Annotated in this window: 219 protein-coding genes, 2 tRNA genes, 1 pseudogene and 1 riboswitch (1 of these 223 cut by a window edge); of the genes and pseudogenes, 115 read left to right on the forward strand and 107 right to left on the reverse strand. The window is 69.8% G+C overall.

What is annotated here, in order from left to right:
- The first annotated feature begins 153 nt into the window (after window positions 1-153).
- Window positions 154-229 (forward strand) — tRNA-Thr (locus C8E96_RS10375).
- A gap of 319 nt (window positions 230-548) precedes the next feature.
- Window positions 549-1,553 carry an NAD(P)/FAD-dependent oxidoreductase gene (locus C8E96_RS10380; RefSeq protein WP_228770074.1) on the forward strand — a complete coding sequence of 335 codons (1,005 nt, stop codon included), beginning with the start codon at window positions 549-551 and terminating at the stop codon, window positions 1,551-1,553.
- A gap of 177 nt (window positions 1,554-1,730) precedes the next feature.
- On the opposite strand, the gene C8E96_RS10385 is transcribed toward C8E96_RS10380, so the two are convergent.
- Window positions 1,731-2,336, reverse strand: coding sequence for a class F sortase (locus C8E96_RS10385; RefSeq protein WP_091379707.1), 606 nt, complete (start codon window positions 2,334-2,336; stop codon window positions 1,731-1,733).
- Window positions 2,337-2,344: 8 nt separating this feature from the next.
- Window positions 2,345-3,193: a hypothetical protein gene (locus tag C8E96_RS10390; RefSeq protein WP_133794333.1), complete on the reverse strand. Its 849-nt coding sequence runs from the start codon at window positions 3,191-3,193 to the stop codon at window positions 2,345-2,347.
- 225 nt (window positions 3,194-3,418) lie between these two features.
- On the opposite strand from C8E96_RS10390, the gene C8E96_RS10395 reads away from it, so the two are divergent.
- From C8E96_RS10395 to C8E96_RS10450, 12 genes are all read left to right on the forward strand, one after another.
- On the forward strand, window positions 3,419-5,350 hold the full coding sequence (locus tag C8E96_RS10395) for a galactose-binding domain-containing protein (protein ID WP_091379700.1): 1,932 nt from the start codon (window positions 3,419-3,421) through the stop codon (window positions 5,348-5,350).
- A gap of 272 nt (window positions 5,351-5,622) precedes the next feature.
- A complete protein-coding gene (locus C8E96_RS10400; protein ID WP_133794335.1) occupies window positions 5,623-6,300 on the forward strand; it encodes a hypothetical protein in 678 nt (225 codons plus the stop codon).
- 64 nt (window positions 6,301-6,364) lie between these two features.
- Window positions 6,365-7,153, forward strand: a complete 789-nt coding sequence (locus C8E96_RS10405) for a PIG-L family deacetylase (RefSeq protein WP_091380519.1) — start codon at window positions 6,365-6,367, stop codon at window positions 7,151-7,153.
- Between the two features lie 80 nt (window positions 7,154-7,233).
- Window positions 7,234-8,001 (forward strand): Abi-alpha family protein, encoded by a 768-nt coding sequence (locus C8E96_RS10410; protein WP_228770073.1) that lies wholly within the window; start codon window positions 7,234-7,236, stop codon window positions 7,999-8,001.
- Window positions 7,998-9,233: a DUF445 domain-containing protein gene (locus C8E96_RS10415; protein ID WP_091379694.1), complete on the forward strand. Its 1,236-nt coding sequence runs from the start codon at window positions 7,998-8,000 to the stop codon at window positions 9,231-9,233. The genes C8E96_RS10410 and C8E96_RS10415 overlap by 4 nt, the downstream gene beginning before the upstream one ends.
- 46 nt (window positions 9,234-9,279) lie before the next feature.
- Complete coding sequence (gene mgrA, locus C8E96_RS10420) at window positions 9,280-10,308, forward strand: L-glyceraldehyde 3-phosphate reductase (protein ID WP_091379691.1); 1,029 nt, start codon at window positions 9,280-9,282, stop codon at window positions 10,306-10,308.
- A 140-nt stretch (window positions 10,309-10,448) separates the two neighbouring features.
- Complete coding sequence (ectA, locus tag C8E96_RS10425) at window positions 10,449-10,958, forward strand: diaminobutyrate acetyltransferase (RefSeq protein ID WP_091379688.1); 510 nt, start codon at window positions 10,449-10,451, stop codon at window positions 10,956-10,958.
- 11 nt (window positions 10,959-10,969) lie between these two features.
- Window positions 10,970-12,214 (forward strand): diaminobutyrate--2-oxoglutarate transaminase, encoded by a 1,245-nt coding sequence (gene ectB / locus C8E96_RS10430; protein WP_407642672.1) that lies wholly within the window; start codon window positions 10,970-10,972, stop codon window positions 12,212-12,214.
- Window positions 12,211-12,612, forward strand: a complete 402-nt coding sequence (locus tag C8E96_RS10435) for an ectoine synthase (protein ID WP_091379684.1) — start codon at window positions 12,211-12,213, stop codon at window positions 12,610-12,612. Before ectB ends, C8E96_RS10435 begins: the two co-directional genes overlap by 4 nt.
- On the forward strand, window positions 12,609-13,481 hold the full coding sequence (thpD, locus tag C8E96_RS10440) for an ectoine hydroxylase (RefSeq protein ID WP_091379681.1): 873 nt from the start codon (window positions 12,609-12,611) through the stop codon (window positions 13,479-13,481). The genes C8E96_RS10435 and thpD overlap by 4 nt, the downstream gene beginning before the upstream one ends.
- Before the next feature lie 294 nt (window positions 13,482-13,775).
- A complete protein-coding gene (locus C8E96_RS10445) occupies window positions 13,776-16,547 on the forward strand; it encodes an AfsR/SARP family transcriptional regulator (RefSeq protein WP_091379678.1) in 2,772 nt (923 codons plus the stop codon).
- Between the two features lie 110 nt (window positions 16,548-16,657).
- Complete coding sequence (locus C8E96_RS10450; RefSeq protein WP_091379675.1) at window positions 16,658-17,167, forward strand: pyridoxamine 5'-phosphate oxidase family protein; 510 nt, start codon at window positions 16,658-16,660, stop codon at window positions 17,165-17,167.
- A gap of 260 nt (window positions 17,168-17,427) precedes the next feature.
- Here the strand turns inward: C8E96_RS10450 and C8E96_RS10455 are convergent, their stop codons facing one another.
- A complete protein-coding gene (locus C8E96_RS10455; protein WP_091379672.1) occupies window positions 17,428-18,231 on the reverse strand; it encodes an SGNH/GDSL hydrolase family protein in 804 nt (267 codons plus the stop codon).
- Between the two features lie 194 nt (window positions 18,232-18,425).
- Here C8E96_RS10455 and C8E96_RS10460 point away from each other — a divergent pair, with 194 nt between their 5' ends.
- On the forward strand, window positions 18,426-19,064 hold the full coding sequence (locus tag C8E96_RS10460; protein ID WP_091379670.1) for a DUF3159 domain-containing protein: 639 nt from the start codon (window positions 18,426-18,428) through the stop codon (window positions 19,062-19,064).
- On the opposite strand, the gene C8E96_RS10465 is transcribed toward C8E96_RS10460, so the two are convergent.
- The 3 genes from C8E96_RS10465 to C8E96_RS10475 all read right to left on the reverse strand — a co-directional run bounded on the left by C8E96_RS10465 (window position 19,061) and on the right by C8E96_RS10475 (window position 21,591).
- On the reverse strand, window positions 19,061-19,999 hold the full coding sequence (locus C8E96_RS10465; protein ID WP_091379667.1) for an N-acetylglucosamine kinase: 939 nt from the start codon (window positions 19,997-19,999) through the stop codon (window positions 19,061-19,063). The two genes, C8E96_RS10460 and C8E96_RS10465, sit on opposite strands and share 4 nt — an antisense overlap.
- Before the next feature lie 66 nt (window positions 20,000-20,065).
- Entirely contained in the window at window positions 20,066-20,515 is a 450-nt protein-coding gene (locus C8E96_RS10470; protein WP_091379664.1) for a winged helix-turn-helix transcriptional regulator, read from the reverse strand.
- A gap of 53 nt (window positions 20,516-20,568) precedes the next feature.
- Window positions 20,569-21,591: an SIS domain-containing protein gene (locus tag C8E96_RS10475; RefSeq protein WP_091379660.1), complete on the reverse strand. Its 1,023-nt coding sequence runs from the start codon at window positions 21,589-21,591 to the stop codon at window positions 20,569-20,571.
- A 137-nt stretch (window positions 21,592-21,728) separates the two neighbouring features.
- On the opposite strand from C8E96_RS10475, the gene C8E96_RS10480 reads away from it, so the two are divergent.
- Window positions 21,729-22,481 (forward strand): GntR family transcriptional regulator, encoded by a 753-nt coding sequence (locus C8E96_RS10480; protein ID WP_091379655.1) that lies wholly within the window; start codon window positions 21,729-21,731, stop codon window positions 22,479-22,481.
- Window positions 22,478-23,953, forward strand: coding sequence for an MFS transporter (locus C8E96_RS10485; RefSeq protein ID WP_091379651.1), 1,476 nt, complete (start codon window positions 22,478-22,480; stop codon window positions 23,951-23,953). Before C8E96_RS10480 ends, C8E96_RS10485 begins: the two co-directional genes overlap by 4 nt.
- A gap of 4 nt (window positions 23,954-23,957) precedes the next feature.
- On the opposite strand, the gene C8E96_RS10490 is transcribed toward C8E96_RS10485, so the two are convergent.
- The 3 genes from C8E96_RS10490 to C8E96_RS10500 form a co-directional block, all read right to left on the reverse strand.
- Complete coding sequence (locus C8E96_RS10490) at window positions 23,958-24,275, reverse strand: hypothetical protein (RefSeq protein WP_133794337.1); 318 nt, start codon at window positions 24,273-24,275, stop codon at window positions 23,958-23,960.
- 144 nt (window positions 24,276-24,419) lie between these two features.
- Window positions 24,420-25,097 (reverse strand): hypothetical protein, encoded by a 678-nt coding sequence (locus tag C8E96_RS10495; protein WP_091379645.1) that lies wholly within the window; start codon window positions 25,095-25,097, stop codon window positions 24,420-24,422.
- Window positions 25,098-25,133: 36 nt separating this feature from the next.
- Complete coding sequence (locus C8E96_RS10500) at window positions 25,134-25,754, reverse strand: metallopeptidase domain-containing protein (protein WP_091379642.1); 621 nt, start codon at window positions 25,752-25,754, stop codon at window positions 25,134-25,136.
- 105 nt (window positions 25,755-25,859) lie between these two features.
- Between C8E96_RS10500 and C8E96_RS10505 the strand changes: the two genes are divergently transcribed.
- Entirely contained in the window at window positions 25,860-26,681 is an 822-nt protein-coding gene (locus C8E96_RS10505; RefSeq protein WP_166657942.1) for an AfsR/SARP family transcriptional regulator, read from the forward strand.
- Here C8E96_RS10505 and C8E96_RS10510 read toward each other — a convergent pair.
- From C8E96_RS10510 to thiE, 6 genes are all read right to left on the reverse strand, one after another.
- Window positions 26,671-27,624: a threonine ammonia-lyase gene (locus tag C8E96_RS10510; protein ID WP_091379634.1), complete on the reverse strand. Its 954-nt coding sequence runs from the start codon at window positions 27,622-27,624 to the stop codon at window positions 26,671-26,673. The two genes, C8E96_RS10505 and C8E96_RS10510, sit on opposite strands and share 11 nt — an antisense overlap.
- Before the next feature lie 165 nt (window positions 27,625-27,789).
- Window positions 27,790-28,197, reverse strand: a complete 408-nt coding sequence (locus C8E96_RS10515) for an Imm1 family immunity protein (RefSeq protein ID WP_166657943.1) — start codon at window positions 28,195-28,197, stop codon at window positions 27,790-27,792.
- Window positions 28,188-28,913 carry a DddA-like double-stranded DNA deaminase toxin gene (locus C8E96_RS10520; protein WP_091379626.1) on the reverse strand — a complete coding sequence of 242 codons (726 nt, stop codon included), beginning with the start codon at window positions 28,911-28,913 and terminating at the stop codon, window positions 28,188-28,190. The genes C8E96_RS10515 and C8E96_RS10520 overlap by 10 nt, the downstream gene beginning before the upstream one ends.
- A 19-nt stretch (window positions 28,914-28,932) precedes the next feature.
- Entirely contained in the window at window positions 28,933-29,181 is a 249-nt protein-coding gene (locus tag C8E96_RS10525; protein WP_324187100.1) for a DUF397 domain-containing protein, read from the reverse strand.
- Window positions 29,078-29,977 (reverse strand): helix-turn-helix domain-containing protein, encoded by a 900-nt coding sequence (locus C8E96_RS10530; protein WP_091379619.1) that lies wholly within the window; start codon window positions 29,975-29,977, stop codon window positions 29,078-29,080. The genes C8E96_RS10525 and C8E96_RS10530 overlap by 104 nt, the downstream gene beginning before the upstream one ends.
- Window positions 29,978-30,148: 171 nt before the next feature.
- Window positions 30,149-30,808, reverse strand: coding sequence for a thiamine phosphate synthase (gene thiE / locus C8E96_RS10535; RefSeq protein WP_091379616.1), 660 nt, complete (start codon window positions 30,806-30,808; stop codon window positions 30,149-30,151).
- 28 nt (window positions 30,809-30,836) lie between these two features.
- Window positions 30,837-30,943: riboswitch (TPP riboswitch) on the forward strand.
- A gap of 3 nt (window positions 30,944-30,946) precedes the next feature.
- Here thiE and thiO point away from each other — a divergent pair.
- From thiO to C8E96_RS10555, 4 genes are read left to right on the forward strand one after another with little or no spacing between them, the layout of a single operon-like run.
- Window positions 30,947-32,062 (forward strand): glycine oxidase ThiO, encoded by a 1,116-nt coding sequence (gene thiO, locus C8E96_RS10540; protein WP_091380512.1) that lies wholly within the window; start codon window positions 30,947-30,949, stop codon window positions 32,060-32,062.
- The gene (gene thiS / locus C8E96_RS10545; protein WP_091379613.1) at window positions 32,059-32,259 is read left to right on the forward strand and encodes a sulfur carrier protein ThiS; all 201 of its coding nucleotides are present in this window, start codon (window positions 32,059-32,061) and stop codon (window positions 32,257-32,259) included. Before thiO ends, thiS begins: the two co-directional genes overlap by 4 nt.
- 1 nt (window position 32,260) lies before the next feature.
- Window positions 32,261-33,016 carry a thiazole synthase gene (thiG, locus tag C8E96_RS10550; protein ID WP_091379609.1) on the forward strand — a complete coding sequence of 252 codons (756 nt, stop codon included), beginning with the start codon at window positions 32,261-32,263 and terminating at the stop codon, window positions 33,014-33,016.
- Between the two features lie 29 nt (window positions 33,017-33,045).
- Entirely contained in the window at window positions 33,046-33,492 is a 447-nt protein-coding gene (locus C8E96_RS10555) for a MarR family winged helix-turn-helix transcriptional regulator (RefSeq protein ID WP_091379606.1), read from the forward strand.
- Here C8E96_RS10555 and C8E96_RS10560 read toward each other — a convergent pair.
- The 3 genes from C8E96_RS10560 to thiC are packed head-to-tail and all read right to left on the reverse strand — an operon-like array spanning window position 33,489 to window position 36,793.
- On the reverse strand, window positions 33,489-34,298 hold the full coding sequence (locus C8E96_RS10560; RefSeq protein ID WP_091379602.1) for an ion transporter: 810 nt from the start codon (window positions 34,296-34,298) through the stop codon (window positions 33,489-33,491). The genes C8E96_RS10555 and C8E96_RS10560 overlap by 4 nt on opposite strands.
- Window positions 34,299-34,307: 9 nt before the next feature.
- On the reverse strand, window positions 34,308-35,141 hold the full coding sequence (thiD, locus tag C8E96_RS10565; protein WP_091379598.1) for a bifunctional hydroxymethylpyrimidine kinase/phosphomethylpyrimidine kinase: 834 nt from the start codon (window positions 35,139-35,141) through the stop codon (window positions 34,308-34,310).
- Window positions 35,138-36,793 (reverse strand): phosphomethylpyrimidine synthase ThiC, encoded by a 1,656-nt coding sequence (gene thiC, locus C8E96_RS10570; RefSeq protein ID WP_091380509.1) that lies wholly within the window; start codon window positions 36,791-36,793, stop codon window positions 35,138-35,140. Before thiC ends, thiD begins: the two co-directional genes overlap by 4 nt.
- 187 nt (window positions 36,794-36,980) lie before the next feature.
- On the opposite strand from thiC, the gene C8E96_RS10575 reads away from it, so the two are divergent.
- Entirely contained in the window at window positions 36,981-37,622 is a 642-nt protein-coding gene (locus tag C8E96_RS10575; protein ID WP_091379595.1) for a hypothetical protein, read from the forward strand.
- Here the strand turns inward: C8E96_RS10575 and C8E96_RS10580 are convergent.
- The 3 genes from C8E96_RS10580 to C8E96_RS10590 all read right to left on the reverse strand — a co-directional run bounded on the left by C8E96_RS10580 (window position 37,619) and on the right by C8E96_RS10590 (window position 39,976).
- Window positions 37,619-38,665: a DUF2332 domain-containing protein gene (locus C8E96_RS10580; RefSeq protein ID WP_091379592.1), complete on the reverse strand. Its 1,047-nt coding sequence runs from the start codon at window positions 38,663-38,665 to the stop codon at window positions 37,619-37,621. The genes C8E96_RS10575 and C8E96_RS10580 overlap by 4 nt on opposite strands.
- A complete protein-coding gene (locus C8E96_RS10585; protein ID WP_228770072.1) occupies window positions 38,665-39,264 on the reverse strand; it encodes a LysE family translocator in 600 nt (199 codons plus the stop codon). Before C8E96_RS10585 ends, C8E96_RS10580 begins: the two co-directional genes overlap by 1 nt.
- A gap of 136 nt (window positions 39,265-39,400) precedes the next feature.
- Entirely contained in the window at window positions 39,401-39,976 is a 576-nt protein-coding gene (locus C8E96_RS10590) for a peptide deformylase (protein ID WP_091379588.1), read from the reverse strand.
- 151 nt (window positions 39,977-40,127) lie between these two features.
- On the opposite strand from C8E96_RS10590, the gene C8E96_RS10595 reads away from it, so the two are divergent.
- The 3 genes from C8E96_RS10595 to C8E96_RS10605 all read left to right on the forward strand — a co-directional run bounded on the left by C8E96_RS10595 (window position 40,128) and on the right by C8E96_RS10605 (window position 41,716).
- Complete coding sequence (locus tag C8E96_RS10595) at window positions 40,128-40,442, forward strand: DUF3263 domain-containing protein (RefSeq protein WP_091379585.1); 315 nt, start codon at window positions 40,128-40,130, stop codon at window positions 40,440-40,442.
- Window positions 40,439-41,065, forward strand: a complete 627-nt coding sequence (locus C8E96_RS10600) for a LytR C-terminal domain-containing protein (protein ID WP_091379582.1) — start codon at window positions 40,439-40,441, stop codon at window positions 41,063-41,065. Before C8E96_RS10595 ends, C8E96_RS10600 begins: the two co-directional genes overlap by 4 nt.
- A gap of 273 nt (window positions 41,066-41,338) precedes the next feature.
- Window positions 41,339-41,716: an SSI family serine proteinase inhibitor gene (locus tag C8E96_RS10605; protein ID WP_166657944.1), complete on the forward strand. Its 378-nt coding sequence runs from the start codon at window positions 41,339-41,341 to the stop codon at window positions 41,714-41,716.
- A 38-nt stretch (window positions 41,717-41,754) separates the two neighbouring features.
- Here C8E96_RS10605 and C8E96_RS10610 read toward each other — a convergent pair whose 3' ends face one another.
- The 4 genes from C8E96_RS10610 to moeA form a co-directional block, all read right to left on the reverse strand.
- Complete coding sequence (locus tag C8E96_RS10610; RefSeq protein WP_091379575.1) at window positions 41,755-43,974, reverse strand: AAA family ATPase; 2,220 nt, start codon at window positions 43,972-43,974, stop codon at window positions 41,755-41,757.
- Window positions 43,975-44,014: 40 nt separating this feature from the next.
- On the reverse strand, window positions 44,015-44,995 hold the full coding sequence (gene pssA, locus C8E96_RS10615; RefSeq protein ID WP_091379571.1) for a CDP-diacylglycerol--serine O-phosphatidyltransferase: 981 nt from the start codon (window positions 44,993-44,995) through the stop codon (window positions 44,015-44,017).
- 3 nt (window positions 44,996-44,998) lie between these two features.
- Window positions 44,999-45,715: a phosphatidylserine decarboxylase gene (locus C8E96_RS10620; RefSeq protein ID WP_091379568.1), complete on the reverse strand. Its 717-nt coding sequence runs from the start codon at window positions 45,713-45,715 to the stop codon at window positions 44,999-45,001.
- 1,258 nt (window positions 45,716-46,973) lie between these two features.
- Entirely contained in the window at window positions 46,974-48,170 is a 1,197-nt protein-coding gene (moeA, locus tag C8E96_RS10625) for a molybdopterin molybdotransferase MoeA (protein WP_091379379.1), read from the reverse strand.
- An 89-nt stretch (window positions 48,171-48,259) separates the two neighbouring features.
- Here moeA and C8E96_RS10630 point away from each other — a divergent pair, with 89 nt between their 5' ends.
- The 3 genes from C8E96_RS10630 to groL all read left to right on the forward strand — a co-directional run bounded on the left by C8E96_RS10630 (window position 48,260) and on the right by groL (window position 51,966).
- Window positions 48,260-48,889, forward strand: a complete 630-nt coding sequence (locus C8E96_RS10630; protein ID WP_091379375.1) for an AIM24 family protein — start codon at window positions 48,260-48,262, stop codon at window positions 48,887-48,889.
- A 55-nt stretch (window positions 48,890-48,944) separates the two neighbouring features.
- Window positions 48,945-50,174: a serine/threonine-protein kinase gene (locus C8E96_RS10635; protein ID WP_091379371.1), complete on the forward strand. Its 1,230-nt coding sequence runs from the start codon at window positions 48,945-48,947 to the stop codon at window positions 50,172-50,174.
- Window positions 50,175-50,343: 169 nt separating this feature from the next.
- Window positions 50,344-51,966 (forward strand): chaperonin GroEL, encoded by a 1,623-nt coding sequence (groL, locus tag C8E96_RS10640; protein ID WP_091379368.1) that lies wholly within the window; start codon window positions 50,344-50,346, stop codon window positions 51,964-51,966.
- Window positions 51,967-52,340: 374 nt separating this feature from the next.
- On the opposite strand, the gene C8E96_RS10645 is transcribed toward groL, so the two are convergent.
- Window positions 52,341-53,285 carry an o-succinylbenzoate synthase gene (locus C8E96_RS10645; protein ID WP_267463824.1) on the reverse strand — a complete coding sequence of 315 codons (945 nt, stop codon included), beginning with the start codon at window positions 53,283-53,285 and terminating at the stop codon, window positions 52,341-52,343.
- 32 nt (window positions 53,286-53,317) lie between these two features.
- On the opposite strand from C8E96_RS10645, the gene ligD reads away from it, so the two are divergent.
- From ligD to C8E96_RS10660, 3 genes are all read left to right on the forward strand, one after another.
- The gene (gene ligD, locus C8E96_RS10650; protein WP_091379366.1) at window positions 53,318-54,268 is read left to right on the forward strand and encodes a non-homologous end-joining DNA ligase; all 951 of its coding nucleotides are present in this window, start codon (window positions 53,318-53,320) and stop codon (window positions 54,266-54,268) included.
- A complete protein-coding gene (locus tag C8E96_RS10655) occupies window positions 54,261-54,791 on the forward strand; it encodes an NADAR family protein (protein ID WP_091379363.1) in 531 nt (176 codons plus the stop codon). Before ligD ends, C8E96_RS10655 begins: the two co-directional genes overlap by 8 nt.
- 316 nt (window positions 54,792-55,107) lie before the next feature.
- Window positions 55,108-55,932: a serine hydrolase domain-containing protein gene (locus C8E96_RS10660; RefSeq protein ID WP_091379360.1), complete on the forward strand. Its 825-nt coding sequence runs from the start codon at window positions 55,108-55,110 to the stop codon at window positions 55,930-55,932.
- On the opposite strand, the gene C8E96_RS10665 is transcribed toward C8E96_RS10660, so the two are convergent.
- Window positions 55,903-57,564, reverse strand: a complete 1,662-nt coding sequence (locus C8E96_RS10665; protein ID WP_091379358.1) for a DNA repair helicase XPB — start codon at window positions 57,562-57,564, stop codon at window positions 55,903-55,905. The genes C8E96_RS10660 and C8E96_RS10665 overlap by 30 nt on opposite strands.
- A gap of 119 nt (window positions 57,565-57,683) precedes the next feature.
- On the opposite strand from C8E96_RS10665, the gene C8E96_RS10670 reads away from it, so the two are divergent.
- Together C8E96_RS10670 and C8E96_RS10675 are read left to right on the forward strand one after the other, a co-directional pair.
- Window positions 57,684-58,217 (forward strand): LppU/SCO3897 family protein, encoded by a 534-nt coding sequence (locus C8E96_RS10670; protein ID WP_091379355.1) that lies wholly within the window; start codon window positions 57,684-57,686, stop codon window positions 58,215-58,217.
- A 325-nt stretch (window positions 58,218-58,542) separates the two neighbouring features.
- A complete protein-coding gene (locus tag C8E96_RS10675; RefSeq protein ID WP_133794340.1) occupies window positions 58,543-59,436 on the forward strand; it encodes an LppU/SCO3897 family protein in 894 nt (297 codons plus the stop codon).
- 51 nt (window positions 59,437-59,487) lie between these two features.
- On the opposite strand, the gene C8E96_RS10680 is transcribed toward C8E96_RS10675, so the two are convergent.
- Genes C8E96_RS10680 through C8E96_RS10695 form a run of 4 tightly spaced genes read right to left on the reverse strand, consistent with a single transcriptional unit; the run spans window position 59,488 to window position 62,884 of the window.
- A complete protein-coding gene (locus tag C8E96_RS10680) occupies window positions 59,488-60,279 on the reverse strand; it encodes an ABC transporter ATP-binding protein (RefSeq protein ID WP_166657945.1) in 792 nt (263 codons plus the stop codon).
- Window positions 60,276-61,058 (reverse strand): ABC transporter permease, encoded by a 783-nt coding sequence (locus C8E96_RS10685; protein ID WP_091379350.1) that lies wholly within the window; start codon window positions 61,056-61,058, stop codon window positions 60,276-60,278. The genes C8E96_RS10680 and C8E96_RS10685 overlap by 4 nt, the downstream gene beginning before the upstream one ends.
- Window positions 61,055-61,831: an ABC transporter permease gene (locus tag C8E96_RS10690; RefSeq protein WP_228770062.1), complete on the reverse strand. Its 777-nt coding sequence runs from the start codon at window positions 61,829-61,831 to the stop codon at window positions 61,055-61,057. Before C8E96_RS10690 ends, C8E96_RS10685 begins: the two co-directional genes overlap by 4 nt.
- Before the next feature lie 39 nt (window positions 61,832-61,870).
- Window positions 61,871-62,884 (reverse strand): ABC transporter substrate-binding protein, encoded by a 1,014-nt coding sequence (locus tag C8E96_RS10695; RefSeq protein ID WP_166657946.1) that lies wholly within the window; start codon window positions 62,882-62,884, stop codon window positions 61,871-61,873.
- A gap of 652 nt (window positions 62,885-63,536) precedes the next feature.
- On the opposite strand from C8E96_RS10695, the gene C8E96_RS10700 reads away from it, so the two are divergent.
- Genes C8E96_RS10700 through C8E96_RS10715 form a run of 4 tightly spaced genes read left to right on the forward strand, consistent with a single transcriptional unit; the run spans window position 63,537 to window position 68,216 of the window.
- The gene (locus tag C8E96_RS10700) at window positions 63,537-66,491 is read left to right on the forward strand and encodes a sensor histidine kinase (RefSeq protein ID WP_091379342.1); all 2,955 of its coding nucleotides are present in this window, start codon (window positions 63,537-63,539) and stop codon (window positions 66,489-66,491) included.
- Complete coding sequence (locus C8E96_RS10705) at window positions 66,488-66,913, forward strand: roadblock/LC7 domain-containing protein (protein WP_026422971.1); 426 nt, start codon at window positions 66,488-66,490, stop codon at window positions 66,911-66,913. Before C8E96_RS10700 ends, C8E96_RS10705 begins: the two co-directional genes overlap by 4 nt.
- Window positions 66,914-66,937: 24 nt before the next feature.
- Window positions 66,938-67,630 carry a DUF742 domain-containing protein gene (locus C8E96_RS10710; RefSeq protein WP_091379339.1) on the forward strand — a complete coding sequence of 231 codons (693 nt, stop codon included), beginning with the start codon at window positions 66,938-66,940 and terminating at the stop codon, window positions 67,628-67,630.
- The gene (locus C8E96_RS10715) at window positions 67,611-68,216 is read left to right on the forward strand and encodes a GTP-binding protein (RefSeq protein WP_091379336.1); all 606 of its coding nucleotides are present in this window, start codon (window positions 67,611-67,613) and stop codon (window positions 68,214-68,216) included. Before C8E96_RS10710 ends, C8E96_RS10715 begins: the two co-directional genes overlap by 20 nt.
- Window positions 68,217-68,344: 128 nt before the next feature.
- Here the strand turns inward: C8E96_RS10715 and C8E96_RS10720 are convergent, their stop codons facing one another.
- The gene (locus C8E96_RS10720; RefSeq protein WP_091379552.1) at window positions 68,345-70,585 is read right to left on the reverse strand and encodes a helicase-associated domain-containing protein; all 2,241 of its coding nucleotides are present in this window, start codon (window positions 70,583-70,585) and stop codon (window positions 68,345-68,347) included.
- A gap of 78 nt (window positions 70,586-70,663) precedes the next feature.
- Here C8E96_RS10720 and C8E96_RS10725 point away from each other — a divergent pair, with 78 nt between their 5' ends.
- The 4 genes from C8E96_RS10725 to C8E96_RS10740 all read left to right on the forward strand — a co-directional run bounded on the left by C8E96_RS10725 (window position 70,664) and on the right by C8E96_RS10740 (window position 73,761).
- Window positions 70,664-70,852 (forward strand): hypothetical protein, encoded by a 189-nt coding sequence (locus C8E96_RS10725; protein ID WP_091379332.1) that lies wholly within the window; start codon window positions 70,664-70,666, stop codon window positions 70,850-70,852.
- A 107-nt stretch (window positions 70,853-70,959) separates the two neighbouring features.
- On the forward strand, window positions 70,960-72,354 hold the full coding sequence (locus C8E96_RS10730) for an NAD-dependent malic enzyme (protein WP_091379329.1): 1,395 nt from the start codon (window positions 70,960-70,962) through the stop codon (window positions 72,352-72,354).
- Window positions 72,355-72,370: 16 nt separating this feature from the next.
- Entirely contained in the window at window positions 72,371-72,850 is a 480-nt protein-coding gene (gene moaC / locus C8E96_RS10735) for a cyclic pyranopterin monophosphate synthase MoaC (protein WP_091379325.1), read from the forward strand.
- Window positions 72,847-73,761 (forward strand): molybdenum cofactor biosynthesis protein MoaE, encoded by a 915-nt coding sequence (locus C8E96_RS10740; protein ID WP_228770061.1) that lies wholly within the window; start codon window positions 72,847-72,849, stop codon window positions 73,759-73,761. The genes moaC and C8E96_RS10740 overlap by 4 nt, the downstream gene beginning before the upstream one ends.
- 388 nt (window positions 73,762-74,149) lie before the next feature.
- Here the strand turns inward: C8E96_RS10740 and C8E96_RS34460 are convergent, their stop codons facing one another.
- The 3 genes from C8E96_RS34460 to moaA form a co-directional block, all read right to left on the reverse strand.
- Entirely contained in the window at window positions 74,150-74,800 is a 651-nt protein-coding gene (locus C8E96_RS34460) for a LysM peptidoglycan-binding domain-containing protein (RefSeq protein WP_091379320.1), read from the reverse strand.
- Window positions 74,801-75,243: 443 nt separating this feature from the next.
- On the reverse strand, window positions 75,244-75,504 hold the full coding sequence (locus tag C8E96_RS10750; protein ID WP_091379316.1) for a MoaD/ThiS family protein: 261 nt from the start codon (window positions 75,502-75,504) through the stop codon (window positions 75,244-75,246).
- Window positions 75,501-76,526: a GTP 3',8-cyclase MoaA gene (gene moaA / locus C8E96_RS10755; RefSeq protein ID WP_091379314.1), complete on the reverse strand. Its 1,026-nt coding sequence runs from the start codon at window positions 76,524-76,526 to the stop codon at window positions 75,501-75,503. The genes C8E96_RS10750 and moaA overlap by 4 nt, the downstream gene beginning before the upstream one ends.
- 168 nt (window positions 76,527-76,694) lie before the next feature.
- On the opposite strand from moaA, the gene C8E96_RS33970 reads away from it, so the two are divergent.
- The 6 genes from C8E96_RS33970 (at window position 76,695) to C8E96_RS10785 (ending at window position 81,868) form a co-directional block, all read left to right on the forward strand.
- The gene (locus C8E96_RS33970; protein ID WP_091379311.1) at window positions 76,695-77,087 is read left to right on the forward strand and encodes a TOBE domain-containing protein; all 393 of its coding nucleotides are present in this window, start codon (window positions 76,695-76,697) and stop codon (window positions 77,085-77,087) included.
- Window positions 77,087-77,797 (forward strand): molybdate ABC transporter substrate-binding protein, encoded by a 711-nt coding sequence (modA, locus tag C8E96_RS10765; protein WP_091379543.1) that lies wholly within the window; start codon window positions 77,087-77,089, stop codon window positions 77,795-77,797. The genes C8E96_RS33970 and modA overlap by 1 nt, the downstream gene beginning before the upstream one ends.
- Window positions 77,798-78,329: 532 nt before the next feature.
- Complete coding sequence (locus C8E96_RS10770) at window positions 78,330-79,103, forward strand: ABC transporter permease (RefSeq protein WP_091379308.1); 774 nt, start codon at window positions 78,330-78,332, stop codon at window positions 79,101-79,103.
- A complete protein-coding gene (locus C8E96_RS10775) occupies window positions 79,100-80,176 on the forward strand; it encodes a sulfate/molybdate ABC transporter ATP-binding protein (protein WP_091379305.1) in 1,077 nt (358 codons plus the stop codon). Before C8E96_RS10770 ends, C8E96_RS10775 begins: the two co-directional genes overlap by 4 nt.
- 9 nt (window positions 80,177-80,185) lie before the next feature.
- Window positions 80,186-80,986 (forward strand): HAD-IIA family hydrolase, encoded by an 801-nt coding sequence (locus tag C8E96_RS10780; RefSeq protein WP_176926793.1) that lies wholly within the window; start codon window positions 80,186-80,188, stop codon window positions 80,984-80,986.
- Between the two features lie 48 nt (window positions 80,987-81,034).
- On the forward strand, window positions 81,035-81,868 hold the full coding sequence (locus C8E96_RS10785; protein WP_091379301.1) for a metallophosphoesterase family protein: 834 nt from the start codon (window positions 81,035-81,037) through the stop codon (window positions 81,866-81,868).
- A 181-nt stretch (window positions 81,869-82,049) separates the two neighbouring features.
- On the opposite strand, the gene C8E96_RS10790 is transcribed toward C8E96_RS10785, so the two are convergent.
- Window positions 82,050-82,424 carry a YccF domain-containing protein gene (locus tag C8E96_RS10790; RefSeq protein ID WP_091379297.1) on the reverse strand — a complete coding sequence of 125 codons (375 nt, stop codon included), beginning with the start codon at window positions 82,422-82,424 and terminating at the stop codon, window positions 82,050-82,052.
- Window positions 82,425-82,516: 92 nt separating this feature from the next.
- On the opposite strand from C8E96_RS10790, the gene C8E96_RS10795 reads away from it, so the two are divergent.
- Together C8E96_RS10795 and C8E96_RS10800 are read left to right on the forward strand one after the other, a co-directional pair.
- Window positions 82,517-84,136, forward strand: a complete 1,620-nt coding sequence (locus C8E96_RS10795) for an AMP-binding protein (protein WP_091379294.1) — start codon at window positions 82,517-82,519, stop codon at window positions 84,134-84,136.
- Between the two features lie 103 nt (window positions 84,137-84,239).
- On the forward strand, window positions 84,240-84,629 hold the full coding sequence (locus C8E96_RS10800; protein ID WP_091379291.1) for a VOC family protein: 390 nt from the start codon (window positions 84,240-84,242) through the stop codon (window positions 84,627-84,629).
- Here the strand turns inward: C8E96_RS10800 and C8E96_RS10805 are convergent.
- Entirely contained in the window at window positions 84,622-85,839 is a 1,218-nt protein-coding gene (locus C8E96_RS10805; protein ID WP_091379288.1) for an Nramp family divalent metal transporter, read from the reverse strand. The genes C8E96_RS10800 and C8E96_RS10805 overlap by 8 nt on opposite strands.
- Window positions 85,840-85,989: 150 nt before the next feature.
- Here C8E96_RS10805 and C8E96_RS10810 point away from each other — a divergent pair, with 150 nt between their 5' ends.
- Both C8E96_RS10810 and C8E96_RS10815 read left to right on the forward strand, forming a co-directional pair.
- Window positions 85,990-86,595 carry a TetR/AcrR family transcriptional regulator gene (locus C8E96_RS10810; RefSeq protein ID WP_091379285.1) on the forward strand — a complete coding sequence of 202 codons (606 nt, stop codon included), beginning with the start codon at window positions 85,990-85,992 and terminating at the stop codon, window positions 86,593-86,595.
- Window positions 86,592-87,209, forward strand: coding sequence for an HAD family hydrolase (locus C8E96_RS10815; RefSeq protein WP_091379282.1), 618 nt, complete (start codon window positions 86,592-86,594; stop codon window positions 87,207-87,209). The genes C8E96_RS10810 and C8E96_RS10815 overlap by 4 nt, the downstream gene beginning before the upstream one ends.
- On the opposite strand, the gene C8E96_RS10820 is transcribed toward C8E96_RS10815, so the two are convergent.
- Window positions 87,188-87,379 carry a hypothetical protein gene (locus C8E96_RS10820; protein WP_091379279.1) on the reverse strand — a complete coding sequence of 64 codons (192 nt, stop codon included), beginning with the start codon at window positions 87,377-87,379 and terminating at the stop codon, window positions 87,188-87,190. The two genes, C8E96_RS10815 and C8E96_RS10820, sit on opposite strands and share 22 nt — an antisense overlap.
- Window positions 87,380-87,566: 187 nt before the next feature.
- Here C8E96_RS10820 and C8E96_RS10825 point away from each other — a divergent pair, with 187 nt between their 5' ends.
- Window positions 87,567-87,953, forward strand: coding sequence for a cold-shock protein (locus C8E96_RS10825; RefSeq protein WP_091379276.1), 387 nt, complete (start codon window positions 87,567-87,569; stop codon window positions 87,951-87,953).
- Between the two features lie 4 nt (window positions 87,954-87,957).
- Here the strand turns inward: C8E96_RS10825 and C8E96_RS10830 are convergent, their stop codons facing one another.
- From C8E96_RS10830 to C8E96_RS10840, 3 genes are all read right to left on the reverse strand, one after another.
- Entirely contained in the window at window positions 87,958-88,407 is a 450-nt protein-coding gene (locus tag C8E96_RS10830) for a DUF2771 family protein (protein ID WP_091379273.1), read from the reverse strand.
- Window positions 88,408-88,416: 9 nt separating this feature from the next.
- Window positions 88,417-90,105, reverse strand: a complete 1,689-nt coding sequence (locus C8E96_RS10835; protein WP_228770060.1) for an MFS transporter — start codon at window positions 90,103-90,105, stop codon at window positions 88,417-88,419.
- Between the two features lie 79 nt (window positions 90,106-90,184).
- Window positions 90,185-90,976 (reverse strand): glutaminyl-peptide cyclotransferase, encoded by a 792-nt coding sequence (locus C8E96_RS10840; protein WP_407642614.1) that lies wholly within the window; start codon window positions 90,974-90,976, stop codon window positions 90,185-90,187.
- Between the two features lie 67 nt (window positions 90,977-91,043).
- On the opposite strand from C8E96_RS10840, the gene C8E96_RS34465 reads away from it, so the two are divergent.
- Both C8E96_RS34465 and C8E96_RS33975 read left to right on the forward strand, forming a co-directional pair.
- Window positions 91,044-92,423, forward strand: coding sequence for a DUF3027 domain-containing protein (locus C8E96_RS34465; protein WP_324187075.1), 1,380 nt, complete (start codon window positions 91,044-91,046; stop codon window positions 92,421-92,423).
- On the forward strand, window positions 92,420-95,449 hold the full coding sequence (locus C8E96_RS33975) for a sacsin N-terminal ATP-binding-like domain-containing protein (RefSeq protein ID WP_228770059.1): 3,030 nt from the start codon (window positions 92,420-92,422) through the stop codon (window positions 95,447-95,449). Before C8E96_RS34465 ends, C8E96_RS33975 begins: the two co-directional genes overlap by 4 nt.
- 160 nt (window positions 95,450-95,609) lie before the next feature.
- Here the strand turns inward: C8E96_RS33975 and C8E96_RS10860 are convergent, their stop codons facing one another.
- Window positions 95,610-95,870, reverse strand: a complete 261-nt coding sequence (locus C8E96_RS10860; RefSeq protein WP_228770058.1) for a DUF2530 domain-containing protein — start codon at window positions 95,868-95,870, stop codon at window positions 95,610-95,612.
- 17 nt (window positions 95,871-95,887) lie between these two features.
- Here C8E96_RS10860 and C8E96_RS10865 point away from each other — a divergent pair, with 17 nt between their 5' ends.
- Entirely contained in the window at window positions 95,888-97,378 is a 1,491-nt protein-coding gene (locus C8E96_RS10865) for an NCS2 family permease (protein WP_091379270.1), read from the forward strand.
- Here C8E96_RS10865 and C8E96_RS10870 read toward each other — a convergent pair.
- Window positions 97,375-97,791 (reverse strand): DUF6069 family protein, encoded by a 417-nt coding sequence (locus C8E96_RS10870; RefSeq protein ID WP_091379266.1) that lies wholly within the window; start codon window positions 97,789-97,791, stop codon window positions 97,375-97,377. The two genes, C8E96_RS10865 and C8E96_RS10870, sit on opposite strands and share 4 nt — an antisense overlap.
- Window positions 97,792-98,113: 322 nt before the next feature.
- Between C8E96_RS10870 and C8E96_RS10875 the strand changes: the two genes are divergently transcribed.
- Window positions 98,114-99,400, forward strand: coding sequence for an MFS transporter (locus C8E96_RS10875; protein WP_228770069.1), 1,287 nt, complete (start codon window positions 98,114-98,116; stop codon window positions 99,398-99,400).
- Between the two features lie 140 nt (window positions 99,401-99,540).
- On the opposite strand, the gene C8E96_RS10880 is transcribed toward C8E96_RS10875, so the two are convergent.
- Entirely contained in the window at window positions 99,541-100,176 is a 636-nt protein-coding gene (locus C8E96_RS10880) for a superoxide dismutase (RefSeq protein WP_091379259.1), read from the reverse strand.
- Window positions 100,177-100,256: 80 nt separating this feature from the next.
- On the reverse strand, window positions 100,257-101,753 hold the full coding sequence (locus C8E96_RS10885) for a glutamate--cysteine ligase family protein (RefSeq protein ID WP_091379529.1): 1,497 nt from the start codon (window positions 101,751-101,753) through the stop codon (window positions 100,257-100,259).
- Between the two features lie 177 nt (window positions 101,754-101,930).
- Between C8E96_RS10885 and C8E96_RS10890 the strand changes: the two genes are divergently transcribed.
- The 5 genes from C8E96_RS10890 (at window position 101,931) to C8E96_RS10910 (ending at window position 104,613) form a co-directional block, all read left to right on the forward strand.
- The gene (locus C8E96_RS10890) at window positions 101,931-102,761 is read left to right on the forward strand and encodes a TrmH family RNA methyltransferase (RefSeq protein ID WP_091379526.1); all 831 of its coding nucleotides are present in this window, start codon (window positions 101,931-101,933) and stop codon (window positions 102,759-102,761) included.
- The gene (locus C8E96_RS10895) at window positions 102,739-103,326 is read left to right on the forward strand and encodes a DUF2537 domain-containing protein (RefSeq protein WP_091379255.1); all 588 of its coding nucleotides are present in this window, start codon (window positions 102,739-102,741) and stop codon (window positions 103,324-103,326) included. Before C8E96_RS10890 ends, C8E96_RS10895 begins: the two co-directional genes overlap by 23 nt.
- A 62-nt stretch (window positions 103,327-103,388) precedes the next feature.
- A complete protein-coding gene (locus tag C8E96_RS10900) occupies window positions 103,389-103,718 on the forward strand; it encodes an ArsR/SmtB family transcription factor (protein WP_091379252.1) in 330 nt (109 codons plus the stop codon).
- Entirely contained in the window at window positions 103,718-104,197 is a 480-nt protein-coding gene (locus tag C8E96_RS10905; protein ID WP_091379249.1) for an SRPBCC family protein, read from the forward strand. The genes C8E96_RS10900 and C8E96_RS10905 overlap by 1 nt, the downstream gene beginning before the upstream one ends.
- A gap of 2 nt (window positions 104,198-104,199) precedes the next feature.
- Window positions 104,200-104,613, forward strand: coding sequence for a VOC family protein (locus C8E96_RS10910; protein WP_091379245.1), 414 nt, complete (start codon window positions 104,200-104,202; stop codon window positions 104,611-104,613).
- Between the two features lie 48 nt (window positions 104,614-104,661).
- On the opposite strand, the gene C8E96_RS10915 is transcribed toward C8E96_RS10910, so the two are convergent.
- The 3 genes from C8E96_RS10915 to C8E96_RS10925 form a co-directional block, all read right to left on the reverse strand.
- Entirely contained in the window at window positions 104,662-105,237 is a 576-nt protein-coding gene (locus C8E96_RS10915; protein ID WP_091379242.1) for a dihydrofolate reductase family protein, read from the reverse strand.
- A gap of 106 nt (window positions 105,238-105,343) precedes the next feature.
- Complete coding sequence (locus C8E96_RS10920) at window positions 105,344-107,221, reverse strand: ABC transporter ATP-binding protein (protein ID WP_176926792.1); 1,878 nt, start codon at window positions 107,219-107,221, stop codon at window positions 105,344-105,346.
- The gene (locus tag C8E96_RS10925; RefSeq protein ID WP_091379239.1) at window positions 107,218-108,984 is read right to left on the reverse strand and encodes an ABC transporter ATP-binding protein; all 1,767 of its coding nucleotides are present in this window, start codon (window positions 108,982-108,984) and stop codon (window positions 107,218-107,220) included. The genes C8E96_RS10920 and C8E96_RS10925 overlap by 4 nt, the downstream gene beginning before the upstream one ends.
- Before the next feature lie 338 nt (window positions 108,985-109,322).
- Between C8E96_RS10925 and C8E96_RS10935 the strand changes: the two genes are divergently transcribed.
- Entirely contained in the window at window positions 109,323-109,568 is a 246-nt protein-coding gene (locus C8E96_RS10935; RefSeq protein ID WP_228770057.1) for a hypothetical protein, read from the forward strand.
- Window positions 109,569-109,613: 45 nt separating this feature from the next.
- Window positions 109,614-109,946, forward strand: a complete 333-nt coding sequence (locus C8E96_RS10940; RefSeq protein WP_091379236.1) for a hypothetical protein — start codon at window positions 109,614-109,616, stop codon at window positions 109,944-109,946.
- Window positions 109,947-110,031: 85 nt separating this feature from the next.
- On the opposite strand, the gene sepH is transcribed toward C8E96_RS10940, so the two are convergent.
- The 12 genes from sepH to C8E96_RS11000 all read right to left on the reverse strand — a co-directional run bounded on the left by sepH (window position 110,032) and on the right by C8E96_RS11000 (window position 121,691).
- On the reverse strand, window positions 110,032-111,018 hold the full coding sequence (gene sepH, locus C8E96_RS10945) for a septation protein SepH (protein ID WP_091379233.1): 987 nt from the start codon (window positions 111,016-111,018) through the stop codon (window positions 110,032-110,034).
- A 176-nt stretch (window positions 111,019-111,194) separates the two neighbouring features.
- Window positions 111,195-112,331 (reverse strand): phosphoserine transaminase, encoded by a 1,137-nt coding sequence (gene serC / locus C8E96_RS10950; protein WP_091379231.1) that lies wholly within the window; start codon window positions 112,329-112,331, stop codon window positions 111,195-111,197.
- Between the two features lie 178 nt (window positions 112,332-112,509).
- A complete protein-coding gene (locus C8E96_RS10955; RefSeq protein WP_133794342.1) occupies window positions 112,510-113,055 on the reverse strand; it encodes a hypothetical protein in 546 nt (181 codons plus the stop codon).
- A gap of 113 nt (window positions 113,056-113,168) precedes the next feature.
- Window positions 113,169-114,530, reverse strand: coding sequence for a serine hydrolase domain-containing protein (locus C8E96_RS10960; protein WP_166657948.1), 1,362 nt, complete (start codon window positions 114,528-114,530; stop codon window positions 113,169-113,171).
- 22 nt (window positions 114,531-114,552) lie between these two features.
- Window positions 114,553-115,170: a response regulator gene (locus C8E96_RS10965; protein WP_091379225.1), complete on the reverse strand. Its 618-nt coding sequence runs from the start codon at window positions 115,168-115,170 to the stop codon at window positions 114,553-114,555.
- A complete protein-coding gene (locus tag C8E96_RS10970; protein WP_091379222.1) occupies window positions 115,167-116,312 on the reverse strand; it encodes a sensor histidine kinase in 1,146 nt (381 codons plus the stop codon). Before C8E96_RS10970 ends, C8E96_RS10965 begins: the two co-directional genes overlap by 4 nt.
- Window positions 116,309-117,121, reverse strand: coding sequence for an ABC transporter permease (locus tag C8E96_RS10975; RefSeq protein WP_091379219.1), 813 nt, complete (start codon window positions 117,119-117,121; stop codon window positions 116,309-116,311). The genes C8E96_RS10970 and C8E96_RS10975 overlap by 4 nt, the downstream gene beginning before the upstream one ends.
- Window positions 117,118-117,948 carry an ABC transporter ATP-binding protein gene (locus C8E96_RS10980; RefSeq protein ID WP_091379216.1) on the reverse strand — a complete coding sequence of 277 codons (831 nt, stop codon included), beginning with the start codon at window positions 117,946-117,948 and terminating at the stop codon, window positions 117,118-117,120. The genes C8E96_RS10975 and C8E96_RS10980 overlap by 4 nt, the downstream gene beginning before the upstream one ends.
- Window positions 117,949-118,041: 93 nt before the next feature.
- Window positions 118,042-119,277 carry a DUF6801 domain-containing protein gene (locus C8E96_RS10985; protein WP_091379213.1) on the reverse strand — a complete coding sequence of 412 codons (1,236 nt, stop codon included), beginning with the start codon at window positions 119,275-119,277 and terminating at the stop codon, window positions 118,042-118,044.
- A gap of 155 nt (window positions 119,278-119,432) precedes the next feature.
- Window positions 119,433-119,618, reverse strand: a complete 186-nt coding sequence (locus tag C8E96_RS10990; RefSeq protein ID WP_091379208.1) for a DUF397 domain-containing protein — start codon at window positions 119,616-119,618, stop codon at window positions 119,433-119,435.
- A gap of 5 nt (window positions 119,619-119,623) precedes the next feature.
- Window positions 119,624-120,457: a helix-turn-helix domain-containing protein gene (locus C8E96_RS10995; protein ID WP_091379204.1), complete on the reverse strand. Its 834-nt coding sequence runs from the start codon at window positions 120,455-120,457 to the stop codon at window positions 119,624-119,626.
- 76 nt (window positions 120,458-120,533) lie between these two features.
- Window positions 120,534-121,691 carry a citrate synthase 2 gene (locus C8E96_RS11000; protein WP_091379201.1) on the reverse strand — a complete coding sequence of 386 codons (1,158 nt, stop codon included), beginning with the start codon at window positions 121,689-121,691 and terminating at the stop codon, window positions 120,534-120,536.
- 322 nt (window positions 121,692-122,013) lie between these two features.
- On the opposite strand from C8E96_RS11000, the gene pdxH reads away from it, so the two are divergent.
- The 3 genes from pdxH (at window position 122,014) to C8E96_RS11015 (ending at window position 125,445) form a co-directional block, all read left to right on the forward strand.
- Window positions 122,014-122,673 carry a pyridoxamine 5'-phosphate oxidase gene (gene pdxH, locus C8E96_RS11005; RefSeq protein WP_091379198.1) on the forward strand — a complete coding sequence of 220 codons (660 nt, stop codon included), beginning with the start codon at window positions 122,014-122,016 and terminating at the stop codon, window positions 122,671-122,673.
- A 109-nt stretch (window positions 122,674-122,782) separates the two neighbouring features.
- Window positions 122,783-124,033 carry an MFS transporter gene (locus tag C8E96_RS11010; protein WP_091379193.1) on the forward strand — a complete coding sequence of 417 codons (1,251 nt, stop codon included), beginning with the start codon at window positions 122,783-122,785 and terminating at the stop codon, window positions 124,031-124,033.
- A 38-nt stretch (window positions 124,034-124,071) separates the two neighbouring features.
- A complete protein-coding gene (locus C8E96_RS11015; protein ID WP_091379190.1) occupies window positions 124,072-125,445 on the forward strand; it encodes an APC family permease in 1,374 nt (457 codons plus the stop codon).
- On the opposite strand, the gene C8E96_RS11020 is transcribed toward C8E96_RS11015, so the two are convergent.
- Both C8E96_RS11020 and C8E96_RS11025 read right to left on the reverse strand, forming a co-directional pair.
- The gene (locus C8E96_RS11020; RefSeq protein ID WP_091379187.1) at window positions 125,434-126,270 is read right to left on the reverse strand and encodes an MBL fold metallo-hydrolase; all 837 of its coding nucleotides are present in this window, start codon (window positions 126,268-126,270) and stop codon (window positions 125,434-125,436) included. The genes C8E96_RS11015 and C8E96_RS11020 overlap by 12 nt on opposite strands.
- Before the next feature lie 2 nt (window positions 126,271-126,272).
- Window positions 126,273-126,830 (reverse strand): TetR/AcrR family transcriptional regulator, encoded by a 558-nt coding sequence (locus C8E96_RS11025; RefSeq protein WP_091379183.1) that lies wholly within the window; start codon window positions 126,828-126,830, stop codon window positions 126,273-126,275.
- A gap of 56 nt (window positions 126,831-126,886) precedes the next feature.
- Between C8E96_RS11025 and C8E96_RS11030 the strand changes: the two genes are divergently transcribed.
- Together C8E96_RS11030 and C8E96_RS11035 are read left to right on the forward strand one after the other, a co-directional pair.
- Entirely contained in the window at window positions 126,887-127,786 is a 900-nt protein-coding gene (locus C8E96_RS11030; RefSeq protein WP_091379178.1) for an aldose 1-epimerase family protein, read from the forward strand.
- Window positions 127,783-129,003, forward strand: a complete 1,221-nt coding sequence (locus C8E96_RS11035) for an amidohydrolase (RefSeq protein ID WP_091379174.1) — start codon at window positions 127,783-127,785, stop codon at window positions 129,001-129,003. Before C8E96_RS11030 ends, C8E96_RS11035 begins: the two co-directional genes overlap by 4 nt.
- Here C8E96_RS11035 and C8E96_RS11040 read toward each other — a convergent pair.
- A complete protein-coding gene (locus C8E96_RS11040; RefSeq protein WP_091574868.1) occupies window positions 128,987-129,607 on the reverse strand; it encodes a hypothetical protein in 621 nt (206 codons plus the stop codon). The genes C8E96_RS11035 and C8E96_RS11040 overlap by 17 nt on opposite strands.
- 98 nt (window positions 129,608-129,705) lie before the next feature.
- Complete coding sequence (locus C8E96_RS11045) at window positions 129,706-130,851, reverse strand: acyl-CoA dehydrogenase family protein (RefSeq protein ID WP_091379162.1); 1,146 nt, start codon at window positions 130,849-130,851, stop codon at window positions 129,706-129,708.
- Between the two features lie 83 nt (window positions 130,852-130,934).
- Here C8E96_RS11045 and C8E96_RS11050 point away from each other — a divergent pair, with 83 nt between their 5' ends.
- Both C8E96_RS11050 and C8E96_RS11055 read left to right on the forward strand, forming a co-directional pair.
- Window positions 130,935-131,522, forward strand: a complete 588-nt coding sequence (locus C8E96_RS11050; RefSeq protein ID WP_091379155.1) for a TetR/AcrR family transcriptional regulator — start codon at window positions 130,935-130,937, stop codon at window positions 131,520-131,522.
- 191 nt (window positions 131,523-131,713) lie between these two features.
- Window positions 131,714-133,030 (forward strand): citrate synthase, encoded by a 1,317-nt coding sequence (locus C8E96_RS11055; RefSeq protein ID WP_091379149.1) that lies wholly within the window; start codon window positions 131,714-131,716, stop codon window positions 133,028-133,030.
- Here C8E96_RS11055 and C8E96_RS11060 read toward each other — a convergent pair.
- Complete coding sequence (locus C8E96_RS11060) at window positions 133,006-133,620, reverse strand: hypothetical protein (protein ID WP_091379146.1); 615 nt, start codon at window positions 133,618-133,620, stop codon at window positions 133,006-133,008. The genes C8E96_RS11055 and C8E96_RS11060 overlap by 25 nt on opposite strands.
- A gap of 71 nt (window positions 133,621-133,691) precedes the next feature.
- Between C8E96_RS11060 and C8E96_RS11065 the strand changes: the two genes are divergently transcribed.
- Complete coding sequence (locus C8E96_RS11065) at window positions 133,692-134,978, forward strand: cryptochrome/photolyase family protein (RefSeq protein ID WP_091379142.1); 1,287 nt, start codon at window positions 133,692-133,694, stop codon at window positions 134,976-134,978.
- Here the strand turns inward: C8E96_RS11065 and C8E96_RS11070 are convergent.
- Both C8E96_RS11070 and C8E96_RS11075 read right to left on the reverse strand, forming a co-directional pair.
- The gene (locus C8E96_RS11070) at window positions 134,975-136,174 is read right to left on the reverse strand and encodes an ABC transporter permease (RefSeq protein WP_228770056.1); all 1,200 of its coding nucleotides are present in this window, start codon (window positions 136,172-136,174) and stop codon (window positions 134,975-134,977) included. The two genes, C8E96_RS11065 and C8E96_RS11070, sit on opposite strands and share 4 nt — an antisense overlap.
- Entirely contained in the window at window positions 136,171-137,079 is a 909-nt protein-coding gene (locus C8E96_RS11075) for an ABC transporter ATP-binding protein (protein ID WP_228770055.1), read from the reverse strand. The genes C8E96_RS11070 and C8E96_RS11075 overlap by 4 nt, the downstream gene beginning before the upstream one ends.
- 178 nt (window positions 137,080-137,257) lie before the next feature.
- Between C8E96_RS11075 and C8E96_RS11080 the strand changes: the two genes are divergently transcribed.
- The 4 genes from C8E96_RS11080 to C8E96_RS11095 all read left to right on the forward strand — a co-directional run bounded on the left by C8E96_RS11080 (window position 137,258) and on the right by C8E96_RS11095 (window position 140,226).
- On the forward strand, window positions 137,258-137,695 hold the full coding sequence (locus C8E96_RS11080) for a YbaB/EbfC family nucleoid-associated protein (protein ID WP_091379139.1): 438 nt from the start codon (window positions 137,258-137,260) through the stop codon (window positions 137,693-137,695).
- A gap of 15 nt (window positions 137,696-137,710) precedes the next feature.
- The gene (locus tag C8E96_RS11085) at window positions 137,711-138,016 is read left to right on the forward strand and encodes a type VII secretion target (protein ID WP_091379136.1); all 306 of its coding nucleotides are present in this window, start codon (window positions 137,711-137,713) and stop codon (window positions 138,014-138,016) included.
- On the forward strand, window positions 138,013-139,467 hold the full coding sequence (locus C8E96_RS11090; protein WP_091379133.1) for a hypothetical protein: 1,455 nt from the start codon (window positions 138,013-138,015) through the stop codon (window positions 139,465-139,467). The genes C8E96_RS11085 and C8E96_RS11090 overlap by 4 nt, the downstream gene beginning before the upstream one ends.
- A gap of 141 nt (window positions 139,468-139,608) precedes the next feature.
- Entirely contained in the window at window positions 139,609-140,226 is a 618-nt protein-coding gene (locus tag C8E96_RS11095) for a hypothetical protein (RefSeq protein ID WP_091574865.1), read from the forward strand.
- A 1-nt stretch (window position 140,227) separates the two neighbouring features.
- Here C8E96_RS11095 and C8E96_RS11100 read toward each other — a convergent pair whose 3' ends face one another.
- Both C8E96_RS11100 and C8E96_RS11105 read right to left on the reverse strand, forming a co-directional pair.
- Window positions 140,228-141,778, reverse strand: a complete 1,551-nt coding sequence (locus C8E96_RS11100) for a glycerol-3-phosphate dehydrogenase/oxidase (protein ID WP_091379126.1) — start codon at window positions 141,776-141,778, stop codon at window positions 140,228-140,230.
- Window positions 141,775-142,383, reverse strand: a complete 609-nt coding sequence (locus tag C8E96_RS11105) for a TetR/AcrR family transcriptional regulator (protein ID WP_091379123.1) — start codon at window positions 142,381-142,383, stop codon at window positions 141,775-141,777. The genes C8E96_RS11100 and C8E96_RS11105 overlap by 4 nt, the downstream gene beginning before the upstream one ends.
- Before the next feature lie 17 nt (window positions 142,384-142,400).
- On the opposite strand from C8E96_RS11105, the gene C8E96_RS11110 reads away from it, so the two are divergent.
- Window positions 142,401-144,047, forward strand: a complete 1,647-nt coding sequence (locus tag C8E96_RS11110) for an FAD-binding oxidoreductase (RefSeq protein ID WP_228770054.1) — start codon at window positions 142,401-142,403, stop codon at window positions 144,045-144,047.
- 309 nt (window positions 144,048-144,356) lie between these two features.
- On the opposite strand, the gene C8E96_RS11115 is transcribed toward C8E96_RS11110, so the two are convergent.
- From C8E96_RS11115 to C8E96_RS11125, 3 genes are all read right to left on the reverse strand, one after another.
- Complete coding sequence (locus C8E96_RS11115) at window positions 144,357-144,707, reverse strand: hypothetical protein (protein WP_091379116.1); 351 nt, start codon at window positions 144,705-144,707, stop codon at window positions 144,357-144,359.
- A gap of 161 nt (window positions 144,708-144,868) precedes the next feature.
- The gene (locus tag C8E96_RS11120) at window positions 144,869-145,408 is read right to left on the reverse strand and encodes a carboxymuconolactone decarboxylase family protein (protein ID WP_091379111.1); all 540 of its coding nucleotides are present in this window, start codon (window positions 145,406-145,408) and stop codon (window positions 144,869-144,871) included.
- Between the two features lies 1 nt (window position 145,409).
- The gene (locus tag C8E96_RS11125; protein ID WP_324187076.1) at window positions 145,410-145,955 is read right to left on the reverse strand and encodes a peroxiredoxin; all 546 of its coding nucleotides are present in this window, start codon (window positions 145,953-145,955) and stop codon (window positions 145,410-145,412) included.
- A 101-nt stretch (window positions 145,956-146,056) separates the two neighbouring features.
- On the opposite strand from C8E96_RS11125, the gene C8E96_RS11130 reads away from it, so the two are divergent.
- Window positions 146,057-147,004 (forward strand): hydrogen peroxide-inducible genes activator, encoded by a 948-nt coding sequence (locus C8E96_RS11130; RefSeq protein WP_091379100.1) that lies wholly within the window; start codon window positions 146,057-146,059, stop codon window positions 147,002-147,004.
- Window positions 147,005-147,733: 729 nt separating this feature from the next.
- Here C8E96_RS11130 and C8E96_RS11135 read toward each other — a convergent pair.
- The 4 genes from C8E96_RS11135 to C8E96_RS11150 all read right to left on the reverse strand — a co-directional run bounded on the left by C8E96_RS11135 (window position 147,734) and on the right by C8E96_RS11150 (window position 151,603).
- Window positions 147,734-148,102, reverse strand: coding sequence for a PRC-barrel domain-containing protein (locus C8E96_RS11135; RefSeq protein ID WP_091379096.1), 369 nt, complete (start codon window positions 148,100-148,102; stop codon window positions 147,734-147,736).
- A 197-nt stretch (window positions 148,103-148,299) separates the two neighbouring features.
- Window positions 148,300-149,319, reverse strand: a complete 1,020-nt coding sequence (locus tag C8E96_RS11140) for a gamma-glutamylcyclotransferase family protein (protein WP_091379092.1) — start codon at window positions 149,317-149,319, stop codon at window positions 148,300-148,302.
- A gap of 4 nt (window positions 149,320-149,323) precedes the next feature.
- Window positions 149,324-149,821: a PadR family transcriptional regulator gene (locus tag C8E96_RS11145; protein WP_133794344.1), complete on the reverse strand. Its 498-nt coding sequence runs from the start codon at window positions 149,819-149,821 to the stop codon at window positions 149,324-149,326.
- 144 nt (window positions 149,822-149,965) lie between these two features.
- The gene (locus C8E96_RS11150; RefSeq protein WP_091379085.1) at window positions 149,966-151,603 is read right to left on the reverse strand and encodes a long-chain fatty acid--CoA ligase; all 1,638 of its coding nucleotides are present in this window, start codon (window positions 151,601-151,603) and stop codon (window positions 149,966-149,968) included.
- 376 nt (window positions 151,604-151,979) lie between these two features.
- Here C8E96_RS11150 and mihF point away from each other — a divergent pair, with 376 nt between their 5' ends.
- From mihF to C8E96_RS11180, 6 genes are all read left to right on the forward strand, one after another.
- On the forward strand, window positions 151,980-152,291 hold the full coding sequence (gene mihF / locus C8E96_RS11155) for an integration host factor, actinobacterial type (RefSeq protein ID WP_091379082.1): 312 nt from the start codon (window positions 151,980-151,982) through the stop codon (window positions 152,289-152,291).
- Between the two features lie 102 nt (window positions 152,292-152,393).
- Window positions 152,394-153,527, forward strand: a complete 1,134-nt coding sequence (locus C8E96_RS11160) for an isochorismate synthase (RefSeq protein ID WP_091379079.1) — start codon at window positions 152,394-152,396, stop codon at window positions 153,525-153,527.
- Window positions 153,528-153,665: 138 nt separating this feature from the next.
- The gene (locus tag C8E96_RS11165; protein ID WP_091379076.1) at window positions 153,666-154,874 is read left to right on the forward strand and encodes a PucR family transcriptional regulator; all 1,209 of its coding nucleotides are present in this window, start codon (window positions 153,666-153,668) and stop codon (window positions 154,872-154,874) included.
- A 378-nt stretch (window positions 154,875-155,252) separates the two neighbouring features.
- Window positions 155,253-156,020, forward strand: a complete 768-nt coding sequence (locus C8E96_RS11170) for a dolichyl-phosphate beta-glucosyltransferase (protein WP_091379071.1) — start codon at window positions 155,253-155,255, stop codon at window positions 156,018-156,020.
- Window positions 156,021-157,418, forward strand: a complete 1,398-nt coding sequence (locus tag C8E96_RS11175; protein ID WP_091379067.1) for a glycosyltransferase family 4 protein — start codon at window positions 156,021-156,023, stop codon at window positions 157,416-157,418. It abuts the gene before it with no gap.
- 141 nt (window positions 157,419-157,559) lie between these two features.
- Window positions 157,560-158,600 carry a DUF3068 domain-containing protein gene (locus C8E96_RS11180; protein WP_166657949.1) on the forward strand — a complete coding sequence of 347 codons (1,041 nt, stop codon included), beginning with the start codon at window positions 157,560-157,562 and terminating at the stop codon, window positions 158,598-158,600.
- Window positions 158,601-158,622: 22 nt separating this feature from the next.
- On the opposite strand, the gene C8E96_RS11185 is transcribed toward C8E96_RS11180, so the two are convergent.
- From C8E96_RS11185 to C8E96_RS11200, 4 genes are all read right to left on the reverse strand, one after another.
- Entirely contained in the window at window positions 158,623-159,327 is a 705-nt protein-coding gene (locus C8E96_RS11185) for a class I SAM-dependent methyltransferase (protein WP_091379507.1), read from the reverse strand.
- A 131-nt stretch (window positions 159,328-159,458) separates the two neighbouring features.
- On the reverse strand, window positions 159,459-160,475 hold the full coding sequence (locus tag C8E96_RS11190) for a hypothetical protein (RefSeq protein WP_091379059.1): 1,017 nt from the start codon (window positions 160,473-160,475) through the stop codon (window positions 159,459-159,461).
- Between the two features lie 3 nt (window positions 160,476-160,478).
- Complete coding sequence (locus C8E96_RS11195; RefSeq protein ID WP_133794346.1) at window positions 160,479-160,652, reverse strand: DUF2613 family protein; 174 nt, start codon at window positions 160,650-160,652, stop codon at window positions 160,479-160,481.
- A gap of 4 nt (window positions 160,653-160,656) precedes the next feature.
- Entirely contained in the window at window positions 160,657-162,294 is a 1,638-nt protein-coding gene (locus C8E96_RS11200) for a hypothetical protein (protein ID WP_228770053.1), read from the reverse strand.
- 127 nt (window positions 162,295-162,421) lie between these two features.
- Between C8E96_RS11200 and C8E96_RS11205 the strand changes: the two genes are divergently transcribed.
- Window positions 162,422-163,651: a lipopolysaccharide biosynthesis protein gene (locus tag C8E96_RS11205; RefSeq protein ID WP_091379055.1), complete on the forward strand. Its 1,230-nt coding sequence runs from the start codon at window positions 162,422-162,424 to the stop codon at window positions 163,649-163,651.
- A 168-nt stretch (window positions 163,652-163,819) separates the two neighbouring features.
- On the opposite strand, the gene C8E96_RS11210 is transcribed toward C8E96_RS11205, so the two are convergent.
- From C8E96_RS11210 to C8E96_RS11240, 7 genes are all read right to left on the reverse strand, one after another.
- Window positions 163,820-167,944 (reverse strand): alpha-(1->3)-arabinofuranosyltransferase, encoded by a 4,125-nt coding sequence (locus C8E96_RS11210; RefSeq protein ID WP_091379050.1) that lies wholly within the window; start codon window positions 167,942-167,944, stop codon window positions 163,820-163,822.
- A 35-nt stretch (window positions 167,945-167,979) separates the two neighbouring features.
- A complete protein-coding gene (locus tag C8E96_RS11215; protein WP_091379047.1) occupies window positions 167,980-168,726 on the reverse strand; it encodes a class I SAM-dependent methyltransferase in 747 nt (248 codons plus the stop codon).
- A 10-nt stretch (window positions 168,727-168,736) separates the two neighbouring features.
- Window positions 168,737-170,428 carry a substrate-binding and VWA domain-containing protein gene (locus C8E96_RS11220; protein ID WP_091379043.1) on the reverse strand — a complete coding sequence of 564 codons (1,692 nt, stop codon included), beginning with the start codon at window positions 170,426-170,428 and terminating at the stop codon, window positions 168,737-168,739.
- A 148-nt stretch (window positions 170,429-170,576) separates the two neighbouring features.
- Complete coding sequence (locus C8E96_RS11225) at window positions 170,577-172,388, reverse strand: glycosyltransferase family protein (protein WP_091379039.1); 1,812 nt, start codon at window positions 172,386-172,388, stop codon at window positions 170,577-170,579.
- Between the two features lie 80 nt (window positions 172,389-172,468).
- Window positions 172,469-174,157, reverse strand: coding sequence for a substrate-binding and VWA domain-containing protein (locus C8E96_RS11230; protein ID WP_091379037.1), 1,689 nt, complete (start codon window positions 174,155-174,157; stop codon window positions 172,469-172,471).
- A 51-nt stretch (window positions 174,158-174,208) separates the two neighbouring features.
- Entirely contained in the window at window positions 174,209-176,011 is a 1,803-nt protein-coding gene (locus C8E96_RS11235; RefSeq protein ID WP_091379033.1) for an AMP-dependent synthetase/ligase, read from the reverse strand.
- Between the two features lie 162 nt (window positions 176,012-176,173).
- A complete protein-coding gene (locus C8E96_RS11240) occupies window positions 176,174-177,130 on the reverse strand; it encodes a helix-turn-helix domain-containing protein (RefSeq protein WP_091379030.1) in 957 nt (318 codons plus the stop codon).
- 28 nt (window positions 177,131-177,158) lie between these two features.
- Between C8E96_RS11240 and C8E96_RS11245 the strand changes: the two genes are divergently transcribed.
- The gene (locus C8E96_RS11245; protein WP_228770068.1) at window positions 177,159-178,211 is read left to right on the forward strand and encodes a saccharopine dehydrogenase family protein; all 1,053 of its coding nucleotides are present in this window, start codon (window positions 177,159-177,161) and stop codon (window positions 178,209-178,211) included.
- Between the two features lie 53 nt (window positions 178,212-178,264).
- Here C8E96_RS11245 and C8E96_RS34615 read toward each other — a convergent pair whose 3' ends face one another.
- The 6 genes and pseudogenes from C8E96_RS34615 to C8E96_RS11270 all read right to left on the reverse strand — a co-directional run bounded on the left by C8E96_RS34615 (window position 178,265) and on the right by C8E96_RS11270 (window position 185,299).
- Complete coding sequence (locus C8E96_RS34615; protein WP_407642673.1) at window positions 178,265-178,558, reverse strand: proprotein convertase P-domain-containing protein; 294 nt, start codon at window positions 178,556-178,558, stop codon at window positions 178,265-178,267.
- 87 nt (window positions 178,559-178,645) lie between these two features.
- Window positions 178,646-179,437 (reverse strand): annotated as a pseudogene (locus tag C8E96_RS11250) (S1 family peptidase); the annotation flags it as partial.
- 144 nt (window positions 179,438-179,581) lie between these two features.
- Complete coding sequence (locus C8E96_RS34470) at window positions 179,582-180,781, reverse strand: trypsin-like serine protease (RefSeq protein WP_324187073.1); 1,200 nt, start codon at window positions 180,779-180,781, stop codon at window positions 179,582-179,584.
- 169 nt (window positions 180,782-180,950) lie between these two features.
- A complete protein-coding gene (locus C8E96_RS11260; RefSeq protein WP_228770052.1) occupies window positions 180,951-182,627 on the reverse strand; it encodes a M14 family metallopeptidase in 1,677 nt (558 codons plus the stop codon).
- A gap of 210 nt (window positions 182,628-182,837) precedes the next feature.
- A complete protein-coding gene (locus C8E96_RS11265) occupies window positions 182,838-184,391 on the reverse strand; it encodes a succinic semialdehyde dehydrogenase (protein ID WP_091379018.1) in 1,554 nt (517 codons plus the stop codon).
- Entirely contained in the window at window positions 184,388-185,299 is a 912-nt protein-coding gene (locus C8E96_RS11270) for an SDR family oxidoreductase (protein ID WP_091379015.1), read from the reverse strand. The genes C8E96_RS11265 and C8E96_RS11270 overlap by 4 nt, the downstream gene beginning before the upstream one ends.
- Window positions 185,300-186,015: 716 nt before the next feature.
- Here C8E96_RS11270 and C8E96_RS11275 point away from each other — a divergent pair.
- On the forward strand, window positions 186,016-187,758 hold the full coding sequence (locus C8E96_RS11275) for a S8 family peptidase (protein ID WP_228770051.1): 1,743 nt from the start codon (window positions 186,016-186,018) through the stop codon (window positions 187,756-187,758).
- A 72-nt stretch (window positions 187,759-187,830) separates the two neighbouring features.
- On the opposite strand, the gene C8E96_RS11280 is transcribed toward C8E96_RS11275, so the two are convergent.
- On the reverse strand, window positions 187,831-190,722 hold the full coding sequence (locus tag C8E96_RS11280) for an ATP-binding protein (protein WP_228770050.1): 2,892 nt from the start codon (window positions 190,720-190,722) through the stop codon (window positions 187,831-187,833).
- A gap of 376 nt (window positions 190,723-191,098) precedes the next feature.
- On the opposite strand from C8E96_RS11280, the gene C8E96_RS11285 reads away from it, so the two are divergent.
- Window positions 191,099-192,688 (forward strand): S8 family peptidase, encoded by a 1,590-nt coding sequence (locus tag C8E96_RS11285; RefSeq protein WP_091379010.1) that lies wholly within the window; start codon window positions 191,099-191,101, stop codon window positions 192,686-192,688.
- Window positions 192,689-192,768: 80 nt separating this feature from the next.
- Here C8E96_RS11285 and C8E96_RS11290 read toward each other — a convergent pair whose 3' ends face one another.
- Window positions 192,769-193,701 (reverse strand): hypothetical protein, encoded by a 933-nt coding sequence (locus C8E96_RS11290; RefSeq protein WP_091379007.1) that lies wholly within the window; start codon window positions 193,699-193,701, stop codon window positions 192,769-192,771.
- A gap of 86 nt (window positions 193,702-193,787) precedes the next feature.
- Complete coding sequence (locus C8E96_RS11295; protein ID WP_228770049.1) at window positions 193,788-196,286, reverse strand: trypsin-like serine protease; 2,499 nt, start codon at window positions 196,284-196,286, stop codon at window positions 193,788-193,790.
- 169 nt (window positions 196,287-196,455) lie between these two features.
- Here C8E96_RS11295 and C8E96_RS11300 point away from each other — a divergent pair, with 169 nt between their 5' ends.
- Genes C8E96_RS11300 through C8E96_RS11310 form a run of 3 tightly spaced genes read left to right on the forward strand, consistent with a single transcriptional unit; the run spans window position 196,456 to window position 198,727 of the window.
- Window positions 196,456-197,274 (forward strand): helix-turn-helix domain-containing GNAT family N-acetyltransferase, encoded by an 819-nt coding sequence (locus tag C8E96_RS11300; protein WP_091378998.1) that lies wholly within the window; start codon window positions 196,456-196,458, stop codon window positions 197,272-197,274.
- Entirely contained in the window at window positions 197,274-197,690 is a 417-nt protein-coding gene (locus C8E96_RS11305) for a very short patch repair endonuclease (RefSeq protein ID WP_176926791.1), read from the forward strand. The genes C8E96_RS11300 and C8E96_RS11305 overlap by 1 nt, the downstream gene beginning before the upstream one ends.
- A 5-nt stretch (window positions 197,691-197,695) precedes the next feature.
- Window positions 197,696-198,727 carry a DNA cytosine methyltransferase gene (locus C8E96_RS11310; RefSeq protein WP_228770048.1) on the forward strand — a complete coding sequence of 344 codons (1,032 nt, stop codon included), beginning with the start codon at window positions 197,696-197,698 and terminating at the stop codon, window positions 198,725-198,727.
- 444 nt (window positions 198,728-199,171) lie between these two features.
- Here the strand turns inward: C8E96_RS11310 and C8E96_RS33990 are convergent, their stop codons facing one another.
- The gene (locus tag C8E96_RS33990; protein WP_228770047.1) at window positions 199,172-199,489 is read right to left on the reverse strand and encodes a maleylpyruvate isomerase mycothiol-dependent enzyme family protein; all 318 of its coding nucleotides are present in this window, start codon (window positions 199,487-199,489) and stop codon (window positions 199,172-199,174) included.
- Entirely contained in the window at window positions 199,483-199,830 is a 348-nt protein-coding gene (locus C8E96_RS33995) for a maleylpyruvate isomerase N-terminal domain-containing protein (RefSeq protein WP_228770046.1), read from the reverse strand. Before C8E96_RS33995 ends, C8E96_RS33990 begins: the two co-directional genes overlap by 7 nt.
- A 64-nt stretch (window positions 199,831-199,894) precedes the next feature.
- On the opposite strand from C8E96_RS33995, the gene C8E96_RS11320 reads away from it, so the two are divergent.
- The 5 genes from C8E96_RS11320 to C8E96_RS11340 all read left to right on the forward strand — a co-directional run bounded on the left by C8E96_RS11320 (window position 199,895) and on the right by C8E96_RS11340 (window position 204,233).
- Complete coding sequence (locus tag C8E96_RS11320; RefSeq protein WP_091378990.1) at window positions 199,895-200,350, forward strand: MarR family winged helix-turn-helix transcriptional regulator; 456 nt, start codon at window positions 199,895-199,897, stop codon at window positions 200,348-200,350.
- Between the two features lie 50 nt (window positions 200,351-200,400).
- Window positions 200,401-200,955: a PadR family transcriptional regulator gene (locus C8E96_RS11325; RefSeq protein WP_091378986.1), complete on the forward strand. Its 555-nt coding sequence runs from the start codon at window positions 200,401-200,403 to the stop codon at window positions 200,953-200,955.
- Entirely contained in the window at window positions 200,952-202,967 is a 2,016-nt protein-coding gene (locus C8E96_RS11330; protein WP_091378982.1) for an NADPH-dependent 2,4-dienoyl-CoA reductase, read from the forward strand. Before C8E96_RS11325 ends, C8E96_RS11330 begins: the two co-directional genes overlap by 4 nt.
- A 218-nt stretch (window positions 202,968-203,185) precedes the next feature.
- Window positions 203,186-203,521, forward strand: coding sequence for a hypothetical protein (locus C8E96_RS11335; protein ID WP_133794348.1), 336 nt, complete (start codon window positions 203,186-203,188; stop codon window positions 203,519-203,521).
- A gap of 214 nt (window positions 203,522-203,735) precedes the next feature.
- Complete coding sequence (locus C8E96_RS11340) at window positions 203,736-204,233, forward strand: helix-turn-helix domain-containing protein (RefSeq protein WP_091378975.1); 498 nt, start codon at window positions 203,736-203,738, stop codon at window positions 204,231-204,233.
- A 1,186-nt stretch (window positions 204,234-205,419) separates the two neighbouring features.
- On the opposite strand, the gene C8E96_RS11345 is transcribed toward C8E96_RS11340, so the two are convergent.
- Entirely contained in the window at window positions 205,420-206,604 is a 1,185-nt protein-coding gene (locus tag C8E96_RS11345; protein WP_091378971.1) for a M12 family metallo-peptidase, read from the reverse strand.
- A gap of 268 nt (window positions 206,605-206,872) precedes the next feature.
- Here C8E96_RS11345 and C8E96_RS11350 point away from each other — a divergent pair, with 268 nt between their 5' ends.
- Window positions 206,873-207,421: a DUF4291 domain-containing protein gene (locus C8E96_RS11350; protein ID WP_091378967.1), complete on the forward strand. Its 549-nt coding sequence runs from the start codon at window positions 206,873-206,875 to the stop codon at window positions 207,419-207,421.
- Window positions 207,422-207,498: 77 nt separating this feature from the next.
- On the opposite strand, the gene C8E96_RS11355 is transcribed toward C8E96_RS11350, so the two are convergent.
- Window positions 207,499-207,574: transfer RNA gene (locus C8E96_RS11355), tRNA-Arg, on the reverse strand.
- Window positions 207,575-207,687: 113 nt separating this feature from the next.
- Between C8E96_RS11355 and C8E96_RS11360 the strand changes: the two genes are divergently transcribed.
- The 3 genes from C8E96_RS11360 (at window position 207,688) to C8E96_RS11370 (ending at window position 210,497) form a co-directional block, all read left to right on the forward strand.
- The gene (locus tag C8E96_RS11360; RefSeq protein ID WP_091378964.1) at window positions 207,688-208,599 is read left to right on the forward strand and encodes an ABC transporter ATP-binding protein; all 912 of its coding nucleotides are present in this window, start codon (window positions 207,688-207,690) and stop codon (window positions 208,597-208,599) included.
- The gene (locus C8E96_RS11365) at window positions 208,596-209,777 is read left to right on the forward strand and encodes an ABC transporter permease (RefSeq protein ID WP_091378959.1); all 1,182 of its coding nucleotides are present in this window, start codon (window positions 208,596-208,598) and stop codon (window positions 209,775-209,777) included. The genes C8E96_RS11360 and C8E96_RS11365 overlap by 4 nt, the downstream gene beginning before the upstream one ends.
- 72 nt (window positions 209,778-209,849) lie before the next feature.
- The gene (locus tag C8E96_RS11370) at window positions 209,850-210,497 is read left to right on the forward strand and encodes a response regulator (RefSeq protein WP_091378955.1); all 648 of its coding nucleotides are present in this window, start codon (window positions 209,850-209,852) and stop codon (window positions 210,495-210,497) included.
- On the opposite strand, the gene C8E96_RS11375 is transcribed toward C8E96_RS11370, so the two are convergent.
- From C8E96_RS11375 to rpmB, 5 genes are all read right to left on the reverse strand, one after another.
- On the reverse strand, window positions 210,494-212,005 hold the full coding sequence (locus C8E96_RS11375; RefSeq protein WP_228770045.1) for a GGDEF domain-containing protein: 1,512 nt from the start codon (window positions 212,003-212,005) through the stop codon (window positions 210,494-210,496). The genes C8E96_RS11370 and C8E96_RS11375 overlap by 4 nt on opposite strands.
- A gap of 88 nt (window positions 212,006-212,093) precedes the next feature.
- Window positions 212,094-212,336, reverse strand: coding sequence for a 30S ribosomal protein S18 (gene rpsR / locus C8E96_RS11380; protein ID WP_091378947.1), 243 nt, complete (start codon window positions 212,334-212,336; stop codon window positions 212,094-212,096).
- Between the two features lie 5 nt (window positions 212,337-212,341).
- A complete protein-coding gene (gene rpsN / locus C8E96_RS11385) occupies window positions 212,342-212,647 on the reverse strand; it encodes a 30S ribosomal protein S14 (RefSeq protein ID WP_091378944.1) in 306 nt (101 codons plus the stop codon).
- Window positions 212,647-212,811, reverse strand: coding sequence for a 50S ribosomal protein L33 (gene rpmG / locus C8E96_RS11390; protein WP_091378940.1), 165 nt, complete (start codon window positions 212,809-212,811; stop codon window positions 212,647-212,649). The genes rpsN and rpmG overlap by 1 nt, the downstream gene beginning before the upstream one ends.
- Window positions 212,811-213,047 (reverse strand): 50S ribosomal protein L28, encoded by a 237-nt coding sequence (gene rpmB, locus C8E96_RS11395; protein ID WP_091378936.1) that lies wholly within the window; start codon window positions 213,045-213,047, stop codon window positions 212,811-212,813. The genes rpmG and rpmB overlap by 1 nt, the downstream gene beginning before the upstream one ends.
- A gap of 95 nt (window positions 213,048-213,142) precedes the next feature.
- Here rpmB and mrf point away from each other — a divergent pair, with 95 nt between their 5' ends.
- The 5 genes from mrf (at window position 213,143) to C8E96_RS11420 (ending at window position 217,403) form a co-directional block, all read left to right on the forward strand.
- Entirely contained in the window at window positions 213,143-214,378 is a 1,236-nt protein-coding gene (gene mrf, locus C8E96_RS11400; protein ID WP_091378932.1) for a ribosome hibernation factor-recruiting GTPase MRF, read from the forward strand.
- Window positions 214,375-214,626 carry a type B 50S ribosomal protein L31 gene (locus C8E96_RS11405; RefSeq protein ID WP_091378928.1) on the forward strand — a complete coding sequence of 84 codons (252 nt, stop codon included), beginning with the start codon at window positions 214,375-214,377 and terminating at the stop codon, window positions 214,624-214,626. Before mrf ends, C8E96_RS11405 begins: the two co-directional genes overlap by 4 nt.
- Window positions 214,626-214,787, forward strand: a complete 162-nt coding sequence (rpmF, locus tag C8E96_RS11410; protein ID WP_091378924.1) for a 50S ribosomal protein L32 — start codon at window positions 214,626-214,628, stop codon at window positions 214,785-214,787. Before C8E96_RS11405 ends, rpmF begins: the two co-directional genes overlap by 1 nt.
- 38 nt (window positions 214,788-214,825) lie before the next feature.
- Entirely contained in the window at window positions 214,826-216,472 is a 1,647-nt protein-coding gene (locus C8E96_RS11415) for a helix-turn-helix transcriptional regulator (protein ID WP_091378920.1), read from the forward strand.
- Window positions 216,473-216,542: 70 nt separating this feature from the next.
- Window positions 216,543-217,403 (forward strand): alpha/beta fold hydrolase, encoded by an 861-nt coding sequence (locus C8E96_RS11420; RefSeq protein WP_091378917.1) that lies wholly within the window; start codon window positions 216,543-216,545, stop codon window positions 217,401-217,403.
- Here the strand turns inward: C8E96_RS11420 and C8E96_RS11425 are convergent, their stop codons facing one another.
- On the reverse strand, window positions 217,404-218,051 hold the full coding sequence (locus C8E96_RS11425; protein WP_091378913.1) for a histidine phosphatase family protein: 648 nt from the start codon (window positions 218,049-218,051) through the stop codon (window positions 217,404-217,406). It abuts the gene before it with no gap.
- A gap of 64 nt (window positions 218,052-218,115) precedes the next feature.
- On the opposite strand from C8E96_RS11425, the gene C8E96_RS11430 reads away from it, so the two are divergent.
- From C8E96_RS11430 to C8E96_RS11445, 4 genes are read left to right on the forward strand one after another with little or no spacing between them, the layout of a single operon-like run.
- Window positions 218,116-218,439, forward strand: a complete 324-nt coding sequence (locus C8E96_RS11430) for an EthD family reductase (protein WP_091378909.1) — start codon at window positions 218,116-218,118, stop codon at window positions 218,437-218,439.
- The gene (locus C8E96_RS11435) at window positions 218,436-219,278 is read left to right on the forward strand and encodes a 3-hydroxyacyl-CoA dehydrogenase family protein (protein WP_267463823.1); all 843 of its coding nucleotides are present in this window, start codon (window positions 218,436-218,438) and stop codon (window positions 219,276-219,278) included. The genes C8E96_RS11430 and C8E96_RS11435 overlap by 4 nt, the downstream gene beginning before the upstream one ends.
- Window positions 219,275-220,414: a GNAT family N-acetyltransferase gene (locus C8E96_RS11440; protein WP_133794350.1), complete on the forward strand. Its 1,140-nt coding sequence runs from the start codon at window positions 219,275-219,277 to the stop codon at window positions 220,412-220,414. Before C8E96_RS11435 ends, C8E96_RS11440 begins: the two co-directional genes overlap by 4 nt.
- A gap of 39 nt (window positions 220,415-220,453) precedes the next feature.
- The gene (locus C8E96_RS11445; RefSeq protein WP_133794352.1) at window positions 220,454-221,266 is read left to right on the forward strand and encodes a MerR family transcriptional regulator; all 813 of its coding nucleotides are present in this window, start codon (window positions 220,454-220,456) and stop codon (window positions 221,264-221,266) included.
- 2 nt (window positions 221,267-221,268) lie between these two features.
- On the opposite strand, the gene C8E96_RS11450 is transcribed toward C8E96_RS11445, so the two are convergent.
- Window positions 221,269-222,636, reverse strand: coding sequence for a fibronectin type III domain-containing protein (locus C8E96_RS11450; RefSeq protein WP_091574861.1), 1,368 nt, complete (start codon window positions 222,634-222,636; stop codon window positions 221,269-221,271).
- Window positions 222,637-222,825: 189 nt separating this feature from the next.
- Here C8E96_RS11450 and C8E96_RS11455 point away from each other — a divergent pair, with 189 nt between their 5' ends.
- The 6 genes in view from C8E96_RS11455 to C8E96_RS34000 are tightly spaced (at most 56 nt apart) and all read left to right on the forward strand, a layout consistent with a single transcriptional unit that may run on beyond the window.
- Window positions 222,826-223,434 carry a trimeric intracellular cation channel family protein gene (locus C8E96_RS11455; RefSeq protein ID WP_091378890.1) on the forward strand — a complete coding sequence of 203 codons (609 nt, stop codon included), beginning with the start codon at window positions 222,826-222,828 and terminating at the stop codon, window positions 223,432-223,434.
- Window positions 223,435-223,490: 56 nt separating this feature from the next.
- Window positions 223,491-224,198 carry a response regulator transcription factor gene (locus tag C8E96_RS11460; protein WP_091378887.1) on the forward strand — a complete coding sequence of 236 codons (708 nt, stop codon included), beginning with the start codon at window positions 223,491-223,493 and terminating at the stop codon, window positions 224,196-224,198.
- The gene (locus C8E96_RS11465) at window positions 224,198-225,610 is read left to right on the forward strand and encodes a sensor histidine kinase (RefSeq protein WP_091378884.1); all 1,413 of its coding nucleotides are present in this window, start codon (window positions 224,198-224,200) and stop codon (window positions 225,608-225,610) included. Before C8E96_RS11460 ends, C8E96_RS11465 begins: the two co-directional genes overlap by 1 nt.
- A 41-nt stretch (window positions 225,611-225,651) precedes the next feature.
- The gene (locus tag C8E96_RS11470; protein ID WP_091378882.1) at window positions 225,652-226,449 is read left to right on the forward strand and encodes a DeoR/GlpR family DNA-binding transcription regulator; all 798 of its coding nucleotides are present in this window, start codon (window positions 225,652-225,654) and stop codon (window positions 226,447-226,449) included.
- Window positions 226,446-227,549 (forward strand): galactose-1-phosphate uridylyltransferase, encoded by a 1,104-nt coding sequence (galT, locus tag C8E96_RS11475; protein WP_091378877.1) that lies wholly within the window; start codon window positions 226,446-226,448, stop codon window positions 227,547-227,549. Before C8E96_RS11470 ends, galT begins: the two co-directional genes overlap by 4 nt.
- Before the next feature lie 20 nt (window positions 227,550-227,569).
- Window positions 227,570-228,866 carry the 5' portion of a trypsin-like peptidase domain-containing protein gene (locus tag C8E96_RS34000; RefSeq protein WP_228770043.1) on the forward strand. 554 nt of this gene lie beyond the right edge of the window, so only the first 1,297 of its 1,851 coding nucleotides appear in the window; the start codon lies at window positions 227,570-227,572; the stop codon falls past the right edge of the window.

The raw sequence follows: 228,866 nt of genomic DNA on the forward strand, positions 1-228,866 counted from the left end.
CGACCACCTGCCGCCGAGCCCGCGTGAATCTCACGCTCCGACCACCTCCACGTGTCTCCACTCGACGGTTACCGATCAAGGCCCACTCCGCAACCGGGTGGCGTGTCGGCTTAGGATTAGGCGGACACCTCGGGGTTCCGTGCGGGGTGTCGTGCCGGTGTAGCTCAATTGGCAGAGCACTCGCCTTGTAAGCGAAAGGTTAGGGGTTCAAGTCCCCTCACCGGCTCCACGCGCTATCAGCGGAAACAGGGGCCTCAAGATCCTTTCGTCAGTCCGATGACTGCGCGAATGACTGCGGGATCGGCCGCTCTGGCCTTCATCGAGCCAATGCAGACATGCCGTAGAGCCGAAACTCGCCATCCCCCAGCCCTCGGGCACATGAACTGGAAGTTCTAACGCGACAACCCGGACGGTGGTCCAAATCGTCAGTCTCGGCATTCGCTGTATCGCCGACTATCCCCGATGAGTTGCGTCCGCCGGCCAATACTCGGTGCCGCGACGACGCCTTGACCTGCTAGAACACCGGCATGGCGGATAGGAGCATTGTCGTGGTCGGCGCCGGCATCGTTGGGGCGTCGCTGGCGTACCACCTGACCGGGCATGGCCTGCCGGTCACGTTGATTGATGCGGGTCTGCCCGGTTCAGGCGCCACACGGGCTTCCTTTGCCTGGATTGGGCGACCGGTCAGCAGCGACTTGCCCTCGGCGCCCCTGCGCTACCTCGCGCTGGACGAATACCGACGACTGGAAGCGGAGCTTCCCGGGCTGGCGATCCGCTGGTCGGGTTCCCTGAGCTGGGACGGCTTCGACGACACCCCGGGGCCGAGGACGGACGACGTCGAGGCACTGGAGCCGCACCTGCTCGAACCCCCGGCCGTGGCTACCCACCGCCCTGAGGATGCGGCGTTCGACCCGGTCGCGACGACCGATCTCCTGGCTGCCGCCGCGCGCGATCGGGGCGCGCGGCTGATGACGGGGACGCTGGCGACCGCCCTCGAGCACCGGGCAGGCATGGTAACCGGCGTGCGGACGACCGCTGGAGTCGTTCCCGCTGCGACCGTCGTCTTGGCTGCCGGTACCGGCAATGTTGCCCTCTGCGCCGGGATCGGCGTCACCCTGCCCGTCGAGCCGTCACCCGCCGTTCTCGTCCGGTTGCGCGCGGCGCCCGGCCTGGTGAGGACGATCGTCGCGACGCCGTCGCTGGAGGTCCGGCAACTCGACGACGGCACGGTTCTGGCTCCTACGGTGTACAGAGGTGAAACAGACCAGGCTGCGCTGCTCGCAACCGCCAGGCGCGTCCGCGACCGGTTCGCCGCCTCCTTCACCGGAGCAGGCGGCACGGAGGTCATCTCAGCCGAGATCGGCTGGCGACCGATGCCCACCGACGGCGAACCGGTCATCGGTCCACCGGTCGGCACCCAGGGTCTGTACGTCGCCGTGATGCACTCGGCGATTACCCTGGCCGCCGCCGTCGGCCGACTTGCCGCTGCTGAGATCCTCACCGCTCGACCGGCGCGCGAACTCGCCGGTTGCAGACCAGCCCGGTTCCGCTGATCCCTCCGCTCAACGGACCTCATGGACGAAGGAGTCCCGCAGCGGGGAAGAGGCCACTCGCCGCAATGGGCTCCCGGTTGCGTTTCCTTCCGTAATTGTCGTTGCCTCTGGTGGCAGATCATCTACCGGCGGGCCAGTTATCTCGGGCGCGGGCCTTGGTATTACAGCCTCGCGACGCTACGCGGCGAGGTTCGCGTAGATGATGATGTTGTCCTGGTAGCTGTGGGCGGCCTTGTCGAAGGCGCCGCCGCAGGTGATCAGGCGTAGTTCCGGTTCCGTGCTGTCGCCATAGACCGCGTCCTGTGGGAATTGGTCTTTAGGGACCTGTTCCTTGCGCGTGGTGAGGAAACGGAGGGTTTTGCCGTCTTTGCGGTCGATCAGGATTTCGTCGCCGACCGTCAGTTCGTTCAGGCGGTTGAAGATGCCGGGCTGCTTGTTGCCGTCGACATGCCCGAGCACGATGGCCGGGCCGGGGTCGCCGGGGACCTGGCTGAACTTGTACCAAGCGGCCTGCATCGGCTGGTCCACCGGCGGCACCTCGATGTTGCGTGCCTTGTTCAGCCCGGCTTCGACCAGGGTCGACTCCGCCTTGATCTTCGGGATCCGGACGTGCGTCGGCTTCGGCCTGCCGTCCGGCGCGGCCGAGGCAGGCGGCACCGAAGCCGAAACAGAAGTCGAAGTGGAAGTCGGTGGCGCGGCGGCGGGTTCGGATCCGCAGCCGGTGAGCAGCAGGGCGGCCGCGAGTGCGGCCGCCCCGATGCCACCTTGGAAGGTGTGTCGCACGCTCAGCCTCAGACGAACTGCCCGGCGGTGGCCCCGCCGCCGGTTTCGATGCGGCCCTTCGGGCGGATGACCGTCTTGCGGCGGACATCGTCGGCCTTCGGCGGCGTCGCCTGCACGGCGGGGTCGGCCAGGACCTTGAACGACGTCGTCAGCTTCTCGTCGCCGCAGGTGGCGGTGACGGAGTGGGTGCCGGGGGTGGCGTCGGACTTCACGTTGCCGCCGATGCCCCAGGCCTGGTCCTCGCGGAACAGGGTGGACGTGTCGAACGTGATGGCGTCGGAGTGGAAGTTGCCCGCCTCTCCTTCACCGCAGAACACGCCGACGGCGATGAACTCGCCGCGGCGGGCTTCATCGGCCGAGACGAAGATCAGGCTCGGCTCCGGCTCCGGCTCGGGGTCCGGCTGCGGGTTGATCTTGGGCTCGGCGATGGCGATCGCCTCGTCGGCGACTCCAGCCGCCGTCCGAGCCCGCTCCAGGGCCTGGAGCGCCTTGATCCGCACTTCGTGAGTCTCCGCCCCGGCGTTGTCCAGGAACGCGTTGATGGCGGTGTTGAGCTTGGCCGCGTCGGCCTTCACCTTCAGCGCCGCGTCCTTGGCCGCGGTGGCCTCGGCGGGCGTCTTCGCCGCCACGGCCGCGTCCTTGGCAGCCTTCGCCGCGGCGGCGATCGCGATGCTGGCGTCCTCGAACTCCTTCGCGGCCTTCTCGCCCGGCGTCGGCTCCACCTGAGTGGTGCCCTCTTGCGCGGTTCCCGCGGGCGCGACCGGCGCGGCGACAGCGATCGCGGCGGGCGTGGCCAGCAGGGCGACGGTGAGCCCGATCAGGGCAGCACTGCGCACGACACTCAAAGATCTCTTCACAGTCAATCCCCAGTTCATTCCCCAGAGACGCCATTGGCGCCGCTTTACCCGACCAAATTAACACCGTTGCCGGATTACGCTTTCGCCGAGCGGATGTGAGCAGCGCGACTGTAACGGCGGGGGCCGAAGTGGAGATGTCAGCGACTTGATCCCGCGAATGGCCGATGTTTCGGGGCCGATCATGGGTTACAACGGGCATCCCTGCGAATTTCATGGAGTACGCCCATGCGACGAGTACGCCGCACGATCACCCCTGCCCTGCTGGCCGCCGTGCTCGGCGCGGCCGTCAGCACCGCGACCGCCCATGCCGCCGACAGCAACGTCGCCCTGAACAAGTCGGCCATCGGGTCGGCCGCCTGCGCGAGCACCGAGGGGCCTGCCAAGGCGGTCAACGGAAGCGTGTCCGGTGGCAACGCCGACAAGTTCTGCACCAACGCGAGCGGCAAGTGGTTGCAGGTCGACCTCGGGGCGTCCCAATCCGTGTCGGGCTTCGCCGTGAAACACGCGGGCAGCGGTGGCGAATCGGCCACCTACAACACAAAGGCGTTCTCCATCCAGCTTTCCGCGGACGGCAGCACCTGGTCTACGCCGGTGACCGTCACGAACAACACCGCCGCCGCCACGACCCACCCCATCACCGCCGCGAGCGCCCGCTACGCGAAGCTCGTGATCACCACGCCGACGCAGAACACCGACACCGCCGCGCGGATCTACGAATTCGAGGTGCTCGGGTCCACGCCAACGAGCGGCAACCTCGCGCTGAACAAGGCGGCGACCGGCTCTACCGCCTGCGCGACAACCGAAGGACCAGCGAAAGCCGTCAACGGCACGGTTTCCGGTGGTAACGCGGACAAGTTCTGCACCAACGCGAGCAGCAAGTGGTTGCAGGTCGATCTAGGCGCCACGCACGCGGTGTCGAACTTCGTGGTGAAGCACGCGGGCGCCGGTGGGGAATCCGCCGGCTTCAACACAAAGGCGTTCTCGATCCAGCTCTCCGGGGACGGCAGCACCTGGTCCACGCCGGTCTCCGTCACCAACAACACCGCCGACACCACCACCCACCCGATCACCGCCGCGAGCGCCCGCTACGCGAAGCTCGTGATCACCACGCCCACCCAGAACACCGACACGGCTGCGCGGATCTACGAATTCGAGGTCTACACCGGAGCCGCACCGCCTGCTCCTACCGTGGTCCCGGTCTTTGACCGCATCCCGCAGTTCGGCATCTACGTGAGCACCGAGCCGAACTACACCCCGCCCGCCGGCGTCCTCATGTGGAACCGCGGCACCGAGTACGCGAAGAAGCTCACCGCGGAGGAGCAGGGCAAGCTCGGCACCGACGTCGCCCTCCGCCTGACCTACCACGCCCAGTGCGACAACTACGACCGCTTCGGCTCGATCTTCTACATCAGCATGCCCAAGGGCCAGGTGCCGACCGCGACCACGCCGCGGGTGACGCTGCAGGACTTCATCACCCCGTTCAGCGACTACTGGCAGGGCACCAAGGCCACCCGCGTCTACCCGGACGCGCCCATGGCCGCCTACGCGGGCGCCCTGTCCGACCCGAACCGCGACGTCTACCTCGGCATCAGCGGCGGCTCGAACCCGTACGCGCAGGACGCCTGCTCGAACCGCCCGGTCGACGCCGCGTTCAAGGCCGTCGGGTTCACCTACTCGCTCGCGCTGGTGTCGACCCCGTCGACGGTGGCGGGCGACCGGGACGTAACCAGCGCCCTGTCGCGCTTCGAGATCAAGACCAACACCCACACCACCCAGTCCATGTCGAACACGGCCGCGACCGGCAAGGGCACGCTCGCGGTGAGCATCGCGGGCTACGGCGCCGCGTCGGGCGGCGAGGAGTACTCCAAAACCACCGTCACCCTCACCGCGCTGGGCAGGCAGGTCGGCCAGTTCTCCACCGGCGTGGACTGCGCCCAGTACGAGCAGTACAGCCCCGACGGCAACCCCGGCATCTTCCGCAACAACCTCACCACCAACCCCCGCAGCTGGTGCCCGGGCGCGCTGGTCGAGACCCGGTTCTTCGACCTGGGCGACATCTCCGACCAACAGGTGGCGGTGACCATCGGCATCAACCGCCCGGTCCCGTTCGTCGGCGACTCGAACTACCGGACCAGCGTGAGCCTGATCGAGCGGTGACATAGGGAACGGCCCCGGAGCTGGGGGTCCGCCGGGGCCGTTCTCCCACTGCATCGCCGGGCGCCGGAGATCGTTTCAGGTGGACCGGAGAAACTTTTTGACGTCCACATCGGACAGTATGTGACCTGCGGCGAATCGAGGATGACCTGCTGAAGCCCGACGCCACCGGATTGACCTCGCCCGCGGAGGCGCACGCTTCCTTCGTGGCATCTGAGGTTCGGTATTGTGCCTGAGCGAGGTTCGCCATCCGATCGAGACGTGGGGTGTCGTTTGTGGCTGCCGTTTTCATTCTTCTAGGCGCTGTGATCGGGGCGGCGGTCGGTGTCGTAGGAAATTGGGTGGCAAAGCCGGCTTGGAAAGAACGAACGAAAGTTCTTGTTCTTGTCGTACTTGTCGCGGCGGGAGCATTGGTCGCAGTTGTCGCTGATGCCGTGGGCGGCGCGTCCGACCACCTCGCAACACCAAGCCAGGCCGACGCTCAGACGCCCAGCCAGGCGCCGACGACGCCTTCGGCGCCCGTCACCACCACGACCGCCGCGACTTCACCTCCCGCACCCAGTTGGGTCGTCCTACATCCATTCGACGATTTCGAGATGGATTCCAAGAGTTGCAGTGATGGTGACGCCGGCTCCTTCAACATCGACGAGTTCGCACCCAATTATCAGCTGGGAACGTTGGAATTCGACGACTGCGGGGACGCCGTCCTCGGCCTTACTCTCGGCCGCAAAGGTAAGTATCTGAACAAGGCGCCGACGACGCAGCCGAGTCCTGAGGACTGTGAGAGTGAGGCCAAGCGCAGTTCGCGGAGCAAGTTCCCGGTGGAGGACATCGTGGCCGGACAGTCAGCCTTCTGCGTGGTGTCGGCCAAGGGCAACGTCGCCTGGATTCTCGTCGCGTCGAAAGCCTCGAAGGTTCTCGGGCTCAAGGTGATCGTGTGGTCCCGCAACTGATCACGGTCGGGGTGACCCTGTGCGTGCCGACGAACTGTCGGACAGATCGATTACCTTCGATGTCATGGCTACATTGGTGTCGTTCCACGCCCACCCGGACGATGAGTGCATCTCCTGCGGTGGGGTCATGCGCAAGGCCGCCGACGAAGGCCACCGGGTCGTTCTCGTAGTGGCGACCCGGGGCGAGTTAGGCGAGGTCCCCGACGGTTTTCTCAGTGAAGGCGAATCCCTCTGGCAGCGGCGGGTCGAGGAGACTCACGCCGCCGCCGAGATCCTAGGCGTGTCCCGCGTCGAGTTCCTCGGCTACCACGACTCCGGGATGATGGGCGAGCCCAGCAACGACGCGGAGGGCTCGTTCTGGACCGCCTCGGTCGAGGAGGCCGCCGACCGGCTGGCCAAGATCCTCGTCGAGGAGAACGCCGACATCCTCACCATCTACGACGACTTCGGCGGCTACGGCCACCCCGACCACATCCAGGTCCACCGGGTCGGCAAGCGCGCCGCCGAGCTGGCGGGCACCCCCAAGGTCTACGAGGCGACGATCAACGCCGACCTGATCCGCCGCGGCCGCGAGGAGGCGGAGGCCCGGGGGGAGACGGGCTTCGGGCCGCCCGCGGACATGAAGATCGGCAAGCCCGAATCGGAGATCACCGCCGCCGTCGACGTCTCGGCGTACCTGGTGACCAAGCGGGCCGCGATGCGCGCGCACGCCAGCCAGATCAGCGAGGAGTCGTTCTTCCTCGCCATGCCGGATGACGCCTTCCTGGGCGCGTTCGGCGTCGAGTGGTTCATCCGCGAGGGCCAGGGCCCGGGCATCACGGAGAAGGACCTGTTCGCTGACCTGACCGGGTGACTTCGGCGACAACCTGAGTGACCTGCGCTTTCTTCGCTCGTTGTGGTACACCAGAGATCCCAATGAGCCTGGAGGCCGCCATGGACGACGATCGGCGCGCGCTTGCCTCCGCCAACGGGTCCGACCCGACCGCCGAGATGGTCGACCGGGCGGGTCGGGCCCTCGGGTGGCTCTATCGCAGCGGGTGGCAGGTCGCACGGCGGCTGCCGGGCGGCGAGGTGGCCGAGCGGCAGGTGCAGAAGGTCGAGGAAGCGATCGTGGCCGAGGTGCGCAAGCACCTGGAGCCGCTGCCCGACCCGGAGCCCCGGCAGATCGAGGCGGCCAGGGTCCGGGAGCCGATGCGGCTGGCGATGGCGCAGCTGCTGGAGCGGTCGGTCACCGACAGCAAGGACGCCGCCCGCGACCACTACTTCGAGTCCGTCCTGCGCCAGCTGCTGCCCGACGAGGCGCGGATCGTCTCCGCGCTGTCCGACGGCACGGTCTTCCCGCTGATGCACCTCGCCGCGCGGACCGCGCGCGGCGGGGCGCCGCGGTTCGTGCTGGAGAACGCGTCGACGGTCGGCCGGGTCGCCGGGGTGGTCCAGCCGGGTCTCGTCCCGCTCTACGTCGGCAGGCTGCTGCGGTTCGGGCTCGTCGAGGTCGGTGAGGAGGACCCGACGCTCGGGGTGGCCTACGAGATGCTGCTGACCGACGACCGGGTCCGCGCCGCCGAGGACCGGGCGAAGGCGCAGAGCCGGTTCGGCGCGAAGGCGATCCGGCTGACCCTGCGGATCTCGGAGCTGGGCGCCCAGTTCTGGGCGGTCTGCGACCCGAGTGCCCGCGGCCTGACGCTCGGCGAGCGCCGATGAACGCGATGCTGCAGGACTTCCAGACCAACTGGATGGTCTACGCGTCGATGCCGCTGATCGCCGCCCTGATCGGCTACGTCACCAAGCTCGTCGCCATCCGGATGATGTTCCAGCCGCTGGAGTTCGTCGGCAAGAAGCCATACCTCGGCTGGCAGGGCATCGTGCCGCGGCGGGCCGCCCGGATGGCCAGCATCGCCGTCGACACGATGACCGACCGGCTGATCTCGGCGAGCGAGGTGATGGGCAGGCTTGACCCGGAGCGGGTGGTCAAGGAGATCGAGCAGCCGCTGCTCGCCGGGGTCGAGGAGATCGCCGCCGAGATCGCGCAGGAGTTCCAGCCGGGGCTGTGGGAGAACCTGCCCGAGCAGGTGCGGAGCCGGATCGTGCGGCACATCCAGGCCGAGGCGCCGGGTGTGGTGGCCTCGCTGCTGGAGACGGTCAAGAACGACGTCGACGCCGTGTTCGACCTCAAGGACATGGTCGTCACCAACCTGGTGCGCGACAAGGCGCTGCTCAACCGGATCTTCCAGCACGCGGGCCGCAAGGAGTTCCAGTTCATCGCCCGGTCCGGCATCGTGTTCGGCTTCGTCATCGGCTTCGTGCAGATGTTCGCCTGGGCGGCGCTGAAGAACCCGTGGGTGATGCCGATCTTCGGCGGCCTGACCGGGTGGTTCACCGACTGGCTGGCCCTGAAGATGATCTTCAATCCGAAGAAGCCGACCCGCTACCTCGGGATCTTCGAGTGGCAGGGCCTGTTCCTCAAGCGCCGCAAGGAGGTCGCCGCGGACTACGGCGACCTGATCGCCCGCGAGATCATCACCCCGAAGAACGTCATGGAGGCGGTCCTGCGCGGGCCGCTGTCGGACCGGCTGTTCGCGCTGGTCGCCGCCCAGGTCCGGACCGTGATCGACAAGCAGTCCGGTCCGGCCCGGCCGCTGGTGATGCTGGCCGTGGGCAGCGGGCGCTACCAGGCGATCAAGAACAGCATCGCGGAGAAGGTCATCGCCCGACTGCCGGAGACGATGACCCACATCGAGTCCTACGCCGAGGACGCGATGGACATCCGCAACACGCTGGTCACCAAGATGCAGGAGATGTCGGAGGACGAGTTCGAGGAGCTCATCCGGCCCGCGTTCGAGCAGGACGAGTGGATCCTGATCACCGTCGGCGCCGTCCTCGGCTTCTGCGTGGGAGAACTGCAGGTCATCCTCGTCGAGAACCTCGCCCACTGACCCCGCGGGGGTGCGGGGTGTGGCGCACGCAACTACGGTCGGGCGTATGGCCTATGTCGCGTCGGACGACCGGTATGACCGCATCCCCTACCGGCGGTGCGGTCGCAGCGGGCTGAAACTGCCCACCGTCTCCCTCGGGCTCTGGCACAACTTCGGCGACGACCAGCCGCACGAGATCGGGCGGACGATCCTGCGCCGCGCGTTCGACCTCGGCGTCACCCACTTCGACCTGGCCAACAACTACGGCCCGCCCTACGGCTCGGCGGAGCGCAACTTCGGCCGCGCGCTGGAGCGCGAGTTCGGCGCCTACCGCGACGAGCTGGTGATCTCCACGAAGGCCGGCTACGACATGTGGCCCGGCCCCTACGGCGAGTGGGGGTCGCGCAAGTACCTGCTGTCCTCATTGGACCAGTCGCTCAAGCGCATGGGCCTGGACTACGTCGACATCTTCTACTCCCACCGGTTCGACCCGGACACGCCGCTGGAGGAGACCGTCGGCGCGCTCGCGAGCGCCGTGCAGCAGGGCAAGGCCCTCTACGTCGGCGTCTCGTCCTACTCGCCGACCGCGACCCGGCAGGCGGCCGAGCTGCTGCGCGCCGCCGGGGTGCCGCTGCTCATCCACCAGCCGTCGTACTCGATGCTCAACCGCTGGATCGAGGACGAGCTGCTCGACGCCCTCGGCGACCTGGGTGTGGGCTGCATCGCGTTTTCCCCGCTGGCGCAAGGACTGCTGACCGACAAGTACCTCGACGGCGTCCCGTCGGGCTCGCGCGGCAGCCGGGACTCGTCGCTGCTGCCCGAGATGCTGTCGGAGGACAACCTGCGGCGGGTGCGTGGCCTCAACGAGATCGCCAAGTCCCGTGGGCAGACGCTCGCCCAACTGGCGGTGTCCTGGGTGGTGCGCGACGATCGGGTCACGTCGGCGCTGGTGGGCGCCAGCTCGGTCGAGCAGTTGGAGAGCACCCTGCGGGCGGTCGACGGGCCGCCCTTCACCGACGACGAATTGGCCGAGATCGACCGGTACGCGGTGGATTCCGGCATCGACCTGTGGGAAAGCTCCCGATCATCGGGCTAGTCCGTTAACACGGTGTCAGCGGGCCGCACAACCGTGATGTTGTCCTCCTCACGGGGGTATTCACGAAACCGCTGGTTAACCGGTCGCGCGCCGATCGGCCATCCGGTCTGCCTGAAACGACCCTGTTACGTTGCCTTGGCATGTCGGGAAAACGGGTACGCGAGGAGATCGGCGCACCATCCATAGCGGATGGCGCGGCGATCTGGAGAATCGCGCGTGATTCACGCGCGCTCGACCTCAATTCGTCCTATGCCTATCTGCTGTGGTGCCGGGATTTCGCCCAGACCTCCGCTGTCGCTCGCATCGACGGCCAAGTGGTGGGTTTCGTCATCGGATTCTTGCGGCCGGAGTGCCCGGACACGGTCGTGGTGTGGCAGATCGCCGTCGACGAGTCGCAGCGCGGGTCGGGTCTCGGTGGTCGGCTACTTGATCACCTGATGGCTCGCGTCGCAGCTCAGGGGGTGTGTCGTCTGGAGACGACGATCACCGCGGACAACGCCGCCTCGATCGGCCTGTTCGCCTCGCTGGCGCGGCGCCACCACGCGCGACTGGGGCGCAGCGAGTTGTTCAGCGCGGATCACTTCCCGGATGACCACGAGGCTGAAGACCTTTACCGAATCGACTTTCCGAACGGGGATGGAGAGCAGTGAGCGTTTTCGACATGATCGAGTCCGAGGTTCGGAGCTATTGCCGCAGCTGGCCGGTGACATTCGACCGGGCGACCGGAAGTCGCATCTTCGATGAGAATGGCCAGGGCTACCTCGACTTCTTCGCCGGAGCCGGAGCGCTCAATTACGGGCACAACAACCCGATTCTGAAACAGGCCGTGATCGACTACATCCAGCGCGACGGCGTGACGCACTCGCTGGACATGCAGACCGTCGCCAAGCGGGACTTCCTGGAGACCTTCAGCGAGACGGTGCTCGCTCCCCGCGAGCTCGACTACAAGATCATGTTCCCGGGACCGGCGGGCGCGAACGCCGTCGAGGCGGCGCTGAAGCTGGCCCGCAAGGTCACCGGCCGCGAGTCGATCATCAACTTCACCAACGCCTTCCACGGCATGACGCTGGGCGCGCTGTCGGTCACCGGCAACTCGCTCAAGCGCGGCGGCGCGGGCGTCCCGCTGGTGCACGCCACCCCGATGCCGTTCGACAACTACCTCGACGGCCTCACCCCGGACTTCATGCTGTTCGAACGGCTGCTCAAGGACAGCGGCAGCGGCCTCAACGAGCCCGCCGCGGTCATCGTGGAGACCGTGCAGGGCGAGGGCGGGATCAACGTCGCCAGCGTCGAGTGGCTGCGCAGCCTCTCGGAGCTGTGCCAACGCCAGGGCATCCTGCTGATCGTCGACGACGTGCAGATGGGCTGTGGCCGGACCGGTCCGTTCTTCAGCTTCGAGGCCGCGGGCATCAAACCCGACATCGTCTGCCTGTCGAAGTCCATCGGCGGCTACGGGCTGCCGCTGGGCCTGACCCTGCTGCGTCCCGAACTCGACGTGTGGGAGCCGGGCGAGCACAACGGCACCTTCCGCGGGATCAACCCGGCGTTCGTCGCCTCCACCGAGGCCCTGAAGACCTACTGGACCGACGACACGCTGGAGAAGTCCACGCTGGCCAAGGGCGAGCAGGTCGGCCGCGCGCTGACCGACCTCGCGCTGGCCTACCCCGAGGCCGCCCTCAAGGCCAAGGGCCGCGGCCTGGCCCGCGGCCTGCAGTTCGCCGACGGCGACATCGCGGGCAAGGTCTGCCGCGCCGCGTTCGACCGGGGGCTGCTGATGGAGACCTCCGGCCCCGACGGCGAGGTCGCCAAGATCATGCCGCCGCTCACCGTCACCGACGCCGAGTTGGAGGAAGGCCTGGCGATCGTCGACGACGCCGTCGCCGCGACCCTGGGGGTCCTGCGGTGATCGTCCGCTCGGTGCACGACCTGACCGACACCGAACGCGACGTCAAGACCCCGACCTGGCGCAGCAAGCGGATCATCCTCGCGCAGGAGGGTGTCGGCTTCTCCGTGCACGAGACGACGCTGGAACCGGGGACGGTCAACGACTTCTGGTACGCCAACCACGTCGAGGCCGTGTTCGTCGTCGAGGGCGACGGCGAGCTGCTCGACAAGGAGACCGGCGAGACCCACGTGCTCGCGCCCGGATCGCTCTACCTGCTCGACGGCAACGAGCGTCACCAGCTCCGGCCGAAGACCCGCATGCGCACGGTCTGCGTGTTCAACCCGCCCGTGACCGGCCGCGAGGTGCACGACGAGAACGGCGTGTACCCGCTGCTGACGACCGAAGGAGAAGCGCGGTGACGCTCTCGACCCAGGACCGCTACCGGACCCGCACCCGCGACCGGCTCGAGCCGATCTCCCGGATCGAGCCGACCGTCTGGTCCGGAGTGGACGGACCGATCGACGCGGAGACGCTGGTCGCCCACGACGCGCGCGGCTTCTCGGTGTTCCAGGACCTGCTCGGCCCCTCCGAGGTGCGCGCGTTCCAGGACGAGCTGCGGCGGCTGTCCACTGACGACAAGCTCAAGGCCGACGAGCGCACGATCGTCGAGTCGAAGTCGCAGGAGGTCCGCTCGATCTTCGAGGTGCACAAGATCAGCGACCTGATCGCCGAACTGGTGCGCGACCCCCGGGTGATCGAGCGGGCGCGGCAGATCCTCGGCTCCGAGGTCTACATCCACCAGAGCCGGGTCAACTACATGCCGGGCTTCCGCGGCAAGGGTTTCTACTGGCACTCGGACTTCGAGACCTGGCACGCCGAGGACGGCATGCCGAGCCCGCGCGCGGTGAGCATGTCGATCGCGCTGACCGACAACTTCCCGTTCAACGGCGGCCTGATGGTCATGCCCGGCTCGCAGCGCACGTTCATCCCGTGCGTCGGCGAGACGCCCGACCAGCACTACAAGGCGTCGCTGTCGATGCAGGAGATCGGCGTGCCCAGCGAAGCCGACATCACCACCCTCGCCAACGCGTGCGGCATCGAGCAGTTCACCGGGCCCGCCGGGTCGGCGCTGATGTTCGACTCCAACGTCATGCACGGATCGGGCAGCAACATCACGCCGTTCCCGCGGTCCAACATCTTTGTCGTGTTCAACAGTGTGGAGAACGAAGTGGTGGAGCCGTTCGCCGCGGCTCAGCCGCGGCCGTCCTTCATCGCGGCCAGAAGGTGACCGATCGCTCGCGGTTTGTTAAGTTGTCGCGAACCGCGATGCGGAGATGCTTCGTCGGATGTTGACCAAGAGCCCGCTGTGACCGCACTCGGGGTGCAGTCCGGTGCGCTGTCGGTCAACTTCGATGGAGAGTGCGCCCGGGGTCGTCCGAATCGGGAACGGACGGACCCCGGGCGTACGCCAATCGGCTGACTCTTCGAGTACCCCCTACGTCACCACCCGTTTGCCCATAGGTTGTCCAGCGGTGTGTGAACGCGCCCGTGGGGACGGGCGCGTCAACCGGGGGGTGGCGGGGTGGATTCAAGTGATGACGACGGGCCGCGGTTCTGCGTGCTCGGCCCGGTCGGTGTGGCGGTGGGGGACCAGCTGCACTCCATCGGCGGGCCGGGACTGCGGGGGCTGCTCGCGATCCTGCTCTTGGAACCCAATCAGGTGGTTCCGATCGAGCGGATCGTCGATGTGCTGTGGGACCACGAACCGCCCGTGACGGCCCGCACGATCGTGCAGGGCTATGTGTCCCGCACGCGCAAGTGGCTGTCCACAGTGGACTCGACGACGTCGATCGAGACGACCGGGGCGGGCTACCAGCTGGTGATCGACGAGAGCCGGATCGACGTCTCGATGGCCCGCCGGCTGCTCGCGGGGGCCCGTGGGCGTGAGCCCGAGGTCCGCTCGGAGATGCTCGCCCGGGCACAGGCGCTGTGGCGCGGGCCGGAGCTGTCCGACATCGGCGACCGGGTCCGGGCCCCGGAACTCGCCGAGCTGCGGCTCGCGGTGATCGAGGCCCGCATCGACGCCGACCTCGAACTCGGCAGGCACGACGACGTGATCGGCGAACTAGCCGCGCTGGTCGACACCCATCCGTTCCGGGAGCACCTCGTCGGGCAGCTGGTCCTGGCGCTCTACCGGTCGGGTAGGCGCGCGGGTGCGCTGGAGATCTACCAGCGCTTCGCTCAGCGGGCGGCGGGCGAGCTTGGCCTCGACCCGGGCCCTGGCCTGCGTGAGCTGCACAGCCGGGTGCTGCGCGACGACGCGCGGCTGCTCAAGCCACGGGCGGAGCCAGTGGTCAGCCCGCGGCTCGGGGTGCTGAACCCGGCGCAGCTTCCCGCGCCGCCGTCAGGCTTCGCCGGGCGCGAGTCGGAGCTGGCGTGGCTCGACGGGGTGCGCGGCGCGGGGGTCGCGGTGCTCGCCGGTCCGGCGGGGATCGGGAAGAGTGCCCTGGCGCTGCTGTGGGGCAGCCAGGTCGCGCGGGAGTTCGTCCACGGGCAGTTGTACGTGTCGCTGCGTGGGTTCGACCCCAGGCACCCGCCGCTCGACGCGGCTGACGTGCTCACCCGGTTCCTCCTGTCGCTCGGTGTGGCCGCGGTGGACATCCCGTCCGACGTGGCCGAGCGGGCCGCGCTCTACCGGTCGCTGCTGGCCGACCGCAAGGTCCTCGTGCTGCTCGACGACGCCCGCGACTCCGAGCAGGTCCGGCCGCTGCTGCCGGGGGCCGGACGGTCGTTGGTGCTGGTCACGAGCAGGCGAAGACTCGACGGACTGGTCGCCGACGGCGCGCGGCTGCGGGTCGTGGACACCCTCGCCGCCGACGCCGCCGTGCAGCTGATCGAGCACGCGGCGGGCCCGCCGCTCAACGCGGCCGAACGCGCGCAGCGGGCACGGCTGGCCCGGCTGTGCGGGTTCCTGCCGCTGGCGCTGCGGATCGCGGGCGCACGGCTCGCTGTCAGTCCACAGTGGACTGTCGGTGACCTGGTGGCGGAGCTGTCCGACGAGCGCACCCGGCTGGGCGCCCTCGATGTGGAGGACGCGAACACCAGCGTCCGGGCCGCCCTGGACGTCACGGTCCGCCGTCTCGACGAGCCGCACGCGGCCACCCTGCGGGCGCTGGGCGCGTTTCCGGGGCTGTGGGTGAGCCCGTACGCGGTGGCCGCGCTGTGCGGGACGGATGTGGGGCGGGCGCGGGCCAGGCTGCGGGTGCTCGCCGGGTCGTTCCTGGTCTCGGAACTGGACCGCGACGTCTACGGCATGCACGACCTGGTCCGCCTCTTCGCGCGCGAACTCGCCGGGTCCGGCGTGGAGTCGCTGCGGGCGGTGGCCGGGCACTACCTCTACGCCGCCGACGCGTGCCGCCGACACCTGCGCGCGGTCGACGACGACATCACGCCCGCCGCGGCACCGTGTCCGGACATCCCCGACCGCGAAGCCGCGCTGGACTGGTTCGACCGCGAGTGGCCCAACCTGATCGCGGTCGCCGCGGCCTGCGCCGACGCGGGCCTGCACCGGGAGGTCTGGCAGCTGGCCCGGGTCGCGGGCGACTACCGCCGGGTCCGCTCCCGCCGCGACGACTGGGAATGGCTGCTGGACATGGGTCTCACGTCGGCCCGAGCGTGCGGGGAGGTGCGCGGCCAGGTGCTGCTGCACCTGAGCCGCTGCGTCCTGCTGAGCCGCTTCGGCGCCGAACACGAGACAACGGCCGACGCGGACGCCGCTGTGATGCTCGCTGCGGACCTCGGCGAGCCCAAACTCAGCGCGATGGCGCACAACACGCGGGCCAGCGCCTGGTACGGCCAGAAGCGCTTCGCGGAAGCCCTCGGCGGCTACCAGGAGGCCCTGTCGCTGGCGCGGGTCGCGGGGTACCGGCTGGGGGAGGCGAACCTGCACAACAACATCGCCCAGGTCCACCGGAACCTGGGCGAGCCGCGGGAGGCGCTGCGGCCCCAGCGGACGGCGGTGGAGCTGTACCGGGAGGTCGGGGACCTCGGCTTCATGGGCTTGGCACTGGCGAACCTGGCCGAGCTGGAACACGAACTGGGCCTGCTGACGGAGTCCGCCGCCAACGCACGGGAGGCGGTGGCGTTGGCGGAGGTCAACGGCCTGGAACTCACGGAGGCCTTCGCCCGCGAAGTCCTGGCCCGCACCCTGCGCGACAGCGGCGACATAGCGGGCGCCCGCACCGAACTGGTGATCGCGATCGAACGCTACCGCCAGGCCCAATCCCCAGCCGCCGACGCCGCCCGCGCGGCCTTGGCGTCCCTTCCGCCCAGCGAGGACCCAAGCCGAGCTTGAACCCCGCTGTACCAGCGCAAACCCCCCACTCAGGGGTTGCTCTGTCCGCGTGACATGACATCACTCGGCGGCATCTCGGTAGGATCCCCGGCCATGATCGAGGTCGCCGCGTGCCGCTGACGAACCCCTGGCTGGCCGAGCCCACACCGACCGGCAAACTCGACCGCGAACAGCTCGACGAGCGCATCCTCAACCTGCTGTCGTCACAGAACATGTGCGTGCTCGCAACCGCTGGGCCGGACGGGCCGCTGGCCACCCCGGTGCGTTATTACCCGCTCGGCTTCGCGGTGCTGTTCACTGCCGCGCGGCGCTCGCCGAAGCTGCGGAACATCGCCGCCGACCCACGCGTGTCGGTCGGTGTCTTCGCGCCATTGGTCGGGGCGGCGAGCAGCCGTGGCGCTCAACTGTTCGGCACCGCGCGGGTGCTCGACCCGGACCACCCCGACCGCGCCCACTACTGGGAGGCGTTCAGGTGGGAGAACGAGCACGCGGAACGCGGCAGGCCGTTGTCCGAGCCGCCACGCGACACGCTCGTGGTCATCGAGGCGGATCGGATCGTCTATACCGAGCACTGGCTGAGTCGTGAGGGCTTCGCGCCACGCCAGTTCTGGCGCCGTTGAGAACGCGTTCGCCCGTCTTGGCGGACAACCAGCCCCGCGTTTAGCGAGGATTTAGCGGGCCTGATCGAGTCGCCGGCAGGGTTGCCCGCGGCGCCCAGTCAGGTGCCATTGGGCTGCGCGGCTTGGGGGTGCGCGGCCCGGACGTACCGGCCGGCGCTCCTGGGGGGAGAGAGCCGGCCGGTCGTTTGTCCGGGTAAGGGTCTAGGTCCAGTCCTGTAAGTCCGGCACACGGTATTCGCACCGGACTTACAGGACAGGACCTAGACGTTGGCCGCGTGGTCGTCGCCCCGGTACGGGCGGGACTCGCGGTAGGGGCGCAGTTCCCGGTGCTTCGGCGCGAGGCCGTCGCCCATCGACTCGCCCATGATCTGCCTGCGGATCCACGGGATCAGGTGCGTCGTGGTCCACGCGAGGTCGGCCTGCCGCGAGTGCAGCCACGGCTTGGGCTCCTCCGGCGGCAGCGGCTCACGCCAGTCGTCGTCCGTTCGCACCGACAGGGCCTCCGCGACCCGCAGGGCGATGCGCCGGTGGCCGTCGCTCGAGAAGTGCAGCCGGTCGTCGCACCAGGAGCGGCGGTCGTGGAGGACCTTCATGGACCACAGGTCGACCAGGATCGCGCCGTGGCGCTCGGCGATCGCGTGCAGGTGTCCGTTGTAGATCGCGACCTTGCCGCGCACCCGGCGCAGCAGCGGCTGCACCTGCGGGTCGGGTCCGGTGAACATCACGACCGTGCACCCCGCCGCCCGCAGTTCGATGACGGCTTCCTCGAACAGCGCCGCCACGTTGTCGGCGTCGCGGCCGGGGGTGATCAGGTCGTTCCCGCCGCCGCACAGGGTCACCAGATCCGGGCGCGTGCGCACCGCGATCGGCACCTGTTCGTCGATGATCTCCTGGAGCATCTTCCCGCGCAGCGCCAGATTGGCGTACTGGAAGCCCGGACTCTGCTCCGCCATCATCGCCGCCAGGCGGTCCGCCCAGCCCACGAAGTGGCCGTCCGGACCCTCGTCACTCATCCCCTCGGTGAAGCTGTCACCGATCGCGACCCAACTCGTCCACCCGTGCACAGCCGTCCCCCTCCCGCCGAGAGCCGATCTATCTCCCACCCCGATCAAACGCCCAGAATGCCGTGGCATTCCCGACCTACGCCACCGTCGGTTACCGAAGCGTAGAATCAGTCACCGCTGGTGACCACTCATTTCCTGTCCGATATCCCGAGTTAGGGCTACCTAACAGATTCGGCGTACGGCAGGCTGTACGCGTGGCCGCCTCTTCCGACACCCTCGCCGACCTGCTCGGCGGGCGTCGGGGCGCGGTCGACGCCACCGTACCGCCTTTGGCCTTCCTGTTCGGCTGGTTGCTGACGGATCACCACATCGGTTGGGGCGCGGGCGCGGCCGTCGCCGCTGCCAGTGCTTTGTGCGCCTATCGGCTGATCACTGGGGCGAAAATCACAGCCGCGCTGGGCGGTCTCGCCGCGATCATCGCCGCCGCACTCGTCGTCCTCTACACCGGCCGCGCCGAGGACTTCTTCCTGCTGCGGCTGCTCGTCAACATCGCCAGCGGGCTCGCCTGGGCGGTGTCCATCCTGATCCGCTGGCCGCTGCTCGGGGTGGTCGTCGGCGCGATCCTCGGGCAGCGGGCGCGCTGGCGGCGCGACCCGGACCTGCTGCGCGCGTACGGCCGGGCGAGTTGGGTGTGGGTCTTCGGCCAGTACGGCGTCCGCACCCTGGTCTTCGGCGCGCTCTGGCTCTCGGGCAACGCCCTCGCGCTCGGCATCGCGCAGGTGGCGCTGTCCTGGCCGCTCGTCGGAGTCGTCGTCGCGGCCAGCGCGGTCATCCTGCGCCGCTCGCTGCCCGACGATCACCCCGGCCTACGCCACCCGCGTATCCCCGCCTAAACCACCGTCACGCCGCCACACGGGTGCGGCACGCCCGCCCCGAACGCCGCGCGCGCCGCCAACCAGCCCGCCCCCGCGACCCCGTCCTTCGCGGTCCGCACGTCGTAGCCGTCCAGGATCGCGCGAAGCCGCGCCCCGATAGGCGTGTCCGGCCCCGCCACCGTTCCGACCAGCACGATCGGACCGCCGGACCACGCCTGCTCCGCCTGCGACGCCAAGGCCCGAGCCGCCCGTTCGATGATGTCGGCGGCCTCCGGATCGCCCGCGTGCAGGCTGACCAGCGGCGCGAACCGGGCCAGCCGCACCGGGGCGTCCGCGTTCACCGCCCTGATCAACCGGGCGAAAGCGTTGTCCGGCCCGCCGATCGCGAGATCGAGAACAGCCGACGCCAGGGGCCCGAGCCGGTCGCCCCGCTGCACCGCCTGAATCGTCGTCCGAACCGCTTCCCGCCCGATCCAGAACGCTGAACCCTCGTCGCCGAGCAGCCACCCCCAGCCGCCGACCGTCGAGGCGTGCCTGCGGTCGGTGATCCGCATCGCGATGGAGCCCGTGCCCGCGATCAGGACAGTCCCATTCGGGTCGGCCGTCCCCGCCGCGAACGCGACCTCCGCGTCGGACAGCACCGTCGCCTGCGTGTGCACGCCCGCCGCGGCCAGTGCCGACCGGAACTCCTCGGCGACCACCGGATCACTCAGTCCCGACGCGCCCGCCATCCCCAGCACGCACGAGACGGCCGTGTGCGAGCCGACCGCCGCCGCGACCGCCGCGCCGATGTTGGCCGCCGCCACCGCCGGTGGGTGCGAATTCGGGTTTCCACCACCGGATTCGCCTCGGCCGACCACTTCGCCGGACGCGGTCACGGCCACCGCCCGAGTCGCCGTGCCACCGGCGTCGACACCTACCGCGACCTCGCCCACCGCATCCTCCTCCGTCATGATTACGCCGTTCGGCGTAACATGGTGATCGCCCGCTCCGTTCAACCCCCTCGACGGAGCGGGCTTTCACTTGTCCTGGGCCGGTTCCAAACTCACTCGCCGATCACTCAGCTCGCCACCGCAGTGCGCGCAGCCGGCAACGGCGTGCGTCGGCCTGCCGCAGTCGCGATGGCGCACCACCATCGGCGGCTCGCCCGGCTCACCCAGCCACCGGTCGCCCCACCCGATGATCGACGCGAGCACCGGAAAGAAGTCGTGGCCCATCTCGGTCAGCACGTACTCGTAGCGCACCGGCCGGTCCTGGTAGCGAACCCGCTCGAGCACGCCCGCGCCGGTCAGCCGGTCGAGCCGCTCGGTCAGGGTGTTGCGGGCGATGCCCAGCTCAGCCTGGAAGCGGTCGAACCGGCGGGTGCCCAGGAAGGCCTCCCGCAGCACCAGCAGCGTCCACTGGTCACCCAGCAGATCCATGGTCCGCGCGACCGAGCAGGGCCACCGAGCGAACGACGTCCTACGCATTTTCGAAGTGTAAAGAGTTGCGCAATAAGACCCCGCTGGTCGCGTGCCCCGCCTTATCGAGTTTTGGTGATCTTGGATAGGCCGCGTGGGTGGTCCGGGTCGCGCCCGCGCGCGAGCGAGAGTTCGAGGGCCAGCCGTTGCAGCGGCAGGATCTCGATGATCGGCGCGACCTCCTCAGCCGTGCGCGGCAGCGCGATCGCCGACCCGAACGCCGACCCGACCGTGGTGATATCCGCCCCGCTGCGCCGGACGACGTCGATCACCTCGGCCATCGCGTCGCCGCCCGCGCCGACGCTGGTGATCGCCAGGACCGACGTCTCGCTGTCCAGCGCCGCGATCGGGCCGTGCAGCAGGTCTGCGCCGCTGTAGGCGCGGGCTGACACATAGCTGGTCTCGGCGAGCTTGAGCGCGGCCTCCGCCGCCGTCGCCGAGGAGAACCCGCGGCCGGTGCACACCACCCAGTCGGCGAACCGCATCCGGGCGACCGCCGCTTCGACGCCCTCAGCGGCGAGGGCGCGCGCGGCGATCTCATCGATGCCGTGGGCCGCCACACCGTCCTGGCCGCGGATCGCGTCGACGAGCAGGTAGAGCGTCAGCAGGGTCGCCGAGTAGGTCTTGGTCGCCGCGACCGCGAGTTCCGGGCCCGCGCCGACGTCGACGGAGAACTCCGCGGCCTCGTTCAGCGGCGAGTCCGCCGTGTTGGTCACCGCGACGGTGAGCGCTCCCCGCGCGCGAGCGGCGAGCGTGGCCTCCACGAGATCCGGGGAGCCGCCGCTCTGGCTGACCGTCACGTAGAGCACGTCCGTGAGATCCGGCTCCGCGCGATACAACGTCGTGGTCGAGGGCGACACCAAGCCCGCGGGCAGCTTGAGCAGCACTTCTGTCAGGTATTTCGCGTAGAGCGCGGCGTGGTCGCTGGACCCGCGCGCGGCGAACAACGCGAACCTGGGCCGCCGCGCGGCGATCAGCGAGCCCACCTTCGCGACGTCGCCGCGGCGGGACATGACGCCCGCGAAGACCGCGGGCTGCTGATCTATCTCCGCCCGCATCGACTCGCCCGGTCGGTGTTCCGTCATCCGCCATCCCTTCGCTAAGGTCTAGACCAATCGTAGAGAAATGGACTCCCGAGGGCAATCCCGCGGGTGCGAGAGCGGGAACGACGTGCGACAGGGCATCCTGTAGGCGGGCTGTACAGCGGGTAGTGGGAGGACACATGTTGGAGATGTCCGAGGCCGAGGGGCGGGACACTGTCGCGCGGGTGCAGCGGGAGCCGAAGTACTGGGGGCTCAAGCGGCACCTGCTTGACCTGCTGAACTCGATGCCGCCCGGATCGCCCATCCCCACCGAGCGGTCGCTGGCCACCGAGTTCGACGTCTCCCGCACCACGGTCCGCCAGGCGCTCGCTGAGCTGACCGTCGAAGGCCGCCTGCTGCGCGTCCAGGGCAAGGGCACGTTCGCCGCCGAGCCCAAGGTCGCGCAGCGGCTGCAGCTGTCCTCCTACACCGAGGACATGCGCGCCCAGGGCCGCGAGCCGTCGTCGAAGCTGCTGGAGGTCTCCGAGATCGCCGCGGAGGCCGACCTGGCCCGGCTGCTCAACATCCGCGCGGGCGCCAAGGTGCTGCGGCTCTACCGGCTGCGTCTGGCCGACGGCGAGCCGATGGCCATCGAGTCCACCCACCTGCCGCTGGGCCGGTTCCGGGGTCTGCGCCGGTACGTAGCCGATGGCGGCTCGCTCTACCAGGTGCTGCGCGAGCGGTTCGGCGTCGAGATGGGCCACGCGGAGGAGACCATCGAGACGGCGCTGGCGGGCCCGCACGAGGCGGACCTGCTCGGCGCCGACGTGGGGATGCCCATGCTGCTGCTCTCACGGCACTCGTTCGACACCGACGAACAGCCGGTGGAGTGGGTGCGGTCGATCTATCGGGGCGACCGCTACAAGTTCGTGGCGACGCTCAATCGCCCGTGATCACCGACGTCCGCTGGGGCACCCCGGCCGCCCGCGGGGTGATCGCCACGACGATCCTCGGCTCCGGCATGGCGATGCTGGACGGCACGATCGTCAACGTCGCGCTGCCGCGCATCGGAGATGAACTCGACGCCTCGGTCGCCGGCCTGCAGTGGATTCTCGACGGCTACCTGCTGGCGCTGGCCTCGCTGATCCTGGTCGCGGGCGCGCTGGGGGACCGCTTCGGCAGGCGGCGGGTGTTCCTCATCGGCGTCGTCTGGTTCGGCGCCGCCTCTGTCCTGTGTGGACTCGCGCAGACCACGGAGATGCTGGTCGCCGCCCGGGTGCTCCAAGGTGTCGGTGGCGCGTTGCTGACACCGGGGTCGCTGGCGATCCTGCAGTCGGTGTTCCACCGCGAGGACCGCGCCCGCGCGATCGGCGCGTGGTCCGGTCTCGGCGGGATCGCGGCGGCGGCGGGTCCGCTGGTCGGCGGGCTGCTGGTGCAGGCCTGGTCGTGGCGGCTGGCGTTCCTGATCAACGTCCCGGTCGCGGTGTACTGCGTGTGGATGGCGCTGCGGTTCGTCCCCGAGACCCGCGACGAGGAGTCCGCGGGCCCGATCGACCTGTTCGGGTCCGCCCTGGGTGCGCTTGGCCTGGCGGGCGTCACCGCCGCGCTGGTCGAGGCGCCGGTCCGGGGTCTGGACTGGTTGGTGCTCAGCGCGGGAATCATCGGGTTCGCCGCCCTCGCGGCGTTCGTCCAGCGACAGCGGCGCGGCCACGACCCGCTGGTGCCGCCCGCACTCTTCGCCGACCGGACCTTCGTGATCGCCAACGGCCTCACGCTCGCGGTCTATGCCGCGCTCGGCGGTGTCTTCATGCTCATGGGGCTGCAGCTGCAGATCTCGCTGGGCTACTCACCGGTGGCCGCGGGCGTCGCGGGCGTGCCGATCACCATCGTGATGCTCCTGCTGTCCTCCCGGTTCGGCGCGCTGGCCTCGAAGCACGGCCCGCGGTGGTTCCTGGTCAGCGGCCCGATGCTGGTCGCCGCCGCGACCCTGCTGCTGATGCGGGTCGAGCCGGGGGCGAGCTACCTCGGCGCCGTGCTGCCCGCGGTGACCCTCTTCGGGCTCGGTCTCGCGGTTGTCGTGGCCCCGGTTACCGCGACCGTGCTCGCCGCCGCGCCGGACCGATACGCCGGTGTCGCGTCGGGCGTGAACAACGCCGTCGCGCGAACCGCCGGCTTGCTCGCTGTCGCCGTGTTGCCTGCTGCTGCCGGACTCACGGGCGCCGCCTACGCCGACCCGGTCGCGCTCACCGCGGCCTGGCGGACGGCCCTGCTGATCTGCGCGGGCCTGACCGTCGTCGGCGGCCTGCTCGCCCTAGGGGTCCGGGGGAATGTGCTGGCCGTGGAGGAACACGCCCCCGATTGCCCGCACCCGGGCGACTGCATGTCCTGCTCGGTCGACGCGCCGCCCACCCACATCAAGCCCTGAGGCGTCAGAGCCGCTGTTCGGTCAGCACCAGGTTCAGGTTGGCGGCCTCAAGGGGGACCAAGCTGAGCCATTCCTCGTCGCCGCGGCTGTCCATGGCCAGGTCGGGCTCGGTGTTCCAGCGGATCTCCTCACGCGGGACGAGCCCACGGCAGGAGAGTCCCTCCTGGGCGCAGGAGAACGTGACGAACCCGGCGGGGGACTCCAGGACCAGGGTCCCCGGCAGCGGGATCGTGCCGTCCGCGGACACGGTGGCCAACTGCCACAGCCCGGTCACGGTGACGCCGAGCAAGGCCCGCGCAGAGGAGAGCTGGGGTTGTCCCACCGTGCACCTCCTGCTGCTCCGCCACTTCATGCTCGGGCTTCCGCAATGATCCATGCCGGCGCCACTCCGGCAGGGGTCAATGCAGGTTCTTGAAGCCGTGCGGCCGCCGCCGGGGGATGCCCGGCGACGGCCGTCTCAGCGTGCTCAGCCCACCGCGTTGCGGACCCGCTCACGCAGCTGGCTCATCGACTTGATCTCGGTCCACTGGCCTTCGAGTTCCTCGATGCCGCCGAGCAGCTTCCCGCCGTCCTCGAAGACGATGCCCAGGACGTCCGGGATCATCAGCTTCGCGCCCTGCGGCAGGCCCTTGCCCGCGTTGCGGGACTTGGCCTTCCCGTCGTCCTCACGCAGGAACAGCATCACCGGCGTGCCTGCGGGGATCGACTGGCGCCACTTGTCCAGCGAGTTGACCGGCGTGCCCGTGGCGTCGTTGTAGCGGCCGCCCTGCCACAGCTCGACGTAGACGAAGCCGTCCTTGACCCGGTCGGCGCCCTTGAGCTTGTCGGTGACCTTCACCCGCAGCACGACGTTCATCAGCGCGTACGGGTCGGCCTCGCTGTCGAAGGTCTCGCGGCCCTGCTCGATCCCGTCGACCGTGCCCGCGACGATCGCGTGGTGGCGGTTGGACTTCACCAGCGCCTCCGGGGTGGCGGCCGGTTCGACGTCGTTGTCCGCGCCGCGCAGGACGCTCACGTCGAGGCCCGCCTGCTGCACGGCGGCCGCTGGTCTCGCGTCGGGTGAGCTGGTGGTGGACGCGCCGCATGCCGCGGTTCCGAGCGCGGCGGCCAGCAGGATCACCGGCCCGATCAGCCTTTTCTTCACTTCGGCTCCCTTGGTGGTCGTTGTAGGCATCGGCGATCAGAACCAGGCGTTGATGTGGTCGCGGTGGTGCGCGGTCCACGTGCGGGTCCACGCGGCCGACGACGTCCCGGTCCAGCCCGAGCGCTGGCAGCTGTCGTCATACGGCGACGGGTAGTGGTCCAGGCCGAGGGTGTGGCCGAGCTCGTGGCAGGCGGTCTTGCGCCACTGGTTGGCCTCGTAGGTCGAGCTCGCGTAGTGGTCGCGAACGAGTGCGCCGTTGATCTTCACGAAGTACCGGTCGCAGCGGGCCGGGGAGCTGCCCGCCCAGAACACCACGCACTGCGCCGACCCGATCCACGAGTCACTCGTGGTGCCCTCCTCGCGCCAGACGACGTCGGTCTGTCCGGCGCCGTCGAGATCGCAGGTCGCGTGGTACTGCCGGTCCGCGTCGGTCGCGTCGGTCATGTAGACCATCGCGTTGTACATCTGGGTCTTCACCGCGTCCGACGGGTCGATCACCGAATAGCAGTAGTTGTGGTAGCCCGTGTCCGGCCGGAAATTGCTGTTGAACGGCCAGGTGTCGGCTGAGGCCGTGCCTGCCGTGGCGACCGCGATGAGCGGCGCGACGATCACCGCCGCCCCTAAAAGCCGGGCGAGCCGCTTGAGTACCCGTCCCATTTGACCTCCAGTTTCCGAATACCGATGCGGGAGCCGCGTCGGGTTTTGACCCGTCGAACGGTTCCGGGGGGCGGTTGCGGAACGGTTGGAACAGGGGGAGGCCGAATGGAGTACCGAGTCCTTGGCGCTTTGGAGGCGTACGACGGGGGTCGTGTCGTGGAGCTGTCGCCGCGGTTGCGGGACCTGCTGGCGGTGCTGCTGAGCAGGGCGGGGGAGCCGGTGTCGGTGGGCCGGATCGCGGAGGCGATGTGGGGTTCGGCGCCGCCCAGATCGGCGGCTAAGACCACGCAGGTTTATATCCACCACCTCCGGCGCGCGCTGGGCGGGCGATTAGAGGTCGAACACCGAGGCGGTGGATACGTTCTCGCCGAACACAAGGACCTCGACGCCGAGCGGTTCGAGGACTTCTCAGCCCAGGGCTACACGGCCCTCGCCGAACACGACAACGACCGGGCCGCCCACCTGTTCCGCCGGGCGCTGTACCTGTGGCGCGGCCCGGCGTTCGACGGCCAGGAAGGCCTCCCGATCGTCCGCGAGGAGGCAGCGCGCCTGGACGCGTTGCGCCAGCGGGTGACCGAGGACCGGGTCGAGGCGGAGTTGGCCCTGGGCCACCACCGCGACCTGGTCGCCGAACTCATGGTCGCGGTGGCGGCCAACCCGCTGCGGGAGCGGCTGCGCGCGCAGCTGATGATCGCGCTGCACCGGTCGGGGCGGCGGGCGGAGGCGCTGGCGGTGTACCGCGAGGGCAGGCTGCTGCTAGCCCGGGAACTCGGCCTCGACCCGGGCGCCGACCTCCGCCGCGCCGAACACCTGATCCTGACCGACGCGGCCGAGGGGCTGACCATGCGGTGCCCGAACTGCCGCGCGTCGATCTCGTTGCGCCACAACGCTTCTCGGACAGCGCGCCGGTCGAGGATCAGCGGCTGAGCAGGTCGGCCAACAGGTCGGTGTCGATGTTGCCGCCGGAGACCACGGCCACCGTGCGCCCCTCGGGCAGTTCCTTCGCGCGATACAGGTACCCGGCGGTCGCGACGGCGCCGCTGGGCTCGGCGACCAGGTTCGACTTGTGCGCGAGGAGCGCGACGGTCTCGCGGATCTCGTCTTCGGAGACGGTGACGATGCCGTCGACGAAGGCCTGCTGGTGCGCGAAAGTCAGCGGCGACGGCTGCGAGCGCAGGCCGTCGGCGATGGTGCGGTTGCGGTCGTCCACCGACCACGAGACCAGCTCACCGGCCTGGAGACTGGCTGCCGTGTCGGCCGCCAGTTCGGGCTCCACGGCCCAGACCTGCGCCGTGGGCCGGAGCGCCTTGATCGCAGCCGCGACACCGGAGATCAGCCCACCGCCGCTCACCGGGACGAGAACGAGGTCGACGTCGGGTAGGTCCGCGATGATCTCCAGTCCGATCGTGCCCTGGCCCGCGATGACATCCGGGTGGTCGAACGGCGGGATCAACGCGGCACCCCGCTCGGCGACGATCTCGTCGGCGACCGCCTCCCGCTGCCCGATCTCGGAGAGGACCACCTCGGCCCCGTGCGCCCGGGTCGCGTCGACCTTGACCTGCGGAGTGTCCTTGGGCACGACAATCCACGCGTTGATCCCGAACATCTTCGCCGCGTAGGCCACGGCCTGGGCGTGGTTGCCGCTGGAGTAGGCGACGACGCCCTTGGCCCGCTGCTCGTCGGTGAGCTTCGCGATGGCGTTGTAGGCGCCCCGGATCTTGAAGGCGCCGATGGGCTGGAGGTTCTCCGGCTTGAGCCACAGGGGGCGGTCCGGGTCGGACCAGAGGCAGGTCAGCAGGGGTGTGCGGGTGGCGGCGCCGGCGATCCGGTCGGCGGCGGCGCGGATGTCGTCGATGGTCACGAGGTTCACGGGTCCAGTGTGCCTTGCCCGTGAATGTGAATTTCTGGGTAAAGGGTGCCGCCAAACGGACCTATTACCAGCAGTGAGCGCGCAATACCGTCACGTTATCGCCACTGGCGACGGACGTGAGGGCGCCCGTGGGCGAGCCGCCAACCCTGCTCGGCTCGCCCACACTCACGGCCGGATGATGGTGGGACGGCCGCCCGTCGCCATGAACTCCCGAAGCCCGCGCCGGACGTCGGCGAGAGGGACCTCGGTGTTGCCCGCGATCTCGCTGGCGCTGCCGACGTACACATAGGTGACAACGTCCTCGCGACTCTGGTCGCCTTGGGTCCAGCCACCGTCGGCGGCCATGTAGTAGATGAACCCACGTTCTTGGCCAAGACCGACATGCATCGCGGGCGAAGAGGGATTGCCGGCGACGCTCACCTCGATCATGGGGGGCGCGGAGTGGGCCTTGGTCTCCTCCAACACCCGATCCACGAACGCGTCAAGCTCGTCCGGAGTCGCGACGATGATCGCGGGATCACCTTCGCCAAGGTCGTTGGCGGTGTCCTGGTCGTACCAGATCTCTAGCGCCACCACGGTTTCTTGCCTCCGGTGAAGGTCTGCCTGTAGCCCGGACCGTGCACAGTCATGGAGTAGCCCTCGGGGAGGATAGCCGGCAACAGCACGTCACACCCGAAACGACCCGGACACGGTCGGTTGTTGATGACGACCTCCATATGTCGCCGCGACTCTCGAACCATTCGCGCGGCGAGTTTGATCTCGACGTGGGTCACGGCGACAGGCTCGGCGGGAACTGGAATCTCGGCTTCCTGCAATATCCGCCACGCCTCGGCCGAGTCACCGTCGCGCCCACTGACTGCTTCATGAATGCGACCCGCTTCGTCCACCCACCGCCCGTGCGTTTTCCTGCCGGTCGGATTCGGCTTGGGCACGGCAGGTGGCAGGGCACTGCCGAGTTCGGCGACCTTCTCGGGCGATAGCGCTGGGCTTGATGTCCCCACTGAAGAGCTGGTCACTGAGTGGGAGGTGATGCCTGCCCCGATGTCGGTCAGGTATTTCTCGACACGACCCCTCACGGACACGGCGACTGTGAGGACCTGTCGGAGTTGCTCTTCAGCGTCCTGCAGTTGGCTGACCGCGCCGGGGAGTTCAGGTGCGTGGCTGCCGTGGGCTGCTTGATCGAGCGCAGCCCGTGACTCCCCCAGCAGGCGAATGGCGTCATTGACGAGCGCGATGGGCAGGTCCGCGAGGGCCTTCCGAAGTGCGGCACCAAGCTCGGCGACAGACATTTCTGCCGCCTCCCGGGAGCTAGTCGCGAGCCAGATGCGTGATGAAGGTGGACCAGGTTTCGGTGGTCACGGTGACGGTCGGACCCGTGACGTTCTTGGAATCCCGGATTCCAGCGAGATCGAGATCGAGCGAGACCTCGACGCAGGAGCCTTCGGGAACATCGCTAAAGCTGCTCTTGCGCCACCTGGCTCGCGTCATCCCAGCTGCCTTCCGCCCGGTCGTACTCATCCGCCAGCTTGGCGAGGAGCACCCGGGATTCTCCCGCATCGAGTGCGAGGCCGGCTAGCTGCCGGTTGAGGGAGCGGTAGGCGCCGACATAGTCGAGGTCTTCCAGGAACAGGCCCCCAACAGGCCCGTCGAGGTAGGCGAGAGTTCGGTATTTGTGGAAGCCGAACAACTGGAACGGCCCGCCGAGCGAGGCTCGGTCGCGAGCCGATGCGGGCACGATCCGGATCGAGATGTTCCATTGGTCGGCGAGGAAGAGCATCGCGAGCAATTGCTCGGTCATGATCCGGTAGGTGCCGACCTCCAACCGCAACGCCCGCTCTTGGATGAAGAAGATGAACTTGGCTGGGTTGTTGCGAAACAGGATGCGCTGCCGCTCCATCCGCGCTTGCACCCGCGCCGCGCGGTGTTCCTCCGAGATGTCTGCGCGGGCGAACAAGGCGCGGGCGTAGGCCTCGGTCTGCAACAGACCAGGGATCAACTCCGGCTCATAGCTGACGGACTTGCTCGCGCTGCTCTCGTGAAAGATCAGTGATCGCAGCGAATCGCCCATCCATTGCCCGTGCGGGCACAGCCAGTACCCGCGATCATCGTTGGTCGCCCGGCAGGCGTCGATCAGTTTCCGCACGTCCTTGTAGTGGGCCCCGCAGGCCGCCATGTAGTGCACGACTTCGGTTTCCGTCGTCGTCCCGCGGTACCCGGTCTCCAGCCGGTGCAAGCAGGCCGTGGAGTACCCGAGCTTCGGGCTGAGTTGGCGCAGGGTCAGGCCCGCGGCCTCCCGGTATCCCCGCAGAAGATCGCCCAGCTCACGCGCGCCCGCTCGGTTCCTCGCTCCCATTGGACACACGCTAGGGAAACCACACGTCTCCGCGCGCTACTTCGCAGGGCAATCCACCCCATCGCGCTAGCTGTTTCACCCCGAGAGAATTTGAGAAAGACCGCCGTCGCCGCAGCGAAAATTGCAGCTGTCGACAGCAAAAGTTACGCCTAGGCGTAACTTTTGCTGTGTCTACCGTGCGGGGTTGTCGGTCAAACGGGTGACAAGCGCTTGCGCGGCGGCTTTCGGGTCTTCGGCCTCAGTGATCGCCCGGACGACCACCACCCGTGTCGCTCCAGCCGCAAGGACCTCCGGCAGTCGCTCGCCGTCGATGCCGCCGATGGCGAACCACGGGCGCTCCGGAGCCATCGCCGCGGTCGCGCGGACCAGGTCTAGGCCGGGGGCGGTTCGGCCGGGCTTGGTGGGGGTGGGCCAGCAGGGGCCGGTGCAGAAGTAGTCGACGCCCGGTTCGGACGACGCCGCTGTGGCCTGTGCCACATCGTGGGTCGAGCGGCCGATCACGACCTCGTCCCCGACGATGCGCCGAGCCAACGCGACCGGGATGTCGTCCTGACCCAGGTGCAGCACGTCCGCTTGGGCGGCCAACGCGACGTCCGCGCGGTCGTTCACCGACAACAGGGCGCCGCGGGCGGCGCAGACCTCCGCCAGCTCGGCCAACACACGCAGCTCGGGGCCTGCTTCTAGTGACTTGTCTCGCAGCTGGACGATGTCCACGCCACCCGCGATGGCCGCGTCGACGAACTTAGCGAGGTCCGGGCGGTTGGGAGTGCACAGGTAGAGGCGGGCTTCACTGAGCTTCCGCCTGATCTGGTCACCATCAAGTCCTGGCATGAAGCTGACCGTAGTGCGCTACGGTGAAGGCTGGTCGCACGGGAGTCCGGGTACGGGCTGAGAGGGAGCTGGATCGCTCCGACCGTCGAACCTGATCCGGGTCATGCCGGCGCAGGGAGCGTGATGGTGGTGGAAGACATGCGTGACGAGCGCGTCGCCGTTGTGGGCGGTGGCGTTATCGGGCTGTCCGTGGCCTGGCGGCTCGCCGAGTCCGGGTACCCGGTCGTCCTGATCGATCCCTCGCCGACTCGGGGGGCTTCCTGGGTTGCCGGTGGGATGTTGGCGCCGGTCACCGAGTCCTGGCCGGGCGAGGAAGACGTGCTCGCTCTCGGTGCCGAATCGCTTACGCAGTGGCCTGGGTTCGCCCAACAGCTACAGCCCTTCGGCGAGATCGGCCTGCGGACCGAGGGAACCCTCGCGCTGGCGCTGGACTCCGCGGACGTCGGCACGCTCGACGTCCTCGCCGACCACCTGCACAACCTGGGCCGTGAAGTCGACCGGCTCACCGGCAGGCAGGTCCGGGCGCTGGAGCCGACCGTCGGACCGAAAGTCCGAAGTGGAATCTCCGTGCCCGGCGATCTTGCCGTGGACAACAGAAACCTTCTCCTCGCCTTGCGGCAAGCCGCCATCGGGGCCGGGGTCCAGTTCGTGGCCGAGCGGGCGACGGCGGTCCGGCCAGGGATGGTGGAGCTCGGCGAGTCCTTTATGGACTGCTCGGTGGCGGTCATCGCCGCAGGCGCCTGGAGCACTGGACTGCACCCGGCCCTCGAATCCGTGACGCGCCCGGTGAAGGGCGAGATCCTGCGGCTGCGCACCCGGCACGGCACGCTTCCCTTGCCCACGCGGACAATTCGCGCGCACGTCGAGTCGCGGCCGGTCTACCTGGTTCCACGGGCCGACGGTGAACTCGTGCTCGGCGCGACCCAGCACGAGGTGGGCTACGACGAGGACGTGACCGTCGGCGGCGTCCGTGACCTGCTCTCCGACGCCGAACAAGTGTTGCCGGGCATCGCCGAGTACGCGCTCACCGAGTGCGCCGCAGGCTTGCGGGCGGGCAGCAAGGACAACCTGCCGCTCATCGGCTGGCTCGAACCCGGCGTGCTCGCCGCCACCGGACACCACCGCAACGGCCTGCTGCTGGCCCCGGCGACCGCCGCCGCGGTCCTCGCCATCCTGCGCGACGGCGCGGCCCCCGACTACGCACGGGCGGCCGACCCGTCCCGTTTCCGGACCACGCAAGGAAGGACGCGATGAGGATCGAGCTCAACGGCAGCCCCCGCGAGGTCGCCGACGGAACCACGATCGCCGACCTGCTCACCGCGCTCCAGTTGCCCGCCAACGGAATCGCGGTCGCGCTCGACGGCGAGGTGGTGCCCCGCGCCGACCATGCCCGGGCGCCGGTGTCCGAGGGCTCTGTCGTGGAGATCCTGACCGCTGTGCAGGGAGGCTGACATGGACGACCCATTGGTCATCGCCGACCGGGAGTACTCCTCCCGGCTGATCACCGGCACCGGCGGCGCCGCGAACCTCGCCGTGCTGGAGCGCGCGCTCGTCGCCTCGGGCACCGAGCTGACCACGGTTTCGCTGCGCCGGGTCGACACCGCTGGCGGGTCCGGTGTGCTGGAAGTGTTGCGGCGACTGGGAATCGACCCGCTGCCGAACACCGCGGGCTGCCGCACCGCCGCCGAAGCCGTGCTGACCGCCCGCCTGGCAAGGGAAGCGCTCGGCACGAACTGGATCAAACTCGAGGTCATCGCCGACGACAAGACCCTGCTGCCCGACCCGATCGACCTCCTCGACGCCGCGACCACCCTGGTCGACGACGGCTTCGTCGTGCTGCCCTACACCAACGACGACCCGGTTCTCGCCCTGCGGCTGGAGGAGGTCGGCTGCGCCGCGGTCATGCCGCTCGGGTCGCCGATCGGCACCGGCCTGGGCATCCGCAACCCGCACAACATCGAGCTGATCGTGGCCCGCGCCGGCGTGCCGGTGATCCTCGACGCGGGCATCGGCACCGCGTCGGACGCCGCGCTCGCCATGGAGCTGGGCTGCTCGGCGGTGCTGTTGGCGACCGCGGTCACCCGGGCCGCGGACCCCGAGAAGATGGCGACGGCGATGCGTTCCGCGGTCGTCGCGGGCCGCCTCGCCCGGCAGGCGGGCCGCATACCGCAGCGGTTCTGGGCGCAGGCATCGAGCCCTCCCCGATGAATCGCCGGTCGCGCGCGGCACAATGAGGTATGACATCGGACGCCGAGCAGACCGCGGGTGACGTTCCCGCGCGTCTCTACCTGGCCATCGGGCGACTGTCCCGGTCGCTGCGCCGGTCGGGCAGCCCCGGCCTCGGGCACGGCTCGATCTCCGCGCTGTCGACCCTGGTCGCCTGCGGTGAGCTCCGATTGGGCGACCTCGCGGGCAAGGAAGGCGTGGCCGCCCCCACCATGTCGCGGATCGTCGCGAGCCTGGTCGAGTCCGGCCTCGCCCGCCGCGAACCGGACGTCGCCGACCGGCGCGCGTTCCTGGTCCAGGCGACCGAGGAAGGCGAACGCGTCGTCTCCGGTGTCCGCTCGACGCGGGTCCACGAACTCGGCCGCAGGCTGGAACGGCTGCCCGCCGACCAGCTGGAACGCCTGGTCGCGGCCATCCCGGTCCTCGAAGCCCTGTTGGCCGAGGAACAGAAGCCCTAACGCTTCTCGGCGAGTGCCCGCATCGCGGTGACCTCTTCGCGCAGTGCCCGGATCTCGGTGAGCAGCAGCTGGTCGGACGCGGCCTGGGCGGCGGCGTTCTTTTCCTCCGCCTCCAGTACGTCCTCGGTCATCTCGTTCTCCATCCCGCCCACCACGACGGCGATGAACAGGTTGAGCACCGCGAAGCTCGACACGAGGATGTAGACGACGAAGAAGATCCACGCCATCGGCTGCTCTTTCATCAGCTCCCGGGCGATGTCCGGCCACGCCTCCCCGGTCATGACCTGGAACAGGGTGAACAGCGAGGTGCCGAGGTCGCCGAAGTTCTCCGGCTGGATCGAACCGAACATCTTGGTCGCCATCACCCCGGCGACGTAGAGCACCAGCGCCAGCAACGCCATGATCGACAGCAGTCCCGGGACCGACCGCAGCAGGCCGCTCACGACCCGCCGCATCGCGGGCACCATCGAGATCAGGCGCAGCATCCGCAGCACGCGCATGGCGCGCAGCACCGAGAACGGACCGCTCGTGGGCACCACCGCGATCCCGATGATGATCAGGTCGAAGACGTTCCACGGGTCGCGGAAGAACCGCCAGCCGAAGCCGTAGAGCCGCAACGTGAGTTCGATGACGAAGATGGCGAGCGCCGCGCGGTCCAGGAAAGTCAGGACGGTGCCGAACTGGCCGACCATCGCTCTCGAGGTCTCCAGGCCGAGTGTGACGGCGTTGAGGAGGATGACCGCGATGATGAACTGCTGGAACCGTCGGTGCGTGACGAGTACCCGGATGGCTTCGCGCGTGATCACTCGGACACCCTAAGGCGTCAGGAAATCACCGGCGTCGGGAAGCCGCCAGAGCGGCGAGACGGGCCCGACACCGCTGCCGAGCGGGTACGCCGCCCGCACCGACCGGGTGATGAAGTCCTTGCCCGCCTTGACCGCGCTCACCATGTCGTTGCCCTTGGCGAGCGCCGCGGTGATCGACGACGCCAGCGTGTCGCCGCTGCCGTGCGTGTGCTTGACGTCGTAGCGCGGGCCGATCAGCTCGATGAAGTCCGTGCCGTCGTAGAGCAGGTCCAGGCACTCGGCGTCGTCGTACATGTGCCCGCCCTTGACCAGCACCCACCGCGGGCCGAAGTCCGCCAACGCCTTCGCCGCGTCGCGTTGCTGCTCGCGGGTGCGGACGTCGAGGCCGGTCAGCAGTCGCACCTCGTCGAGGTTGGGCGTGATCAGGCTGGCCCGGGGGAACAGCTCGGTGCGGATCGCGTCGAGCGCTTCCCCGGCCAGCAGAGGGTTTCCGTGCATGGACGCGGCGACCGGGTCGATCACCAGCGGGATGCCGGACCGTCCGATGTGGACTCGGTCGCAGGCGGCGGCCACCGCGGAGATGATCTCCGCGGTGGCCAGCATGCCCGTCTTCGCCGCCTGCACGCCGATGTCGGCGGCGACCGCCTCGATCTGCGCGGCCACCACCTCCGGCGGGATGGTGTGGACTCCCGTGACGCCAAGGGAGTTCTGCACCGTCACCGCCGTGATCGCGGTCATCCCGTGGACCCCGCAGGCGAAGAACGTCCGCAGGTCGGCCTGGATGCCCGCGCCACCGCCGGAATCCGATCCGGCGATGGTCAGCGTGCGAGGCGGGGTGATCACTTGGTGTCCACCACCGGCAGGTACACCTGCTTGCCGTGGTCGACGAACTCGTTCGACATCTCCGCCATGCCCGCCTCGATGGCCTCCACAGAGGACAGACCGTGCTCCTCGGCGTACTTGCGCACGTCCTGGGTGATCTTCATCGAGCAGAACTTCGGGCCGCACATCGAGCAGAAGTGCGCCGTCTTGGCCGGTTCCGCGGGCAGCGTCTCGTCGTGGAACGAGCGCGCGGTGTCCGGGTCGAGCGAGAGGTTGAACTGGTCCTGCCAGCGGAACTCGAAGCGCGCCTTGGACAGCGCGTCGTCGCGTTCCTGGGCGCGTGGGTGGCCCTTGGCGAGGTCGGCGGCGTGCGCGGCGATCTTGTAGGTGATCACGCCGACCTTCACGTCGTCGCGGTTGGGCAGGCCCAGGTGCTCCTTCGGCGTGACGTAGCAGAGCATCGCGGTGCCCAGCCAGCCGATCTGCGCCGCGCCGATGGCGGAGGTGATGTGGTCGTACCCAGGTGCGATGTCCGTCGCGAGTGGACCGAGGGTGTAGAACGGCGCCTCGCCGCAGAGTTCCTCCTCGAGGCGGACGTTCTCGGCGATCTTGTGCATCGGCACGTGGCCGGGGCCCTCGATCATCACCTGGACGTCCTTGGCGCGCGCGATGTGCGTCAGCTCGCCCAGCGTGCGCAGCTCGGCGAACTGCGCCTCGTCGTTGGCGTCGGCGATCGAGCCGGGGCGCAGGCCGTCACCGAGGGAGAAGGTGACGTCGTACTCGCGCAGGATGTCGCAGAGTTCCTCGAAGTGCGTGTAAAGGAAGCTCTCCTTGTGGTGCGCCAGGCACCACGCGGCCATGATCGACCCGCCGCGCGAGACGATGCCGGTGACCCGCTTGGCCGTCAGCGGCACGTAGCGCAGCAGCACGCCCGCGTGCACGGTCATGTAGTCGACGCCCTGCTCGCACTGCTCGATCACCGTGTCGCGGTAGATTTCCCACGTGAGCTTGGACGGGTCGCTGTCGACCTTCTCCAGTGCCTGGTAGATCGGCACGGTGCCGATCGGCACCGGCGAGTTGCGCATGATCCACTCGCGGGTCTCGTGGATCCGCTTTCCGGTGGACAGGTCCATGATCGTGTCGGCGCCCCAGCGGGCGGCCCACACCATCTTGTCGACCTCGTCCTCGATCGACGACGACACCGCGGAGTTGCCGATGTTCGCGTTGATCTTGACCAGGAACTTTTTGCCGATGATCGCGGGCTCGGACTCGGGGTGCTTGCGGTTGACCGGGATGACCGCGCGGCCGATCGCCACCTCGTCGCGCACGAACTCGGGGGTCACGCCCTCACGTTCGGCGCAGAACCGCATCTCCTTGGTGATGATCCCGGCCTTGGCGTAGGCCAACTGGGTCACCGCGCCGTTCACCGGCTCGCGCTCGGCGATCCAGCTCTCCCGCAGCTTCTCCAGTCCATTGTGGACATCAATGGTGGCGTTGTCGTCGGTGTACGGGCCGGAGGTGTCGTACAGATCCACTTGCTCACCGTTGGTGAGGTCCACGCGTCGGATCGGAATGCGCAGGCCATCGCCCACGTCCCGGTAGGCCTTGTGCGACCCGATGATCGGGCCGGTGGTCACGGCGGGCCGCACGGAACGGTCGTCAAGAGCGGTCAACGGAAATCCTCCCTACGCCGGCATTACCCGGTCAGGTTCATCGGTCGGCGGCACCGGGTCCAAGACGTGGACACCAGCCGCCCTCTCAGCCCGCCATGGCGCGAGCTCCCGCGTTCTTTTGTGCAGTTGTCTACTCGAACCTAGTCGGCGGACGCGGCGTTGCCAACCGAGCACTAATCTTCCTCACATGCCGCAGCCGTACCCGCCGGGAGCCCGGCGCCTCGGACGACCTGACTCGGCCGTTCCCTGCGCCTCGTGCGGCGAACTGCTGGGCCGCGGTTACCTGGCGTGCGCGACCTGCACGGAGCGTGTGGACGCCTACTGGAAAGCGGACTGGGCCGCGCTGCTCGACACCGAGGGCGTCGTCGCGGGCGACCCCGAGGAGCGGGACCTGGTGGCCCGCGTCTTCGGCGCCGAACCGGGCGCCTTCCCGTGGACCTGCACCGACTGGGCGCTGCGGCTCACCGTCTGCCCGACCTGCCGGGCCGAACTGGGCACCGGCGACAGCGGCTGCCTGGCCTGCGCGGGCGCCGACCAGGCCCGGTGGGCGTGGGACTACGCCGCGATGCCCACGGCGATGACGTACAACGAGCACTCCCTGCGCGTCACCGTCGCCGGTCTGCGCGCCGCCCACCGCAGGCGGGACAGCCAGGTGTCCTACTGGCGGTTGTCGCTGCCGTTCCTGCTCACCGGCGAGCCGATCAGCAAGGTCCAGGCCCAGCGGGTGCGCACCTTCTTGTTGGCAGGCCGCGAGGACGAACTGACCTCGGCCGCCTCGTACGCCGAGATGGCCGCCCTGCCCGACCTGCCATGGCGAGCCTTGGCCTAGGGGTCGGCCAGCCACGCCAGCAGGTTGCCCCTCGACCAGCAGCGGCCGATGGCCTCGGCGCGCAGGGTCGAATGGTCGAACACCGCCAGGCCGATGATGCTGTGGCCGGAGGCGCGGCGATCGCCGAAGGTCGGTATCGCGGGCGCGACGCCGACTCCTTCCGCGGACACCCAGGCCACCGGCCGGTTTGTCGCCGCTTCGTCGAGGCGGTGCAGGAAGCGCAGGCGGCTCTCCAGTGGGAACTTCGACAACGCCCACGTCGTGATCACCACAGGCAGGGCGTCCGCGGGCACCTGGGCGATGGCGTCGGGCAGCACCTCGACGGCGTCGCCTCGCAGCAGCAGCGGAGGGGCCGACGCCGCCAACGCGATCTCCGCTTCGAGCCTCGCGGCCCGCTCCCGCTGATCCGGCCACACACAGGCGCGCAGCCACCGGGCTTCATCGGTGTCGGTCACGTCGACCGGATCGACGTCGACACCGACGCGCGCTACGACCTCGGGCATCGCCCGCGTCGGGAGGGGCCGGTCTCCCACGATGGAAGCCGACAGCCGGACGGGCGAGGACGGGTCGCCCAGGGACTGGCCGTTGCCGTAGGTGAGGCCGACGCGGTCGACGTTGAGGTTGAGGCCCGCCGAGCAGCCCACGTCGATCAGGCCCACCGCATTCGCGCCCGCTCGGCGCGCCGCCTCGGCGATGGCCGGGTACAGCACGGCGCAGCGTCCGGTCTCGTCGGTGCGCGGCTGTCTGCGGGCGGCGATGGCGACGACCGAGTCGGTCATGCCGAGCAGCGTGTCGATCGCAGCGGCGGCTTCCCCTGCGGCGTAGGCCGCGGCGAGCGCGGGTGCGCGTCCGGCGAGGGCGAGATCGTGCAGCGCGGCGAGGATCACCGTGGGGTGCCGCTTGCGCGCGGGCGCCGCCTCGATGGCGCGCAGCGCCGCGTCGGACTCACTGATGGCGACGGCGACACGTTCATACAGCGTGTCGGCGGCGTCGACCTCGCCGAAGTGCCGGTACACCTCGGCGAGCGTGCGGGCCTTGCCCACTAGGCCTCCAGCGCCAGTCGGATACCGAGCGCGATCAGCACGGCGCCGGAGAACCGCTCCAGCCGCGTCCGCACCTCGGCGCGCCGCAGCCACCCCATCACGCGGGTGAGCATGGCGATCACCAGCAGGTACCAGACGGTGTCGATCACCACCCACAGCCCGGCGAGCGCGAGCAGCACCCAGCTCGGCGCGTCGGGCGTGACGAACTGGGGCAGGAACGAGATGGCGAACACGGCGAGCTTCGGGTTCGCCAGGTTGACCAGCAGGCCCGCGCGGAAGCCGGAGCCGCCAGTCACCTCGGTCTCGGTGTGCTCGTGCCTGCCGAACAACGCCTTGATGCCGAACCAGACCAGCACGCCGACGCCGACGATCCGCAGCCCTTGGTAGGCGATCTCGGAAGCCACCAGCAGCACCGACAACCCGAGCCCGGCCGCGACGGCCCACACGGCGACGCCGACCTCCATACCCGCCATGGTCGCCAGCGCGCCGCGGCGGCCGCCGCGGATCGCCTGTCGCAGCAGCATCGCGGTGCCGACCCCGGGCACCATGGCGAGCAGGAACGAGGCGATCAGAAAGGCGAGAAAGCCGGACCAGGTCACCCCCGCATCGTGCGACACCGACGGCCCTGATCGCCACCGGTTATCCACAGCCCGCCACACCGTTCGCCTGCCACCCGACTGTCGAACTCGGTTGCCGGGCGGGGCGACTCATTCGCCGGGAGGGGCGACTCGCGGGTCAGTCGTCGGCGAAGGGGTCTTCGGTGGTGGACGGGTCCCAGGACAGGCCGGGGACGCCCCACTTGTTCGCCTTCACCATCCGCTTGGCCTCGCGCTGGTTTCGGCCGACGAGGCGGTTCAGGTAGAGGAAGCCGTCGAGGTGGTCGGTCTCGTGCTGCAGGCAGCGCGCGAAGAAGCCGGTGCCCTCGACCTCGATGGGCGAGCCGTCGACGTCCTGGCCGGTGACCTTCGCCCACGTGGCGCGGCCGGTGGGGAAGGACTCGCCGGGGACCGACAGGCAGCCCTCGTAGTCGTCGTCCGGGTCGGGCATGCCGTCGGGGATCTCCGACGTCGTCAGCACGGGGTTGACCACCGTGCCGCGGTGCCGCACGCCCTCGTCGTCCGGGCAGTCGTAGACGAACACGCGCTGGGCGACGCCGATCTGATTGGCGGCCAGGCCTACGCCGTTCGCCGCCTCCATCGTCTCGAACATGTCGGCGACCAGAGTCTTGAGTTCGTCGTCGAACCGGTCGATCGGCGTGGTCGGAGCGTGCAGGACGGGGTCGCCGACGATCCGGATCGGGTGAACTGTCATACGGGCAGGGTAGTTATTGCGCGTTGACGGACGCGCCGAGGACATGACGATCACATCGGGTGGTGACGTGGTGTAATGGCGCCTGAGGATCACACCTGTGTGATTCCGGTGCGGGAGCACGGATTCGCCAGACCGTGAGGCGAGGAGCCAGATGAACGCCGCTGAGGCATCGGCCTTTTCGGACCCGCGACCCACGCGGGCGAAAGCGTCCAGCGGGCTCAGTGAGCGAGATCACACGATCTTGGCTTTCGAGCGACAGTGGTGGAAGTGCGCGGGCTCCAAGGAGCAGGCGATCCGCGAGCTGTTCGAGATGTCGAGCACCAGGTACTACCAGGTTCTCAACGAACTGATCGAAAAGACCGAAGCCTTGGCCGTCGACCCGATGCTGGTGAAGCGACTGCGCCGGATGCGGTCGACCAGGCACAGCGCGCGGTCCGTGCGGAGGCTGGGATTGGAATCGCGATGACCACAGACCCGTCCGCAGCGCGTCCGGGCAAGATCGCCGGTCTCGTCCTGATCGGTGTCGCCGCCGTGTCCACCGTTCTCGGTGTCGTCACACTCCTCGGCGGCAACGGCGACAGCGAGGCAGGCCAACAGCCGCAGAGTTCGGCGCCCGCCGCGTCGCAACCCTCCGTCGCGCCGCCGTCGACCTCCGGCTCGTCCCCGGGCTCGTCCTCCGCCGCGCCGACGACCACGACGACCACTCCACCCGTCTCGACGACGGCCGCGCCCACGAGCACCGCGCCGGGGCCGGGCCAAGGGCCGGGTCAGCCGGGTACGCCGTCCACAAAGGACCAACCGGTTCGGATCTACAACAACAGCACGATCGCCGACCTGGCCTCCCGCGCGCAAAACGATCTCAAGGGCCACGGCTGGAACGTCGTCGAGACCGGGAACTACTCGCAGGGGATCATCCCGACGACGACGGTGTACTTCGTTCCCGGCACGGCAGAGGAAGCCGCCGCGCGGGCGCTGGCCGCGGAGTTCGGCATTCGCGCCGAGCCACGTTTCGAGGGCATCAAGGATTCGCGTCCTGGTCTTATCCTGATCGTCACCAAAGATTATCGTGGCGCGGCGGGCAAGGAATAACTTCCTTTGACCGAAAACCGCTTCCGGCAAAGGAAGCGGTGGGCGTGACGGTCTGTCGCGCCCCGGCCTGCGGGACGTTCACCAGCGCCAAGGTTCTTTAACCCGGCCGCTTGCGCCATTCGGTGGGCAGCCATCGGGCGACAATTGTGCGGCCCGTCACGGGCGAAAGGAAGAATCGCGCCCGGGTTGCGACGATTTTTCATCGGCCTACTCTCGAATTCGTTCGGTCATCGATCATGACCGCGATACCACGAGAGGGTTGACTGACCTATGTTGCGCAAGGTCCTTATCGTCGCTTTCGCCGCCGCGACCGCGGTGGCGACGGCCCAGCCTGCTTCGGCGACGCCCACGAGCGCGTCGCTCGTCCTCACCTACCAGCACGAGGGCGACCCCATGCGGGTCGGGACGCTGCGTTGCGGCCCGGCAGGCGGACACCACCGCAGCCCGGAGACCGCCTGCGCGCAGCTCGCCGCGGTGACGGGCGACTTCAGCGCGCTGCTTGTGCACCAAGACCGCGCGTGCCCGCTGTACGTCGACCCGGTGCGCGTGACCGCGACCGGGACCTGGGACGGCCGCCGCGTCTCCTACGACGAGACGTTCGGCAACGCGTGCCAGCTCTACGTCGAGACCGGCGCTGTCTTCGACATCTGACCGAACCCGGACCGGCGGGGCGAACCCCCGCCGGTCCGTCAGGCCTTGCGGGACTCGGCGTAGGCCTCGAGAGTCGCGAGTTGCGCCGGGTCCAGCGAGGGGCGCACCTTCTCCCGCGCCTGCTCCAGATGTGCCGCGGTCACCTCAGCCGCGTCCAGGCTCTCGCGCATCGCCGTGAGGGCCGCCTCCCGCAGGACGGCGGCGCAGTCGGCCGCCGAGTAGCCCTCCAGCTGCTTGGCGAACTCGACCAGGTCGACATCCGGCGCCAGCGGGATGTTGCGGGCGGTCGCCTTCAGGATGGCCGCGCGGGCCTCGGCGTCCGGCGGCGGCACGTAGATCAGCCGCTCCAGCCTGCCGGGGCGCAGCAGCGCGGGATCGACCAGCTCAGGGCGGTTCGTCGCGCCGACGACCACCACGTCGCGCAGCGGCTCCACGCCGTCGAGCTCAGTCAGCAGGGCCGCGACGACCCGGTCGGACACGCCCGAGTCCGACGACTGCCCGCGACGCGGCGCCAAGGCATCGATCTCGTCGAGGAAGATCAGCGCGGGCGCGGCCTCGGCGGCGCGGCGGAACAGCTCGCGGACGGCGCGTTCGGACTCGCCGACCCACTTGTCCATCAGCTCCGCGCCCTTGACCGACAGCACGTTGAGCTGCCCGCTTCCCGCCAGCGCGCGGACGAGGAACGTCTTGCCGCCACCGGGCGGCCCATAGAGCAGCACGCCGCGTGGCGGGGCGACACCCAGGCGGGCGAAGGAATCCGGGTAGCGCAGCGGCCACAGCACCGCCTCGGTGAGGGCCTGCTTGGTCTCCACCATGTCGCCGACATCTTCGAGCGCCACGTTGCCGGTGCGCAGGGTGTCCGAAGTGGACATCGAGGTCGGGCGGACGGTGTCCAGTGCGCCGAGGATGTCAGCGGACTCGATGCGCGGTTCCTCGGCGTCCTTGTGTCGCAGCGCTGCGCGGATGGCGGCCTCGCGGCGCAGGGCGATCAGGTCGGCGGCGACGAAGCCGGGGGTGCGCTCGGCGATCGCCGCGTAGTCCACATCGGACACGACCGGGACGTCGCGGAACAGCATGCGCAGCAGCTCGGTGCGGGTCTTGCCGTCGGGCAGCGTCAGCCGCAGCTCGCGGTCGATCAGCTCGACACCGCGGACCCGGGGGTCGATGGCCTCGGGGTGGGCGGTTGTCGCGACCAGGGCGACCCGGGGGATGGCGATGGCGGCGCGCAGCGAGTCCAGCACCACGGTCGCGACCGGCGGTGGGGTGGTGGCGGGCAGGAGGACGTCGATATCGGTGATCAGCAGGACGCTGGGCTTGCCCGCGTCGGAGTGTGCGCGGATCTCCGCGATCGCGCTGTCCACCAGGGCCGCGGTCGACTTCGCCTCCAGGACGGCGGCGGTGGGCCCCGACAGCTCGACGACGGCGGCGTCGACCGAGTGCGCGACCGAGCGGACGACGGTCGACTTCCCGACCCCTTCTGGGCCGGTGACCAGCGCGCCGAGCCGCGGGGCTGCGCCGAGTTTCGCCAGCAGCTCCGGGCGGGTGAACGCCAACTCGAACCACTCCGCGAGCGCGCGGGCGGCGTCCTGGGCACCTACCAAGTCCGCGATAGGCGTTGGGGGTTCCGCCGGGACAGGCGGGGCCGGTCGGACGGGGGCGGTGGCGACCGGGGCGGGGGCGCGCTCGCCCGTGCGCGGGCCGTCGCGCCAGCCGACCACAGTGGACGGATGCACGGTGACCGCGCCGGGCGGCTCGGTCGCGGTGATCGTGAGCAGCTCGTTGGTCCACGTCATGCCGATGGCCCGCGACAGCTTGCCGCGCACCGCCGAGACGTCCGTGCCGGGCGGCGGGGACAGGTCCTGCGGCAGCAGCGACACCGCGTCGCCCGCCGTGAGGACCTTGCCGACCAGCGCCAACCGGACGGTCTCCGGGGTCAGCGAGGTTGTGGCCAGGCGCGAACCCGCCACGGTCACCGAGCGCGCGGGGGCGACGTCGACCTTCGCGACGACGACCTCGGCGCCCTCGGTGACACCGAGGTTGGACATGGTCACGTCGTCGAGGAGGATCACCCCGGTCGGCCCCGCCGGGTCACCTTCGGCGGCCAGCGCGGAACTGACGCGCGCGCCGGTGAGCTGGACGGCGTCCCAGTGCCGCACGCCGAGGGCGTCGAGCACTTCCCGGTGCAGCCGCACCACCCCGCGCCGGGTGTCCAGGGCGGACGGGGACAGTCGGGCGGTCAGCGTGATCTGTGATCCCACGCCGCGAGCCTATTGCCTCCTGCTCTCGCGGCGCAGGACGTCAGCGGGACTGCTCGCGCCGCAGACCCGTGCGCCGCCAGCTGCGCCTGCGGACCGGGCCCGCCACGCTCGGCTCGGGCGCCGGTGGCGCAGCCGCCTGCTGCCCGCCGTTGCGGCTGGGGAGTCGGACCGCGCGCTTGGCCGCGCCGGCGACCCGGTGCAGCGGCGGCGGCCGCAGCCCGATCCGGCGCTGCGTGCCGTGCTCGCGCTTGATCGCCCGACGTTCCTTCGACGGCACATCCCACGCCTCGGGGTGGTTGGCCAGCCAGTGCTTGCGCCGCACCGCGAACGGGATGTGGGCCAGGTAGAGGATCAGGGCGATGGCCAGCGCGATCATCGGGTACGTGATCACCGCGGCGGCGAGCAGACCCACACCCACCAGCATCGGCGCCACCGCGCGCGGGGAGACCTTGACCGACTTCACCGACAGCGTCGGGATGCGGCTGATCAGCAGCACGGCGACGGCCACGGTCCACAGCGCGATGAACGGCTTGGACTGCCACCACACGTCCCGGACGCCGTACTCGATGGTCAGCATCATCGGCAGCAGCGCGAGCAGACCGCCCGCGGGCGCCGGGACGCCGACGAAGAACTCCTTGGCGTACGGCGGCTGCTCGGTGTCGTCGAGGAGTGTGTTGAACCGGGCCAGGCGCAGGATCATGCAGACCGCGAAGATCAGGGCGATGCCCCAGCCCAGGCGGTTGTCCGGGAATTTCCAGACGTAGATCACCAGGGCGGGCGCGACCCCGAACGAGATGGCGTCGGCCAGCGAGTCCAGCTCGGCGCCCATCTTGCTGGTCGCGTCGAGCAGTCGGGCGATGCGACCGTCGAGGCTGTCCAGAATGGCCGCGACACCGATGGCCGCGATCACCGCGGCCCACTGGCCGCGCATGGCGAAGTGCACGGCCGAAAGGCCGGCACACATCGCCAGGACGGTTATCGCGTTGGGCAGCAGGCGCACTCCGGGAGACGCAGGCGCCATCGGTCAGCGCTCCGCGGCGGGCAGCTCGGCCAACACGGTCTCGCCGCCGATGGTGCGCTGCCCGGCCTCGACGAGCACCCGGCTGCCCGTGGGCACGTAGAGGTCCACGCGGGAGCCGAAGCGGATGAGGCCGTACGTCGTGCCGGCGTTGACCTTGTCACCGTCGGCCACCTGGCAGATGATCCGCCGCGCGACCAGACCGGCGATCTGCACGACGGCCAGGTCGTGACCGTCGACGGTGTGGATGTGCAGGCTGTTGCGCTCGTTGACCTCGCTGGCGGCGTCCAGGTCGGCGGAGAGGAACTCGCCGTCCTTGTGGATCGCCCGGACGACCTGGCCGGTCGCGGGGGAGCGCTGGACGTGCACGTCGAACACCGAGAGGAACACGCTGATCCGCAGCATCGGGTCGTCGCCCAGCTCGAGCTCGGCGGGCGGGACGGCCTCGATGACGTGGGAGACGGTGCCGTCGGCGGGCGCCACCGCGATCCCCGGCCGCTGCGGCGTGACCCGCTTCGGCTCACGGAAGAACCACGCCAGCCAAGCGGTGAACACACCACTGAGCACACCGACCCGACGCGAACGACGCCGAATCAGCAGCGTCGCCACAAGAGCGCCGAAGACAAACGGCCGACCGCCCGGGTGGACCGGCGGGATGATGCTTTTGGTCAGCTCGACCGCGTGCTTGAGGGCATCGGACGGGGGCTGCGACGGGGCGGACATCAGGTGGCTGGTTCCTCGCGACTCGGCCGGATTTGCCCACACGCTACGCCAAGAGTCGTATCGACCGAGATCTGACCGGCCCTGAAACACAGGGCACCCGACCGGCGCCGTGCACCCCCCGACGGCGCACGGCACCGATCGGATGCCCCGTTGCGGAGCGATTCCATTCTACGCGCCCACTCCTGGCCAATCAATCCGACCGGTGAGCACGCGGTTACTTGCTGTTGCGATCTTACCGAAGCCTCTGGCGGCAGACCCATGCGGTCCCCGCGATCACGGACCGGCCTCGGGGTCATTCGCGGCACGTCCGACGGTGCCGATCACCCCACGGCCCATCCCACCGGGCGACTCAACCTTGCCGACCCGGCTCGCACCCCACGGCGCCCCCCGTCACCCGCGACCGAAACGCGCGAACCAATGGAGCACAAACCAGCCCGCCCACCGGACCTCAGGGCCAAAGAACACCGCGAACACCACAACTCGCCTGCATCCCACCAACCCAGGCCGAGCCGCCCAGCCCAACTGCACCGCGCACACAACCGCTCGGCCTGCATCCACCAACCCAGCCCGAGCCGCACAGCCAAACCAAACCGCCCACAGTCCCACTCCAACGGGGTTGCCTTTGCGGTCTTTGGCTTTTAATCCCTGCTCTACCCCCTGCCCCCTCGTCCTGGCCATCTTTAACTCTCGATCATCGGTGTCAAGGGTCGCGCAGCGATCGCGCAGCGACGGCCGTTTACGGCCGCCCTTGACGCCGATGATCGAGAGTTAAACAATTGTGGCCGAGGGAGACTGATTTCCCTTGGGAGCCAACAAGAACTCGGGGATCAACGTGGTGGGCCCCTCTGGCTCGATTGTTTAATTCTCGATCATCGCTGTCAAGGGCGGCCGTAAACGGCCGTCGCTGCGCGATCGCTGCGCGACCCTTGACACCGATGATCGAGAATTAAAAGCGGCCAGGACGAGGGGCAAGGGGGAAGTGCAGGGGCGAAGAGCCGTCCCCGAAGGCAACCACGTCCGGAGCTATGGGGGAGGCGTGTCCCTGAGGGTGACCACGTTCGGAGGTGCAAGGGCAAGGGCATTCCCGAAGGAGGCCACGTTCGGAGGTGCAAGGACAAGAGCATCCCTGGAAGTGACCCATGTTCGAGGTGAGGGATAAGGGCGTCCCTTAAGGCTTGCGAGTCCTGGGTGGGGCTGTGGGTGGCGCAGTTGGGCTCTGCGGTCCGGTTGGGTGGCGTGGTGGTGTCTGTGGGTCGGATTAATCGAGCAAGATCAGGTCTACCTTGTCGCCCGCTTTGACCTGTTCGATACCCACCGGGATTTCGATCAAACAGTTCGATGCGGCGAAAGCGGACAGTAGGTGTGACCCCGGGCCGCCGACCGGCATTACCTCCACCATTCCGTCATCGTGCCGCGCCCGCCGGTATTGGGTCTTTGTGCCGGGTGACGACATGTCCACCGTCGCCCTTGCCTGTGCGCGGGGGCGGTCTACGACGCGGTGTCCTAGAGCTCCGAGCAATGCCGGGCGGACGAACAGTTCGAACGACAGGGCTGCGCTCACCGGGTTGCCCGGCAGGGTCAGTACCGGGAGTCCCAGGAAGGTGCCGAAGCCCTGGGGACCGCCCGGCTGCATCGCGACGCGCACGAATTCGACGCCGTGGCCGGTCAGGGCGTCCTTGACCACCTCGTATGCGCCGGCGCTCACGCCGCCTGAGGTGATCAGCAGGTCCGCCCCCGGCGCGTGTTCGGCGACTACCGCGCGGAATTTGTCGACGTCATCCGGGACGAAACGTAGGACCGTCGCGTTGCCGCCGATCTCGCGGACCGCGGCAGCGATCAGGACGCTGTTGGACTCGTAGATGTGGCCGGGTGGCAGGGGCTCGCCTGCCGCGACCAGTTCCGAGCCGGTCGAGAGCACGATGACGCGTGGGGGCCTTCTGACCGGGAGGGTGCCGAGACCGACCGCGGCAGCCAAGCCCAACTGCGGGGGGCCGATGACGGTGCCCGCGTGGAGGACCGTGACGCCTTCCACCACGTCCTCGCCGGTTCGCCGCAGGTGCTTGCCCGCGGGAACAGCGGAAGTGATGTGCACGGTCTCGGTCCCGGCGTCGGTCAGTTCGACCTGGACGACCGCGTCCGCGCCCGGGGGCAACGGTGCGCCGGTCATGATCCGGTGGGCCGTGCCCGGCTCCAGTGGCTGGACGTCGGTGCGGCCCGCCGGGATGTCGTCGGCCACCGGCAGCGTGACCGGTGCGGACGCTATGTCCTCAGCGCGGACCGCGTAGCCGTCCATGGCGGAGTTGTCGAAGGGGGGCAGCGACACCCCGGCCACGACGTCCTCGGCCAGGACCAAGCCCAGGCAGTCGGCGAGCGGGAGTTCCACGACGGGCAGCGGCGGCAGGAGTGCGGCGACTTCGTCGCGGTACTCCCCGGCCGTGTAGGTGCGTTTCGCCACGCGGCCATCCTTCCCTAAACCGCCGTGCCAGACTGCCGGGACTGGAGCGGCCGCGTCGGGGTGTGTCGCACTGGGTGGAAGAGGGAACGGTGCAGGTTCGTACACGGCATACCCCCGCTTTCGGGGTGGCACGCCTCATGTTGGCGCCAGGCGAAGCGGTTCAGGCCGACTACTCGGCGCTGCTGGCCACCAGTTTCGGTGTGCTCGTCGATCAGCGTCGTGGGGGCGGCCGGTCCAAGGGCAGACCCACGGTCTTCACCGCGCCCGCCGAGGGTGGCTGGGTCGACGTCGCCCCCGCCCTGCCCGGTGAGGTCTACGCGCTCGACCTGGACGGGACCGCGGGCTGGTGCGTCGCCCGCGGCGTCGGGCTCGCCGTCGCGAGCACCCTGCGGGTCGATCCGAGCTGGCCCAACTTCCACACCCTCTTCGGCGCCGAGCACGGCTTCCTCGAACACGTCAGCGGCGTCGGCACCATGGTCCTCGCCGTCTGCGGCGCCCTCGACGTGGCGACCCTGGAACCCGGCGAGGCGATCACGGTCGACCCGGCGAGCGTGCTGGCCTACAGCGACGGCACCCAGTGCAGGCTGCGCGCGGTCAGCCAGTCCGGCCCGCAGTCGGTGCGCACCGGCGAGGGATTGATGCTCGATATCGCCGGTCCGGGCAGGCTCCTCACCCAGACCAGGACCCCCCGGGCGATGGCGGGCTGGCTCGCCCGCTGAATCGATCTCACGGAACCGGACGCGGCCGTCACAACGCCCACGTTAGGCTCCACGCGTGTCGGAGGACCTTACTGGGCGTCGCCTGGGGCATTACCGCATCGACGGAGTGCTCGGCAAGGGCGGAATGAGCGTGATGTACCGCGCCACCGACGTCAGACTCGGGCGCAAGGTCGCGCTGAAGGTCATCGCCGAACACCTCACCGAGGACCCGGAGTTCCGTGAGCGGTTCGTCGACGAGGCGCGCAACACCTCGGCCATCGACCACTCCAACGTCGTGCCGCTCTACGACTTCGGTGAGGTCGACGGGCTGCTCTACATCGCGATGCGGCTCGTCGAGGGCGCCGACATGGCGAGCCTGGTCAAGGACGGCCCGATGGCGCCGCAGCGGGCGATCAGCCTGCTCAGCCAGGTCGCCGAAGCCCTCGACAACCTGCACGAACGCGGCCTGGTGCACCTCGACGTCAAGCCGGCCAACGTGCTGGTCACCTCGCGTGAGTCGGCCACCGAGCACGTCTACGTCGCCGACTTCGGCCTGACCCGGCGCGGCGCCACCGGCCACCGCACCCGCGGCGGCGACTTCCTCGGCTCGCCGACCTACGCCGCCCCCGAGCACCTGCGCGGTGAGCCGGTCGACGGCCGCACCGACGCGTACTCGCTGGCCTGTGTCCTGTTCGCCTGCCTCAGCGGCCGCCCGCCCTTCCAGGGGCAGGTGTCCGAGGTCATCCAGGGCCACCTCAACCGCGAGGCCCCGCGGCTGACCGAGTTCGCCCCCGGCCTGCCGCCGGCGATCGACGACGTCGTGCGACGCGGCATGTCCAAGCAGCCCGGCCAGCGCTACGCCAGCTGCCGTGAGCTGATCGCCGCCGCCCGCCAGGCGCTGTCCGCACCGGCCAGGCCCGCTCCCCAGCAGCAGCAGCGGCCCGTGCAGCAGCAGACGTTCCAGCAGTTCCCGACGCCGCCACGACAACCGCAGCAGAGCTCCCACGCCGAGCCGGTGCGGCTGCGCCCGCCCGTCCCGGCCGGCGCCGCGGCCTTCGGCAAGGAGCGCGGCGGCAACCGCTGGATCGCTCCGGTGCTGGTCGGGCTGGTCGCGATCGGTCTGATCATCGGCGCGATCGTGGTCCTCTCGCCGAAGGAGTCCGGCCCCGGTGGTGGCGGGACGTCCACGACCGGTCCCTCGATCCCGGTCGGACCGGGTGAGTCCGGTTCGCCGTCGGGCAGCTCCAAGCCCACGACGCGCAAGACGCTGCCGTCCATCTCGCTTGTGGCGCCGCCCTCCAACTGAGGGTCGTTTCTTGCACTCGAGGCCTGAGAGTGCTAAAACCGAGTTAGCACTCGGCCTCTCCGAGTGCCAAAGGTCGGGACGGTGAGGCCGGCGTTATCGCCGGGCGTCCGTCGCGGGCACCGAGCCTGGCCACGCTTCGTGTTTCCACCCAACGGAGGACCACACCGCAATGGCCAAGTTGATCGCGTTTGACGAGGACGCGCGTCGCGGTCTCGAGCGCGGACTGAACATCCTCGCCGACGCCGTCAAGGTGACGCTCGGCCCCAGGGGTCGCAACGTCGTGCTCGAGAAGAAGTGGGGCGCGCCGACCATCACCAACGATGGCGTCTCCATCGCCAAGGAAATCGAGCTCGAGGACCCCTGGGAGAAGATCGGGGCCGAGCTCGTCAAGGAAGTTGCCAAGAAGACCGACGACGTCGCGGGTGACGGCACCACCACCGCCACCGTGCTGGCCCAGGCCCTGGTTCGCGAAGGCCTGCGCAACGTCGCGGCCGGTGCGGACCCGCTGTCCCTGAAGAGGGGCATCGAGCAGGCCGTCGAGGCTGTCATCGAGCAGCTGCACAAGAACGCCAAGGAGGTCGAGACCAAGGAGCAGATCGCCGCGACGGCGAGCATCTCCGCGGGCGACACCACCATCGGCGAGCTGATCGCCGAGGCGCTCGACAAGGTCGGCAAGGAAGGCGTCATCACCGTCGAGGAGAGCAACGCGCTCGGTATGGAGCTTGAGCTCACCGAGGGTATGCGCTTCGACAAGGGCTACATCTCCGGTTACTTCGTGACCGACCCCGAGCGTCAGGAAGCGGTCCTCGAGGACCCGTACATCCTGCTGTTCGGCGGCAAGATCTCCTCGGTCAAGGACCTGCTCCCGCTGCTGGAGAAGGTCATGCAGGGCGGCAAGCCGCTGCTGATCATCTCCGAGGACGTCGAGGGCGAGGCCCTGGCCACGCTGGTCGTCAACAAGATCCGCGGCACCTTCAAGTCCGTCGCCGTCAAGGCGCCGGGCTTCGGCGACCGCCGCAAGGCGATCCTGCAGGACATCGCGATCCTGACCGGCGGCCAGGTCATCTCCGAGGACGTGGGCCTCAAGCTGGAGAACGCCGACATCTCGCTGCTGGGCAAGGCCCGCAAGGTCGTCGTCACCAAGGACGAGACCACCGTCGTCGAGGGTGCGGGTGACGCCGAGCAGATCCAGGGCCGCGTCAACCAGATCCGCGCCGAGATCGAGAAGTCGGACTCGGACTACGACCGCGAGAAGCTCCAGGAGCGTCTGGCCAAGCTCGCGGGTGGTGTCGCGGTCATCAAGGCCGGTGCCGCCACCGAGGTCGAGCTCAAGGAGCGCAAGCACCGCATCGAAGACGCGGTCCGCAACGCCAAGGCCGCCGTGGAAGAGGGCATCGTCCCCGGTGGTGGCGTCGCGCTGCTGCAGGCGGCCGAGGCTGCTTTCGCGGGCCTGAAGCTCGAGGGCGACGAGGCCACTGGCGCCAACATCGTCCGCGTGGCCGTCGAGGCGCCGCTCAAGCAGATCGCGATCAACGCCGGTCTCGAGGGTGGCGTCGTGGTGGAGAAGGTCAAGGGCCTCCCGCAGGGCCACGGCCTCAACGCCGCGACCGGTGTCTACGAGGACCTGCTCGCCGCCGGCGTGCCGGACCCGACCAAGGTCACCCGCTCGGCGCTGCAGAACGCCGCGTCGATCGCCGCGCTGTTCCTCACGACCGAGTGTGTCGTGGCGGACAAGCCGGAGAAGGCCGGAGCCGCCCCCCAGGGCGACCCGACCGGTGGCATGGACTTCTGAGTCCAGTCCAACCTGTTCCACGAGCGAAGGCCCGGTCCACTGGACCGGGCCTTCGCCCGTCTTTCGCGAGTCACCCCTCCCAGCAAGCGAGTCGCCCCTCCCAGCAAGTGAGTTCAACCCCCAGGCAAGCGAGTTCAACACCCAGGCGAGTGAGTGCGCGATTCAGGCAAGTGAGGTCAACGCTCCAGCGAGCGAGTGCGACATTCGGGTGGCGCCGACACCCCAGGATTCATCGCCGAGGGCCGGCATCGCCTGGCCGACCGTCGAACTCGCTTGCCGGAGCGTTGACCCCACTTGCCTGAATCGCGCACTCACTCGCCTGAGTGTTGAACTCGCTTGCCTGGGTGTTGAACTCGCTTGCTGGGAGGGGCGACTCACTTGCTGGAGTGGGCGACTCGCGCGAGGCGGGCGTGCCAGCGGGTCTCGATCTCGTCGGTGACGTGCGGCGTGGCGTCGGGGGTCGGTGGGCTGGTGGGGACGGTCAGGTAGCCGTCGACCGGGCGCAGCGGGTGGGTCGTGACGTCCGCGGTGAGCAGGGACAGGGTGGCCAGGCCGCAGGCGTGGTCCAGCTCCGGCAGCGCGGCCGCCAAGGCGATGCCCGCAGCGAGGCCGACGCTGGTCTCCAGGGCCGATGACACCACGCAGGGCAGGCCGCACGCCTCCGCCACCGCGAGCGCGCGCCGGACGCCGCCGAGCGGGGCGACCTTGAGGACCGCGATGTCCGCGGCCCCCGCCACCGCGACCCGCAGCGGGTCTTCCGCGCGGCGGATGGATTCGTCGGCGGCGATTCGGACGTCGACCCGTTTGCGGACCGCGGCCAGTTCCTCGATCGTCCTCGACGGCTGCTCGACGTACTCCAGCCCGCCCGCCGCCTTGTCCAGGTCGCGGATCGCCCTGACCGCCGTGTCGACGTCCCACGCGCCGTTCGCGTCGACCCGTATCAGGCCGCCCGGGCCCAGCGCGTCGCGGACGGCGGCGAGGCGGTCGCAGTCGTCCGACAGCGACGAGCCGGGGTCGGCGACCTTGACCTTGGCGGTCCGGCAGCCCGACCCGGCGACGATCTCCGCGGCGCGCTCGGGGGAGACGACCGGGACCGTGCAGTTCACCGGGATCCGGTCACGGACCGGGGCGGGCCAGCCCAGGTCGGCGGCTTCCCGGGCGCTGGCGAGCCAGGGTGCGGACTCGGCGTCGTCGTAGTCCCAGAACGGGCAGAACTCGCCCCACCCCGCGGGTCCTCGCAGGAGCATCCCCTCGCGAACCGTGATGCCGCGGAACTTCGTCCGCATCGCGATCGCGTACACCCGCACGTCGTCAGCCACCGGATCATCCTGACACGCGCTAGCTTGCCTTCATGGCAACCAAGTCGCCCGCGGTGGAGCTTGAGGTTGGTCACCGGACCGTGCGGGTCAGCAACCCCGACCGCGTGTACTTCCCGGCCAGGGGCGAGACGAAGCTCGACCTCGTCAACTACTACCTCTCCGTGGGCGACGGCATCGTCCGCGCTCTGCGGGAGCGGCCCTGCATGCTGCACCGCTTTCCGGAGGGCGTCGCGGGGGAGAAGGTCCACCAGAAGCGGGTGCCGCATGGTGCGCCGCCGTGGTTGGAGACCGTGCGCGTGGAGTTCCCGCGCTACCAGCGGCACGCCTACGAGCTGTGCGTCACCGAGGTGGCGCAGGTGATCTGGGCCGTGCAGATGTCCACCGTCGAATTCCACCCGTGGAACTCCCGTCGCGCCGACACCGAGAAGCCCGACGAGTGGCGGATCGACCTCGACCCCGGCCCGGAGTGCGACTACGCCACGGTCCGCCGCGTCGCCCATGTCGCCCACGAGGTCCTCGACGACCTGGGCGCGGTCGGCTGGCCCAAGACCTCAGGCGGCAAGGGCCTGCACATCTACGTGCGGATCGAGCCGAACTGGGGTTTCCAGGACGTCCGCCGGGCGGCCCTGGCGTTCGCCCACGAGGTCGAGCGGCGCGCACCGGACGATGTGACGACGACTTGGTGGCGCAAGGACCGCGACCCCACCCAGCTGTTCGTCGACTACAACCAGAACGCCCGCGACCACACCATCGCCTCGGCCTACTCGGTGCGCGGCGTGCCGGAGGCCAGGGTGTCGGCCCCGATCGCCTGGAATGAGATTGACGACGCACTCCCCGGTGACTTCACTATCGCCACCATGCCCGCCCGGTTCGCCGAACTGGGCGACCTGCACGAGGGCATCGACGACGCCGTCTTCGCCATCGACGAACTGCTGGAGTGGGCCGACCGCGACGGTGTCGACCCGGGGGAGCCTGATGACTGAGTACCTGTTCTTCTGGGGTCACCGACCGCTGCCCGATGGCCGCATCGGCAAGCCCTGCCTGAGCCAGTGGTGGCCCGCGGAGTTCACGGTCGACGGCGAGCGCTACCCGACCGCGGAGCACTTCATGATGGTCGGCAAGGCCCGCCTCTTCGGCGATGAGGAAATCGCCACCAAGATCTTCGCCGCACCCACCCCGGACGCGGCCAAGAGCCTGGGCCGCAAGGTACGCGGCTTCGACGACGAACTCTGGACCAAACACCGCTACGACATCGTCGTGCGCGGCACGGAAGCCAAGTTCAGCCAGAACCCCCCACTGCACGGCTACCTGGTCGGCACCGGGAACGCCGTGCTCGTCGAGGCCAGCCCGGTCGACCCGATCTGGGGCATCGGCCTGGCCGCGGACAGCCCCGACGCCCGCCACCCGGACCGCTGGCGAGGACTCAACCTCCTCGGCAAGGCCCTCATGGAGGTGCGCGACCGCCTGCGTCAAGGTACGCCCAGGACCATGCCCAAGAGCCCCTGAAGGTTCGCCCGACCCCACACCGCGAGTCGCCCCTCCCGGCAAGTGAGTCGCCCCTCCCGGCAAGTGAGTCGCCCCTCCCGGCAAGTGAGTTCAACCTTCACGACCAGCCCTGGCCTCGGAGTCCTCGTCGCCTGCGCCCGGCGCAGCCACTCAATCCGGCGCCGACAGCGCACTCGCTCGCCTGAATGTCGAACTCATTCGCCTGAATGTCGAACTCGCTTGCCGGGAGGGGCGACTCGCTTGCCGGGAGGGGCGACTCGCGGGGTGGGTGACCTGGGCGGGTGGGGGGTGGTTTGGGGCTCGTAGGGTGGTGCCCATGCGGAGTCTGGGTTTGGTCGAGCAGTGGCCGGTCGACAACGTGGCCGTGGCCGTCATCGGGGCTGACGGGCGTGTGCTGGGGACCCACGGGGATCAGGACAGGGTCTTCCGGCTGGCGTCCGTGACCAAACTGCTCACTGCCTACGGAGTGCTTGTCGCCATTGAGGAAGGGGCGGTCGAGTGGGATCAGCCCGCCGGGCCTGAAGGGGCGACAGTTCGCCACCTGATCGCCCACACCTCTGGTCTCGCCTTCGACTCCCCGACCATCCAAGCACCGCCCGGGCAGCGGCGGATCTACTCCAATGCCGGGTTTGGGGTGCTGGCCGAGTTCATCCACGAATCGACCGGCATCCCGTTCGCCGACTATCTCGCCGAAGGGGTGTTCGCGCCGCTGGGGATGGCGGCGTCGGTGCTCGTCGGGTCGGCGGGGGCTGGGGCCGAGTCGACCTGTGGTGACCTTGCCCGGTTCGCCGTCGAGTTGCAGTCCCCGACGTTGGTGTCCAAAGAGTTGATGGCGGAGGCGTCCACAGTCGCGTTTCCCGGCCTCAACGGGGTGCTTCCCGGGTATGGCAACCAGAAGCCCAATGACTGGGGGCTTGGGTTCGAGATCCGCGACGGCAAGAGTCCACATTGGACCGGCACCCAGAGCTCGCCGCGGACGTTCGGCCACTTTGGACAGTCCGGGACGTTCCTGTGGGTCGATCCCGAAGCCCAGGCGGCCTGTGTCGCGTTGGCCGACCGGGACTTCGGGCCGTGGGCGATCGAGGCGTGGACGCCCTTCACCGACGCCGTGCTAGCTGATCTCCGGGATGGGCGGGCCTAGCAAGTCGTCAGCGTCGCAGATTCGGTAGGCGTAACCCTGTTCCGCCAGGAAGCGCTGCCGGTGCGCCGCGTACTCGGTGTCGAGGGTGTCTCGGGCGACCACCGAGTAGAAGTGCGCCTGTCGGCCGTCTCCCTTGGGGCGCAACAGCCTTCCGAGACGCTGGGCTTCCTCCTGGCGTGAGCCGAAGGTGCCGGACACCTGAACCGCCACCGACGCCTCCGGCAGGTCGATGGAGAAGTTGGCGACCTTCGACACCACCAGGGTCGGCAGCTCACCCTTGCGGAAAGCGTCGAACAGCGCCTCCCGCTCCTTGTTCTTCGTCGAGCCCTGGATGATCGGGGCGTTGAGGGCCTCGCCGAGTTCCTCCAGCTGGTCGAGATAGGCGCCGATCACGAGGGTGGGCTCGCCCGGGTGTCGGTCCAAAATGGACTGGACGACGGGCAGCTTGGTCTTCGCCGTGGAGCACAGCTTGTAACGGGTCTCGGGTTCGGCCGTGGCGTACTCCAGCCGCTCGTTCTCCGTCAGCGTCACCCTGACCTCGGTGCACTCGGCGGGCGCGATCCAGCCCTGCTCCTCGATGTCACGCCACGGCACGTCGTAGCGCTTCGGGCCGATGAGGGAGAACACGTCGCCCTCGCGGCCGTCCTCCCGCACGAGGGTCGCCGTCAGGCCCAGCCGACGCCGGGACTGCAGGTCGGCGGTCATCCGGAACACCGGCGCGGGCAGCAGGTGGACCTCGTCGTAGACCACCAGACCCCAGTCGCGGGAGTCGAACAGCTCCAGGTGCCGGTACTCGCCGCGGGTCTTGCGGGTGACGACCTGGTAGGTCGCGATGGTGACCGGGCGGATCTCCTTGCGCTCGCCGGAGTACTCGCCGATCTCCTCCTCCGTCAGCGACGTCCGCGCGATCAGCTCCCGCTTCCACTGCCTGCCCGACACCGTGTTCGTCACCAGGATCAGCGTCGTGGCCTGCGCCTGTGCCATCGCGGCCGCCCCGACCAGCGTTTTTCCCGCCCCACACGGCAGCACGACGACACCGGACCCGCCCGCCCAGAATGAGTCGACCGCCATCCGCTGGTAGTCGCGCAGCTCCCAGCCGTCCTGCACCAGCGAAATCGCGTGCGCCTCACCGTCGACGTAGCCCGCGTGGTCCTCGGCGGGCCAGCCGACCTTGAGCAGCAGCTGCTTGAGCCTGCCGCGCTCGCTCGGGTGCACAATCACGGTGTCCTGATCGATGCGCGCCCCCAGCATCGGGGAGATCTTCTTGTTGCGCAGCACCTCTTCGAGGACCGCGCGGTCGATGGACGTCATGACCAGCCCGTGCACGGGGCTGTTCTGCAAGGTCAGCCGCCCGAACCGGCCCATCGTGTCGACGATGTCGATCAGCAGCGGCTGCGGCACCGGGTACCGCGAGTAGGTCTCCAGCGCGTCGACGACCTGTTCGGCGTCGTGGCCCGCGGCGCGGGCGTTCCACAGGGCCAGCGGGGTGACCCGGTAGGTGTGGATGTGCTCCGGCGCGCGCTCCAGTTCGGCGAACGGCGCGATGGCCATTCGGGCGTCCTTCGAGCTGGGGTGGTCGATCTCCAGCAGCAGGGTTTTGTCGGACTGCACGATCAGGGGGCCGTCGGTCACCCCACCAGTGTCGCAAACTCCGACATCAAGGCCACAGTTCGGTAACCGGGCCTGCCCTCGGCGGGTACCTGGCGGCTACCGTCCACGCTGCCCATCCACCGGTCCCAGCAGAGGCGAACATGAGCAACCCCGTTGACCAGGAGCAGTCCCAGGCCGAGCCCAAAAGGCGCAAGAGCCTGCCGATCTGGGTCATCGCCCTGGTCGCCGCCCTCGTCCTGGCCGGTGTGGGCTTCGGCGCCTACCAGGTGTTCTTCGCCGACGATACGGCCGCGCCGGGCGAGTGTGCCTCGGTGAGCGGCACCGACGACGCCGCGAAGCTGACGATCGTCGACTGCGCCGAGAAGTCCGCCACCTTCAAGGTCGCGCTCAAGAAGGACAAGGCCGAGACGAGCTGCCCCGAGGGCGCCTACCGCGAGCTGCGTGACGAGAAGAACCTGATCTGCCTGATGCCGAACTTCGTCGCGGGCACCTGTTATGAGTCCGACGAGGCCAACCAGGCGTTCAAGGTCGGCTCCTGCGAGAGCCCCGAGGCCATCAAGATCACCAAGGTGATCAACGGCACCACCGACCCGTCCGGCTGCCCCAACAGCAACGGCCTGGGCTACCCGGAGCCGAAGACGGTGTTCTGCATCGAGACGCCCGGCGTTTCCTGACTGTCCTGATCAGACGGCCATCCCGGGCGATCCGGGGTGGCCGTCTGCCGTAGTGGCACTCGAGATCGTCGATGGTGGAACCTGGCCCGAGGGTCGCGCGTCCTCTGAAGTGGACAACGGGTTCAACGCCGAACCCAAGATGGTGGTCCTCGGCGAGTCACGGAAGTGGCCTTCCGGGCGACTTGAGGGTGAAGGCCGGAGAACGCGCCTGTCTTTCCCGCGTTTCACCGCCAGGTGTCCGACCCCCGCGTTAGATTGGCCAGCCGCTGGTTCGCCGCCGGCAGGCCCGCCAACCCCCGCTGTTCGAACTCCACGAGGTGCACGAATGTCCAACCCGCAGCAGCCGGGCCCGTTCGGATCGCCCCAGGGCGGCCCGCAGCCGCCGTACAACCAGGGGCCGCCGACGCCTCCCGGGGGCCACCAGCCGCCGCCGTACGGCCAGCAGCCTGGCCAGCAGCCGCCCCCGCCGTATGGCCAACAGCCCGGTCAGCAGCCGCCGCCCTTCGGTCAGCAGCCTGGCCAGCAGCCGCCACCCTTCGGTGAGCAGGCCGGTCAGCAGCAGCCGCCCTTCGGCCAGCAGCCAGGGCAGCAGCCGCCCCCGTTCGGCCAGCAGCCTCAGCAGCCGTACGGCCAGCAGCCGCCGCCGTTCGGGCAGGAGCCGGTGCAGCCGGGATTCGTGCCGCCGCCGTCGGGTCCGAACAAGGGCAAGACCATCAAGCTGGTGGTCATCCTGGTCGCGATCGTGGCGGTCGGCATCGGCGGGTTCTTCGCGTTCAACAAGTCGGCCGCGTCCGCCGACGTCGGCGACTGCATCAAGGTCAAGGACGACAGCGCCACCAACGCCGACGTCGAGAAGATCGACTGCACCAAGCCCGAGGCGGTGTTCAAGGTCGCCAAGAAGCTCGACAGCGCCGCCGCGACCTGCCCGACCGCGGACAACAGCATGTACCTGGAGTACGAGCAGTCGAGCAGGCGTGGCGGCAGCGGCGGGTTCTCGCTGTGCCTGATGCTCAACACGAAGGTCGGCGAGTGCTTCACCGATCTCCGCAAGTCCGCCGAGGCCAGGAAGGTCCCCTGCGGCGACCCGAGCGTCAAGTTCGAGGTGCTCGAGGTCGTCGAGGGCAAGAACGACCCGGACGCCTGCACCGCCAAGGGCGTCGACGACGGCTTCATGTACGCCGAGCCCAAGATGACCATCTGCGGCAAGAGCTCCAGCTGATCTTCCGGCACGGAAACGAATGCCCCCGGCCGCGGCCGGGGGCATTCGTCGTCAGTGGACGGTCTCGGCCGTGGGCGCCGACTGCAGCAGCCCCGCCACCTTCGCCCGCAGCTCGACGAACTCGTCCGACGAGCGGGTGGTGATCTGGTCGCGCTCCTCGCCCAGACCGACGTCGAGCGCGGCGACCACCCGGGCGGGCGACTTCGACAGCACCAGCACCCGGTCGCCCAGGTAGACGCTCTCGTCGATGTCGTGGGTGACCAGCAGCACCGTCGTGTCCTGCTCGCGGCGCACGCGCAGCAGCAGGTCCTCCAGCTCGAAGCGGGTCTGCGCGTCCACCGAGGCGAACGGCTCGTCCATCAGCAGCAGGGCGGGCCGGTAGGCCAGGGCGCGGGCGATGGCGACGCGCTGCTGCATGCCGCCGGAGAGCTGCCACGGGTACTTGCGGCCCGCGTTCTCCAGGCCGACCGCGGCCAGCGCCTCGCCCGCCCGGGCGGTGCGCTCGGCCCTGGACAGCTCACGCAGCGGGAACTCCACGTTCCGCTGGACGGTCAGCCACGGGAACAGTGACCGGCTGTAGTCCTGGAACACCACGGCCAGGTCCGCGGGCACGCCGTCGACGGGGGTGCCGTGCAGCGAGACCGCGCCCCGGGTCGGCCGGATCAGCCCGGAGATCGACCGCAGCAGGGTCGACTTGCCGCAGCCGGACGGGCCGACGACGCAGACGAGCTCACCCGCCTCCACGGTGAACGACAGGCCGTCGATGGCGTCGTGGGCGCCGTCCTTGGCCTGGTAGGTGTGGCCGAGGTCGGCCACATCGAGCATTGTCTGGGCCACGGTCATCCTCCGGTCGCCTGCGCCTGGGTCTCGAACGTGTGCTTCGGCTGCCAGGCCAAGGCACGGCGTTCGAACATCAGCAGCAGCGTGTTGAACAGGTAGCCGAGCACGCCGAGCAGCACGATCCACGACCACATCTCAGGTAGGTCGTAGTCCCGCTGGGTGCGCACCAGCTGGTTGCCGATGCCGTTGGCGGACCCGACCAACTCGCCGATGACCATCAGGATCAGCGAGATCGACAGGCTCAGCCGCAGCCCGGCGAAGATCTTCGGCGCAGCCGACGGCAGCACCACACCCAGGATCCACTGGGCCTTCGAGAGCCGGAACGCCCGCGCGGTCTCGACCTTCGTCGCGTCCACGCCCCGGGCGCCGTCGACGGTGTTGAGCAGCACCGGCCAGATCGCCCCGAAGATGATCGTCGGCAGCTGCATGCTCGTCACGCCGACGGTGGCGATGAAGAACGGGACCAGCAGCGGCGGCGGGATCGATCGCATGAAGTTGAACAGCGGACCCAGGTACGCCATCGCCGTGCGGGACCGGCCGAGCAGCAGGCCCAGCGCCACGCCGATGATCCCGGCCAGCGCCCAGCCGCCGAGCATCCGGCCGACACCGGGCACGACGTGCTCGCCGAAAGCGCTGGAGAACCACACTTCGGCCGCGGCACCCGAGATCGTCGACGGCGGCGGGAAGAACGGGTCGGCGGCGGACCGCGTGACCAGCTCCCACACCGCGACCACGATGGCGAACACGACCCAGCGCTGGGCGAACCTCCCGAAGCGCCTCACGAGGCATCACCCCGCGGGGCGTTCCAGGCGAACAGCTTGGTGTGCAGCCGTTCCAGCCCGGCGTTCGCCGCGTAGCCGACCAGGCCCGCAATGACCGTGCCCGCGAGCACCTGGTCCATGTGGGCGCCGCCGCTGTTGGCCTCCATGATGAACTGCCCGAGGCCCTTGGTGCCGCCCGCGAACAGCTCGGTCGAGACCACCACGGCCAGCGCGATCGCGAACGACAGCCGCACGCCGGTCAGCACGAACGGGGCCGCGCTGGGCAGCGCGATCCGGGTCAGCACGGCCACCCGGCCGGTGCCGAACGCGCGCGCCGTCTCCACATGCAGCGGGTCGAGTTCGTCGAGCGCGTACATCGTGTTGAACAGGATCGGCCACAGCGCGCCGTAGACGGCGAGCGCGATCTTGGTGTCCGGGCCGGTGCCGGTGACCAGCAGCGCCAGCGGGATCAGCGCGACCGACGGGATCGGCCGGAGGAATTCGACCACCGTCATGCACGCCCGGCGCACCAGCGGGATGCTGCCGAGCAGCAGTCCACTGGGGACGGCGATCAGGACGGCGATCACGAGTGCGATGACGGTGGCCAGGACGGTGGCCAGCAGCGCCCGGAGAAAGGTCTCGTCGCCGAGCAGGTCCACCATCGTCGGCAGGACCTCGCTCGGCGGACGCAGGTAGAGTCCCGGAACCAGACCGGTCTGGCTGGCCACTTCCCAGGTGAGGAAGAGGCCCGCCAGACCGATCAAGCTCGCGGGAACCCGTCGAGTTCCACTCACTGTGCTCGGCTTCCGGAAACGGAAGCCCACCCCCTACCGCTACTTGCCCGCAGAACCGTTCGGGATCATGGTCTTGACGTCAAGGTGACCCTTGATCACACCGAACTCTTCCATCAGGTTCGCCACGCGCTGGATGCGGTTGGCCTCAAGGGAGGTCGAATACGTGGAGATGGTGACCAGCTGGGCGGTCTGCTGGTCGATCTTGGCGTACTTGACGAACATGGGCTCCATCTTGGAGCGGTCGGTCGCCTCGGCGTGCGCCTTGGCCAGCGCGCGCTGGAAGGCGGCGATGGTGTTGGGGCTGGTGCTGGCGAACTTGCCCTGGCCGCCGATCGCGACGTAGCCGGACATCGGGATCTCGGCCGTCGGACCCGAGGCGCCGTCGAACACCGGGACCGCGCCGATCTTCTTCATCGCGTTGGTGACCCACGGCTCGACCATGACCGCGGCGTCGACGTCACCCTTCTGCAGGGCGCCCATCATCTCCGGCAGCGGCATCTCGATCCACTTGACCTGGTTGTAGTCCACGCCCTGGTTCTTCAGGACGGACATCGGCGCCAGGTCGGTGAAGCTGTTGCGGCCGGTGATCGCGATCCGCTTGCCGGGCGCGTCGGACGGCTTCTTGAAGGCGGAGTCCTTCAGGGTCACCACGACGAGGTGGCCGGGCTTCGCCGAGAGCGCGTCGGCGACGATCTTGAACTCGGCCAGCTTCTTGCTCTGCGCGAGCAGCGGCGCCGGGTAGGACGCGAACGCGATGTCGACGTCGCCGTTGATGACGCCGGTGATGCTGGCGGGCCCGGAGGCCATGACCTGGGCTTCGACCTCGAGGCCCTGCTCCTTGAAGTACCCCTGCTCGATGGCGCGGTAGAACGGCGCGACGTCGACGACGGGCAGTACCCCGACCTTGATCTTGGCCTTCTCCACCCCGCCCGGCCCCTGCTGGGCGCCGTCGGATCCGCTTTCGCCGCCGAGCAGCGAGCAGCCGCTGGCCAGCAGCGCCACCGCGACAGCGGCGATCGGCAGACGGGCACGGGAGAACCGTCTGGTGGTCACGCTTCGGAGCATTGGAGCCTCTCCTCATAGGAGGTCGGTTTGTCGAGGTGTTACCCCCCTCGCACATCAAGGGGCCACTCTAAGGTCCGTTGGGACCGGGTCACAATGAGTGTGCGCCAGATGTCTTCGGGTGAACTCTCTCACTGAATTGGGTGGAGCCGTTGACCCAAGTGGGCGAATTGCTCCAGAGCCCTGACCAGGGCCTAACGGTGTGTAATGGCCCACTCGGGGTATGCCCCCTAGCCCTGCCATCTGGGTGATCAATTGGCTGGAATAGTCCATAGTTCCATCACCCATGAGGACTGTTGCTACTGCTAAGTACCTGATAAGGGCTGTGATGATGCCCTGGAAGGGTTACATCGCCGCTGAGACTTCGCTACCTTCTGTGTCCAACAGGTGAGGCGCACGCTCGTCCGAGCGGCGCGGAGAGCAGGCGCGCATGGTCGTCGGTAACGCCGGGCCGAGTCGGTCCGACATCTTGCGGCAAGCGTCACTGCTTCGGGCTACCGCGATGCGCCGCGTCCTTAACTGGGGTAGTTGTCCGTTCGAGCTAGCCGAGTAACGGGCTACTGGCTCAGATGCAAGGAGTGTGCAGGCAGTGCCCGATCACACCGCTGGGGTCGACCTAGGCCCTGGGAAATTCGGTGGCGTCGTGTCCGACCGGGATGCGGCGCGATCCGCCGCGCCCAAGACGCCCGGCCGTAAAACGGTCGAGGGCGGGTCCCGCTGGCGGCTGCGCAACTGGCGCCTGCGGACCAAGCTGATCGCGGTCCTCATGGTCCCGGTCATCACCGCCATCGCCCTTGGGGTGCTCCGCGCCGACAACGAGCTGCAGCGCGCCGCCGACTTCGACGAAGCCGCCGCGGACATCAGCTCGACCCTCGACGTCGTCGCGCTCGTCCACGAGCTGCAGAACGAACGTAACCTGGTCGTCGCCCACGTCGCGGGCAGGCGACAGGGTGATGTCGGCAACATCCAGGCCCAGTTCCAGAAGACCAACGCCACGCTCGCCCGGCTCGCGCAGGCCGCCAAGACCGTCGAGGCCGAGCGGGAGGACGCCCGGCTGCTGATGCCGCTGGCGAACCGCCTCTCCGCCGTCGAGTCGGTCCGCAGCGCCGCGATGAGCAGCGAATACCCCGACGTCGGCGTCTACGGCGCCTACACCTCCCTGCTGGAGGCCGTGCTGGCCGCCGGCTCGGAGTTCACCGCCTCGCTCGGCGACCCGGAGATCAACCGCCTCGCCAGCGCCGCGCTCAGCGTCGTGGAGAGCAAGGAGTTCCTGGGCAGGCAGAACTCGATCCTGATGATCGCCGCCATCCGGGACAACTTCCCCTCCGGCATGCTCGAACTGGCCCGCGGCGCCGAGGCCAGCTACGCCGCCTCCGTCGCCAACTTCCGCGCCAACGCCGAGCCGGTCGAGTCGCAGTTCTACTCCGACACCTTCTCCGGCGCCGAGGTCGACCACCGCGAGTCCACCAAGCAGCTCGCCTTCTACCACGCCTCGCGGGACCAGCCGCTGGGCATCTCGATCGACTCGCTGCGCGAGGACGCCCGAGCCACCGCCGAGGCGCTGCGCAAGGTCGAGATCTCGCTGCTGGAGAAGCTGCGGTCGAAGGCCATCACCGCCGCCGACACGGCCAAGGTCGACGCCTGGCGCGACGCCGCGATCGTCCTCGCCGCCGTGCTGCTCGCCCTGATCGTCACCCTGATCGTCGCCCGCTCGCTCCTGGTCCCGCTGCGCGTGCTGCGCCGCGACGCCCTGGACGTGGCGAACCGGCGACTGCCCGAGACGGTGCAGCGAATCCTCGCCGACCCGGACCCGGTCGAGGCCGCCAAGAACGCGGTCGAGCCGGTCCCGGTGTTCACCCGCGAGGAGACCGGTCAGCTCGCCCGCTCGTTCGACGCCGTGCACGACCAGGCGGTCCGGATGGCGACCGAGCAGGCGCTGCTGCGCGACAACATCAACTCGATCTTCGTCAACCTCTCCCGGCGCAGCCAGACGCTCGTCGAGCGCCAGCTCTCGCTGATCGACCGGCTCGAGCAGGACGAGCAGGACCCCGACCAGCTCGCCAGCCTCTTCGAGCTCGACCACCTCGCCACCCGCATGCGGCGAAACTCCGAAAGCCTGCTGGTGCTCTCCGGCTCCGGCCTGAGCCGCCAGCTCAGCCGCCCGGTGCCCGCCGCCGAGGTCGTCGGCGCCGCGGTCTCCGAGGTCGAGCAGTACGCCCGCATCGAGGTGCTGTCCGCTCCGGACATCGCCGTGCAGGGCCGCGCCGTCTCCGACCTCGTCCACCTGATCGCCGAGCTGCTGGACAACGCGACCTCCTTCTCCGAGCCGGAGAAGAAGGTCTACGTCCGGATGGCGGTGACCAGGAAGAAGGAACTCGCCATCCAGATCACCGACTCCGGTGTCGGTATGAACGAGGACGAGATCGAGAACGCCAACACCCGCCTCGCCGACCCGCCCGACCTCGACGTCGCGGTGACCAGGCGAATGGGCCTCTACGTGGTCGCCCGGCTCGCCAAGCGGCACGACATCGTCGTGCGGCTGCGCGACAACGAGGACATCGAGGGCGGCCTGATCGCCCGGATCACCGTCCCCGCGGGCCTGGTCCACGGCTCCGGCGCCCCGGCGCAGACCAACAACATCATCTCGCCGATCAGCCTCCCGCCCGCCATCGGCGACACGGCGGCCAAGGCCAGCGGCATCGCGGGGGCCTTCACCGGCAGCATGCCGCGGCTGCGCTCCGACGGCGGCGTGGTGGCCGAGTCCCCGGTGGAGCGCTCCGCCGAGCAGGTCACCGGCTACCCGCCGTTCCAGCCGAGCTTCGGCGCCGACAAGATCGACGACACCGGCGGCTGGGGTCCCCCCGCCTCCCCGGAGGAGATCAACTCCGCGCTCAACGGCCACATCTACGACGACTCGGGCGTCGGACTGTTCGGCACCCCGATGCCGGAACAGCCCTACGACGACGACGTAAACGGCGCCTACGCCTACGAGCCGCCGCCCCGGCCCGCCGAGCAGACCCACGGCGGCGACGCCCCCACGGAGCGGCTGCCGATCTACGAGGCCGTCCTGTCGCAGTGGTTCGAAGCGGGTGACACCGGCTCCACCCCCGCCGCCAACGGCAACCCGCCCGCGAACGGCACCATCAACGGCGCACTGACCCCGGCCGAGCCCGAAGCAGACCACCACGCGGAGCCCACGGCCGACGCCGTCGAGGCGCCCGCCGCGGCGGCCGAACCCGAGCCCGCACCGGAGCCCGAACCGGCCCCCGTCGTCGATCCCTGGGTTTCCCCAGGTGACGACGGTTGGCAGCGGGCCCGTGCACTGCTCGACCACAGTGCTGACACCATGACTACCGCAGGACTGCCCAAGCGGGTCCCCAAAGCCCACTTGGTCCCCGGTTCGGCAGCGCCAAGGGAGGAGACCACCGGTGAACAGCCGGCGGTGCCTCCACTGCCTCCCCGCACGGCGGACGCGATCCGCGGCCGCATGTCGAGCTTCCAACAAGGGGTTCGGCGGGGCCGACACGCCCTTGTCGACGCTTACCCTGGTGACCAGACCGGTTCAGACGAGAGCCGCCAAGACGAGGAGCAGGAGTGACGACCGCGTCAGTACAGCAGCCCGGCAGCTTCGGGTGGCTCATCACCGATTTCGTTCGCCAGGTCCCCGGCGTCGCGCACGCCGTGGTGGTCTCCGCCGACGGACTGCTGTTGGCCGGATCGCAGGGCTTGCCCCGCGACCGCGCCGAACAGCTCTCCGCGGTGGCGTCCGGCCTGGTGAGTCTCACCGCCGGTGCCGCGAGGTGCTTCGAAGCGGGCGGGGTCAACCAGACCGTGGTCGAGATGGACCGCGGTTACCTGTTCCTGATGTCGATCTCGGACGGCTCGTGCCTCGCGGTGCTCGCCGCTCCGAACTGCGACATCGGACTGGTCGCCTACGAGATGACCCTCCTGGTCGAGCGAGTCGGCCAGCAGATGACGCCCGAGCTGCGCGCGCAGCTTCAGGGCTCGCAGCGCAGGTAATCGAGACGGCGGGGTGAGAGCGCGATGAGTACGGGGCGCCGGGCGACCGGCAGGCGTACCGAGGACGACTTCTCCTACCGGGACTTGTTCGGCTCGGACTCCCGCTTCGGCGAATCCGACCTCGATGAACCCCTGGATGAGCCCGAGCGGAGGCTGACGGAGATGTCGGAACGCGGCTGGGAGGACCTGCCCGAACATGGCATCGGCGACCCGCCGAACCGGTTCGACATCGATGGGTTCCGGGCGAGGCTCTTCGGCGGGCCGAGCGCGGCGCTCTACGGCGACTCGGGTATCCCCGCGCAGTCCGACTGGGACAGCAAGGAGATCCCCGCGGTCCCGACGTTCGACCCGGAGCCGGAGCACGACCCGCTGCAGGAAACCGGTTCACTGGTGCGTCCGTACACCAAGACCGGTGGTCGGACCCGCTCCGACTACGACCTGGCGATCGAGGCTCTGGTCTCCACCAGTGACCGAGGCCGAGTCCCCGACGCGGCGGTGCGCCCGGAGCACAGATCCATCTGCGGCCTGTGCCTGGATACTCGTTCGGTCGCCGAGGTCGCCGCGCACCTGCGGCTTCCGCTCGGCGTCGCCCGGGTCCTGATCGGGGACATGGCGGGAATGGGCCTGGTCTCGATCCACCAGAGCGGCATGGTCGTGGGCGACCGGCCGTCGATCGAATTCATGGAAAGGGTGCTCAGTGGGCTCCGCAGGCTCTAGTCCTCTCAGCGCGCGTGGCGCGGCACCGCAGCCGACCACCTCGGCCAAGATCGTGGTCGCCGGTGGGTTCGGCGTGGGCAAGACGACCCTGGTCGGCTCGGTCTCCGAGATCGTGCCGCTGACCACCGAGGCCGTCATGACCGAGGCCAGCGTGGACGTCGACGACCTGTCGTCGACGCCGAACAAGACGACCACCACGGTGGCGATGGACTTCGGTCGCGTCTCGCTCGACTCCGACCTGATCCTGTACCTGTTCGGTACACCGGGTCAGCACCGATTCTGGTTCATGTGGGACGACCTGGTCCGCGGCGCCATCGGCGCCATCGTCCTGGTCGACACCCGGCGCCTGGCCGACGCGTTCGCGTCCATCGACTTCTTCGAGGACCGCGGACTGCCGTACATCATCGCGCTGAACTGCTTCGACCGCGTTCTGCACCACCGCATCGACGACGTGCGCGACGCGCTCACCGTCGAGCCGTCGGTGCCGATCGTCACGACCGACGCGCGTGACCGCGACTCCACCAAGGAAGCGCTCATCACCCTCGTCCAACACGCCATGCAACAACGCATGTCCCGCGCCGTCTAGGCGCGAGTCGCCCCCTCAGGCAAACGAGTCGCCCCTCCCTGCAACTGAGTTCGACATTCACGTCCGCGCGAATGTCGAACTCACTCGCCGGGAGGGGCGACTCGTTTGCCTGGCGGGGCGACTCGCGGTTATTCCTCGACCAGGGCTGCGCTGGTTATGCGGTGGACGGGGAGGCGGTGGAGGTCGTCGCCGGTGGGGTCGTGGCCCTCTACTACGCCGCCGCCTAGGCGGACTGGGATGAGGACGCGTTGGACGGCGCTGCCGTGGCCGTCGACCATGCCGATCCACACCTTGCTGCCATCCTGGATGGCCGTCTTGAGCAGGGCCATCACCTCCGCCAGGTTCGCCCCGCCGGAGCTCGGCGACACCGGGCGGCTGCGCCTGCTCTCCGCCGCACGATCGCCCGCCCGCATGCTGCGCACGATCTCCGCCAGCTGCTCCGGGTCGGCCACCCGCGTGCCCGCCGGCCTGCGCAGCGCCCGCGCGGCCGTCTGCACCCGCCTGCCCGTGGGCCGCAGGTCGACGACCTGGCCGTCGACGTCCTCCGCCGCCGGGGCGAACCCGGCCGCGCGCAGCTCGTCGAGGATCTCCAGCAGCGGCAGCGGACTGATCAGCACGGTCGGCGCGATCCGGCGCAGCCGCAGCGATGCCGCCACCGGGTGCGCGGCGACCTCCGCGACCAGCGCCGGGTCGTCGCAGCGCAGGAACGACGTGGCCGCGCCGCCGCGCAGCCTGCCGTGCCTGCGGGCGACGTCGTCGATCAGGTAGGTCAGCGACTGCGGGATCGGCGTGCGGGACCGCAGGCGGAACAGTTCATGCAGGTCAGAGGCGGTGCGGCCGACGTCGAGCGCGCGCCGGATCGACGTCTCCGACACCCGGTAGACCGTGGCGCTGCCCGCGGACTCGACGTCGGCGACCTCGCCGACCTGGGCGGCCAGGTGCGGTTCGAGCACGCCGGGGGCGACGACGGTCAGGTCGGCCTGCACCAGGAAGTGGTCGATCGGCTCCGGCATCGCCTCGGCCATCCGCTTCGCGGCCGCCGCGGCACCTTCGTCGAGCAGCGCCCGGCCGGGGCCGCTCACCGCGCCGAGCGCGACGATGCCGAGGGCGGAGGCCTCGGTCAGGGTCCAGCGGACGATCTCGTCGCGAAGCCTGCCGCCGCGCCGGGGCGCGCGCCAGGCGAGGAGGGCGGCGAGTTCGTCAGGGGAGGCGATGCCGGTGCCGGGTTTGAGGTCGGCGAGGGCGGTCAGCACCCGCAGCCGCTCCAGCGGCGCGACCGGGCGACGCAGGTCCTCCGACAGCGGCGCGAGCAGCTTGTCCTTGCCGTCGCGCAGGCCGCCGAGCCCGGGCAGCCGCGGCAGGTCGAGCCACGCGGCCGCGAGCGTCGCCCAGCGGTTGGCGGGGGAGGCGGCGAGCCAGAGATCGGCGTGGTTGGTCGGGATCCACTCGGGGATCACCGTGTCGGTCTCGGCGATCAGGCTCGCGCCGAAGGCCAGTTCGGCGAGCAGGGTCGCCTGCCGCTCGCTGATGTCGAGGGCCTTGGTCAGCCGCCGCACGTCGCGCACGCCCAGGCCGCCGGATTTGAGCGTCGTGGCGGGGTCGTCGGACCACATGTGGATGAGCGCTTCCATGTGCCGCAACACTTCGAGCGTCTCACTCGCCGCCGTCGCGTCCACAGTGGACTGCTTGTGCGCGGTGGTGTGCAGCGTCGGCTCGGTGAGGGCGCCGACGCGCTCGCGGCGCACGGCCAACCCGACCTCGCGCGGCAGCTCGACGGTCTGCGCGTCCACCCGCACCAGCAGGCCGCGGGCGAGCAGCCGCTGGATCGGGGTCCGCGCGTCGGCCAGCGGGAGGATCTCCGCGGCGTCCTTCGTGCGGCCGACCGGCTGACCGTGAGCGAGGGCCGTGACGACCTTGCGCTCGTCGTCCTCGATCTCGGCCAGCAGCACGGACACGTCGACGTCGGTCAGCGACGGCGAGGACCGGCCGAGCCCGCCGGGGTAGAGGCCGCCTGCTTCCCGGGCGGCGGGGACGAGGCTGATCCCGTCGTCGTCGCCCCAGGCGAGGATCATGCCGCGCAGCGTGTCCGCGGCTTCCCTGAGCCGCTCGGGCGGCACGTCGAGCAGGCCGTCGAGCGGGACGGGCTGCCGGTCGGCACCCGCCGTGAGCAGGGCGTCGAGGACGGCGAGGGTGAAGGTGTCGAGCCCTTCGGCCGCTCTGGCGACGGACGCGCGGGTTCCGGCCCTGGTGGCGAGCACCGTGGTGTCGGCGGGCCGCGGTGTGGCCAGATCCGGCCGCAGGCGCAGTACCTCGGCCAGCGCCTCGTCGTCCCGGGCGCGCAGCCAATCGGTGAGCGTGGTGCTGGACACCCTGACCACGGTATACGGCCCGGCCTTCCGGTAATCTCCGTACTCGCGAAACCTGTTCGCGAACACCTAGGAGGAGCCGTGGCGAAGGCCGCCAAGAGCCACCGTGTCGACCCGCACTGGGCGGGGGACGACGACCACGGCGTGCACCCGGTCAGCGAGCTGGCGTCAGACCGCCAGGGCGCGCTCTCGCCGTACGGCGACGTCACGTTCCCGTTGGAGAAGGTGCCCTACCAGCACCCGGTCACGGAGATCAACAAGACCCCCTGACCCTGGGCGTGACATGCGCCTACTACCGGTCGGTACACAGAAGGTGATCACGCCGCCGCGCTAGGCTCGCTCCATTCAAGACGCTGCCGTCTTCTTTGGAGCCCCGCATGCCAGTTCCCGGTCCCGGCTACTCCATCACCGTCCGCGTGGAGGCGCCCCCTTCGGCGAGTGCGGCGGGGGATCTGGCGGGAGCCATCGGCCGGGTCGGCGGCGTCATCACGGCGTTCGACGTCGTCGAGTCGCACAGCGACCGGATCGTCGTCGACATCACGTGCAACGCGGTGTCGGCCAACCACGCCCGCGACATCACCGAGGCGCTGGAAGTGCTGCCGGGTGTGGTCGTGCGCAAGGTGTCCGACCGCACGTTCCTGATGCACCTCGGCGGCAAGATCGAGGTCAACGCCAAGGTCGCGCTCCGCAACCGTGACGACCTCTCCCGCGCGTATACCCCCGGTGTGGCCCGGATCTGCCAGGCCATCGCCGACAACCCGGACGACGCGCGCCGCCTGACCATCAAGCGCAACACCGTCGCCGTCGTCACCGACGGGTCGGCCGTGCTGGGCCTGGGCAACCTCGGGCCCGCCGCCGCGCTGCCGGTGATGGAGGGCAAGGCGGCCCTGTTCAAGAAGTTCGCCGGCGTCGACGCCTGGCCGGTGTGCCTGGACACCCAGGACACCGAGGAGATCATCCGGACCGTGCAGCTCATCGCGCCGGTCTACGGCGGCATCAACCTCGAGGACATCGCCGCGCCGCGCTGCTTCGAGATCGAGGCCCGGCTGCGCGACCTGCTCGACATCCCCGTCTTCCACGACGACCAGCACGGCACCGCCATCTGCGTCGTCGCCGCGCTGCGCAACGCGCTTCGCGTCGTGGGCAAGGACATGGCCGACACCAAGATCGTCGTGTGCGGCGTGGGCGCCGCGGGCTCGGCCATCATCCGGCTGCTGCTGCGCCGCGGGCCCGCCGACATCGTCGCCGTCGACGTCGACGGCATCGTCCACTCCGGACGCGGCGACGGCGACGACAACCTGAAGTGGGTCGCGGCCAACACGAACCGCGAGAACAAGACCGGCAACCTGCACGACGCGCTGGTCGGCGCCGACGTGTTCATCGGCGTGTCCGCCCCCAACCTGTTCGGCGCCGAACAGGTCGCGACGATGGCGGCGGACCCGGTGGTGTTCGCCCTGGCCAACCCGGACCCGGAGATCGACCCGCTGGAGGCGCAGAAGCACGCCGCCGTGGTCGCGACCGGCCGCTCGGACTACCCGAACCAGATCAACAACGTGCTGGCCTTCCCCGGTGTCTTCCGCGGCCTGCTCGACGCCCAGGCCCGCGGCATCACCGACTCGATGCTGCTGGCCGCCGCCGACGCCATCGCCGACGTGGTGGACGGCGACAAGCTCAACGCGTCATTCATCGTCCCCAGCGTCTTCGACCCGGCGGTCGCCTCGGCCGTCGCCGAAGCTGTGCGCAAGGCCGCGGGCACCTCTCACTCGGGTTGAGTACTAGGCTCGATTTGTGGGTGAACTGAGTCATGTCGATGCCAGCGGCGCGGCCCGAATGGTCGACGTCTCCGCCAAGGACGTCACCGCGCGCACCGCGGTGGCCAGCGGGGTCGTCCGAACCACCGAGGAAGTAGTCGCGCTGCTGCGGCGGGACGGCCTGCCCAAGGGTGACGCGCTCGCCACGGCCCGGATCGCCGGGATCATGGCGGCGAAGAAGACCTCGGAGCTGGTGCCGCTGTGCCACCCGATCGCCATCTCCGGTGTCCGGGTGGACTTCGACCTCGACGGGCCGGAGGTGCGGATCTCGGCGACCGTGCGGACCAACGACCGCACCGGCGTCGAGATGGAGGCGCTCACCGCCGTGGCGGTCTGCGGGCTCACCCTGCACGACATGATCAAGGCCGTCGACCCGGCCGCCGTGCTCGACGCGGTCCGCGTGGAGCGCAAGGACGGCGGGAAGAGCGGCACCTGGGTCCGGGAGGAGCAGTCGTGAGCACCGCACACGTCATCACCGCGTCCAACAGGGCGGCCACCGGGGTATATGAGGACAAGACCGGCCCGGTCATCGTCGCGTGGCTGCGTGGGCGCGGCTTCGACGTCCCGGACCCGGTGGTGGTGCGCGACGGCGCCCCGGTCGAGACGGCCCTGAGGGCGGCTGTCGCCGCCGGGGTGGACGTCGTGGTGACCACGGGCGGCACGGGCCTCACCCCCACCGACGGCACCCCGGAGGCGACGCGGGCGGTCCTGGACTACGAGATCCCGGGCCTCGCCGACGCCATCCGGGCCGCCGGACTGCCCAAGGTGCCGACGGCGGTGCTGTCCCGGGGCCTGGCCGGGGTCGCCGGGCGCACGCTCGTGGTGAACCTGCCGGGGTCCTCCGGCGGCGTCCGGGACGGTCTGGCTGTGTTGGAGCCGGTCTTGGCCCACGCCGTGGACCAGCTGCGCGGCGGGGACCACCCGCGGCCTGCCGAGGCTGCTGTTACGGCTGAGGTGCTGCGGGCCGATATCAGCGAGTCCACGATCAGCGTCGAGGAGCACGCGGCCCTGGTGGAACACGCCGCCGCGGGTGCTGTGGTGACGTTCGCGGGGGTTGTCCGCGACCACGACCACGGGCGGGGCGTGCGGGGGCTGAGCTATGAGGGGCACCCCAACGCCAAGGACATCGTCGCCGAAGTGGCGGCTGACGTCGCGCGGCGTCCTGGGGTGCGGGCCATCGCGGTGAGCCATCGGATCGGGGACTTGGCGATTGGGGACGTGGCCCTGGCTTGCGCCGTGGCCGCTGAGCATCGGCGGGAGGCGTTTGTGGCCTGCGCGGATCTGGTTGATGAGGTGAAGGCGCGGTTGCCGATCTGGAAGCATCAGCTCTTCACTGATGGCACTGATGAGTGGGTCAACTGCCCCTGACCACGCGGCACCCAAACCAGCGAACTACCTGGACACTGCCACTGGCACTTTCCTTGCACCTTGGATGAGTGGTGCCTGTTTGGGTGGTTCGCCTTGATTTGGGGCCCCTCGAAATGGGCCGTGCGGGTCAAAAGGCGAGCTCAAGGAACCTCACCCGCACCGCGATTTTGGCCCATTTCACCCCAAATCAAGGCGAACCACCCAAACAGGCCGTTCGGTTCGGCCCGTTGCGCAGGGTGGGGGCAGGTGCCCAGCGGTGCCACTGCGGCAGGGGCGGTAGGCGCCCCCGATCGAACCTGCCGACACGTCCAAATAGAACCGGACCCTCACCGCCGGGGGGTAGCGGTAAGGGTCCGGAGCTGGGGCCCCATAAAGCGGGGCGTCAAACTTACTTGGTGGCGATCTTCTGACCCACGAGGATCAGGTTCGGGTCGCCGATGTAGCTCTTGTTCTTCTCGTGCAGGGCCTGCCAGCCGCCGGTCACGTTGAGCTGCTTGGCGATCTGCGACAGGGTGTCACCCGCGACGACGGTGTAGTCGCCCGCCGGGTTCGACTTCGACAGCGCCACCGGGGCGGCGGGGGCCGCGACCTTGGGGGCGGTCACCTTGGGCGCCGCGGCCTTGGGGGCGGCGGGCTTCGTCACGGCCTTCTTCGGGGCCGCGGGCTTCTTCGCGATGGCGGCGGTCGAACCGGCCCGCTTGCCGCAGGTCGGCCACGCGCCGATGCCCTGGCCCTTGAGGACGTTCTCCGCGACGCGGATCTGCTCCTCGCGGGAGGCCTGGTGGGCCATGCCCGACCCGCCGTACGCCCGCCAGGTGCTGGCACTGAACTGCAGGCCGCCGTAGTAGCCGTTGCCGGTGTTGATGCTCCAGTTGCCGCCGCTCTCGCACTGGGCGATGGCATCCCAGTTGACGCTGCTGGCGGAAGCGGGGGCGGCGACGGCGACCATCGGGGCGCCGATCGCGACACCCGCGACGATGACGCGGGCGATGGTGCGCTTGGCGGAGGACGGCTTGCGGTGCTTGCCTAGGTAGGACATTTGGGTCTCTCCTCCCGCGCCTGCGAGCGTGTCGCTGTGGGCGGGCCCGACTTCGGCCCGGCCGGGGCTCTCACCCGGCTGCCACGCCTCGCGTGCCGAAGCACGCTCGTCGTGGTCCCTCGCCCCTGTCCGGAAGTTCGCTTTCGCTCGGGGTTGGTTCCCGAGAGGCCGCCGGACAGGACTTGGCGCTACGGACTCCCGGGTAGTGCGTGGCTGGTTCGGGGCCAGCCAAGAAGCGACGGTACGTAACCGGGAGGGGATTCGGAAATTATCCAAGTTGTGACCGTCGTCACAGTAACGCTGGGCGAACCGGCTTCGATGGCAATGAATCCGCAGGTCAGCGAGTTATGTTTCGCTGTTATTGTTCCGTGTCCTGCCCGAGATAATTCACGCTGGGTGAGGTTTGGCTCACGTCGATTCGGCGTGTTGGGCCGTTCGTGGACTCAGCCACCCGCGAAAGGCGGAAGCACGTCGAGCACTGTTCCGTCACTCAACGGAACAGATCGGTCACGCACGGCCACGCCGTCAAGGAGGAAGCTCGACGCCAGCAGGACCCGGGAGAGAGCCTCGCCGTGGCGGCCGGAGAGCTCGCTCAGCGCGTCGGCGACCGTCGATCCGGCGGGGAATCCCACGGTCTCCTCGGACACGCCCGCGGCGGCTCGCGCTCCGGCGAAGTACCGGACCGTCGCTGTCGTCACGCTCATCCTCCGATTGCGCTCATCGGCCGCAGTGGCTGGGCGAAGCCCGCGTCGTTGATCTGGTGCCCCGCGAGTTTGGCCCACATCGTGGCCCGCCACAGCTCGGCGATCTCGGCGTCGTCGGCCCCGGCCCGCAGTGGCGCGCGCAGATCGGTTTCCGACTGGCTGAACAGGCACGAGCGCAGCGCGCCGTCGGCGGTCAGCCGGGTGCGGTCGCAGTCGCCGCAGAACGGGCGGGTCACCGAGGCGATGACGCCGACCTCGGCCGGTCCGCCGTCGACCAGCCACCGCTCGGCGGGGGCCGCGCCACGCGGGCTCGGGCTCTCGGTCAGCTCGAACTCTTCGCGAAGCAGCTCGAGGATGCGCTCCGCGGTGATCATCTGCGTGCGCTTCCACCCGTGCTGCGGGTCGAGGGGCATCTGCTCGATGAACCGAAGGTGGTAGCCGTGGTCTACGCAGTACCGAAGCAGCGAGGCGGCTTCGTCGTCGTTGATCCCGGGCAGCAACACGGCGTTGACCTTGACCGGCGTCAGCCCGGCGTCGCGCGCGGCGGCGAGGCCGTCGAGCACGTCGGAGAGCCGGTCGCGGCGGGTGATCTCCTGGAACCGCTCGGGGCGCAGGGTGTCGAGGGAGACGTTGATCCGGTCGAGCCCGGCGTCGACCAGCGACTTGGCGCGGCGGACCAGGCCGATGCCGTTGGTGGTCATCGAGATCCGCGGCCGGGGGGAGAGGGCGGCGGTGGCGGCGATGATCTTCTCGATGCCCTTGCGCAGGGTCGGTTCGCCGCCGGTGAACCGGACGTTGGTGATGCCGAGGGTCTCCACGGCGATGCGGATCAGCCTGCCGAGTTCATCCTCGTCGAGCATCTCGCCGCCGGGCATCCAGTCGAGGCCCTCGGCGGGCATGCAGTAGGTGCAGCGCAGGTTGCAGCGGTCCGTGAGCGACACCCGGAGGTCCGCGGCGACCCGGCCGAACCGGTCGATCAACGCGGGGTTGTCCGGGCGTGGCGCACTAGACGTGCCGGGCATTGCCGGAAGTCCCAGATCAACCGCTGTCACCCGATCCAGGGTAGTCGCGATTTCACCGAATGGGCTGATACGTCCGCTATCTGAGCACGACCGCGAGGTTGGCGTCCAACCGCGATTGCGGGTCGATTTATCCTATCAGGACGCGGCTGCGGAGGTTAGGCTCCGTCCATGCCGTACTTTCGGTTATCCGAAGCCGCCCGCCTGCTCGGCGTCAGTGACGACACTGTCCGCCGATGGGTGGACGCCGGCCACCTTCGGGCGGACTCCGACGCCGCCGGACGCAAGGTCGTGGAGGGCTCGGTCCTCGCCGACTTCGCCCGGACCCAGGCCCGCGAGATCCCGGACCCCACCGCGGGTGGGCGGTCGGCGCGCAACCGCTTCGTCGGGCTGGTGACCGAAGTCGTGGCCGACAGGGTGATGGCGCAGGTGGAGATGCAGTGCGGCCCCCACCGGGTGGTGTCGCTGATGAGCGCGGAGGCCGTCCGCGAACTCGGCCTGGAGCCGGGTGTGCTCGCCGTCGCCTACGTGAAGGCCACCCAAGTAGTAGTGGAGACGCCGTGATCAAGCCCCTGCTCCTGGCGGCCGCCCTGCTCGCAGGGTGCGGGACCAGCGCGGGTTCTGACCAGACGACCGTGACCGTGTTCGCCGCGGCCTCGCTGACCGAGTCGTTCACCGCCCTGGAGAAGCGATTCGAGACCGACAACCCCGGCGTCGACTTGCGACTCAACTTCGCGGGCTCATCCGCGCTCGCCCAACAGCTCGCCAACGGCGCGGCGGCGGACGTGTTCGCCGCCGCCGATGAGAAGACAGTGGCCGGGGTGGCTGAGCACCTGGAAAGCCCCGCGGTGTTCGCCACCAACCGGCTCACCATCGCCGTCCCCCGCGGCAACCCGGCCAAGATCACCGGTCTCGCCGACCTGACCCGCACGGACGTGACGGTTGTCGTCTGCGCTCCCCAGGTCCCGTGCGGTGCGGCGACTAGGAAAGTCGCCCCGAACCTGCGGCCCGCGAGCGAGGAACAGGACGTGAAGGCGGTGCTGACCAAGGTCGCGGCGGGGGAGGCGGACGCGGGCCTGGTCTACGTCACCGACACCCGCTCGGGAAAGGTCGACGCGATCGACTTCCCGGAGTCGGCGGCGGTGGTCAACAAGTACCCGATCGCGCTCACCAAACAGGCCCCCAACGCGCTGCTCGCCCGCCGTTTCGTCGACCTGGTGCTAAGCCAGACCGGGCAGAACGAGCTGGTCAGAGCCGGTTTCGGCAAGCCATGACCCCGCCATCCACAGGGCGGGCCGGTTATCCACAGCAACCCCGCACCCCCTCCTCCTCACCCCCCACCCCCGATAAACTGGCCAAGGGCCGTCCCCCCGGGGAAGGGCGGGGGCCGCGCTGTTTACGGGCGGCGATCAGCGACGTGCGGGGTTCGGCGGCGTTCTCCGATGAGTGCGGGTGGCGGGGCACAGCGGAGATCCGCGGTCGGCGGGGGGTGCCTTGTGTTCGTGGGGTGCCCAGGGGTGGGTCTGGGCTGCGGGCTTCTTCGGCGTTCACTGATGAGTGCAGGTGGCAGCGCTCTGCGGCGATCTGCGAGCAGGTGGGTCTGCCCAGTTTGCGGGCGGGGAAGCCGGGGGCTTTCGAGCAGGTCGATTCGGCAAGTGCGCGAATCCCGGCGCCTGTTGGACGGTGCGGACCTGCCCATGACCTGCTCGCCGGGCGTCGGTTCAGTGGCGAAACTGGTCGTGCCGTCCTCCTGTCTGTCGGGTGGGCTGAGCGGTGATCGGGACTGCTGGGCGCGGGTCGTCGTGGGTGCCGGGGGTGTTGTGGGTTCCCGCGGTGCTTGGGTTGGCGGTCGTGGTGTTGCCGCTGGTCGGGCTGCTGGTCCGCGCGGATCTGGGGAACTGGGTCGAGCACGTCACCAGCCCCGGTGCGATGGCGGCGCTGGCGCTCTCGTTGCGGACCGCGGCCATGTCGACGTTCCTCTGTCTTCTCCTCGGTGGTCCCCTCGCCGTCGTGCTCGCACGCGCGCGTGTTCCGGGGGTGCGGGTGCTCCGCGCGGTGGTGTTGCTTCCCTTGGTGCTGCCGCCGGTTGTCGGTGGGCTCGCACTCCTCTATCTCCTCGGCCGTTCCGGGTTCGCCGGTCACGCGCTCGACTTGGCGTTCGGTATCCGCGTTCCCTACACGACCGCCGCCGTCGTGATCGCGCAGACCTTTGTGGCCATGCCGTTCCTGGTCGTCGGGCTCGAAGGGGCGCTGCGGACCGCGGGGGAGCGGTACGAAGCCGTCGCCGCAACCCTCGGGGCTCGGCCGTGGACGGTGTTCCGTCGGGTCACCGTGCCGCTCCTGCTGCCCGCCATCGGCTCCGGCGTCGTCCTTTCCTTTGCCCGCGCGCTTGGTGAGTTCGGGGCCACGATCACCTTCGCGGGCAGCCTCGAAGGCGTGACCCGCACCCTGCCGCTGCAGGTCTACCTTCTCGGTGAGACCGATGTGGACGGTGCGATCGCCGTGTCCCTGCTCCTGGTCCTGGTCGCGATCGCGGTGATCGTCGTGGCCCGCCCGCGCGCGGTGGAGCGGGCGCCGTGACCGGGCTGCGCGCGGAATTCGTGCTGACCCAAGGGGACTTCCGGCTCCAAGTGGACCTGCGCACCGGACCCGGGGAGGTGATCGCCGTCCTCGGGCCCAACGGCTCCGGCAAGTCCACCCTCCTCGACGTCCTCGCCGGCCTGCGCCAACCCGAGTCCGGCGTGGTCGCCGTCGACGACAAGACGCTGACCGACACCGCGGCAGGCGTGCGGGTGCCGCCGCACCGCCGAGGCGTCGGCCTGCTCGCCCAGGAGGCCCTGCTCTTCCCGCACCTCACCGCCCTGGCCAACGTCGAGTTCGGACCGCGCGTGCAGGGCAAGGACCACACTGCCGCCCGCCGATGGCTCGACGACGTCGGCGCCGCGGACCTCGCCGACCGCAGGCCGCGCGCCCTCTCCGGCGGCCAGGCGCAGCGGGTCGCGCTCGCGCGGGCGCTCGCCGCCGACCCCGTGCTCCTCCTGCTCGACGAGCCCTTCGCCGCCCTCGACGTCGACGCCGCCCCCGCCCTGCGCGGCGTTGTCCGCCGCGTCCTGCGTGACCGCGCCGCCGTGCTGGTCACCCACGACCCGCTCGACGCGCTCGCCATCGCCGACCGGATCGTCGTCCTGGCCGACGGGAAGGTCGTCGAGCAGGGCCCGACCCGCGAAGTCCTGTCCCGCCCGCGCACCCCGTTCACCGCCCGCGTCGCCGGGCTCGACCTGGTCGCGGGCACCGCCTGCCCGGACGGGCTGCGAACGGCGGACGGCGCGCTCATCGCGGGTTCCGGTGGCGCCGCGATCAGCGGTGAGCCCGCGGTCGCCGTGTTCCGCCCCGCCGACGTCGCGGTCTACACCGAACGGATCCACGGCAGCCCGCGCAACGTGTTCGAGGCGACGGTGACCGCGATGGAGCCGCACGGCGACGTCGTGCGGATCCGGGTCGCGGGCGGCCCGCCGTGGGTGTCCGGCCTGGCCGCGGACCTCACCGTGGGCGCAGTCGCCGAACTCACAATCGAGCCCGGATCTCGCGTCTACCTCGCGGTGAAGGCGACCGAGGTCCGCGTCCACCCCGCCGTGCCGGATTCGGCTGGGTAGATTCACGACATGAGTGGGCCCTGGACGTACCTCATGGACATGGACGGGGTGCTGGTGCACGAGGAGCACCTCATCCCCGGCGCGGACGCGGTGATCGCCGAACTCACCGCGGCCGAGACGCCGTTCCTGGTGTTGACCAACAACTCGATCTACACCCCGCGCGACCTGCGGGCCCGTCTGCTGCGCACCGGGCTCGACGTGCCCGAGTCGTCGATCTGGACCTCCGCGCTGGCCACGGCGAAGTTCCTCGACAGCCAGCGCCCCGGCGGCTCGGCGTTCGTCATCGGCGAGGCCGGGCTGACCACCGCGCTGCACGAGATCGGCTACACCCTCACCGAGCGCGACCCCGACTACGTGGTCCTCGGCGAGACCCGGACGTACAGCGTCGCCGCGATCACCCACGCGATCCGGCTCATCGTCGACGGCGCGCGCTTCATCGCGACCAACCCCGACGCCGCCGGACCAAGCCGCGAGGGGCTGACCCCGGCCACCGGCGCTGTCGCCGCGCTGATCGAGAAGGCCACCGGCCGCTCACCGTATTTCGTGGGCAAGCCGAACCCGCTGATGATGCGCTCCGGCCTGCGTTCCCTCGGCGCGCACTCCGAGGACACGCTGATGATCGGCGACCGGATGGACACCGACATGCTCAGCGGCCTGGAAGCGGGCCTGCGCACGATCCTGGTGCTGACCGGCATCTCCACCCGGGAAACCGCCGAGCGGTACCCCTTCCGCCCTACGCGGGTGATCGACTCGATCGCTGACCTGGTGGGTCACACCAAGGACCCCTTTCCGGCGGGCGTAGAAGGATGATCAGCGGATACCTTCGCATCGCGAGCGAGGCTCGCCTATCGTCGGACCGTGCAGGAAGAAAGATCTGTGCCGCGCACCTACGTCGTCGGTGACGTCCACGGGCACCGCGACGAACTCCTCGACGCGCTCCGGTCCGCGGGACTCATCGACGACGACGACGCCTGGGCGGGCGGCGACGCGCACGTGTGGTTCCTCGGGGACTTCGTCGACCGCGGCCCGGACGGCATCGGCGTCATCGACCTGGTGATCCGCCTCGCCGTCGAAGCGGAGAAAACGGGCGGCAAGGTCGAGACGCTGCTCGGCAACCACGAGATCTTGCTACTCGGTATGCACAAGTTCGGCGACACGGAGGTCCCGTCCGACTTCGGCCCCCGCAGCTTCGCGCGCAGCTGGGAGATGAACGGCGGCATGGTGAGCGACCAGGAGGCGCTCACCGACGACCACGTGTCCTGGCTGCTCGACCGGCCGGTCCTCGCGCTGGTGGGCGACCACCTGCTGATGCACTCCGACACCCTCGAGTACCTCAACTGGGGCCCGGACATCGACGCCATCAACACCGCCGTGACGGACGTCCTGCGGTCCGACGACCTCGTCGACTGGTGGGAGGTCTGGCGCCGGATGACGACCCGGTACGCCTTCCGCGGCCCACATGGGGAACAGGTGGCCGACGACTTGCTGGCCGCGCTCGGCGGGAGCCAGGTCGTCCACGGGCACAGCGTGATCGCCGACCAGGTCGGCAGGCTGCCGGTGGAGATCGACGGCCCACACGAGTACGCGGGCGGCAAGGCACTGGGCGTGGACGCCGGGGTGTTTGTCGGCGGACCGTGCCTGGTCGTCGAGCTTCCGTGGAAACCGGACGAGAAGGACGAGAAGGACGACTGACCCCTTCCGTTCCCGCACCTCCGCCGGACCGCGGCCTGCTCCGCTGGGAACACCGGCAGCGTCTACGACCCGCAGTCAATGGTCTTGACCTGCCCCAGGGTCACGCCCCGCCGCACCACGCCCCTGCATTCCCACCCCGCCAACGCGAGGGGCCGATCCAAACAGGCACCCCCGCGGCCGGCTAGTCGACCGGCACGATGCGCGCGCCCAGAGGCACCAACGACACCGGAATCATCTTGAAGTTCGCGATCCCCAACGGAATCCCGATGATCGTCAAACACAACGCGATCCCCGTGACGATGTGCCCGATCGCCAGCCACCACCCCGCGAAGACGATCCAGATGATGTTGCCGATCACCGACGGAGCGCCCGCGTCCACGCGCGGTTCGATGGTGCGACCGAAGGGCCAGAGGGCGTAGTTGGCAATCCGGAACGACGCGAGGCCGAAGGGGATCGTGATGATCAGGACGCAGCAGATGATGCCGGCGATGACGTAGCCGATGGCCATCCAGAAGCCACACAGCACGAGCCAGATCAGGTTCAGGATGAGTCGCACAAGGTCATTGTCCCCGCCCTCTCCCTTTGGAGATGTGCAGGCCGCGCGTTTGTGAGGAGGATGGCGGAAAGAGCCGAGAGGAGCGCGCCGACATGGCCCAGCCGAGTTACGCCTCAGGGACTTCCACCGTGCCGCTGCTCGGCGACACGATCGGGGGAAACTTCGACCGGACCGTGGCCGCCCACCCCGACCGCGAAGCCCTGGTGGACCGCGCCTCGAACCGCCGGTGGACCTACCGGGAGCTGGCAGAAGAGGTCGACGCCGTGGCAAAAGGCCTGGTCGCGATGGGCGTCGGCAAGGGTGACCGGGTCGGGATCTGGGCGCCGAACTGCGCGGAGTGGGTGTTCATCCAGTACGCGACGGCGAAGATCGGCGCGATCCTGGTCAACATCAACCCGGCCTACCGGGTCCACGAGCTGAAGTACGTCCTCAACCAGGCGGGCATCCGGACGCTCGTCGCCGCGCCGGAGTTCAAGACCTCCGACTATGCCGCGATGATCGAGGAGGTCCGCCCCGAGTGCGCCGCGCTGACCGACGTGGTTCTCATCGGCCGCGAGTCGTGGGACGCGCTGGTCAGCCACGACGGTGAGCTGCCCGAGATCGCCCTCTCCGCCGACGACCCGATCAACATCCAGTACACCTCCGGCACCACCGGTTTCCCCAAGGGCGCGACCCTCTCGCACCACAACATCCTCAACAACGGCTACTTCGTCGGCGAGCTGTGCGGGTACACCGAGCAGGACCGGATCTGCATCCCAGTGCCGTTCTACCACTGCTTCGGGATGGTCATGGGGAACCTCGCGGCCACCTCCCACGGCGCCTGCATGGTCATCCCCGCACCCGCCTTCGACCCCAAGGCGACGCTGGCCGCGGTGGCGGAGGAGAAGTGCACCTCCCTCTACGGCGTCCCGACCATGTTCATCGCCGTCCTGGCCGAACCCGGCGTCGACGAGGCCGACCTGGGCGCGCTGCGCACCGGGATCATGGCCGGGTCGCCGTGCCCGGTCGAGGTGATGAAGCAGGTCGTCGAGCGGCTCGGGATGGCCGAGGTGACCATCTGCTACGGCATGACCGAGACCTCCCCGGTGTCCACCCAGACCCGCGCCGACGACAGCGTCGACCGCCGGGTGTCCACGGTCGGCCGGGTCCACCCGCACCTCGAAGTCAAGATCGTCGATCCCGAGACCGGCCTGACCGTCCCGCGCGGCGAGCCGGGGGAGTTCTGCACCCGCGGCTACTCGGTGATGCTGGGCTACTGGGAGCAGCCGGAGAAAACCGCCGAGTCCATCGACAGCGCCCGCTGGATGCACACCGGCGACCTCGCGGTGATGGACGACGAGGGCTACCTCAACATCACCGGCCGGATCAAGGACATGGTCATCCGCGGCGGCGAGAACATCTACCCGCGCGAGATCGAGGAGTTCCTCTACACCCACCCCGACGTGCTCGACGCCCAGGTCATCGGCGTCCCGGACGAGCGCTACGGCGAGGAGCTGATGGCGTGGATCCGGATGCGGGCGGGCGCCGAGCCGCTGACGGCGGAGTCGGTGCGCGAGTTCTGCGCGGGCAAGCTCGCCCACTACAAGATCCCGCGCTACGTCCACGTCGTCGAGGAGTTCCCGATGACGGTCACCGGCAAGATCCGCAAGGTCGAGATGCGCCAGGCCGCGGTCGAGCTGCTCGGCCTGGACACCGACGTCCGGCACGCCTAGCGAACGGGTCGACACAGGGCGTTGGACCCGTTGCGCGGCAAGTGATTCGGGCGCAGCATGGGTGGGCCGCGCCGCTCGGCGCGGAGTGGACCAGGGAGGTCCCATGCTCACCAAGTCAGCCATCACGACGATGCTCCCGGTGTCCGATGTCGACCGTGCCAGCCGGTTCTACGGTGAGACCCTCGGCCTGACCAAACGCGGCACGGGCCCCGACGGCGCCCCGTACTTCGCCGCGGGCATGGGCGACGCGATCGGCCTGATGCCCGCCAAGGACACCGTGCCCAGCAAGCACACCGTCCTGAGCTTCGAGGTCGACGACGTCGCCGCGGAGATCAAGGAACTCGAGGCCCGCGGCGTGCGGTTCGAGGACTACGACCTGCCCGACCTGCACACCGAGAACCACATCGCGGAGATGGGCGGCGAGAAGGCGGCGTGGTTCACCGACTCCGAAGGCAACATCCTCTGCCTGCACCAGGAGAACAAAATCAGCTAGTCACCGTCAGCCACACCAGCCCGGCGTCGAGCACGATCACCGCGGCGGTGACCACCCAGACCGCCGCCGTGACCGCCGGGTGGTTCGTCCGCGCGCCCATCAGCGTCCGGCGCGAGGTGAGGATGACCAGCGGGATCAGCGCGAACGGCAGGCCGAACGACAACACGACCTGAGTGCCGACCAGCGTCCGCGTCGGGTCGTCGGCGATTGTCAGCAGGGCGATGGCGGGCACCAGGGTGAACAGCCTGCGCGCGGCCATGGGCACCCGTTTGTGCAGCAGGCCGGACATCACGACCGCGCCCGCGTGCGTGCTGACGGCCGTCGACGCGAGGCCCGACGCGAGCAGGCCGACCGCGAACAGCAGGCCGAACACCGGCCCGAGGTGTTCGCCCAGTGCGGCGTGCGCCCCGGCCAGGCAGTCCACATCGGACTCCGCGGGCAGGGCGCCCGCCGCGAGCATCAGGATCGCGAGGTTGACCAGGCCCGCCAGCGACATCGCCGTGGCCACGTCGGCGCGGGTCGTGCGCAGCGCCCGGGTCAGCCCTTCGGCGCTGGCCCGCGCGCCGCGGTCCTTGGCCAGCGCGGAGTGCAGGTACACCGCGTGCGGCATCACGGTCGCGCCGAGCATGCCGACCATCAGCCACAGGCTGTCCGGCCCGATGTAGCGCGGGGTGACCCCGGAGATGATGTCCGCGTCCGACGGCGGCGCGGCGAACAGGCCCGCCAGGAAGCCGATGCCGACGATCGCCAACAGGGCCACGACCACGTGCTCGAACTTGCGCTGGCCCGCTTGGTCGCGCATCACGAGCAGCCCGGTGGACACCGTCGCGGTGATCAGGCCACCGAGCAGCAGCGGCACGTCGAACAGCAGATGCAGTGCGATCGCCCCGCCGAGCACCTCGGCCAGCCCGGTCGCGACCAGGACCAGTTCCGCCTGCGCCCAGTAGGCCAGCCGGGCGGGCGTGCCGAGCCGGTCGCGCACCGCCTCGGGCAGGGACTGGCCGGTGACCAGGCCCAGCTTCGCGGCGAGGTACTGGATCATGCCCGCGAGGACCGTGGTGCCGATGACGACCCACAGCAGCGCGTAGCCGTGGCGGGCGCCCGCGGCGGTGCTGGTGGCGACGTTTCCGGGGTCGACGTAGGCGATGGCGGCGACGAATCCGGGTCCGATCAGCGGGGCGCCTGCCCGAACGCGGCTGCCTGCGGTCATCGCCAAGTCGGCTCCCCCTCTCGCACAGGCGAGCTTGGACACCTGATGTTGTCCTGTCAACCATCTCGCTCGTATACGCGTGGAGAAGTCGCATTCCCGTGGACTTGTCCAGACACTTGACATTCTTCGCAGAGCTGTAATCTCGGGCCCATGACTGTTCGTGTGCCTTACGCGGAGGCGGCGAAAGCGCTCCTGCGCGAGACCCTGCTGACCGCCGCGGGTGACGTGCTCCGCGAGCGCAGCTGGCCGGACACGACGATGGCCGACGTCGCCAAGGCCGCCGGGGTGAGCAGGCAGACCCTCTACAAGGAGTTCGGTTCCCGGCAGGGCTTCGCCCAGGCCTACATCCTGCGCGAGGCCGACCGGTTCCTGACCGCGGTCGAGGCGGCCGTCGCGGCCAACCTCGACTCGCCGACCGACGCCGTGACCGCCGCGCTTGAGGTGTTCCTCACCGCCGCGGCGGACGAGCCGCTGATCAAGGCCATCGTCGCGGGCGACGGCTCCGACGGCCTGCTCGAACTCGTCACCAACCACGCGGGTCCGATCCTGTCCGCCGCCACCCACCGGCTCACGGCGTGCCTGGTCGACAGCTGGCCCGCCGCCGCGCCCTCGGACCTCGCGCTTGTCGCCGAGAACATGGTCCGCCTGGCCGTGAGCTACGCCGCCTCTCCGTCCGGCACGCCCGCAGAGACCGCCCGGTCGGTCTCCGCGGTGGTCGGCCCGGCCGTCGACCACTTCATCGGGGTCGCGCGGTGAGCCTCGCCATCGGCTTCGACCTGGACATGACGCTGATCGACCCCCGGCCCGGCATGGTGCTGCTGATGAACACCCTCGCCGCCGAGACCGGCCTGGACCTGCCCGGCGAACACTTCGCGGAGAACCTCGGGCCGCCCCTCGACATGATCTTCCGCGGCTACGGCGCCCCGGAGGAGCGGGTGACCGAGCTGGTCGCGAGGTTCCGCTTCCTCTACCCGGACATCGTCGTGCCCGCGACCGTCGCCATGGCCGGGGCGGCCGCCGCGCTCGCCGCGGTGCGGGCCCACGGAGGCCGCACGCTCGTGCTGACCGGCAAGTACACGTCCAACGCCGCCCTGCACCTCGCGGCGCTGAGCTGGGAGGTCGACGTGCTCGTCGGCGGCCTGTGGGCCGAGGGCAAGGGGGTCGAGCTGGTCAAGCACCAGGCGTCGGTCTACGTGGGCGACCACGGCGGCGACATGGTGGGCGCGGTGGCCGCGGGCGCGGTCGGCGTCGGCGTGACCACCGGGCCCTGCGACGCGGAGACGCTACTGGCGGCGGGCGCGGAAGTGGTGCTGAGCGGCCTGGACGAGTTCCCGGCGTGGTTGGACGGTCACCTGCGCCGCACGGCGTGACCGATGCCCAGGATCAGCCCCAGCGGCAGGCCCATCGTCACCATCCACAGCCACGGCGCCTGCTTGTCCATGGCGGCCAGCACGAAGATCGCGACCACGGCCACCAGCCCGATCGCGAACAGGACGAACGCGATCGTGAGCATCCGGCTGCCGCGTGCGGTTTCGGTCATGCGGCCAGGATAGTTCGCGGTCCGACCGGTAACGCCGCGGTGGTGTGGATACGAAGTAACCCGAGCGCCCATCTTTGGCCTACTCTGGAGAGACGCGCCCCGGCACGCCCAGGGCGCGTTCGTCTTGCGTGGGACGCGGTCCGTGCACACGCGGGCGGGACAAGTCGACGAGGGAACGGTGAGATCAGTGCCGACCGGCAAGGTCAAGTGGTACGACTCGGAGAAGGGTTTCGGGTTCGTCACGCAGGATGGCGGTGAGGACGTCTACGTCCGCTCCTCCGCCCTGCCCGCGGGAGTCGAAGGGCTCAAGGCGGGCCAGCGCATCGAGTTCGGGGTGGCCGACGGCCGCCGCGGGCCGCAGGCGCTGTCCGTGCGGCTCATCGACGCCCCGCCGTCGGTCGTCGAAGCCCAGCGCAGGCCCGCTGAGGAGCTGCACGGCTTGGTCGAAGACATGATCAAGATGCTGGAGTCGGTCATCCAGCCCGACCTGCAGCGTGGGCGCTACCCGGATCGCAAGGTCACCAAGCGCATCTCCGAGGTCGTCCGCGCCGTGGCCCGGGAGCTCGACCCCTAACGAGCTAGTTGGCCTGCATCACCCATTGGCCTACGCGCAGGAGCTGGTCGCCGTTCACGACGGCCAGCTTCTGCACGGCCGCGAACAGCAACTGGTCCGCCGAGTTCGGCAGTTCCAGCGTGTACGCGTGCTGCTTGTTCGCCGGGAGGAAGATCCGGCTGCTCGCGTCGACCCGCTTGCCCTCGCGGTCGAGGTAGGAGAACAGCACGCCCCAGGGCTCCTCGGCGATCTCGGACGACACCGACACCTGCACGACCTTGCCCGGGCGGATCTTCAGCCCGACCAGGGCGTCGGGGTTTTCGTCGCACTTGCGTTCGGCGATGTCGCACAGGATCTGCGGCGTCGCGCGGACGGCGTTGCCGTCGGCGTAGAACGTGACGTCGGGCGGCGGCGGGGTCGCCGAGCACCCGGCCAGCAGGGCGAGGGCGACGGCGGTGGTGAGGACTCGGCGCACGTGGCGACCCTACGGCCCGGCTCGCCGGGGCGGCGGCGGTGGGCCTTCGTGCAGTGTCGCGGGTCGCAGACCGGGCATCCGGGCGCGGCCGGGACGCACCGGGCGGTCGCCGCCGAGCCCGGGGATCAGTGTCTGCCCGCGGCGGGACAGCAGCGTCTGCGTCAGGCCGATCGCGAGCATCACGGACACCACCAGGAAACCGACCCACCAGATCGGCGGCAGCAGCACGCCCACCGCGCCGCCGAACACCCAGCCGAGCTGCAACACCGTCTCCGACCGGCCGAACGCCGACGCCCGGGACTCCTCGGGCAGGTCGTCCTGGATGACCGCGTCGAGGCTGTTCTTCGCCAGCGCGCTCGCGACCGCTCCGACCAGGCCGACTATCGCGGCGGCGGCGATTCCGGCGGTGAAGGCGGCGATGATCGTCGAGGCCAGCGCCCCCGCCACACAGCCGAGCACGACCTGCTCGGGCCGTCCGACATGGATGCGCGCGCCGATCGCGTTGCCCGCGAAGCTGCCCAGGCCCGCCGCGCCGGCGATGATGCCGAGCAGGAACAGCTGTTGGACGGCGTCGGTCTCGTTCTCCGCGCGGACCGCGAACGCGGCGAACATCATCAGGAACCCGGTGAGCACGCGGATCGTCCCGTTGCCCCAGAGCGACACCACGACATGGCGGCCCATGGGCTGGCGTTTGGGTTTGTCCGGGTGGGCGCTGATCGACGCGGGCACCTCGCCCTCGGTGACCTCGACCCACGCCGGGATGCGCAACGCCTGGAAGGCGCCCGCCAGGCAGATCGCCGTGGCGAACCACAGCGCGCCGGGGGAGCCGAAGATGTTGGCGAACAGGGCCGCGATCCCGCCGAACACCGCGCCCGCCGCGAGGCCGAACACGGTCAGCCGGGCGTTGGTCTTGGCGAGGGTGATCTCCGGTGGCAGCACTCTCGGGGTGACCGCCGCCTTGAGCACGGTGAACGATTTCGACAGGACCATCTTGCCCAGCGCCGCCGGGTAGAGCAGCCAGCTGTCGAAGTTGAACGCCATGATCACGCACATCAGCGCCTGACCCGCCGCGGCGGCGCACATGGCGAGCCTGCGGCCGCGCTGCAGCCGGTCGAGCATCGGGCCGATGACCGGCGCCAGCAGCGCGAACGGGGCCACGGTGATCAGCAGATAGAGGGCGACCTTGCCTTTGCTCTCACCGCTCGCGGCGGAGAAGAACAACGTGTTCGCCAAGGCCACGGCCAGCGCCGCGTCGCCCGCGTAGTTGAACATCGTCGCGTAGGTCAGCGCGGACAGGCCGGACTTGTCGGCGCCGTCGGCGTGGGCCGCGCGCTTGAACGCCGCGATGGCCTGGCCGGTGAGCTGCTTGCTGCGCAGCGCGGCGACCCGGGTGACGGTCAGCTTCTTCGGGTACTGCGGCGGTGGCGGCCGGTCGTCCGGGGGCGGGGTATCGCGTGGCGGTGGGTAGCCGCCGACGTCGCCGTAGGTCTCGTACTCGGGGTGTTCGAACCTGCGGGTCGGCGGGCGGCGGGCCGGGATGGCGTCGGTCGGCGGTTCCTCGCGGCGCCACGGCGGCACCGGCGGGGGCGTGCCGTGAGGGTCGTAGCCCCACCGCTTGTGGCCTTTCCGAGCCGCGTCTCGCGCGTCGCCCGGGCGGCCGCGGCCGGGTGGCGGGTGATCGGCGGAACCGGAGCGCATCACGTATCCATCCTGCCGTACTGGAGTGCTTCCGGGTGGTTAGACGTGCGAGGTCGTCAATGGATGCGCGACGAAAGTCTCAGCCGTCGAAGCGGATGCGGAACATCTTGGGCCAGAGCTTCCCGGTCACCAGGAACTCGTCGGTCCCGGGGACGTTCGCGATGCCGTTGAGGACGTCGGCGCCCGCCCGCTGCTCGCGCGGGAACAGGGCCGAGAGGTCGGCGACACCGGTGAGCCTGCCCGACGCCGGGTCGATGCGGACGATCTGGTCGGTCTGCCACACGTTCGCGTAGACCGCGCCGTCGACACACTCCAGTTCGTTGAGTCGCGTCACCGGCCCGTCCTCGCCCGCGACCCTGACCTCGCCACGCGGCTCGAAGGTGTCCGGGTCGCGGAAGGTGAGCTTGTCGGTGCCGTCGCTCATGACCAGCCTGCGGCCGCCGTCGTCGAAACAGAGCCCCCAACCCTCACCCTGGTACTCGACCCGGCGGCGTTCGGCGAAGTTCCCCCGGTCGCGCTCGATGGCCACGCCGTCCTGCCACGTGATCTGCCAGATGCGGTCGCCGACGACGGTGATGCCCTCGCCGAAGAACTCCGCGGGGAGCGCGCTGCGCTGCTTCACGGCCCCGGTGGTCGGGTCGGTCGCGCGGATCTCGGACTGGCCGACCAGGCCGGTGCCCTCGTAGAGGACACCGTCGACGAGTTCGAGGCCCTGGGTGAACGCGGCGGCGTCGTGGGGGCGGTCTTCCAGCACCTTGGGGGTCAGTTTCACGGCGCTCGCGGCCGGTGCCGGGGCGGGTTCGGTGGGCGCCGAACAGCCCGCGGCGAGGCAGGCCAGGGCCAGGGAGGCGGCGAGGCGACGGGCGATCACGGTTCTAGCGTGGCATGGCTGTCGAAGCCCTGATGGCCGTGGGGCACAATCGTGCGTGATGAGCCCGATGCCAGCACAAGAAGCCGTGACCGACCCCGCGCTGCTAGCGGCGGTCGACTTCGCGCGCGCCGCCGCCCAGGAACAGGCAGGCGCGGAGGTCGGAATTCACGTCGCGGCCGAGCCTGAGGACTCCAACGCCGTCACCCACCTCTTCGAAGCCGACAAACCCGGCTACCGGGGCTGGCGCTGGGCGGTCACCGTCTCGAGCGCGGGTCCGGACACGAAGGTGACGGTCAGCGAGGTCGTGCTGCTGCCCGGCCCCGACGCCCTCACGGCACCGCCCTGGGTGCCGTGGCAGGAGCGCGTGCAGGCGGGCGACCTCGGCGTCGGAGACCTGCTCCCGACCGCCCCCGACGACCCGCGGCTGGCGCCGTCGTACCTCGGCTCGGACGACCCGTACGTCGAGGAGACAGCCCTCGAGATCGGCCTCGGCCGCCCCCGGGTCATGTCCCGCCTGGGCCGCATCGAGGCCGCGGAACGCTGGCAGGCAAGCGACTTCGGCCCCGAAGCGGACATGGCCCGAAGCGCCCCCGCCCACTGCGGCACCTGCGCCTTCTACCTGCAGATCACCGGCGCCCTCGGCGCGGCCTTCGGCGTCTGCGGAAACGAGATCGCCCCCGCCGACGGCCGAGTCGTGCACGCCGAGTACGGCTGCGGCGCCCACTCGGAGGCGGAGGTCGAGCAGATCTCCCCAGTCCTCGTCGCCGACCTCATCTACGACGACGCCACCCTGGACTACGAGCCCGCGGAGCGCGCGACCAAACCGGCCGCGGAAATCACGCCCGCCGACGCTGCAGAAGGGGATGAGTCCGAGCCCACGGCAGCCAGCACCACCGGCTCCGACCAGCAGTTTCGCAACACCGACGACCAGGAATTCGCCGCCGCCGAGCCCGTCGTGGCCGAGGCTGCGGATGACGCTGAAGACCTGCCGGAAAGTGGTCTCACGCCTGCCGGAGACGGCTCGGGTGCTGATGAAGCTGATACGGACTCGATGGGCGGCCCGCCGGAATCGGTAACCGCCGTCCCAGTCGATGACGACCTGGCCGCGGATGTGGCGGCGGCTGACCAGTCGGACTCGGTGTCGGAGGAGACGGTGGTCGGCGATGTGGTCGAGCCCGTCACCGGTGAGGACGACGACGAGCCCGTGACCGGCATGGCCGTGGACGAGCCTGTGGTCGAAGAGCCGACCAGTGAGGCTCAGGCCCCGGCCGAGCTGGCTGAGATTGTGGTGCCCGACGTGGACGAGCCTGCGGCGGACGAGCTTTTGAACGCTGAGCAGGCCGCCGTCGACGAGCCCGCCGCCGCGGAGCCCGCGGGCGACGCTCCGGCTGAGGCCGTGGTGCCTGATGTGGATGGGTCTGGCGACGAGTCCGACCCGGTCGGGTGAGCGGGCTCGATCCGTTCGACACGGCCGCTCTCCGCGCGGCGGTGTTGTCGGCTTGGACCGCTTCCCCCACCCGGTTCCGCGAGGACGCCAACGCTGAGGAAGACCTCTACCTCGGCGGCTACCGCGACCGGCTCCTCGTCGAACTCGCGCAGAACGCCGCGGATGCCGCTGAGGGCAGCGGGGTCCTGCGGGTGTCCCTTGTGGACAACGAACTTCGGGCCGCGAACACCGGGCGGCCCTTGGACGCCGCCGGTGTGGCGGCCCTGGCCTCACTGCGGGCTTCGGCCAAGGCAGGCGGGGTCGGTCAGTTCGGTGTCGGCTTCGCCGCCGTCCTCGCGGTCACCGACGCGCCGCGGGTGGTTTCGGTTGGCGGGGGTGTCGCGTTCTCCGCGGACGACACCCGCGGTGCGGTGGCCGAGATTCCGGCCCTGGCCGCGCGGGTCGCCGAGCGGGCCGGGCGGGTACCCGTGCTCCGGCTCGTCTGGGCCGTGGACGAGACGCCGCCGTCCGGGTTCGCCACCGAGGTGCGGCTCCCGCTGCGCGCCGACGTCGACGGGGCCGCGCTGCTCGCCGGGTTCGCCGAGCAAGCCGTGGACCTGCTGCTGGCCCTCCCCGGCCTGCACCGCATCGAGATCGACGACGCCGTCTGGGAACGCGCCGAAGAACCGATCCAGCCCGCCGCCACAGCTGAGCAGTCGACCCCGGCACCCGCGCTCGACGAGTTCGGCTCCGCCGCGCAACGCCTTCCCGCGCCCACCACCGACGGCATCAGGCAGCCTGGCGAAGGCGCGCGGGTCGAGATCCGTGGCCCCGAAGGCGTTTCCGCCTGGCTGGTGTACCGGGTCGAAGGCACCCTCGGTCAAGACATTGCCGACACCCTCGGCGTCGAAGCCCGTCCACATTGGACCGCTTGCTGGGCCGTTCCCGTTGACAGCGACGGCATTCCGCGCCCGCAGGCCGCTGACGTCCTGCACGCGCCCACGCCGACCGATGACCGGCTCTCCCTCCCGGCCCGCCTCGTGGCGACGCTGCCGATCGAGCCCACGCGCAGGCGGGTGCGACCCGGGCCCGCCGCCGACGCGGTGCTGGCCGAGGCCGCGAAGGCGTACCCCGATCTCGTGCGGCTCGTCGACGACGAGTGGCGCACAACACTGGTGCCACAAGCCGGTTTCCCACTGTCCGAAGTGGACGACCGGCTCCGTGAGCTGCTCCTGGCCGAGCTGCGGCAAGCGGAATGGTTACCCGCCAAGGGCAAGTACCGCGCGCCCGCCCGGTCGAACGTGCTCGACGTCGAAGCCGAAGGGCTCGCCGAACTCCTGTCCGACGTCCTCCCTGATCTTCTCGACGGCGCGCTGTCCGCCCAGAAACACGCCGCTTCCCTTGCCGCGCTTGACGTTCCGCGTATCCGGCTGGCCGAGCTGGTCGAGCTGATCACCGGCATCACCCGCCCGCCGACCTGGTGGCGCGACCTGTACACCGCCCTCGCTCCCATCGTCGACACCGACCCCGGGGCGCGCGCCGAACTCGGTGGCCTCCCCGTTCCGCTGGCCGACGGCCGCACGCTCCCCGGCCCCCGCGGCACGGTTCTGCTCGACGGCGCCGCCGACCTGCTGGACCTGTTGGCGCACACCGAAGTCGGCGCGCTCCGAGTCGTCCACGCCGACGCCGCGCACCCGGTCCTGGAAAAGCTCGGCGCCCACGTCGGCGTGCCGATCGACGTCCTCGACGGGCTCCAGGAGACCGTCGAAAGCAGCCTCGACGACGCCGAGTCCGGTGTGGACACTTCCGGTCTGGTCTCGGTCGTGCTCCGCTTGGTCCGTGACTCCGGTGTCCGCGCGGGCGACAAGCCCTGGCTCGGTGCGTTGGCGCTGCCCGATTCCGTGGGTGACTGGCGCCGGGCCGACGAACTCGCGCTGCCCGGCTCGCCCCTGCTCGACGTGCTCGACGAGGACTCGCCGGTCGGTGTCCTCAGCGCCGATCTCGCCGCGCAGTGGCCCGAATCCGTCCTGATCGCGCTCGGCGTGCTCGACGCCTTCGCGCTGGTCGTCGACGAGAACCCCACCGGACCCGACCACGACCTGGCCGACGAAGCCGACTGGTGGGACGCCAGCCCAGACCCGCCCAGCCGGGTCATCGCCGTGCGCGACCTCGACCTCGTCACCGAGGACGCCTGGCCGCGCGCGCTGGCCCTGCTGGCGAGCGAACCCGACACCTGGCGGGCGCTGCACGAAGCCGGTGGCTACACCGGCTGGTGGATCTCCCGGCACGCCGTCATCGGCGGCGCCTCCCCCGGCGAGTGGCGGATGCCGGAAGCCCGGGAGCTGGCGGGACTCTACGACGAGGTGCCCGACATCGGTGTCGACCCGCGGGTCCTCGCCGCGATCGGCGTCCGCACCGAGCTGACGATCGACAGCCCCGAAGACGCCGAGGAACTGCTGGGAAGGCTCGGCGACCTTGACCGCGCGGTCAACCCCGGCACCGTCCTGCGCGCCCACGCCGCGCTCGCCGAGGCGGTCGTCGACGAGGTCCTCGAACCGGCCGACGTCCGCCCGCCCGCGGGTGTCCGCACGCTCGCCGGGACCGTGAAAGACGAGTGTTCCGTCCTCGACGCCCCCTGGCTGCTCGCGGTCGTCGGCGAGGACTCGGTCATCTCAGCCGGCCCCGACTTCGCCCTCGCCGAGGCCCTGGCGGACCTGCTCGACCTGCCGCTCGCGTCCGAAGAGGTCGGCGGAGAACCCGCGCCCGCGGGGGAGTTCGTGCCCTGGGCCGACCTGGGCGCCGTCGCGGCGGCGTGCGACCTGCTCGGGGTCGACGTGCCTGAAGGCGGCGCGATGGTCCACGACAAACTGGTCATCCAGTGCGCCGACGGCGACCACCCGGCGCCATGGTGGGTCCACGACGGCATCGCGCACTGCGAGGACACCCCGCAGGCACTGGCCCGCGCGCTGGCCTGGACGACGGACCGCTGGCTCGACCGGCACACCCTCGCCGAACTCATCGAGGACCCGGCCAACCACCTGATTTAGGTCCTGTCCTGCAAGTCCGGCACGCGGTATTCGCGCCCGGGCGGCCCCTGGCCGCACCGGCGCGAAGCCCAAGTACAACCCGGTACGAGCGGCTTCACGCCGGCGCGCCCAGGAACCACCCGGATCACGAATCCCGCGCACCGGACTTACAGGACAGGACCTAATCGACCTTCTGCGCGCCCTTGGAACCGCGAAGAGAAGCTCGACGCTGCCAAAACATGATCAGGGCACCTACGATGCCCAAAGCGGTGCCCGACACGGCCGTCCACAGCCACACCCGTGGAACCGTGTCGGCGATCAGCAGGGCGACCGCGGCGAGGAACCAGAGACCGGTGCCGACGTACACGATGGGACCCAGCGCCAGCAGCCGCCCCGGAAGCGGCGGCGGCGGACGCAGAGTCTGAGTGTGTTCCTCGGCCACATCCCGGAGGTTACGGCATGGCCGAACGTGAGCAGCACCGCGAAGCACCGGAGCAGGAACAGTCCAGCAAGTCCGCCCTGGACCGCTTCTTCAAAATCAGCGAACGCGGCTCGACCCCGGCCCGTGAGGTCCGCGGCGGGCTCGTCACGTTCGTCACGATGGCCTACATCATCGTCCTCAACCCGCTGATCATCGGCAGCTTCGCCGCGGACGACGCCGCCGCGCACCGGGACCTCTTCGGCGCGATCCTGCCGGTGAACCAGGTCGCCGCCGCCACGGCGCTGGTCGCGGGCGTGCTGACCATCCTCTTCGGACTCGTCGCGAACTACCCGTTCGCGCTGGCCACCGGCCTGGGCATCAACACCCTGGTCGCGGTCACCATCGCCCCGCAGATGACCTGGCCGGAAGCCATGGGCCTGGTCGTCATCAACGGCCTGGTCGTGCTGCTCCTGGTCGTCACCGGCGTGCGGACCGTCGTGTTCAACGCCGTGCCTCCCTCCCTCAAGTCGGCGATCGCGGTCGGCATCGGCCTGTTCATCGCCCTGATCGGACTGGTCGACGCCGGGTTCGTGCGCAGGCTGCCCGACTCGGCGAACACACCGGTCCCGGTCGGGCTCGGCATCAACGGCTCCATCGCGTCCTGGCCGACGCTGGTGTTCGTGGTCGGGCTGATCGTGATGGGCATCCTGGTCGCCAGGCGGGTCAAGGGCGCCATCCTGCTCGGCGTCCTCGCCGGGACGGTCCTCTCGATCGCCATCGAGGCGATCGTCAAGGCGGGCCCGTCGATGGGCACGAACCCGAAGGGCTGGAACCTCGGCTACCCGGCCCTGCCCGACACCGTCGTCGGCCTGCCCGACCTGTCGCTGCTCGGCGACATCTCGTTCGGCGCGTGGTGGCGGGTGCCCGCGATCACCGCCGCGCTGCTCGTGTTCACGTTGGTGCTGACCGACTTCTTCGACACCATCGGCACGATGACCGGTCTGGCCAAGGAAGCCGGTCTGATCAAAAAGGACGGTGAGCTGCCTGACGTCAGCAAGGCGCTGTTCGTCGACGGCCTCGGCGCCGTCGCGGGCGGTGCCGCGTCGACAAGTTCGAACACCGTCTACATCGAATCCGCCGCGGGCATCGCGGAAGGCGCGCGTACGGGCCTGGCCAACGTGGTCACCGGTCTGTTGTTCCTGCTGGCGATGTTCTTCACCCCGCTCTACCAAGTGGTGCCGATCGAGGCGGCGGCGCCCGCGCTGGTGGTGGTCGGGGCGATGATGATGGGCCAGATCCGGGAGATCGACTTCAGCGACTTCAGCATCGCGCTGCCCGCGTTCCTGACGATCGTGGTCATGCCGTTCACGTACTCGATCGCCAACGGCATCGGCGCGGGCTTCGTCAGCTACGTGCTGCTGCGCCTGGTCACCGGCCGCGCCCGCGGGGTGCATCCGCTGCTGTGGGTGGTGGCGGCGGCCTTCATCGTGTACTTCGCCATCGGCCCGATCCAGGCGGCGCTCGCCTAGCGCAGGCGGCGGGCGATGGCCGGGATCACGATCGCGGCGGCGACGAGGTGGGTCGACATCATCAGCAGCGTCGTGTCGGTGGCCGCGTCCGCGAGCACGTCGGGCACGAGTGACAGCGCGGTGAGCGCGATGGTGGTGCGGACGAACGCGGTGCGCGGGCGGTGAGCCTTGCGGGCCAGCACGAGCGCGAGGACCACGCCCATGGCCGAGAAGATGGCGGTCAGCACACCGAACCCCGTCACCGGGATCGGTGCTCCGCCGACGCTGAGGCTGATTCCGGCGCCCTCGCCCGCGGCGGCGAGGGCCGTGGTCGCGACCGCGGCGACGGCCGTGGCGGTCAGGCCGCTGATCACCAGTGGCTTCGCGGGAGCGGTGGTGATGGTGGTGACGGGTGCGGTGGTGGTGATGGACATCGTGGCCTCCGGTGAGTGTGGCGACCGGCCCGTTGCCGGTCTCTCACCTGGACGACGACCGGGCTCGACCTGAATCGACACCTCCGCAGGAGACTCACACGGTCGAGTGGCCCGTCACACGATCGAGTGCGCCCGGCGTTATTAGTGAGGTATGCTAACCATCATCGAGTCAGCCCCGGTCGGACGTGTGCTGACCACCTGAATCATGCGCGCGCGGCCGGGATCATCTACGGGATGGCGGTAACGCGAACCAGTGCAGACACACGCGGGTGACACCCGAGAGCAGCAGTCCGAACGCACCTCACAACTCCCCGCGCCACGGCTGCGCCCTGATCCCGCGCCCCCGGCTCTGTCTGGAACGTTCTCCTCCCTGCGGATTCGCAACTACCGGCTCTTCGCCGCCGGAAACCTCGCCTCGAACCTCGGCACCTGGATGCAGCGCATCGCCCAGGACTGGCTGGTGCTGGTGCTCAGCGGGCACAACCCGGTCGCGCTCGGGATCGCCGCCGCGCTGCAGTTCGCGCCGACGATCCTGCTCTCGCTGTGGGCGGGCGTGCTGGCCGACCGGCTGGACAAGCGCAAGCTGCTGATCGGCGTGCAGATCGGCGTCGCGGCGTGCGCGCTGGTGCTCGGCGTTCTCGACGTCACCGGCCTGGTCGAGGTCTGGCACGTCTACATCCTGTGCTTCGTCGTGGGGGTGTTCTTCGCGATCGAGGTGCCGGTCCGGCAGTCGTTCGTCGCCGAGATCGTCGGCCGGTCGCAGGTCACCAACGCCATCGCGCTCAACTCGACCGGGTTCAACCTCGCCCGGGTGGTCGGTCCGGCGATCGCCGGCTTGATGATCGTGCTGATCGGCACCGGCTGGCTGTTCCTCGCGAACGCCGTGCTGACGCTGGCCGTCGTCGGCAGCCTGTTCCGCATGCGGACCGCCGAGCTGCACCGCACGCCGAAGATCCCGCGTCAGCCGGGGCAGCTCATGGCAGGCCTGCGCTACGTGCGCAAACGCCCCGACATCATGACCGTGATGGTGCTCGTCTTCTTCGTGAGCACCTTCGGGATGACCTTCTTCGTGACTCTCGCGGTGGTCGCCGCAAACGTTTTCGGCAAGGACGCGGCCGGGTATGGCGTGCTGTCGACCGCCTTGGCTGTCGGCACCCTGGCGGGCGCGCTCCTCGCGGCCCGGCGCAGCTCGAACGGCCGCCCGCGGACCCGGCTGCTGCTCGGCGCGGCGTTCGCGTTCGGGGTGCTGGAGGTGGTGGTCGGCCTGATGCCGACGTACACGGCCTTCGCGATCGCCCTGTTCCCCGTCGGTTTGGCGCTGATGACCTTCATGACCACGGCGAACGCCACCGTGCAACTCGCCGTCGCGCCGGAGATGCGTGGCCGGGTGATGGGCCTCTACATGCTGGTCTTCCTGGGCGGCAATCCCGTGGGGGCGCCGATGGTGGGCTGGATGGCCCACCAGTGGGGCGCGCGGTCGCCGCTCTACATCGGCGGCTCGATCGCGGCACTGACCGCGGTGGCGTGCGGGGTGTTCCTCGTCCGCCGCGGCGGGGTCAAGCTGCCCGCGCCGAGATGGCGTCGACAACGGGTGTTGCGGAGGAAGTGAAGTTAGGCTAACCTAAGTCTCGTCGCCTCGTGGTGGGGGTGGCAGTCAGTTCGGGAACAGTGAGACCCCGCTCCGTGCGTCCGGAGCGGGGTCTCGCCGTTTCGGCGGGCGGCTTGTCGGAGCGGGCCCGCCTGGTCTGGTTACGCCGCCGGGACGGGCGGACGCAGGCCGTTGACGCCCGCGCGGGCCGCGTCGAACCGGGCGGCCACGTCGGCCCAGTTCACGATGTCCCACAGGCGATCGAGGTAGTCGACCTTCAGGTTCCTGTACTGCAGGTAGTACGCGTGCTCCCACGCGTCGAAGACCAGCAGCGGGGTGGTGGCGATCGACAGGTTCGAGTGGTGGTCCTTGAGCTGCTGGGTGATCAGCCGCTCGCCGACCGGGTCCCATGCGAGCACGCCCCATCCGGAGCCCTGGATGGTCGCGGACACCGCGCTGAGCTGGGCGCGCAGCCCGTCGAACGAGCCGAAGTGCTCGTCGGCGGCCGCGGCCAGCTCGCCGGTCGGCTTGTCGCCGCCGTCCGGGCTCAGGTTCTTCCACCACTGGTTGTGCAGCGTGTGGCCCGCCAGGTTGAAGGCCAGCGCGGCCTCCAGCCCGGCAATGGAGCCGAAGTCGCCCTGGTCGCGCGCCTCGGCGATCTTGTCCAGCGTGTCGTTCGCACCCTTCACGTAGGCGGCGTGGTGCTTGCCGTGGTGCAGTTCGTTGATCTCGGCGGTGATCACCGGTTCGAGCTGGTCGTAGTCGTAGTCCAGGTCGGGCAGGACGTAGGGAGCCACAACTCTCCTCGGGTGTTGTTGCCAGTCAGTTCTAACTGCAACTTACTGGCAACTAGCCGTTCGGTGTGGCCCGGGGTTGATCAGTCCTCCGGCCAGGTGTGGACCGGCTCGCCCTCGGCGCTGAGTTCGATGTAGCGGCGCAGCATCCCGGTGAGGGCGGCGTCGCGGTCCAGTCCGCGGGCTTCGAGGCGGGCGACCGCGGCGCGCTGCCAGGTCGACCCGGTGCGTCTGGACAGGCAGCGCTGCTCGATCACGCCGAGGTACCGCTCGCGCCAGAAGTCCGGCACGCCGCAGTCGATCAGCCCGTCGTGTGCCAGCGGCAGCAGCTTGCGCAGCACCAGCTCGTCCGGCGGGATCCAGCCCATGCCCGGCCAGTAGAGCTGGGCGTCGAAGGCATGCCGGGCACCGGAGTAGAGGTTCTCCTCGGCCGCCTGGAACGACATCTGTGTCCACACAGGACGCTCTTCGTTCGTCAGCGCGCGCTGGGCGCCGTAGAAGAAGGCGGCGTTGGCCATCAGGTCGATGACCGTGGGACCGGACGGCAGCACCCGGTTCTCCACGCGCAGGTGGGGGACGCCGTCCATGACGTCGTACACCGGGCGGTTCCAGCGCCAGATGGTGCCGTTGTGCAGGCGCAGCTCGGCGAGCCTGGGCGCCCGCCCGGAATCCAGCGCCTCGAACGGGTCCTCGTCGTCGACTTCCGGGAGCAGGCCGGGGAAGTAGCGCACGTTCTCCTCGAACAGGTCGAAGATCGACGTGATCCACCGCTCGCCGAACCACACCCGCGGCCGCACACCCTGGTTCTTGAGTTCCTGCGGCCGGGTGTCGGTGGCCTGCTGGAACAGCGGAATCCGGGTCTCGTGCCACAACGCCTTGCGCAGCAGGAAAGGCGAGTTGGCGGCGAGCGCGACCTGAACTCCGGCAAGGCACTGCGCGGCGTTCCAGTTCGGCGCGAACTTGTCCGGCGGCACCTGCAGGTGCAGCTGCGCCGACGTGCACGCCGACTCGGCCAGGATCGAGTCCTGCAGGCTGCGCAGGCGTTCCACGCGCTGACCGGGAAGCGCGGTGCCCTCCATGTTGAGCAGCATCTCCTCGCCGCGGGCGGCAAAGATCTGGTCGTTGAGCTTGCGGTAGCGCGGACTCTGCGAGAGCCACTTCGACTGGAAGTGCTCGCCGCGCAGCGTGGGCAGGGTGCCGATCATGACGAGCGTCGCGCCCGCGTCCTGCGCCTTCTCGCCCGCGTCGGCGAGCGTCGCGCGCAGCTCGGTCTCCAGATCCGGCGTTTGGTCCCCGCGCAACGGCCTGGGCCGAACGTTGAGTTCGAGATTGTGCTGGCCGAGTTCGGTCGTGTAGCTGGGGTCGTCGATCTTCTCCAGCACTGTGGTGTTGAGCATGGCGGGTCGCAGTGCGCTGTCGACCAGGCTCAGTTCGATCTCCAACCCCATCCACGGCGGGGACTCCGCGAAGCCGCCCTCATTGAGCATCCGCTCCAACGCGTCGAGACACCGCTGCACTTTCTGGCGGTATCGCTGCCGGTCTTCCTGGCTGAACGCATCGGTCGTGATGTCGTGCCCCATGCCGCCCTCCCCGTCGAGCCGGTATTCGTCCGGCATCTGTGCGGGAAGCCAACGTTTGCACAGGGTTGTGGTCGTTGCTAGCGGCCAAATTGGTGCCGTGAGTTATGTCGATGTCACGCTGAGCAAGCAGTGTCGGTTGCCGCCCGGTCCGGGCGCGACCATGCGAAACTGCGCGGTGTGGCGCAGGTGATCGAGGTGACCGATCCGTCGGATCCGAGGCTGGACGACTTCCGGGACTTGTCGTCCGCGGACCGGCGTCCGGACCGGCCCGGCGGGCGTGGTCTCGTCATCGCCGAAGGGGTCGTGGTGGTGCAGCGGCTACTCGCCTCCCGGTACCCCGTCCGGGGACTTCTCGGGGTGCGGCGCCGGATCGAGGCGCTGGGCCCCGAACTCGACCGGCTCGACGTGCCCGCGTATGTGGCAACGGCTGAGGTCATGGCCGAGACCGTCGGCTTCCACCTCAACCGCGGGGTGCTCGCCGCGGCCGACCGCGCGACCCCGCCCGACGTCGCCGAACTGGCTGCCAAGGCGAGGGTTCTGGCCGTCCTCGAAGGGGTCGGCGACCACGAGAACCTGGGTTCGATCTTCCGCAACGCGGCGGCCCTCGGCGTGGACGGCGTGCTGCTCGGCCCTGGCTGCAGCGACCCCCTCTACCGGCGCAGTGTCCGGGTCTCGATGGGGCATGTGCTCGCGGTGCCGTTCGCCCCGCTCGAACCGTGGCCCGATGGGCTCAAATGGTTGCGCGACAGCGGATTTCGGGTGTTGGCACTCACCCCCGCTGCCGGATCGGTACCGCTGTCCGAGGCCGTCCGACCCGGCGAACGGGTGGCGGTCCTGTTGGGGTCCGAGGGGCCTGGTCTGACCGAGGAGGCCATCGCCGCGGCGGACGCGGCTGTGCGCATCCCGATGGCGGGTGGGGTCGACTCGCTGAATGTGGCGACCGCGGGGGCGGTCGCCTTCTACGCGCTTGGTGGAGGGGACGACGGTGGAGCTGCACGCCAGGGATGAGCGGGCGGTGCTGGTCGGTCACGACGGCACGGCCGAACGTGAGGTCGACCCGGATAGCCTCGCCCTGGGCGCCGACCTGGCGGCGTCGCTGCATGAGTGGGCGCGGGTGGTCGGAGCCGTGCACCGAAGTGAGGCAGGGGAGCCGGGTCAGGCCGGGTTCGTCGTGTCGCGGCGCGGCAGGCAGCTCGCGAGCCGCGTCGCGACCGCCATGGGTCGCCCGATCAGCTACGTCGACCCGCTCACCGGCGAGGTGTCCGTGGTCGAGCCGGTGGAGCGTCCGAGCGCGCAGCGGCAACGCCGCCCCGAGCCGACGCCGTGGCTCACCGGGCTGACCGTCGCCTTCTTCGCCTTCGTCTTCGTCGCCGTCGCGATCAACGGGCTCGCCGTGACCCTCGCGGAGACCAGCCCGCTGCTGGGCGTCGGGTCGAACCTCGTGGTCACCGCGGGCCTGCTGCCCTCGATCTGGCTGGCCCGCCGCACCCCGGTCCTGCGGTGGCTGGCGGTCGGGACGGCCGCGGGCATCGCCGTCGGCTGGATCGGGCTGCCGTTCATCCTCTTCGGCTGACTTGACGTGTGGGGTCGCCAGGCGTATAAATCCAATCGGTTATACAACCGAGAGGTTATGGAATGGCTGTCGACCAGCTGGACGCGACCTTCGCCGCGCTCGCCGACCCGACCCGGCGGGCGATCCTCAAGCGGCTCAAGTCGGGCGAGGCCACGGTCATGGAGCTGGCCGCGCCGTTCGAGATGAGCCAGCCCGCGATCTCCAAGCACCTCAAGGTGTTGGAGCGGGCGGGTTTGATCTCCCGCGGCCGCGACGCGCAACGGCGGCCGTGCAGGCTGGAACCGGGTCCGCTCAAGGCGGCGACGGACTGGCTGGAGAACTACCGCCGCTATTGGGAAGAGCAGTACCAACGCCTCGACGCACTGCTCGACGTGCTCAAAGAGGAGACCTGATGACCGTCACGATCACGACCCCGTCGCCCACCGAACTGGCGGTGACCCGCTCGTTCGACGCGCCACGAGCACTGGTCTTCGACGCGCTGACCAAGCCCGAACTGTTGAAGCGCTGGCTCGGCGCCCAAGGCTGGAACCTGGTCGAGTGCACGGTCGACCTCCGAGTCGGCGGCGCCTGGCGGTTTGTCTCGCAGGGGCCGGGCGGCGCGAAGATGGGCCACGGCGGCGTGTACCAGGAGATCGAAGCGCCCTCGCGCCTGGTCTACACCGAGTCCTATGACGACCAGTGGTTCGAGGGCGAAGCCCTGATCACCGCGTCCCTGACCGAAACGGCCGGCCGAACCACCGTCCACACGGTGCTGCGGTTCGAGTCGCAGGAGATCCGGGACGTGGTCGCGGCGTCCCCGATGGAATCCGGAATCAATTACGGCTATGCGCGTCTCGACGACGTGCTGGCCTCAGTGTCGAAAGCGGGCTGACCATGAACTGGACCCTCGAAGTCGTCGTCGTACCGGTCACCGATGTGGCCCGCGCCAAGGAGTTCTACGCCGAAACCCTCGGCTTCAACGTCGACCACGACACCTTCGTCAGCGAGGAGATGCACGTCATTCAGCTGACACCACCGGGATCGGGCTGCTCCATCGTCATCGGCAAGGGCGTCGGCGTGATGGAACCTGGTTCCCTGCAAGGCTTGCAGCTGGTGGTGAACGACCTGCGGGCCGCGCACAAGCAGCTGACCGAGCGTGGGGTGGAAGTCAGCGAGATCCGGGTGGCGGGCCCGAACGGCTTCGAACCGGCGGTCGAAGGGGACGAGCTGAACAACGCGGGCTTCTGCTTCTTCACCGACCCGGACGGAAACGGCTGGGCGGTACAGCAGATCACCGCCCGCCCCTGACGCCTGCCCGGGGTCGGCCTGCCACTGGCCGACCCCGGAATGGGCTGGTCAGCGGGTGACGTCGAAGACCATCTTCTGGATTCCGTTGGAGTAGGACTCGCTCTCGACGAGCTTGAGGTTCTGCTTGTCCTTGTCGGTGGCGCTGAACAGCCGCTTGCCCGCGCCGAGCAGGACCGGGAAGACCAGCAGGTTGTACCGGTCGATCAGGCCCGCGTCGGACAGGGACCGGTTCAGGGCGGCGCTGCCGTGGACGATGATCGCTCCACCCTCGGTCTCCTTGAGCGCGGCGACGTCGTCGAGCGAACGGAGGATGGTGGTCTCGCCCCAGTTGGACACCAGGTCCTCCTCCTTGAGCGTGGTCGACACGACGTACTTCGGCATCGCGTTGTAGCCCGCGAACTCCTCGGTCATCGTCGGCCACACCGGCGAGAACGCCTGGTAGCTGACCCGGCCCATCATCATGGCCGACGCCTCGCCCTGCTCACGGCCCTTGAGCTCGTACGCGGCCTCGTCGAACTCGATGTCGTTGAAGGTCCAGCCCGTGTTGCGGTAGTCCGCTTCGCCGCCGGGTGCCTCGATGACACCGTCGAGCGAGACGAAAGCGGTGGTGATCAGGGTGCGCATTGGTAGCTCCTTGGTTGTTCTGCTGGGCTCTCATCAGTACGACGAGCGGGGGTGCGCCGAATCGACACCTCGCGCGGAAATTTCTGACGCGTTGATTTTGCCCCGGTCAGGCCAGGGAGTCCTGCCAGGCGGTGTGGAGGTCCGCGAACTGACCGGTACTGGCGATCAGGTCCGCCGGAGAGCCGTCCTCCACGATGCGTCCATCGGCCACCACGAGCACCCGGTCGGCGATCAGGACCGTCGACAGGCGGTGGGCGATGATCAGGGCCGTGCGGTCCTTGAGCACCGACTCCAACGCCGTCTGCACCGCCCGTTCCGTGGGCACGTCCAAGCTCGAAGTCGCCTCATCCAGCACCAACACCGCCGGGTCCGCGAGGAAGGCGCGCGAGAAGGCGACCATCTGGCGTTGGCCCGCCGACAGCCTGCCGCCCCGCTTGCGCACGTCGGTGTCGTAGCCCTCGGGCAACGCCTCGATGAACGTGTGGGCGCCCACCGCTTGGGCGGCCGCTTCGATCTCCGGGCGGGAGGCGTCCGGTCGGCCCAGGGCGATGTTGTCCGCGACGGAGCCCGCGAACAGGAAGTTCTCCTGGGTCACCATCACCACCGACCGGCGAAGATCCACATCGGAGACCGCCCGCAAGTCGGTCCCATCCAGCAGCACCGCGCCGGATGACGGGTCGTAGAAGCGGGCGACGAGCTTGGCCACCGTGGACTTGCCCGCGCCGGTCGCGCCCACCAGGGCCACCGTCTGGCCCGCCGGGATGGTCAGGTCGAACTTCGGCAGGACCACCGGACCCGTCGCGGAGTAGCGGAACTCCACCTGGGCGAACTCCACCGACCGTCCGCCCGCGTGGGGCGGCAGGCTGACCGGGTCCTTCGGATCCAGGACGTCGGGCTCCTCCTCCAGCAGGCCGGATATCTTCTCCAGCGCGGCTGTCGCCGAGGTGTAGGAGTTGGCGACCATGGCCAGGTCGTCCAGCGGGTCGTAGAACCGGCGCAGGTACAGGGTGAACGCCGTGAGGACACCCAGTTCCAGCCCGCCGTTGGCGACCCGGTAGGCGCCGATCGCCAGAATCACGGCCAGCGACAGGTTGCCCACCAGCCGAACCGTCATGGTGAACCGCGCGACCACGTTGAGCGCCTTGCTGTTCGCGCCGCGGAAGCTCTCGTTCAGGTCGTCCATGATGGACTCGTTGCGCGACTCGCGGCGGAACGCCTGGACGGCGCGCATGCCGTTCATGGTCTCGACGAACTGGACGATGATCTTCGCGATCGCCCCGCGGGTGTCGCGGTAGGCCTGGCCCGAGTTGCGGTAGAACCACCGGGTCACCAGCAGCAGCGGGATGAAACCGGCGAGCACCAGCAGGGCCATCGGGGTGTCCAGCACCAGCAGCAGCACCGCGATACCCACGACGGACAGGATGGCGGACAACAGGTCGTCGAGACCGTCCTCCAACAGGTCGTCGAGGGAATCCAGGTCGCTGGTGAGCCTGGAGATCACCTTCCCGGACGTGTAGGACTCGTGGAACGACAGCGAAAGCCGTTGCGAGTGCCGGAAAACGCGCATCCGCAGGTCCAGCAGCACGTCCTCGCCGATCCGTCCGGACAGCCGGAGGAACAGGTACCGCAGCCCGGCCGAACCGACGCTGGTCATGACGTACGCCGCCACGCACCACGCCATCACCGAGGGGTCGCCGTCGATCGCGGCGGGGATGCCCGAGTCGATGGCGATCGCGATGATCAGCGGGCCGGCCAGAGTCGCGGCGTTGTCGGCCACGACGAACAGCAGGGCGAGCAGCGCCTGACCCAGGTGCGGGCGGATCAGCGAGCCCAGCAGCCTGCGGGAGCGCGCCTTCAGCTTGAGGCTCGTCGCGTATGCGACTTCCTCGGTGTCCTCGGCGGCGACCCCGCGCCAGGCCTCGGCCTCGCGCGGGCTCTCCACGCTGCCTTTGGCGTGGTCGGCGGCGTCCTGCGGCGCGCTCACGTGCTCACCTCCTCACGGTCCATAGTGGACAGAAGTGCTCGGTAGTCTTCGTTGTTCGCCAACAGGTCCGAGTGCTCGCCCACGGCGACAATGCGTCCGCCGTCGAGCATCGCGACCCGGTCGGCCAGCTGCACCGTGCTCGGGCGGTGGGCCACGACCAGCGCGGTCACGTCCTTGAGGACACTGCGGAGCGCGTGTTCGACCTCGGCCTCGGTGTGCACGTCGAGCGCGGACAGCGGGTCGTCGAGCACGAGGACCTGCGGCCCGCCGACGACCGCGCGGGCGAGCGCGAGCCGTTGGCGCTGGCCGCCGGACAGCGACAGGCCCTGCTCGCCGATCCGCGTGTCCAGCCCCCAGGGCAGGTTGTCGACGAACTCCTCCGCCTGCGCGATCCGCAGGGCCTCGCGGACCTGCGCGTCGGTCACGTCCTCCGCGCCGAGCGCCACGTTCTCCCGGACGCTCGCGGAGAACAGCACCGGCTCCTCGAACGCCGTCGCGACCGCGGTGCGCAGGTCGTCGAGCGTCAGGTCCCGCACGTCCACGCCGTCGATCGTGACCCGCCCGGCCGTCACGTCGGCCAGTCGCGGCACCAGCGCGGTGAGCGTCGTCTTGCCCGAGCCGGTCGACCCGACCAGCGCGATCGTCTCGCCCGGGCGCACGTCGAGGTCGATCCCGCGCAGGGTGTCCCGCTCGGCGCCCGGGTACCGGAAGTGGACGCCCTCGAACCGGAGGCTGCCCACACCGGCCGCGGGCAGCCGCTTCGGCTCGGCCGGATCGGTCACGGTGATCTCGGCGTCGCGGACCTCCCAGTACCGCTCACACGCCGTCGCCGCGTCGTTGGTCTCCGCCAGCAGCCACCCGATCGAGTCGGTCGGCCAGCGCAGGTACGTCGCCACCGTGATGCCCGCCACCAGGGTGCCAACCGTCATCGACCCCTCGACGACGCCGGTCGCACCGAACAGCAGCATGGCGCCGATCCCCAGCTCGGGCAGCATGATGATCGCCGCCCAGAGGATCGCCAGGACCCGGATCTTGTGCAGCTCCGTCTTGCGCAGCTCCTTCGCCTCCGCGGCGAACCGCTCCGCCAGGTGCCTGCCGCGCCCGAAGGCCTTCAGCACCCGGATGCCCAGGACGGACTCCTCGACGGTTGTCGCCAAATCGCCGGCTTGGTCCTGCGAACGCCGCGACAGGACGGAGTACTTCGACTCGTACTGCGTCGAGATCAGCACCAGCGGTGCGGTGCAGATCAGCGTGATGAGTCCGAGCGTGGGGGACAGGACGAACAGCACCGTCAGCCCTGCCAGCAGCGTCAGGGTGTTGACCACCAGGAACACCACCCCGAACGCGATGTACCGACGCAGCGTCGACAGGTCCGACACCGCCCGGGACAGCAGCTGCCCGGACTGCCACCGGTCGTGGAACGCGATCGGCAGCCGCTGCAGGTGCTGGTAGAGGTCCATCCGCAACTGGGCCTCGACCTGCGTGCTCGGCCGCACGATCAGCTTGCGGCGCACGTAGAACAGGATCGCCTCGGTGGTCCCGAGCGCCGCCACCGCGAGCACCAGCCAAGGCAGCGCAGCGGTGTCCCGGGCGGCGACCGGGCCGTCCAGGATGCGCAGGATGACCAGCGGAATGGTGAGCCCGCAGACCATCGAGCCGAGCACGGCCACCCCGGAGCCGATCATCCGACCGCGGACCGGTCGCAGGTACGGCACGAGTCTGAGCAGCACCCAGACCCGCGTGCCGTGCCGTTCGGTGTCCATGAGGCCCCCTGTCGCCTCGATCGACGGTAGCCACGGAGCGTGTCCGGGTCATCTGAATTACGAGGGTGGTCCCTCCAGTGCGGTAGAGGTCAAGGCGCGGTTTTGGCTCAGCGGCGGACGCGGTAGCGGAGGTGGGTGGCCTCCGGGGTGTCGATCGGCTGCACCTCGTCGAGCACCCCGGCCGCCGGCGCCCGCTGCCCGGTGTACGCGCCACGCACTCCCGCGGTCTCGGTCTTGCTTGCCCTGACATCTGTGCGACGAACGGCGCGTACCGGAAATCGACAGCCTCACACCGCGGATATCAAGCCGTCCTTTGTGGAGCGCGGCATGATGGAGGCATGACTCGATCGGAAGCCGTGCGCTTCCTGCGCACTGAGCCGAGCATGGCCTTCACCGAGGGCAGGCTGCTGGCGCTGCGTGACGGGGTGGTCTACGTCCTCGCCCCGGACGGGTGGGCCCGCCTGGGCCGGGAGCGGCCGTCGACGGCGGTGTGGATCGACCGGGAAGCCGCTGAGGACTGGTGCGAGTTGGAGGGCTGGGACCTACACCTACTCGACACCGTCCCTACTCCTGGCGCCTTCTAGCCCGGCAATCAATGCACCGCCGCCGGCGCAGGTAACTTGCGGGTCGTGGCGGTCATGGACGTTCGCAACAGTTCCAAGGGATGGCTCGTACTGTGGCTTGAACCATTGGGGGAGGATCGTTGGCTCAAGCCAGGCGAGGTCGTCCGGGTTCGTAGCGACTATGGCGGCGACGAGCCGGCCTTCTCGGTCGACTTCTGGGAGGACGATCGGGACCGGGACGCAGGGATTCAGAACATCAATGTCTGGATCGAGCAGGGTGACTGCTATGCGGAAGTCACCGATCACGCCGGCAACGTCGTCGAGTGCGGCCACCAGCGGCCCGAGGAAGTCGACAGGAAGTGGCGGGCCTCTCTCGGCGAGCTGCCGGAACAGACCTGACTGAGCTCCTACCGGCGTTCCCGAGCGATTCGCCAAAATGCGGAGAAGGCGGCCCCATAAGGGACCGCCTTCTCCGTCTGGTTCATCAGCCCCGGTTGGACCTGGTGCCGAGGAGGACGTCCTCCCACGACGGGACGATCGGCCGGGCCTTCTTGTTCGCCTTCGGCCGCCTGGGCGGTTCCGGCTTGCGGTCGGGCTCGTCGATCAGGGCGTTCTCCGGCTCCTCGCGGGGGGCGGGCTCTTGCTCGACGGACTCGGCCGGGGCCTGCTCCTCGACGATCTCGGCGGGAGCTTCCTCGACTGTGTCCACCAATTCCTCCACCTGCGGAGCGGGCTCCGGCGTCAGTTCGAAATCCTCCACCACGAAGTCCGCCGCGGGCGCCTCCGAGCCGTTGACCGCCGCGGGCAGTTCCGCGGGACGCTCAGCGGTGTCCAGGTTCATCGCCGCCTGGGCGAGCTGGGTGACCGGGCGGACCGTGCGCAGTGGGCGGTTCGGCTGGGGGTCGAGCAGGTCGCGGGCGTGGTCGTCGAGTGGGGTGACCGTGCCGCCGTGGGCACCTGGGTGAAACGACCAGTGGGCGCGGTTGAGCGACCTACCGGCCGTCCAGCTCAGCTGCACGACCCACTTGTTGTCCTCGCCGCGCCACGAGTCCCAGTTGGCGACCGCGTAGTCCTGGCCGCGCAAACCGAAGGAATGCGCGACGACCTCGCCGAGCGTCTGCACGTCCGGGCCGTCTTCACGGATCGGGTGCGCGCGCTGGGCGAGGTCGGCGGTGCGGGACCGCTCCAGTAAGACCGGGTAGGCGTAACGCTCGACCTTGTGAGTCGGGATGCCAGCCGCCTCGGCGACCTGCTCCACGGACTCTCCGGCACGGATACGGGTCTGGATCTCTCGTGGACGCATCTGGCTCTCCAGCTCGATTTCGATCTGGCCGAGTCGGGTGACGTCTCCTCGGGCGGCCGCACGCAGCCGCTCGTCCGCGGGAAGAGTGAAACGCTCGCCACGCGCCGAGTCTTCGCAGATGACGGTCTTGCCGTCATCTCCGAGCCCGACGACCCGCAGCGCGCGCATCGTGCACCTCCATACGATCTGAGCAGACTTCACTCGCCAGCGTCCCACGGTAGATCGGCGAGTCGCCTTGACGAACTAGGCGCGCCGTTACCCAAGGGATATCCCGAATGATCTTGCCGTATTCGAACGTGCGATGCACCAAGGTTGTGATCGTTCACCCGTTCGCGTATCTGGAGTTACCCGAGGCGCTCTACGACCCAGTCGATCGCGCCGGTGAGCAGGCTGACGTCGTCCGGTTCGATCGCCGGGAACATCGCCACGCGCAGCTGGTTGCGGCCGAGCTTGCGGTACGGCTCGACGTCGACGATGCCGTTGGCGCGCAGGACCTTCGCCACCTGGGCGGCGTCGACCGCGTCGGTGAAGTCGATCGTGCCGACGACCTGCGAGCGGTGCGCCGGGTCGGCGACGAACGGCGTGGTGAACTCGCCCTTCTCGGCCCAGCTGTACAGCCTGCTCGACGAGTCCTTGGTGCGCGCGACGGTCCACTCGAGGCCGCCGTTGCCCAGCATCCAGTCGATCTGCTCGGCCAGCAGGAACAGCGTCGAGATGGCCGGGGTGTTGTAGGTCTGGTCTTTGACCGAGTTGTCGACAGCGGTGGTGAGCGACAGGAACTCGGGGATCCAGCGGTCCGACGCGCCGATCTCCGCGACCCGGGCCAGCGCGGCCGGGCTCATCAGCGCCAGCCACAGGCCGCCGTCGGAGGCGAACGACTTCTGCGGGGCGAAGTAGTAGACGTCGAAGTCCTCGGCCTTGACCGGCAGGCCACCCGCGCCGGAGGTGGCGTCGATGGCGACCAGTGCGTCACCGGAACCCGCGGGACGCACGACCGGCATCTGCACGCCGGTGGAGGTCTCGTTGTGCGCCCAGCCGACCAGGTCGGTGCCCTCGGCGTAGGCGATCTCGGGCGCGGTGCCCGGCTCGGCCTTGACCACGACCGGCTCGCCCAGGAACGGCGCGCCCTTGGTCACGGCGGCGAACTTCGACGAGAACTCGCCATTGGTGAAGTGCTGCGAACGCTCACGGACCAGGCCGAACGCGGCCGCGTCCCAGAACGCGGTGGCGCCGCCGTTGCCCAGCACGACCTCGTAGCCCTCGGGCAGCGAGAACAGCTCACGCAGGCCGCTGCGGACCCGCCCGACCAGCGACTTGACCGGCTTCTGCCGGTGGGAGGTGCCGAGCAGCTTGGCGCCCTCGGTGGCCAGCGCGGCCACCTGCTCCGGGCGGACCTTCGAGGGTCCGCAGCCGAAGCGGCCGTCGGAGGGCAGCAGCTCTGCGGGCAGCACCAGCGTGCTCGGGTCGGCGGTCTGGGTCATCTCTTCGGCGCCTTTCGGTACTGCGACGACTGTGGGGACCCCGGCGACGGTGACGGGCTGACCCCAGTCTCGCACGACCGCTCAGGCCCGCCACACCGATGACCGGCAGGCGGGAAAGGCGCTGGTCGGACGAGGTGCGCCCCGCGTCCACCGTGGACGCGGGGCGCACCGTCGCCGCCTAGTACCAGTCGGTCCACGGGCCGGAGGACGGCGCGGTCTGCGCCCTGCAGTGATAGATGTAGTCCGGCCCCCAGGCACAGACCTCGATGCGCCCGTCCCACAAGATGTCGGCGTTGGGAGCGGTGATCAGGCGGCCCCCGAGGCCATGCCAGCCGCTCCAGCCGCCAGGTCCGCCTGCCTGCTGCCAGATGTGGTACATCTGGTCGCCGCCGCCGATGCCGAACACCTCGAGCGTGCAGTTGGTGTTCCGCGCGACGTCGACGCTGTACATCAGCCATCCGCCCAAGCTGGACCAGGACGACCACCCGCCCCCGGGGCTCACCTGGTACCGGTGGATGAGGTCTCCGGCGGGGGCGATCGTGAACTCCTCCCACCGGCCGTCGCAGTTCTGCATGCCGACGATCGTGCCCGCCGCGGTGGCGGTGGTGACGGACTCGGCGGGCGGCGGGGCCGCGCTCGCCGGTGTGGCGATGACGAGTGTCGTGAGCAGGCTTGCCCCCGCGGCCACTGCGACCCCGAAAGCCTTGAGACGTGTGGACAACAAGGTGTTCTCCCTCCCCGGAAACGACTCCGGGGCGGTCATGGCCCCGGCGCCGGGCCCGGTGTTCCGAGCCCCACGCCGAGGATGTCGATCACTTGTTGCCAAAAACTTGCCGGCTACTCGCGGGTGCGCCAGCCGGTCTCGTCGACGCCGCCGGGGATGGCGTCCGGGGTGCCGTACGGCTCCCGGGTGAACACGAAGGTGGCCAGGTCGAAGTGGCTGGGGGCGCCGTCGGCGTCGCGGTGCAGAACCAGGGTCTCGCCCGCGTAGTAGCCGTCGAGGCCGGTCCAGGTGTCGCGGCCCTCCGGGCGGAAGCGGGACTGCCTGCCGACGCCGGAGACCGGGGCCAGCCGCAGCCAGCCCTCGGGCAGCAGCCGCAGCAGGTACGGGGTCGGGCCCCAGTGCCACAGGCCGGTCAGGCTCAGCAGCTCCGGGTCGGCCTCGGCCATCGGCTCCCACTCGACGGGCAGCGCGGGCTCCAGCTCCTCGACCAGGTTGATCAGGTCGTGCGACAGGGCGACGACCGGCACGCCCCCGGTCGAGTTGGCCATGGTCAGCGCGCCCGTGCCCGTGCGCCAGTCGATGAGCGCGCTCGCCAGGAAGCCGGGCATGGAACCGCTGTGACCCGACAGGCGGCGACCGCCGATGCGCATCGCCTCGAAGCCGAGGCCGTAGCCCATGGTCCAGGCGTCGTTGTCGTCCACGTGGACCGGTGTGCGCATCTCCGCGACGGTGTCGGGGTGCAGCACGTCGCCGGTGTCGCCGCCGATGAAGCGGACCCAGCGGGCCAGGTCGTGCACCGTCGACCACAGCTGCCCGGCCGGGGCCATGGCGCCCGCGTCCGGGGTGGGCTCGTTGAGCAGGACGTCGGCGAAGGGGTGCACCGCCCAGCCGAGCGCGGCGGGCGCCTCCGGCTGCGGGGTGGTGCGGGTCATGCCGAGGGGAGCGAGGATCTCGGTCTCGAGCGCCTTGAGCCAGCTGGTTCCGCGCACGCGCGCGACCAGTTCACCGAGGACGCCGTAGCCGACGTTCGTGTAGTGGAACCGCGCGCCGGAGCGGTGGCGCAGCGCGTTCTGGGTGAGGCTGTTCTGCAGGGCCGTCCAGTCGTCGCCGACGGCGCGCTCCCACCACTGGCCGGGCGACTCCGAGGTCAGGCCCGCGGTGTGCGAGAGCAGCTGCGCGATGGTGACCTCGCCGAACGAGGTGCCCTGCAGGTGCTTGTCGAGCGGGTCGTTGAGGTCGAGCAGGCCCTCGTCGCGCAGCCGCATGACCAGGACCGCGATGAACGTCTTGGTGATCGACCCGATCCGGTACTGGGTGTCGTTGGTCGGCGCCTGGCCGTCGACCTTGCCCCGGGCCCCCGTCCAGACCACGACGCCGTCGCGGACGACCGCCGCGACCAGGGAGGGAGCGCGGCTCTCCGCCTGCGCCGTCGCGATCCGGCGGAGCAGGGCGAAGTCGGTTGTCTGCTGCAGCATGGAATGAATTGTGGGTCATAAATCAACCCAATAACCCCATGGAGATGGCCTTTGTTACCGCAGCGGTCCGATCCGACACACCAAGTTTATCGAACGATCGGACCAAATGGGTCTTTACAGTCGCCTCGCTAATGTGTAACGCCCGGCCGACGTCGGCATTGGTCATGCCCTGCCCGACCAGCGTGAGAACCTCCCGCTCCCGGGCGGAAAGTGCCTGCTTGGCGGGGGTGCGGACGCTGCGGACGAGCTTCCCGGCCACCGAGGGCGCGAGCACCGTCTCACCTCGGCTGGCCGCCCGCACGGCGTCGGCCAATTCCGCGGTGGAGGCGTCTTTCAGCAGATATCCGGACGCGCCCGCCTCGACCGCGCGCAAAATATCCGTATCCGTTTCGTAGGTAGTGAGCACCACCACTGCCGACCCGCCCTCGGCGACGATCTTCGCGGTCGCGCCCGCGCCGTCGAGACCCGGCATCCGCAGGTCCATCAGGATCACCTGCGGGCGCAGCGCGCGGGCCACGGCCACCGCTTCCTCACCCGATCCCGCCTCGCCGACGACGGTCAGGTCGGGCTCGGCTTCGAGCATCCCGCGCAGCCCAGCGCGCACGACGGGGTGGTCGTCGACCAGCAGCACCGTGATCATCCGAGCACCTCCACCGTCACCGTGGTCCCCGCGCCCGGCGCGGACCGAACCGTCACTGTCGCGGCCGCCTGCTCTGCCCGCGCGCGCATGCCGCGCAGCCCGAACCCGCCGGTCTGGGCGCCCGGATCGAAGCCCACACCGTCGTCGGTGACGCGCAAGGTGACTCCTTGGTCGGTCTGGGTGAGGCTGACGTCCACGGTGGACGCTGCCGCGTGCTTGCGGACGTTGGCCAGCGCCTCCTGCGCCGCGCGCAGCAGCAGGACTTCGACACCGGTCGGCAGCGGCGCGGCGCCCTCGGCGTGGAACCGCGCGTCGACCCCGGTCTCGGCGCGCAGCCGCTCGACCTGCCTGCCCAAGGCGTCGGCGAGCGACCCGCCGGACAGCGCGGAGGGCGCCAGAGCCGCGACCAGGGCGCGCGCCTCGGCGAGGTTCTCCCGCGCGGTCCGTGCCGCCAGGTCGAGCAGCCGCCGTGCCTTCTCGGACTCCACCTCGGACTCCGCGGCCTGCACCAGGGTGATGATGCTGGTGAAGCCCTGGGCGAGGGTGTCGTGGATCTCGCCGGCCAGCCGGGCCCGCTCGGCGTTCACCCCGGCTTCGTGGGACAGCCGGGACACCTCCGCGCGGCTGCTCTCCAACTTGGTGATCAGCACGGCGCGCTCCTCGCTCTGCCCCACGATACGGTGGATGTAGGTGCCGATGAGCAGGGAGAACGCCAGGCCGAAGAACGCCAGACCGAAGTCGTGCGCGTCGAAGGAAATGCCGGCGAAGACCGCCGAGAAGATCGGCGGCAGGACGTTGAACAGTGCGACGAGCGGCGCGGAGATTCGCAGCCGGAAGGTCATGAACACCATCGGGCAGATCATGAACAGCGCGTAGGTACTCGCAGGGGTGAACGCGACGGCGGTGAAGAACAGGGCCGCCAGCCCCGCGACGAACACCGTGCCGCGCGGGTTGTCGTCGGTGAGGATGACCCGGCGGCCGTACAGGGCGTACCAGGCGACGAGGGCGGTCAGGGCGATCAGACCCCCCGCCTGCCGGTCGGCGGGCTGGGTGCCGGTCACGACGATGACCACGACCGCGGCGTAGCCGATCGCGAAGTACACGTCCCAGATCCACCGCGACCGGTCCCAGACCTGGGTCATCCGGCTCGCCGCTCGCTCCACCGGAACGTCAGCAGGCACAGCACGAGACCGATCGCGCACCACGCGCCCAGGACCAGCGCTGTCATGCCGTGCTCCCATGAGCCCGCCACCTCCCCGACCATCATGCTGTCCGGCAGGAACACCGAGCGGAAGCCCTGGCCCATCCACTTGACCGGGAAGAACGACGCGACGGTCACCATCGGGCCGGGCAGCACCGAGATGTGCACGAAGATCCCGGAGATGAACTGCAGCGCGATCACCGGCAGGTTCAGCACCGCGGGCGCGCTCTTGCCGGACTTCGCGAGCGAACTGGCGGCGATGCCCAGCAGCGTGCAACTCAGGACAGACAGCGCGAGGAGCCAGGCCAGCGTCAGCCAGCGCGCCGGGTCGGTGGGCAACGACAGGTCAAAGAGCAGCACGCCGACAGCGAGCAGCAGGACCACCTCGGCCAGCGTCGCCACCGCGACCAGGACGATCTTGCCGACGAAGTACGCGGTAGCGGTGACCGGTGTGCCGCGCAGGCGTTTGAGCGTGCCGTCCTCGCGGTCGATCGCGATGCCGACGCCGGTGGTCAGGAAGGCCGTGGAGAGGATGCCGTAGGCGATCATGCTGGCGGCGAAGACCTGGCTCATCGGCACGGTCAGGCCCGGGTCGGTCTTGTTGAAGATCGAGCCGAGCAGGACCAGCAGGAAGGCGGGGAAGGCGAAGGTGAAGATCACGGCTTCCTTGGCGCGGAAGAACATGCGGAGCTCGGCCTGACCCCTCGACAGGCCGAGGATCGCGGTTCCGGGAAGTGTTCCGGTGCTCATGCCTTCGCTCCGATCAGGTCGAGATAGACGTCTTCCAGCGTCGGCTGGTGCACCCGCAGCCCGCTGATCTCCCGCCCGGCCAGCGCGACGACGGCGCCGGTCGGGTCATCGGTCCGGAGTTCGTGCGCGCCGGTGTGGTCGGTCCAGGTGACGGTGGCGAGCGCCGTCTCGCGCCCGCCGAGCGTCGCGGGCGTCCCCTCGGCGACGATGCGCCCGTCCGCGATCACCGCCAGACGGCTCGCGAGGGCTTCGGCCTCGTCGAGGTAGTGGGTGGTGAGCAGGATGGTCGTGCCGTCGGCGGCCAGGGTGCGGACGAGGTCCCAGAACTGGCGGCGGGCCTGCGGGTCGAACCCGGTGGTGGGCTCGTCGAGGAAGAGCAGCTCGGGATTGCCGACGATCCCTAGAGCGACGTCCAAGCGCCTGCGTTGGCCGCCGGACAACGACCTGATGCGCGCGCCTGCTTTCTCGGTAAGGCCGCAGACATCGAGGACATCGGTGATAGACCGGGGACTCGGGTAGTAACCGGCGTAGTGCTTGACGGTCTCGGCGACGGTCAACTCGGCGCTGTCGGTCGCTGTCTGAAGGACGATGCCGATGCGGGAACGCCAGTGTCGGCCCGCTTTGCCCGGGTCTTCGCCGAGGACGGTGGCTTCGCCGCTGGTGCGGTGGCGGTGGCCTTCGAGGATTTCGACGGTGGTGGTCTTGCCCGCGCCGTTGGGGCCGAGGAGGGCGAAGATTTCACCCTTGGTGACATGGAGGTCGATTCCGGCCACGGCGGTGTTGTCGCCGTAGTCCTTGCGTAAGCCGCGGACTTCGATCGCGTTCATGACTCGATCGTTTCCCGGGAGCGGGGTGCCCAGGGACGCCCGAAGCACTGAACCCCGTGTCAACCGATCGGATGACACGGGGTCCGGCGCGGGTCAGCTCAGTCGGAGTTCGACCGTGTTATCGGGGCCAGAGACGTTCGAAGTGATCACGCTGGTGAGCGGGGCGCAGCCGGTGAACGGCGCGATGGTGAAGGCGCCCGCCAGCTTGAGGTTGACGCTGGACATTTCCAGGGCGGCCGGGGTGGTGGTGCGGCACGGCGCGACCGGGATGGGGAAGCCGAAGAGGGTCAGGTCCGACAGCGTGATTCCGACGTCGGCATGCGCGGTTCGGAACGTGCCGGTCACCTTGCCGACGGGGGTGAAGCTGACCCGGGCGGTCGCGGGGAACAGGCCGTTGAGGGTCATCGTGGCGGTGGTCGGGTCGAGCTTGAGGTCGGCGGTGAAGTTGCCGGTCAGCACGTCATGATCGACCCCGAGCGTGCCGTGGAGGGCGACCGAGGTGTGGGCGGCTTTCAGGGTGGCGGTGCCCGCGAGGTTCCAGTCGTGGTGAGTCACGCGGGGGCGGGTGTGGACCGAAAGCGGTGCGCTGAATAGGGATTGGGGCGAGCGGACGGTGAAGACGTAGTCGGTGTCCGGTCGCAGGCCGGAGACGCGCACGGTGGTGCCGGGCACGGTGGCGGCCAGTTCGCCGTCGCGGAAGACCTCGTAGGCGGGCTGTCCGGTGGAGTCCCAGGCGAGTTCGACGGTGTCGAGGCCCACGTCGGTGGTGCGCAGGTTCGCGGGTGCGGCGGGCGGGGCGACCCGGATGGTGGCCAGCAAGTTGTTCTGGCCGGGATCCTGCACGCACTGGACTTCCTGGGCGATGACAATCGAGCCGTCGCTCCGGCGAAGGGTGAGGTCGAGAAGGACGTCATGGACCTTGATCGTCACCTCGCCCACATCGGGAAAGTCAAGCGGCGCGATGTAGTCGTTGAAGACCAATTCAAATTCGTCGCCCGGTGTTGGCGGTAGCGATATCCAATCGGTGGCGGATTCGGCTTCCAAAGGTCTGGCGGGGCCGACGACCGGTTGGATCCAGATGTGGGAAACCATGGTTACTTTGATGCTGGTCGCCCGGGCAAGCCGCATCATCTCTGCGACATGGTGGCCCAGTCGAAGCCGCGACTGCATAGGCGTGCGGTCCAAGTGTCGGGCCTGGGTGACCTGCTCGGGCAAGTCGGTGGCGCGGATGACCTGGGCAGGCTGGGCATCGATCAGTGGGTAGGTGCAGGTGTGGTTCGTCACGAGCTGGATCGGCTCGGCCGACGCCGAAGTGGAGCCCGCAGCCACCAGTGCGATACCAAGGGCGGCCGTGAGTAAGCGTCGGTAAATAGGTCTCGCCATTGTTCCCCATTCCCAGTCGTCAGTTCCTCGGACGCTAGGGGTGTGATGGGGGTGTGGCAATAGTGTTATCGGAAGATGTCAATAAATGAATGAGGCGCGCTCTATATTGCTGATGGAGGTGCGGATATTTCCGCCAGGAGTGAGGCCCAGGAAGAGGCGGGGAGGTGCAGGGTGCCCGCCTCGGGGGCCTTGGAGTCGCGTAGGTGGACCTCGGTCGAGTAGGCCACCTCGACGCAGGCCGCGCCGTCGCCGCTGCTGAAGCTGGATTTCCGCCACTCTGCGTGCATGCGTTTCAGCCCCGTTCGTGATCGGCCGCCATCCTGGTCAGGAAGTTCACCGAATCGGTGGAATCCAAGGCGATCTTTGCCAGCTTAACCGCCTTGTCTTGCAGCCGGCGGCTGCCGCTGGGGTTGTCGAGAAAGCCGGATGCACCACTGTGCTCGACATAGACAAGGGTCGGGGCATCGCGGAAGCTCAGGGTGAGGAAGTCGCCCGGGCTGCTGTAGCCGCCGTACTTGAACGGGATCACGCGGACCTCGACATTGGGGAGCTTCGCCCGGTCGATCAGCCAGTGGATCTGTTGCGCCATCACGAATGAGCCGCCCATCGGCCGCCGAAGCGCTCCCTCATCGAGGATCGCGACATAGGACGGTGCGGTGCGTTTGGTGAGCACCTGTTGCCGATCCAGGCGCTCGGCCAAGTGCTTCCGCATGTCGTCGGGGCGCGCGTCGCCGATGATCGCTTCGGCGTATGCGGGTGTTTGAAGCAGGCCAGGAATGTTCGCCGGGGCGAAATGGCAGATCGAGGTGGCTTGGCCTTCGAACCTGGCCAGTGCGGTCACCAGCTCCTTGAGCTGGTGGTCGGTCTCCAGCCAACCGGGCGCGGTCACTGCCTCGACCAAAGCCATGATCCGCTTGCGCTCTTTGCCCACCACGCCGTAGATCGCCAGCATGGCCGACACGTCTGCCACCGAGGCCGAACGCTTCGCGTTCTCGATTCGGTTCAGGCTCGCGCTGGAGATGCCGATTCGGGTGGCGGCTTGTCGGGTGGTCAACCCCGCACGCACGCGGAGGGCAGCCAGTTCCGTCCCCAGGGCACGCATTCGCGCCGGAAGGCGATCGCTCATCCGCCAATGTGATCAGCGGCGTGGTGTCACCGCAAACTCCACGAACGGATGAGCGATCTCCGGGGGTGAAACAGGATCACAGGTGGGCGATGTTGTCCCAGCCGTCGACCTCTTCCGGCTTGCGCGGGGCCGGGCCGATGTACTTCGCGGCCGGGCGGACCAGTTTGCCCGTGCGCTTCTGCTCCATGATGTGCGCGCACCAACCCGCCGTGCGGGCACACGTGAACATCGCGGGCATCATGTGCGGCGGGACCTCGGCGAAGTCCAGAATCACAGCGGCCCAGAACTCGACGTTCGTCTCGATCGCGCGGTCCGGGCGGCGCTCACGCAGTTCCGCCAGGGCGGCCTGCTCCAGGGCCACGGCCACGTCGTAGCGCTCGGCACCCAGTTCCTTGCAGGTGCGGCGCAGCACGCGGGCGCGCGGGTCCTCGGCCCGGTAGACCCGGTGGCCGAAGCCCATCAACCGCTCCTTGCGGTCGAGGATGCCCTTGACGAACTTGCGGGCGTCGCCGGTCTTCTCGACCTCTTCGAGCATCGGCAGCACGCGGGCCGGGGCACCACCGTGCAGCGGGCCGGACATGGCGCCGATCGCACCCGACAGCGAAGCCGCCACATCCGCGCCGGTGGAGGCGATGACGCGGGCGGTGAAGGTCGACGCGTTGAGGCCGTGCTCGGCGCCGGAGACCCAGTAGGCGTCGACCGCCTGGACGTGCTTGGGGTCGGGCTCGCCGCGCCAGCGGGTCATGAAGCGCTCGGTGATCGAGTTGCACTCGTCGATGCGCTTCTGCGGGACCGCGGGCTGGTGGATGCCGCGCGCGGACTGCGCCACATACGACAGCGCCATGACCGACGCGCGGGCGAGCTGGTCGCGCGCTTCGTCGTCGGAGATGTCGAGCAGCGGCTGGTAGCCCCAGATCGGGGCGAGCATGGCGAGACCGGCCTGCACATCGACCCGGACGTCGCCGGAGTGCACGGGCAGCGGGAACGGCTCGGCGGGCGGCAGGCCCGGCCCGAAACGGCCGTCGACCAGCAGAGCCCACACGTTGCCGAAGGTCACGTGGCCGACAAGGTCTTCGATGTCGACGCCCCGGTAGCGCAGGGCGCCACCGTCGCGGTCCGGTTCCGCGATCTCGGTCCGGAAGGCGATGACGCCTTCGAGCCCGGGGCGGAAACCGTCGTCCGGCTCCACCGCCGCCGCAAGTGTCTTATCGATGTCCTGCACCGCGTTGTGCATTGTCTCGCCTTTCGCGCCATGTCCCCGACGGATTCGCGCAGCGGCAGCGGCGTCAAGACAGGTCGCCGTCGCCGAGCACCACTGCACGGCTGGGCAAACCTTGCTCCTCATACCACCCGGTTAGCAATCGTTCACGGCGGTGTCTTCGGTCACGATCCAGTGGATCGATTAAGCTTGTTGACCTTCAACACCCTGTAACACGGGTGCCCACGATCGTCCGATCGGCGTGGCAGCTGTCACCGGGCGGGCGGTTTCCGTTCACCTCGATTACCCGTAACGTCCCTTGTCGGCGGGTTCTCACGGGTTGGCGGAGGAGATACGGATGGCGGACGGCGACATCACCTTGGCACTGCCGACCATGCGGGTGGCCTACGAACAAGGTGCGCTCACCGAAGCCGACTTGGCGACCACTTGGCACGAGCAGCTGCAGCGCTGGCTCGACGCGGCCCGCCAGGCGGGTGTCGCCGAGCCGAACGCCATGGTCCTGGCGACCGCCAACGCCGAGGGAATGCCGTCGTCGCGCGCCGTCCTGGCCAAGGGCCTCGACGAGCGTGGCCTGGTGTTCTTCACCAACTACACCTCTGCGAAGAGCCACGACCTGATGGCGACCCGGTACGCGTCGGCGACCTTCCCGTGGTTCGCGATGCACCGGCAGGTCAGCATCCGCGGCACGGTCGAGAAGGTGTCGGCCGCCGAGACCGCCGAGTACTGGGCCAAGCGCCCGCGCGGCTCGCAGCTCGGGGCCTGGGCGTCGCCGCAGTCGATCGTCGTCAACGGTCGTCCCGCCCTGGAGTCCGCGCTGGCCAACGTCGAGCGCCGGTTCGCCGACGCCGAGACCGTGCCGGTGCCACCCCATTGGGGTGGTTGGCGGATCCAGCCGGAGGTCGTCGAGTTCTGGCAGGGCAGGCAGGACCGCATGCACGACCGCCTCCGCTTCCAACTCACCCGCGACGGCTGGCGAGTACAGCGCCTCGGCCCGTAACCCACCCGTCCGGCTCGCGGTTGGTGAAAATCACGCGAGAAGTGGGCGATAGTTGTCCTAGGCTAACGAAGTGACCCTCGACGCCGAGCCTCGATCTCGATTCCGCACGATGTTCGGCAAGGCCCTCATCGACGTGCGGCCGCTGAAGATCAAGGGGTACCGCAGGCTCTGGGTCTCCACCGCCGTCACCGCCGTGGGCAGCCAGCTCACCGCCGTGGCCGTGCCCAAGCAGGTGTACGACCTCACCGGCTCGTCCGCGTGGGTCGGCATCGCGGGGGCGGTCGGCTTGGTTCCGCTCCTCGTCTTCGGCCTCTGGGGTGGGGCGATCGCGGACGCGCATGACCGGCGGACCGTCATGATCGTCACCAACATCGGGGTCGCGGTGACCTCCGGCCTGCTGTGGCTCCAAGCGTTCGTGTCGCTGGGGTCGGTGTGGACCGTGCTCGCCCTGCTCGGACTCCAACAAGCCTTCGTCGCGGTCAACATGCCCACCCGCAGTGCCGCCATCGCTCGACTGGTGCCGGAGGAGCTGATCCCGCAGGCGAACGCGCTCGGCTTCACCACCTTCACCTTCGGCATGGTGTTCGGCCCGCTCGCCGCCGGCGCGCTGATTCCGCTGCTCGGTTTGTCCACTTTGTACCTGGTGGACACCGTCGCGCTGGTGCTCGCGCTGTGGATGGTGACCCTGCTGCCCAAGCTGCCGCCGGGGGAGGGCTCATCCCGCAAAGCGGGCCTGACCGACATCGCCGACGGCTTCCGCTACCTGCGCGGCCGCAACATCCTGCTCGTCTCCTTCCTGGTCGACATCATCGCGATGGTCGCCGGGATGCCCCGAGCCCTGTTCCCGGAGATGGCCGAGCGCACCTTCGGCGACCCGCCCGGTGGCGGGCTCGCGCTGGGCTGGCTCTACGCCGCCATCCCCATCGGCTCCGCGCTCTTCGGCATCTTCTCCGGGTGGTTCGCCCGGATGCCCCGGCAGGGTGCGGTGATCACCATCTCCATCATCGTGTGGGGGCTGGCGATGGTCGGCTTCGGACTGACCACCGCGCTCTGGCTCGCGGTCGTCTTCCTGGCGATCGGCGGCGGCGCCGACCTGATCAGCGCGGTGCACCGCAGTTCCATGCTGCAAACCGAGGCCACCGACGAGATGCGCGGCCGGATGCAGGGCGTGTTCACCGTCGTGGTCGCGGGTGGACCGCGCATCGCCGACGTCCTGCACGGCTGGGGCGGCGCCGCTCTGGGCACGGCCGCGGCGGCCACGATCGGCGGGGTCCTGGTGGTGGTGTTGACGATCGCCACCGTCGTCGCGGTCCCGAAATTCTGGCGCTACCGGTTCGAACCGCGGGCGGTCAGTGTTTGACCTTGTGCGACGGTAGTCGGTGGGACAGTCTCTAGTGCATGGTTGACCAACCGAAATCGATCATCGTCGAGTCCGGGGGCCAGGCACAACCCGAACTCAAGCGGGTCATCGGACCCGGGCTGCTGCTGTTGTTCGTGGTCGGCGACATCATCGGCACGGGCGTGTACGCGCTCACCGGGACGGTCGCGGGCAAGGTCGGCGGTGCCCTGTGGCTGCCGTTCCTGATCGCGTTCCTCGTCGCCTTCCTGACCGCGTTCAGCTACTTGGAACTGGTCGGCAAGTACCCGCGCGCGGCCGGTGCGGCGCTCTACACGCACCGCGCGTTCAAGATCCAGTTCCTGACGTTCATGGTCGCGTTCGCCGTGATGTCGTCGGGCATCACCTCCGCGGCGTCGGCCGCGCAGGCGTTCGGCAACACCTACCTGCGCAAGCTGATGGGCGACTCGCTCACCATCCCGACCGTGTGGATCGCGATCGGGTTCATCCTGCTGCTGGCCGCGGTCAACTTCCGCGGTGTCGCGGAATCGCTGTGGGCCAACGTGGTCCTGACGATGATCGAGCTGTCCGGCCTGCTGATCGTGATCGTGATCGGCTTCTACGCGATCACCCAAGGCCAGGGCGAGCCCAGCCGCCTGCTGGAGATCGACACCGCCAACCAGACCCCGTTCATCGCGGTCGCCTCCGCCACGGCGCTGGCGTTCTTCGCGATGGTCGGCTTCGAGGATTCGGTCAACATGGCCGAGGAGTGCCGCGAACCCGTCCGCATCTTCCCCAAGGCGATGCTGATCGGCATGGGTGTCGCGGCCACGATCTACGTGCTGGTCGCCCTCACGTCCTCGCTCCTGCTGCCCGCCAACGAGTTGTCGGCGGCGAAGAGCGACGCGCTGCTGCGGGTCGTCTCGGCCGGGGCGCCGGACTTCCCGCTGTGGGTGTTCGCGCTGATCGGCCTGCTGGCGGTCATCAACTCGGCGCTGATCAACATGCTGATGGCGAGCCGACTCGTCTACGGCATGGCCAACGAGCGGATCATCCCGCGCGCGTTCGGGACCGTGCACCCGTTCCGCCGCACGCCGTGGGTGTCGATCCTGTTCACCAGCCTGATCGCGGTGGGCCTGGTGGCATCGGTCGACATCACCCTGCTCGGCGGGACGACGTCGCTGTTGCTGCTGCTGGTGTTCACCGTGGTCAACGTGGCCGTGCTCGTGCTTCGCAAGGACCCGGTGGCGCACAAGCACTTCCGCGCGCCGACGATCGTCCCGGTGATCGGCGCGGTCACCTGCGCCTTCCTGGCGAGCCCGCTGTCGGGCAGGCCCGCCAGGGAGTACGGCATCGCCGCGATCCTGCTGGCGATCGGGGTCGTGCTGTGGGGCGTCAACCAGTTGCTGTTCCGGTCCCGCGTGTCAGACGACTGAGCCGGTCAGGCGGCGCAGTTCGACGGCGTCGTGCGCGGAGAACACGGTGACCTCGTCGCCGTGGTCGCGGACCAGGTCCCGCAGCCGGGCCTGGTTCGCGACCCGCGCCTTGCCGTCCACCTGCATGATCTTCTCGAACGCGCTCATCAGCGGCGGGCAGTTCGGGTTCACCGGGTCGATCTCGCCCCGGTTGAAGTACGCGTCGCCCGCGTGCAGCAGCCAGCCCGAGCCGGTGTCGACCGCGACGCCGACATGGCCGCGCGTGTGGCCTTCCAGTGGCACCAGCAGGAAGTCCTCGGGCAGCCCGACCAGGCCGCGGACCGCGCGCATGCCGAACCACTCGTCGCCGCCACCTGCCTGGTAGAGCTCCCACTTCGGGCCGTGGGCCCACTGCGCGGCGCGGAACCGCTGCCGCTCGCGCACGGTCGCCTGGGCGGTCGCGACCGTGTGCTCGGGCTCATACACGTGGACGGTCGCGCTCTGGAAGTCGCGCAGGCCGCCCGCGTGGTCGAGGTCCATATGCGTCAGGATGATGTGCCGGACGTCGGATGCCTTGTGGCCCAACGCCTCCACCTGCCGGATCGCCGACGTCGACGGGTCGGCCAGCGGACGGACCAGGTGCACGAACTCGCGGGGGAGTGAGCCCGGCAGCCGCGCCAGGTCGGTCTCGCCGAAGCCGGTGTCGACCAGGACCAGGCCCTGCTCGCTCTCGATGAGCAGCACATGGCAGACCATGTTCGCCATGCGGAACAGGCCGGGCTCCCCGTCGAGCAGCTTGCCGCCCGGCGGGCGCATCGAACCGCAGTTCAGGTGGTGTACGCGCACGTTCAGCGTCCTTTCAACAGTGTTCGCATGGTCGTGCCGACCGCATAAAGGGGTGCGGTGTCGCGGCGGGTGCGGGCCAGCAGCTGCGCGCCCTCCAGGGCGGCGAGCAGCGTGGTCGCGACGTTTTCGGCGTCGGGGATGTCGTGTGCCGCGAGGAAGTCGCGCACCACGCCCTGCCAGGAGGCGAACGCGGACACGCAGGCTTCCCGCACGACGTCGCCACCATCCGGCGCGACCGTCCCGATAGGACAGCCACGGCTGAAGTCGGAGGCGACGAGATGCTCGGCGAGCCCCTGGATCACCGCGTCGAGGCCTGCCACCGGGTCGGCGGCGCCGTCGAGGGTCGCGGAGACCCAGTCGCACAGCTCGCCCGCCGCGAGCGCGACCGCTTCGGCGGCGAGCTGCTCTTTGCCGCCGGGGAAGTGGAAGTAGAGCGAGCCCTTGGGGAGGCCGCCTTCGGCGAGGACCTGGTTGAGGCCCGTGCCGTGGTAGCCCTGGGTGCGGAACAGGGTCGCCGCGGTCCGCAGCGTCCGTTCGCGAGTGTCGGTGCGCCTGCCCATGCGCCGTACTATACAGACCGGTCTAGTAATGTCGAGCCCGCGTAGGCTCCTGACGCATGGCCGATGAGTACGAGATCACGTATGCCGGAGCCCGGGCCGTCATCACCGCCACCGGCGCGACCCTGCGCGTCTTCGAGGTCGACGGCGTGTCCTATCTGGAGACCTTCCCCGAGGACGAGTCCGCGCCGATGGGATCGGGCGCGGTCCTGATCCCGTGGCCGAACCGCACCGCGGGTGCGGAGTGGACCTACCGCGGCGAGCCGCAACACCTCGAAGTCACCGAACCCGCGCGCGGCAACGCCAGCCATGGCTTGGTGCGCAAGGAAACCTGGGCCGCCACTGTGGAGGAGGACTCATCGGTCACGCTCGAGCTGACCGTCGGCGAGCGTCCCGGCTGGCCGTTCCGGTTCCGCACCACGGTCACCTACGCGCTCGACATCGAGGGCCTCGCGGTCACCCACACCGTCCACAATCTGGCCGACCTGCCGATGCCCTTCGGCGTCGGCGCCCACCCCTACCCGCGGCCGGGGCGGTCCGACGCCGACGACTGCGTCCTGACGCTCGCCGCCACCACGCACCTCCCGCTCGACCCGGAGCGCATGGTGCCCACCGGCCCGGCCGTCCCGGACGACTCGTTCGCCGACGGCAAGCCGTTGCGCGGCACCACCCTCGACGACGCGTTCGGCGGCTGCGTCCCCGGACTCGACGGCCTGGTCCGCCACTCGCTGCGCGGACCGGACGGCGGCGTGGAGCTCTGGGCGGACCCGGTGTTCGGCTGGGTGCAGGTGTACACGCCGGATTCGTTCCCCGGCAAGGAATCCGGCCGCGCCGTCGCGATCGAGCCGATGACGTGCCCCCCGGACGCGCTCAACTCCGGCACCGATCTGCTGGAGGTCCGGCCGCGCGAAACGTGGTCGGCGTCGTGGGGTCTTCGACCACTAAGGTCGAGCCTGTGACTATCGCGGTAACCAATGGCTATGTGGTCCCAGTGGATGGCGAGCCCATCGACGGCGGAACGGTCCTGATCGACAACGGCAAGATCGTCGCCGTCGGCGCGGACGTCGAAGTGCCCGAGGGCGCGGAGATCGTCGACGCCACCGGATCGTGGGTGCTGCCGGGATTCGTCGAGGCGCACGCCCATGTCGGCGTCTACGAGGAGGGCGAGGGCTGGGCGGGGCAGGACACCAACGAGATGACCGACCCGGTCACCGCGAAGGTCCGCGCCATCGACGCCATCAACCCCGACGACGAGGGCTTCCGCGACGCGCTGTCCGGCGGGGTCACCACGCTGGTGGTGAAACCGGGTTCCGGCAACGTGATCGGCGGGCACACGGTCGCGGTGAAGGCCTGGGGCCGCACCGTCGAGGACATGCTGCTGCGGGACCCGGTGAGCATGAAGAGCGCGCTCGGCGAGAACCCGAAGCGCGTCTACGGCGACAAGAAGGTCATGCCGTCGACCCGGCTCGGCGTCGCCGCGATCATCCGCGAGGCGCTGACGAAGGCGCAGGACTACAAGGCGCGCAAGGAACACGCGGCGGGCGAGGGCAAGCCGTTCGACCGCGACCTCACCAACGAGGCGCTGGTCGCGGTGCTCGACGGCGACGTGCCGTGGTGCCAGCACTCGCACCGGGCCGACGACATCGCCACCGCGATCCGGCTCGCCGACGAGTTCGGCTACCGGCTGGTGATCAACCACGGGACCGAGGCGCACCTGCTGGCCGACCTGCTCGCCGAGCGGGACATCCCGGTGGTGACCGGGCCGCTGATCGTCGGCCGGTCCAAAGTGGAGGTCCGCAGGCGCGACTTCCGCAACCCCGGCATCCTGGCCCGCGCGGGCGTGCGGATCGCGCTGACCACCGACGCGCCGGTCGTGCCCATCAACTTCCTGGTGCACCAGGCGACCTTCGCGGTGAAGGAAGGTCTCGACCCGGTCGAGGCGATCCGCTCGATCACCGTGAACCCGGCGGAGATGCTCGACCTCGGCGACCGCGTGGGCGCGCTCAAGCCCGGTCTCGACGCCGACATCGTGATCTGGTCCGGCGACCCGCTCGACGTGATGAGCCGGGCGATGCGCGTGTTCATCGAGGGCCGCGAGGTCTACCACTTCGACGAGACCACCGGGCTCGGCGTCACGAAGAACGCCTTCTACACGGAGGCTATGCCGACGAGTTGACGACCTGGAGGACGGTGCGCTCGGGGTTCTGGCCGCAGCCGTAGAGCACGCTCGCGACGATGTACGGGTCGTGCTCGCGCAGCGGCTCGTTGCGCTGGCGGTAGACGTGTTCCAGCAGCGCGCGCTGCTTGTCCGGGTGCAGGGCGAAGAAGTCGCGGCAGGACGTGTTGCCGTCCGGTTCGGGCTCCTCGGTCAGTTCGAGGTACGCGGCGCGGCCGCCGATGATCAACCCGGCGGCCGCGAGCACCGAGACGGCGATGATCGCGATCCGCTTGCCGTTGAACCCGGACGGCGCGCCCGCGGGCTCCGAGCCCGCGGGCGGCGCGATGTTCGTCGCCTGGACCATCCCGGCGATCATGTCGCGGAACTGCGGGTCGTCGCGGAACTGGTGGTTGAGCACGCCGACCAGCGGCCTGCGCCGGGCGGGGGCGTTCGGCTCGGCGGCGAACAGGTCGAACGTGCCCGCCGTCCCGGTCCGCCGCAGCCTGCCGATCACCGCGTCGAACAGCGTGTCCGCCGCGCGGTGGTGCGGGGCGTCGATGGTCATCCTGGCTCTTTGCGCCAGGATCTCCACCACGTGCTCCGCCAGTGTCGGAAAGCTCATCGAACCCCCACGTCTAGGGACAGACTTCCGTATACCGGTGAGATCGTCCGATACCCGGCGAACGTAAGTCTGACGGCGGCGCGGATATTCGACCACACTCAGCTCACGCGCAGTTGTCGCGCGATCACCATTCGCTGTATTTGGTTCGTTCCCTCAAAAATCTGCGGGACCTTGGCCTCGCGCATGTACCGCTCGACAGGGAAATCGCGCGTGTAGCCCGCACCACCCAGGACCTGGACCGCGTCGGTTGTGACCTTCATCGCGGCGTCCGTGGCCACCAGCTTCGCGATCGAGGCCTGCCGCAGGAACGGCAGCCCGCGGTCGCGCCTGCGGGCAGCCTCCAAATAGGTCGCCCGGGCCGACTCGACGGCGGCGGCCATGTCGGCGAGCAGGAACTCGACGCCCTGGAAGTCCATGATCGCCTTGCCGAACTGGACCCGCTGCCTGGCGTAGGCGACGGCCTCGTCCAGCGCGGCCTGGGCCAGGCCCACCGCGCAGGCGGCGATGCCGAGGCGGCCGGAGTTGAGGGCGACGAGGGCGATCTTGAAGCCCTGCCCCTCGGCGCCGAGGAGCCGGTCGGCGTCGACCCGGGCGCCGTCGAAGATCATCTGGGCCGTGGTGGAGCCGGTGAGGCCCATCTTGCGTTCCGGCGCGGCGGCGGACAGGCCCGGCGTGTCGGCGTCGACCAGGAGGCAGCTGATGCCCTTTCCGCCGTCGTCGGAGGTACGGACCATGGTCGTGTAAAAGTCGGCGTGACCGGCGTGGGTGATCCACGCCTTGGTGCCGTTGACCACGTACTGGTCGCCGTCGCGGACCGCCTTCGTGGACAGCGCCGCCGCGTCCGAACCCGCGTGGGTCTCCGAGAGGGCGTACGCGCCGAGCAGGTCGCCGCCGAGCATGTCCGGCAGGAAGCGTTCGCGCTGCTCATCGCTGCCGTACTCGGCCAGCGCGAAGCAGGACATGGTGTGCACCGAGAGGCCGACGCCGACCGACATCCAGGCCGCGGCGATCTCCTCGAGGACCTGCAGGTAGACCTCGTAGGACAGGGCCGCGCCGCCCCACTTCTCCGCGTACGGGAGGCCGAGCAGGCCGCTGCGGCCGAGCAGCTTGAACTGCTCGCGCGGGAACCGCTCCTCTTCCTCGTACTGGCTCGCCAGCGGCGCGAGTTCGTCGCGCGCGATCTCGCGGGTCAGCTTCAGGAGGTCTTCCGCCTCGGTGTTGGGCAGCAGACGCTCGGCGGGCATGCGGGACCTCCGGTACTAAGACCTGTACTGACGGACGCCTCAGAGTACTGTTCCGGTCCGGCCACTGTCGATACGCTGCACGCATGACCCGGCGCGCGCCCACCGCCCGGCAGGCCGCCCTGCTAGAGGAACTGCTGGACCTGTTCCTGCGCGAGGGCTTCGCCGAGTCCACCCTGGACGACTTCGCCGCGCGCCTGCACTGCTCGAAGTCGACGCTGTACGCGCTCGCGCCGAGCAAGGAGCAACTCGCCCGCAAGGTCGTCGGCCACTTCTTCCGCGGCGCCACCGAGCGCATCGAGAAGGACGTCGCGGAAGCGCGGGACGCCCGCGACCGGGTGGTGCGCTACCTGGTCGGCGCGGGCGCGGAGATGAGCCGCGCGACCGCGAAGTTCGTCGCCGACGTCGCCGCGTTCCCCTCCACCCGGCGGGTCTACGAGCGCAACGCCCAGGCCGCCGCCGCCCGCATCCGCGCGTTCATCCAGGAGGGTGTCGCCGAGGGGCTCTTCCGCGACGTCCACGCCCGGCTCGTCGGCGAGATGGTCGGGTGGCTGATCGAGGGGATCCAGACCGGCGTCCTCGGGGCCCGGGCCGAGGTATCCGACGCCGAGGCGTTCGCCGCGCTGGCGGATCTGGTGCTCGGTGGCCTGGACTCAGGACGATCGAGTCTGTGATACGTGTCCCAACGGACGCCGTGGGTCCCGTCCACGGGTGTCCGTAGGGCGCGTGGACCACTAGCGTAGGGGGCTCAGGACCCCAATGGGGCGGTGCTGTGGCGCGGTGGTTCGCCGCTGGTCGCGCACCCGAACGGCCACACCGGCTCGGCCGTACCGGCGCCCCGCTACCGAGTGTGAGAGGTACGTCCATGCCCGACGGGACCGCAGCGCCCACCGGCACCGAGCAGACCGCCGCCTTCCGCTACCCGGGTGGCGAGCACGAGATGGCGGTCGTTCCCGCCACTGACGGCACCTCAGGTGTCGACCTGGGCAAGTTGCTGGCCAAGACCGGTCTGGTGACCCTCGACCCCGGCTTCGTGAACACCGCGGCGTGCTCGTCGGCGATCACCTACATCGACGGCGACGCGGGCATCCTGCGCTACCGCGGGTACCCGATCGAGCAGCTGGCCGAGAAGTCGTCGTTCCTCGAGGTCAGCTACCTGCTGATCTACGGCGAGCTGCCCACGGCGGCCGAACTCGACGACTTCACCCACAAGATCAGCAGGCACACCCTGCTGCACGAGGACCTGAAGCGGTTCTTCGACGGCTTCCCCCGCGACGCGCACCCCATGCCGGTGCTGTCGTCGGCGGTGTCGGCGCTGTCGACGTTCTACCAGGACAGCCTCAACCCGTTCGACCCGAACCAGGTCGAGATCTCCACGATCCGGCTGCTGGCCAAGCTGCCGACGATCGCGGCGTACGCCTACAAGAAGTCGGTCGGCCAGCCGTTCCTCTACCCGGACAACTCCCTTGGCCTGGTGGAGAACTTCCTGCGGATGACCTTCGGCTTCCCGGCCGAGAACTACGACGTCGACCCCGACCTCGTACGCGCGCTCGACCTGCTGTTCATCCTGCACGCCGACCACGAGCAGAACTGCTCCACCTCCACGGTGCGGCTGGTCGGCTCGTCGGAGGCGAACCTCTTCGCGAGCATCTCCGCCGGAATAAACGCACTCTTCGGACCCCTGCACGGCGGCGCGAACAGCGCGGTGCTGGAGATGCTCGAAGGCATCCGCGACGGCGGCGGCGACGTCCAGGCGTTCGTCAACAAGGTCAAGAACAAAGAAGACGGCGTCAAGCTCATGGGCTTCGGCCACCGGGTCTACAAGAACTACGACCCGCGCGCCGCGATCATCAAGAAGACCGCCGACGACATCCTCAACAAGCTCGGCGGCGACGACTCGCTGCTCGACATCGCGAAGCAGCTTGAGGAGCACGCGCTGTCGGACGAGTACTTCGTCTCCCGCAAGCTCTACCCGAACGTGGACTTCTACACGGGTCTGATCTACCGGGCGATGGGCTTCCCGACGAAGTTCTTCACGGTGCTGTTCGCCCTGGGCAGGCTCCCGGGCTGGATCGCGCACTGGCGCGAGATGATGAACGACCCGGCCACCAAGATCGGCCGCCCGCGTCAGGTCTACATCGGACAGACGGAGCGCGACTACCTGCCGGTCGCCGACCGCTGACTTCTGCGTTTCGCCAGGGCCGCCTCGATCGTCGGGGCGGCCCTTGTGCTTGGCGTCGGCGGAAGCTTGGCCTCGGCGGCCCGCCGGTAGTCCTCGCCGAGGGCTGAGACCCGCGAGTAGAGGTAGCGCACGCGCGGCGTCAGCGTCGGGTCGATCACGGCGCAGACCCACAGCAGGTCGATGCAGTGGAACCGATCGGCGCGGCTGCCGGTTTCCAGGTACTCCGCGTACAGGGGGAACCCGCGGACGACCTCGGCCCGGATGTCGGCGTAGAGCCCCGGGAGCTTGCCGAGTGGGCCCGCCGCGCCGCCGCCGATCTGGAAGAGCAGTTCCAGGATCACCGTGCGGCCCGCGGGTGTCGCCGACACCAGCCCGCTCACCAGGCAGGCGCAGGCCTGCGCCGCGCCGGGCTGGGCGTTGCCCTGGATCACCACGACGTTGTCGATGCGGAACACCAGCCGGTTCGCCGTCGCGCGATCCGGTGCGTGGACCAGTTCGCGGATGGCGGCGGGAACACCGGCGTAGTGGGACCGCATCGACTCGGGCAGCCGGGCGGGGGCCCAGTCATGGCGTTCGATTTCCCAGTCCACGGCTTCTCCCCCCGTCGATCGGCCCAAGAGTACGCAGGCGGGCGGTTACGACCGTGTGTAGCGTTCGCCATATGGCCGATCCGTCCATCGTGTGGTTCCGCCGCGACCTGCGCACCGGTGATCATCCCGCGTTGCTCGCCGCGGCGGAACGGTCCCCCTCGGCTGTGGGGCTCTTCGTGCTCGACGACGTGCTGCTCGGGCCCGCGGGCAAGCCGCGCGTCGACTTCCTTTATAACTGCCTGCGCAATTTGAACGATCAACTCGGCGGTCGGCTGATGGTCGTGCGCGGGAAGCCGGTCGAGGTGGTGCCTCGGGTCGTCGCGGAGTTCGGCGCCGGGTCGGTGCACGTGTCCGCGGACATGGGGCCCTACGGCCGGGAACGCGACGCGGCGGTGGAGGCGGCGCTGGAGGTGGACTTCGTCCGGACCGGGTCGCCGTACGCGGTGGCGCCGGGGCGGGTACGCAAGGCCGATGGTGAGCCGTACAAGGTGTTCACCCCGTTCAAGCGGGCCTGGCTCGACCACGGGTGGCGGGCGCCCGCCGACACCGATGCGTCCACAGTGGACTGGGTGGACGCCGGGACTGGGTTGCCCGCAGGCGACTCGCACGGTGAGCGGGATGCTTTGCTTGCCTGGGAGGACTTTCGTGACCGCCTCGACGACTACGCCCGGGATCGGGACCGGCCGGATCTGGACGGCACGAGCCGGATGTCGGCGTACTTGCGCTGGGGCTGTGTGCATCCCCGCACGCTGCTGGCCGACCTCGGCGAGAACCACGACGTCTACCGGTCCGAACTCGCCTGGCGCGAGTTCTACGCCGACGTGTTGTGGCACCGGCCGGAAACGGCCCGCGCCAACTACGACAAGAAGTTCGACCGCATCACCCACGACAACGACACCGGCCTGTTCGACGCGTGGTGCCAAGGCAAGACCGGGTTCCCCATCGTCGACGCCGGGATGCGCCAGCTGCTCGCCGAGGGGTGGATGCACAACCGGGTGCGGATGATCGTCGCGAGCTTCCTGGTGAAAGACCTGCACCTGCCGTGGTGGTGGGGCGCCCGGCACTTCATGCGCCACCTGATCGACGGCGACCTCGCGTCCAACCAGCACGGCTGGCAGTGGACCGCGGGGTCGGGAACCGATGCGGCACCGTACTTCCGGGTGTTCAACCCGACGTCCCAGGGGGAGAAGTTCGACCCGAACGGCGACTACGTGCGCCGGTATGTTCCCGAACTCCGGGATATACCGGGGAAAGCCGTGCACAAGCCGTCCGGCGTCAAGGGGTACCCGGAGCCGGTCGTCGATCACGCGCAGGAGCGGCAGGTCGCGCTCGACCGGTACGCGGCGATCAAAGGCTAGGGCCGCAACGCGTCCCGCAGTTTGAGGCGGGAGCCGGTGCGCAGCGCGGCGCCCGCGTAGATGCGTCCGCCGAGCCAGGCGAGTCCGGCGACCGAGACCAGCGTCAACGCCATCGCCAGGGCGACCTGCCAGCCCGCCACGGCGTCGAGCGCGATCCGGCCGGGCATGAGGATCGGGGCGAACGGCGGCAGCAGCGACAACACCGTCGTCGCCGTCCCGCTGGGGGCCCGCGACAGCAGGCCGAAGCCGAGGACGAAGGCCAGCACCAGCACCATGGTCACCGGCAGCAGCACGGCCTGCGTCTCCTCCTGGCGGGACACCAGCGAGCCCGCCGAGGCGAAAACCGTGGCGTAGAACAGATATCCGAGCAGATACCAGACCAGGCCCCAGACCAGCGTGCTCGTGGCGGCGCCGGTGATCGTCAGGACGTCGGTGGCGGTCGCGAGGACCAGGCCGACCGTGCCGATCACCGCGAACTGGGTCAGGCCGACCAGGCCGAGGCCGAGCACCTTGCCCAGCAGCAGCTGCCACGGCCGGACCGTGGCGAGCAGGATCTCCACGACCCGGCTCGACTTCTCCTCCACGACCCCTTGCGCCACCATCGTTCCGTACAGCAACAAAGCCATGTAGAGCATCGCCACGATGACCAGGGCGACCGCGAGCCGCTGGTCGTGGTTCGGGTCCGTGGGGCCCAGCGCCCGCACGTCGACCGTCGCGTCGGCCACGGTCGCCAGGACCTGGTCGGGGTCGAGGTCTTCCACCGCGGCGAGCTGGGCGCGCAGGACTTGCTCCTGCACCAACGTGTTCAGCGCTTTGCGCAGGTCTTCGTCGAGGTTCTCCCGGACCAGCACCCGCAATGCCGATGGCGCGCCGCTGACGAGCACGTCGAGTTCGCCGTCGGCCACCATCGCCTCGCCCTTGGCGAGGTCGTCGACGGTGCTGGTGCGCACGGTGAAGCGCGCCGCCTCCGCCTCCGCGGCAAGCCTGCCCGCGATCGACGTCGCCTGCCCGGACAAGCCCACCCGGCTGGTGGACTCGCCCGCGAACAGGGTGCTCTGCATCAGCACGAAGCCGATCAGCACGGCCAGCGACACCGCGGTGCCGATGAGGAAGGACTTGGTGCGCAGCCGCGTGTTGAGCTCCCGGCGGGCGACCAGCCACACGGTGCGCGAGGCGGACAGCTCCCGGCCGGTCACGGCTGCGCTCCAACCACGTCGCAGAACAGTTCGGTCAGGGACGGGCGGTGTCTGCTGAACTCGTGCACCGGCCCGGTGGCGAGCGCGGCGGCGAGGACCGGCTGGTCGTCGGCGCCGTCGGCCAGCCGCAGTCTCGTCCGGCCGTCCTGGGACTCGACGACGGACACACCCTCGACATCGTCGGCCCACCCGGCCGCGGCCGCGGGGGCGTGCACGATGAGGGTGGTCCCGCTCCCGGCGCGAAGCTCGTCGACGGTCCCGCAGGCCACCATCCGGCCGTCGCGGATGATCCCGATCCGGTCGCACAGCCGCTCCACCAGGTCGAGCTGGTGGCTGGAGAACACGACGGGGACACCGGTGTCGGCCCGCTCGCGCAGGATCGCGGCCAGCACGTCGACGGCGATCGGGTCGAGCCCGGAGAACGGCTCGTCGAGCACCAGCACATCCGGCTCGTGGACCAGCGCCGCGGCCAGCTGCACGCGCTGCTGGTTGCCCAGGCTCAGCTTCTGCACCTCGTCGTCGCGGTGCTCGCGCAGGCCGAGCCGGGCGATCCAGGTCTCGGCGTTGCGATGGGCCTCGTTGACGCCGAAACCATGCAGCTCCGCCAGATAGACGAGCTGGTCGAGGACCTTCATCCGCGGGTAGAGGCCGCGCTCCTCGGGCAGGTAGCCGAACCGCCTGCGCGCCGAGTGGTCCAGCGCGACGCCGTTCCAGCGGACCTCGCCCGCGTCGGCGGCGGTCACCCCGAGCACGATCCGCATGGTGGTGGTCTTGCCCGCGCCGTTGCCGCCGACGAAGCCGAACAGCTCGCCGCCGCGGACGCCGAAGGTGAGGTGGTCGCAGGCCAGGACGTCGCCGTAGCGCTTGGAGACCCGGTCGATCTCCAGCACCGCCGCAACAGGCACGCCGACCCCTCCCGCCTTCACCGTCTTGGCCAGTATTCCGTGTCCCGGTCACGAACGGTGGCCCGGCCGGGTGCGCCTGCAAACGAGTTGACCAATTCGTCCCCGAAGGGGAACCGATCGGAGGATCCTCCGTCCAAGATTTGCGAATGATCCTGGTAGGACCATTGGAGGGGCGAGGATGAACCCTGAGCAGTGGCTCGCGCAGTACGACGAGAAACTGAAGCAGGCCGCGGCCGGTGCGGCGAAAGCCGACAAGGCGCTGCGGGAAGTCGGCGGGTCGGCGACGTCGCAGGACGGCGAGATCACCGTGCGGGTGAACGCCAGCGGCGCGACGACCGGCCTGGTGCTGCGCCCGGGGGTGCGCGACATCGAGCCTGAGCACCTCGCTCGGCAGATCCTGGAACTCACCCGGCAGGCGCAGCGCGCCGCCGGGGAACAGGTCGTCGTGGCGATGCAGGAGTTCATCGGCGACGGGGCCGCGCTCGACGTGGTCAAGGCGCACCTGCCCGAGGGCCACACGAGCGACGGTGCCGACGAGCCGATGAACGTCGAACTCAAGCGCGACACCAGGGCCGACGACGAGTACTTCGACAACCCACCCGAAGTCGTCAACTAGGGAACGGCGGATCACATGGGCAACGGTTTCTCCGTCAACGTGGCCGAGGTTCGGGTGCACTCCCGCACCGTCGCGGCCTGCGCGGCGCAGGTCCGGTCGGCCACCGGCGCCGCGCAGTCGGTGTCGGACGGCGCGTACGGCGTCATCGGACAGTTCTTCGCCTCGGCGATCCTCAGCGCGTGCGGGGACGTCGTGCAGGGCATCGCGAAGGTCGCGACCGCCGTCGACGACGTGCGCGAGGGCCTGCAGGCCGTGGCGGACCAGTACTCGAGCATCGAAGCCGACATCACGGCGACCCTCAGCGGGAAGGTGGGCGCATGACCACGACCACGAGTTCGGCGCCCACCGCCGAACAGGGCGCCGCCAACCTGACCAACGACGTCCGCAGCGCCAAGGACGCCATCGAGCGCGGTGACTGGCTCGACGCCGGCATGGCGATCAGCAACGTGGCGATGGACGTCATCAGCATCGCGGGCGACCCGCTGGGCGCGGCGGCGGGCGCCGGGTTCGGCTGGATCATCGAGCACATCTCGTTCCTGCGCGAGCCGTTCGACGCCCTGCTCGGCGACGTCAACTCGATCACGGGCAGCGCGCAGGGCTGGATGAAGGCGGGCACGGAGATCACCGCGGTCGCCGAGCGCTACCGGGAGGCCGCGCGGACCGAGACGTGCAACTGGCACGGCACGGCAAGCGACTCCTATCGCAGTGCCAGCGCCACCCAGGCCCAAGGTCTCGACGCGCTGGCGCAGGTCAGCCAGGGCATCGGCCAGGCCATCCAGGGCGCGGGCCAACTGCTCGCCGAGGTGCGCAAGACGGTTCTGGACTTCATCAACAAGTGCGTCCAGAAAGTCATCATGATCATCATCGAGGCGCTGGCCGCGGCCTGGCTGAGCTTCGGGGCCAGCATCGCCCAGGGCATCGTGCAGTCGGTGGCCGAGGCGGTGCAGACGGCGCAGAAGATCATCGGCAAGATCCAGAAGTTCATCTCGTCGCTGCAGAAGATCATGCAGACGGTGCAGAAGATCGTGAACCTGGCGAAGGCGGTCAAGCAGCTGCTGGAGACCATCGGCGGCCGCGCCAACCGCACGCGGGGCGCCAACACCACCCAGCCCGCGGCCATCGACACCACCGGAATCGACGCGGCGGCGAACCGGCAGTACAGCCAGGCCACCGCGCCCGCCGGGAACTACACCCAGACCACGCACCGGGACTACAACTACGACCAGTACCGGCCGGGCACGTCGACGATGCAGCCGAACTACACGCACACCGCGCAGCCGGTGCCCAGCCGCTACCAGCCACCGACCGGTGCGGGCACGGGCAGGCCGGGCTACCCGACCACCGGTGCGCCAGGTTCGCCTTCCCCGGTGCCGAGCTTCGGTCCCAGCGGCCCGCCGCCGGACCAGGGCGCCCCGGCGTCGCGGGTCGACCGCGCCCGCTGGATCGGCGACGCCGTGGAGATCCTGATCAACCACGGGGTCGAGCCGTCGAAGATCGACGCGGAGCAGATCGCCCGCATCGTCGACCGCGCCTCGGGGGGCAACCCGCACGCGATGGATCTGCAGGATCCCAACGCGGCCAACGGATTCCCGCCCAAGGGGCTGACGCAGATCACAGACCCGGTGTTCCAGCAGCACCAGCTGCCGGGTCACCCGAACATCTGGGCGCCGGTGGACAACATGCTCGCCGGGGTCATGTACTTCCTGGCGCAGTGGGGGTCGCTGATGGAGGCGTTCGACTCGTTCGGGCCGCCGACGATGTCGCGGTCGTAGTCGGTCGGGCGGTCCCGCTTCGGGGAGCGGGATCGCCTGGTTTGTCACGGTTCGGACTCGGTGGCAACCGGGTGCCGGGCGGTGGCGTGTTCCTGGTGTCGACGGCCCGCGAGGTGGCCGCCAGAGCTTCAGGAGCACACCATGTCTTTGTACCGCAAGGGAATCACGCTCATCGCCGCTGTCACTCTGGGCGGCTTCGCGCTCGTGGGCTGCGCATCCACCTCCGTCGGCGCGGGTTCTTCGGGTGCGACGGCCACGTCGGCTACGTCCGCTGTCACCACGACCGTCGCGAGTCCGGTTCCCAGCACTTCGTCCGCCCCGCCTGGGACGACCACCAAGGCCCCGGCCGCGCCGACGCTCGGGCCGGACGGGTTCGGCGCACTCAAGCTCGGGATGTCACGGGCCAACGCCCTCGCCACCGGCCTGATCACCGACGCCCCGGCTGCCCCGAGCGGCTGCGCCGGACACAAGTACAAGGCGTACAAGGTCGCGGAGAACAGCTTCCCGGTTGGAATCTCCTCGACGAAGGGCGTCTCGTCGCTCTTCGCGGTGGGCGACATGCGCACGCCGGAGGGGATTCACCTTGGCTCGACCAAGGAGCAGGTTTCCGCGGCGTATCCCGCGATCGAGCAGGTCGTCAACGGTCACGTGGTCAAGGTCCCGGGCAATGTCAATGCCTACTACACGATGCTGTTCGACAAGTCCGGCAAGCTCCGCGAGCTTGGCCTCGCGATCAGCGGCCAGGAGTGCTTCGGCTGAGTCAGGCTTGCTGGGTGAGTCCGTTCAGGGCGCGGGCGACGAGGTCGGTCACCGCGGGCATGGCGACCTCCAGCTCGGCTGGGACCAAACCGATGCGGGTGCGGCGGTGCAGGACGTCCGCGGCGTCCAGCGCACCCTCCTGGCGGACCGCCCACACGACTTCCGCTGCGGTCAACGGGATTCCCGGTGCGACCGGCTCGGCGAGGGTCGGGTCGAGTTCGCCCATGGCGTGGATGGTGGCGGCCTCGGTGCCGTAGCGGAACCGCAACCGGGCCGGGGCGTCCACAGTGGACAACTCGGCCCGGGGGGCGGCGCCGACCAGGGGGAGTGACTTCGTCACCGAGGGGCCCGCGGGCAAGTCCACGGCGTCGACGGCGTCGGCGGCCATCCTGCGGTAGGTGGTGAGTTTGCCGCCGACGACGGTGACCACGCCGTTGGGTGCCCGCACGACGGCGTGGTGGCGGGAGAGGTCGGCGCTTCGCTTGCTGGTGCCCGGAATGTCGATCAAGGGGCGCAGACCGGCGAAGCGGCCCAGGATGTCGTCGCGGGTCAGCGGATGTTCCAGGACGCTGGAGGCCACGTCGAGCAGGAAGTCCACATCGGACTCCGGGACCGTGGGCACGTCGGGGATCTCGCCGTCGACCGGTTCGTCTGTGAGGCCGAGGTAGACGCGGCCGTCGGCCTGGGGCAGGACCAGGGCGTAGCGGCCGAAGTGGCCGGGGACCGGCACGGTGAGCGCCGTGTTCGAGATGCCCATGCGGGCGCCGTCGAGGACCAGGTGGGAGCCGCGGGACGGGCGCAGGCGGACCGAGTCGACCAGGGTGCCCGCCCAGACGCCCGCCGCGTTGATCACGCTGCGGGCTTGGATGTCGACGGACTGGCCGGTGAGTCCGTCGACGATCTCGGCGCCGCCTCCGGTCAGCGACAGCACGCGGGCCCGGGTGATGATCCGGGCGCCGAAGCCCGCCGCCGTTCGGGCCAGGGCGACGACCAGGCGGGCGTCGTCGACGAGTTGGCCGTCGAAGGACAGCAGTCCGCCGCGCAGGCCGGTGCGGCGCAGGCCGGGGGCCAGGGCCAGCGCTTCCGGGCCGGACACCTTGTGCGGGCGGGGAAGCAGGCTCGACGGGGTGCGCGCGACCCGGCGCAGGATGTCGCCCGCGCTCAGGCCGGCGAAGATGAGTCCGGCGTCGCGAGTGGACACCTCGGGCAGCAGGGGGACCAACTGGGGCAGGCCCCGGGTGAGGTGTGGGGCGGTGCGGGTCATGAGGATGCCGCGCTCGACCGCGCTCTCGTGGGCCAGGCCGACATCGCCTTTCGCCAGGTAGCGCAGGCCGCCGTGGACGAGCTTGCTCGACCAGCGCGACGTCCCGAAGGCGAGGTCGTGGGCCTCGACGAGGGCGACCGACAAGCCGCGGGAGGCGGCGTCGAGCGCCACGCCCGCGCCGGTGACCCCGCCGCCCACGACGAGCACGTCGACGACCTCGCCCGCGTCGAGCGCCTCGAGGTCGTTCGCCCGCCGCTGGGCGTTGAGGGCGGTGTTGCGCTGGATCATGGCCGCTCCGGTCGCAGACTTGTGTCGAGTATGTGGGTGAGTTCGCCGAACAGCAGGTCGGAGTCGACGTCGGCGGTCGCGGGGGCGTGCGACAGGGCGAAGGACTGCAGCAGCAGCAGGGTCGCGCGGGCCTGGGCGGCCGGGTCGGCGCGGCGGACCGAACCGTCCTCGTGGCCCGCGACGAGCTGCGCCTGCAGGAAGTACTCGGCGAGCCGCTGGGTCGAGCCGAGGCGCTCGACGACGTAGGGCAGCACGAGCGCGCCGTCGCGGTCGAGGATCGTGCGCATCAGGGGGTCGGCGACGAGGGCGCGGATACCCGCCACGGCACCGGCGACCAGCCGTTCCCGGGCGGTCGGGAGGCCGCTGACACCTTGCTGGGCCTCGTCGAGAATGAGGGCGAACTCCCTGGTCATCAGGTTGGTGATCAGCGTCCGGACGTCGGGGAACCGGCGGTAGAGCGTCATCCGGCTGACCTCGGCCCGGCGCGCGACGTCGGTCAGCGTGGTGCGTCCGACGCCTTGGTCGAGGACGCAGGCGCGGGCGGCGTCGAGGAGGGTGTCGTCATCCACCCGTGCGGGGGAAGTTGTGTGACGTTTTGCCGTCATGTGTCACACTCTAGCTTGTGAACCTGCCTGTGGACCACCTCGACCACCTCGTCCGGGGAAGCTGGACGCCGTCCGGCGGCGGCGCCGCCGACCTGCCCGAGCACGCGGCCAAGTGGCTCGCCGAGCGCACCGGCCTGGTCGCCCGGGACACGCCCGCCGCGCCGGACTCCGCGCTCGCGGTCGCCGACTCGGCGCTGCCCGACGCCGCCCGCGCCGCCTTGGCCGCCGTGGTCGGCGACGAGCACGTGCTGCTCGACCGCGACGCCCGACTCGGCCGGACCGGCGGGCTGTCCTACCTCGACCTGCTGCGCCACCGCGGCGGCGGCGAGGTCACCGCGCCCGACGCGGTCGTGGTGCCCGCGGACCCCGCGCAGGTGCAGCGGGTCATCGAGGTGTGCGCCGAGCACGGCGTCGGCGTCGTCCCGTTCGGCGGCGGCACGTCCGTCGTCGGCGGCGTGCAGGCGCTGCGCGGCGAAAAGGCGTCGGTGGTCGTACTCGACCTGATGCGGCTCGACAAGCTCGTGTCGGTCGACCCGGTCTCCCGGGTCGCGGTGCTGCAGGCGGGGGTCGTCGCGCCCGAAGCCGAGCGGCTCCTGGCCGAGCACGGGTTCACCCTCGGCCACTTCCCGCAGTCGTTCGAGCGCGCCACCATCGGCGGCTTCGCCGCGACCCGCTCCTCCGGTCAGGCATCGGCGGGCTACGGCCGCTTCGAGGACATGGTCGAAGGCGTCCGCCTCGCCACCCCCCGCGGCGAGTGGCACGTCGGGGTGTCGCCCGCGTCGGCCGCCGGACCGGACCTCAAGCAGCTCATCGTCGGCAGTGAGGGCGCGTTCGGTGTGATCACCGAGGTGACCGTTCGGGTGCGTCCCATCCCGGCTTTCGACCGCTACGAGGGCTTCGTCCTCGACGGCTGGTCCGCGGGCGCCGCCGCCGTCCGGGCCCTCGCCCAGAACGGCGCGCGCGGCACTGTCACCCGGCTGTCGGACCCCACCGAGACCGAGGTCGGCTTCGCCCTCAAGGGCGGCTGGAAGATGAACGCCGTCCGCGCCTACCTCAGGACGCGGGGCATCACCGATCCCTGCCTGCTCATCATCGGCTGGGAAGGCCGAACCAAGGCCGACCTGTCCGCCGCCCGCCGCGCCACCCTGCGCACGCTGCGCGAGCACAAGACCGTCTCGCTCGGCCAGGCAGCGGGCGCGGCCTGGCGCCACGGCCGCTTCGCGGGCCCCCGCCAGCGCGACGCCCTGATGGACGCCGGGGTGTGCGTCGAGACCCTGGAGACCGCCACCTACTGGTCGAAACTCGACGCTCTCCGCGACACCGTCCGGGACGCCTTGACCACCTCGCTGACGACTGAGGCGCATCGGCCGGTGGTGGCCTGCCACATCTCGCACACCTACGAAACCGGCGCCTCCCTGTACTTCACAACCCTGGTGGCCCGCGACCTCGACGACCCGGTCGCCCAGTGGGCGAAGGCCAAACAGGCCGCCTGCGAAGCGATCTCCACTGACTCCTTGGGAACGATCTCCCACCACCACGCCACCGGCGTCGACCACGCGCCTTACCTACCGCGCGAAATCGGCCCGCTGGGCGTGGAGGTGCTGGGTGCGGTGAAACGGGAACTCGATCCGGAGGGCGTCCTCAACCCGGGCAAACTCATCTAGGGAAGGGGCACGCGGCAAGGGCAAGGGCGCACCAGCACCACCCAAACAGGCACCCGGCGCCCAAAGCCCACCAAGGCCTAGGTGCGTCGGCGGATCACCCCAACAGGCACCCCGGCGCCCAAAGCCCACCAAGGCCTAGGTGCGTCGGCGGATCACCCCAACAGGCACCCCGGCGCCCAAAGCCCACCAAGGCCTAGGTGCGTCGGCGGATCACCCCAACAGGCACCCCGGCGCCCAAAGCCCACCAAGGCCTAGGTGCGTCGGCGGATCACCCCAACAGGCACCCCGGCGCCCAAAGCCCACCAAGGCCTAGGTGCGTCGGCGAACCACCCCCAGCCCAACTCCAGCGATCAGCCCGCCGAACAGCAGTGTCCACGACACCGTGGTGCGCTCACTGATCGCGCGCTCGCATAAATCGATGTAGGCGATCGTCACCGGCTGGGAGTTCTCGCCGAGGCCGTTGACGATCGACCGCGTCTCCGCCCCGCCGAAGGTGTTGCCGCAGGAGACCTTCGGCCGCGCCAGGTCGGCGTTCGCCACCCGGACCGGTACGAGCGCCAAGACCAGGCCCAGCAGGAGTGCGGCCACCGACAGCACGGCGGCGAACCGGCGGGGGCTGAGGGTGATCCGGTCCAGCGGGTCTTCGGGTTCGGTGCTCATGGGGTGATCCTGGCAAATTTCCGGCGATCGTGGAGAAATCCATCCACAGGCAGTTCTCACCATCACCAGTTGACCCCGAAACACCCGCGAGTCCCCACCCCACGACAACGAGTTCTCACCTGAAGTGAGAACTCGTCGTCGGGAAGTGGGGACTCGCGGGGTCAGACCGAGACGGAGAGGACGGACTCGGCGTCGAGGGTGACGGCGGCCGCGTGGATCACGGAGGCGATCCGCAGGGCCTCGTGCACGGTCTCCCGGGAGACGCCGCTCGACCGCAGGGTCTTCTCGTGCGACTGCAGGCAGACGCCGCAGCCGGTGATGGCCGAGACGGCCAGGCACCACAGCTCGAAGTCGACCTTGTCCACGCCCGGCTTCGCGATGACCTGCATACGCAGCCGCGCGGGCAGATTCGCGTACTCGGGGTCGCCGATGAGGTGCTTGCCCCGGTAGTACACGTTGTTCATCGCCATGATCGACGCCGCCGAGAGCGCCGCGCCGCGGGCCTCCTCGGTCAGGTGCTCGCGGGCCGCCGCGTCGATCTCGCGCAGCACCTCGGCGCTGCGGGAGGTGACGGCACACGCGAGCGCCGCGCCCCACACCTGCTGCTTGGGCAGCGTCGAGGTGCCGATGACCGAGCCCAGGTTGAGCTTGGTGTCCTTGGCGTAGTCGGGCATGGCGTTCTTCAGCGCGTCGAGCGACATGTCAGACGCCCGCGAGGAGCTTGGTGGCGTCGAGGGTGTCGGCGCCCTTGTTCCAGTTGCACGGGCACAGCTCGTCGGTCTGCAGCGCGTCGAGCACCCGCAGGACCTCCTCGACGTTGCGGCCGACGGAACCGGCGGTGACCATCACGAACTGGATCTCGTTGTCCGGGTCCACGATGAAAGTCGCCCGCTGCGACACGCCGTCCTTGCCCAGCACGCCCGCCTCGGCCGACAGCTCACGCTTGATGTCGGACAGCATCGGGAACGGCAGGTCGCGAAGGTCCTCATGCGACTTGCGCCACGCGTGGTGGACGAACTCGGAGTCGACGGACACGCCGAGCACCTGCGCGTCACGGTCGGCGAAGTCGGCCTCGAGGCGGCCGAACGCGGCGATCTCGGTCGGGCAGACGAAGGTGAAGTCCTTGGGCCAGAAGAAGACCACGCGCCACTTGCCCTGGTGGGACTTCTGATCGATCGTCTCGAAGGCCTTTTCGGCGTCGAGGTCGACGCACGCGGTCAGGGAGTACTCCGGGAACTGGTCGCCCACGGTAAGCAAGGGTGCTCCTAAAGATCGTTTTGTGGAGGCCCCCATCCTCTCGGCCGCCCATTGATCCGAGAAATCAGGAGTCGTACATAAACTCATCGGCCATGGGGATCAATGCCGGGGGGCCAACCCTGAGCCAGCTGCGCGCGTTCGTCGCGGTCGCGGAGTTTCTGCACTTCACCCAAGCCGCTGCGGAGTTGGGGGTGAGCCAGCCCACGTTGTCGGCCAAGCTGTCCGGTTGCGAGGAAGCGCTCGGTTCGAAGCTTGTGGAACGCACCACACGCAAGGTCATGCTCACTCGAGCGGGTGAACGTCTGCTGCCCCACGCGCGAACGGTGCTCGACGCGCTGGGGGCGCTGGTGTCCGAAGCGGACGAGACCCGCAAGCCGTTCCGCGGCACCATCCGGCTCGGCGTCATCCCGACCGTCGCCCCGTACCTGCTGCCGACTGTGCTTCGCGGGTTGGCGCAGGCGTTCCCGGCGATGACGGTGGAGGTCCAAGAGGAACGGACGGCGGCGCTGCTCGACGGCCTGGGCGCGGGCCGGGTCGACGCGGCGATCCTGGCGGTGCCGGTCGACACTCGGGGGCTGGTGGTCGACCCGATCTTCGAGGAGGACTTCGTTCTGGTGGCGCCGCGCGGGCATAGGTTGTCCACAATGGACAGTTTTGCGTCGGATCGGTTGCCGGAGCTGGATGTCCTGCTGTTGGAGGAAGGGCACTGTCTGCGCGATCAGACTCTCGATATCTGCAAGGGCGTCAACGCTTCCGGTGCGACCCGGGCGGCGAGTCTGACGACGTTGACGCAGTTGGTGTCGGCGGGGATGGGCGTGACCGTGCTGCCGGAGACGGCGGTGGCGGTGGAGGTGAAACGGGCGGGTCTGGCGGTGACCCGGTTCGCGCCGCCCGCGCCTCGGCGGCGGATCGCGTTGGTGTATCGGGAAAGTGCTTGTCGGGGGGATGAGTATGAGGCGATCGCGGCGGAGTTGCGGCGGGTGGTGCGGATTCGGCGGTTGCCGGTGCGCCTGACTGGGGATCAGGCGTTGGCGAGTTAGGGCCCTTGGGTGCTTGGATTCGCGGGCTGGCTGGCTTTGGCGGGGTGCCTGGCTGGTTTTGGGTGGGGTGCCTGTTTGGGTGGTTCGCCTTGATTTGGGGACCCCGGAAATGGACCTGCGCGGGTAAAGCGGGCAGGGTGAAGAAACTGCCCCGCGCCGCGAAAGTTTAGGTCCATTTCACCCCAAATCAAGGCGAACCACCCAAACAGGCAATTGGTGCTGGCCCGTCACGTTTGGCAGGGGAGGGCGGGCGTGACCCGATTGGGCCGATGGGGCTGGCCGGTTCTGTTTGGTGGGTGGGCGGGGCGACTCGATCGGGCCGGTGGGGTTGGCCGGTTCTGTTTGATGGGTGGGCGGGCGTGACTCGACCGGGCCGGGGCCGGTCGTCGCGCTTGGAGGTGGGCGGGGCGCGATCCCCACCAGGCCGTTGGTTCGGCCCGTCCGGTTTGGAAGGTGGGGGGGCAACCCGGCCCGGCCATTGGCCGGCTCGTCCGGGACTCGTCGCAACCCAACGGCGGGGGCGGATCACCGGCCCACTGGGTTCGGGTCGGGTGTTCACGCGATGGATCGCGGTGGGCTGGAGCCGCCGCCGCGCCCACGGGATGCGGGCCGCTCAAGCGCCGCGAGAAGTCGGGGGACGGGCGGTCGCGAAGTCGCGGACGGTATTTCCGGTCGTTCAAAATAGAAGGCCAGATGGGCGGCGGTGGGACTCGCCGCCGCCCACCGGGATCAGGACGCCGGTTGGCGGCGTGGCGGGATATCGGAGGGTTTCGGGGTGCGCTGCACCGGGATCGGTGGAGGGGCTTCGGGCAGTCCGTAATAGCGATAAAGCGCCGTCGCGTCGGCCGCGGACAGTGTGCCCGCGGCCTGCGGGGCGTTTTTCACCTTGTCCAATCCGACGTCCACCTGCAGGCCCTGGTCGCCTGGGTGTGCGCCGGTCAGGGGCACGAAACTTTCCTTGGGGCCGAACAGGCCGGTCTTCACCGTCACCCAACCGGGTTCATGGGTGGAGCCGTCGAGGTACACCGTCCCGACCCGGCCGATCTTGCGGCCTTGTGGGTCGTACACATCGTGGCCGATCAGGTCCTGCGGTCTCATGCGGACACGGTCACTCCACTGGGCCCCGTCCGCAACCGCGAGCACTGGAACCGCCTCACCCGCGCCTGGTCGAGAGTTGGACCGAAAGAAGGGTGAGTGCGCCCTGTTCGTGTGGTTCTCGCCCGATCCGGCGGGAAACAGGTGACCTTTCGTAGATCAAACCGACTCTTGTCCCCGGCTGGTGGTGTCCACGTGGATCACCCCATCGGGGGGTGCGATGGCCAGGGCTCGGCCAGTGCGATCAAGCCGTCGTCCGGGGCGATCCACTCATAGGTCCAGCACAGTGAACCGTCGTCCAAGACCGCGCGGACCCGCCGGTACTGCGACCCCTCGTACTCGTCGATCACCGCGAGTGACTCCGCCGAGGCCAGATCGATCACCCAGCCGGACACGCCGGGGCCGTCGCCGAGCCGCAGTGCCGGGTAGCCCTGGCCGGTGTCGAACAGCTCCCCGCGCACGCGCGCGCGACGCGGTGGGCCGACGGCCGCCGGGGCGAGCACGTCCCACGCCGACGCTCCGGGTTGCAGGGTGCCGTAGACGAACAGCGAGCCCGGGAAGTCCCGCGGGTCCGGGTCGCCGGTGACCACCTCCACGGTCAGGCCGTCCGTGGTGGCGGCGACGCCAGGGGAGGCCGGGGCTGAACACCGGACCATGGCCCCGTCCACCAGCAGTGGGCGGCGGGCCGGGGTCGCGCCGACGTAGGCGAGGACCCGGTCGAGGACGGCGCCGTTCTCCAGCGTGACCCGGCCGGAAAGCACCCGGGCCAGGTGGTGGCGCTCGCCGCGGCCCTCGCACCGGTCGATAGCCCTGACCTGCGCCGGAGTCGCCAGCAGCACCGCGTGCGACTCGGTTCCCGGCAGGGCCGCCAAGACCGCGGGCCGGGACGTGTCGACGACCCGCAGCCCCGCCGCCCACACCGCCGCCAGGCCCTCGCAGCGCGCCCGAAGGACGACCATCGGGCCCGGCATCGCCAGCTCGGCCCGCAGCCACGTCAGCTTCGACGGGCACGCGTTCGACCCGTAGGCCAGCACCGGCACCCGCTCGGCCTGGACCGGCGCGCCGTGCTCGGTGAGCCAGGCGTCGAGTTCCACGTCGCCGACCCGCCAGCCCGCCGGGTCGGCGCGCAGCGGCCAGCCGTGGCCGTCGACGTGCACGTAGGAGAACGCGGGGCAGCCGCCGGGATACGGCAGCGCGGGGTAGTCGGCGTCCGAGAACACGGGGTTACTTCTGCTCTTCGGCTTCCAGCTCGGCGATGAAGTCCGACCAGAACTCCTCGACGACCCGCTCGAACCGGATGCCCAGTTCGAGGGACTTCACCTGCCACTTGTCGGCGTGGTTGATGATCCGCTCGTGCTGTTCGATGTAGCCGTCCGCCCGGGCTTTGTGCGAGGCGTACCGGGCGCGGGCCAGGTCCAGCAGGTTGCCCTCGTCGCCGAAGGACGCGAAGAAGAGCTTGAGCAGACCGAGGTCGCGGACCTCGGTCTGCTCCGGGGTCGGCGAGGCCAGCCACTTCGCCAGCGCCTCACGGCCCTTCGGGGTGATCGAGTAGGTCCGCTTGCGCCTGCCGCCCTCTTCGACGGACGCGGTGACCAGGCCGTCCTCGGCCAGCCGCGCGGGCTCGTCGTAGAGCTGGGAATGGGCGAACGCCCAGAAGTTGCCGATCGTGTAACCGACCCGCTGCTTGAGGTCGTAGCTCGTGGCGGGGCCGTGCGACAGCATCCCGAGCACAACGTACGAGGTCGCGTTGAGCTTGCGGTCTCGCGGAGACGTGGCGGGCAGGGTGGGTCACCTCCTGGGATCTGCGCAAACCCTACATAGTGAGTTGTACGCGCGCGCCCGATCGCCACCCTGCCCGGCTGTCGGTCAGTCCAGGTGTCGGACGTCGAGCTTGCCCTCGGCGTGCTGGGCGCGCAGGACCTTCTTGTCGAACTTGCCGACGCTGGTCTTGGGCACCTCGGAGACGAACGTCCAGTTCTCCGGCAGCTGCCACTTGGCGACCTTGTCGGAGAGGAACTCGCGCAGCTCGGCGGGCTCGGCGGTGGCGCCCTCGCGCAGCACGACGGCCACCAGCGGGCGCTCGTCCCACTTGTCGTCCGGCACGCCGATGACCGCGGCCTCGGCGATCGCCGGGTGGCCCATCACGTGGTTCTCCAGCTCGACCGAGGAGATCCACTCGCCGCCGGACTTGATGATGTCCTTGGAGCGGTCGGTCAGGGTGAGGAAGCCGTCCGGCGTCAGCGTGCCGACGTCGCCGGTGCGCAGCCAGCCGTCGTCGAACTTCTCGGCGCCTTCGCCGTCCTCCTCGAGCCGGTAATACGACCCGGTGATCCAAGGTCCGGCGACCTCCAGCTCACCGACGCTCTCGCCGTCCCACGGCAGCTCTTCGCCGTTGTCGCCGATGAGCCGGGCCGTGACGCCCGCGGGCAGCCTGCCCTGGGTGTAGCGGTAGGCCCAGGTCTCCGACTCGGACAGCCCGGCAGGCGGGCGGCACAGCGTGCCCAGCGGCGAGGTCTCGGTCATGCCCCAGGCGTGCACGATGTGGATGCCGTACTTCTCGGCGAAGGTGTGCATCATCGACGGCGGGCAGGCCGAGCCGCCGACGATGACCTCGCGCAGGGAGCTGAGGTCGGCCGGGTGCTGGTCGAGGTAGGCGAGCACGCCCTGCCAGATCGTCGGCACGGCCGCCGAGTGGGTGGGCCGGGTGGCCTCGATGAGCTTGGCCAGCGGCTCGGGCTGCAGGAACCGGTCGGGCATGATCAGCGAGGCGCCGCACATGAACGCCGCGTACGGCATGCCCCAGGACATCGCGTGGAACTGCGGGACGATCACCAGCGAGCGGTCCCCGGACGACAGGCCCATGCCGTCGGCCGCGCAGACCTGCATCGAGTGCAGCCAGATCGAGCGGTGCGAGTAGACGACGCCCTTGGGGTTGCCGGTGGTGCCCGAGGTGTAACACATCGCGGCGGCGGAGCGTTCGTCGATCTCCGGCCACTCGAACTGGTCGGACTGGGCCGCGAGGAGTTCGTCATACGAGTGAACCTGCACGCCCTCGGGCGCGGTCAGCCCGGCGGCGTCGCCGTTGGCCACGATGACGTGCTTGACCGTCTCGAACGTCGGCAGGACCTTCGCCAGCAGCGGCGCGATGGTCGCGTCGACGATGACGACGTGGTCCTCGGCGTGGTTGGCGATGTAGGTCAGCTGCTCGGGGAACAGCCGGACGTTGAGGGTGTGCAGCACCGCTCCCATGGCGGGCACCGCGAGGTACGCGGTGAGGTGCTCGGCGTTGTTCCACATGAACGTCGCGACCCGCTGGTCACCGGTCACACCGAGGCCGCGCAGCGCGTTGGCCAGCCGGGCGGACTGGGCTCCCACCTGGGCGAACGTGGTGGTGCGGCCCTCGGTCCCGGTCCAGGTCACGACCTCGCTGCCTGCGTGCACGGTGGCCCCGTGGCGCAGCAGCGTGGCGATGGACAGCTGGGCGTCCTGCATGGTGCTCAACATCGTCGATCAAGCTCCCTGGGGTGAAGAAAACGCGGAATCGGACCCCGACTACTGGCTGGTAATGGGCAACGATAGTGCGCCTGGGGCCGCCGCGACATCACCGAAATCCGGACTTTCCTCATGTTGATCTTGCTGTCACGCTGTGTCGCGACACCCTGTCGGGGTGCTCCCAGCAGGAGGTTTCTGCGTGTCGGGGGTATGTTGCCCAACGAGGTGTCGTTTACTGGTGAAAGGCATCCGGCGACCGGGGTCGCATCCTTAGTGGAGGGTGGGATCTGTTTCCCCCCTCAGTGACCCTCGGTAGCCAAAGGTGTACGCCAGACAACTTGTCTGACCCTCCGCTACCGCGGCGGGTGAAGAAGGAAGGACTACCACGTTGGCTCTGCCCACGTTGACTCCCGAGCAGCGCGCTGACGCGCTCGCCAAGGCAGCCGAAGCCCGCAAGGCGCGCTCCGAGCTGCTGGCGTCGATCAAGTCCGGTGAGCGGACCATCGCGTCTGTGCTCGGCAAGGCCAAGGACGACAAGACCATCGGCAAGACCAAGGTCGCGGCGCTGCTCAAGGCCGTGCCGGGTCTGGGTGCGGTGAAGGTCGCTGCCCTGCTGGAGCAGTCCGGTATCGACCCGGACCGCCGCGCGGCGGGCCTGGGCGACCGGCAGCGCGCAGCGCTGATCGACGCGCTCAACTGATTTGCCCATCACCGCTGGTGGGCGGCGGCGACGCCGCCCGCCGGCGGTGGCGGTGGGCAAGGCCATACCGCGGGCGTGCCCCCGGCTGGGCATGATGGACGTGTGACAGCCGACGGACCGCCAGCGCTGGTCGAGGACTACCGGCCGGGTGATTTCCTGCTCGCCGGACCGTCGGCCACCTTGCTCGCCACCGGTTGCCAGGCTGTCGTCACCGAACCGGACCCCGACGAACTCGCGGCCCGGGTGGGAAAGCTGCTGCTCGACACGGCCGTGCCGGTCGCCGTCGGCGTCCTCCCGTTCGACACCGACGCCCAGCCCAGGCTGGTCATCCCCGCGGCGGTCCGCCGTGGCGGCCCTGCGTCCTCGCGGCCCGCCACGCCATGGACCCATGCGCCGCGCGTCACGCCGATTCCCGAACCCGCGGCCTACGTGCACGCCGTCGAGCAGGTCGTCCGCAGGCTGCGGAGTGATTCTGACCTGCGCAAAGTCGTCTTGGCGCGAGCCATCGAGCTCGAATTCGACGACGCCGTCGACATCGCCCGCCTGCTTCCCGGCCTCGCCGCGGCCAACCCGATCGGCTTCACCTACGCCGCCGACCTCGGTCCTGTTCTGGGTGGCCGCGCTCTCCTGGGCGCGAGCCCCGAACTGCTGCTCCGCCGCACCGGCGACCAGGTCGTGTCCAACCCCCTGGCCGGGTCGGTTCCCCGGGGTATCGACGCGGTCGCCGACGAAAAGGTCGCGGCCGCGCTGCTGGCCTCGGCCAAGGACCAGGGCGAACACCGTGTGGTCGTGGAGGCCGTGGTCGAGGTGCTGCGGCCCTTCTGCAGGCGGCTGACCGTCCCGGCGACACCGTCGCTGGTCAAGACGCCGACCGTGTGGCACCTGTCGACTCGCATCACCGGTGAGCTCATCGACCCGGACGTGTCGGCGCTGCGGCTGGCCGCGGCCCTGCACCCGACGCCCGCCGTCTGTGGGACGCCGACCGCGGCGGCCCGTGCGGTCATCGCCGAACACGAGCCGTTCGACCGCGGTTTCTACAGTGGCGTGGTCGGCTGGTGCGACGCCGCGGGCGACGGCGAGTGGGTCGTGGCCATCCGCTGCGCGGAGGTCGAGGCGGCTCGGATGCGGCTGTTCGCGGGGGCGGGGATCATGCCGGACTCCGTGCCCGCCGCGGAACTGGCCGAGACCGACGCCAAGTTCCGCACGCTGCTGGCCGCGCTCGGCGTGACCCTCTGACCTGCGAAGATCATCGCGTAACCGGTCCCGAACGGCGTCGTTGAACCCGATGACGCCCGCGGTCACGAATTGGTACCCGTGGGTAATCTGAACTTCGTTCGGTATTCATAACGGCCGGCGAAGGCTACAGTCGTGCCCGTGGGAGCCCCGACGTTAGCGTCGCCGCTGCCTCCCGAGCTGCTCGATTTGGCGCGACAGCTGCTGGCGAGGCTGCCGGAACTTGCCTCCGAACTGGCCGCCCTCCTCAGTGAGAAAGAGGAGTTCTACCGCCGGGTGAACGTCACCGCGCCCGACGAACTGCGCAAGGTGTGCGAGGTCAACCTGCGCAACGCCTTCACCGCGTTCATCGAGGGCAGGGACGCCTCCGTCGAGGCCGTCCGCAAGACCGGGCTCGCGCAGGCCAAGCAGGGTATTCCGCTCTCGGCGGTGCTGCGCGCGTTCCGGATCGCGGGCACCTTCACCTACGAGACGCTGATGGAGCGGGCCATCCCGCCCGGCATCATCACCCCGGAACAGCTGCTGCCGGTCAGCACGACCGTGTGGCGCATCATCGACAGCTATTCGGCGGTCATCACCGCCGCCTACAGCGAGTTCGAGGCGCACTCGGCGCGCTACGACGAGAAGGCCCGGCTTGGGCTCATCGACGGGCTGCTCGACGGCCGGTTCACCAAGCAGGCCGAGCTGGACGACGCGGCGAAGGCGCTGAACCTGCCGCAGGCGGGGACGTTCGTGGTCGTGTTCAGCGACCGGACCCCCGGCGCCGAGCGGTCCGCCGCGCTGGTCGACCCCCGGCGATGGCGGATGGTGTGGCGCAGCCTGCCCGAAGCCGAGATCGGCATCGTCGCCGTCGAGCGGGCCACCGACCTGCGGGCGCTGCGCGAAGCCCTCGACAGCTCGGGTCACGGCATCGGCATGAGCCCACCCGTGTCCGGGCTGCGGCGGATCCCGGCGGCGCTGCGCCGCGCGCGGATCGCCCGGCGCTGCCTGGCCGCGGGTGAGACCGGTGTTGTCGGGTTCGGCGACCAGCCGCTCACCACGCTGGTCGCGGGCAGCCGCGAACTGGCCAGGGAACTGGCCCGCGAGGTGCTTTCCGGAGTGCTGGAGCTGCCGAAGGCGGAGCAGGACGTGCTCCTCAAGACGCTGCACGCCTGGTACGCCGAGGGTGGCTCGGCGAAATCGACCGCGGCCCGGCTTTTCGTCCATCCGAATACCGTGCGCTACCGCATTCGCCGGATTCAGGAGCTCACCAAGCGTGACCTCGCCGACCCGCGCAGCATCGCTGAGCTTTACGCCTCGGTGGAGACCGCCCGGCTCGATCCGACACTTGGCGCAGCGGCTGACGCCTGAACGGTCCAGACCATTCGTCGGTAAATCACTTTGCGCGATGCGCTGAATTCGCACTGTACGCGCGCGCCGTCGGCTCGACCCGTGCTCGGGTCAACGATTTGCGATGAAACGCGTTGTGCCGTCTTGTTCCGTGCAACAGTCTTGTTTGTAGATATAGGCCATTTAGTCCAACCGAATTGGACTGAATGGCCTTATCCGACTGACCTGAATCAACCTTCGACTCCTACTGTGACCCCCGTCACCAAATTGACCTGGCGGGTGCGGCACTACCGTTGGGTAACTTCGCGGCGGATGTGACCCCGGTCTCACTCTAGGAGGACCTTTGCGAGCCGTTCCCGGTTCAACCAGGCGCTCCATGGCCAACTCGGGGGATGCCCGATGACGACCCTGCTCTCAGTCGTCGTGCCGGTCCTCAACGAGGAACGGCGTCTCCCCGCCACCCTGGTCGGCCTGGCCTACGCGCTGCGCGGATTCTCCCGTCGCACCGAGATCGTCGTGGTCGACAACGGCAGCACCGATCGCAGCGCCGAGATCGTGCGCGCTCACCGTGCCGGGCCGGTGCCGATCCGGATCATCGACTGCGCCGAGCGCGGCAAGGGTGCCGCCGTCCGCGCGGGCGTGCTCGCGACCGACAGCGCCTTCGTCGGGTTCTGCGACGCCGACCTGGCCACCAACATGGACGCGCTGACGCCGACGCTGGACTGTCTCTATGGGGGCGTCAATGTCGTGGTCGGGTCGCGTGCGCACCCGATGTCGGACGTCCGCGCCCGGCACAGCATGGTCCGGCAGGTCGGCGCGTGGGCGTTCCGGCGCGCGGTCGGCTCGCTGGTGCCCAACGTCGGCGACACCCAGTGCGGCTTCAAGTTCTTCGACCGGGACACCGCGGAAAGGATCTTCCTTCCGCTGCGCACCACCGGTTTCGCGTTCGACGTCGAGCTGCTCGCCCGGGCCCGGCGCTCCGGCGCGGTGATCGCCGAGCTGCCGGTCCGCTGGACCGACGTTCCCGGTTCGACGTTCAGCCCGATGCGCGACGGCTACCGCAGTTTCGCCGCTCTGCGCGAGATCCGGGAGCTGCTCGACCGTGAGGCGCGCGTTCCCGTGCGCCGGGTCATCACCGCCGACGCGGCGATCGCGGAGGTCGCTTAGGTGGCTGACGCGCTCAAGTCCTTGCGCGGTGCGCGGGTCGTGGTCGTCAACTGGCGCGACCGCGGGCACGGTCTCGCGGGCGGGGCCGAGGAGTACGCCGTGCGGGTCGCCGAGGCGATGGCCCGCGCGGGCGCGTCGGTCACCTTCCTGACCGCCCGCGACGAGGGGCAGACCCCGGGCGAGCACTCCGACACGCTCACCACAGTGCGCCGCGGCGGGCAGTGGACGGTCTACCTGTGGGCGCTGCTGTGGTTGCTGCGCAACCGAAGGCGGGTCGACGTGGTGGTCGACTGCCAGAACGGCATCCCGTTCTTCAGCCCGCTGGTTCTCCCAAGGCGCACCCGGGTCGTGCTGCTGATGCACCACGTCCACGACGCGCAGTTCGCCGTGCACTTCCCGCCGTGGCTGGCCGCGGTCGGCCGGTGGCTGGAAGGTCCGGCCGCCCGCCGGGTCTACCGCGACGCCGTCACGGTCGCGGTGTCGCCGTCGACCGTGCACGCGATGCGCGCCCGGCTCGGCTGGACCGGACCGGTGTACGTGGTGCCCAACGGAATGGACCAGGCGCCGAAGTCACGGGTCGAGCGCGAACCCGAACCGACGCTGGTGTGTCTGGGCAGGCTGGTGACGCACAAGCGCGTCGACCGTCTCATCAGGACAGTCGAGGAGCTCGCCGAGCGCTGGCCGACGCTGAAGCTGCACATCGTCGGTGGTGGGCCGGAAGAGCAGGCCCTGCGGGCGCTCGCCGCCCGCCTCGACGGCGCCGTCGAAGTGCACGGGTACGTCGACAGCGCCACGAAATCGGCTCTGCTGGGCCGTTCCTGGCTCAACGTCACCCTGTCGGACGGCGAGGGCTGGGGACTGGCGGTGGTCGAGGCGGCCGCGCACGGCGTGCCCACGCTCTGCCGCGACGTCGACGGGCTGCGCGACTCGGTGCGCCACGGCGACACGGGCTGGCTCGTCCCGAACGGCGCGGACCTCGCCCAAGCCGTCGACCGGGTGCTCACCGATCTCGCCGATCCGGCCCGCGCCGAGGCGGTGGCCAAGGCGTGTCAGGACTGGGCGACCAGGTTCGACTGGGCCGCGACCGGAGAGCGATTCACCGCTCTCGTGGCCGCATTGCGCGCCGGTTTGAAGATCGGCGAATGGCAGCCGGGAATGCCTGAGGCGATCATCGCGGAATTTCCCGCCGACACCGAACCGCATCAGCCGACCTCGGTCGGAACGCGGTCCGGGGCAGCCGGAGTCGACCAGTGGACATTGGTCGAGCAATGCCATGGCGGCGACCTGCTCGCCGAGCTCGAACGTGCTGGTCGGGCTGGTGTGACGGTCCGGGCGGCGGCCGACGCGGAGCGACTGCTCGGCGGATCTCTGCGAAATCCGCGGGAAGGTGCGACATGAGGCCCGGAACGTAACGGATTGGCCGGATCGGCCATTCAGCAGTGTCGCGAACAGCCTTCCACGACGTACATTCCGCAGGTATTACCGCCGAGTAAGAAATAGTTGTCGACCGTTTCACGGTCAGGAATACAGGAGGACCCTTTGCGTCGCGTCATCACCTTCGTCCTGCTCGGTCTGGGGGTGTTCGCGGTTGCCACCGGCCTGTTGCTGAAGCTCTACGCCTACCCCAGGCTGGCCAAGGTTCCGCACAACATCGACGCCAAATCCGTCGCGCAGGGAAGTGGCATCACCGCGCTCATCTACGTGCCCAACGGCTCGTCCGTGAAGCCTGAGATCCGCGAGAACCTGAGCCTGACCTCGACCACGAAGGTCACCGGCGACCTCAGCCAGCCGGAGGTCACGCGCGACGGCGACGTCACCTCATGGGTCGAGTCGTCCATCGTCAAGGACGACGCGAGCAAGCTGACGGTCACCGCGGGCCTGCGCCGGATCTGCCTGGACCGGCACACCGGCGAAGCCGTCGTGCCGTGCGAAGGCCAGTACTACGAGGATGAACTCGACAAGCGCGTCACCGCGGGCCGCGGGGACCTGCAGCAGCCGGGGCTGAACTTCAAGTTCCCGTTCGGCACCGAGCAGCGCACGTACAAGTGGTACGACACCGAGGTCAAGGAGGCTGTCGACGCGAAGTTCGAAGGCGTCGAACAGATCAAGGGCCTTGAGGTCTACCGGTTCGCACTGAGCGTGCCGCCGACGAAGATCTCCGAGCGCGAGGTCCCCGGCAGCCTGATCGGCCGCGACGGCGAGCCCAAGGTGAAGGTCGACCTGTACTACGAGGCCAGCCGCACCCTGTGGGTCGAGCCGACGACCGGCGCGATCGTCTCCGGTCGTCAGGACGGCAAGCAGGAACTGCGCACGCCGGATCAGCAGGCGGGCGAAGGCACCTACGTGTTCAACGGGACGCTGCAGCTCAACGACGAGACGGTCAGCAAGAACGCGGCGGAGGCAGAGAAGAACCTGTCCAAGCTGTTCGCGATCACGACGCTGCCGACGATCCTGTGGATCTCCGGCGCCGTGCTCATCCTGGTCGCGCTGGCGATGCTGTTGCTCGCCCGCGGCCCGCAACCGGCTCGCGGGCTCGGCAACCCGCCGACCCGGCGGCAGGGCGTCGGCGCGGGAGTCTGAAAAGGACGGACGGGGACGCCCCTCAGGCGTCCCCGTTCTTTCGCAGGACGAGCACCAGGTTCCAGGACGCGACCTCACGCAGGCCGGGCACGCGCACGATCCACGTCGCCCACGACGGGTGGTAGCGGGGGAACGCCCGGACCAGCGTCGCCTCCTCGCACTGCTTCGCCCACTTGATCGCCGCGCCGATGGAGAATGCGAACAGGCTCTCGCCGAACTTGTTCTTGGGCTCTTCGCCATTCTTCTCGGTGAATCGGCGGCGCGCGTAATGTCCGCCGAGGAAATGCCAAGGCGACGTCTCATGGCCACCCCATGGCGAATACCACGGGGTGAACGACATGAAGACCGTGCCGCCGGGCTTGGTCACCCGGACCATCTCGTCGAGCATCACGTGCGGCGTCGGGACGTGTTCGAGGACATTGGACGAATAGCAGATGTCGACCGACCCGGTGCGCACCGGCAACTCGGTGCCGCTGGCCCGGATCATGTTCTCACCATGCTGCCCACGTGCGGAAAGTTCGCCGACGTCGGGGTCGAGACCCAGGTAGTGGGCGCCCGCGGCGCGGAAGGCGTCGGAGAAGTAGCCCGGCCCGCCGCCCACGTCGAGGATGATCCTGCCGTCGAGATCGGCGTAGGAGTTCACCTGGCGGGCGGAATCCTCGGCGAGCGTCTGATAGAAGGTGTCGCGGTCGGTCTGTTCATTTCGGAATGCCTTGAACAGGCGCACGGACCGGTCCAGCGTCGCGGAGAACGGGAGGGTGTTCGTCATCGATAACGACGTCCTTCGGTGCGGACCGACAATAGGCTTGATGATACCGGGAAATACCGAGAAGTAGCCAAAATCGGTTCGAGAAACCGTCAGTCTCCGCGCAGTTCGGTGACCAGATCGGCCAGCAGTGTGCCCGCGGCCTCGGTGTCGAAGTCGCGGGCACGCACGCGCACGGTGATCGTCGTCGTGTCCGCCACGGTGACCGCGCCGAACGCGACCGCGGAGCGGCCGCTCGCCGCGGGGTGGAAGGCCAGTGTGCGCACGACGTCCGAAGTGGACACGGCGCCCAGGTTGGACACCAGGAAGCTCGATCCGAGACGGTTGGCGAGCAACCGGGTGCCCAGCGTGGTGAGCAATCCGGGAGAGTCGGGAAATTGCGGCTCCGGCGCCTGTTCGGCCAGCGCCTGACTGATGTGCCGCTGGTCGGTGGTTTCCAGTGGCAGGCGCAGGAAAGCGCTCTCGTCGCGGGGCTCGATGTCGTTCCCGCCGCGCCGGGAGACGCCGACGGCGGCGACGAGCCGGGCCGCGCCCGCGTCGTGGCGCTGGTTCCACGCCGTCACGGCGGTGGCCGCGGCGGCGGTGAGTTTGCTTGTGCCTGCCCGAATCCGCGGTTCGTGGCGGGTCAACAGCAGCTCACCGGGCTCCTGTCCGCGCACGCTCGGCTCGACCCTCGCGGGTGGGTGGAGCAGCGCCTCGGTGACGCGGCGGGCGGCTGAACGGAGGAAGGACTCGCCCGCGGGACGGTCGGCGACACCGACCGCGCCGGAGGTCACCGGGATGTCGAGAGCCGCGCCGAGCAGGGCGAGCAGGCCGAGCCCGTCGCACGCGCCGTGATGGGCGGCGATGAGCAGCTCATGTGGGCCTACCGCGGCCCTGACCAGGGAATCATCTGGCGCGTAAGGGGTTTCCGCGAACTGGTGGCGCAGGTCGTCGAGCGACTCCGCCTCGGCCACGTCCGGTGTCGGGCCGAGGTGGGGGAAGCGGGCGCCCACCTCGTCGAGGCCGCGCCGGACCGCCGCCGGATCGGGCTGGGAAGCCAGGTCGGCGTGCAGCAGGATGCTCCAGCTGACCGTCGGATCACCGAAGCCCGACGTGGCCGCGCCCACCGGTCAGGGGGTGCCGTAGTTGACGACGCCGTTGTCCCCGTTGCCCTTCGGCCGGTCGCGCAGGTCCAGCTTGCTCTCGCTGTCGGGGCTCGCGGCGCTGGTGACCCCGAACGTGACGCCGGTGGCCAGGCCGAGACCGACCATTACCGCCACCAGTGCTCCAACGATCTTGCCCACCTGATTACTCCTCGCGCCGGGTCAGTCCGCTCAATCTACCGGTCGGTAACGCCAGCCACAACCAGCTCAGAGTCACGATCAGCAACGCGCTGAAGTCGGCCAGCAGCACGGGAAACCGCATTGGGCCGACTGCCGTAGCGGTGTCCACCGGACCGGGCACCCGGTACAGGGTCAACCACTCTCCGCGGTACTGCTCCGCCAGTGGCTCAAGGACTTCCGGGTCGACCACGCCCGGCGTGCCGTGTTCGACCAGGACCCAGCCGATGCCGACCGCGCCGAGGTCGCCGTGCGCGGCAAGGGTTTCGCGGATCGGCGGGAGCCTGGTGTCCTCACCCGCCACCGGACGGCCGCCTACGTAGACCGTGTCGTCGATGACTGTCGTCTTGGGCAGAATCCTTGGTGCGGGGTCGAGTTGGGTTCGGTGGTCGTTCCAGCCGAACCGCCGGAAGGTCGACAGCGGCAGCGTCAGCACGTCCCCGGGCCGGTCGTCGGTCAGCAGAATGCCGCGAACTTCGGCCCAGTCCTGCGGATAGTGGACTGTCTCGAGTCGACCGAAACCGGCGAAAGCCAGGTCCGGCATGGAGATCACCGGCAGCAGCGCGGCCGCGGCGAGCGCGGCGAGACGTCCGCGAGGCAGGTGGCGCACCGCCTGCTCGGTGGCGACCGCGAACCCCAGGGCCAGCGGGAGAGCCCACCAGGCCACCCATTTCTGGGCGTCCCGCAGGAGTCCCGCGCCCGGGATCTCGCTGACCGCCCAGCGCAGGAGTTCGGCGCCGACCGGGATCGTGCCCAGCACGGCGAGGAACACGCCGAGGGCGCCGAGTCCGAGGATCGCGACGGCGGGTTCCCAGCGGCGGGCCAACTCGCGGCACCCGAGCAGAGCTATGACAGTCACGGCGATGGTGAGGATCGGGACCAGCGGGAGTGCCCGGCTCGCGGGGACGACCTCGCTGTTCCAGTACCCGCCGAGCCCCAGCACACTGGTGACCGCGCCGCCCCAATTCTCCGCGCGCGCGTCGAACAGCGCCACGGCGTCCGGTGAGGACACCCCGGGCCGCAGGATCGACGGCACCCACCACGGCGCGTTCAGCACGATGACCGCGGCGAGCGTCGGCAGGGCGCGGCGCCACCCGGCGGCGGCGAAAGCCGTTCCGGCGGCGAGAAGTCCGCCCGACGGGGTCAACACGGCGGGCGCGGACCAGGCGACCAGCCGCACCCACGCCTTGGGTTCGCCGCGGCGCAGCGCGAGCCCGGCCGCGGCGATCCACGGCAGGCAGGCGTAGGCCAGCAGGTACGGCCAGTGGCCCATGAACAGGCGCTCGGCGAGGTAGGCGGTCCAGCCGTAGCCGACGGCGGCGACGAGCCGCACGCCGGTGGACTCGGTCGGCACCAGCCTGCCCGCGCCGAGGGGGCCGAGGAAGAACGAGAGGAACAGGATCAGCTTCTGGACGACGTCGCCCGCGAGCACGTGGGTGAGGGCCGCGATCACCGCGTCGGCGGGGACCGAGCGGGCGGGGGCGGAGCCGAGGCCGAGGCTGTCGGGCACCAGCGGCTGGGTCGGGCTGAACACCATGTCGTAGTTCAGGACGAACCCGGCGCCGAGCAGCGGACCGACGATGACCAGCGATAACAGCGCGCTCACCGTCGGTAGGGCCGACCGGCGCAGCCACGTTGGACCGTTCAGACCTGGATCGGTCACGCCTGTTCTCCAAGGGTTTCGGCCGCTAGAGTCTCCTAAATTACCGGCAGGTAACCAGAAGGGCGCGCCCTTGACGGTCAACGGTTCGAGTGAGGCTACGCCCGCCCTCGGGCGCGGCAGATTCGACGCCGTGCTGGTCGCGGGTGCGCTCGGGGTCAACAACGTCGCCAGCTACCTGCTCACCCTCGTGGCGGCGCGGCTGCTCGTTCCCGCGGCGTTCGGTGAACTCGGCTCCCTGCTCGCGGTCCTGGTCATCGGCGCGGTCCCGGCCTTGGGCCTGCAGACTGTCGTGGCGCTGCGGGTGGCCGGTGACACGTCGCCCGGGCCGCCGGGTCCGCTGACGGCGCTGGGATTCGGCACGAGTGTGTCGATCATGGTCGTCGCCTTGCTGAGCACGCCGCTGTTCGTCTGGCTGCTGCACCTCGACGGCCCCGGCGCGATGCTGTTCCTCGCGCTGGCGCTCGGACCCATCACGCTCAACGGTCTCTGGTACGGCACTCTCCAAGGCGCCCAACGCTTCGGCACGATGTCGCGGCTGGTGGTGACCGAGGGCGCGGGCCGGATCGGTGGCACGCTGGTGGGTCTGATGATCACGCGAACGCCCACGGGCGCACTGGCGGGGGCGGCGGCGGGCGCGGTGGTGGTGGCGTTCGTCGGCTGGCTGATCTGTGGAAAGCCCCGACCCACCCGGCTCGACATCGCCCATGTGCGCGACGTGCTGCACGCGGCGCAGGCGTTGCTCGCGTTGGTGCTGCTGGTGAATCTCGACCTGGTGTTGGCTCGGCACACGCTGCCCGAGGACGTGGCGGGCGCGTACGCGGTGGGGGCGGTGCTCACGAAGATCGCCTACTGGCTGCCCTACGCCATCGCGATCGTCGTGCTGCCCAAGTTGGCCAGCGATGAGGGCAGACGGCGGGTGATTCCGCTGGCACTGGGGCTGTGCGCGGTGCTCAACGTGATCGTGGTGGGCGGTTCCGCGTTGTTCGGCGAGCTTGGCGTGCGGCTGATCGGTGGGGCGAAGTACGCCTCCAGTGTGGTGCCGCTGTGGGAGTTCGCGCTGGTGGGGTCCTTGTTGTCGCTGGTGCAGATCCTGTTGTTCTCAAGAATCGCGAGCGCTGACCGGCGGTCCACCGTGTTGACGTGGGTGGCTGTCCTGGTGGAGATCGGGTTGGTTTTGGTCTGGCTCAACGGGTCTTTGACCAACGTGGTGACCGCGGCGGTGATCGCGACCGGGGCACTGGCCGTGGCGGGCGCTGTGGTGGAGTTGCGCTCCCGGCGCGTTCCGGTCGCGGTGGCTTGATTCGCAATCGTGGGCCTTGCCCAAGATGGCGATTGGAGCCGCGCGGTGGCGGGTGCGGCCGTCGAACCGCACTCCCGCCGAGTTCGACATTCGAGCTCGTGAATGTCGAACTCGCTTGCCGGAGCGGGCGACTCGTTTGCCTGGCGGGGCGACTCGCGAGCGTTGGGGTTAGGGCTGGTCGGGGGCAGGCTCCGGTGCGGTGGGGGACGCGTGCTTGGGCGGGGCGTCGGGATCCTTGTCGAAGTAAGGGATTCTGGCCGCCACGACCGCGGCGATCGCGACGAGGATGGCGCCCTGGGCTGTGGCGCCGTAGGCCCATTCCTGGCCGTGGTCGAGCAGTCTGCCGAGGACCGCGGTGACCGTGGCCACCGTCATCCCCGCCGCCGCCAACGCCATCGAGATCGCGCGCCGGTAGGTGGGGAACAGGCTTCGCAGCAGCAGGCAGGCGATCAGCAGGACCACCGCGAGCATGCCGCCCATCGTCGCCAGCAGGGCGATCAGGGCGACCGGAACCCAGCGTTCGCCCGCGGGCGCCGACGACAGCTCCGTGCGGCGTCGGGACGGGAGCAGGACCAGGGCGATCAAGCCCAGCACGGCGACCAGGCCGATCAGGAGGCGCAGGCGGTAGGAGGTGTCGGGGGCGAAGGTCAGGTTCACCGTCACCGGGCCGCCCTCGGGCAGGACCCACGCCTGCTGCCAGCCGTCGACCCTGGTCCGGGGGAGTGGCTGTCCGTCCACTGTGGCTTTCCAGCCGTCGTTGGCGTTCTCCGGAACCGCGAGCACGGCCTTCGGGCCCGCGGCGACGGTCAGCGAGCGGGAGGCCGCTTCCCAGGACTTGATCTCCACCGCACGCGCACTGGGCGGCGGTGACGACATCCCCACCGGGGTCAGCCACAGGTCTTGGACGAGGAAGCTGTCCGACCGGTCGGTGCGCACCTCGTGTTCGTCCGCGCGCAGGTCGACGCCGCCCGCCAGGTCGGCACACGTGCCCAGGGGGAGGGCGCGGTGGTTGTTGAGGTCGTCGAGGGTGCCGGAAACCGTTGTGGCGTAGTCGAACTGGTCGATCCGCAGGCTCGGGCCCGACCCGCAGGGAATCGTGAAGGGCGTGTCGGCGCCGATCCTCGGCAGGTTCGCGCCCGCCAGGGTGACGGTGCTGATGCCGGTGGGCTTGGCCCGTCCCTCCTCGCGGCCGCGGGTGATCTTGATGTTCACCCGGTCCGTGGTGCCGTGAAAGTCCACGGTGCCGTCGGTGAACACCGGCAGCCGCACGGTCCCGGCGGCGCTCTGGATCTCCACTTCGGACGGTGGGGTGGCGCCGGAGTCGGGGTGGGTGCTCAGGGTCAGGCCGGTGATGGCGGTCTGCTTGTCCCACTTCAGCCGCAGGACCGGGTTCAGGTCGGTGTAGTCGGCGATCCACGTCGTCGCGGGGTCGTCGTCGATGGCGGCCAAGGGGCCCGCCGCCGGGTCGCCCGCGAGCTGGGTGGACGCGGACACGTCCAGGCCGGGGACCTGGATCGGGGCCCGGGCGCCCGCGGCGGGCAGGACCCGGCCGGAGACGGTGTAGGTGGCGTCGGTCGACGTGCGGAACAGCCGGTGCACGCCGTCCGGCTCCTCGCCGAACCGGGTCAGGCCGGAGTCGCAGCGGGTCTTGGCCTCCTCGCGCACGCACGAGTAGCTGGGCAACGCGCCTCGGGTGAACGCGAAAGCGGTGCGCTGGTCGGCCTTCGGTGCGACGTCCGCCGGGACCCGCAGGGCGCGTTGGGCTTCGACGCCGGGAATGCCGATCTCGGCGATGCCGACGTTGCCGGTGGTCCGGTCCGCCGCGACGCCCAGGATGGTGACGCGCACGGTGCTGGTGAGCCCAGGGGCGACGGTGAACAGCTGCGCGTCCTGACCGCGTTCGACGTCGCGGGTCACCGACCCCTTGTCGGTGGTGATCTGGACCCGGGTGACCGGCCAGCCCAGGCGGGAGTCGTCGACGACGCGCAGCTCGATCCGGTCGACCATGCGCGGGGTGTCGAGTTCGACCTCCAGCCACTGGCCCGTGGGGCCACGCAGGCTGGAGGACTGCCAGGCGGTGTACGGGTCGCCGTCGATCGCGGCGAACGGCATCGACGACGGGTCGGACCCGCGGACCGCGTCGGCGAAGCTGGCCGCCGAGGACGCCGTGACGCCGCGAATCCCGCGGTAGGTGGCCAGGGTCCGGTGCTCGATGCCCTCGAACGGCACCACGTCGATCGCGGGCCGCACCTGTCGGGCCTTCTCGTCCTCGGTCAGTGTCTGGCTCAGGTTGTCGCGCACCCGGCCGACATTGCGCTCGCGGTAGCGCAGGCCGTCGGTGACCAGCCAGTCCCGCGCGTCGGGCGCGCCGCCGTCGCCCGCCATGACCGTCGGCCGGGTCGGGTCGAGCAGGCCTGCGTCGAGCAGCGGCAGCAATGACTCGGGGCCGCCGCTGACCGTGGCGACCTGGTCGCTGGGCACGGCGACCGCGAGCGGCACGGCCCGCTTGACCTCGTAGACCTCGATGGCCCGCGCCGCGGGTGCGTGCTCGTCGATGCCGCCCGCGCCCGCGCGCACCTCCGGGCCGAACCCGGCGACCTTCTCGATCCCCGGTGAGCCGCGCAGCGCCGAACGCAGCATCGACAGCGGCGGCGCGCCCGTGGCGTCCCGGTCGATGTCGTTGCGCAGCAACAGGAACCGGTGGCCGGACCGGGCCAGGAAGTCGGCCAGCCCCGGCGCGCCGCGGCCGTCGGCCAGGGCGTCCTCCACGGCGTCCATCAGCCGGGTGTTGCCCTCGGAGCCGAGCGGGATCTGGCTGCGCAGCGCCCACGGCGATCGGGCCAGCGACTGCGCGGGCTCGTCGATCGTCCGGCCCCAGGTGTACTCGCCGAACCCGGTGCCCGGAATGAGCAGCGTCCGCGCGTCCTTGTCCTCCTCGGCGAGCCAGGTCATCGCCGTGCGCCAGTAGTCCGGCACCTCGTCCCAGCCCGGACCGGGCCGCAGGGTGAACAGCCACGCGGGGGCCGCGGTGATCAGGACCAGCAGGAACCCCACGGCGAGCCGCGCGCGGGTCGCCCACAGCCCGGATGCCTTGCGGGCCAGGCCGGGCAGCCGCCCGGAGATCGCGTGCATGAAGCCGAGCACCAGCGGCAGCCGCAGACCGGGTTCGAACTTGTGCACGTTGCGCAGCGGCGCGAGCGGGCCGTCGAGCAGGGCCCGGACCGACTCGGAGAACGGGCTGTCGAGGGTGCCGACGTAGCCGATGGTCAGGAAGGTGACGCCGGCGACGACGCCGAGGGTGAGGAACAGCCGCTCCGGCAGCCGCGACCGGACCAGCCCGAGCAGCCCGATCGCGGCGACCACACCGGTGGCCAGCATCAGGATCGGGTTGTCGATCAGCATGAACCCCGACGGCCACCACGGCGTGCCCTGCACGACGTAGGCGACCCACTGGTTCGTCCCGCGCAGCACCTGGAACAGCGAGGTCGGCGTGGTCGTGTTGGTCGCCGACTCGACGTAGTCGACGAACGGGAGGCTGTACTCGCCGAGCAGGGCCAGCGGCAGGAACCACCACAGGACCGCCAGGACGACGCAGCCGAACCACCACAGCACCAGCCGCACGTGCTCGCGGGTCCACTGCCGGGTCAGCAGCCACAGCCCGGGCAGCACCAGGGCGAGGACCACGACCGCGCCGTTGACCCCGCCCATGCAGACGATCGCCAGCGCCGAGAGCCCGGCGGCGCGCCGGGGCGAGCCGATCCGCTCGACCCGGATCAGCGGCAGCAGCACCCACGGCAGCATGACCGCGGCGAGCATCTCCGCCGACAGCGGACCGATCTCGGTGAGCATCCGCGGCGCCAGCGCGTAGGCCAGCGCGCCGAGGTACCGCGCGGGCTCGGTGCCGATGCGCAGGGCACGGGCCACGGCGAGGACACCGCCGAAAGCCAGGCACAGCAGCAAACCGCACCACAGCCGCTGCACGACCCACGGCGGCAGCCCGACGGCCTGGCCCAGCGCGAAGAACGGGCCCATCGGGAACAGGTAGCCGTAGGCCTGGTTCTGCAGTTCGCCGCCGGTCGCGGCCGGGTTCCACAGGTGCAGCGCCCGGCCGAGGAACGCGATCGGGTCGACGGCGAGGTCGAGCTTGGTGTCGAACGTGCTCCGGCCGGGCCGCTGCAGGAAGGACAGCAGCATCAGGGCGGCCATCACCCACGCGGTGAGGCTGCGCGGCAGACCGGCCAGCCACGCGCGGATCCGCGCCGGCCGACCGTCGGTCGTTTCCCGCGTGCTCATCGGAGGGATGTTAGGCCGAACCGCCTGCTCAGTGCTCAGTCGTGCCGCCCCAGCTTGCGGATTACGTAGCGGCTGGACTGCCAGTGGGTCTCCGGCTCATCGGTGGTGATCGCGGCGACGACCTCCGCGCCGTGCATTGACACCACGGCCGCGACCTTGGCGGGCGGCAGCGCGGTCATCCGCATCGGCGCGGGGTAGCGCAGCACGAGCTTCTGGCCGAGCCGGACCATCCGGTACGGCGCGAGCCGCCAGATCGTGCCCTTGAGTGTCCACAGCGGACGGGTCGTGCACTGCAGCACGGCCACCGCGCCCGGCCGCAGCACCCGGACGAACTCGCCCAGGTAGTCGGCGATGACCTTGGCGGGCAGGTGCTGCAGGACCAGCTCCGAGTACACCAGGTCGAAGCTGTTGCTGGTGAACACGTGCAGGTCGGGCACCTCGTTGAGGACGAACTGGCACTTGCCGTCGGAACGGTCGAGCGCGCGGGCGGTCTCCAGCATCGGCACCGACACGTCCACGCCGACCACCTCGTCGGCGTACTCGGCCAGTGCCTGCGAGAGCCTGCCCGCGCCGCAGCCGAAGTCGAGCACCCGCGACCACTTGGTCGGCAGGCCCAGCCCGTGCAGCCAGTCGCGGGCCCGGGCGACGTCGCGTCTGCCCAGTTCCAGGAAGTCGTCGACCTCCCAGCGGCCGCCGCGCTTGTCGGTGGCGACGTGCACCGCCCACAGCGGGTCCTGCGCGCCCAACTCGGTCCAGTCGCGTTTGACCTCTTCGAAACTCAATGTCCGTCCCTCAGCTTCCGGGCGTGGGCTTGCACGCGGGCGGTTGGCACAGGAGCTTGCTCAGCGCGGCGTAGAAGATCTCCGCGATCTTGGAGGGGTCCGGGGTGGAGAAGGCCTGGCCGTCGGTGGCGGCGCTGATGGCCTGCAGCTCGCCGATGTCGATGTCGGGGCCGATGCCGATGCCGATGACCGCGATGGGCCGCTTCGGGTCGACCAAGCCGGCGAGCTCCGCGAGCAGCTGCTCGCGGCTGATGCCGTCGCGGTCCTCGTTCTTGCCGTCGGTCATGACGACGACGAGGTTGATCCGCCCGGGCTCCCAGTTCTGCCGGGCCGACTTGTACGCGGCGAGGGTGCTGTCGTAGAGCCCGGTCGCGCCCTTGGTCTGGTTTTCGATGCTCCGCACGGTGGGGATCGCGTTCGCCGCGAGGTGGTCGCTGACCGGGCGGACCGGCAGCAGCTCCCGGTAGTCCTTGTCGCCGTCGAGGTTGGTGGAGAACACCCAGAGGCCGATCTTGGTGGTGCCCTTGAACAGGCGGATGCCCAGCTCGGCCGCGTCCAGGGTGACCGCCATCCGGGTCCGCCCGGTGCCCGGCACCTGCTCGGCCATCGACCCGGACACGTCGAGCAGGACCTGGATGCGGGCGCTGAGGTTCACCCCGGCCCACTCGTTGAGGACCCGGTCGACCTCGTCGGCCTCGGGCAGCGGGACCGGGGGCGCCGGGTCGGCGGTGACGCGCTTGTCCTGCGACCGGTCACGCAGCACGTCGCCCGCGGGGCCGCGGAAGCCCGCCGCGCCGAGCAGGTCGCGCGCCTGCGAGCCGAGCATCCTGGACAGGAACCGTTCGGCCACCGTGCGCTTCTCGCCGGTCGTCGCGGGCAGCACGACGAAGGGATAGTCCAGCGACGGCGGGGCCGGGTCGGCGTAGCTGGCGACGAGCTTGGTCGAGGTCTGCTTCACGTTGTGCCGCAGCACCGCGGTCTCCGAACTCGGGAACGCCGAGAGCGGCGGGTGCGGGCTGGTCGTGCCGGGCAGGCGGGCGAACAGGTCCGTCGACGTGGCCACAGTGTTGGCGGAGAGCTTGCGCAGCAGTGAGGTCGTCCCCGCGGCGTCGTTGCCCTTGGGCTCGGCGAGCCGGAACAGGGTCGCCGAGCCGATCGGATCGCGCGCCGGGTCGGGGAAGCCGAGCGTTTCCAGGACCTTGGTGTCGGCGATCAGGTCGGCCCACGTCGGGCGGGTGGTGGGCCAGCCGAACTGGCCCGCCAAGTCGTCGGTGACGGCGAGGACCACCGGCGAGGAGGCGATGCGCGTGCCCTCGATGGGGGTCTGCCAGGCGCCGTTGGACTGCGCGCGGCGCAGCCACAGCGTCGACTCGGGGATCCAGACGTCGGGCGGCTCGGAACCGTCGGACACCGCGAGCGACTCCGCGACGCCCGAGGACTCCCGGCTGGTGACCCGCACGTCGTAGCAGTCGTCGCCCGCTTCGAGGATGTCGCGGCCGACCTGGGTGATCACCGGGGCGATGTCCGGCGACGCGGCGACGGTCAGCGACGTGACCCGCTCGCAGTCCGAGGCGCCGAGGGTGTCGCGGAGGAAGTCGAAGCTGAGCCAGCCCACCAGGGCGGCGACGAGAAGGAGGCTGAGCGCCACGACGGAGGACCGGTGCGTCGCCGCCCGGCCACCGCCCGGCGAGTGTCGCCCCATCCTCGATCCTCCTCCGACGCTTTCGTGCCGAAGATACCCGCTATTCGATTCGCAATGAAGCGAATGTGTCAGTGGATGGAATTATCCAGGGGTCGCCAAATTTGATTGTCGGTGGGAACAAGGTGCATTGTTCGCCGGGACAACGCGACTATACAAGCGGTTCCCCGATGATGACCCCGACCAGGCAGGCTGTGGTCGCCCCCGGTGCCCGGCGGAGATCGATCCGGTCGAATTCGGCGTCGGTGACCAATTGCAACAAATGCACACCCTCCTGTAGCGGAAGGGTGAATGACGTCTGGCCCGCGTTGATCGTCACCGGCCCGGCGGCGGAGGTGAAGTACTCCAGTCGGATGAGCCGTTTGCCCTTCACCGGACCGGACAGCGGGACAAGCGTGGTCTGGTCGGTGACCGGGTAGCCGCACTCGGGCACCGGGCCGGGCTTGCCCACGACGGCGTTGACGACGCCCTTGACCTCCTGCGGCCTGCCCTGGCCGTCGAGCATGAAGATGGCCGCGGTCGGCTCGTCGAACCGGGGCGCGTCCGGCAGCAGGCCGAGCACCCGTGAGGTGCGGCCCTGGTCGCCGAACCAGTGGATCATCACGTTGCTCGGCACGATCGAGTCATAGACGACCATGCCGGGCTGCTGCCGAAGGGCCGCGCCCGCCGTCTCGACGTAGGTGCGTGAAGCGGCGAACTGAAGGTTGGGGGAGAGCCGCACGGTGCTCACGGTGGCCCCGGCGAGCACGACGGCGGTCAACGCCACCAGCCCGACGCGCAGGGAGCGGCCGGGGATCCGGGCGGGCCGCGTGCCGTCCGCGCCCAGGGGCGTCAGGTAGGCGAAGGCCGCGCACAGCGCGAGAACCGGGACGGCGTCGGCGATGTAGCGGATGTCCAGGCCGATCATCGGCCCGATCAGCGGCATCCGGGCCAGCGCCACCAGGACGACGTCGACGGCCAGGTACCCGGCCAGCAGGGTCCAGGCCCAGCCTGCGCGACCCCGGCCGACGAGCAGCCCGCCGACGACGAGGGCGAGCGCGGCGAGACCGCCGAGGAGCTTCAGCGCGGCCACCGGCTCGGCCAGCGCGGGCGAGCCCTCGAAAACGGAGCCCGCCACCGGGAAGCCCAGTGTCGGGGTGAACAGGGTGTCGACCACCATCAGCCGGGTCAGCTCCACCACCTGCGCGCCGCTGATCTCGGTCTCGTGCACGGGCGCCGTGGCGAGTCCGAAGTAGACGACGGCGTAGACCGCGAGCAGACCGAGGTGGACGAGCCACAGCTTGCGGTGCGCGAGCCAGGCGCGGGCGATCCCGGGACCGAGCAGGACCGTGACGCCGAAGAGCAGGCCGACGAACAGTGCGGCCTTCTCGAAGAACGCCATGCCCACGACCGTCCACACCAGAGTCAGGATGGCGTCGCGGCGGCGTCCGGTGCGCAGATAGCCGACATGGCAGTACAGCGCGGAGAACATGGCCAGCAGCAGCGGAAGCAGCTGCATGGCGTACGCCCACCACATGGTCGAGGCCAGGATCACCGGGGAGGCCGCGACCACGCCGAACGGCAGCAGGAGCGCCGCGCGCGGGCCGAAGCAGCGCACCAGCAGCCGCCAGAACACGACGAGCGCGGCCAGGTGCGCCACCACCAGCGGAGCCATCGCGACGGCGAAGTTCAACGGCGCCACCGCGGTGACGATCCAGGCGGTGAGGAACAGGCCGGGTGCGATGTGGCCGTTGTAGTTCTGGAAGAGGTAACCGACGTCGAGCGGACTGCCTTGCGCGGCCAGGTAAGTGATCAGGAAGTCGTCGTGCACGAAGAACCCGCCCGCGAGGAACCACAGGTGGATCCCGAACGGCACCCCCGCGATGACCATGGCCGCGAGCCCGAGCCGGGACGGCAGCGGGATGGTCAGGGACCGCTCACGCACGTTCTTGTGCCTGCCGGTCCGGTGTTCGAGCGTGGTCAAGGCGAGCGCCCCCTCAGTTCAAGCCCCCCGACCCGCGCCTAGTTCACCCGAACGGACCGCTCAGAGCAAACACCGCGAGGTCACGATCCTGGCTTGCACGTCGGTGGCTGGCACAGGAGCTTGCTCAGCGCCGCGTAGAAGATGTCGCCGATCTTGGTGGGGTCGGGGGTGGTGAACGCCTGGCCGCCGGTGGCCTTGGAGATCGCGTCGAGTTCGGCGACATCGATGTCGGGGCCGATGCCGATGCCGACGACCACCAGGGGACGCCGCGGGTCCTGCAGCTTGGCCAGTTCGGCGAGCAGCTGTTCGCGGGAGATGCCGTCGGGGTCCTCGTTCTTGCCATCGGTCAGCACGACCACGACGTTGATCCGGCCGGGCTCCCAGTTCGCCCGGCCCGACTGGTACGCGGCGAGAACGCTGTCGTACAGGCCGGTCGCGCCGCCCTGGATGGACTTGACGTCGCGCAGCTTCGCGATCGCGCCGCTCGCCTTGTGGTCGGTCACCGTCTCGACCGGGAGGAGTTCGCGGTAGTCCTTGTCGCCGTCGAGGTTCGTGGAGAACAGCCAGATGCCGAACCTCGTCGTCGGCCGGAACAAGCCGATCCCGAGTTCCGCCGCGCGCAGGGTGACGGCCATCCGGTCGAGTCCGGTGCCGGGCACCGGTTCGGCCATCGAGCCCGACACGTCGAGCAGCACCTGCATGCGGGAGTTCAGGTTCACCCCGGCCCACTGGTTGAGCAGCTGGTCGACTTCGGCCGACGCGGGCAGCGGCACGTGCTCGATCGGCGCCGCCGTCGTGCGCTTGTCCTGCGACCGGTCCCGCAGCGCCTTGCCGTCCGGGGCGCGGAAACCGGCGTCGGCGAACGACGTCACCGCCGCGGGGTCCAGCAGCTTGTCGAGGAACTTCTGGGCCAGGTCGCGCTTGGCGCCGCTCGCCTTCGGCAGCACCGTGTACGGGAAGTCCAACGACGGCACGGCCGGGTCGGCGTAGGACGCGACCAACTGGCTCTCCGACGACTTCACGTTGTGCCGCAGCAGCGCGTTCTCCGACGTGGGGAACGCCCCCAGCGGCTCGGCGGCGCTGGTCCCGCCGGGCAGCCGCAGGAACAGGTCCGACGCCTGCGGCAGGGTGTTCACCGAGAGCCTGCGCAGCAGCGCGGTGAGCGCGGCACCCTTGTCCTCGGCCGTGCCGGTGAGCGCGCGCACGCCGTGCAGCGTGGACACGCCGACCGGATCGCGCGACGGGTCGGGCAGGCCCACGGAGATGTCGGTCTTCCCGAGCACCTCCGACCAGGTCGGCTGCTTGCCCGGCCAGCCCAGCGTCGACGCGGTGTCCTCGGTCAGCGCCAGCACGACCGGCGACGACGCCACCGACGTGCCGGTCACCGGGGTGTTCCACGCGCCCTTGTCCTGGGCGCGCTGCAGCCACAGGGTCGACTCCGGGATCCACGCGTCGGGCAGCTCCGAGCCGTCCGACAGGGCCAGCGACTCCGCGGTGGCCGCCGAGTCACGGCTGGTCACCACGACCCGGAAACAGGCTTCCGGGTCCGCCTCAGCGGCTCGCTTGCCCGCCTGGTCGACGATGCCCGACACGTCCGGCGCGGCCGTGACCTGCAGCGACACCGTCTCCGCGCAGTCGGGGCCGCCGATCCGGTCGGAGATGAAGCCGAACGCGAACCACCCGCCGATGGCGAGCACCAGCAACCCGGCCAGCAGCACCACTGGTGACCGGGTCGCCTTCGCCCTCTTGGCCGACGAATGCCGTCCCATTACAGCCTCTCGGGTACGTGTGGATCCTCGGAGCCTGACCCGAGCGGTGGCCTATGAATAGAGGCTGTCGACCTCCGCGCCGAAGTCCTTCATGATCACGCGGCGCTTGAGCTTGAGCGACGGGGTGAGGTGGCCGGTCTCCGGGCTGAACTCGGTGGCCAGGATGCGGAACTTGCGCACCGACTCAGCCTTCGACACCGCCTGGTTGCCCTCGTCGACGGCCTTCTGGATCTCGGCGACCAGGTCGGCGTCGTCGACCAGGTCGGCCAGCGTCGCCTCCGCGGGCTTGTCGACGGTGGTCTTCCAGTAGGTGAAGTAGTCCGGGTCGACGGTGATCAGCGCGGCGATGTACTTCTGCCCGTCGCCGACGACCATGGCCTGCGCGACCAGCGGGTGCGAGGCGATCCGGTCCTCGATGACCGCGGGGGCGACGTTCTTGCCGCCGCTGGTCACCAGGATCTCCTTCTTCCGGCCGGTGATCGACAGGAAGCCCTCGTCGTCGAGCGAGCCGAGGTCGCCGGAGGCGAACCAGCCGTCGGCGTCGATGACCTCGGCGGTGGCCGCGTCGTTGTTCCAGTAGCCCTGGAAGACCACGCCGCCCTTGATCAGGACCTCGCCGTCCTCGGCGATCTTGACCGCGGTGCCCGGGATGGGCTGCCCGACGGTGCCCGCCTTGAAGTTCGTCGGCGCGTTGACCGTGGAGGCGGCGGTCGTCTCGGTGAGGCCGTAGCCCTCCAGGACGGTCAGGCCGACACCGCGGTAGAAGTGGGTGAGCCGCAGGCCGAGCGCGGCGCCGCCGGAGATGGCGTACTTCGCCTTGCCGCCCAGGGCGGCGCGAAGCTTGCTGTAGACCAGCTTGTCGAAGATGGCGTGCTTGATCTTCAGGCCGAGCCCGGCCTTGCCCTCGGCCTCGCTGAACGCGATCGCGGTGGCCGCGGCGGCGTCGAAGATCTTGCCCTTGCCCGCCGCGTGCGCCTTCTGCCGGGAGCCGTTGTAGACCTTCTCCAGCACGTACGGCACGGACAGGATGAAGGTCGGGTTGAAGCTCGCGAGGTCGTCGAGCAGCTTCTTGACGTCGGGGCCGTGGCCCATCGTCGCCCGGGCGTAGACACAGCCGACCTGCACCATCCGGCCGAACACGTGCGCGATCGGCAGGAACAGCAGGGTCGCGGCGTCCTCGGTGCTGCCCAGGCCGCGGAACAGCGGGCCCAGGACGTCGGTGGCCGCGGCGCACTCGGCGAAGAAGTTGTCGTGGGTCAGCACGCAGCCCTTGGGCTGGCCGGTGGTGCCCGAGGTGTAGATGATCGTGGCGACGTCCTCGGACTTCACGCCCGAGCGGCGCTCCTCGACGGCGGCGGTCTCCACGTCGGAGCCCGCGGCGACGATCTTGTCGATCGCGCCGTCCTCGATCTGCCACACGTTCTTGAGCGCGGGCAGGGCGTCGCGGATCGAGTCGACCCGGGACTGGTGCTCGGCGTTCTCGACGATCACGGCGACCGCGCCGGAGTCGGACATGATCCACTGGATCTGCTCCGCGGACGAGGTCACGTAGATCGGCACCGGGACGGCGCCCGCGGCCCAGATCGCGAAGTCGAGCAGGGTCCACTCGTAGCGGGTCGCGGCCAGGATGGCCACCCGGTCGCCAGCGCCGACGCCGGAGGCGATGAGGCCCTTGGCCACGTCGACGACCTCGCCGAGGAACGCGGTGGCGGAGACGTCGGTCCAGTCGCCCGCGGCCGAGCGGCGGCGGAACGCCACGTAGTTCGGGTCTTCCTTCGCGTTGGTGTAGACCAGGTCGGCAAGGCCGCCGGCCTCATCTCGCTTTGCGACGGCAGGGACGGCGAACTCGCGCATTTGCTACTCCTCCGGGCACAGAACCGCAGGCAGGTCGAGGTCACCGGCACTGGCCTCGCCCGCTACCTATCGGTAACTTTGTCGGTATCTTGCCTGTCTCGCCCTCGCTCGGCTAGAGGACGATGACAAATCGGTACATGTCGACAGTGTGTGGTGAGCTGACTACGCACGCTCGGTGAGCTCGGTGCGGAAGGTTCGCCGGTACGTGTCCGGCGGGACGCCGACCGTGGCGTGGAAGTGCCTGCGCATCGTGGTCGCCGTGCCCATGCCGGTGTTGGCGGCGATCAGGTCGACGGAGTCGTCGGTCGTTTCGAGCAGTTCCCGAGCCCGCTGGATCCGCTGGGCGTGCAGCCAGCGCAGCGGGGTCGTGCCGGTGACGGCGGCGAACTGGCGGGCGAGCGTGCGCGAGCTCACATTCGCCCGCCGGGCCAGTTCCTCCACCGTGAGGGGCTGGTCGAGCCGCCCGACCACCCAGGCGAGCAGGTCGGCGAGGACGTGCTCGCGCCGTTCGGGCATCGGGGCGGTGATGAACTGGGCCTGCCCGCCAGGGCGGTGCGGGGCCACGACCAGGACGCGGGCCAGTCGGTTGGCGACCGCGGCGCCGTGGTCGGTCCGCACGAGGTGCAGGCAGAGATCCATTCCGGCGGCCTTGCCCGCGGAGGTGAGGATCGAGCCGTCGTCGATGTAGAGCACGCTCGGGTCGACCCGGACGCGCGGGTGGCGCCGGGCCAGGGCGTCGGCGTGCAGCCAGTGCGTGGTGGCCCGCCGCCCGTCGAGCAGGCCCGCGGCGGCGAGCACGAACGCGCCGGTGCAGATCGACACCACCCGGGCGCCACCGTCGTAGGCCGCGCGCACCGCGTCCACCAGGTCGGGTGCGGGCTCTTCGTCGAGGTCGCGGCTCGCCGGGACGATCACCGTGTCGGCGGCGGCGAGGCCGTCGAGCCCGCGGATCGCGTTGTCGGGGAACCAGCCGCGCAGCCGCGCGGTGTCGGAGCCGCAGACGCTGAAGTCGTACCAGGGGTCGGCGAGGTTGCGCCGGTCGACGCCGAAGACCTCGTGCGGTGCGGCGAACTCGAACAGGGAAGTGCCCTCGGGTATCGCCAGGGCCACGGAGGTCATGTCCGAAAGTGTACGGGTCGTGGCGTTCCTGCCACTCGTCCACGACGCTCGCGGTGATGATGATGAACAAGTGACATCACAGGGAGCAGTCGTCGTCTACGGCGCATATGGACACACCGGCCAGTTCGTCGTCGCCGAGCTGCGGGATCGCGGGATGACGCCGATCCTCGCGGGCCGGGACGCCGCCAAGCTTCAGGCCGCGTTCCCGGGGGAGGAGGTGCGACCGGCGTCGGTGGACGACCCGGGTTCGCTGGACGCCGCCCTGGCCGGGGCCGCGGTCGTCATCAATGCCGCCGGGCCGTTCGCCGCCACGGCGGGGCCGGTCATCGAGGCCGCTCTGCGCGCGGGAATCCCGTATCTGGATGTCGCCGCCGAGGTCGAAGCTGTCGCCGACACCTTCCGCTACGACGACAAGGCCCGTGCCGCCGGTGTCACGGTCGTCCCGGCGATGGCCTTCTATGGCGGGTTGGGTGATCTGCTGGCCACCGCCGCGATGGGTGGGTCGGACGTGGCCGACGAGATCCACCTCGCCTACGCGCTGAGCAGCTGGAAGCCGACCGAGGGCACTCGCGCTTCGGGCCGGGTTTCCAAGGGGCGGCGTGATGGTGGGCGGCTGGTCTACCGGAACCAGCGGCTGGAACTTCGCACCGACAGCGCTCCGGTCACGGAGTGGGCGTTCCCCGCTCCGGTCGGGACGCAGGCTGTTCAGGCCGAGTTCACGATGGCGGACAGTGTCACCATTCCGACGCATCTCAAGGCTTCGGAGATTCACACGTACATGACCGTTGCGCCATTGGCGGACTTGTTCGACGCTGAGGCCACGGCTCCGTCGGCTGTTGACGACCGGGGGCGCTCCGACCAGACGTTCGTGGTCGAAGTGGTTGTGCGGCAGGGGGATGAGCGGCGTCGGGCGGTTGCCTGCGGGCAGGATATCTATGCGATCTCCGCGCCGCTGGTCGTGGAGGCCACTGAACGTGTCCTCAGCGGACAGTTTCCGGCGGGAGTCATCTCGGCCGGTTCTGCCTTTGACGCTCGGGATTTCTTGATGTCGCTTCGGGATCTCTCGGTGGAGATCGACTAAGTGTTTGCGATGCCCGACCAGGACCGGGGGGCCTGGTCGGGCATCACCTTGACCTAGAAGGTCAGCTTCCAACTATCGATGTAGCCGGTGTCGTAGCTGTAAACGTCGCGGACCTGGAGTTTCCAGGTTCCGTTTGCCACCTCAGTGGACGCGTTCACCGTGTACGTGGTGATCACGTTGTCAGCCGAGTCACTGCTGCTGGAGTTCTTCATGCGGTAGGCGGAGCCGTCCGGGGCGATCAGGTCGATCACCAGGTCGCCACGCCAGGTGTGCTTGATGTCCACGCCGACCTGCAAGGCCGACGGCGCGTTGCCCGTGATGCCCGTGACGGCGACCGAGCTGGTCACCGCGCTGCCCGCGTCGGGGATGTTGACGTTGTTGGTGTTCTCGAAGACCTTGCCGGTGGGCGGGGGTGTGGTGCCGCCGAGTTCGTCGGCCTTCGCCTTGATGGCCGCGGAAAGGGCGCTCACTTCGGCGTAGACGCCGGGGTAGTTCGGTCGGGCGCAGCCGTTGCCCCAGGAGACGATGCCGACCTGGATCCACGCGTTGTTGGCGTCGCGGCGGACCATCGGGCCGCCGGAGTCGCCCTGGCAGGTGTCGACCCCGCCCTGGGTGAAGCCTGCGCAGATCTCGACGGCGGGCTTGAGCGACGGGTACGAGGACTTGCAGGACGTGTCGTTGACGAACGGGACGTCTGCTTTGAGCATGTACCGCTGCTGGCTGCCACCCTCGGACGCCGCACCCCAGCCCATGACGGTGAAAGTGCCGTTGTCGTAGGCGTTTGTCATCGCGATCGGCAGCTTCGCCGCGCCGGTGATCGGGCTGGACAGCTTGATCAGCGCCCAGTCGCCGCCCGCGGAGGTCGAGTAGCCGGGGTTCTTGTAGACGTAGGAGGACGTGCGCTTGATCGCGCTGGTGCTCTGCAGGTCGACCACGCCGTAGGTGGCGGTGATCCCGGTGTTGTTGCCTGTGCCGCTGACACAGTGGGCGGCTGTGAGGACGAGCGAGTCGGAGTACATCGCGCCGCCGCAGCCCATCGAGAGCCGGACCATCCAGGGGAATTCGCCTTGCGCCGCCGGGCTTCCGCCGACGACCTGCGGGGAGACGTCATCGGCCGGTGGCTGGGCCCCGAGGGCCTGGCCGGTCGACATGCCCACGATGGCGGCGGCTCCCACGACCACCATCGCGGTCCTGCGTAACTTCCCCATCCAGTCGCGCTTGATCATTTTGCGTCCTTTCACGAACCACAGATGCGAGTTGTGGTGCCAAACCGCGGCCGGCTGCCTCGGTCCGTTCGTGGCGCCCGGGGCAGGGGGTCAACCCTGCCCCGGGCGGTTTCAGGTACTGCGAAAGTGATCTGCTTGCCACTACTAGAAAGTGAGCTTCCAGCTGTCGATGTAACCCGTGTCGTAGCGGGCGACGTCCTGGACCTTGAGCTTCCAGATGCCGTTCGCCACCTCCGTGGAGGCGTTCACCGTGTAGGTGGTGATCACGTTGTCCGCGGAGTCGTTGCCGCTGGAGCTCTTCATCCGGTAGGCCGTGCCGTCCGGCGCCACCAGGTCGATGACCAGGTCGCCGCGCCAGGTGTGCTTGATGTCCACGCCGACCTTCAGCGTGGCCGGTGCGTTGCCGCTGACACCCGAGACCGTGATCGAGCTGGTGATCGCGGTGCCCGCGTCGGGGATGTTGACGTTGTTGGTGTTCTCGAAGACGCCGCCCGTGGGCGGGGGCGTGGTGTCGCCGCCGCCGAGCTTGGCGGCCGCGGCCTGGATGTCCGCGGCGAAGGTGCTGACCTCGGTGTAGATGCCGTACTTGTTGGGCCGGGCGCAGCCGTGGCCCCAGGAGACGATGCCGACCTGGACCCAGTTGTTGTTGGCGTCGCGGCGGGCCATCGGGCCGCCGGAGTCACCCTGGCACGTGTCGATGCCGCCCTCGGGGTAGCCCGCGCAGATCGAGTCGGACTTCACCAGGTTCGGGTAGGACGAGGAGCCGCTGCAAGTGGTGTCGTCGACGAACGGCACCTTCGCCTTGCTGGCGTAGCGGTTCATCGAGTTGCCACCCTCGGAGGTACCACCCCAGCCCATGATGTCGAACGTGCCGTTGTTGTTGGCGGTGGTGGTGGCGATCGGCAGCAGCGCCGCGCCGGTGATCGGGCTGCTGAGCTTGACCAGCGCCCAGTCCTTGCCCGCCTCCACGTTGGTGTAGCCCACCGCGGAGTGCACGTAGCTCGACGTGCGCTTGACCGCCGCGGGGTCCTGGCGGTCGACGACGCCGTAGGTGACACCGATGGTGGTGTCGGGGCCGGTGCCGTTGGTGCCGCGGTCGTCGACGCAGTGCGCCGCGGTCAGCACGAGCTGCTCGGAGTACATCGCGCCGCCGCAGCCCATCGAGAGGTGGACCAGCCAGGGGAAGTCGCCCTTGGCGGCCAGGGTGCCGCCGACGACCATGGGGCTGACGTCACCGGGCTGCGAGGGCGGCGGCGCGGCGAGCGCCTGTCCCCCCACTGCGGCCAGGATCGCGGTGAGGCCCGCTGCCAGCAGCCCCGCCTTCTTCATTTTCGAGATTCGCACGAGATTCCTTCCGTGACCGTCCACAATGGAACGCAGGGCGCGGACGGTCGCGTGGTTGTGTGACTTGCCGAACCACCTGGGACTGGTGGCCGCATAAGGAGGTGCTCCGGGCCGAGTTTGCGGGTCGACCCGGAGCACCTGGTAATAGCTGTTTCGCTTAGCTCTCAGCTCAGAAGGTGAGCTTCCAGCTGTCGATGTAGCCGGTGTCGTAGCGGGCGACGTCCTGGACCTTGAGCTTCCAGGTGCCGTTGGCGACCTCGGTCGACGCGTTCACGGTGTAGCTCGTGATCACGTTGTCGGCCGAGTCGTTGCCCGACGAGTTCTTCAACCGGTACGCCGTGCCGTCCGGGGCCACCAGGTCGATGACCAGGTCACCGCGCCAGGTGTGCTTGATGTCGACGTCGACCTTCAGCGTCGCCGGGGCGTTGCCCGTCTGTCCGGTGACGGTGATGTCGCTGGTGACAGCGGCGCCCGCGTCGGGAACGTTGACGTTGTTGGTGTTCTCGAAGACGTTGCCGGTCGGCGGCGGCGTGGTGCCGTCGCAGGTCAGGCCGATCGAGCGCTTCGGGCAGTCGGAGTACTCGAGCAGGTAGAGCACGGCCGCCTTGTTGCGCGAGGTCTCGCGGGCGATGACCTCGTCACCCGGGTAGAAACCGCCGCCGGAGGCGGACGCCGGGAACATCTCGAAGGTGTAGCCCCAGATCTTGTGGACGCCCCACAGGTAGTCGTCGATCGACCCGTCGGTGATGTAGAGGTCCGAGGACTGCTCCGGGGTGTAGCCGTTGGTCTGCGCCATGGCGCGGCCCATCGTCGAGAAGACCTTCTGCTCTTCGGCGTTGAGACCCTCGGCGGTGTCGGCGTTGGTCCAGCCGAACGGCCACAGCACCAACTCGCTGTAGGTGTGGAAGTCGATCGCGGTGCTGATCTGCTGCTTGCCGCCGACGACGCGGCTGCGCACGAAGTCCGAGAGGACCTTGACTTCCTTCGCCGATTCGGGCGCGGTGCCGCGGTAGGTGTCGGAGCTGGTGCTGCCCGAGGAGCCGCCACAGCAGCCCCACTTGTAGTCCCAGTTGCGGTTCATGTCGGTGCCGACGTAGGACGAACCGGAGTTGGGCTGGCGGTTCTTGCGCCAGCTCTTGTAGGAGCCGGTGCTGATGTCGAACTCGCCGCCGTCGGGGTTGACGTCGGGCAGGATCCAGATCTCGCGGGTGTCCACCATGGACTTGACCTTGGCGTCGGTCGCGTAGCCCTCGGTGAAGGTCTTGATCAGGTAGATCGCCATCTCGACCGTCAGGTGCTCACGGGCGTGCTGGTGGTGGGTGAAGAGAACCTCGGGCTCGTTCTCGTCCGCCGTCGGGTTGTCCGAGATCTTCAGCGCGTACAGGTCGCGGTTCTCGTAGGACTTGCCGATGACCTGCTTGGTGATGAGGTTCGGGTAGTTGGCCACGGCCGAGTTGATGACCGCGGTCATCTCGGCGTAGTTGTGGTAGTTCGCGTCCGAGCTCGGGAAGTCGTTGGTTCCCTGGACACCCTGGGTGCCCTGGATGACCGCGGGGGCGGCCTCGGACTCGACCTTGAAGCCCTGGGAGCGGATCTTGGCGACCTCGGCGGGCGTGGCGGTGATCATCAAGCGGCTGTCTTCCGTGCCGTTGACGGCCGCGCCGGTCGCCGCGATGGCGCTGCGCTGCTGGGAAGTCTTGACTCCGATGACGTGGTACTCGGCCGTTGCGCGAGCTTCCTGGGCGGCGGCGGCGTTCTCGCCGCTGGCCGGGTTGCCGCTCATGGAGATGATCACGGCAAAGGCGGCTAGCGCCCCGACCATGACGGACAGGCGTTTGCGATTCACGCGGTGCCTCCTGCAGGGAGTGCCGGAATTTCCGACACTGGAGGGGTTGAAACTTCGCCGCGCGGGCAGAGTCAAACCCTTGGGTGCCCTCATGACTCATGCTCGCGCGGCTATGACATTCGAATACTGACCGGGTGTCATGCCCATCACAAGGCTACGAGCGGCTGCCCTTGTTCCCGTTTATTTCACAGATCCTTCACTTTCGCGGGGTCAGCGCAGCCCGATCCGGCGCATCAGCCGCAGTGAACGCGCCATGATCCCGGTGTACCGGCCGTAAGGGATGGCCTTCGGCGGCGGGATGACCCGGACCCGCTGAACCGCGACATTTTGTGCCTCGGTGTATTTGAGCAGCCCTTCGACCCCGTGCCTTCGGCCCAATCCGGATGAGCCCATTCCGCCCATCGGCGCGTCCATGCTGGAGTAGGCCGCCGCGTGGCCGTCGTTCACATTGACCGTCCCGGCCCGCAGCCGGTGTGCCACCCGGCGGGCGCGGTCGAGGTCGCGGCCGTAGACGCTCGCGTTGAGCCCGTAGCTGGTGTCGTTGGCCAGCGCGATCGCGTCCTCCTCGTCGCGGAACGGGTAGATCGACACCACCGGCCCGAAGGTCTCCTCGGCGAAGCACGCCATGTCGGGGGTGACGCCGGTGAGCACGGTCGGCTCGTAGAACGCGGGCCCGAGGTCCTCCCTGGACCCGCCGCCGACGTGCACGGTCGCGCCTTTGGCCCGGGCGTCGTCGACGTGCTCGGCCACGGCCTTGCGCTGCCTGGTCGAGATCAGGGAGCCGACATCGCACTGGTAGTCGTAGCGGGCGCCGAGCTTGAGCGCGCGGGTCGCGTCGACGAACTTCGCCAGGAAGGCGTCGTGGACCGACTCGTGCACGTAGATCCGCTCGATGTGCATGCACAGCTGGCCGGTGTTGGCGAAGGCGCTGGTCACCGCGCCGTCGACGGCGGCGGCGACGTTCGCGTCGGGCAGCACGATCATCGGGTTCTTGCCGCCGAGTTCCAGCGAGCAGCCGATGAGCCGGGCCGCGGCCCGGGCGCCGACCTCGGCGCCGGTGCGGGTCGAGCCGGTGAACCCGACGTAGTCGGCGTTGTCGACCAGCGCGCCGCCGACGGTCGGCCCGTCACCGAGCACGACGGTGATCAGCCCCTCCGGAAGACCCGCCCGGTAGAGCAGGTCCACGCCGTAGAGCGGGCTCAGCGCGGTCTGGCTGTCCGGCTTGAGCACCACCGCGTTGCCCGCCATCAGCGCCGGGATCGAGTCGGACATGCCCAGGGCGAACGGGAAGTTCCACGGCGAGATGATCCCGACGACGCCCTTGGGCTGGCGCAGCTCGGTGGCCTTGATCGCCAGCGGCATCATGCCCTTGCGGGCGCGCGCCCGCAGCAGCCGCGGCGCGGCCTTGAGGTAGTGGCTGGTGGTGATCGCGGGCTCGATCAGGTCCTCGAACGCGTAGCGGCGGGCTTTGCCGGTCTCGGCCTGGATGAGGTCGGCGATGGTCTCGCGCTCGTCGAGCACCAGCTTGTGGAACCGCTCGAACACGCCCATCCGCTCGCGCACGTCGAGTTCGGCCCAGCGCGCCTGCGGCACCCGCGCGGCGTGCACGGCGTCGGCGACGTCGCGGACGCTCGAACACGGCAGCGTGGCCAGGGTTTCGCCGGTGAAGACCTCGACACTGGCGATGGTCTCGGCGCCGGAGGCGGCGACGTGCCGGGACAGCCGGGTGATCAGGTCGTCGGTGATGGTGGCGGGTGGCGTCATGCTCGGGTCTCCTCCGCGCCCGGGGCGCTGTCGGCGGCACGGGTCTCGTAGTCGCGTCGGGCGGCGGAGTCGAGCGCGTCGAGGAACAGGCGCTCACCGCCGAGCTTGCGGCTGAGCCACTCGCCGACCCGCCGGGGCAGCAGCGCGCCCATGCGCACCGCCGGGCCGACCGATTTGGGCACGTACACGTCGAAGCGTGGGGAGCGCAGCGCGCCGACGATCGCCTCGGCGACCTGCTCGGCGGTCACCGGCTTGACGCCCTTGCTGTCCTTGAGGCCCGCCGCCAACTCGGTGCGCACGATCGCGGGCATGACGCACGAGACGTCGACCCCGGTGTCGCGCAGCTCCATCCGCAGCGCCTCGGAGAAGCCGATGACACCGAACTTCGTCGCGCAGTAGGTCGCGCCCGCGGGAACCGGGATGCGGCCCGCCGCCGACGCCACGTTGACCACGTGACCCGATCCGCGGGGCTTCATCCGGCGCACCGCCTCGCGGCTGCCGTGGATGACCGCGTGCAGGTTCACCGCCAGCTGTGCGGTGGTGGTGCGGTCGGGCTCGTCCTCGATCAGGGCGATCGGCATGATCCCGGCGTTGTTGACCAGCACGTCGATCGGCCCGACCTCGGCCTCGACTTGGTCGAGCAGCGCGGTGAACGCGGCCCGGTCGGTCACGTCGAGCCCGTAGGCGGTCACGCGAATGTCGAACTCACCTGCCGGAAGGGGCGACTCGTTTGCCTGGCGGGGCGACTCGCGGGTGAGGGTGGTGGCGGTGCGCTTGGCGAGGTCGGCGTCGAGGTCGGCGATGACCACGCGCGCGCCCGCGCGGACCAGGGCGGCGGCGGTGGCCGCGCCGATGCCGCGGGCACCACCGGTGATCACTACGACCTGGTCGGTCAGCGAGCGTGCCATGGGGCTCCTTGTCCTGGGCGAGCCAGGCAAGAAACGTAACCGGTTCTAATTCTCGGCACCAGGGCCCGCGGTGAGGGCGGGCGTGCCGCGGCCGGGTCCCGCGCCCCCGCAAAAGATAGGTAGGGCTACGTAGTGATCCCTGGGTTGTTCCAGGTGCCGAATGGTCGCATCGTTGTCCGCGGATGGCCGCCGACCCTGCTGGCGGCAATCCCCATCCGGCGGCACGGATGGCGAATGTGATGTCGGCGTCGCAGTTGTCGGGTGACGCTGTCAATGAGCGGAGAGAGAGGCGCCCACGCCCTCGTCTCTCTCTCCGCTGGCATTCGAATCGGCTTTGGTGAACTTCGCCGGATGGTCCCTCACTCATCCGGCATCCCTATCGTGGCGAAGTGTCCGATCGGCAACGGGCACGCGCTGAACTGCCCGGATGCGAGGGGTCTTTGGTTCTGGCGCCGTCGCGACCGAGGCGGGAAGGCCGTTTCCAGCAGGGGGCGGCCTTCCCGTCTCGCTGCTATTCCTCTAGTCGAATTGAATAGTGGGAAATACCCCGGCCAATGAATTCGATATCTCTGCTCCGGTCGGGGTAACTTCCTTGGAATGTCGCGTCGGGGCATGGATTTCAGTGCACCGGAATGCGCATCATCGTCAGTGCACCTGGGGCTTCCCTGTACCGCGCCGTCCGGCGCGGACGCCCCCTGAGTTGTTCGGAGGAATCCGTGTTCCTGCGCTCAAATACCCGGCTGCGGCGCACCGCCATGGCCGCGGCGATCAGCTTCGGTCTGGTGCTGACACCGGGCCTGGCGTTCGCGGCCGCCGCCGCCCCGGCGGGCCCGGCAGGCGCCGCGGCGCCGAGCAGCATCCCGACCGGCACGCGCGCCTACTTCGTGATCACCGATCCGGCCAACATCGCCGCGGGCAAGACCGCCGTCACCAACAGCGGCGGCACCGTGTGGAACGCCTGGGACGCCATCGGTGTCATCGTCGCCCACTCGACGGCCGCCGACTTCAAGTCGAAGGTGCGCGCGGTGACCGGCGTGCAGTACGTCGGCGCGACCCGGACCACCGACGTCCCGACCAACGCGGACAACCCGCCGATCCCGAGCAACAGCGCGGGGCAGAACCTGGGCACCGAGGCCGTGGGCTGGGACATCAAGCAGCTCAAGGCCGACCAGGCGTGGGCGACCACCGACGGCGCGGGCGTGACCGTCGCGGTGCTCGACACCGGCGTCAACGACCAGCACAAGGACCTGGCCCCGAACTTCGACGCGAGCAAGTCCGCGTCCTGCGCCTACGGCAAGGTCGACAAGCGCGCGGGCGCCTGGCGCAGCGTCGGCTCCAGCGGCCACGGCACGCACGTCGCGGGCTCCATCGCCGCGGCCAAGGGCAACGGCGGCATCGTGGGTGTCGCTCCCGGCGCCAAGCTGTCGTCGATCCGCGTCGCCGAGCCCGCCGCCGAGCTGTTCTTCCCGGAGAACACGGTGTGCGCCTTCATGTACGCCGTCGAGGTCGGCGTCGACGTCACGAACAACAGCTACTGGACCGACCCGTGGTACGGCCTGTGCGCCAACGAGAACGACGGTGACCTCAAGGCCATCGAGGTCGCCGTCCGCCGCGCGGTGAACCACGCCAGCGGCGCGGGCATCGTCAACCTCGTCGCCGCGGGCAACGAGAACAAGGACTACTCCGCCAAGGGATCCACCTCGGTGAGCCCCAACGACTCGCAGCCCAAGAGCCGCAACGTCAACACCGGCTGCCCGCTGATGCCGCAGGAGGCCGAGGGCTCGACCGTCGTCGGCGGCATCGACCAGCAGGGCACGCGGTACAACATGTCGAACTACGACACCAACGGCACGCTGGACGTCACCGCCGCCGCCGTGAACGTGAACTCGACCTCGGCCAGTGGCGGGTTCCAGCAGATGACCGGCACCTCGATGGCGTCCCCGCACGCCGCGGGCATCGCCGCGCTGGTCAAGAGCGCCTTCCCGGCACTCAAGGGCAAGGACATCGAGAAGAAGATGAAGGAGTGCTCCGGCACCTACACCGACCCGAAGTACTACGGCTCGGGCCTGCCGGACGCCACCAAGTGCGTCTCCGGTGGCGGCGGTGGCGGCACGAACTGGACCAACGACAACGACGTCCAGATCACCGACAACAACGTCGCCGTGACCTCCTCGGTGACGGCCAACGCGACCAGCGCGCCGTCGGCCACCTCGAAGGTCTCGGTGAACATCGTCCACACCTACCGTGGTGACCTGGTCATCGACCTGGTCGCGCCGGACGGTACCGTGTACGCCCTCAAGCCCGCCAGCGCGAGCGACTCGGCGGACAACGTGATCGCGACCTACACGGTCAACCTGTCCGGTGAGGGCATGACGGGCGAGTACAAGCTGCGTGTCCGCGACGCGTACTCGTTCGACACCGGATACATCAACTCGTGGAAGCTGGACTTCGTCGGATAACGACGGCATCCCAAGGCTGAAGCAGTGATCCACGGTGGCTCTCCCGCACTTCGCGGGGGAGCCACCGTCGGCTCAGCCGAAGTCCTCGGCGTGCAGCTCGCTGCGGGAGGTGACGCCGAGTTTTCGCAGCACTCTCGCCGCGTGCTGCTCGACGGTGCGCGGCGAGAGGAACAGCACGTCGGCGATCTCGCGGTTGGTGTGCCCGCCCGCGAGCAGGCGCGCGACTTCCTGCTCGCGCGGGGAAAGCTCGTTGCCGTACCCGCGGCGCCCGCGTCTGGACGGCTTCACGCCGCCGATCCCGCGCAGCAGGTGCCTGCATCTCGCCGCGTCGCGGGTGGCGCCGAGACCGTCGAACGTATCGATCAAAGTGGACAGTGCGGCGGCCGCGGCCGCGCCGTCGGAAGGCAGCAGGCACAGCGCTTCGTGCTCGGCGGCCATCGCGGCGTAGTAGGGGGCGTTCATCTTCTCGTAGGCGCCGCGCGCGCTGCGGTGGAATTCCACCGCGGTCCCCAGATCGCCCGCGGCCTCCGCGAGTTCGCCGCGGCCGCTGTCGACCGCGGCCGCGCTCATCGGCGCGTCCCGGCCGAGGATCCCCGCCTCCGTCTGGTCGACGATGGCGCGGGCGTCGGCGAGCCTGCCCGCGCGCACGTACGCGGTGACCGCCACCGGCAGGATCTCGCCCGCCCACGTCCACACCTGCTTGTGGCGCAACAGCGCCAGGCCGCGGTCGATGTCCGCGCAGGCCTTGGTGATGTCGTCCTGGGCCAGCCACGCCCGGGCCAGTCCCGCGCAGCCGCCGATCGCGATCTGGGAGATCGCCTCCTGCGGCGCGTAGGCGCCGCTGTTGGTGAAGTAGCCCATCGCCTCGGACCATTCGCCGCGCGCGCAGGCGAGCGACCCGAGCACCAGGCTCAGCTCGCTGGCCACCGGCAGCAGGTCGTGGTACTCCTCGAGCAGTTTGCTCGCCCGCTCGGCCAGCCCGGTCCACTCGCCGAGGAACCAGTCGAGGCGGGCCCTGGTGGCCCGCGCGGTGCTCGCCACGAACGGCGCGCCGCAGTCGTCGGCCAGCCGCATGCCGGTCTCCAGCGAGTCGGCGCCCTGCTGGAAATGGCCGACCGTCATGCACGCGTCGGCGAAGTTGCAGTACGCCCTGGCCAGCTGGCGCTGGGTGGCCGCGGTGTACGCGGTCTGCGGGAGCAGCGACAGCCTGCCGAACACCGTCGGGTCGCCGGTGTGCAGGCGGGACCCGAGGTTGTTGGCCAGCAGCATGATCCGCTGCTCTTCGTCCTCACAGGAATCGATCAGCTCGTCGGTGCGGCGCAGCCACGGCTCGATCTCCGCGAACGGGGTGTCGCCGGTGAACGGCTGCGCGAGCACGGAGGTGGCTTTCGCGGCCAGCGCGGGACGCTCGCCGAGGTCGCCGAGCGCGAGTTCGATCTCCGAGCGGGCCGACGCCACCCCGCCCGCCTGCCGGATCAGCAGCAGCCCCAGGAACAGCCGGACCTCGCCGCGAGCCGACATCGAGAGCCTGCGGTCGCCGAGCAGCCTGCGCATGGTGGCCGTCGGGTTGAACTGGTCGAGCCCGGTGTGCGCGACCTGGCCCAGCTTCACTGCCAGCCGGTCGACGTCGGCCGAGGACAGCGACGGCTCGGCCAGCACCCGCTGCAGCAAGGCGGTGGCGGTGGCGGCGTCGCCGACGTCGGCGGCCCGGTCGGCGGCCGCCTCGCCGTAGCGCAGCCAGTCGGCCAGCCTGCCCGCGCGTTGGCTGTGCTCGGCGAGCTGGACCAGCGGACGCGGGCTGACCATGTCGAGCGCGTCGATGGCCCGCAGGTGCAGCTGCTGGCGGTCCGGGCCGCTGAGCGTGTCGTAGACGGCCTGCCGGGCCAGGGCGTGGCGGAAGGTGTAATGCGCGTTGTCGGCCTCGTGCAGCACGTGTCCGGCCAGCGCGTGGCCCAGCGCGGCCCGCACCCGCTGGTCGGGAATCCCGGCCACCGACCCGAGCAGCTCCGCGGTGGCGGGCACGCCCAGCACCGCCGCCGCCTGGACCAGCCGGTTGGCCGCCGTGGGCAGCTCGCTGAGCCGCTCGGCGATCGCGTCGCGCAGCAGCACCGGGACCTCGACGTTGTCCAGCAGCCTGCGCGCCGCGGCGCCGTCGGCGTGCACCGCGCCCGCCGTCGTCCGCAGCGCCCGCAGCGTCTCCTCGACCACGAACGGGATGCCCGCGGTGCGCTCGTGCAGCTTCGCGGCGAAGTCGGCGGAGACGGTCTCCTCGTCGAGGATCGCCGCGGCCAGCGACCGCACGCCCTCGGCGTCGAGCGGGGCCAGGTGCACCAGCATGCTGGTGATGCCCGTGGGCGGTCGGTAGGCGGTGCCCAGCGGCATCCCGCCCGGCACGTCCTCACGGCGGTAGGTGACCAGGACGGTCAGGTTCGGCGGCGGGTCGGCCATCAGGAACCGCAGCAGCTGCCGCGAGCCGTCGTCGGCCCAGTGCAGGTCCTCGATGATCATCAGCGTCGGGCCGACCGCGGCGAGCAGCTCGCGCACCGCGCGGAACACCCGGTGCCGGTCGGCCCGCGGGTCGCCGGACGGCACGGGCGCCTCCGGCAGGTAGTCGGCCAGCTCAGGCAGCATGGGGGCCAGGACACCCACCACCCGGCTCAGCTGGGGACGACTCGCCAGCCGGTCCGCGCAGCCGCCCAGGGCCTCGAGGACAGCCCCGTACGGGAAAGGCTCGCGCAGCGGCTGGCAGTTGCCGATGAGGATGCGCAGCGGCCCGAGGCGGCCAGGGCGCAGCAGCTCATGGACGAGCCTGCTCTTCCCGACCCCCGCCTCGCCTTCGATCATGACCACGGCGGGCTGGCGCGTCACCGTCTCGCGCAGCGCGTCGAGCTCATGGCCGCGGCCGACGAGCACCGGCGACGTGGTGCGCACGAGGCTCGCCGTCGGCTGCCGCTTCGGGACCATCCACACCCTCCCAGGCCGGTGTTCAGGATCGGTGTCAACCCGACGTTCTTCGGAGCCTAAGCCGAACAGGGGTGATCCGGAACTCACTTGCCGCCGCGCAACCGGCAAACCGATCTTAGTCGGCGGTCCGGGGCAGGAGAGCGACCTGGACATCGGTGAAAGACGGGTAGGTATACGTACCGATACCCGGATTGTTCGCGGGGCGCGTCCGGCTGAAGGTGATCGGCAGTGGCTGTCAGTTATTCACCCTGCCCGGCAGCCACTCCATCGAGTTGCGCGGCGACTTGTCGCCGGCGCGGTGTCACACCGTGCTCGAACCCTGCTCGAACCCTGCTCGAACCCTGCTCGAACCCTGCAGAGTAAGGACAGCCAAGCAATGAGAAAACTGACGACCCCACTGAAAGCCCTGCTCCTGGGCTCCGCCGCCGTGGGTCTCGTGGCGGTCGCGGTACCCGCGCTCGCCGCGCCCTCCCAAGCGGCCTCGATCTCCAACGCGGGCGCCCCCGGCACCGTTCCGGACCGCTACATCGTGGTGTTCAAGGACGACAGCGTGAGCCGCGAGTCGGTGTCGGCCAAGGCGAACGACCTGGCGGGCAAGCACGGCGGCCAGGTCAAGTTCACCTACGACTCGATCCTGCGTGGATTCTCCGTGTCCATGAAGGAAAGCCAGGCACTCGCGCTGGCCAAGAACCCGATGGTCAAGTACGTCGAGCAGGCGGTGTACGCCACCGTCACCGACACCCAGCCCAACGCGCCGTGGGGCCTCGACCGGGTCGACCAGCGCGACCTGCCGCTGAACCAGACGTTCGACTACCCGGCCAACCCGGGCCAGGGCGTGCACGTATACATCGTCGACTCCGGACTCAACTCCGCGCACCAGGACTTCACCGGCCGCGTCGCAGCGGGCCGTGACCTCGTCGACAACGACTCCACCCCGCAGGACTGCAACGGCCACGGCACGCACGTCGCGGGCTCCACGGCGGGTACCACCTACGGCCTGGCGAAGAAGGCGACCATCCACGCGGTGCGCGTCCTCAACTGCGCGGGCGACGGCACCAGCGACCAGATCCTCGGCGGTATGAACTGGGTCAAGGCCAACGCCATCAAGCCCGCGGTGGTGAACTTCAGCATCGGCTGCCGGTCCCGCTGCACCGTGCAGAGCTGGGACGACGGCGCCAAGGCCGTCATCGACAGCGGCGTCCAGTGGGTCCAGGCGGCGGGCAACTCCAACGACGACGCCTGCTACTACAGCCCGCAGAAGCTGCCCGCCGCCGTCACCGTCGGCAACAGCAACTCCCAGGACGCGCGCCACAACGGCACCGGCCCGAGCAACTACGGCTCCTGCCTGGACATCTGGGCTCCCGGAACCAACATCGTCTCGGCGTCGCACTCGAGCAACACCGGCACCGCGACGATGACCGGCACCTCGATGGCCTCCCCGCACGTGGCGGGCGCCGCGGCCGTCTACCTCGGACTCAACAACTCGGCCACCCCGGCCCAGGTGCGTGACGCGCTGGTCAACAACGGCTCCACCGGCAAGCTGACCGGCATCAACACCGGTTCGCCGAACGTGCTGCTCTACACCGGTTTCATGAACGGCCCGGTCGACCCGGCCTGCTCCGCGGTGTCGAACACCAACGACGTGGCGATCCCGGACAACAACACCGCGATCACCTCGTCGGTGACCGTGTCCGGCTGCTCCGGCGCGGGCACCTCGGCCACCTCGGTGAAGGTGGACATCAACCACACCTACACCGGTGACCTGGCGATCGACCTGGTCGGCCCGACCGGCAAGGTGTTCAACCTCAAGCAGGCCGGTGGCGCGAGCTCCTCGGCGGGTGTCCACCAGACCTTCACCGTCAACACCGGCACCGAGACCGCCAAGAACGGCGAGTGGAAGCTTCGGGTCACCGACGTCTACCGGTACGACACCGGCAACATCGACGCCTGGACCCTGACCTTCTAACGAACCATCGAGGCCTTGGCGCACAACTGAAGACCGCCCGCGGGAGGTGTCCACACCGGACACCTCCCGTCGGCGCGCCATCACCAGGTCCAGCGGATGCCAACGATCGCGGACTTCTCATCGTGGGTCAGCAGGTGCGCGCTGTTGTACGCGCCCAAGTGCAGCTCCCCGTGGTCGACCTCCGGCAGCCTGCTCGACTCGCGCCGGAACTGCCTGCACGAGCTGGGCACCGCGTCCGGGTGGAACACCACTTCCAGCAGGTATTCGCGGGCGCACTGACGCATCGCCCGGACGAAGTTGGTCGACGCGACCGACCCGTGCCACTGGACCTCGTAGGAGAACGCCGCGGTGTCGCCGATGCGCAGCACGCGGTCGAGCAGGATCTCCGACAGCACGAACCGGCCGGGCTCGTGCGTGCGGGCCTTGCCCAGCGCGCAGCCGCTGAGCGCGGTGATGTCGGGCAGGGCGCGATCGGTCGGCTCCGCGCGGTGCAGGACCACGCAGGTGCGCCGCCAGTCCACTTCGGACCGGACGACCGCGTGCACCACGGTCCGGTTGTCGCGGCCCTCGTGGTCGAGGAAGTGCTGTTCGCGCACGCTCAGGAACGTCAGCTCACCGGGACCCGGGTCGTCGAGTTCGGCCAGCAGCGGGCTCAGCGCGCTCGCGCCGTCCCACAGCGCCTCGTGCGACTTCGCCGAGGACCTCGACGCCCACCGTCCACGCGGCTTTCGCGGGCCCAGCAACGAGATCAGATATCCGGGCGGCAGCCCGAGGACTTCCTCGATGATCGTGACCGCGCGCAGCGAGTCCGGGCGCTCGGGCCGGGTGCGGCCGCGTCGCCAGTAGCTCAGCGTCGACAGGCTCACCTTGACCTCGTGCACGCTCAGCCGCCGCTGCAGCTGTTCCAGGCTCATGCCGCTGCGGTCTATCGCGCGGGTCAGGGCGACCGGGAACGACTCCCGGACACCGGACACGGCCACCGGGTCGCGGTGGGGTGCTGGCAGGGTGTGCATAACGTGTATTCGCCTTCCGGGAACGGAAAACGGCAGGCCCGGGAGCCCCGGACCTGCCGTTTTCGATCAGGTGGAGATTACCGAGTTCAGAGCCGGCCGGCGCTGTTCCCGGTGTAGCTGAACGAAGTGACCGTCAGGGTGTAGGTCGCCGAGCCGGTCTTGCCGTCCGCCGACCGCGCCGTGATGGTGATCGGGTGCGTGCCCGCCGGGGTCTGGAAGTTCGTGAAGACCCAGATCAGGCTGCGCCCGCCCTGCGCCACGGTGGCCGGGTTGAAGTACACCTGGGTGCCCGCGGGGGCGCCGGAAGCGGTGAACGTCAGGTTGCCCGTGCCGCCGAGTGCGGTGGCGTAGAACTCGTTGATTCCGCCCTGCTTCTGCGATCCCGAGGATGGCGACAGGGTCACTGTCACGCCACCCGGGGTCGTGGTGCTCTCGACCTTGAGCGACACCGTGGTCGTCGCGGTCTTGCCGGACGAGTTGGTGCCGGTGACGGTCACCGTGTAGGTGCCCACCGCCGCGCTGCTCGTGGCCGAGAGGGTCAGCGTCGAGGACGAGCCGGTCTGCACCGAGGACGGCGAGAACGACGCGGTCACGCCACTGGGCTGGCCGGAGGCGGTCAGGTTGATCGTCTCCGCGCCGTTGGAACCGGCGGTCGTGCTGATCGTGCTGGTGGTGTTCGCGCCCTGCTTGACGACGACCGAACTCGGCGAGGCGCCGAGCGAGAAGCCGGTCGTCTGGCCGTTGACCGTCAGCGAGAGCGCCGCCGTCGCGGTCTTGCCCGCGGCGTTGGTGGCGGTGATGGTGATCGTGTGCGTGCCCGCCGGGGTGGAGGCCGAGGTCTGCACGACGACCTTGGAGCCGTCGCCCGCCGGAACCTTGGTGGGCTGGAACGTCACGGTCGTGCCCGAGGGCTGGCCGGACGCCGACAGGGTGAGCTCCTCGGCGCCGCCGCTGCCCGCGGTGGTGGTCAGGCCGGTCGAAGCGCCGTCACCGGGGTTGACGCTGACGCTCGACGGGTTGAGCGCGACCGCGTGGTCACCGGGGGTGCCGCCCTTGACGGTCAGCGAGAGGGTGGCCGTCGCGGTCTTGCCACCGGCGTTGGTGGCGTTCAGGTCGATCGGGTAGGTGCCAGGAGCGGCCGACGACGTGGTCTCGATGATGACCTTGGCGCCGTCGCCGGTCTGCACGGTCGACGGGGAGAACGCCACGGTGACGCCGGACGGCGCGCCCTTCGCGGTCAGGGTGACCTCTTCGGGGCCGTTGGAGCCCGCCACGGTCGACAGTCCGGCCGCGGCGCCTTCACCCGGGTTGACCGCGAGGCTGGTCGGGTCGACCGAGACCTTGAAGTCGCCGGTCGGCGTGCCGCCGTCGGTGATGGTCAGCGAAACCGTCGACGAGTACCCCTTGCCAGCGGCGTTCGTGCCGGTCACGGTCACCGTGTAGGTGCCGTTGGGCGCGCTCGCGGCGGCGTCGAAGGTGACCTTGGCGCTGTTGCCCGCGGTGACGTCAGTCGGCTGGAAGACAGCCTGGACGCCCGAGGGGAGGCCGCTAGCGCTGAGCTTGAGGCTCTCGGCGCCGGAGCTGCCCGCGGTCGTGCCGACGGTCGCGGAGCCGTAGGAACCCGCCTTGACCGACAAGGTCGACGGGGTGACCGCGACCTTGGGCTCGGTCGGCGTGACGGGGCCGACCTCGGTCGCGACCCAGTCGCCCATCTCGTTGTTGAGGCGGGCGTAGACGTTCCACCAGTCCCAGGTGCTCTTGCCCCACGACGCGAGGCCGTAGATCTTGCCGTCGACGAGCAGCGGGCCGCCGCTGTCGCCGGGCAGCACGGTCACGGGACGGCCGGTAGCGGTGCCCGCGCAGATCATGGTGGCGTTGTTGAAGCTGCCGACGCTGCCACTGCCGCTGCACTCGTTGTTGACGCCGCCCTGCACGATCGGCAGCTCGGCCTTGTCGAGCGTGACGTCCTTGGTGTCGTCGTTGACGTCCTTCTTGCCGTAGCCGAAGCCGAGACCCTTGCGGCCGACCAGGTTCACGTCCTTGTCCGCCGAGGTGGCGAACTTGGCGAACGTTCCGTTCAGCGGGGTGATGTCACGGTCCAGGGTGACCACCGCGACGTCGAAGCCCTGATCGAAGTTGACGTACTTCGGGTGCTTCTTGTAGGTGACGGCCTTGGCGAACTGGAAGCCGGTGCCCGCACCGCCCTTGTACTCCTTGAGGTCGTTCAGGCCGTAGACGAAGCTCTTCTCGCCTTGGGCGTCCGCGCAGTGCGCGGCGATGAGGATCTTGCGGGGCGCGACGAGTTCGCCGGTGCAGGTCTGGCCCTCCGGCCGCACGCCACCGGCGCGGATGCCTGCGATGATCGGCGCGTACTCGCTCACGGTGGCGTCGGTTCCGCCGATGAACATCGCGCCCGCGTCCGAACCCGGAGCGGGGTTGCCGACGGAACTGCCTTCGAACGTCGAGGCCCAGGCCGTCTCGCCCGCTGCCGACTCGGCCGCGTTCGCGATCGAGCTCCCCAGCGGGACCAGCACCGCGGCGGCAGCCAGGGCCATTACGCCCCAGGACCGTGCTGTTGGTTTCACGATTGTTCCTTTCGGATCTGGCGAACGCTCGTCTCAGGGCAGGGATGACGGCGGTTCGCTTCTCGCCACTTTCGAGTGGCGCCAGGTGAGGAACAATCAGGGGCGGTATCCGTAGGGGTACGGAACTTAATGATCCGCCCAACCATTGACGCTCGTCTATGATGTGTGCATGGCCGGACTCGATGACACGAGCGCGGAGACTTTCGCGCACTGGTTCGCATGCCTCGCCGATCCGACGCGGGTGAAAGTCCTGCACGCGGTCGCCGCCAGCCCGGTGCCCATCACCGTGGGCGCGCTCGCCGTCGACGTGGGCATCAGCCAGCCGACCTGCTCGCACCACATCCGCAAACTGGCCGACGTCGGCTTCGTACTGCTGCGCCGCGAGGGCACCCAGACCTTCGTCTCCGTCAACGACGCGTGCTGTGTCGGATTGCCGCACGCGGCCGAGGTCGTCATGGGCGCGCTGGCGGCGCCGAATGGACCGATGGGCATTCCGGACGATGTCACGGTTCGCGCGATGCAGGACGACGATTGGCCGGTCGTACGGCGCATCTTCGGTGAGGGGATAGCGACCGGGATGGCGACTTTCGAGAGCAAAGTGCCGTCCCGTGAGTCCCTCGACCGGAAATGGCTCAAGGAACACCGCTGGATGGCTGAGCTCGACGGCGAGGCGGTCGGCTGGGCGGCGCTGGCGCCGGTGTCGAGCCGCGCCGCGTACGCCGGGGTCGCGGAGAATTCTGTGTATGTGGCGGAATCCGCCCGCGGCCGGGGAATCGGCAAGGCGCTGATCGACCGGCAGGTGCGGGCCGCCGACGATGACGGGCTGTGGACGGTCCAGGCGGCGATCTTCCCGGAGAACAAGGGAAGCATTTCGCTGCACCGCTCGGCGGGCTTCCGGGTCGTCGGCGTGCGCGACCGCATCGCCCGCCTCGACGGCGCGTGGCGCGACACGGTCCTGATGGAACGGCGCAGCGCCACCTGCTGCTGATGGACACCACACCCGCGACGAGCGCGCGGATGAGCAGGCAGCGGGCCCGCGACACCCAGACGGAGCTGGCCCTGCGCCGGGCGCTGCACGCACTGGGGCTGCGCTACCGCGTCCACCGTCGTCCGCTGCCCGCCGTGCGCCGGGAGGCCGACATCGTGTTCACGCGCGCGCGTGTCGCGGTGTTCGTCGACGGCTGCTTCTGGCACGGCTGCCCGACCCACGCGACCTGGCCCCAGCGCAACGCGGACTTCTGGCGCACCAAGATCGAGACCAACCGCACCCGGGACCGCTCCACCGACTCGGCCCTCGCGGCGGCGGGTTGGGCGGTCGTTCGGGTGTGGGAGCACGAGGACCCGCTGGTCGCCGCTCTGCGCGTGTCCGAGGCCGTCGGGGAGGGTCTGGGCCGGCTACGCTGACCGTCGTGTCGCACACCATGATCGATTTGTTCGCGGGTTGCGGCGGCATGACGTCCGGATTCGTGGCGGCGGGCTTCACCCCGGTCCTGGCGGTCGAGCACAACCTGCACGCGGCGGCGACGTACGCGGCCAACTTCGGCGAGGACCACGTCCGCTGGGCCGACATCGCCACGGTCACCGACATCCCCAGGGCAGACGTGATCATCGGCGGCCCGCCGTGCCAGGGCTTCTCCAACCTGGGCGCCCGTGACGTGGAGGACCCGCGCAACAAGCTGTGGAAGGAATACCTCCGCTTCGTCCGCGCGGCCCGGCCCCGGGCGTTCGTCATCGAGAACGTCGACCGGTTCCTGGCGTCCGCGGAGTTCGCGCTGCTCCAAGCGGAGACCGCCCCGGGCGGCCTGCTCGCCGACTACACCCTCACCCCGGGCGTGCTGCTGGCCGCGGACTTCGGGGTCCCGCAGCGGCGCAAGCGGGCATTCGTCATCGGCTCGCGCGTCGGCCCGATCCCGCTGCCCGCGGCGGCGGGGGAGTGGCCCGGCGTCCGCACTGTGTTGTCGGGGCTCCCGGAGACCCCGGCGCGGACGACCCTGCCGAGTTCGTCGGTGGAGTTCTTCGGGCAGCGAGTGCCCGGCCGCTTCAAGAGCGCCGACCTGCACCTCGGTCGCAACCCGACCGCGCTGTCGTTGGAGCGCTACCGCGCGATCCCGCCGGGCGGTGGCCGCTTCGACCTCCCGGACCACCTGCTCCCACGGTGTTGGCGGGAGAAGAAGACCGGCACCACCGACGTCATGGGCCGCATGCGCTGGGACGCCCCGTCGCTGACGATTCGGACGGAGTTCTACAAGCCGGAAAAGGGCCAGTACCTCCACCCCGAATGGCACCGCCCCATCACCCACCTCGAAGCCGCCCGCCTCCAAACCTTCCCGGACACCTTCGAGTGGTGCGGCTCCAAAATCGAAATAGCCCGCCAAATCGGCAACGCCGTCCCACCCCACCTGGCCACCGCCCTAGCCACCCACCTATCCCCCCACCTCTAACCCCCCACCTCTAACCCCACCCACCCCAACCCCCACCCATCCCCTCCCTACCTCCTCGAGTCGCCCCTCCCGGCACCCGAGCCGCCCCTCCCGGCACCTGACTTCACCCCTCCCGCCCGTTCGCTTCGCGAGTCGCCCCTCCGGGCAAGTGAGTCGCCCCTTCCGGCGCCTGACTTCACCATTCGCGCACCCCACCGCGAGTCGCCCCTTCTCGCAAGTGAGTCGCCCCTCCTCGCAACCGACTTCACCCCTCGCTTCGCGAGTCGCCCCTCCGGGCAAGTGAGTCGCCCCTTCCGGCGCCTGACTTCACCATGCGCGCACCCACCGCGAGTCGCACATTCAGAACTGCGAGTCCAACGTTCCCGACTGCGAGTCCAACCTCCAGGCCCGCGAGTCCCCACTTCCCGACTGCGAGTTCCTAATTCAGGACGGCGAGTTCCCAGTTCAGGACGGTGAGTTCTCGGTTCGGCCGAACACCGTCCGCGCCAATGCCGCCACCCCATCCCCACTCAGCCGCTCCAGGGCCACTTCCCGTCCCGTCAGCAACTGCAGCATCGCCGACGTCGGCCCCTCCACCACCGGTCCTGCGCCCGCGGTCCACCCGGAGTCCGTCCCCACCAGCCGAAACCCGCCCACGCGCTTGCGGGCATGGAACGGCCATCCCATCGACCAAGCCCGCTCCGCTCCCACCCGCGCGGCCGCGGGCGGGATCTCGATCTCCCGGCCAAGCGGCTGCGAAATGTCCTGCGTGTGGGTCAGCACGTCCAGGATCGTGGTGAGCGGACCGGTCCCGGGCGGCGTCCGCCGCGATCCCGCGCCAGCGACCGCAGCAGGCCGACGATCTCACCGGTCGGCAGCTCCGCCTGCCGAATCGCCGTGTCGAGCACCAGCCGATTGAAGTTCCCCCGAGCCCTCGCGAACTCCACCATCGACCGGCCGATCGTGGTCTGCGGCGCCAGTGTCAGGTGCGCGGCGACGTCGCGTACCCGCCAGCCCGGGCACAGCGACGGGTGTTCCCAGTCCCGCGGCGAGAGCGTTTCGAGGAAGTCGGCGAGGCGGAGCCTGGCCGACTCGATCTCGGACCACACCTGTTCGGTCTCCACGTCGACCTCCGATAAGCTAAGGTGTCCTGAATATCAAGCTTCCTGAAGAGTACGAGGAGAGTCGGTGGAAAGCAACGGTCCGGCGAAGTCGCCGCCGCCACGCGGTCCGGAGCGGAACACCGCGGCCCTGCTCTACCAGGCCTACCTCCGGCTCGCGGAAGGCATCGACGCCCGTGCGCCCCGCGGGGACGAGCGCGCGCGTCCGGCGCACGCGGCGGTCTTCATCAACATGGAGCACGACGGCATCCGGCTGACCCGGCTTGCGGAGAAGGCGCGGATGACCCCGCAGGCCATGGGGGAGCTGGTCGACGGCCTCGAAAGCTGGGGCTACCTGCTACGCGTCCCCGATCCGTCGGACCGCAGGGCCAAGCTCATCGTCTTCACCGACAAAGGCCATGAGGCGCTGCGGGCGGCGTTCGACGCGGTCGAGGACGTCGAGGCCAGGCTGCTCGACCTGCTCGGCGCCAAGGACCTCGAGCGGCTCCAGCAGGCACTCATCCAGGTGGCCACCGACTTCTAGAGATATGCGTCTCGTTGCAATGCAACTCGTTGCATAGGTATCGTCGGCGCATGGCGTTGGAGCACGCGATCCTGGTCTCGCTCAGCGAGCGGCCGGGGTCCGGGTATGAGCTCACCCGACGGTTCGACAAGTCCATCGGGTTCTTCTGGCGCGCCACCCACCAGCAGATCTACCGCGTCCTCAAGCGCATGGACGACGCGGGCTGGGTGCACGTCGAGCACGTCCCGCAGGACGGCAAGCCGGACAAGAAGGTCTACACGGTCAGCGCCGAGGGCGCGGCCGAGATCTCCCGGTGGCTGGCCGAGCCCGCTCAGCCGACGGAGTTGCGCGATGAACTCGCGATCAAACTCCGCGCGGCGCACGGCGATCCGGACGCGGTCGCCGCCGAGGTCGCCCGCCACCGTGCCCAGCACGCCGAGCGGCTCGCCCTCTACGAGGCCATGGAACGGCGCGACTTCCCCGACCGGGACGCGCTGACCGGGCCCGCTCTGCACCAGTTTTTGGTCCTGCGCGGCGGAATCGGCGCCGAGCGGGGATTCGTCGCGTGGTGCGACGAGGTTCTGACGGCCCTGCGCCGTGATGCGGAAAGAGGCGAGACGCGATGACCGAGTACCCCACCCTGCTGTCCACTGTGGACCTCGGGTTCACCACGCTGCGCAACCGGGTCGTCATGGGCTCGATGCACACCGGGCTGGAGGACCGCGCCGCCGACGTCCCGAAGCTGGCCGCGTACTTCGCCGAGCGCGCTCGCGGGGGTGTCGGCCTCATCATCACCGGCGGCTACGCGCCCAACCGCACGGGCTGGCTCAAGCCGTTCGCCTCCAAGCTCACCACCGACGCGGAGGTGCGCAGGCACCGGCAGATCACCAAGGCGGTGCACGACGAGGGCGGCAAGATCGCGCTGCAGATCCTGCACGCGGGCCGCTACGCCTACCACCCGTTCAGCGCGTCGGCGTCGGCGATCAAGGCCCCGATCAACCCGTTCCGGCCGCGCGCGCTGTCGGACAGGGGAGTGCGCGCGCAGATCCGCGACTTCGTCAACTGTGCCGTGCTGGCCAAGGAAGCGGGCTACGACGGCGTCGAGATCATGGGATCCGAGGGCTACTTCATCAACCAGTTCCTGGCTCCCCGCACCAACAAGCGCACCGACCAGTGGGGCGGGACGCCGGAGAACCGGCGCAGGCTCGCGGTCGAGATCGTCCGCCGCACCAGGCAGGCGGTCGGCTCCGACTTCATCATCGTGTACCGGCTGTCGATGGCGGAGTTCGTCGAGGACGGTCAGACCTGGGACGAGATCGTCGCGCTGGGCAAGGAAGTCGAGGCCGCGGGCGCCACGATCATCAACACCGGCATCGGCTGGCACGAGGCCCGGGTGCCGACCATCGTCACCTCGGTGCCGCGCGCGGCCTTCACCTCGGTGACGGCCCGGTTCAAGCCGCACGTGTCGATCCCCGTGGTGGCGACGAACCGGATCAACATGCCGCAGGTGGCCGAGGAGATCCTGGCCCGCGGCGACGCCGACCTGGTGTCGATGGCGCGGCCGATGCTCGCCGACCCCGACTGGGTGCGCAAAGCCGAGCAGGATCGCGCGGACGAGATCAACACGTGCATCGCGTGCAATCAGGCGTGCCTGGACCATGTCTTCAAGAATCAGAAGGCTTCCTGCATGGTCAACCCGCGCGCCGCCCGGGAGACCGAACTGGTGCTCCTGCCGACCCGCCGCGCCAAGCGCGTCGCCGTCGTCGGAGCGGGACCGGCCGGGCTCTCGGCCGCGGTCACGGCGGGGCAGCGGGGCCATGAGGTCGACCTGTTCGAGGCGCGCCCGGCGATCGGCGGCCAGTTCGACATCGCCAGCCGCATCCCCGGCAAGGAAGAGTTCACCGAGACGATTCGTTACTACACAAGGCAACTCGAGGTCACCGGCGTCAAGGTGCACCTGGACAAGAAGGTCACCGCCGAGGAGCTGATCGACGGCGGCTACGACGAGATCGTGCTCGCCACCGGCGTCACGCCTCGGATGCCCGCCATCCCGGGTATCGACCACCAGAAAGTTATGTCCTATGTGGACGTCGTCCGGCATGGCAAGCCGGTGGGCGAGAAGGTCGCGATCATCGGCGCGGGCGGCATCGGCGTCGACGTCAGCGAGTTCCTCACGCACAGCGAGTCCCCGACCCTCGACCTGCCCGCCTGGCAGGCCGAATGGGGCGTCGACGACGAGGGCGCGCTGGCCAAGCCCAAGCCGGACCCGTCACCGCGTCAGGTGTTCCTGTTGCAGCGCAAGGAAGGGCGCATCGGCGCCGGGCTCGGCAAGACCACCGGCTGGGTCCACCGCGCCGCGTTGAAGGCCAAGCGCGTCGAACAGATCCCCGGCGTCAATTACGAACGCATCGACGACGAGGGGCTGCACATCACCTTCGGCAAGGAGCGCTCGAAGCCGCGCACCCTGGCCGTGGACAACGTGGTCATCTGCGCGGGCCAGGAATCCCACCGCGACCTGGCCGAGACTCTCCGTGCGGCGGGCCAGTCCGTCCACCTCATCGGCGGCGCCGACGTGGCCGCGGAACTGGACGCCAAACGGGCTATCGACCAGGGAACCAGGCTCGCCGCGGGCCTCTGATCAGCCGGATACAGCCCGGTTGCGTCCCGACTGGGTGAATGCGCCGAGGTGAGCGGCGGGGACGAATACCGGTCGCCGTTCGAAGATCGAAATTCACCGCTCGCCGACGAAACGCCGATAACGAACATCCCGCCTCCGCGCGGTCGGGAAGATTGATGGACAGGGCATTCGATTTGTCCTGTCCACCAATCATCTGACCAGCAAGGAGAGCGGACTGCGTGACGACACAACCATTCTGTGGCGCTGAACCACAGGAGCCCGAGTCGCATCGGGTGCTGCCGGATTCCGGCGAGGAGCTCGTCTCCCTGGATGAATTGCTTTCCCTGGCGGCCACCGCCGAGCCGATCGGCCAGTCCGACGGCGTCCTGGTGGGGTGGGTACGCCAGATCGTGAGTGAGGGATGGGGGCCCACGCTGCGGGCGGCGTTCCTGATCACCGTGCCCGCGGCCGTCATGTTGGTGCTGGCGGGGCTGTTCCCCGCTGTGTGCACGACGATCGCCCTGATCCTCGGCCGCGAGGCCATGCGGATCGGTCGGGTGCCGCGAATCGCGTAAAGGGGGAGGCGGCAGGTTGCTGCTGATATCAGCAACCTGCCGCCTCCGGTTCGGAACTCTGGCCCGTCGCAATGCCTTGACCGGTGTGGTGGCGGGCCAGAGGTCTGTCATAGTGCCCTAAGACTGAGGCTTACTTTAAGGCAACTATCGGCAACAAAACAACTTCGGTGTTTTGTTCGCCTTTGGTGCTCGGGCATGCGAGATCATCGCCCCCATGGCAGGCGGGGACGAGCACAGTTCATGGCCCCTCGGCCCTTTCCTCAACGAGGCGCGGATCGCCCGGAAGCTCACCCAGAAAGCCGCCGCCGCTCGCGCGAACCTGTCCCGCACCGCCTGGCAACAACTCGAAAGCGGCCAACGCGCGGACGGCAACCCGGTGCGCCCCAAAGCCACCACCGTCATCGCCGCCGCCATGGCCGTCGACGCGGACCCGACCAGGGCCCTGGAACTGGCGGGCCTGGACCCGTCCGCGTTCGAACCCTCCCGAGCAGGCCGCCCCGCCACCTCGTTCGCCGAGGCCCGCGCCCTCCTGGCCCAACTGACCGAACCCCAACGCCGAGCGGTGATCGACCTCCTCCGCACCATCGTCCACGACACCCCCGCCGAGCCTTTCCGTGAAGACACGACGTTGAGCGGCCCCGAGCCGACCAGGTGGGACCCCACCGCCCCACCCGCCGAGCCGCCGGCGCGGCCCGAACCTGATTCCGACTGAACCTGCCAAGCCCGATCCCAGGCCCGCCGAATCCACCTCGGCGAGTTGGCTGTGGCCGAGTCCGCTCAGCCCGGTACCCAGCCCGGTCGAGCCTGTCTGGTCGAGTCAGCTCGATACCCGGTCCGGTTGAGCCCCGCCGAGTTCGCTCCGCGCGATACCCGCTCCCGACCGAGCCTGTCCGGTCGAGTTCGCTTGGCCCGGTACCCGGTCCGACCGGGCCGGTCCGGTCGAGCTGCCCGCCGAGCCCGCTCCGCCCGGTACCGGGTTCGGTCGAGCGGCCCGCTGAGTCCGTTCGGCCCGGTATCCGGTTCGGTGGAGCCGCCCGCCGAGTCCGCTCGGCCCGGTACCCGCTCCGGTCGAGGTGCCGTCAAGTTCGTTCAGCCGATACCCATGCCGGTGAGGCCGCCGAGCCCGCTCAGCCCGGTACCCGCTCCAGGCCGAGCCGCCCGTACCTCGATCGGCTGATCCCGACCCGGCTGCCCCTCCAGCCCAGCCCGGCGAGCCTCCGGGCTAGCGCCACTTTTCGGCTGCGAGTGGTGCGCGCGCGAACCTGGCTGTCGCCCCAGGGGCGCGCAAACGCTTTCGGGTGTGCCACGTACCTAGCCACCTGCGCGAATGCCGCTGATCCGCTCGTCGCACGGTAAGTGGTCCGTTTACGTTCACCTCAGCCGAAGTTCGCCGAGGACCTCGCCCACTCGCCCTCACATCCCGGCCCACCCGCTGCCGCTGCGAATATCCGCGGGGCGCCAGGCGAGTGGCGGCTCCGAATGGTCGCGCCGGAGGATTGAGCGCCGATCCCGTTCACTCGGGCCGCCTACCGCGCGGTGTCCCGATCCTTCCGTGCGTCCGCCAATGCGTCGTCCAACATTCCCCTCTCCATCGTGGGATCCAGTTCTCCCAACGGATAGCACCGTCCCCGGCGCGCGATCGCCCGCCCGGTCCGGTCGATCTCCACCGTCCGAAACACCACCACCGCATGGCTCACGATCCGCCCGGCGGGCAACTTTCCTTCAGCCGCAAGGAATCCAGTCAATGCCTCCCCGACGTCGCGCCCACTCGCCACCGATCACCCCCGATTCCGCCGCACCACCAGTGGATCACGATTCGCAGCGAAAAGCACCGGGTCCCGATCCGCCTGTGGACAACTCCTGGGCGGGCGGGCCGGGGCGCCCGCCCAGGAAGTGGTTCAGCGGAACGCGGCGATAGTTGCCTTGGTTTCGTTCAGTACCCGCGCGTTGTCGCTCTTGGCGGCGGTGCCCATGGCCACGCCCTCATAGGACTTCCCGGGGTTCGACCAGTAGTTCAGCCGCGAACAGCTGGTGGGGCAGTCGTAGGCCATGATCGTGCGCCAGGCGTTCCCGTTGCGGAAGCCGTGTCCGTGGGCGAACGGTGTCGTGGACGAATCCGTCTCCGGGTCGTGCCTGGCCGACTGCAGGTGCCCCAGTTCGTGCGCGAAGGTGTAGTAGCCCGTCGCGCAGCCGTGGTAGACCGCCGCGAACGCTGTCGTGGCGTCGGATCCGATGCTCGATGCGAGTCCGCAACCCGATTTGTCGTTGACCAGCAACACATTCAGGTCAGCCTGCTGCTTGTCCCGGCTGGCGTGGATGCCGTCGAGGACACCGTCGGCGGGCTCCCGGAACCGGGCCAGGTCGGCCGTCATCTCCTGTTCCTTGTGCTGCAGCGTCTCGTAGCCGGACAGCTCCAACGTGATCTCGATCCCCGAGTTCTCGTAGCCGCGGTTCGTCTCCGCCACCGCCAGCTCGGCCAGTGCCTGCATGTCCCCGCCGAACCCGGTCGCGGCGTCACTGGTGCCGATCACCTGCACCCGGATCACCGTGTTCGCCTCAAGGGCCGCGGTGTCGGCCATCCGCACTGTCGGTGGGCCCGCTTGCGTCCTCGGATGGTCTGGCGGCATGCGCGACTCGTCGACTTCCGTCACCGCGTGCTCACCGCCGGAGATCGGCTGGATCCGGTACAGCCGCCCGTCGACCCGGACCGACCCGGTCACCCCGCCGCCTCGACGTACCAGGACGACGGACTCCTTCTCGTCGGACCGCAGGCCGCTTGCCTGCCGCTGGCGGTCACGGATCGAGCCTTCCCAAACCGTGCTGCCCAGCGCGGTCGTCCGAACCTGGTCGCGGCGGGCGGTGACCCGCTGATTCCCCAGATCCAGCTCGATCGCGTCAGTCTTCGAATCGACCACACCCGCATCCGCGCGCTTGGCCCACGCACCCGCGGTCCCGGGCTGCGACTCCAAGGCCGCGGTCGACCCGAAGGTGTTCTCCGTGAACAGCTCCCGCCCTGGTTTGTCAGCCGCGGCCGACGGCGCCAGCACTAGACAGGCCGATCCCAACGCGACCGCTCCGACCATGGAAAGCACTCTGGAATTCGCGCGCATCACATATCCCTCGCGTAGGGACCGCCACGCGCGGCAGACGAACCGGGCGAGCCGAGACCAGGTCCGGCAGGGGACTCGACTCCCGGAGAGCCCGCCGCCGCCACGGTCCATGGATGTATGCCCGGCACGTTATCTAGTCGCGGGATGCATCCATAGGGAGTAACTAACTTTCCCTTTTGCCGTTTAGCGAGTGTGGCGAAACTCGGTTGTCGCGCGGACCTGCGATAGCCACGATCACGAGGTGGAAAAGCACGAAATCCGCGCGAAGTTCGACGCGGACACGATCACCGTCTACCAGGCGTACTCACCGGCCATCGCGGACGCGGCACTCGCCGCGGGCACGTTCGTCCCGCCGTTCAAGCGGGAGCGCATGACGTGGATCAAGCCCTCGTTCCTCTGGATGATGTACCGCTGCGGCTGGGCCACGAAGCCCGACCAGGAGCGCGTACTCGCGATCCGCATCACCCGGGAGGGGTTCCAGTGGGCGCTGGACCACTCGTGCCCCAGCTCGCCAGGCCGAATGGACGCCAAGGAGTGGCGCGGGCTGTTGAAGTCGAGCCCCGTCCGCGTCCAGTGGGATCCGGAACGCGACCTGCACCACCGGCCGCTCGCGCACCGTTCGATCCAAATCGGACTGTCCGGCCCCGCCGCCCACCTCTTCGTCGACGACTGGCTCGTCGACCTGGCCGACGCCACCCCGTCGACCCACAAGATCGGCGCCTTGGTCCGCGAAGGCGACCTGGACTCCGCCCGCGGCCTGCTGCCCGCCGAACGGCCGTATCCGGGGTGACCCCCGACCCAGGACAAAGATCAGGCCCCTGACCGCATCGCTGCTGGTCAGGGACCTGATTTTCACCCGGCGAAAGGTGGTGCCCCCGGCAGGATTCGAACCTGCGACGCACGGTTTAGGAAACCGATGCTCTATCCCCTGAGCTACGAGGGCGTGCGCGAACACCATACCGGGTGGGGCCGCGCGGGCCTGCGGGTCCTCCGTCAAGGGCGAAGCCGGTGCACCTAGCCTGGGCGGGAGAATGGGGTGGACCGAGGGGGTGCCGGGTGGGTGATGGGCGGCTGGAGATCGATCGGATCTCCAAGAGTTTCGGCGACGTCGTCGCGCTGCGGGAGTTGGCGTTTGACGTGCGGGCTGGGGAGTTGTTCGGGTTCGTGGGGAGCAACGGGGCCGGGAAGACGACCGCCATGCGGATCGCGCTCGGTGTCCTGGCCGCGGATTCCGGGGAGGTTCGGTGGGACGGCGCGCCGGTCACGTTGGAGACGCGGCGGCGGATCGGGTACATGCCGGAGGAGCGGGGGCTCTATCCGAAGATGAAGGTCGGCGAGCAGCTCGTCTACCTTGCCCGCCTCCACGGGCTCACGCCCGCGGCCGCCGAGCGGGCCGTCGCCGACTGGACTGAGCGGCTGGGGGTGGCCGAGCGGGTCGGTGACGAGGTGCAGAAGTTGAGTCTGGGCAACCAGCAGCGCGTGCAGCTTGCCGCCGCGTTGGTTCATGACCCAGGGATCCTTGTGTTGGACGAGCCGTTCTCCGGCTTGGACCCCGTGGCGGTGGACGTCATGAGCACCGTGTTGCGCGACAAGGCCAAGGCGGGCGTCCCGGTGGTCTTCTCCAGCCACCAACTCGACCTCGTCGAGCGGTTGTGCGACCGGGTCGGCATCGTCCGGAGTGGACAGCTGGTCGCCTGTGACACCGTGGACGCGTTGCGGTCGACCGGCGCCATGGAGCTTGTGGTGGACGCTCCCTCCGCGCCCCCTGGGTGGGCGGACAACCTCAGTGGGGTGGCGGTGAAGGAGCACGTGGGCTCGCGCACTGTGCTCGAACTCGGCGACGGGGTCGACGATCAGGCGGTGCTGCGCGCGGCGCTGGCGACCGGGGCGGTGACGGAGTTCAGCAGGCGGCGGCCGTCGTTGACCGAGTTGTTCCGCAACGTGGTGGCGGACGGGGTGGCGGCGTGAACACGTGGTCGGTAGTCGGGTTGGTGGCGGGCCGCGAGGTGCGCACCAAGTTGCGGTCCAAGGCATTCATCATCACCACGGTCGCCACTCTCGTGCTGCTCGTGGGGTTCGCGCTCGTCATGAAGCTGGCCAGTGGTGGTTCGGACTCGACGGTCGGCCTGACCGGGGGGAGCACCTCCCTTTCCGCGCCGCTCAAGGCGACCGCGGACAGCATCGGGCAGAGCATCGAGACCCGGGAGATCCACGACGAGGCCGCAGGCCGACGGCAGGTCGACGACGGGACGCTCGACGCGCTGCTCGTCGGTGACGGGTCGAACGTCGTCGTGGTCGTCAAGAAGGACATCGACGGGAAGCTGCGCGCCACGCTGAACGTGTTGGCCGGCCAGTTGGCGCTCAACCAGCAGATCGTGGACCTCGGCGGCGACCCGGCCAGGGTCGCGGCCGAGGTCGCGGGCGCCAAGGCCGAGGTGCGGCCGCTGGAACCGCCGTTCGACTACAACGGCCAGCAACTCGTCCTCGGCATGATCGCCGGTGTGCTGATCTACATGTCCCTGCTGGTCAACGGCCAAGCCGTGGCCCAGGGCGTGGTCGAGGAGAAGTCCAGCCGGGTCGTCGAACTGCTGTTGGCGACGATCCAGCCGTGGCAGCTGATGGCGGGCAAGGTCCTCGGCATCGGCCTGGTGGGGCTGATCCAGATGGTGGTGATCGGCGGCGTCGGGGTGGTCGCCGGGCTCGGCTTGGGCGTGCTGACGATCTCCGTCGGCTCCGCTGTCGGGACCGTCGTGTGGCTCGTGGTCTGGTTCCTGCTCGGCTTCTTCGCCTACTCGCTGGTCTTCGCCGCGCTCGGTGCGCTGGTGTCGCGGCAGGAGGACGTCGGCGGGGTGATCACGCCGCCGCTGATGTTCGTCGTCCTCGGCTACGTCGTCGGCATCTCGATCCTGCCGAGCGACCCCGGAAACAAGCTGGTGGAGACCCTGTCGATCGTGCCGCTGTTCGCCCCGACGCTGATGCCGATGCGGCTGGCGATGGGTGGGGTACCGGTGTGGCAGGCCGCGCTGTCGGTCGCCTTGGTCGTCGCGCTGATCCCGGCGCTGGTCTGGCTGTCCGGCCGCATCTACCGCAACGCGGTCATGCGCAGCGGCGGCAAGGTCCGGCTGCGGGACGCGCTCAAGATGTGAAACATATTCACGTCTGTTCGACGTGCCCGCGATACGCAGTAGAGTCTCACATTGCCGACTCGGGGAGGCACTGTGATCAAGGTTTTGCTGGCCGATGACGAGGATCTCGTCCGGTCCGGCCTGCGCTCCATCCTGACCAGCGCGGGCGACATCGAGGTAGTCGCCGAGTGCGACGACGGCGCCCACGTCGCCGATCTCGTGCGGCTGCACCGGCCGCACGTCGTCCTGCTCGACATCCGCATGCGGACCACCGACGGCATCGTCGCGCTCAACCGGGTGATGGAGCTGGCCGACCCGCCCGCGGTGGCCATGCTCACCACCTTCGACGTCGACGAGTACGTGCAGAAGGCGCTCCGGCTGGGCGCCAACGGGTTCCTGCTCAAGGACACCGAGCCGACGCAGCTCGTCAACGCCGTGCGCGACCTCGCCCGCGGCGGCGCCGTGCTCGACCCGAACGTCGCCGCCCGGGTCATCGCCGCGATGGCCGACGGGCAGCGGGCCGCCGAACCCGCGCGCAAGCTGCTGTCGTCGCTGTCGGGCCGCGAACTCGAGGTCGTCGCGCTGATCGGCCAGGGCATGTCGAACGCCGAGATCGGCAACACGCTGCACCTGTCCGAGGCCACCGTAAAGGGGTACGTGTCCTCCGTGCTCGGCAAGATCGGTGCGGCGAACCGGGTGCAGGCCGCGCTGGTGGCTTATCGCGGCGGTTTGATCGGCTAGGCGCCGGTGTGGACCTCGACCCGGTTACGCCCGCGCCGCTTCGCCCGGTAGAGCGCGACGTCGGCGTTGGCGAACAGCTTCTCCAGGGTGTCCGCGCCGTAGGCGACTCCGATGCTCACCGTCGGCCGCCGCGTGGTGCCGAGCACCGCGGTCCAGTCGTGCAGGTCGACGGACAGGCGGATCCGCTCGGCCACCGCGACCCCGACCGACGAGGTCCGGCTGGTCGAGTGGTCGATGGCCGCCTCGGTGAGCAGCACGACGAACTCGTCGCCCGCCCACCGCGCCACCACGTCGCCGACGCGGCACTCGGCGCGCAGCAGCTGGGCGATCTCGCGCAGCGCCGCGTCGCCCGCCGCGTGCCCGGCGGCGTCGTTGACCCCCTTGAACCAGTCGACGTCGATCAGCACCAGCCACGGCACCCGCCCGTTCGCCCCGGCGCGTTCGAGGACCTCGGGTGCCGTGCGTTCCAAGCCGAACCGGTTACTCAGCCCGGTCAGCGGGTCTCGTTCCGCGGCCTCCTGTGCGGCCATCGCCTGGTGTCGCGCGCGCACCGCCTGCCTGCGCTGCTCGAGCGCCTGGCCTAGGCCTTCCTGCACGGTCTCCAGCGCGGTCTGCCGGGCGGAGATGTTGCGCCGCAGCGCTTCGGCTTCACCGGCCGGGTCGCCGTTGGCCCGGCAGATGTCGGCGAGATCCTGCGAATACCGCTGTATCAACGAAACGTCGTTGATCCACTCGGCGTCGTCGACGGCGATGCGGGCGTGGCGGGTGGCGTCGGCGAGCTTGCCCTGCTTGCGGCGGACCGTGGCGATGACCCAGTGCCCCACCGAGTTCACCCACCGGCTGCCGATCATCTCGGCTTGCCGCAACGCGGAGTCGGCCGTGCGCTCGGCGCGCTCCAAGTCGCCGATGCCCGCCAGGGAGGCGCCGTACGCCGCGAGCAGCGCGAGGTAGACCCGACCGTCGCTGACGAGGGACAAGCCCTCCTCGAACAACGGGATCGCCTCGCGGAACACGGTTTCCGCCTCATTCGGCGGGAGTTCGCAGGCGCGGAAGTTCAGTGTTCCCGCCAGTCCTTGCAGGCAGTGCGCCAGGATCTCGACGTCGCCACCGCCGCGGGCGACGTCGACGGCGATCCGGCTCATCTCCAGCGACGCCCGCCGGTGCCCGATGCCTTCGAGGAGGTAGCCGAGCCTGCCGAGCGTGTCGGCGGCCGCGGACCCGGTCGGGTTCTCGGTGTCGATCTCGCTCCAGCCCTCCGCGGCCAGTTCCAGCGCCAGCGGAATGCGTCGCAGCCGCCAGGCCGCGACCGCCCGCCGGGTCAGCAACGCGGCCCTGGTCCAGGGGTCGAGCCCAGGGGGCACCTTGGCGACGATCTGGTCGAACAAGGAGTTGGCCTCGTCGCTGCGGCCCGCGTCCAGCAGCAGCCGCACTTCGCGGTCGGCGCTCAGCGCCTCGGTCGCGTCCGCGTCGACGCCGTCCTGCCCCACACGGTCCCCGGATGTCCTCACCGAACGGTCGCCCGAGCGACGCGATCGTGGTCTGCGACACAGTAGGGGGCAGGCTACAAGGCCGCTCGGGCGTGACCCGTTCGGAGTATCAGGACTTGCTGGGACCCGGGCAGGGCAGCAGCGCCATCTCGCGCGCGTTCTTGATCGCGGTGGCGACCTGCTTCTGCTGCTGCGGAGTCAGTCCGCTCACCCGACGGGACCTGATCTTGCCCCGGTCGGAGATGAACTTGCGCAGCAGCGTCACATCTTTCCAGTCCACTGTGGACACACCGGCGGTCTTCAGCGGATTGGGCTTCTTCTTGCCGGGCAACCGGCGTTCTGGCTTGGCCATGGCTCCTACCAACTCGACTTGTTGACACCGGGAAGCTCGCCGCGGTGGGCCATCTCGCGCATCCGCACGCGGGACAGGCCGAACGCGCGGAGGAACCCGCGCGGCCTGCCGTCGACGGCGTCGCGGTTGCGCACGCGGGTCGGGCTGGCGTCGCGCGGCAGCTTCTGCAGCCCGATCCGGGCGGCCTCGCGTTCGGCGTCGGTCGACTTCGGCGAGCGGAACGCCTCCTTGAGTTCGGCGCGGCGCTCGGCGTTGCGGGCGACGACCAGCTTGCGCTGCTCGTTCTTGGCGATCTTCGACTTCTTGGCCATCAGCGGTCCTCTTTGAACTCGACGTGGCGGCGGACCACGGGATCGAACTTCATCAGCACCAAGCGGTCCGGGTCGTTGCGCCGGTTCTTGCGGGTGACGTAGGTGAACCCGGTCCCGGCGGTGGAGCGGAGCTTGATGATCGGGCGAATCTCGTTGCGGGCCATCAGATCCGCTGTCCTTCCTTGCGCAGACGGGCCACCACGGCCTCCACGCCCTGCTTGTCGATGGTCTTGATGCCCTTGGCCGACACCCGCAGGCGCACCCACCGGTTCTCCGATGGCAGCCAGAAGCGGCGCTGCTGGATGTTCGGGTCCCAGCGGCGCGAGGTCCGCCGGTGGGAGTGCGACACCTGCTTGCCGAACCCCGGCTTGCGGCCGGTGACCTGGCAGTGAGCGGACACGGCGCCTCCTTGAAATGAGATCCGTTTTCATTATGACGCTCGCCAGGGTAGCGTCGGCATCGTCAAGATGGAAATCGTTGTCGATAGGAGTCCACGTGTCGAACGACCGGCGCACCCGCCTGGTCCTCGTCTCCGGCCTGCACCGGGAGTCGACGGCCATGCTGTCGGCCCGCTTCATGACCGGTCTGCCCGGCACCGCCGTCGTGCACCACGACCTGCGCCGGATCGCCGAGGGAACCGTGCGCAGGCGCCTGCGGTTCGGCCGGGCCGACACCACGACCACGCTCGAACTCGCCCACGGCTGCGTTTCCTGCACCCTGCGCGAAGACCTGCTCCCGCTGCTGCGCGCGTTGACCGTCGACCCGCGGATCAAGCGCGTCGTGCTGCACCTCGATCCGATGGTCGAGCCGGAGCCGGTGTGCTGGGCGCTGGAGAACGTCCTCGTCGGCGACCAGACGATCGGCGACCTCGTCGAGCTCGAGGCGGTTGTCGGGGTCATCGACCCGCGCTCGTGGCTGGGCGACTGCTCCGGCGACGTGCCGCTCGCCGACTGCGGCATCGGCGCCCTCGACGACGACCGCACGCTCGCCCAGGTCGCCGTCGGCCAGGTCGAGTTCGCCGACGCCATCGTCACCGCGGGCACCGCTGGGGAGCCGTGGAACGCGGCCCGGGTCGCCGCGGTGCTCGACCGGCTCACCCCCTTGGCGCCTCGGTTCGACCTCGGCCAGGTCGACCCGGCCGAGTTGCTCGCGGCGATCCCGGACAACGCCCGGCGCGGCACCGCCGACGGCGCCCACGGGCCGCTGCTGCGCGGACAGCCGCCGCTGGAGTCGGACTGCGGCGTGAGTGTCACCGTCTTCCGCGACCCCCGCCCGTTCCACCCGGAGCGGCTGCACGAGGCGATCGATGTCCTGCTCGACGGCGTCGTCCGCGCCCGCGGCCGGGTGTGGGTGGCGAGCCAGCCCGACGTCGCGCTGTGGCTGGAGTCGGCGGGCGGCGGCCTGCGGGTCGGCCACGCGGGCGCCTGGCTCGCGGCCGTCGACGACGAGGCCTGGGCCAGGGCGGACCCGGAACGCCAGGCGAAGGCGGCGCTGGAGTGGCACCCCCGCTTCGGCGACCGGCTCCAGGAGATCGTCGTGCTCGCCCACCAGGCCGATCCGCACGACCTCACCGCCGCGTTGACCGCGGCCCTGCTCACCGACGCCGAACTCGCCGACGAGGCCGCCTGGCCGGGCTACGCCGACCCGTTCGGCGAGTGGCACCAAGACCCGTGTGAGGACAGCGAGGCCGTCGATCTCGGCGTGCCGACCACCCGAAAGGAAGAATCATGAAACCGGGGATCCACCCCGAATACCACCCCGTGGTGTTCCAGGACCAGTCGACGGGCAAGGCGTTCCTGACCCGCTCGACGGCCACCTCCGCCAACACGGTGACGTGGGAGGACGGCAACACCTACCCGCTGATCGTGGTGGACGTGACGTCGGACTCGCACCCGTTCTGGACCGGCAACCAGCGGGTCATGGACACCGCGGGCCGCGTGGAGAAGTTCAACCGCCGCTATGGGAAGCGAGTGCGCTGATGGCTGTGCCCAAGCGGAAGATGTCGCGGTCCAACACCCGCTCGCGCCGCTCGCAGTGGAAGGCCGCGGTCCCGGAGCTGGTGCCCGTGACCGCTCTGGACGGCCGCAAGCTGATGGTGCCGCGCAAGCTGGTCAAGGCATACCAGCGCGGTCTGCTTTAGACAGTGACGGCGGGGTGCCGCTGTGACACGATTCCCGTATGGCCGGGGCCGATTCGGCACCCTCACCGGCCGCGCTGGTCGCGGCGGGCGAGTCGGCCCTGTCCCAGGGCGCCTGGGAGCGCGCGCGAGCCAGTTTCGAGGCGGCGCTCGCGGCGGAGACGTCACCCGAAGGGCTCGACGGGCTGGCTCGGGCGCTGTGGTGGTTGGACCGCCCGGCGGACGCCATCGAGGCGCGAGTGCGCGCGTACGCGCTGTTTCGCCGTGCGGGGGACGTGGCCCGCGCGGTGCGCATAGCGTTGTGGCTGGCCCACGAGTACTCGGTGGTGCACGGGAACGAGCCCGCCGCCGAGGGTTGGCTCGCCCGAGCCGAGCACCTGCTGGCCGACCAGGGCAACGCTCCCGAGCGCGGGTATCTGGACCTGGCCAAGGCCGAGCGGTGCCTGGATCCCGCGCTGGCGGCAGGCCACGCCGCGACCGCGTTGACACTGGCCCGCGAGCTGGCCGACTCGGATCTCGAGCTTGCCGCGCTGTCCCGGATCGGACTGGCCAAGATCACGCTGGGCGAGGTGGACGAGGGCCTGCGCCACCTCGACCAGGCCATGGCCGCGGCGACCGGCGAGGAAGCGGCGACCTTCGAGGCGGTGGCGCGAACCTGCTGCAGCCTGGTCCTTGCCTGCGATATCGCCGGCGATGACGACCGCGTCCGCGAGTGGGGCAAGGTCATGGAGGGCTACGTCCACCGCCACAACGAACTCCCGCTGCTGAATTTCTGCCCGACGTGCGCGGCGGATCTGCTCAGCCCGGACGAGTCCGAGGCCGAGCTGGTGCACGCCCTCGCCGACCTGGCCGACACCGGCAGGCGGTCCCGGTGCGTCGATCCCGCTGTGCGGCTCTCCCAACTGCGGCTCGCGCAGGGGCGGATCGAGGAGGCCGAGGAAGCGCTCGTCGGATACGGCGGATCGCCGACGGCGGTGCGGGCCGACGCGGCGATCCGACTCGCTCGCGGTGAGCCCGCCGCCGCTGTCGCGTTGCTCGATCGGCAGCTGTCGCTCATCAGCCGGTCCGGGCTGCTCGCGGTGCCACTGCTCGCCCAACTGGTCGAGGCTCAGCTCGCCGACGGCGACGCCGAGGGCGCCCGGACCACGGCCGAGGAGTTGATGGGCCTCGCCCAGGCGGGCACAGACCGCGTCACCGCCATCGCCACCGTGGCCGCGGGTCGCGTGGCACTGGCCACGGCGGCGCCGGATTCGGTCGACCTGCTCGAACGCGGCGCGGAGCTGTTCGGCCGGTTGCGCATGCCGTACGAGGAGGCGCGGGCCCGGCTCGAGCTCGCAACCGCGCTGCGCAGCCGGAACGGGGTGCTCGCGGTTGTGCAGGCCCGGTCCGCGCTCAAGGGGTTCGAGCGGCTGGGGGCGCGCCATGAGGCCGACCGGGCCGCGGCCATGCTGCGCGACCTGGGCGTGCGGGGCCGCACCGGCCCGAAGGACCTCGGCCTGCTGACCGAGCGGGAGCAAGAGGTGCTGCGCCTGCTCGCCCGCGGGCTCACCAATCGGGAGATCGGCGCCCGGCTCTTCCTGAGCGCCAAGACAGTCGAACACCACGTCGGCGCCGTGCTGCGCAAACTCGGTGTGAAGACCCGAACCGAAGCGGCCGCCGCCCTCTCCCGCGTCGAGGGCGGCGAATAGGGGAATTCCCCGATCCTTCCCGGTCGTGGACGGCGCAGCCTCCTTTCATCCGCATCCGAAGGAGGCAGCCATGAAGACGACATCCACGTCCATCCCCGTCGGCGACATCGAGGTCGCGTGCACGGTGGTCGGAGACGGCACGCCGCTGGTCGTGATCCACGGCGCGGTCGGTCTCGGCGCGACGTACATGCGTGCCCTGGACAGCTGGGCCGACGAGTTCCAGCTCGTCTACTACGACCAGCGCGGCAGCGGCGCCACCCCGCTGGGCGACCCGGCGAGAGTGTCCTTCGCCGGGGCGATCGAAGACCTGGACGGACTCCGGGCCGCGCTCGGCGTCGACCGCGTCAACCTGGTCGGCCACTCCGCGGGCGCCATCCTCGCCGCCCTCTACGCGGGCACCCGTCCCGAGTCCACCTCGTCAGTCGTCCTGCTCAACCCTGGTCCGCCGCTCAACCCGGACCTGTTCCAGGCGTTCCAGCAGGAGATGGCCTCCCGTCGGACCCCCGAGGACAACGCGGCCAGGATGGCCATCGAGGCGTCACCGCGGTTCCAGCAGGGAGACCCGGAAGCCCTGGAGCGCCACCAGCTCAACACCTTCATCCCGTTCTTCCGCGACCGTGCCACCGTCGACACCGTGTCCCTCGGATTCACCGAGATCACCGCGGCCAACGTGCAGGCGGCGCCCCAACGCATGATCGGATCGGTCGGCGCACTCGATCCCATGGGCACGTTCGCCCGCGTCCAGTGCCCCGCGCTGGTGGTGCATTCGGAGCTGGACCCGCTGCCGGTCGAATGGGCGCACGCGCTCGTCGACACCATTCCCGGTGCGGACTACGTCCTGCTCGAAGGCGCGAGCCACTTCGCCCACATCGAGGATGCGGGCAGGCTGGCCAACGCCGTGCTGCCGTGGCTGGCCAAGCACGCCGAATGACTAGAGCTGCGTGGTCTTGTCGGGGGAGTCGCGCCACTGGTCGAAGGGCCGGTCCAGGGACCACGTGCCTCGGTCATAGGTCAGGATCCGGTGCGCGCAGTGCTCCGGGTTGGACAGCGACTCGAACAGGTCGATGGTCCAGGAGAACATCCGGCGGCACAGCAGCCGCATCGTGAGGCCGTGGGTGACGACGAGGGCGGTGTCGGGGTGGGTGGGGTCTGCCTCGACCCGCTGCTCCAGTTCGTTGAGGAAGCTGGCGACCCGGTCGTCGACGTCGGCGCCGGACTCGCCGTGGGCCAGCCGGTAGAAGAAGTGGCCGAACTCGTGCCGCTTCTGCTTCTGGATCTCCTGCTCCACCGGGTCCTGCAGGTTGCCCCAGTCCTGTTCGCGCAGCCGCGGCTCGGGCACCATCCGTTCCACGATCGGCCCGAGACCGAGTAGTTCAAATGTCCGGGTCGTGCGCGTGTACGGGCTCACGTAGGCGGCGACCGGGCCGTCGGTAAGCAGCCCACGCAGCCGCTCTCCCTCCGCCCGCGCCTGCTCCTCGCCGCGCGGGGTCAGCGGTAAGGCGTGGTCGGGGATTCGGCAGTACGCCAGCTCGTCGATGTTGCCGAGACTCTCGGCGTGCCGCAGCAGGATGATCCGCACGTGCCTATGGTGCCCGTAAGAGACCTAATACAGTGCGGATGCCTACCCGACGTGGAGTGTCACTGTGATCAAGTACATCGCGCTGTACAAGCGCCCGGCCGACGCCGAGGACTTCGACGAGAAGTACTTCGGCTCGCACCTGCCGCTCATCGACCGGACCCCTGGCCTGCTGCGACAGGAGGTCGCGCACGTCACGCGCACCTATGTGCCCGGCTTCCTGGGCGACGCCGAGCCGTACCTCATCGCGGAGCTGTACTTCGAGTCCGAGGCGGCCATGAAGGCGGCTTTCAAATCACCCGAATGGCAGGCGGGCGGCGCCAACCTGACCGAGATCGGCGGCATGGACCTCGTGGCGATGTTCGCCGCCGAGATCAAGGAGGAGCTGTGAGCGTTCCGGGAACCGTCGCGGTCATCGGCGGCGGCACGATGGGCGCGGGCATCGCGCACGTCTTCCTCGCCGCGGGCAGCCGGGTGGTGCTGGCCGAGGCCGACGCCGACCGGGCCGCCGCGGGGGCGAAGGCCGTCGAGGCGTCGCTGCGCAAGGCTGAGGAGCGCGGCAAGCTCACCACGACCGCGGACGCCCTGCTGAGCGGCCTGTCCACTGTGGACAAGCTGGGTGACCTGCCTGCGGACACCGCGCTCGCGGTGGAGGCGGTGCCGGAGAAGCTCGACCTCAAGCGGTCCGTGTTCGGCCAGATCGCCGACACCTGCCCGGACGCCGTGCTCGCGTCCAACACCTCGTCGCTGTCGATCACCGAGCTGGCCGCGGGCCTGCCCGGCGAGCGGGTCATCGGCATGCACTTCTTCAACCCCGTGCCGGTCCAGACGCTCGTCGAACTGGTGCACCACGCCGGGCTGTCCGCCGAGGTCATCGCGCAGGTGCGCGGCTGGGCCGAGGCGCTCGGCAAGACCGTGATCGAGGTCCGTGACTCGCCCGGGTTCGCCACCTCGCGCCTCGGCGTGGGCGTCGGCCTGGAGGCGATCCGGATGGTCGAGGAGGGCGTGGCCTCGCCGGAGGACATCGACACCGGCATGCGGCTGGGCTACGGCTGGCCGATGGGCCCGCTGCGGCTGACCGACCTCGTCGGCCTCGACGTCCGCCTCTCCATCGCCGAGCACCTCGCCCGCGAACTGGGCGACCGGTTCACCCCGCCGCAACTGCTGCGCGACAAGGTCGCCTGGGGCGAACTCGGCCGCAAGTCGGGCCAGGGCTTCTTCACGTGGTGACGATCCGGCCGTACGCGCCGGAGCACGCCGACGCCGTGCACCGGATGCGCAAGCTGGCGTTCGGCTCCCCGCGCGACGACGCCTGGGCGGCGGAGTCCGCGGCCTGGCGCGGGTTCGTCGCCGACGTCGACGGCGCGACCTGCGGGACGCTGCGGATCTGGGCCTACCACCAGTTCTTCGGCGGCCGCGCGGTCCCGGCGGGCGGCATCGCCACCGTCGCCGTCGACCCGCACGCCCGTGGTCGAGGCGTGGCGGGCGCGCTGCTCGACGCCGCGCTCGCCGGGATGCGGGAGGCCGGGCAGCCGCTGTCGATCCTGTTCGCCGCCACGCCACCGCTCTACCGCGGCCGCGGCTGGGAGCAGGTCGGGTCGACCGAGCGGGTCCAGGTCCCGATCTCCGTCCTGGCCGCACTGCCGCCCGGTCGCGCTCCGGTCCGCCGCGCGACTGAGGCGGATCTCCCAGCACTGCACCAGCTCTATCTCGACGTCGCGTCCACAGTGGACGGCATGCTGGACCGCTCGGAACCGGCGTTCCAGGTCTCCCGGATCTTCGAACTCGACATCGTCGACGTCGTCTCCGGCGATGACGGCCTGCGCGGCTACGTCGCCGCGAGTCGGCCGAGCGCCAACGACCTGACGGTCTGGGACCTCGTCGTCCGCGACGCCGAGGCCGCCCTGACCCTGCTCGGCAGGCTGTCGAGTTGGACGGGGATGGTCGAGGTTGTGTCGCTGCGCCTGGTCGACCCGGTGGTGCACGACCTGCTGCTCGGCATGCCGCGCGACCTGCCCCGAGTCGTCGAGCCGTTCATGCTGCGCGTGGTCGACCTCGCCGCCGCGGTCGAGGTACGCGGCTGGCCGGACTACCTCCCGGACTTCGCCGTCGACCTGGAGATCACCGACGAACACGCGCCGTGGAACGCGGGCGGGCACCGCCTGGTCCACGAGTCCGGCGCCATGCGCCTCGAACCCGGCGGCACCGGAGCTGTCCGCCTCCACGCCCGCGCTCTGGGGCCATGGTTCGCCGGCACGGCGACCACGGACACCCTGCGCCGCGCGGGTTTGCTGGAAGGCGACGCCCCGATGCTCGACGCCGCGACCACCGCGCCGCGGCAACTCCGCATCGCCGACAACTTCTGAATTGACTCTGCCCTTGGGGGAAGGGACACGGTGGGCGACATGCACGAAGACCGCATGATGATCGGCGATTTCGCCCGACGCTCGCGGCTGTCCCGCAAGGCGCTGCGGCTCTACGACTCGCTGGGGCTGCTCAGCCCCAGCGACGTCGACCAGTTCTCCGGCTACCGCTTCTACCGGCCCGACCAGCTCGACCGCGCCCGCCGCATCGCGATGATGCGCGGCATCGGGATGTCGCTGGCCCGGATCGGGGAGGTGCTCGACCTCGACCCGGCCGGAGTCGCCGTCGAGGTGGAGGCGGAGTGGCGGCGGATGGACGCCGAACACGAAGGCAGGCGCGGTCTTGTGCGGTTCTTGCTCACCACACTGACCGGAGGCACCACCGACATGTACGACGTCAAGATCCGCGAAGTCCCCGCCCAGCGGGTGCTCGCCGTCTCCCTCAACACCCTCGCCGAAGCGCTGCCCAGCCACATCGAGACCTCGATGGACCGGCTGTTCAAGCACCTCGCCGCCACCGGGGCGACCGTGTCCGGCGCGCCGCTGGTGATCTACCACGGCGACGTCTCGACCGACTCCGACGGACCGATCGAGGTGGCCGTGCCGTTCGACGGGACGGTCCAGCCCGCGGGCGACCTCGTCGTGCGCGAGGAGCGGGCGCACGACGAGGCCTACGTGACCATCACCAAGGGCGAGGTCGTCTACCCGAACATCCTCGGGGCGTACACGGCGGTCGAGCAGTGGCTCGAAGGCCAGTCCCGCGAACCGTCCGGCTCACCACGCGAGGTCTACTTCGCCGACTGGGACACCATCGGTGACACCGACCCGGCCGCGGACATCGCGTTTCCCTGCTGACCTCACGGGGTCAGCGCGAGCTGCACGGTGTTGCCCGGCCCGGACATCATCGACGTGATCATCGAGTCGGCCTGGCCGCAGCCGCTCACCGGCGGGATCGTGAACTCGCCGGTGAGCGTCCCGCCCTTCACCGGGTCGAACCCAGGCCCCGAACGCAGGGTGATCTCCGCGGGGACGGTTGTCGCGCAGGTCGCCGACTGGCTGATCGGCCGGCCGAGGAACGTCACCCTCGGAATGCCGATGTTCACCGCCGCCGTCGTGGTGAGCACCCCGCCGACCAGCGTGCCCGGGGTCGCGCCGACCGGCGTGAGCGTCACGTCGGCGACCAGGGGGAGCACGCCCAGGAAGCGGACGTTCGCCTTCGTCGGGTTCAGCGTGACCACCGAGGTGCTCTTGCCGGTGCCGACGTCCAGGTGCGTGCGGGCGGCGCCGGTGAGCGCCACCGACGTCCGGGCGGCCTTGACCGAGGCCGACCCGGTCAGCGAATAGTCGTGCACCGCGACGGCGGGCGCCGCGGCGGTGCGGACTTTGGCCGGGGCGCCGAGGTAGGAGCCGCCGTAGTTCGCGATCGCCCGGATGCGCACCCAGTAATCGGTGTCCGGGGCCAGGCCGTCCAAGGTCGTGGTCAACACATCGGTCACGCGCTTGGCGACGACCTCGTCGACCAGGACCTCATACGCGATGGCCACGCCGAACGGGCTGCTCGGCTTCGTCCACGTCAGCGTCACGCCGGTGCTGGTCACCTCGCTCGCCTTGGGTGTCCCGGGCGAGCCGAGGCCGTCGGCGACGACGTTCTGCACCTCGACCTGAAACCAGCGGTCAGGACCGTGATCGCTCGGGCACGAGCCGCCCAACGCCTCGGCGGGCGGCGGGTTCCCATCGGCGCGCAGGGGGAACAGGAGCAGGTCGAGTCCGTCGACCGACACCGTCGCAGTGCCCGCGCCGCCGTAGGACAGCTGCGGGGTGTAGGAGACCAGCGGCACCCGCACCCGGTCCGAGGTCAGCGCGATCTTGCGGAATTCGAAGCGCACCTTCGCGCGGAAGGTGTGATCGCCGTTCACCCTGACGATGTCGGCGTCGAGGGCGCCGCTGACCGTGGTCGCGCCCATCGCGATCAACTCGACGGTGCGGAACTCGACGTGCCCCTCGATCCTGGTCTGGTCCGGTTCCGGATAGAGGTACTCAGTCGTCTTGACATCGGATGCCAGGGTCACCGAGATCGGCAGCGTGATCGGCATCGGCGTGAGCGCGCAGGTGCGCTCGGCGGTCACGGTCTTCACTTCCGCGTGCGCCACGCCGGCGTTCAGTCCCACTCCTGCCACTGCGATCGCGGTCGCCCCCAACAGGGCCGTGAATCTCTTGCTGCGCACTGCTCACCCCTCAGCGGAAAGCCGGCGAAATGTCATTGTCCGGCGAAATGTATTGGCGCTGTGACGCGCCCGACAACGGGCGGTTTTCGGTCCTGCGTTTGTTTGATTTCCGGCGCACGAAATTCAATTCCGGAACTGTCACCGACGTGTTGCGCCATTCGTCCGCACCGGCGCGTAACCTGCACCTTCGTGGTGATCGTCGTATTGGAACTGGTCGGCCTCGCGGTGTTCTCCGCCTCGGGCGCGCTGGCCGCCGTGCGGGCCCGGCTCGATCTCTTCGGGGTCGTCGTCCTGGGCCTCACCACCGCGTTGGGCGGCGGCATCATCCGGGACGTGCTTCTCGGCATCACCCCGCCGACGACCCTGCGCGCCTGGCCTTATCTGGCCGTGCCCATCGCCACCGCGCTTGGTGTCTTCGCCTTCCACCCGCAGGTCGCCCGGCTGCGCAAGGCGGTGCTGCTCCTCGACGCGGTCGGCCTCGGCCTGTTCACCGTCTCGGGCACCGCGACCGCGCTGGCCGCCGGTGTCCCGGCGTACACGGCGTGTCTGATCGGGATGACCTCCGGCATCGGCGGCGGCGCCATGCGCGACCTGCTGCTCCGCGAGATCCCGCTGGTCCTGCGCCGGGAGATCTACGCCGTCGCCGCGCTCGCGGGCGCCGTGGTCGTCGTCGCCGGCGCCCGGCTCGGCCTGCCCTCGGTGCTGGTCACCGCGGTCGGTGCCACGCTCGTCGTGGTCATCCGGCTCGTCGCCCTGTGGCGGCGCTGGAACGCCCCCGTCGCACCTGGACTCACTTAGGACACGCGCGGGCGAGCTCTCAGGCGCATCTCAGCAGCGCAGGGAACACTGACCACATGCGCATCCTCGTAGTCGACGACGACCGGGCCGTGCGCGAGTCACTCCGGCGGTCGCTGCAGTTCAACGGCTACCAGGTGGACCTCGCCAGCGACGGCAGGCAGGCCCTCGAGACAGTGCTCGGCACCGACGGCACGGGCACCCGCCCCGACGCCATGGTCCTGGACGTCATGATGCCCAGGCTCGACGGCCTGGAGGTCTGCAGGCGCCTGCGCGGCGTCGGCGACGACCTGCCGATCCTCGTGCTCACCGCCCGCGACCTGGTGTCCGACCGGGTCGCCGGGCTCGACGCGGGCGCCGACGACTACCTGCCCAAGCCGTTCGCCCTGGAGGAGCTGCTGGCCCGGCTGCGCGCGCTGCTGCGGCGGGCCACGCCCGAGCAGCCCGGCACGCCCGAGGCCGCGCCGCTGCGCTTCGCCGACCTCGAGATGGACCCGATGACCAGGGAGGTGCGCCGAGGCGAGCGGCCGATCAGCCTCACCCGCACCGAGTTCGCCCTGCTGGAGCTGCTGCTGTCACACCCGAAGCAGGTCCTCACCCGGGGCCGCATCCTCGAAGAGGTCTGGGGCTACGACTTCCCGACCTCCGGCAACGCGCTGGAGGTCTACGTCGGCTACCTGCGCCGCAAGACCGAGGCCGACGGCGAGTCCCGGCTGATCCACACGGTCCGCGGGATCGGCTACGTGCTGCGGGAGACACCGCCCTGATGACCTTCGCCCCCGTGGGCGAGGCGCCGAGCGGGGAGATCCGTCAGCGCGTCTCGCTGCGCACCCGCATCGCCCTGCTCGCCGCCATGTGCGTCGGCGGCGCGGTCGCCCTGGTGTCCCTTGGCGCCTACATCACCGTCTATCGCGGCCTCTACCAGCAGATCGACGAGAACCTGACGGAGCGCGCGCAGGCGCTCGTCCACAACACCCAGGAAGTCGACGCCGGGCGCACCGAGATCCCGAGCTTCTTCCTCGAGCTGACCGACATCAAGTTCGACGTGATCGACGCGTCCGGAAAGTCCGCGTTCAACCGCCCGGTCGTGCGCCCCCCGATCGGACCCGACGAGCTGCTCGTGGCGGCGGGCGAGAAGCAGACGTCGTTCCGGACCGACGAGGCGACCGACACCCGGGTCCTGGCCATGAAGTACCCGTTCTTCACCAGGGGCGCCGCGCTCGTGCTCGCGCAGCCGCTGGAGTCCACCAAGAGCACGCTCGCCAAGCTGTCCGTCGTGCTGATCGTGATCGGCGGCTCCGGGATCATCGTCGCCGCCATCGCGGGCACGGCCGTCGCCCGAGGCAGCCTCAGACCAGTCCAGCGGCTCACCGCCGCGGCCGAAAGAGTCACTCACACGGGTGATCTACGTCCGATCCCGGTGACCGGAGACGACGAGCTGTCCCGGCTCACCCAGAGCTTCAACACCATGCTCGGGGCCGTCGCCGAGTCGCAGGAGCGACAGCGAAGACTCGTCGCGGACGCGGGCCACGAGCTGCGCACCCCGCTGACCTCGCTGCGCACCAACCTCGAACTCATGCTCGCCTCCGAGCAGCCGGGCGCGCCCTCGCTGTCGCAGCGCGACCGGGTCGAGATCCACGACGACCTGCGGGCCCAGCTCGACGAGCTGACCCAGCTCATCGGCGACCTGGTCGAACTGGCCCGCGAGGACGCCGCGCCCGCCGTGCAGGAGCACGTCGAGCTGGCCGAGGTCGTCGAGCAGGCCCTCGACCGGGCCCGCAGGCGCGCGGGCGGCGAGATCCACTTCGACGTCCGGCTGCACCCGTGGCACCTGGTCGGGCATGCCGCGTCGCTGGAGCGCGCGGTGCTGAACCTGCTGGACAACGCGGTGAAGTTCAGCCCGCCCGGCGAGACCGTCCGGGTCGAACTGCAGCCCATGGGCGACGGCTACGCCTTCCTCCAGGTCGCCGACGCCGGGCCCGGCATCAGCGACGCCGACCTGCCGCACGTGTTCGACCGCTTCTACCGCTCCGAGGAGGCACGAACCCTACCCGGCTCCGGTTTGGGCCTCGCGATCGTGAAACAGGCGGCCGAACGACACGGTGGATCGGTGTACGCCAGCCGCTCGGCCGACGGCGGCGCGCTGATGGCGATGCGCCTTCCGGGTAGCCCGGGGTGAGCCCTAACAAAATCCCGCGTTCGACCTTGTAGGATTGTGTTGTGCTCGCACGTCAACGCCAAGAAGTGATCCTGGACGAGATTCGCCGCACCGGCGCCGTCCAGGTCCACACGCTGGTCACAAGACTTGGCGTGTCCGACATGACGGTCCGCCGAGACCTCGACGTCCTGGCGAAACGCGGGCTCCTGGAGAAGGTGCACGGCGGCGCCACCTCGGTGATCGGCCGCAGCACCGACGAGCCCGGCTTCGAGGCGAAGTCGGTGCGGGCGCTGCCCGAGAAGGAAGCCGTGTCGGCCCGCGCGGCGGGCCTCATCCGGCCCGGCACCGCGATCGGCCTGTCCGCGGGCACCACCACGTGGACGTTCGCCCGGTTCCTCGCCGACATCCCCGACCTGACGGTCGTCACCAACTCGATCCGCGTCGCCGACGTCCTGCGCCACGCGGGCCGCTCCGACCGCACCGTCGTGCTCACCGGCGGCGTGCGCACCCCGTCGGACGCGCTGGTCGGCCCGGTCGCCGTGCAGTCGCTGCGGTCGCTGCACCTGGACATGGTCTTCCTCGGCGTCCACGGCATGTCCGACAGCGCCGGCTACACCACCCCCAACCTCGACGAGTGCGAGACCGACCGCGCGCTGGTCGAGGCGGGCGGACGGCTCGTCGTGCTCGCCGACCACACCAAGTGGGGAGTCGTCGGCATCTCCACCATCGCCGACCTGGAAGAGGCCGACGTCCTGGTCACCGACGAAGGCCTCCCGGACGACGCGCGCGAAGTGCTCCGTGAGCGCGTCGGCGAGCTGGTGATCGCGTCCGTTCCCGCGGTGGCCGAGGCCGACCAGTGAGGCGGACGGAAGGCAAGCTCGCCGACGGCAGGCAGATCCTCTACTTCGACGATTCCCCCGAGGCGCCCCCGCGCACGGCCGTCGACCAGCGCGACCTCACGCCCGCCGAGAACACCTCGCAGATCCGCCGAGACCCGCTGACCGGCGAGTGGGTCGCCCTCGCCGCGCACCGCCAGACCCGCACGTACAAGCCGCCAGCCGGGCTGTGTCCACTGTGTCCGTCCACCGAGGGCAGGCCGACCGAGATCCCGGAACCCGGCTACGACGTGGTGGTCTTCGAGAACCGCTTCCCCTCGTTCGCCCAGCACGCCACGGCCGCCACGGCGACAGGTCTCGTGCCCGCCGCGCCGGGCGTGGGCCGCTGCGAGGTGGTCTGCTTCACCGACGACCACTCGGTGTCCTTCGGCGCGCTGCCGGTCAGCCGGATCCGCACCGTCGTCGACGTCTGGGCCGACCGCACCGCCGCGCTCAGCGAGCTGCCCGGCGTCGAGCAGGTGTTCCCGTTCGAGAACCGCGGCGACGAGATCGGCGTGACGCTCAGCCACCCGCACGGGCAGGTCTACGGTTACCCGTTCATCACCCCGCGCACCGCCCGGATGCTCGAGGTCGCCGCCGCCTACCAGGCCGAACACGGCCGCCCGGTGATGGGCGACGTCCTCGCCGCCGAACGCGCCGAGGGCACCCGGGTGCTCGTCGACTCGACCCACTGGACCGCCTTCGTGCCCGCCGCCGCCCGCTGGCCGGTCGAGGTGCACCTCGTCCCGCACCGCCAGGTCCCCGACCTGCCCGCGCTCACCGACGCCGAACGCGACGACTTCGCTGAGGTCTACCGCCGGGTGCTCGGCATGCTCGACGGCCTCTACGACCGTGAGCTTCCCTACATCGCCGCCTGGCACCAGGCGCCGGTCAACACCGGCCGCGACCTGGCATGGCTCCATTTGCAGGTGTTCTCGGTACTGCGAACAGCCGATCGGGTGAAGTATCTTGCCGGTTCGGAGTCCGGAATGGCCGTCTGGATCAACGACGTGACTCCGGAAGACCTCGCGATGAGGTTGAGTTCACGGTCTTCGCACAGGACGGTCTCAGGCGCTTCTCAGTAGACTGGCGCAAGGTAGGTGTCATGACGGACGACAGGCCCGAGGACACGCCCGGGGAACCGGGACTTCAGGTCAACCCGTGGTCGGCGCAAGCCGCACGGGAGTCGGGGAACCCGGTGGAAAGGGTGCAGGGCCCGGACCACCAGGCGTTCGACCCCAGGGTGCGCGGGGTGCAGGGCCCCGCGCACCCAGGGGCGGACAACGCGACGGCGGACAACCAGCCGGGCGCGACCGACCCGCAGGACCACGGCTCACGCGAGGTGCAGGGCCTCGCCGAGTCGGAAACCGGTGGCCGAGTGGCCGGGGAGCAGGGCCCCGGCCACTCGACCACCGTGGGGTACACCCGCGAGGACTACCTGGGCCGCCCGCCCGAGGACTACGCGGCCTCCGAGGACTACGCAGCCTCCACCGACACCTCAGCCTCCACAGAGGGCACAGCCTCCACCGGCACCGCCTCAGCCCCTACCGGCACCGCCTCGACCGAGGGCACAGCCTCCACTGGCTCCGCCGAGGCGCAGCCGACTTTCGAGCAGCTCGCCGCCCATCCCGGCACCCGATCCGATGGCCCGGCAGTCGCCGCCGACCCTTGGTCGGCCGCTGCGGCAAGCCCGCCGTCGAGCCAGTCCGCCGTCGGACCGAACCAGCCTGGGTATTCCGGCTCGGACCAGGTCCTCTACGGCACCGCGTTCACAGGTCACCACAGCTATGCGGGGCAGCCGGTGGCCGATCCCTACGCCCCGCCCCAACTTCCGACCACCCCGCCGCAGCGGATCGCCGCGGCCGAGCCGCCGCGCCGCAAGACCGGCGGACTGGTCGCGGGCATGACCGTGCTGGCGCTCATCGTCGGCGGCGCCGCGGGTGCCGCCGGCGGGTACCTGGTCGCCGACTCGCGCTCCCCGGTGAGCACGTCCAGCGCCCTGGACGCGCAGAAACCCGCCAAGCAGGCGTCCACGCCCGCGCCGGAGGGCTCGGTCGAGGCGGTCGCGCAGAAGGTGCTGCCCAGCGTCGTCCAACTGCAGGTGCGTGGCCGGTCCTCCGCAGGGGAGGGGTCCGGTTTCGTCATCAGCCAGGACGGCCTGATCGTCACCAACAACCACGTCGTGGAAGCGGCCGCCGACGACGGGGAGATCGTCGCGGTGTTCCAGGACGGGCGCACCGCCAAGGCGACCATCGTCGGCCGGGATCCCTCCTCGGACCTGGCCGTGGTGCGCGCGGAGCGGATCTCCGGGCTCGCCGTGGTCGAACTCGGCAGCTCCGACGACCTGCGGGTCGGCCAGAGCGTGGTCGCCATCGGCTCGCCGTTCGAGCTGTCCGGCACGG

The sequence above is a fragment of the Actinokineospora alba genome (genome assembly GCF_004362515.1).
Lineage (GTDB): Bacteria > Actinomycetota > Actinomycetes > Mycobacteriales > Pseudonocardiaceae > Actinokineospora > Actinokineospora alba.

Coding starts and splice junctions, on each gene's coding strand:
- C8E96_RS11085 (WP_091379136.1), top strand. CDS start 137,711: ATGGGCAACGGTTTCTCCGTCAACGTGGCCGAGGTTCGGGTGCACTCC.
- C8E96_RS10730 (WP_091379329.1), top strand. CDS start 70,960: ATGCCAGTTCCCGGTCCCGGCTACTCCATCACCGTCCGCGTGGAGGCG.
- C8E96_RS11460 (WP_091378887.1), top strand. CDS start 223,491: ATGCGCATCCTCGTAGTCGACGACGACCGGGCCGTGCGCGAGTCACTC.
- rpmG (WP_091378940.1), bottom strand. CDS start 212,811: ATGGCCCGCAACGAGATTCGCCCGATCATCAAGCTCCGCTCCACCGCC.
- C8E96_RS10675 (WP_133794340.1), top strand. CDS start 58,543: ATGTCCAACCCGCAGCAGCCGGGCCCGTTCGGATCGCCCCAGGGCGGC.
- thiG (WP_091379609.1), top strand. CDS start 32,261: ATGGACGACCCATTGGTCATCGCCGACCGGGAGTACTCCTCCCGGCTG.
- C8E96_RS11040 (WP_091574868.1), bottom strand. CDS start 129,607: ATGAGCTTTCCGACACTGGCGGAGCACGTGGTGGAGATCCTGGCGCAA.
- C8E96_RS11285 (WP_091379010.1), top strand. CDS start 191,099: ATGAGAAAACTGACGACCCCACTGAAAGCCCTGCTCCTGGGCTCCGCC.
- C8E96_RS10925 (WP_091379239.1), bottom strand. CDS start 108,984: ATGGACACCGAACGGCACGGCACGCGGGTCTGGGTGCTGCTCAGACTC.
- C8E96_RS10620 (WP_091379568.1), bottom strand. CDS start 45,715: ATGTCCGCCCCGTCGCAGCCCCCGTCCGATGCCCTCAAGCACGCGGTC.
- C8E96_RS11230 (WP_091379037.1), bottom strand. CDS start 174,157: ATGGGACGGCATTCGTCGGCCAAGAGGGCGAAGGCGACCCGGTCACCA.
- C8E96_RS11135 (WP_091379096.1), bottom strand. CDS start 148,102: ATGAGACCGCAGGACCTGATCGGCCACGATGTGTACGACCCACAAGGC.
- C8E96_RS11330 (WP_091378982.1), top strand. CDS start 200,952: ATGACCGAGTACCCCACCCTGCTGTCCACTGTGGACCTCGGGTTCACC.
- C8E96_RS10800 (WP_091379291.1), top strand. CDS start 84,240: ATGCTCACCAAGTCAGCCATCACGACGATGCTCCCGGTGTCCGATGTC.
- moaA (WP_091379314.1), bottom strand. CDS start 76,526: ATGCCCGGCACGTCTAGTGCGCCACGCCCGGACAACCCCGCGTTGATC.
- ectA (WP_091379688.1), top strand. CDS start 10,449: ATGTCGGGAAAACGGGTACGCGAGGAGATCGGCGCACCATCCATAGCG.
- C8E96_RS11145 (WP_133794344.1), bottom strand. CDS start 149,821: ATGCTGTCGCACGGCCCCGCCACGAGCTACGACCTCAAGCAGCGGGTC.
- C8E96_RS10965 (WP_091379225.1), bottom strand. CDS start 115,170: ATGATCACGGTGCTGCTGGTCGACGACCACCCCGTCGTGCGCGCTGGG.
- C8E96_RS10750 (WP_091379316.1), bottom strand. CDS start 75,504: ATGAGCGTGACGACAGCGACGGTCCGGTACTTCGCCGGAGCGCGAGCC.
- C8E96_RS11405 (WP_091378928.1), top strand. CDS start 214,375: ATGAAACCGGGGATCCACCCCGAATACCACCCCGTGGTGTTCCAGGAC.
- C8E96_RS11090 (WP_091379133.1), top strand. CDS start 138,013: ATGACCACGACCACGAGTTCGGCGCCCACCGCCGAACAGGGCGCCGCC.
- C8E96_RS10395 (WP_091379700.1), top strand. CDS start 3,419: ATGCGACGAGTACGCCGCACGATCACCCCTGCCCTGCTGGCCGCCGTG.
- C8E96_RS11065 (WP_091379142.1), top strand. CDS start 133,692: ATGGCCGATCCGTCCATCGTGTGGTTCCGCCGCGACCTGCGCACCGGT.
- C8E96_RS11235 (WP_091379033.1), bottom strand. CDS start 176,011: ATGCGCGAGTTCGCCGTCCCTGCCGTCGCAAAGCGAGATGAGGCCGGC.
- C8E96_RS10710 (WP_091379339.1), top strand. CDS start 66,938: ATGAGTACGGGGCGCCGGGCGACCGGCAGGCGTACCGAGGACGACTTC.
- rpsN (WP_091378944.1), bottom strand. CDS start 212,647: ATGGCCAAGAAGTCGAAGATCGCCAAGAACGAGCAGCGCAAGCTGGTC.
- C8E96_RS11150 (WP_091379085.1), bottom strand. CDS start 151,603: ATGTTGAGCACCATGCAGGACGCCCAGCTGTCCATCGCCACGCTGCTG.
- rpsR (WP_091378947.1), bottom strand. CDS start 212,336: ATGGCCAAGCCAGAACGCCGGTTGCCCGGCAAGAAGAAGCCCAATCCG.
- C8E96_RS10405 (WP_091380519.1), top strand. CDS start 6,365: ATGGCTACATTGGTGTCGTTCCACGCCCACCCGGACGATGAGTGCATC.
- C8E96_RS11300 (WP_091378998.1), top strand. CDS start 196,456: ATGGCCGGACTCGATGACACGAGCGCGGAGACTTTCGCGCACTGGTTC.
- C8E96_RS11240 (WP_091379030.1), bottom strand. CDS start 177,130: ATGACCTCCGTGGCCCTGGCGATACCCGAGGGCACTTCCCTGTTCGAG.
- C8E96_RS10900 (WP_091379252.1), top strand. CDS start 103,389: ATGGCTGTCGACCAGCTGGACGCGACCTTCGCCGCGCTCGCCGACCCG.
- C8E96_RS10555 (WP_091379606.1), top strand. CDS start 33,046: ATGACATCGGACGCCGAGCAGACCGCGGGTGACGTTCCCGCGCGTCTC.
- pdxH (WP_091379198.1), top strand. CDS start 122,014: ATGGCGGACGGCGACATCACCTTGGCACTGCCGACCATGCGGGTGGCC.
- C8E96_RS10795 (WP_091379294.1), top strand. CDS start 82,517: ATGGCCCAGCCGAGTTACGCCTCAGGGACTTCCACCGTGCCGCTGCTC.
- C8E96_RS11025 (WP_091379183.1), bottom strand. CDS start 126,830: ATGGGCAGGCGCACCGACACTCGCGAACGGACGCTGCGGACCGCGGCG.
- C8E96_RS11030 (WP_091379178.1), top strand. CDS start 126,887: ATGGCCGATGAGTACGAGATCACGTATGCCGGAGCCCGGGCCGTCATC.
- thiE (WP_091379616.1), bottom strand. CDS start 30,808: ATGCCAGGACTTGATGGTGACCAGATCAGGCGGAAGCTCAGTGAAGCC.
- rpmF (WP_091378924.1), top strand. CDS start 214,626: ATGGCTGTGCCCAAGCGGAAGATGTCGCGGTCCAACACCCGCTCGCGC.
- C8E96_RS10595 (WP_091379585.1), top strand. CDS start 40,128: ATGAACGCCGCTGAGGCATCGGCCTTTTCGGACCCGCGACCCACGCGG.
- C8E96_RS10660 (WP_091379360.1), top strand. CDS start 55,108: ATGCGGAGTCTGGGTTTGGTCGAGCAGTGGCCGGTCGACAACGTGGCC.
- mgrA (WP_091379691.1), top strand. CDS start 9,280: ATGGCCTATGTCGCGTCGGACGACCGGTATGACCGCATCCCCTACCGG.
- C8E96_RS33970 (WP_091379311.1), top strand. CDS start 76,695: ATGCCGTACTTTCGGTTATCCGAAGCCGCCCGCCTGCTCGGCGTCAGT.
- C8E96_RS10475 (WP_091379660.1), bottom strand. CDS start 21,591: ATGACGGAACACCGACCGGGCGAGTCGATGCGGGCGGAGATAGATCAG.
- C8E96_RS11055 (WP_091379149.1), top strand. CDS start 131,714: ATGCCCGACGGGACCGCAGCGCCCACCGGCACCGAGCAGACCGCCGCC.
- C8E96_RS11080 (WP_091379139.1), top strand. CDS start 137,258: ATGAACCCTGAGCAGTGGCTCGCGCAGTACGACGAGAAACTGAAGCAG.
- serC (WP_091379231.1), bottom strand. CDS start 112,331: ATGACCCAGACCGCCGACCCGAGCACGCTGGTGCTGCCCGCAGAGCTG.
- C8E96_RS10975 (WP_091379219.1), bottom strand. CDS start 117,121: ATGAGCACCGGAACACTTCCCGGAACCGCGATCCTCGGCCTGTCGAGG.
- C8E96_RS10410 (WP_228770073.1), top strand. CDS start 7,234: ATGGACGACGATCGGCGCGCGCTTGCCTCCGCCAACGGGTCCGACCCG.
- C8E96_RS10600 (WP_091379582.1), top strand. CDS start 40,439: ATGACCACAGACCCGTCCGCAGCGCGTCCGGGCAAGATCGCCGGTCTC.
- C8E96_RS34465 (WP_324187075.1), top strand. CDS start 91,044: ATGCCAGCACAAGAAGCCGTGACCGACCCCGCGCTGCTAGCGGCGGTC.
- C8E96_RS10415 (WP_091379694.1), top strand. CDS start 7,998: ATGAACGCGATGCTGCAGGACTTCCAGACCAACTGGATGGTCTACGCG.
- C8E96_RS10885 (WP_091379529.1), bottom strand. CDS start 101,753: ATGGGGCACGACATCACGACCGATGCGTTCAGCCAGGAAGACCGGCAG.
- C8E96_RS10980 (WP_091379216.1), bottom strand. CDS start 117,948: ATGAACGCGATCGAAGTCCGCGGCTTACGCAAGGACTACGGCGACAAC.
- C8E96_RS10680 (WP_166657945.1), bottom strand. CDS start 60,279: ATGACCGTGGCCCAGACAATGCTCGATGTGGCCGACCTCGGCCACACC.
- ectB (WP_407642672.1), top strand. CDS start 10,970: ATGATCGAGTCCGAGGTTCGGAGCTATTGCCGCAGCTGGCCGGTGACA.
- C8E96_RS10505 (WP_166657942.1), top strand. CDS start 25,860: ATGGAGTACCGAGTCCTTGGCGCTTTGGAGGCGTACGACGGGGGTCGT.
- C8E96_RS10810 (WP_091379285.1), top strand. CDS start 85,990: ATGACTGTTCGTGTGCCTTACGCGGAGGCGGCGAAAGCGCTCCTGCGC.
- C8E96_RS11420 (WP_091378917.1), top strand. CDS start 216,543: ATGAAGACGACATCCACGTCCATCCCCGTCGGCGACATCGAGGTCGCG.
- C8E96_RS11000 (WP_091379201.1), bottom strand. CDS start 121,691: ATGCACAACGCGGTGCAGGACATCGATAAGACACTTGCGGCGGCGGTG.
- C8E96_RS11265 (WP_091379018.1), bottom strand. CDS start 184,391: ATGACGCCACCCGCCACCATCACCGACGACCTGATCACCCGGCTGTCC.
- C8E96_RS11345 (WP_091378971.1), bottom strand. CDS start 206,604: ATGGTCGGAGCGGTCGCGTTGGGATCGGCCTGTCTAGTGCTGGCGCCG.
- C8E96_RS11210 (WP_091379050.1), bottom strand. CDS start 167,944: ATGAGCACGCGGGAAACGACCGACGGTCGGCCGGCGCGGATCCGCGCG.
- pssA (WP_091379571.1), bottom strand. CDS start 44,995: ATGGCGCCTGCGTCTCCCGGAGTGCGCCTGCTGCCCAACGCGATAACC.
- C8E96_RS10995 (WP_091379204.1), bottom strand. CDS start 120,457: ATGAGCGATCGCCTTCCGGCGCGAATGCGTGCCCTGGGGACGGAACTG.
- C8E96_RS11170 (WP_091379071.1), top strand. CDS start 155,253: ATGACGACCCTGCTCTCAGTCGTCGTGCCGGTCCTCAACGAGGAACGG.
- C8E96_RS11290 (WP_091379007.1), bottom strand. CDS start 193,701: ATGCACACCCTGCCAGCACCCCACCGCGACCCGGTGGCCGTGTCCGGT.
- C8E96_RS10870 (WP_091379266.1), bottom strand. CDS start 97,791: ATGTCCATCACCACCACCGCACCCGTCACCACCATCACCACCGCTCCC.
- C8E96_RS11050 (WP_091379155.1), top strand. CDS start 130,935: ATGACCCGGCGCGCGCCCACCGCCCGGCAGGCCGCCCTGCTAGAGGAA.
- C8E96_RS10780 (WP_176926793.1), top strand. CDS start 80,186: ATGAGTGGGCCCTGGACGTACCTCATGGACATGGACGGGGTGCTGGTG.
- C8E96_RS10520 (WP_091379626.1), bottom strand. CDS start 28,913: ATGTCTGTCGCCGAGCTTGGTGCCGCACTTCGGAAGGCCCTCGCGGAC.
- C8E96_RS11340 (WP_091378975.1), top strand. CDS start 203,736: ATGGCAGGCGGGGACGAGCACAGTTCATGGCCCCTCGGCCCTTTCCTC.
- sepH (WP_091379233.1), bottom strand. CDS start 111,018: ATGCGCGCGCTGCGGGTCGTCGGGCTCGGAGATGACGGCAAGACCGTC.
- thiO (WP_091380512.1), top strand. CDS start 30,947: ATGCGTGACGAGCGCGTCGCCGTTGTGGGCGGTGGCGTTATCGGGCTG.
- C8E96_RS11465 (WP_091378884.1), top strand. CDS start 224,198: ATGACCTTCGCCCCCGTGGGCGAGGCGCCGAGCGGGGAGATCCGTCAG.
- C8E96_RS11105 (WP_091379123.1), bottom strand. CDS start 142,383: ATGACGGCAAAACGTCACACAACTTCCCCCGCACGGGTGGATGACGAC.
- C8E96_RS11325 (WP_091378986.1), top strand. CDS start 200,401: ATGGCGTTGGAGCACGCGATCCTGGTCTCGCTCAGCGAGCGGCCGGGG.
- C8E96_RS10530 (WP_091379619.1), bottom strand. CDS start 29,977: ATGGGAGCGAGGAACCGAGCGGGCGCGCGTGAGCTGGGCGATCTTCTG.
- C8E96_RS10835 (WP_228770060.1), bottom strand. CDS start 90,105: ATGCGCTCCGGTTCCGCCGATCACCCGCCACCCGGCCGCGGCCGCCCG.
- C8E96_RS11095 (WP_091574865.1), top strand. CDS start 139,609: ATGTCTTTGTACCGCAAGGGAATCACGCTCATCGCCGCTGTCACTCTG.
- C8E96_RS10805 (WP_091379288.1), bottom strand. CDS start 85,839: ATGACCGCAGGCAGCCGCGTTCGGGCAGGCGCCCCGCTGATCGGACCC.
- C8E96_RS10960 (WP_166657948.1), bottom strand. CDS start 114,530: ATGCTGCAGCAGACAACCGACTTCGCCCTGCTCCGCCGGATCGCGACG.
- C8E96_RS10470 (WP_091379664.1), bottom strand. CDS start 20,515: ATGCGTAGGACGTCGTTCGCTCGGTGGCCCTGCTCGGTCGCGCGGACC.
- C8E96_RS11415 (WP_091378920.1), top strand. CDS start 214,826: ATGGCCGGGGCCGATTCGGCACCCTCACCGGCCGCGCTGGTCGCGGCG.
- C8E96_RS11220 (WP_091379043.1), bottom strand. CDS start 170,428: ATGGGGCGACACTCGCCGGGCGGTGGCCGGGCGGCGACGCACCGGTCC.
- C8E96_RS11015 (WP_091379190.1), top strand. CDS start 124,072: ATGGTTGACCAACCGAAATCGATCATCGTCGAGTCCGGGGGCCAGGCA.
- C8E96_RS11270 (WP_091379015.1), bottom strand. CDS start 185,299: ATGGCACGCTCGCTGACCGACCAGGTCGTAGTGATCACCGGTGGTGCC.
- C8E96_RS10480 (WP_091379655.1), top strand. CDS start 21,729: ATGTTGGAGATGTCCGAGGCCGAGGGGCGGGACACTGTCGCGCGGGTG.
- groL (WP_091379368.1), top strand. CDS start 50,344: ATGGCCAAGTTGATCGCGTTTGACGAGGACGCGCGTCGCGGTCTCGAG.
- C8E96_RS10820 (WP_091379279.1), bottom strand. CDS start 87,379: ATGACCGAAACCGCACGCGGCAGCCGGATGCTCACGATCGCGTTCGTC.
- C8E96_RS10970 (WP_091379222.1), bottom strand. CDS start 116,312: ATGACCCAGGTCTGGGACCGGTCGCGGTGGATCTGGGACGTGTACTTC.
- C8E96_RS11305 (WP_176926791.1), top strand. CDS start 197,274: ATGGACACCACACCCGCGACGAGCGCGCGGATGAGCAGGCAGCGGGCC.
- C8E96_RS10525 (WP_324187100.1), bottom strand. CDS start 29,181: ATGCGGGAGAATCCCGGGTGCTCCTCGCCAAGCTGGCGGATGAGTACG.
- C8E96_RS10865 (WP_091379270.1), top strand. CDS start 95,888: ATGGCCGAACGTGAGCAGCACCGCGAAGCACCGGAGCAGGAACAGTCC.
- C8E96_RS10590 (WP_091379588.1), bottom strand. CDS start 39,976: ATGACAGTTCACCCGATCCGGATCGTCGGCGACCCCGTCCTGCACGCT.
- C8E96_RS10500 (WP_091379642.1), bottom strand. CDS start 25,754: ATGGGACGGGTACTCAAGCGGCTCGCCCGGCTTTTAGGGGCGGCGGTG.
- C8E96_RS11045 (WP_091379162.1), bottom strand. CDS start 130,851: ATGCCCGCCGAGCGTCTGCTGCCCAACACCGAGGCGGAAGACCTCCTG.
- C8E96_RS10465 (WP_091379667.1), bottom strand. CDS start 19,999: ATGACGGAGGAGGATGCGGTGGGCGAGGTCGCGGTAGGTGTCGACGCC.
- C8E96_RS11010 (WP_091379193.1), top strand. CDS start 122,783: ATGTTCGGCAAGGCCCTCATCGACGTGCGGCCGCTGAAGATCAAGGGG.
- C8E96_RS10905 (WP_091379249.1), top strand. CDS start 103,718: ATGACCGTCACGATCACGACCCCGTCGCCCACCGAACTGGCGGTGACC.
- C8E96_RS10670 (WP_091379355.1), top strand. CDS start 57,684: ATGAGCAACCCCGTTGACCAGGAGCAGTCCCAGGCCGAGCCCAAAAGG.
- ligD (WP_091379366.1), top strand. CDS start 53,318: ATGGCAACCAAGTCGCCCGCGGTGGAGCTTGAGGTTGGTCACCGGACC.
- C8E96_RS10915 (WP_091379242.1), bottom strand. CDS start 105,237: ATGCGCACCCTGATCACCACCGCTTTCGTCTCGCTCGACGGTGTCATC.
- C8E96_RS10910 (WP_091379245.1), top strand. CDS start 104,200: ATGAACTGGACCCTCGAAGTCGTCGTCGTACCGGTCACCGATGTGGCC.
- C8E96_RS34460 (WP_091379320.1), bottom strand. CDS start 74,800: ATGTCCTACCTAGGCAAGCACCGCAAGCCGTCCTCCGCCAAGCGCACC.
- C8E96_RS11120 (WP_091379111.1), bottom strand. CDS start 145,408: ATGTCGCTCGACGCGCTGAAGAACGCCATGCCCGACTACGCCAAGGAC.
- C8E96_RS11130 (WP_091379100.1), top strand. CDS start 146,057: ATGGGGATCAATGCCGGGGGGCCAACCCTGAGCCAGCTGCGCGCGTTC.
- C8E96_RS11115 (WP_091379116.1), bottom strand. CDS start 144,707: ATGAGCACCGAACCCGAAGACCCGCTGGACCGGATCACCCTCAGCCCC.
- C8E96_RS10655 (WP_091379363.1), top strand. CDS start 54,261: ATGACTGAGTACCTGTTCTTCTGGGGTCACCGACCGCTGCCCGATGGC.
- C8E96_RS10575 (WP_091379595.1), top strand. CDS start 36,981: ATGCCGCAGCCGTACCCGCCGGGAGCCCGGCGCCTCGGACGACCTGAC.
- C8E96_RS11445 (WP_133794352.1), top strand. CDS start 220,454: ATGCACGAAGACCGCATGATGATCGGCGATTTCGCCCGACGCTCGCGG.
- C8E96_RS10935 (WP_228770057.1), top strand. CDS start 109,323: ATGACTCGATCGGAAGCCGTGCGCTTCCTGCGCACTGAGCCGAGCATG.
- C8E96_RS11280 (WP_228770050.1), bottom strand. CDS start 190,722: ATGGTCCCGAAGCGGCAGCCGACGGCGAGCCTCGTGCGCACCACGTCG.
- C8E96_RS10990 (WP_091379208.1), bottom strand. CDS start 119,618: ATGCACGCAGAGTGGCGGAAATCCAGCTTCAGCAGCGGCGACGGCGCG.
- thiS (WP_091379613.1), top strand. CDS start 32,059: ATGAGGATCGAGCTCAACGGCAGCCCCCGCGAGGTCGCCGACGGAACC.
- C8E96_RS11100 (WP_091379126.1), bottom strand. CDS start 141,778: ATGATCCAGCGCAACACCGCCCTCAACGCCCAGCGGCGGGCGAACGAC.